The 219,140-nt window shown below is 60.6% G+C and carries 202 protein-coding genes and 2 pseudogenes (1 of these 204 running past the window's edge); 94 read left to right on the top strand and 110 right to left on the bottom strand.

From position 1 onward, the window contains the following. The 5 genes and pseudogenes from ACP7B3_RS20210 to ACP7B3_RS20190 form a co-directional block, all read right to left on the bottom strand. A pseudogene (locus ACP7B3_RS20210) lies at positions 1-542 on the bottom strand (DUF4055 domain-containing protein); the annotation flags it as partial. Next, positions 539-1,861: a terminase gene (locus ACP7B3_RS20205; RefSeq protein ID WP_426180445.1), complete on the bottom strand. Its 1,323-nt coding sequence runs from the start codon at positions 1,859-1,861 to the stop codon at positions 539-541. The gene ACP7B3_RS20205 and the pseudogene ACP7B3_RS20210, both read right to left, overlap by 4 nt. Continuing rightward, positions 1,836-2,312: a DUF2280 domain-containing protein gene (locus ACP7B3_RS20200; protein ID WP_426180443.1), complete on the bottom strand. Its 477-nt coding sequence runs from the start codon at positions 2,310-2,312 to the stop codon at positions 1,836-1,838. The genes ACP7B3_RS20205 and ACP7B3_RS20200 overlap by 26 nt, the downstream gene beginning before the upstream one ends. Positions 2,313-2,343: 31 nt before the next feature. Next, the gene (locus ACP7B3_RS20195) at positions 2,344-2,967 is read right to left on the bottom strand and encodes a putative metallopeptidase (protein WP_426180441.1); all 624 of its coding nucleotides are present in this window, start codon (positions 2,965-2,967) and stop codon (positions 2,344-2,346) included. Positions 2,968-2,995: 28 nt separating this feature from the next. Then, positions 2,996-3,193 carry a hypothetical protein gene (locus ACP7B3_RS20190; RefSeq protein ID WP_426180439.1) on the bottom strand — a complete coding sequence of 66 codons (198 nt, stop codon included), beginning with the start codon at positions 3,191-3,193 and terminating at the stop codon, positions 2,996-2,998. A 53-nt stretch (positions 3,194-3,246) separates the two neighbouring features. Here ACP7B3_RS20190 and ACP7B3_RS20185 point away from each other — a divergent pair, with 53 nt between their 5' ends. Further along, entirely contained in the window at positions 3,247-3,558 is a 312-nt protein-coding gene (locus ACP7B3_RS20185) for a hypothetical protein (protein WP_426180437.1), read from the top strand. A 9-nt stretch (positions 3,559-3,567) separates the two neighbouring features. On the opposite strand, the gene ACP7B3_RS20180 is transcribed toward ACP7B3_RS20185, so the two are convergent. The 14 genes from ACP7B3_RS20180 to ACP7B3_RS20115 all read right to left on the bottom strand — a co-directional run bounded on the left by ACP7B3_RS20180 (position 3,568) and on the right by ACP7B3_RS20115 (position 11,055). After that, on the bottom strand, positions 3,568-3,912 hold the full coding sequence (locus ACP7B3_RS20180) for a hypothetical protein (RefSeq protein ID WP_426180435.1): 345 nt from the start codon (positions 3,910-3,912) through the stop codon (positions 3,568-3,570). Further along, a complete protein-coding gene (locus ACP7B3_RS20175) occupies positions 3,909-4,247 on the bottom strand; it encodes a hypothetical protein (RefSeq protein ID WP_003218335.1) in 339 nt (112 codons plus the stop codon). Before ACP7B3_RS20175 ends, ACP7B3_RS20180 begins: the two co-directional genes overlap by 4 nt. A gap of 124 nt (positions 4,248-4,371) precedes the next feature. After that, entirely contained in the window at positions 4,372-4,884 is a 513-nt protein-coding gene (locus tag ACP7B3_RS20170; RefSeq protein WP_404487576.1) for a hypothetical protein, read from the bottom strand. Continuing rightward, positions 4,877-5,083: a zinc finger domain-containing protein gene (locus ACP7B3_RS20165; RefSeq protein ID WP_426180432.1), complete on the bottom strand. Its 207-nt coding sequence runs from the start codon at positions 5,081-5,083 to the stop codon at positions 4,877-4,879. The genes ACP7B3_RS20170 and ACP7B3_RS20165 overlap by 8 nt, the downstream gene beginning before the upstream one ends. Positions 5,084-5,506: 423 nt before the next feature. Continuing rightward, on the bottom strand, positions 5,507-6,202 hold the full coding sequence (locus ACP7B3_RS20160; protein ID WP_426180430.1) for a hypothetical protein: 696 nt from the start codon (positions 6,200-6,202) through the stop codon (positions 5,507-5,509). After that, a complete protein-coding gene (locus ACP7B3_RS20155) occupies positions 6,199-6,840 on the bottom strand; it encodes a recombination protein NinG (RefSeq protein ID WP_426180428.1) in 642 nt (213 codons plus the stop codon). The genes ACP7B3_RS20160 and ACP7B3_RS20155 overlap by 4 nt, the downstream gene beginning before the upstream one ends. Then, entirely contained in the window at positions 6,837-7,352 is a 516-nt protein-coding gene (locus ACP7B3_RS20150; protein ID WP_248731802.1) for a hypothetical protein, read from the bottom strand. Before ACP7B3_RS20150 ends, ACP7B3_RS20155 begins: the two co-directional genes overlap by 4 nt. Then, positions 7,349-7,516 (bottom strand): hypothetical protein, encoded by a 168-nt coding sequence (locus tag ACP7B3_RS20145; RefSeq protein WP_426180426.1) that lies wholly within the window; start codon positions 7,514-7,516, stop codon positions 7,349-7,351. Before ACP7B3_RS20145 ends, ACP7B3_RS20150 begins: the two co-directional genes overlap by 4 nt. After that, positions 7,513-7,926: a hypothetical protein gene (locus ACP7B3_RS20140; RefSeq protein WP_426180424.1), complete on the bottom strand. Its 414-nt coding sequence runs from the start codon at positions 7,924-7,926 to the stop codon at positions 7,513-7,515. The genes ACP7B3_RS20145 and ACP7B3_RS20140 overlap by 4 nt, the downstream gene beginning before the upstream one ends. Next, complete coding sequence (locus ACP7B3_RS20135; protein WP_426180422.1) at positions 7,923-8,159, bottom strand: hypothetical protein; 237 nt, start codon at positions 8,157-8,159, stop codon at positions 7,923-7,925. The genes ACP7B3_RS20140 and ACP7B3_RS20135 overlap by 4 nt, the downstream gene beginning before the upstream one ends. Beyond that, positions 8,156-8,944 (bottom strand): hypothetical protein, encoded by a 789-nt coding sequence (locus ACP7B3_RS20130; RefSeq protein WP_426180420.1) that lies wholly within the window; start codon positions 8,942-8,944, stop codon positions 8,156-8,158. Before ACP7B3_RS20130 ends, ACP7B3_RS20135 begins: the two co-directional genes overlap by 4 nt. After that, a complete protein-coding gene (locus ACP7B3_RS20125; protein ID WP_426180418.1) occupies positions 8,931-9,908 on the bottom strand; it encodes a phage replication protein in 978 nt (325 codons plus the stop codon). Before ACP7B3_RS20125 ends, ACP7B3_RS20130 begins: the two co-directional genes overlap by 14 nt. 242 nt (positions 9,909-10,150) lie before the next feature. Beyond that, the gene (locus tag ACP7B3_RS20120; RefSeq protein ID WP_426180416.1) at positions 10,151-10,768 is read right to left on the bottom strand and encodes a hypothetical protein; all 618 of its coding nucleotides are present in this window, start codon (positions 10,766-10,768) and stop codon (positions 10,151-10,153) included. A 50-nt stretch (positions 10,769-10,818) separates the two neighbouring features. Next, complete coding sequence (locus ACP7B3_RS20115; RefSeq protein WP_017479602.1) at positions 10,819-11,055, bottom strand: hypothetical protein; 237 nt, start codon at positions 11,053-11,055, stop codon at positions 10,819-10,821. Between the two features lie 112 nt (positions 11,056-11,167). Between ACP7B3_RS20115 and ACP7B3_RS20110 the strand changes: the two genes are divergently transcribed. From ACP7B3_RS20110 to ACP7B3_RS20100, 3 genes are all read left to right on the top strand, one after another. Next, positions 11,168-12,004, top strand: coding sequence for a S24 family peptidase (locus ACP7B3_RS20110; RefSeq protein ID WP_426180477.1), 837 nt, complete (start codon positions 11,168-11,170; stop codon positions 12,002-12,004). A 112-nt stretch (positions 12,005-12,116) separates the two neighbouring features. Then, entirely contained in the window at positions 12,117-13,256 is a 1,140-nt protein-coding gene (locus ACP7B3_RS20105; RefSeq protein ID WP_426180414.1) for a hypothetical protein, read from the top strand. Continuing rightward, positions 13,253-13,582, top strand: a complete 330-nt coding sequence (locus ACP7B3_RS20100) for an STAS-like domain-containing protein (RefSeq protein WP_426180412.1) — start codon at positions 13,253-13,255, stop codon at positions 13,580-13,582. The genes ACP7B3_RS20105 and ACP7B3_RS20100 overlap by 4 nt, the downstream gene beginning before the upstream one ends. A gap of 594 nt (positions 13,583-14,176) precedes the next feature. Here ACP7B3_RS20100 and ACP7B3_RS20095 read toward each other — a convergent pair. Beyond that, positions 14,177-14,488: a DUF1654 domain-containing protein gene (locus ACP7B3_RS20095; RefSeq protein WP_426180410.1), complete on the bottom strand. Its 312-nt coding sequence runs from the start codon at positions 14,486-14,488 to the stop codon at positions 14,177-14,179. An 813-nt stretch (positions 14,489-15,301) separates the two neighbouring features. On the opposite strand from ACP7B3_RS20095, the pseudogene ACP7B3_RS20090 reads away from it, so the two are divergent. Then, positions 15,302-15,684: pseudogene (locus ACP7B3_RS20090) on the top strand (response regulator transcription factor). A 113-nt stretch (positions 15,685-15,797) separates the two neighbouring features. Here the strand turns inward: ACP7B3_RS20090 and ACP7B3_RS20085 are convergent. After that, entirely contained in the window at positions 15,798-16,157 is a 360-nt protein-coding gene (locus ACP7B3_RS20085) for a hypothetical protein (protein ID WP_426180408.1), read from the bottom strand. Positions 16,158-16,537: 380 nt separating this feature from the next. Between ACP7B3_RS20085 and ACP7B3_RS20080 the strand changes: the two genes are divergently transcribed. From ACP7B3_RS20080 to ACP7B3_RS20050, 7 genes are all read left to right on the top strand, one after another. Beyond that, positions 16,538-16,957, top strand: a complete 420-nt coding sequence (locus tag ACP7B3_RS20080; protein WP_426180406.1) for a hypothetical protein — start codon at positions 16,538-16,540, stop codon at positions 16,955-16,957. Beyond that, positions 16,954-17,145 carry a hypothetical protein gene (locus ACP7B3_RS20075; RefSeq protein ID WP_094953501.1) on the top strand — a complete coding sequence of 64 codons (192 nt, stop codon included), beginning with the start codon at positions 16,954-16,956 and terminating at the stop codon, positions 17,143-17,145. Before ACP7B3_RS20080 ends, ACP7B3_RS20075 begins: the two co-directional genes overlap by 4 nt. Further along, complete coding sequence (locus ACP7B3_RS20070; protein WP_201228767.1) at positions 17,142-17,333, top strand: hypothetical protein; 192 nt, start codon at positions 17,142-17,144, stop codon at positions 17,331-17,333. Before ACP7B3_RS20075 ends, ACP7B3_RS20070 begins: the two co-directional genes overlap by 4 nt. Positions 17,334-17,412: 79 nt before the next feature. Next, positions 17,413-18,138: a hypothetical protein gene (locus ACP7B3_RS20065; RefSeq protein WP_426180404.1), complete on the top strand. Its 726-nt coding sequence runs from the start codon at positions 17,413-17,415 to the stop codon at positions 18,136-18,138. Beyond that, positions 18,135-18,698, top strand: a complete 564-nt coding sequence (locus ACP7B3_RS20060) for a siphovirus Gp157 family protein (RefSeq protein ID WP_426180402.1) — start codon at positions 18,135-18,137, stop codon at positions 18,696-18,698. Before ACP7B3_RS20065 ends, ACP7B3_RS20060 begins: the two co-directional genes overlap by 4 nt. 7 nt (positions 18,699-18,705) lie before the next feature. Then, positions 18,706-19,299 carry a hypothetical protein gene (locus ACP7B3_RS20055; protein WP_426180400.1) on the top strand — a complete coding sequence of 198 codons (594 nt, stop codon included), beginning with the start codon at positions 18,706-18,708 and terminating at the stop codon, positions 19,297-19,299. Positions 19,300-19,368: 69 nt separating this feature from the next. Then, the gene (locus tag ACP7B3_RS20050) at positions 19,369-19,848 is read left to right on the top strand and encodes a hypothetical protein (RefSeq protein WP_426180398.1); all 480 of its coding nucleotides are present in this window, start codon (positions 19,369-19,371) and stop codon (positions 19,846-19,848) included. Here the strand turns inward: ACP7B3_RS20050 and ACP7B3_RS20045 are convergent. After that, positions 19,845-20,045: a hypothetical protein gene (locus ACP7B3_RS20045; protein ID WP_426180396.1), complete on the bottom strand. Its 201-nt coding sequence runs from the start codon at positions 20,043-20,045 to the stop codon at positions 19,845-19,847. The two genes, ACP7B3_RS20050 and ACP7B3_RS20045, sit on opposite strands and share 4 nt — an antisense overlap. 74 nt (positions 20,046-20,119) lie before the next feature. After that, positions 20,120-20,305 carry a hypothetical protein gene (locus tag ACP7B3_RS20040; RefSeq protein WP_426180394.1) on the bottom strand — a complete coding sequence of 62 codons (186 nt, stop codon included), beginning with the start codon at positions 20,303-20,305 and terminating at the stop codon, positions 20,120-20,122. 79 nt (positions 20,306-20,384) lie between these two features. On the opposite strand from ACP7B3_RS20040, the gene ACP7B3_RS20035 reads away from it, so the two are divergent. Further along, positions 20,385-22,433 (top strand): DNA cytosine methyltransferase, encoded by a 2,049-nt coding sequence (locus tag ACP7B3_RS20035; RefSeq protein ID WP_426180393.1) that lies wholly within the window; start codon positions 20,385-20,387, stop codon positions 22,431-22,433. Positions 22,434-22,831: 398 nt separating this feature from the next. Here the strand turns inward: ACP7B3_RS20035 and ACP7B3_RS20030 are convergent, their stop codons facing one another. Continuing rightward, positions 22,832-23,029 (bottom strand): hypothetical protein, encoded by a 198-nt coding sequence (locus ACP7B3_RS20030; RefSeq protein WP_426180391.1) that lies wholly within the window; start codon positions 23,027-23,029, stop codon positions 22,832-22,834. Between the two features lie 805 nt (positions 23,030-23,834). Between ACP7B3_RS20030 and ACP7B3_RS20025 the strand changes: the two genes are divergently transcribed. The 7 genes from ACP7B3_RS20025 (at position 23,835) to fdxA (ending at position 29,618) form a co-directional block, all read left to right on the top strand. After that, positions 23,835-24,107, top strand: a complete 273-nt coding sequence (locus ACP7B3_RS20025) for a hypothetical protein (protein ID WP_426180475.1) — start codon at positions 23,835-23,837, stop codon at positions 24,105-24,107. Positions 24,108-24,156: 49 nt separating this feature from the next. After that, on the top strand, positions 24,157-24,921 hold the full coding sequence (locus ACP7B3_RS20020; protein WP_426180389.1) for a hypothetical protein: 765 nt from the start codon (positions 24,157-24,159) through the stop codon (positions 24,919-24,921). A 181-nt stretch (positions 24,922-25,102) separates the two neighbouring features. Further along, positions 25,103-25,324 (top strand): hypothetical protein, encoded by a 222-nt coding sequence (locus ACP7B3_RS20015; protein ID WP_426180387.1) that lies wholly within the window; start codon positions 25,103-25,105, stop codon positions 25,322-25,324. 2 nt (positions 25,325-25,326) lie between these two features. Then, complete coding sequence (locus tag ACP7B3_RS20010) at positions 25,327-25,521, top strand: DUF4224 domain-containing protein (RefSeq protein ID WP_005785292.1); 195 nt, start codon at positions 25,327-25,329, stop codon at positions 25,519-25,521. Between the two features lie 10 nt (positions 25,522-25,531). Continuing rightward, the gene (locus ACP7B3_RS20005; protein WP_426180385.1) at positions 25,532-26,521 is read left to right on the top strand and encodes a tyrosine-type recombinase/integrase; all 990 of its coding nucleotides are present in this window, start codon (positions 25,532-25,534) and stop codon (positions 26,519-26,521) included. Positions 26,522-26,572: 51 nt separating this feature from the next. Further along, positions 26,573-29,152 carry a DNA mismatch repair protein MutS gene (gene mutS / locus ACP7B3_RS20000; protein WP_426180383.1) on the top strand — a complete coding sequence of 860 codons (2,580 nt, stop codon included), beginning with the start codon at positions 26,573-26,575 and terminating at the stop codon, positions 29,150-29,152. Between the two features lie 142 nt (positions 29,153-29,294). After that, positions 29,295-29,618: a ferredoxin FdxA gene (fdxA, locus tag ACP7B3_RS19995; RefSeq protein WP_003208688.1), complete on the top strand. Its 324-nt coding sequence runs from the start codon at positions 29,295-29,297 to the stop codon at positions 29,616-29,618. Positions 29,619-30,114: 496 nt separating this feature from the next. Here the strand turns inward: fdxA and apbC are convergent, their stop codons facing one another. Then, positions 30,115-31,209, bottom strand: coding sequence for an iron-sulfur cluster carrier protein ApbC (gene apbC, locus ACP7B3_RS19990; RefSeq protein ID WP_262210499.1), 1,095 nt, complete (start codon positions 31,207-31,209; stop codon positions 30,115-30,117). A gap of 172 nt (positions 31,210-31,381) precedes the next feature. Here apbC and metG point away from each other — a divergent pair, with 172 nt between their 5' ends. The 4 genes from metG (at position 31,382) to ACP7B3_RS19970 (ending at position 35,857) form a co-directional block, all read left to right on the top strand. Beyond that, on the top strand, positions 31,382-33,433 hold the full coding sequence (metG, locus tag ACP7B3_RS19985) for a methionine--tRNA ligase (protein ID WP_145161581.1): 2,052 nt from the start codon (positions 31,382-31,384) through the stop codon (positions 33,431-33,433). Between the two features lie 233 nt (positions 33,434-33,666). Beyond that, a complete protein-coding gene (gene rsxB / locus ACP7B3_RS19980) occupies positions 33,667-34,830 on the top strand; it encodes an electron transport complex subunit RsxB (protein ID WP_426180380.1) in 1,164 nt (387 codons plus the stop codon). Positions 34,831-34,928: 98 nt separating this feature from the next. Further along, entirely contained in the window at positions 34,929-35,567 is a 639-nt protein-coding gene (nth, locus tag ACP7B3_RS19975; RefSeq protein WP_106577263.1) for an endonuclease III, read from the top strand. Between the two features lie 107 nt (positions 35,568-35,674). Continuing rightward, positions 35,675-35,857: a PA3496 family putative envelope integrity protein gene (locus ACP7B3_RS19970; RefSeq protein ID WP_145161575.1), complete on the top strand. Its 183-nt coding sequence runs from the start codon at positions 35,675-35,677 to the stop codon at positions 35,855-35,857. A gap of 69 nt (positions 35,858-35,926) precedes the next feature. On the opposite strand, the gene ACP7B3_RS19965 is transcribed toward ACP7B3_RS19970, so the two are convergent. The 4 genes from ACP7B3_RS19965 to ACP7B3_RS19950 form a co-directional block, all read right to left on the bottom strand. Beyond that, positions 35,927-36,559 carry a response regulator gene (locus ACP7B3_RS19965; protein ID WP_426180378.1) on the bottom strand — a complete coding sequence of 211 codons (633 nt, stop codon included), beginning with the start codon at positions 36,557-36,559 and terminating at the stop codon, positions 35,927-35,929. Next, positions 36,552-36,905, bottom strand: a complete 354-nt coding sequence (locus ACP7B3_RS19960; RefSeq protein WP_426180376.1) for a hypothetical protein — start codon at positions 36,903-36,905, stop codon at positions 36,552-36,554. Before ACP7B3_RS19960 ends, ACP7B3_RS19965 begins: the two co-directional genes overlap by 8 nt. A gap of 285 nt (positions 36,906-37,190) precedes the next feature. After that, positions 37,191-38,408, bottom strand: coding sequence for an argininosuccinate synthase (locus ACP7B3_RS19955; RefSeq protein WP_017738284.1), 1,218 nt, complete (start codon positions 38,406-38,408; stop codon positions 37,191-37,193). A gap of 129 nt (positions 38,409-38,537) precedes the next feature. Beyond that, positions 38,538-39,446 carry a flagellar protein MotY gene (locus ACP7B3_RS19950; RefSeq protein WP_242194407.1) on the bottom strand — a complete coding sequence of 303 codons (909 nt, stop codon included), beginning with the start codon at positions 39,444-39,446 and terminating at the stop codon, positions 38,538-38,540. A 156-nt stretch (positions 39,447-39,602) separates the two neighbouring features. Between ACP7B3_RS19950 and pyrC the strand changes: the two genes are divergently transcribed. Both pyrC and rnt read left to right on the top strand, forming a co-directional pair. Next, positions 39,603-40,649, top strand: a complete 1,047-nt coding sequence (pyrC, locus tag ACP7B3_RS19945) for a dihydroorotase (protein WP_426180373.1) — start codon at positions 39,603-39,605, stop codon at positions 40,647-40,649. Further along, the gene (gene rnt, locus ACP7B3_RS19940; protein ID WP_017137041.1) at positions 40,646-41,317 is read left to right on the top strand and encodes a ribonuclease T; all 672 of its coding nucleotides are present in this window, start codon (positions 40,646-40,648) and stop codon (positions 41,315-41,317) included. Before pyrC ends, rnt begins: the two co-directional genes overlap by 4 nt. Positions 41,318-41,640: 323 nt before the next feature. Here rnt and ACP7B3_RS19935 read toward each other — a convergent pair whose 3' ends face one another. Beyond that, positions 41,641-42,243: a peroxiredoxin gene (locus ACP7B3_RS19935; RefSeq protein ID WP_057724790.1), complete on the bottom strand. Its 603-nt coding sequence runs from the start codon at positions 42,241-42,243 to the stop codon at positions 41,641-41,643. A gap of 242 nt (positions 42,244-42,485) precedes the next feature. On the opposite strand from ACP7B3_RS19935, the gene ACP7B3_RS19930 reads away from it, so the two are divergent. Both ACP7B3_RS19930 and bfr read left to right on the top strand, forming a co-directional pair. Next, complete coding sequence (locus tag ACP7B3_RS19930) at positions 42,486-42,704, top strand: bacterioferritin-associated ferredoxin (protein WP_078047118.1); 219 nt, start codon at positions 42,486-42,488, stop codon at positions 42,702-42,704. 200 nt (positions 42,705-42,904) lie between these two features. Next, complete coding sequence (gene bfr, locus ACP7B3_RS19925) at positions 42,905-43,375, top strand: bacterioferritin (RefSeq protein WP_106577268.1); 471 nt, start codon at positions 42,905-42,907, stop codon at positions 43,373-43,375. Positions 43,376-43,477: 102 nt separating this feature from the next. On the opposite strand, the gene grxD is transcribed toward bfr, so the two are convergent. Next, positions 43,478-43,816, bottom strand: a complete 339-nt coding sequence (gene grxD / locus ACP7B3_RS19920) for a Grx4 family monothiol glutaredoxin (RefSeq protein ID WP_106577269.1) — start codon at positions 43,814-43,816, stop codon at positions 43,478-43,480. An 86-nt stretch (positions 43,817-43,902) separates the two neighbouring features. Next, positions 43,903-46,011, bottom strand: coding sequence for a molybdopterin oxidoreductase family protein (locus ACP7B3_RS19915; RefSeq protein ID WP_426180369.1), 2,109 nt, complete (start codon positions 46,009-46,011; stop codon positions 43,903-43,905). 423 nt (positions 46,012-46,434) lie between these two features. Here ACP7B3_RS19915 and argF point away from each other — a divergent pair, with 423 nt between their 5' ends. Both argF and ACP7B3_RS19905 read left to right on the top strand, forming a co-directional pair. After that, on the top strand, positions 46,435-47,355 hold the full coding sequence (gene argF / locus ACP7B3_RS19910) for an ornithine carbamoyltransferase (RefSeq protein ID WP_145161561.1): 921 nt from the start codon (positions 46,435-46,437) through the stop codon (positions 47,353-47,355). Next, positions 47,352-48,461, top strand: coding sequence for an ABC transporter ATP-binding protein (locus tag ACP7B3_RS19905; RefSeq protein ID WP_426180367.1), 1,110 nt, complete (start codon positions 47,352-47,354; stop codon positions 48,459-48,461). The genes argF and ACP7B3_RS19905 overlap by 4 nt, the downstream gene beginning before the upstream one ends. A 148-nt stretch (positions 48,462-48,609) precedes the next feature. On the opposite strand, the gene ybaK is transcribed toward ACP7B3_RS19905, so the two are convergent. Next, positions 48,610-49,080, bottom strand: a complete 471-nt coding sequence (ybaK, locus tag ACP7B3_RS19900; RefSeq protein WP_426180365.1) for a Cys-tRNA(Pro) deacylase — start codon at positions 49,078-49,080, stop codon at positions 48,610-48,612. Positions 49,081-49,406: 326 nt separating this feature from the next. Here ybaK and ACP7B3_RS19895 point away from each other — a divergent pair, with 326 nt between their 5' ends. From ACP7B3_RS19895 to glpD, 4 genes are all read left to right on the top strand, one after another. Beyond that, positions 49,407-50,261: an MIP/aquaporin family protein gene (locus ACP7B3_RS19895; protein ID WP_145161555.1), complete on the top strand. Its 855-nt coding sequence runs from the start codon at positions 49,407-49,409 to the stop codon at positions 50,259-50,261. An 80-nt stretch (positions 50,262-50,341) separates the two neighbouring features. Next, positions 50,342-51,847, top strand: coding sequence for a glycerol kinase GlpK (gene glpK / locus ACP7B3_RS19890; RefSeq protein ID WP_242194415.1), 1,506 nt, complete (start codon positions 50,342-50,344; stop codon positions 51,845-51,847). 95 nt (positions 51,848-51,942) lie between these two features. Beyond that, positions 51,943-52,698, top strand: a complete 756-nt coding sequence (locus tag ACP7B3_RS19885) for a DeoR/GlpR family transcriptional regulator (protein ID WP_010212755.1) — start codon at positions 51,943-51,945, stop codon at positions 52,696-52,698. Positions 52,699-52,944: 246 nt separating this feature from the next. Continuing rightward, a complete protein-coding gene (gene glpD, locus ACP7B3_RS19880) occupies positions 52,945-54,483 on the top strand; it encodes a glycerol-3-phosphate dehydrogenase (protein WP_242194419.1) in 1,539 nt (512 codons plus the stop codon). Positions 54,484-54,531: 48 nt separating this feature from the next. Here the strand turns inward: glpD and ACP7B3_RS19875 are convergent, their stop codons facing one another. After that, positions 54,532-55,257: a tetratricopeptide repeat protein gene (locus ACP7B3_RS19875; protein WP_426180362.1), complete on the bottom strand. Its 726-nt coding sequence runs from the start codon at positions 55,255-55,257 to the stop codon at positions 54,532-54,534. 121 nt (positions 55,258-55,378) lie between these two features. On the opposite strand from ACP7B3_RS19875, the gene ACP7B3_RS19870 reads away from it, so the two are divergent. From ACP7B3_RS19870 to ACP7B3_RS19835, 8 genes are all read left to right on the top strand, one after another. Further along, positions 55,379-57,700 (top strand): TonB-dependent receptor, encoded by a 2,322-nt coding sequence (locus tag ACP7B3_RS19870; protein ID WP_242194425.1) that lies wholly within the window; start codon positions 55,379-55,381, stop codon positions 57,698-57,700. Positions 57,701-58,562: 862 nt separating this feature from the next. Then, positions 58,563-59,489 (top strand): glutamate/aspartate ABC transporter substrate-binding protein, encoded by a 927-nt coding sequence (locus tag ACP7B3_RS19865; RefSeq protein WP_145161533.1) that lies wholly within the window; start codon positions 58,563-58,565, stop codon positions 59,487-59,489. Between the two features lie 194 nt (positions 59,490-59,683). Continuing rightward, on the top strand, positions 59,684-60,430 hold the full coding sequence (locus tag ACP7B3_RS19860; RefSeq protein WP_003208731.1) for an amino acid ABC transporter permease: 747 nt from the start codon (positions 59,684-59,686) through the stop codon (positions 60,428-60,430). Then, positions 60,430-61,101 carry an amino acid ABC transporter permease gene (locus ACP7B3_RS19855; RefSeq protein WP_106579410.1) on the top strand — a complete coding sequence of 224 codons (672 nt, stop codon included), beginning with the start codon at positions 60,430-60,432 and terminating at the stop codon, positions 61,099-61,101. Before ACP7B3_RS19860 ends, ACP7B3_RS19855 begins: the two co-directional genes overlap by 1 nt. Beyond that, on the top strand, positions 61,098-61,832 hold the full coding sequence (locus ACP7B3_RS19850; RefSeq protein ID WP_012722475.1) for an amino acid ABC transporter ATP-binding protein: 735 nt from the start codon (positions 61,098-61,100) through the stop codon (positions 61,830-61,832). Before ACP7B3_RS19855 ends, ACP7B3_RS19850 begins: the two co-directional genes overlap by 4 nt. Positions 61,833-62,056: 224 nt before the next feature. Next, a complete protein-coding gene (locus tag ACP7B3_RS19845; protein WP_426180358.1) occupies positions 62,057-63,958 on the top strand; it encodes a sensor histidine kinase in 1,902 nt (633 codons plus the stop codon). Further along, positions 63,955-65,304 (top strand): sigma-54-dependent transcriptional regulator, encoded by a 1,350-nt coding sequence (locus ACP7B3_RS19840; protein ID WP_145161527.1) that lies wholly within the window; start codon positions 63,955-63,957, stop codon positions 65,302-65,304. The genes ACP7B3_RS19845 and ACP7B3_RS19840 overlap by 4 nt, the downstream gene beginning before the upstream one ends. 8 nt (positions 65,305-65,312) lie before the next feature. Continuing rightward, entirely contained in the window at positions 65,313-65,642 is a 330-nt protein-coding gene (locus ACP7B3_RS19835) for a GlpM family protein (protein WP_426180473.1), read from the top strand. 166 nt (positions 65,643-65,808) lie between these two features. Here the strand turns inward: ACP7B3_RS19835 and ACP7B3_RS19830 are convergent, their stop codons facing one another. The 6 genes from ACP7B3_RS19830 to ACP7B3_RS19805 are packed head-to-tail and all read right to left on the bottom strand — an operon-like array spanning position 65,809 to position 73,062. Next, positions 65,809-67,206 carry a sigma-54-dependent transcriptional regulator gene (locus ACP7B3_RS19830; RefSeq protein WP_145161521.1) on the bottom strand — a complete coding sequence of 466 codons (1,398 nt, stop codon included), beginning with the start codon at positions 67,204-67,206 and terminating at the stop codon, positions 65,809-65,811. After that, positions 67,196-68,974: an ATP-binding protein gene (locus tag ACP7B3_RS19825; RefSeq protein ID WP_426180355.1), complete on the bottom strand. Its 1,779-nt coding sequence runs from the start codon at positions 68,972-68,974 to the stop codon at positions 67,196-67,198. Before ACP7B3_RS19825 ends, ACP7B3_RS19830 begins: the two co-directional genes overlap by 11 nt. Further along, positions 68,974-70,098, bottom strand: coding sequence for a GNAT family N-acetyltransferase (locus ACP7B3_RS19820; RefSeq protein WP_426180353.1), 1,125 nt, complete (start codon positions 70,096-70,098; stop codon positions 68,974-68,976). Before ACP7B3_RS19820 ends, ACP7B3_RS19825 begins: the two co-directional genes overlap by 1 nt. Before the next feature lie 15 nt (positions 70,099-70,113). Then, positions 70,114-70,980 carry an alpha/beta hydrolase gene (locus ACP7B3_RS19815; protein ID WP_426180351.1) on the bottom strand — a complete coding sequence of 289 codons (867 nt, stop codon included), beginning with the start codon at positions 70,978-70,980 and terminating at the stop codon, positions 70,114-70,116. After that, positions 70,977-72,371 (bottom strand): aspartate aminotransferase family protein, encoded by a 1,395-nt coding sequence (locus ACP7B3_RS19810; protein WP_106579418.1) that lies wholly within the window; start codon positions 72,369-72,371, stop codon positions 70,977-70,979. The genes ACP7B3_RS19815 and ACP7B3_RS19810 overlap by 4 nt, the downstream gene beginning before the upstream one ends. Continuing rightward, positions 72,364-73,062, bottom strand: a complete 699-nt coding sequence (locus ACP7B3_RS19805) for an MtnX-like HAD-IB family phosphatase (RefSeq protein ID WP_416364308.1) — start codon at positions 73,060-73,062, stop codon at positions 72,364-72,366. Before ACP7B3_RS19805 ends, ACP7B3_RS19810 begins: the two co-directional genes overlap by 8 nt. Positions 73,063-73,303: 241 nt before the next feature. Here ACP7B3_RS19805 and ACP7B3_RS19800 point away from each other — a divergent pair, with 241 nt between their 5' ends. Next, positions 73,304-74,074 carry a MipA/OmpV family protein gene (locus tag ACP7B3_RS19800; RefSeq protein ID WP_242194434.1) on the top strand — a complete coding sequence of 257 codons (771 nt, stop codon included), beginning with the start codon at positions 73,304-73,306 and terminating at the stop codon, positions 74,072-74,074. 245 nt (positions 74,075-74,319) lie between these two features. On the opposite strand, the gene ACP7B3_RS19795 is transcribed toward ACP7B3_RS19800, so the two are convergent. Together ACP7B3_RS19795 and ACP7B3_RS19790 are read right to left on the bottom strand one after the other, a co-directional pair. Further along, positions 74,320-74,973 (bottom strand): DsbA family oxidoreductase, encoded by a 654-nt coding sequence (locus tag ACP7B3_RS19795; RefSeq protein ID WP_106579421.1) that lies wholly within the window; start codon positions 74,971-74,973, stop codon positions 74,320-74,322. A 55-nt stretch (positions 74,974-75,028) separates the two neighbouring features. Further along, positions 75,029-76,048, bottom strand: a complete 1,020-nt coding sequence (locus ACP7B3_RS19790; protein WP_145161506.1) for an alpha/beta fold hydrolase — start codon at positions 76,046-76,048, stop codon at positions 75,029-75,031. Positions 76,049-76,230: 182 nt separating this feature from the next. Here ACP7B3_RS19790 and metR point away from each other — a divergent pair, with 182 nt between their 5' ends. Then, the gene (metR, locus tag ACP7B3_RS19785; RefSeq protein ID WP_057012200.1) at positions 76,231-77,148 is read left to right on the top strand and encodes a transcriptional regulator MetR; all 918 of its coding nucleotides are present in this window, start codon (positions 76,231-76,233) and stop codon (positions 77,146-77,148) included. A 113-nt stretch (positions 77,149-77,261) separates the two neighbouring features. On the opposite strand, the gene ACP7B3_RS19780 is transcribed toward metR, so the two are convergent. From ACP7B3_RS19780 to ACP7B3_RS19755, 6 genes are all read right to left on the bottom strand, one after another. Further along, the gene (locus ACP7B3_RS19780) at positions 77,262-77,768 is read right to left on the bottom strand and encodes a GNAT family N-acetyltransferase (protein ID WP_426180347.1); all 507 of its coding nucleotides are present in this window, start codon (positions 77,766-77,768) and stop codon (positions 77,262-77,264) included. Beyond that, complete coding sequence (locus tag ACP7B3_RS19775) at positions 77,765-78,178, bottom strand: NUDIX hydrolase (RefSeq protein WP_242194438.1); 414 nt, start codon at positions 78,176-78,178, stop codon at positions 77,765-77,767. The genes ACP7B3_RS19780 and ACP7B3_RS19775 overlap by 4 nt, the downstream gene beginning before the upstream one ends. A 47-nt stretch (positions 78,179-78,225) precedes the next feature. Further along, positions 78,226-79,572 (bottom strand): HD domain-containing phosphohydrolase, encoded by a 1,347-nt coding sequence (locus ACP7B3_RS19770; protein ID WP_145161500.1) that lies wholly within the window; start codon positions 79,570-79,572, stop codon positions 78,226-78,228. 168 nt (positions 79,573-79,740) lie between these two features. Continuing rightward, positions 79,741-80,013, bottom strand: coding sequence for a type B 50S ribosomal protein L31 (locus ACP7B3_RS19765; RefSeq protein ID WP_145161497.1), 273 nt, complete (start codon positions 80,011-80,013; stop codon positions 79,741-79,743). A 101-nt stretch (positions 80,014-80,114) separates the two neighbouring features. Then, on the bottom strand, positions 80,115-81,440 hold the full coding sequence (locus tag ACP7B3_RS19760) for an APC family permease (protein WP_262210535.1): 1,326 nt from the start codon (positions 81,438-81,440) through the stop codon (positions 80,115-80,117). Positions 81,441-81,691: 251 nt separating this feature from the next. Continuing rightward, positions 81,692-82,513, bottom strand: coding sequence for a carbon-nitrogen hydrolase family protein (locus tag ACP7B3_RS19755; protein WP_416364311.1), 822 nt, complete (start codon positions 82,511-82,513; stop codon positions 81,692-81,694). 93 nt (positions 82,514-82,606) lie between these two features. Here ACP7B3_RS19755 and ACP7B3_RS19750 point away from each other — a divergent pair, with 93 nt between their 5' ends. From ACP7B3_RS19750 to ACP7B3_RS19730, 5 genes are all read left to right on the top strand, one after another. Continuing rightward, positions 82,607-83,371 carry a helix-turn-helix transcriptional regulator gene (locus tag ACP7B3_RS19750; RefSeq protein WP_242194448.1) on the top strand — a complete coding sequence of 255 codons (765 nt, stop codon included), beginning with the start codon at positions 82,607-82,609 and terminating at the stop codon, positions 83,369-83,371. A 27-nt stretch (positions 83,372-83,398) separates the two neighbouring features. Beyond that, positions 83,399-85,018: an FMN-binding glutamate synthase family protein gene (locus ACP7B3_RS19745; RefSeq protein ID WP_426180343.1), complete on the top strand. Its 1,620-nt coding sequence runs from the start codon at positions 83,399-83,401 to the stop codon at positions 85,016-85,018. Between the two features lie 11 nt (positions 85,019-85,029). Then, a complete protein-coding gene (locus tag ACP7B3_RS19740) occupies positions 85,030-85,314 on the top strand; it encodes a putative quinol monooxygenase (RefSeq protein WP_145161484.1) in 285 nt (94 codons plus the stop codon). Positions 85,315-85,372: 58 nt separating this feature from the next. After that, positions 85,373-85,669, top strand: coding sequence for a cupin domain-containing protein (locus ACP7B3_RS19735; protein WP_242194452.1), 297 nt, complete (start codon positions 85,373-85,375; stop codon positions 85,667-85,669). Positions 85,670-85,801: 132 nt separating this feature from the next. Continuing rightward, positions 85,802-86,926 (top strand): OpgC family protein, encoded by a 1,125-nt coding sequence (locus ACP7B3_RS19730; RefSeq protein WP_426180340.1) that lies wholly within the window; start codon positions 85,802-85,804, stop codon positions 86,924-86,926. A gap of 47 nt (positions 86,927-86,973) precedes the next feature. On the opposite strand, the gene ACP7B3_RS19725 is transcribed toward ACP7B3_RS19730, so the two are convergent. Then, entirely contained in the window at positions 86,974-88,386 is a 1,413-nt protein-coding gene (locus ACP7B3_RS19725) for an amino acid permease (RefSeq protein WP_145161475.1), read from the bottom strand. Between the two features lie 1,995 nt (positions 88,387-90,381). Here ACP7B3_RS19725 and ACP7B3_RS19720 point away from each other — a divergent pair. The 3 genes from ACP7B3_RS19720 to ACP7B3_RS19710 all read left to right on the top strand — a co-directional run bounded on the left by ACP7B3_RS19720 (position 90,382) and on the right by ACP7B3_RS19710 (position 102,518). Beyond that, entirely contained in the window at positions 90,382-94,173 is a 3,792-nt protein-coding gene (locus ACP7B3_RS19720; RefSeq protein WP_426180338.1) for a hypothetical protein, read from the top strand. An 89-nt stretch (positions 94,174-94,262) separates the two neighbouring features. After that, positions 94,263-97,352, top strand: coding sequence for a transglycosylase domain-containing protein (locus tag ACP7B3_RS19715; protein ID WP_426180336.1), 3,090 nt, complete (start codon positions 94,263-94,265; stop codon positions 97,350-97,352). 150 nt (positions 97,353-97,502) lie between these two features. Next, a complete protein-coding gene (locus ACP7B3_RS19710) occupies positions 97,503-102,518 on the top strand; it encodes a dermonecrotic toxin domain-containing protein (protein WP_426180334.1) in 5,016 nt (1,671 codons plus the stop codon). A 138-nt stretch (positions 102,519-102,656) separates the two neighbouring features. Here ACP7B3_RS19710 and ACP7B3_RS19705 read toward each other — a convergent pair whose 3' ends face one another. The 5 genes from ACP7B3_RS19705 to ACP7B3_RS19685 form a co-directional block, all read right to left on the bottom strand. After that, on the bottom strand, positions 102,657-103,139 hold the full coding sequence (locus ACP7B3_RS19705) for a CS1 type fimbrial major subunit (RefSeq protein WP_369300888.1): 483 nt from the start codon (positions 103,137-103,139) through the stop codon (positions 102,657-102,659). A gap of 5 nt (positions 103,140-103,144) precedes the next feature. Continuing rightward, positions 103,145-103,903 (bottom strand): molecular chaperone, encoded by a 759-nt coding sequence (locus ACP7B3_RS19700; protein ID WP_426180332.1) that lies wholly within the window; start codon positions 103,901-103,903, stop codon positions 103,145-103,147. Positions 103,904-103,972: 69 nt separating this feature from the next. After that, positions 103,973-105,217: a hypothetical protein gene (locus tag ACP7B3_RS19695; RefSeq protein WP_426180330.1), complete on the bottom strand. Its 1,245-nt coding sequence runs from the start codon at positions 105,215-105,217 to the stop codon at positions 103,973-103,975. Between the two features lie 31 nt (positions 105,218-105,248). Continuing rightward, entirely contained in the window at positions 105,249-107,768 is a 2,520-nt protein-coding gene (locus ACP7B3_RS19690; RefSeq protein ID WP_426180328.1) for a TcfC E-set like domain-containing protein, read from the bottom strand. A 120-nt stretch (positions 107,769-107,888) separates the two neighbouring features. After that, entirely contained in the window at positions 107,889-108,380 is a 492-nt protein-coding gene (locus tag ACP7B3_RS19685; protein ID WP_106579440.1) for a CS1 type fimbrial major subunit, read from the bottom strand. Positions 108,381-108,858: 478 nt separating this feature from the next. Here ACP7B3_RS19685 and ACP7B3_RS19680 point away from each other — a divergent pair, with 478 nt between their 5' ends. Continuing rightward, a complete protein-coding gene (locus tag ACP7B3_RS19680) occupies positions 108,859-109,431 on the top strand; it encodes a PadR family transcriptional regulator (RefSeq protein WP_145161452.1) in 573 nt (190 codons plus the stop codon). Next, positions 109,428-110,195 (top strand): siderophore-interacting protein, encoded by a 768-nt coding sequence (locus ACP7B3_RS19675; RefSeq protein WP_145161449.1) that lies wholly within the window; start codon positions 109,428-109,430, stop codon positions 110,193-110,195. The genes ACP7B3_RS19680 and ACP7B3_RS19675 overlap by 4 nt, the downstream gene beginning before the upstream one ends. 46 nt (positions 110,196-110,241) lie before the next feature. On the opposite strand, the gene ACP7B3_RS19670 is transcribed toward ACP7B3_RS19675, so the two are convergent. Then, positions 110,242-110,868 (bottom strand): Pr6Pr family membrane protein, encoded by a 627-nt coding sequence (locus ACP7B3_RS19670; protein WP_426180325.1) that lies wholly within the window; start codon positions 110,866-110,868, stop codon positions 110,242-110,244. Between the two features lie 4 nt (positions 110,869-110,872). Beyond that, complete coding sequence (locus tag ACP7B3_RS19665; protein WP_048720273.1) at positions 110,873-111,106, bottom strand: VF530 family DNA-binding protein; 234 nt, start codon at positions 111,104-111,106, stop codon at positions 110,873-110,875. Positions 111,107-111,319: 213 nt separating this feature from the next. On the opposite strand from ACP7B3_RS19665, the gene ACP7B3_RS19660 reads away from it, so the two are divergent. Both ACP7B3_RS19660 and ACP7B3_RS19655 read left to right on the top strand, forming a co-directional pair. Continuing rightward, positions 111,320-113,338 carry a TonB-dependent receptor gene (locus ACP7B3_RS19660; RefSeq protein ID WP_426180323.1) on the top strand — a complete coding sequence of 673 codons (2,019 nt, stop codon included), beginning with the start codon at positions 111,320-111,322 and terminating at the stop codon, positions 113,336-113,338. Between the two features lie 562 nt (positions 113,339-113,900). Then, positions 113,901-116,318, top strand: coding sequence for a glucose/quinate/shikimate family membrane-bound PQQ-dependent dehydrogenase (locus ACP7B3_RS19655; protein WP_426180321.1), 2,418 nt, complete (start codon positions 113,901-113,903; stop codon positions 116,316-116,318). A gap of 189 nt (positions 116,319-116,507) precedes the next feature. Here the strand turns inward: ACP7B3_RS19655 and ACP7B3_RS19650 are convergent, their stop codons facing one another. The 9 genes from ACP7B3_RS19650 to ACP7B3_RS19610 form a co-directional block, all read right to left on the bottom strand. Then, positions 116,508-118,844, bottom strand: a complete 2,337-nt coding sequence (locus ACP7B3_RS19650) for a putative bifunctional diguanylate cyclase/phosphodiesterase (protein ID WP_369300896.1) — start codon at positions 118,842-118,844, stop codon at positions 116,508-116,510. 255 nt (positions 118,845-119,099) lie between these two features. Further along, positions 119,100-120,272 carry an ABC transporter substrate-binding protein gene (locus ACP7B3_RS19645; RefSeq protein ID WP_145161435.1) on the bottom strand — a complete coding sequence of 391 codons (1,173 nt, stop codon included), beginning with the start codon at positions 120,270-120,272 and terminating at the stop codon, positions 119,100-119,102. Continuing rightward, the gene (locus tag ACP7B3_RS19640; protein ID WP_404487064.1) at positions 120,269-121,243 is read right to left on the bottom strand and encodes a CobW family GTP-binding protein; all 975 of its coding nucleotides are present in this window, start codon (positions 121,241-121,243) and stop codon (positions 120,269-120,271) included. The genes ACP7B3_RS19645 and ACP7B3_RS19640 overlap by 4 nt, the downstream gene beginning before the upstream one ends. After that, the gene (locus ACP7B3_RS19635) at positions 121,240-121,536 is read right to left on the bottom strand and encodes a hypothetical protein (protein WP_145161429.1); all 297 of its coding nucleotides are present in this window, start codon (positions 121,534-121,536) and stop codon (positions 121,240-121,242) included. Before ACP7B3_RS19635 ends, ACP7B3_RS19640 begins: the two co-directional genes overlap by 4 nt. A gap of 13 nt (positions 121,537-121,549) precedes the next feature. After that, positions 121,550-122,299, bottom strand: coding sequence for an SDR family NAD(P)-dependent oxidoreductase (locus tag ACP7B3_RS19630; RefSeq protein WP_242194485.1), 750 nt, complete (start codon positions 122,297-122,299; stop codon positions 121,550-121,552). Positions 122,300-122,348: 49 nt separating this feature from the next. After that, positions 122,349-123,110 (bottom strand): SDR family NAD(P)-dependent oxidoreductase, encoded by a 762-nt coding sequence (locus ACP7B3_RS19625; protein WP_145161424.1) that lies wholly within the window; start codon positions 123,108-123,110, stop codon positions 122,349-122,351. 10 nt (positions 123,111-123,120) lie between these two features. Then, the gene (locus tag ACP7B3_RS19620) at positions 123,121-124,461 is read right to left on the bottom strand and encodes an MFS transporter (RefSeq protein ID WP_145161421.1); all 1,341 of its coding nucleotides are present in this window, start codon (positions 124,459-124,461) and stop codon (positions 123,121-123,123) included. A 30-nt stretch (positions 124,462-124,491) separates the two neighbouring features. Next, positions 124,492-125,370, bottom strand: a complete 879-nt coding sequence (locus tag ACP7B3_RS19615; RefSeq protein WP_053254585.1) for a polysaccharide deacetylase family protein — start codon at positions 125,368-125,370, stop codon at positions 124,492-124,494. An 11-nt stretch (positions 125,371-125,381) separates the two neighbouring features. Beyond that, entirely contained in the window at positions 125,382-126,713 is a 1,332-nt protein-coding gene (locus ACP7B3_RS19610) for an amidase (RefSeq protein WP_369300899.1), read from the bottom strand. A 348-nt stretch (positions 126,714-127,061) separates the two neighbouring features. Between ACP7B3_RS19610 and ACP7B3_RS19605 the strand changes: the two genes are divergently transcribed. The 6 genes from ACP7B3_RS19605 (at position 127,062) to cmoB (ending at position 133,611) form a co-directional block, all read left to right on the top strand. Then, positions 127,062-128,051: a GntR family transcriptional regulator gene (locus tag ACP7B3_RS19605; protein WP_145161414.1), complete on the top strand. Its 990-nt coding sequence runs from the start codon at positions 127,062-127,064 to the stop codon at positions 128,049-128,051. A gap of 153 nt (positions 128,052-128,204) precedes the next feature. Beyond that, on the top strand, positions 128,205-130,628 hold the full coding sequence (lon, locus tag ACP7B3_RS19600) for an endopeptidase La (RefSeq protein ID WP_242194493.1): 2,424 nt from the start codon (positions 128,205-128,207) through the stop codon (positions 130,626-130,628). 202 nt (positions 130,629-130,830) lie between these two features. Further along, positions 130,831-131,220, top strand: coding sequence for a protease inhibitor I42 family protein (locus ACP7B3_RS19595; protein WP_426180316.1), 390 nt, complete (start codon positions 130,831-130,833; stop codon positions 131,218-131,220). A gap of 1 nt (position 131,221) precedes the next feature. Beyond that, complete coding sequence (locus ACP7B3_RS19590; protein ID WP_426180314.1) at positions 131,222-131,878, top strand: lysoplasmalogenase; 657 nt, start codon at positions 131,222-131,224, stop codon at positions 131,876-131,878. Positions 131,879-131,914: 36 nt separating this feature from the next. Then, a complete protein-coding gene (cmoA, locus tag ACP7B3_RS19585) occupies positions 131,915-132,658 on the top strand; it encodes a carboxy-S-adenosyl-L-methionine synthase CmoA (RefSeq protein ID WP_426180312.1) in 744 nt (247 codons plus the stop codon). Beyond that, complete coding sequence (gene cmoB / locus ACP7B3_RS19580; protein WP_426180310.1) at positions 132,655-133,611, top strand: tRNA 5-methoxyuridine(34)/uridine 5-oxyacetic acid(34) synthase CmoB; 957 nt, start codon at positions 132,655-132,657, stop codon at positions 133,609-133,611. The genes cmoA and cmoB overlap by 4 nt, the downstream gene beginning before the upstream one ends. 139 nt (positions 133,612-133,750) lie before the next feature. Here the strand turns inward: cmoB and tadA are convergent, their stop codons facing one another. The 10 genes from tadA to lptF form a co-directional block, all read right to left on the bottom strand. Then, positions 133,751-134,248: a tRNA adenosine(34) deaminase TadA gene (tadA, locus tag ACP7B3_RS19575; protein ID WP_426180308.1), complete on the bottom strand. Its 498-nt coding sequence runs from the start codon at positions 134,246-134,248 to the stop codon at positions 133,751-133,753. Continuing rightward, positions 134,248-135,624, bottom strand: coding sequence for a multicopper oxidase family protein (locus ACP7B3_RS19570; protein ID WP_426180306.1), 1,377 nt, complete (start codon positions 135,622-135,624; stop codon positions 134,248-134,250). Before ACP7B3_RS19570 ends, tadA begins: the two co-directional genes overlap by 1 nt. Positions 135,625-135,895: 271 nt before the next feature. Beyond that, positions 135,896-136,642: a pyridoxine 5'-phosphate synthase gene (pdxJ, locus tag ACP7B3_RS19565; RefSeq protein ID WP_242194509.1), complete on the bottom strand. Its 747-nt coding sequence runs from the start codon at positions 136,640-136,642 to the stop codon at positions 135,896-135,898. A 51-nt stretch (positions 136,643-136,693) separates the two neighbouring features. Continuing rightward, positions 136,694-137,377, bottom strand: coding sequence for a DNA repair protein RecO (gene recO / locus ACP7B3_RS19560; protein WP_242194512.1), 684 nt, complete (start codon positions 137,375-137,377; stop codon positions 136,694-136,696). Between the two features lie 163 nt (positions 137,378-137,540). Beyond that, a complete protein-coding gene (gene era, locus ACP7B3_RS19555) occupies positions 137,541-138,443 on the bottom strand; it encodes a GTPase Era (RefSeq protein ID WP_003234112.1) in 903 nt (300 codons plus the stop codon). Then, on the bottom strand, positions 138,436-139,125 hold the full coding sequence (gene rnc / locus ACP7B3_RS19550) for a ribonuclease III (RefSeq protein ID WP_094951369.1): 690 nt from the start codon (positions 139,123-139,125) through the stop codon (positions 138,436-138,438). Before rnc ends, era begins: the two co-directional genes overlap by 8 nt. 152 nt (positions 139,126-139,277) lie before the next feature. Continuing rightward, a complete protein-coding gene (gene lepB, locus ACP7B3_RS19545) occupies positions 139,278-140,132 on the bottom strand; it encodes a signal peptidase I (protein WP_106579465.1) in 855 nt (284 codons plus the stop codon). Between the two features lie 5 nt (positions 140,133-140,137). Continuing rightward, positions 140,138-141,937, bottom strand: a complete 1,800-nt coding sequence (gene lepA, locus ACP7B3_RS19540; RefSeq protein ID WP_003210439.1) for a translation elongation factor 4 — start codon at positions 141,935-141,937, stop codon at positions 140,138-140,140. 151 nt (positions 141,938-142,088) lie between these two features. Beyond that, the gene (gene lptG, locus ACP7B3_RS19535) at positions 142,089-143,168 is read right to left on the bottom strand and encodes an LPS export ABC transporter permease LptG (protein WP_214248028.1); all 1,080 of its coding nucleotides are present in this window, start codon (positions 143,166-143,168) and stop codon (positions 142,089-142,091) included. Further along, complete coding sequence (gene lptF / locus ACP7B3_RS19530) at positions 143,161-144,279, bottom strand: LPS export ABC transporter permease LptF (protein WP_426180301.1); 1,119 nt, start codon at positions 144,277-144,279, stop codon at positions 143,161-143,163. The genes lptG and lptF overlap by 8 nt, the downstream gene beginning before the upstream one ends. Before the next feature lie 282 nt (positions 144,280-144,561). Between lptF and ACP7B3_RS19525 the strand changes: the two genes are divergently transcribed. From ACP7B3_RS19525 to rlmF, 5 genes are all read left to right on the top strand, one after another. Continuing rightward, positions 144,562-146,052, top strand: a complete 1,491-nt coding sequence (locus tag ACP7B3_RS19525; protein WP_426180299.1) for a leucyl aminopeptidase — start codon at positions 144,562-144,564, stop codon at positions 146,050-146,052. A gap of 51 nt (positions 146,053-146,103) precedes the next feature. Continuing rightward, the gene (locus tag ACP7B3_RS19520; RefSeq protein ID WP_426180297.1) at positions 146,104-146,532 is read left to right on the top strand and encodes a DNA polymerase III subunit chi; all 429 of its coding nucleotides are present in this window, start codon (positions 146,104-146,106) and stop codon (positions 146,530-146,532) included. A gap of 7 nt (positions 146,533-146,539) precedes the next feature. Continuing rightward, positions 146,540-146,926 (top strand): DNA polymerase III subunit chi, encoded by a 387-nt coding sequence (locus tag ACP7B3_RS19515; RefSeq protein WP_426180471.1) that lies wholly within the window; start codon positions 146,540-146,542, stop codon positions 146,924-146,926. Positions 146,927-147,137: 211 nt separating this feature from the next. After that, positions 147,138-149,984 carry a valine--tRNA ligase gene (locus ACP7B3_RS19510; RefSeq protein WP_426180295.1) on the top strand — a complete coding sequence of 949 codons (2,847 nt, stop codon included), beginning with the start codon at positions 147,138-147,140 and terminating at the stop codon, positions 149,982-149,984. 236 nt (positions 149,985-150,220) lie between these two features. Further along, positions 150,221-151,240 (top strand): 23S rRNA (adenine(1618)-N(6))-methyltransferase RlmF, encoded by a 1,020-nt coding sequence (gene rlmF / locus ACP7B3_RS19505; protein WP_169368288.1) that lies wholly within the window; start codon positions 150,221-150,223, stop codon positions 151,238-151,240. A 116-nt stretch (positions 151,241-151,356) separates the two neighbouring features. Here the strand turns inward: rlmF and ACP7B3_RS19500 are convergent, their stop codons facing one another. Continuing rightward, positions 151,357-151,638, bottom strand: a complete 282-nt coding sequence (locus ACP7B3_RS19500; protein WP_003188840.1) for an HU family DNA-binding protein — start codon at positions 151,636-151,638, stop codon at positions 151,357-151,359. 394 nt (positions 151,639-152,032) lie between these two features. On the opposite strand from ACP7B3_RS19500, the gene yejK reads away from it, so the two are divergent. Both yejK and ACP7B3_RS19490 read left to right on the top strand, forming a co-directional pair. Further along, on the top strand, positions 152,033-153,037 hold the full coding sequence (yejK, locus tag ACP7B3_RS19495) for a nucleoid-associated protein YejK (RefSeq protein ID WP_106579474.1): 1,005 nt from the start codon (positions 152,033-152,035) through the stop codon (positions 153,035-153,037). Continuing rightward, the gene (locus ACP7B3_RS19490) at positions 153,037-153,387 is read left to right on the top strand and encodes a glutaredoxin family protein (protein WP_426180292.1); all 351 of its coding nucleotides are present in this window, start codon (positions 153,037-153,039) and stop codon (positions 153,385-153,387) included. Before yejK ends, ACP7B3_RS19490 begins: the two co-directional genes overlap by 1 nt. A gap of 139 nt (positions 153,388-153,526) precedes the next feature. On the opposite strand, the gene ACP7B3_RS19485 is transcribed toward ACP7B3_RS19490, so the two are convergent. The 6 genes from ACP7B3_RS19485 to ACP7B3_RS19460 all read right to left on the bottom strand — a co-directional run bounded on the left by ACP7B3_RS19485 (position 153,527) and on the right by ACP7B3_RS19460 (position 159,813). Continuing rightward, positions 153,527-155,767, bottom strand: coding sequence for a TonB-dependent receptor (locus ACP7B3_RS19485; protein WP_426180290.1), 2,241 nt, complete (start codon positions 155,765-155,767; stop codon positions 153,527-153,529). Between the two features lie 285 nt (positions 155,768-156,052). Beyond that, the gene (locus ACP7B3_RS19480) at positions 156,053-157,030 is read right to left on the bottom strand and encodes a FecR family protein (RefSeq protein WP_426180288.1); all 978 of its coding nucleotides are present in this window, start codon (positions 157,028-157,030) and stop codon (positions 156,053-156,055) included. After that, a complete protein-coding gene (locus ACP7B3_RS19475; protein ID WP_145161363.1) occupies positions 157,027-157,605 on the bottom strand; it encodes an RNA polymerase sigma factor in 579 nt (192 codons plus the stop codon). The genes ACP7B3_RS19480 and ACP7B3_RS19475 overlap by 4 nt, the downstream gene beginning before the upstream one ends. A gap of 7 nt (positions 157,606-157,612) precedes the next feature. Next, entirely contained in the window at positions 157,613-157,939 is a 327-nt protein-coding gene (locus ACP7B3_RS19470) for a DUF3325 domain-containing protein (protein WP_426180286.1), read from the bottom strand. Then, complete coding sequence (locus tag ACP7B3_RS19465; RefSeq protein WP_426180284.1) at positions 157,940-159,514, bottom strand: PepSY-associated TM helix domain-containing protein; 1,575 nt, start codon at positions 159,512-159,514, stop codon at positions 157,940-157,942. It abuts the gene before it with no gap. Continuing rightward, entirely contained in the window at positions 159,511-159,813 is a 303-nt protein-coding gene (locus tag ACP7B3_RS19460) for a DUF3649 domain-containing protein (protein ID WP_145161357.1), read from the bottom strand. Before ACP7B3_RS19460 ends, ACP7B3_RS19465 begins: the two co-directional genes overlap by 4 nt. Before the next feature lie 170 nt (positions 159,814-159,983). On the opposite strand from ACP7B3_RS19460, the gene ACP7B3_RS19455 reads away from it, so the two are divergent. The 3 genes from ACP7B3_RS19455 to fecA all read left to right on the top strand — a co-directional run bounded on the left by ACP7B3_RS19455 (position 159,984) and on the right by fecA (position 163,837). Further along, positions 159,984-160,472 (top strand): sigma-70 family RNA polymerase sigma factor, encoded by a 489-nt coding sequence (locus ACP7B3_RS19455; protein WP_426180282.1) that lies wholly within the window; start codon positions 159,984-159,986, stop codon positions 160,470-160,472. After that, entirely contained in the window at positions 160,469-161,410 is a 942-nt protein-coding gene (locus tag ACP7B3_RS19450; RefSeq protein ID WP_404487025.1) for a FecR domain-containing protein, read from the top strand. The genes ACP7B3_RS19455 and ACP7B3_RS19450 overlap by 4 nt, the downstream gene beginning before the upstream one ends. Positions 161,411-161,500: 90 nt before the next feature. Next, the gene (gene fecA / locus ACP7B3_RS19445) at positions 161,501-163,837 is read left to right on the top strand and encodes a TonB-dependent Fe(3+) dicitrate receptor FecA (RefSeq protein ID WP_426180280.1); all 2,337 of its coding nucleotides are present in this window, start codon (positions 161,501-161,503) and stop codon (positions 163,835-163,837) included. Between the two features lie 1,145 nt (positions 163,838-164,982). Here fecA and ACP7B3_RS19440 read toward each other — a convergent pair. Next, positions 164,983-165,855, bottom strand: a complete 873-nt coding sequence (locus tag ACP7B3_RS19440) for a LysR family transcriptional regulator (protein WP_426180278.1) — start codon at positions 165,853-165,855, stop codon at positions 164,983-164,985. Between the two features lie 107 nt (positions 165,856-165,962). Between ACP7B3_RS19440 and ACP7B3_RS19435 the strand changes: the two genes are divergently transcribed. Continuing rightward, positions 165,963-167,474, top strand: a complete 1,512-nt coding sequence (locus ACP7B3_RS19435; protein WP_426180276.1) for an MFS transporter — start codon at positions 165,963-165,965, stop codon at positions 167,472-167,474. 58 nt (positions 167,475-167,532) lie between these two features. Here the strand turns inward: ACP7B3_RS19435 and ACP7B3_RS19430 are convergent, their stop codons facing one another. Beyond that, positions 167,533-167,943 (bottom strand): HPF/RaiA family ribosome-associated protein, encoded by a 411-nt coding sequence (locus ACP7B3_RS19430; protein WP_106579487.1) that lies wholly within the window; start codon positions 167,941-167,943, stop codon positions 167,533-167,535. 213 nt (positions 167,944-168,156) lie between these two features. Beyond that, positions 168,157-169,104 (bottom strand): LysR substrate-binding domain-containing protein, encoded by a 948-nt coding sequence (locus ACP7B3_RS19425; protein WP_145161345.1) that lies wholly within the window; start codon positions 169,102-169,104, stop codon positions 168,157-168,159. A 137-nt stretch (positions 169,105-169,241) separates the two neighbouring features. Here ACP7B3_RS19425 and ACP7B3_RS19420 point away from each other — a divergent pair, with 137 nt between their 5' ends. The 3 genes from ACP7B3_RS19420 (at position 169,242) to ACP7B3_RS19410 (ending at position 172,582) form a co-directional block, all read left to right on the top strand. After that, positions 169,242-170,618, top strand: a complete 1,377-nt coding sequence (locus tag ACP7B3_RS19420; protein ID WP_145161343.1) for an L-serine ammonia-lyase — start codon at positions 169,242-169,244, stop codon at positions 170,616-170,618. Between the two features lie 62 nt (positions 170,619-170,680). Then, the gene (locus ACP7B3_RS19415) at positions 170,681-171,967 is read left to right on the top strand and encodes a serine/threonine transporter (protein ID WP_426180273.1); all 1,287 of its coding nucleotides are present in this window, start codon (positions 170,681-170,683) and stop codon (positions 171,965-171,967) included. 300 nt (positions 171,968-172,267) lie between these two features. Continuing rightward, the gene (locus ACP7B3_RS19410) at positions 172,268-172,582 is read left to right on the top strand and encodes a DUF3509 domain-containing protein (protein ID WP_242194545.1); all 315 of its coding nucleotides are present in this window, start codon (positions 172,268-172,270) and stop codon (positions 172,580-172,582) included. Here ACP7B3_RS19410 and ACP7B3_RS19405 read toward each other — a convergent pair. Next, positions 172,579-173,067, bottom strand: a complete 489-nt coding sequence (locus ACP7B3_RS19405; protein ID WP_106579492.1) for a phosphate-starvation-inducible protein PsiE — start codon at positions 173,065-173,067, stop codon at positions 172,579-172,581. The two genes, ACP7B3_RS19410 and ACP7B3_RS19405, sit on opposite strands and share 4 nt — an antisense overlap. 302 nt (positions 173,068-173,369) lie before the next feature. On the opposite strand from ACP7B3_RS19405, the gene ACP7B3_RS19400 reads away from it, so the two are divergent. Next, positions 173,370-173,630: a YebG family protein gene (locus tag ACP7B3_RS19400; RefSeq protein ID WP_016974596.1), complete on the top strand. Its 261-nt coding sequence runs from the start codon at positions 173,370-173,372 to the stop codon at positions 173,628-173,630. 54 nt (positions 173,631-173,684) lie between these two features. Here the strand turns inward: ACP7B3_RS19400 and ACP7B3_RS19395 are convergent, their stop codons facing one another. Continuing rightward, positions 173,685-174,704 carry a Glu/Leu/Phe/Val dehydrogenase family protein gene (locus ACP7B3_RS19395; protein WP_145161336.1) on the bottom strand — a complete coding sequence of 340 codons (1,020 nt, stop codon included), beginning with the start codon at positions 174,702-174,704 and terminating at the stop codon, positions 173,685-173,687. Positions 174,705-174,891: 187 nt separating this feature from the next. Between ACP7B3_RS19395 and ACP7B3_RS19390 the strand changes: the two genes are divergently transcribed. Then, positions 174,892-175,695: a SirB1 family protein gene (locus ACP7B3_RS19390; protein ID WP_426180270.1), complete on the top strand. Its 804-nt coding sequence runs from the start codon at positions 174,892-174,894 to the stop codon at positions 175,693-175,695. Positions 175,696-175,911: 216 nt separating this feature from the next. On the opposite strand, the gene ACP7B3_RS19385 is transcribed toward ACP7B3_RS19390, so the two are convergent. The 4 genes from ACP7B3_RS19385 to hmgA form a co-directional block, all read right to left on the bottom strand. Then, complete coding sequence (locus ACP7B3_RS19385) at positions 175,912-177,282, bottom strand: MFS transporter (RefSeq protein WP_426180269.1); 1,371 nt, start codon at positions 177,280-177,282, stop codon at positions 175,912-175,914. Between the two features lie 136 nt (positions 177,283-177,418). Beyond that, a complete protein-coding gene (maiA, locus tag ACP7B3_RS19380) occupies positions 177,419-178,063 on the bottom strand; it encodes a maleylacetoacetate isomerase (protein ID WP_145161330.1) in 645 nt (214 codons plus the stop codon). Between the two features lie 12 nt (positions 178,064-178,075). Beyond that, positions 178,076-179,362 carry a fumarylacetoacetase gene (fahA, locus tag ACP7B3_RS19375; RefSeq protein ID WP_416364344.1) on the bottom strand — a complete coding sequence of 429 codons (1,287 nt, stop codon included), beginning with the start codon at positions 179,360-179,362 and terminating at the stop codon, positions 178,076-178,078. A 3-nt stretch (positions 179,363-179,365) separates the two neighbouring features. Continuing rightward, positions 179,366-180,649 carry a homogentisate 1,2-dioxygenase gene (gene hmgA, locus ACP7B3_RS19370; RefSeq protein ID WP_426180268.1) on the bottom strand — a complete coding sequence of 428 codons (1,284 nt, stop codon included), beginning with the start codon at positions 180,647-180,649 and terminating at the stop codon, positions 179,366-179,368. 122 nt (positions 180,650-180,771) lie between these two features. Here hmgA and ACP7B3_RS19365 point away from each other — a divergent pair, with 122 nt between their 5' ends. Further along, positions 180,772-181,551 carry an IclR family transcriptional regulator gene (locus ACP7B3_RS19365; RefSeq protein WP_426180267.1) on the top strand — a complete coding sequence of 260 codons (780 nt, stop codon included), beginning with the start codon at positions 180,772-180,774 and terminating at the stop codon, positions 181,549-181,551. A 1-nt stretch (position 181,552) separates the two neighbouring features. Here the strand turns inward: ACP7B3_RS19365 and dacB are convergent, their stop codons facing one another. The 7 genes from dacB to ACP7B3_RS19330 all read right to left on the bottom strand — a co-directional run bounded on the left by dacB (position 181,553) and on the right by ACP7B3_RS19330 (position 189,304). Then, positions 181,553-183,004 carry a D-alanyl-D-alanine carboxypeptidase/D-alanyl-D-alanine endopeptidase gene (gene dacB / locus ACP7B3_RS19360; protein WP_426180266.1) on the bottom strand — a complete coding sequence of 484 codons (1,452 nt, stop codon included), beginning with the start codon at positions 183,002-183,004 and terminating at the stop codon, positions 181,553-181,555. Positions 183,005-183,216: 212 nt separating this feature from the next. After that, the gene (locus ACP7B3_RS19355) at positions 183,217-185,637 is read right to left on the bottom strand and encodes a TonB-dependent siderophore receptor (RefSeq protein WP_262210605.1); all 2,421 of its coding nucleotides are present in this window, start codon (positions 185,635-185,637) and stop codon (positions 183,217-183,219) included. Between the two features lie 109 nt (positions 185,638-185,746). Next, positions 185,747-186,682 carry a glutathione S-transferase family protein gene (locus ACP7B3_RS19350; protein ID WP_426180264.1) on the bottom strand — a complete coding sequence of 312 codons (936 nt, stop codon included), beginning with the start codon at positions 186,680-186,682 and terminating at the stop codon, positions 185,747-185,749. 76 nt (positions 186,683-186,758) lie between these two features. Further along, positions 186,759-187,034 (bottom strand): GIY-YIG nuclease family protein, encoded by a 276-nt coding sequence (locus ACP7B3_RS19345; protein ID WP_025855645.1) that lies wholly within the window; start codon positions 187,032-187,034, stop codon positions 186,759-186,761. A 36-nt stretch (positions 187,035-187,070) separates the two neighbouring features. Continuing rightward, positions 187,071-187,541, bottom strand: a complete 471-nt coding sequence (locus ACP7B3_RS19340; RefSeq protein WP_426180262.1) for a nuclear transport factor 2 family protein — start codon at positions 187,539-187,541, stop codon at positions 187,071-187,073. A gap of 91 nt (positions 187,542-187,632) precedes the next feature. Beyond that, positions 187,633-188,268: a response regulator gene (locus ACP7B3_RS19335; protein ID WP_426180260.1), complete on the bottom strand. Its 636-nt coding sequence runs from the start codon at positions 188,266-188,268 to the stop codon at positions 187,633-187,635. Between the two features lie 205 nt (positions 188,269-188,473). Next, positions 188,474-189,304, bottom strand: a complete 831-nt coding sequence (locus ACP7B3_RS19330; protein ID WP_426180258.1) for a response regulator — start codon at positions 189,302-189,304, stop codon at positions 188,474-188,476. A 399-nt stretch (positions 189,305-189,703) separates the two neighbouring features. Between ACP7B3_RS19330 and ACP7B3_RS19325 the strand changes: the two genes are divergently transcribed. The 8 genes from ACP7B3_RS19325 to ACP7B3_RS19290 all read left to right on the top strand — a co-directional run bounded on the left by ACP7B3_RS19325 (position 189,704) and on the right by ACP7B3_RS19290 (position 197,542). Continuing rightward, the gene (locus tag ACP7B3_RS19325) at positions 189,704-190,333 is read left to right on the top strand and encodes a DUF1120 domain-containing protein (protein WP_145161312.1); all 630 of its coding nucleotides are present in this window, start codon (positions 189,704-189,706) and stop codon (positions 190,331-190,333) included. A 73-nt stretch (positions 190,334-190,406) separates the two neighbouring features. Further along, the gene (locus tag ACP7B3_RS19320; RefSeq protein WP_145161310.1) at positions 190,407-191,030 is read left to right on the top strand and encodes a DUF1120 domain-containing protein; all 624 of its coding nucleotides are present in this window, start codon (positions 190,407-190,409) and stop codon (positions 191,028-191,030) included. A gap of 140 nt (positions 191,031-191,170) precedes the next feature. Continuing rightward, the gene (locus tag ACP7B3_RS19315) at positions 191,171-191,797 is read left to right on the top strand and encodes a DUF1120 domain-containing protein (protein ID WP_426180255.1); all 627 of its coding nucleotides are present in this window, start codon (positions 191,171-191,173) and stop codon (positions 191,795-191,797) included. Positions 191,798-191,825: 28 nt separating this feature from the next. Continuing rightward, complete coding sequence (locus ACP7B3_RS19310; protein ID WP_426180469.1) at positions 191,826-192,524, top strand: fimbria/pilus chaperone family protein; 699 nt, start codon at positions 191,826-191,828, stop codon at positions 192,522-192,524. Between the two features lie 126 nt (positions 192,525-192,650). Continuing rightward, positions 192,651-195,095 (top strand): fimbria/pilus outer membrane usher protein, encoded by a 2,445-nt coding sequence (locus ACP7B3_RS19305; RefSeq protein WP_426180253.1) that lies wholly within the window; start codon positions 192,651-192,653, stop codon positions 195,093-195,095. A gap of 8 nt (positions 195,096-195,103) precedes the next feature. Continuing rightward, positions 195,104-196,225 carry a DUF1120 domain-containing protein gene (locus ACP7B3_RS19300; protein WP_426180251.1) on the top strand — a complete coding sequence of 374 codons (1,122 nt, stop codon included), beginning with the start codon at positions 195,104-195,106 and terminating at the stop codon, positions 196,223-196,225. Between the two features lie 17 nt (positions 196,226-196,242). Continuing rightward, positions 196,243-196,887, top strand: coding sequence for a DUF1120 domain-containing protein (locus ACP7B3_RS19295; RefSeq protein ID WP_426180249.1), 645 nt, complete (start codon positions 196,243-196,245; stop codon positions 196,885-196,887). Positions 196,888-196,921: 34 nt separating this feature from the next. Beyond that, positions 196,922-197,542 carry a DUF1120 domain-containing protein gene (locus tag ACP7B3_RS19290; protein WP_426180247.1) on the top strand — a complete coding sequence of 207 codons (621 nt, stop codon included), beginning with the start codon at positions 196,922-196,924 and terminating at the stop codon, positions 197,540-197,542. An 83-nt stretch (positions 197,543-197,625) separates the two neighbouring features. Here ACP7B3_RS19290 and ACP7B3_RS19285 read toward each other — a convergent pair whose 3' ends face one another. Both ACP7B3_RS19285 and ACP7B3_RS19280 read right to left on the bottom strand, forming a co-directional pair. Next, positions 197,626-198,891 carry a CynX/NimT family MFS transporter gene (locus ACP7B3_RS19285; RefSeq protein WP_426180245.1) on the bottom strand — a complete coding sequence of 422 codons (1,266 nt, stop codon included), beginning with the start codon at positions 198,889-198,891 and terminating at the stop codon, positions 197,626-197,628. Continuing rightward, positions 198,881-199,540, bottom strand: a complete 660-nt coding sequence (locus ACP7B3_RS19280; RefSeq protein WP_426180243.1) for a FadR/GntR family transcriptional regulator — start codon at positions 199,538-199,540, stop codon at positions 198,881-198,883. Before ACP7B3_RS19280 ends, ACP7B3_RS19285 begins: the two co-directional genes overlap by 11 nt. Positions 199,541-199,699: 159 nt before the next feature. On the opposite strand from ACP7B3_RS19280, the gene ACP7B3_RS19275 reads away from it, so the two are divergent. Then, entirely contained in the window at positions 199,700-200,011 is a 312-nt protein-coding gene (locus ACP7B3_RS19275) for a type II toxin-antitoxin system MqsR family toxin (protein WP_145161294.1), read from the top strand. After that, positions 200,008-200,496, top strand: a complete 489-nt coding sequence (locus tag ACP7B3_RS19270) for a type II toxin-antitoxin system MqsA family antitoxin (RefSeq protein ID WP_262210622.1) — start codon at positions 200,008-200,010, stop codon at positions 200,494-200,496. The genes ACP7B3_RS19275 and ACP7B3_RS19270 overlap by 4 nt, the downstream gene beginning before the upstream one ends. A 52-nt stretch (positions 200,497-200,548) precedes the next feature. Here ACP7B3_RS19270 and ACP7B3_RS19265 read toward each other — a convergent pair whose 3' ends face one another. The 4 genes from ACP7B3_RS19265 to ACP7B3_RS19250 all read right to left on the bottom strand — a co-directional run bounded on the left by ACP7B3_RS19265 (position 200,549) and on the right by ACP7B3_RS19250 (position 204,718). Next, a complete protein-coding gene (locus ACP7B3_RS19265) occupies positions 200,549-201,313 on the bottom strand; it encodes an amino acid ABC transporter ATP-binding protein (RefSeq protein ID WP_003171943.1) in 765 nt (254 codons plus the stop codon). An 11-nt stretch (positions 201,314-201,324) separates the two neighbouring features. Beyond that, the gene (locus ACP7B3_RS19260; protein WP_145161290.1) at positions 201,325-202,422 is read right to left on the bottom strand and encodes an amino acid ABC transporter permease; all 1,098 of its coding nucleotides are present in this window, start codon (positions 202,420-202,422) and stop codon (positions 201,325-201,327) included. A gap of 10 nt (positions 202,423-202,432) precedes the next feature. After that, complete coding sequence (locus tag ACP7B3_RS19255) at positions 202,433-203,614, bottom strand: amino acid ABC transporter permease (protein ID WP_369300945.1); 1,182 nt, start codon at positions 203,612-203,614, stop codon at positions 202,433-202,435. 72 nt (positions 203,615-203,686) lie between these two features. Continuing rightward, the gene (locus ACP7B3_RS19250; protein ID WP_106579519.1) at positions 203,687-204,718 is read right to left on the bottom strand and encodes an amino acid ABC transporter substrate-binding protein; all 1,032 of its coding nucleotides are present in this window, start codon (positions 204,716-204,718) and stop codon (positions 203,687-203,689) included. 347 nt (positions 204,719-205,065) lie between these two features. Here ACP7B3_RS19250 and ACP7B3_RS19245 point away from each other — a divergent pair, with 347 nt between their 5' ends. Further along, positions 205,066-205,722 (top strand): alpha/beta hydrolase, encoded by a 657-nt coding sequence (locus ACP7B3_RS19245; protein ID WP_145161287.1) that lies wholly within the window; start codon positions 205,066-205,068, stop codon positions 205,720-205,722. Positions 205,723-205,818: 96 nt separating this feature from the next. Further along, on the top strand, positions 205,819-207,288 hold the full coding sequence (gene rhlB / locus ACP7B3_RS19240) for an ATP-dependent RNA helicase RhlB (RefSeq protein WP_145161285.1): 1,470 nt from the start codon (positions 205,819-205,821) through the stop codon (positions 207,286-207,288). A 168-nt stretch (positions 207,289-207,456) separates the two neighbouring features. Here the strand turns inward: rhlB and moaE are convergent, their stop codons facing one another. From moaE to ACP7B3_RS19210, 6 genes are all read right to left on the bottom strand, one after another. Continuing rightward, entirely contained in the window at positions 207,457-207,906 is a 450-nt protein-coding gene (gene moaE, locus ACP7B3_RS19235) for a molybdopterin synthase catalytic subunit MoaE (protein WP_369300948.1), read from the bottom strand. A 2-nt stretch (positions 207,907-207,908) separates the two neighbouring features. Next, entirely contained in the window at positions 207,909-208,151 is a 243-nt protein-coding gene (gene moaD / locus ACP7B3_RS19230; protein ID WP_145161281.1) for a molybdopterin converting factor subunit 1, read from the bottom strand. Further along, entirely contained in the window at positions 208,148-208,621 is a 474-nt protein-coding gene (moaC, locus tag ACP7B3_RS19225; RefSeq protein WP_056858942.1) for a cyclic pyranopterin monophosphate synthase MoaC, read from the bottom strand. The genes moaD and moaC overlap by 4 nt, the downstream gene beginning before the upstream one ends. A gap of 116 nt (positions 208,622-208,737) precedes the next feature. Beyond that, entirely contained in the window at positions 208,738-212,469 is a 3,732-nt protein-coding gene (locus ACP7B3_RS19220; RefSeq protein ID WP_426180238.1) for an autotransporter domain-containing protein, read from the bottom strand. 315 nt (positions 212,470-212,784) lie between these two features. Continuing rightward, positions 212,785-214,179, bottom strand: a complete 1,395-nt coding sequence (locus ACP7B3_RS19215; RefSeq protein ID WP_053254513.1) for a PhoH family protein — start codon at positions 214,177-214,179, stop codon at positions 212,785-212,787. Between the two features lie 348 nt (positions 214,180-214,527). Next, positions 214,528-215,652 (bottom strand): polysaccharide deacetylase family protein, encoded by a 1,125-nt coding sequence (locus ACP7B3_RS19210; protein ID WP_124416481.1) that lies wholly within the window; start codon positions 215,650-215,652, stop codon positions 214,528-214,530. A 399-nt stretch (positions 215,653-216,051) separates the two neighbouring features. Here ACP7B3_RS19210 and yaaA point away from each other — a divergent pair, with 399 nt between their 5' ends. The 3 genes from yaaA to alg8 all read left to right on the top strand — a co-directional run. Next, on the top strand, positions 216,052-216,831 hold the full coding sequence (yaaA, locus tag ACP7B3_RS19205; protein WP_426180235.1) for a peroxide stress protein YaaA: 780 nt from the start codon (positions 216,052-216,054) through the stop codon (positions 216,829-216,831). A gap of 901 nt (positions 216,832-217,732) precedes the next feature. Continuing rightward, on the top strand, positions 217,733-219,049 hold the full coding sequence (locus ACP7B3_RS19200) for a nucleotide sugar dehydrogenase (protein ID WP_106579580.1): 1,317 nt from the start codon (positions 217,733-217,735) through the stop codon (positions 219,047-219,049). Between the two features lie 83 nt (positions 219,050-219,132). Beyond that, positions 219,133-219,140, top strand: the 5' end (the start) of a protein-coding gene (alg8, locus tag ACP7B3_RS19195; RefSeq protein ID WP_178119688.1) for a mannuronan synthase. Its footprint extends 1,474 nt past the window's final position; 8 of the gene's 1,482 nt are visible here — the first part of the coding sequence; its start codon is at positions 219,133-219,135; its stop codon lies off the right edge, out of view.

Genomic DNA, 219,140 nt, shown 5'->3' with positions numbered 1-219,140 from the left:
TCAGCCGTCTTGTAGCCGAAGCCGTCAGGAATCTCCGGCGACTCGCGCAGGACCACCAGCGTCAGCACGCTGTGACCGTTCACCATGCCTGTGCGCCAGTTGATGATGTCTTCAGCGCAATAGGACAGGATCACCGAGTGTCCGCCGATGCCGTCATCCTGGTGATAGTCGACGTACAGACCGTGCCGACCAGCCTCAAGCACCTTCTCAAGCGTGCCCTGTGAATGCTGGTAGATGCTCACCCCGGAGCCGTTGGCGTTGTCCTGTAGGTACTCCAGCTTCTTCGGCACCGTCAGTGTCGGATCTTTGTGGAAAGCCAAACCCAGCAGCCCGTTTCGGGTGTGCCCGGTGGCGTTCTTGAACACCGCCCGCTCGCGGTAAGCCCGGTTCCGATCTTCGTTCTCCGGCGACTTGTCGTGCGAGTTGATGTACGGCAGCCGATCGACTACCCGGTGCTGGCCCGCGCAGACGTCGCGAACGGTCGCCCAGCGGTCCAGCACTGCCGTGTATTCCGCCCGCTTGAAGGAGACGTCGTTGCTCATCGGGCGTATCCCATTTTGATAGAAGTGACGATCGCTTTGATCGGATAGCGCTTGGCGATGAAGTAGCCGGCGGCGTCGTTCATATGGTCGTGACCCTTTTTCGGATCTTTGTCCGGCTCACCCTTGTCGGTGTAGGTCTGTCGCTCAAGACACAGGGTGAGCTGAGGGCATTGATCGATGTTGATCTTCAGTCGTCGCTCGCCGTAGGCGTTCAGGAACATGGCGTTCACCGAGTTCACCCGGTCTTTCACGCCTGGGTTTGTGGAGTCGACGATCACCGTGAATTTTGCTTTCTTCAGCAGCGACAAATCGGACTCGCTCGCGTTTTTGCTGCTGGTGTTCTGTCCGCTAGCGTCGGGATAGACCGCCACCGAGTGCCCAGGGAACCGTGTCTGGATCTTCTCGATCATCTCCGGCGTGTCCCGAACACCGTAAAACTCATCCAGGGCCATCGGCAGATCGTTACGCACGACATAGACGACAGCCGCCATTTTCATGACGTTGAAGTCCATACCGATGTGCAAGGCCTCGCCCGGTTTGATTCGCTCGCTGGTTCGGCACTCGTCGCGATTGAATGTGTAGTAGACGACACCCGCGTAGTTCTCAAAGCCAGCCTCGTACTCTTGCCGGAAGGTGCGCGGGTCCATTTTCCGGCGAGCCGCTTCAAGCTCTTCAGGAGGAACGTTGCCGCCTTGTAACGAGGTGTACTGCCAGCTCTTATGGTCCGGCTCGCCGCCTGGTTTACCGTCCAGATAAGTGTCGTAGCAGTGGTTAAAGCCCTTGGGCGTGCCGATTCGCAACGCATGCCCGCCCTTACGCATACCAACGCCTGGAATCTGGTACTGACAAGTCGATAGCATCGGCCGCAGTACTTCTTCCCACGCAGCCCACGGGCAGTCTGCCCATTCATCCACCAGGACGAAGAACAGGCCGGAGCCCCGCAGGTTGTCGTAGTTGTCGAGCCCCACCACGCGCATGACGTGGCCGGACTTGAGGGTGATTGAGCACTCCGTCTCATTCGGGCGGTACGCGCGCCATGCCTCGGGAATGGCCTGCTTCAAGCGCCGCCAGAACACCCGCTTGGCCTGCTTGAACGTCGGCGCGCCATACCAAATCTCGTCCTCAACGCTCACGCCCCACTCAGCAGCCAGACGTGCAGCGCGGCGCATCTCGGCCTTGCCTAAGAACGTCTTGCCGAACCGCCGGCCACACACTGCATCACGGAAGCGGGCCTCAGGCTGGAAACCCCAGCAGTAAATGTTCGCCTGCTTAGGCGTCAGTTTTACCGGCGGGTCAAAGGTACGGGGTAGCGGGGACATTCTCATCAGGCTCCAAGGTGTACTCAGCAACGGCGTGCTGCTGGTCCGCTTGGGAGCCCAGAGGTTTCTCAGGTTCGATGCGACGATTCACGTAGACATCGCCCACCTCTTTGGCGGCCTGCTCGTACAACTGAGCGGTCAGCGCCAGGTTGCGCATGCTCTCGGCCTTCTCAGCCATTCGCCCCAGGCCACGAAGCCGATAGGCGCGGTTGGCGATGGGGATCTCGGCGGTTTCTTCGCGAAAGCGCTTTCGAGTGTCGTGGAACAAGGTCGCCCACTTCACTGCAAGTCCCTTTCCGGCCGACTTGGTGGGGTCATGCGTCTCCACCTGCTGGCGGCTCACCACAACCCCGTGTTCGTTCTTGACGGCTTCCACCACCTGGGATGGCGTGTCAAAGCACGCAAGCGCCTGAACGATGAAGCTCTTCACCTCATTTTTCAGGGCTGCCATAAATTCTCATCCGTCTAGAGCCTGTCAAGAATCAGGCCGATCTCAGCAGACAGGTTCCGCAGGCCCTCGCAATGTTCAATTTCCCTACCTCGGCAGGACTGTTTGCAGCATCCACCAACGCTTGAACGTCATGGCTTGCACCGTAGCGGCGAACCACACCGACGAACTCTTCGACGTCGTGGCCCTGCAGCTTGATCTTCGGTGCGCCGTCTTGGGTGAATGCTGGTTGACCGTACTTGTCGGTCGCGTGAGCCAGGTGATACAGCTCGTGCTCGATCAGAGCGCAGAACTCGAGGTCACTGCACTGGGCGCAGTAGTCAGCCGCCAGGGTGATGATGAAAGCCGGCACGTCGCCGAACCAATCACGCATCTGTTGCTCCATCCGGGCTTTCTGCCAACCGCCGGCGCGGAACGCTACCTGTTCGGCCTGGCCAAGAACTGTTCTGCCCTGCTTCTCGAAGCTCGATGACGCCCACATCACCCGGATGTCTGCATCCAATAGGTGGGCATGGTCTTCGTTGTGAATGCTACCGGTGTCGGCAAGGATCTCGGCTTGGAGCCATTCCCACACCTCAGTCGCTGGTGTGAGGCAAATGCCGAAGTCGCTTAGTTCAGACAGCTCAAGCAACTGCCCTGGTGGGTATGGCCTACTCATGCCACCTCCCAGTCGGGTTGCTTGCTTGTCATGGGGACTCCGTCACCATCTGGTGTGTCTGTGCATGTGCGTGGCCGTGGAGCAATCCAACGATCAGGCCTTGTGGAAGCCCGGCGTTCTTCGCAGCGTCTACAGCCTTGGCGATGGCGCTATCCAGATCGTTCACAGCCGCGTTGATGTCCGGGCTCATCGGGAGTGCGTGCCGTAGTCGGGTCACTTTGCTCATCTGCAAAACCTCGCGCCACGATTTAGCGCATTCGAAAACGTGGCGCGGATTACTTGCTGTTGATTCGTCAGAATCCACTACCCTTGATCGATGACTTGCGGCAATCTGCGCGCCTCATCTCTAGTCGAGTCAACGTCATGCCAACTGATGCTGCATCCGCGATGGCGTTAGCACGCAAGCACTTCAATTACCTGGCGGAAGCCAAGGATCAAGCGCACCTGGCACAGCTCAGGCTGGGCGCGGTCGGTTACAACCAATCCCTGATGACAGCTGGCTGGATCAGTCAGGAACAGGTAGATCAGTTGAACGCTGAGCTCGAGGTTGCCTGCGAGTCCCGCAGTAGCGCGCTGCGCCAAGACCAGTAGATCGGAATGCTACTTGCCCCGGCGCTCGATACCACCAGGTGCCTTGCCACAGTGCAGGCAGTGCTCGCAGTTCAGAGCTCGGCACAGCCAGACCTTTACCCGCTGCCAGTAAGTGACCATGAAGACGTGCCGCACACCGGCCAGGGCCAGAGCGAAGTGAAACGTCAGGCCGGCAGTGGTCGGGCCAAAGAAGATGTTCTGGCTGCGCAACATCAGCACAAATCCGCTGATTGCGATGGCCGAGTAGATTAGCTTCCCGAGGATGCCGTCCCTCACCTTCCCGCTCAGTACGCACCAGGCTGCCCACAGCGCGATCAGGCCGCAGGCGATAGAGTTGATCAGTTCGAGATTCATGGTGGATTGCCTCCCCCGAACCGCTGGCGAATGAGTGCCCAGAGGTCAGCGGATTTGATGGCTCGATTGATGGCCGCCAGGAGCGAACCGCCGAAGGCACCCAGCAGGAAGCCGATACCGGCGACGATCTTCGGCTCGGTGACGCCAAGGTAGGTGCTGACCATGCTCGTCAGGTAGATCGAGCAGGCCATGCCGGTGATGAGGAAGATCATCCAGGCACGCCAGTCGTTCAAGTCGTCCTTATGCCACCAGCTGGCGATCACAGCCCCAACAAGACCCGCAATCAGTAATTCGAACCTGTCGATCTTGTCGAGCAGGCGCTGTAGATACTCCATGCGCTCGACTCCGTGGGGCATGTTTGAAATAGGTCAGCCCCGGCGGCACTCCCTGCTTAGAGCGAAGGGTGTGGCGGGGCCGAAAATGAAAAAGCCCCGGCGAATGCCGAGGCTCTTGGTCGAGTTAAAAAGCGTTGTTCCAGTGATAAGTGTAGAAAGTCGAGAGATCACCCGTACTGTGATCTGGATAGAACACACCACGTGTCGGAACAGCGGTCGGGGTGAAGCCAAATCGAGCCCACCGAGGAACCCCATCTACAACGACGACGTTGCCGTCATCTTGCACCTGCAGGTAAGCGCGATCCGCAGCCCCGTTGATCCAATCACCCTGGGTTGCCCAGGTACGACTACCTACGCGATCAACCAAAAAGGCAGAGCCTTGCATGTAGAAGCAGGTGACCAAATCTGTATTTGGACGGTTGTCTACATACGTGTAGGGAACACTGCTATCAGCCACCCAGATTGGAGCGCCGTTATCGTAGAGTCGTAGATTTCCATCCGCCTCTAGGATCAGCTTGTATTGTTTGCTTGGAGACTCGAGATACTGCCCCGCCACCAGACAGTTACGCGGAGGCAGGATAGCGCTGCCATTGTTGGCACTGTTAAAGAGGATAATACGAAAGCCACTACTAGACATGTAATTCACCTTTGAGTTGAACATTTTGTGCGGAGGATTCCGCTTTGATGTCGCTCAAAGGCGATTGCTCGAGGCTCGCGGCCTTCACATGATTCAACGTCCCGCATCGGGAACATTTGATCTGGAGCTCTGTAAACCCACCCGTACGGGCGAGAAGTCTTTTGCAGGTACCGCATCTGAATTCTTTCAACATCTGCAAATTCCTTTTGCTGAATCGCCCTTTCCGTGGGCAATAAAAAACCCGGCTCGATGGCCGGGTTCTTTAATTTAGAGTTTTTTGGATAACAGGAGTGAAGAACAGCAGTTAACCCCTAGCCCAGATAAAACAAACAAACTAGACGAGATTAGACTTTTCATCATCATAATTCCTCCTGTGGTTACGGTCAGTACCGCCGTAATCGGCATTGCTATTAAGGTTGCTGAGAAGTACAAGCCAACGGTTAAAAGGAATGCTAGGAGTAACTTTCCTGCTGCAGCGGGTAAATTGCTCGTCCCCTGGTCCATAACGCTAGCTCGCGTTATCCAAAAAACTCTAACCATGCTGCGAAGGCGATCTATTTGAGCGCAGAATCGACAGCATGGGTTTAATTTCGCTCATACGCTCACAGATGTCAACAGGCAATCACGCAGCATGTTCAATCAGCAGGCCTTCCGCCTCCAGAATATCGCCAGCATGCGCCATAGCCTCGTTGACCAGGTCGTCCGCAGCCTTGCCGATGTCCTGCCGCCACCGACGTCGAGTCGACTCCGGAGTGCCGTCGTTGTCCCAGGTATTCATGTCGTAGAAACTGTCCTTCAGCACGATCATGTCAGCGGATCGGGAGGTGTCTCGCTTGACCTTCGCTTGACCGGCAGCCAACGCGGCCTTCACAACAGCCTCACGGCGCCACTCTGGCGCATCGATCGGGATCTCGACGGACACCGAAGTAGCCACCTTGGGACGCGCACCTTTCAACTGCGGGATCGCCCAGGCCGTGGTCGCCTTGAACAGGAATAGCTTCGATGCCGGGGTACTTATCAGGGCCTGCAATGCAGCTATGGCCTGTACCTTACGGCCGCGGTGCGTGCTGTACTTGGCAACCAGTGCATCCCAGTGCTTCGGCTCAAGCGCGCTATGCAGCCGTGCAGACACCCAGCAATCCACCTGCGTCCGGTCGATGGCGTCGGCTCCGCGGGATCGCACCAGTGTCGCCAGATCGCCCCCCTCTTCCTCGTCGGCCGAGTTGTACAACTTTTGCCATGCCTGCTTGCTGGTGTTGTCGATAGCCTCAGCGGCGAGGGCCGAAACAACTGCGTTAAGTACGCCTGGATAGATCATGCTGCAGCCCTCTTGAGTTCTCTGGTCTTTGCCCTGTATTCGGCGGTGATAGCTTTCAGTTGCTCTACGGTTTCTTTGCGTGGCGTGTGGTCGGCCTCTAGCCCCTCGACAGCCTCCAGGCCGATGCGAGCGATCAGCCCAGTACGGAAGCCCTGGGAAACCGTCTCGCCTTTGCGGGCGAACTTGGAAGACCCGGCGTTGCAGCTTTTGCACTGGAGCCAGATGTTGGTCGGTGCCAGCCTCAGTTCAGGCCGTGCACCCTTACCGAGGAAATGACCCGCATCAAATGCGCCGCCGGTCTTCCAGCCCTGGGCGGCCAGGATCGATTCCTGCGACTCTCCACAACTGATGCAGCCGCTGCCAATGCTCAGCTCGTAGATACGTCGGTAGTCGCGCACCGCCTTCTCAGCGTCCTTGAGGTGGTCGCCTCGGCTCTTCAGCGCCTCCTTGCGGACTTTGATCTCTCGGCGCCCAACCTGGGCCAGCGCCTTATGGGCCTTTGGTGCGTGCCTTGGCGCGTCGATCATTGCGCATGCCGGACTGCACACCGCCTGACCGATGCGCGCGGGGACAAATGATGCCCTGCACGTAGCAACGCGGCATTTCTTCGGCTTTGGCTGTTTCCGTTCGATAGTCATGCGGCCTCCTTGAATGCTTCAAATTCTGCCATTTCGGTCAGGCGCTCTTCCGTGAGCGTCGGCCAATCGTGCAGCACCAGGTACGCGCAGCACTGGCGCCAAAAATCTTGGAAGGTCTCTTCCCCCATTGAGTCGTAGGAAAGGCTGCGGGGTGTCTTGCGGGTGAGCTGGCCCAGGCCAGGGATATCGAACGCTTCCTCGTCGCAGTAAACGCCCGACTCCAATTGCAGGGCCTTGATTGCGTCGTGGGACTGCTTGCCAGAGAACCGGTCGATGTTCTGGCTCAGCACCCGGCCCAGGCCGTGGACCAAACCGTTGAACCGTGGGTTGCGCGGCTGCTTGAGGTCGGCGCGGATCTTCGTGTTGATCCGGAAATCCCGCTCGCGCAGGATCGACCGGTCGGCGTCGGAGGACGGCACGAAAGCGGCCACCTCCTTGCCAGTAGCCGGATCGACCAGACGGCGCAGCACCAGGTACACGGGCATAGGGCGCGGCTTGACTGGCTTGGTCATGGCCGCTCCTCCCTACCACTACCGCAGAAGCAAAGATCCAGACCAAAACCAAATACGCCAAGTCCCACCACCACACCCAAAGGCACAGAAAAGAACGCTATTACCAGACAAACCGCCAGCGCTGGCACGGCGGCGAAGAACAGCCCTGCAAGGAAGTTGCTCATGACGGCTCTCCCTTGCCCATGGCGGCGTCGATGGTCGCGATGGCTGCTTGGCGCCGTGGATGCCTGAACGAAACCTCATTGCTTTCATCCAAAAACCCACGCACTTCTGCTTCGTGCATGATGAATTCGCGGGCGGCCAGTGCTGCCTTGCACAGCGCCTCGTTCTCGGTAGAAAGGCGTGCCACTTCGCCAGACAACGCCTGGACGTTTTTCTTGTCGTTGAGGTCGTGGCGCCATGCCTTGTCGTATTCCTCGGCAAGCCGCTCGTTCTCGGCAATCAGCGCGGAAATCGTTTCAACCGTGCATACGTCGAACAGTGCTTCGACGGCCTTGCGGAACTCGCGCGGACCATCGCAATTTTCTGCGCGGCAGGCTTCGAGCAATGGTTTCAGCTCGGTGTATTCTGTCATAGCGCGTCCCCCGGGTTTTCCATCAACGCAAGGTTGTCTTCTGTCAGCCGGGCGCACTCTTTTCGCAGTCGTTCGTTTTCGGCCAGTAGCTCCAGCGCCACCTCCCCCACGGTCTTATCACCCAGGAATTCATCCAGCGCCTCGGTGTTGCGCTTCCAGTCGGCGCAGTCGGCCCGGAATGACGCGGCTTCGGCCCAGAGCAGTTTATGAAGTTGTTGCTTGTCGATGGTCATGCTCGTGACTCCAATTCCTGGGCCTGCCTGATCAGCAACGCCCGGCGATCCGCCAACTCGTTGGCAGCTGCAATCCGTATTTCGTCCTGCTGCTGTGCGCTGGTTTTGCGCATTTCCAGCATCGAGCTCTTAACGGTCTCGAGCTTTGCGCGAAGGGCGGGCTCCGGCCGGGTGACGTTGCCAGTAAGCAATCCGGCAATGGCCCGGCCATCCTCGGTGATCGGCTCAACGCTCAGGTCTTCCAGGTACTTCTGGGCGTGTTCGCGCGGGATTCTCTTCAGCTCCATCGCCTTGGTCACAGCCTGCACGCGACGGGTTGCGTCGAAGCCCACGGACACGTGCCAGTTGACCGGTTTCGCATCCTCGCGGGCCTGGCCCACGAACCGTTGGTAGGCGTCGATGAACGCCATGCGGGCGCCGATTTTGTCGCCGCCATCTAAGATGGGTTTCGCGGCAGCCAGGGCCAGCTGGATCTCGTCGGTCAGCACTACAGTTTCAAATTCATCGTTGGTGGTCATGGCGATGGCCCAGGCCTCGTCCTTGCCCGGGCGCCCGTCGGAGGACTGGACGCGTTGCAGGATGTCGGCCATCGCCAGCTTGCCCTTCACCTCGAAGCGGCAAGCCTTCAGTGCGCCTTTCACGACAGGCACCGGATACGCACAGAGGTCTTCAGCCATCATCGCGGCAGTGCCCGGGTTCATTTCCTGGCCCATGGCCTCGGCGGTGGCGCAGATGGCGGCGGCCAGCCCGGCAACCTGCTGGTCATTCATTTCAAAGGTATTCATTGCGGTCACCTGCTTGGCGTTTGGCCAGAACCATCTGGGCGGCCTGCTCCGCTGCGGAGTGGTTCGCCTCTGTCCGTTCCATCTGGCGGGCGGTTGTGCCGTTGATGCGCTGCCCGGTCACCCACTGGGTGTGATAGCTCTCGGCGTTGGCCAGCAGCTCGTTGAGGCTGTGGCACTTGCGCAGCACAGCGGCATCGCTGGTTTTCAGGAAGTGGGCAGCAACGTGGTGGGCGACGTCGGCGCCGAGACGGTCTACCAACTGTCCGAGCTGGCCGCCGACCTTGGCATTCCACACAGGCCAGGCGCTGTAGCGCTTGCGGTAAGCCATGGCGTAGTTCGCCCAGACCTTGAAGGTTTTGCAGGTCTGGTCTTTGGGGCCAGGCATGTCGGCGGGGATCTCGACCCGGGGGGCGTCGGTGCGATCAACGACCAGCATCAAGCCGCGGGACTGAGCCGGCTTGCCGGATTCGTCCTGCAAGTCCTGACTGGTGTCCTGATTGGTATCCTGATTATTGGTATCCTGATTTGTCGGAGATTTTTCCGACCCTTGCTCGGATTTTTTTCCGATCTTGCTCGGAGATTTTTCCGAGGTGGATCGGATTTTTTTCCGACCCTCTATCGCTTTAGAGGTCGGATATTTTTCCGACCCATCCAGCTTGCGGTTCCACTCCTTTGCCTTCTCGGTCAGGCGGATCAAGGTGATGTTGGCGTTACTGGACAGCTCAATCAAACCTGCATCACGGAGGGCTTTCAGGAGACGGTAAGCGGTATCCGGCTTGTCGGTGAGTAGTGGTAGTTCTTCGACAATCTTGGCCTTGCTCAGCGCGAAGTAAATGCCGGTATCCGTCTTGATTGGGTTGGCCCAGCTCGGGCACTCGTAGACGAAAGCGAACAGCAGGGTTTGCTGAGCGTTCAGCCCCCACTCAAGCGCCTTCACCTGGTTGATCGTGACGGTGTATTGCATGTCAAGCCGCCAGCTCAATTGAATGAGGGCTAATGCGCGCCACGTTTTCAGATTGCGAAAAGCGTGGCGCGAGATTGTTGAGGCTATTGATCGATTGGTTTGTGCTATGCATATAATTGGCCTCACAGTGTGTTAACAAATCAGCCGACCTCGACCGTCGGCTTTTTTGTGCCTGGGTTTCAGATCCGCTTAATTCATAGTGCGAACCCGATGGGCACCGATTTCCGCGCATGCGCGGGAATTCAGGAAACAGATTTCAAATTTCGCTGGACTGAAGCGAGTAACTGCTCGGCACGGCGCCCCAGCTCCCCCGCCTTCGCTTCAACCTGGCGGCACTGCTTGGCGAACGCTGGCAAGTGCGGAAGGTCCAGTTCGCACATCACTTGGTCGTCGAACACCTCGCTGCCGGTGTCGATCACATCGCCGAGCGCGCGGATCAGCGCACCGAAGCTTTTGTTCGCGCATTGGTCGCTGGTCATCTGGCGGGCGCCGGTCAGACCGTGGCGGCTTGCCAGCTCGTTTACGCAGTGGTCGCGGAATTCAGGCTCAAGGGCGTTGACCCATGACTCTTCCAGCCAGGACGGCATTTCTTGGTCTCCGGACAGCCAGCGCTGTACACGCTTGAGCCAGCGGCCGGTCGCCTTCACAAACTCATTTACGTCGGCGGTCAGTTCCGCAGAGTTGAAGTCAGGAACGTCTTTCTTCTGGGCGCGATCAGGAATCGACAGGTGCAGTTCGCGGCTCAGCGCTTGAGCGAAGTCGTCCTGGCTCAGGCTGGTGCGCGCGATCTGGTTTTGGGCATGGGCGACCAGCACCTGATCACGGGTTTGTACGGTGTGTCTGGAACTGGACGTTTGCATGGGGACTGCTCTCTTCTAATCTGGCTTCAATGGAACGGCGAACAGGGATGTCAGGCGGCGCCGCGTAGGACTTTGTGCGCCAGGTCGAGAAGATCCGGTCGCAAACCTGCGATGGTGATCTCTCCACCTGATGCGTCCTGAAGGCGTTCTGCCAGGTCGGCCGAGGCTTTTCGGTGACCGCCTGCCAACTGCCACAGGTGCCCTACCGTCGTCTTGGCAGCGGCAGCCACTGACTGGCGCCGTTCGTTTGAAGCGCTGGCGAGCCAGTCACGCAGATGGTCATTCATGGGATCTCTCCTTAAACATGGGAGAAATTTAGCTTATGGCTAATATCGTAGCAAGGAATATTTAGCTTTGAGCACATTTAGCATTGAGCTAAACGCTGGCATTCTTGCCCGCATGGATATTTATGCGATTCGTAAACAGCAACTGATCAGCCTCATAGGAAACCAGCGAAAAGGCGCGTGCGCCGAGCGCTGGGGAATGGCGCCTGCGCACCTGAGCCAGATTTTGTCGGACAAGACAGCGAAGAATTTGGGAGACGATGTAGCGCGGAGAATCGAGGCGATCGAGGGGCTGCCCAGAGGTTGGTTTGACTCCATATCGCCAGGTGAGTCGATAACTCCAGCTGAAGAGCTGACTTTGAGCGATCACGCAGGCGAGACATCCGCACAGACAGCGGCGGACCAGATAAAGCAGATGCTTTCGAAGGTCAAAGGTTTAACGAGCACGGCTCGTGACAGAATCATTGCGGCCGCTGACGAGTCGAGCAACGTCATAACCGTCGACTTCTCTCGCCCTGGCCAAGTCGGCGATGAGGTGTGGATTGCCCACTACGACGTGCGCGCAGCCATGGGCGGCGGGCAGATCCCGCACGAATATCCGGAAATGCTCCAGGACATCAGGGTCAGCCCCAAGCATCTGCGCGACCTTGGACTCACATTCAAAGAACACTTTCACCTGAAGATGATCACTGGGTGGGGTCAGTCGATGGCCCCGACGATCAAGGATCGCGACCCGCTACTGGTCGACATCACGATCCGGGAGTTCACGGGTGATGGCATCTACCTCTTCTCCCACGACGAAATGCTGTACGTGAAGCGCCTGCAAAAGAAAGGCAAGGATCGCTTCAAGATGATTTCGGACAACAAGCACCATGACGCCGAGGATATCCGGGTGGATGACACACACATTCTGGCCCGGGTGCTTTACGTGTGGAACGGACAGCCGGTGTAACGCAATGGCCTTGAACAAAACCCGTCAGCAGCTACGCCGCGACCTGAAGAGGCTGCGGCCCCGCTCAGGTGGTCGGGCATGGATCTGAGATTACAGAGAGCAAGGAGCACCAGTGAGAAAGATTCTGCATCGCCAAGGGCCAGCAAAATTAAGGGCGGCCGACAGAAGATTTGCGCGGTCCATACGGGCAAATGTAGGACACCTTAATAAAAAAGGAAGGCGCTCCGAAAAGAGGAAACTTGCCGAAAAGCCTCACATAGTAGATGCGCCTAGTAAGATGGATCTTTACAGCCCAAAAAATCACCGGGCATTTGTTTTGTTCCTCCAACGAATTAGACAGTGTGTAAGCACGACCAGTAAAACCGTGATAAACCTAAAAAACTGCTCACGGATAACTGCCGGTGCTGGGCTTCTTTTTTTTGCAGAGATTGATCGCCTAGTTAAAGCATTTCCGCAAAACAGTATTAGGTGTATAAATCCAGAAAACCTGAGAAGTGGCCCCGGAAGGTCTGACAACAGTAACTTTGTGGAAGGTGCTCTAAATCAAATCGGATTTTATAGATTGATCGGGCAGAAAAATAACACCAAATCGTCCGTAAGATCGGTAAAAAGATGGCATCAATTGTCTGGAGATTCTGCGGATGGGAGTCTTGCTAGCTCGCTACTCCAAACGCTGTCTAAAGAGGTGCATCCTCAAATATTGAAACAGCTATATCGAGGGGCAATTGAAGCAATCGCCAACTGTGTAGAACACGCCTATCCCTCTCCTCGACAGGACGGCCTAGGAATACCTGACCCACGCTGGTGGATGCTCGTTGGCATAGATGATGAGAATCTGACAATTATCGTTTGTGATTTGGGTGTTGGAATACCAAGCACTTTACCTGCAAAGCATAGCGACTCATTCCTTAGCAATCTAAAGAGCAGGCTAGGAATTACTGGAAGCTCTGACTCTGAAATGATTAGAGCCTCAACTCACATTAAAGAGACCAGAACTAAACTTAAGTATAGAGGCAAGGGAGGAAAGGACTTCCGAAGTATGCCAGAGACCTTCACGTCATCGTTCTTAGCCATTAGAAGCAACAAAGGGTCATTCTTCATTACCGGGAGAGATCATCAACCATTTAAGGCAGTATCTTCTCGTAAGTATATTCCCGGAACAAATAATTCAGAGTCTACAATTGAGCACGACGAATCAATATGTGGTACGCTTGTTGAGTGGGCAATCCAAGTGAAGGATTTGCAAAAATGAAAGATATTTACGTTAAAAACTTTAGTGAATTCCCGGGACCAAGAAAAGAATCAATCGGTCCGAATTCAGGTGAGCGCTTCAGAGACGAAGTTTTATATAAAGCAATTGAAGATTCACCAAGCGAAACTTTCCGCATACATCTCGATGGAACTGCCGGATATGGATCATCCTTCCTTGAAGAGGCCTTCGGCGGTCTAGTTAGGCTGGGGGTTTCAGAGCAAATCATGAGAGGCATCATTGATAATTTGGTCTCGGAAGAAGACCCATCTTTGATCGTGGAAGTTTCCGAATACATAGACGATGCCATACAGGCGCTAAAGGAATAGGCATGGCATCTAGCACTTTTCAAATAGCATTCTGGACTATAAGCATGTTGTTTGCGATGTTTGGCTTAATAGTCACAATTATCGGATGGCGAGTCAACGCAGCAAACTCTAGAAATCTGGCGCGAGTGAAGGACATCCACGACTCTATTGATGGCTGTGTAAAAGCGTTATCAGACCTGGAAGATCTCGCCTACTCATTTTGGCTTGACGCCGATGAAAAGGCAAAGCCATATCAAATGATAGTAGGCCATCGCCGACTTACTCATCGACTTAAGCAACTTCAAGCGCTTACCAGCGGACCTATTCCAAGTCACGCGATGATAAGTCTGCGACAGAGCTGTACCCTCGATTGCGAGATTAGAACAGTACCCTTGAGTGGGGAGGATGTGCGCATTAAGCGTATTTCCCTTGCTGCCTCCAACATCCTTCAGTCCAGCATCTTGCAGAAGAGCTGGGAGGAGAATACGGACAGGGCTGCTTGATTCACTTGCTGGTGTCTCGCACCTGTTAGCCCGGCTCAGCGCCGAGCTTCTTGTATCTGGCCTTCCCAATCTGAATTCGTAGCCCGCCACTAAGCGGGCATTTTCATGCCTATCAGAAAGGTGCCGCCTCTTCTTCTGGCTCAAACGCAACCTCGCCTCTCCCAGCCACCTCAAGCTCCTGCTGCTCCCACCTCACAGTCACGTTGCCGTCGTCGTTGAGTGTCAGCTCAAGCTCTTCAGTTTCGGCGATCACGCCCAGAACCTCTTCCCACTCCCGATCCCCGTCAGTGTCCAGGCGATGAATCGTCACCCATCGCTGCGCCTGCGCGACCGGGTGATTGATCATCGATGAGACACGCAGCGCGAGGCGCTCCATGCCGCTCATTTCCTGCTGTGCTGCCAGTGCCGTCTGCTTCTCTGCCATGAAATTCCCTCCCGATTAAATGCTGTACATCCATACAGCTAATTGAAAAATCATAGCTCACTGCTAACTGACGCGTAAAGCGTTTATGGACTTCAGACATCGGCTCGGCGAGACCTGGCGGATCGCGATAATTTTGCCCATCGCTAAATATTTAGCTTGGAGCTATTGACGATATTTTAGCTTGCGGCTAAATTAACTCCATCGCATCGACACACAGCCACTGCGAAGGGCCTCCGCCCGCCGCTCTTTTAAAACCTGAAATCTTCGCGGATCGATCCCCGGAAACGGGAAGCCTTTGAGGCATCGCCAATACGGGGAACAGCGCGAAAAACAAATTCGATCCCCATGCCAGCTCTGGAACTGGCCGTGCTCACCAGATGTGAGTACGCGAAACCACGCAAGCCGGTCGGCGAAGAACACCGTCCACGAAATGTGTGACGCCGGCCAGAGATATGAATCGGGCGATGCGCGTGGTGGAGAAGAAACACCAAATTCAAGAATTAGCGGTCCCGACAGCCTCGGCTGGGACCGCCGGACCTCATGCACCCTGCCCCACTCAGCCAGGGCATTTAGAGCTGTAGCGTGCATGTTGTAAGGACATGTGATCCACGGCGAACAGATGCTGTTTGACGCTGTGAGTAGGAAGCTCGAAGCCCACACCGAAGACGAACGGCCAGCCCTGCAATCAGCAGCGGGCAACGGGCCACACCGCTGACGCAACAACCCCGGCCTGACGCCAGTAGCGAGGTCGGGGGTTTCACCGATAGTTCTTGGCAACAGGGCCTAACGGGAAACCAACCCAGGATCACGAAGATGGAAGCAACGATCATCAACGGCGGATGGAAGGGCCACCTCGGACGTGGCTTGGCGCCGCGAGAGCTTCAGTTTCTGCTTGGATTGCCTAGGGTTTCACCTCGAAAGAGATCGCCCGGGAGGCAGGCATAGAGGCCGGCACAGTCAAGAAGCGCCTGACCAATGCGATGTTCAAATTGGGCGTGACGAAGCGCACTGCTTTGGTAGCCGAGGCCATGAAGCGCAAGATCATCACGCCGGTTTGCATTGTGCTGGCGGCGCTGATTGCCATGCACTCGATGATCAGTGACGACTCGTTGCGTTGTGATCGACGGGCGCCGGAAAGGCGAATGGCTCAGGTGCGGATGGTGCGCCGGGCTGAGTGCGCTGAATTGACGGTGTAGCGGATCACCGCGGAAAGCATAAATTAGCAGCCTTTTCGCAAAGGCTGCTTGGGATGACAGCGCAGAGCAATGAGCAGTCACTCATCTGCTCAACCGACTGCCCTGTCTTTTCTTCAGGACTTTTTGAGGGTGGCCGCGTTGCGTTGAAACGCACGAACTTTAGAGTTCAAAAACAGATATGCGGCAAACGCTAGTAAAGGAGCAGCGATAACGGTAAGCACGACTGCTGACTTGATGTTCTCCTTCATGCTCGCGACGGCAGTCACCAAAAATAATACGGCACTTAACGCACATAGAGCGGCAAGGATATTGCTGGCGACCCTGCTTCCCCTGAAAACAAAGAAGAACAACACCGCTGCAACCGCGAAGCGTCCTGCCGTGGCTGGCATGAAGTCAGTAACCAATTGCCATGCGAGGTAAAAAAAATAAGCACCGGCGACAGCAACAATTGGGAGAGGTGGTCTGTTTTTCATAAGGACTCACTTTAGCGAGGGTCGATTATGTTACTCCAGACATGCAATCCATAGCACTGCCACCTGCGCGCCGAAGCGCAGGCTGTATCGGACTGCTCTCCACCTTTCACAGCAGGCTTGAGATTGTCAAGAACCTTCATCGGGAGCCTGAGAGCAGTCCGATGCGGACGAAATCGCGCCCTATAACCGCCCACCTGCATCACCGCAACACAGCAGATGAATGCGCAGGGGTTTCCTGTCGCGCCGGGACTTGTCTTCGGCCATCGGCACCCACTTCCCCACCTTTACCCGTCAGCACTCACCCCGCGCCCATCGGCAACCAGCGGGAGGCATGAGTGTTGACGAATATAGGTGAACAACCCGCCACTCTGGAGGCGACCATGAACGCACAAGCACTTGCACAAACTGAATTCGATAATCGCCTGCCGCCTCCGGTGAGCGAGTCGGCCCTGGAGATTGCACGCAAAGAGTGGATCGATAACGCGGTGGAAACGCTGGTTGATCGGCGCAGCGACGTGCAGTTCAAGCAACGCCTCTGTGCGCCGCAAGGTGTGACATTCAAAGCATTCGCAGCCGAGGTTGAGCAGTTCGCGATTACCAGCGACTGCAAAAGCCAGTGCGCCATTGGTGAAATGGTCATTGCCGGACTGTTGGGTGATCGGTTCCTGGCCCGCGACGGCGCCGAAGACTTGATGGCGGTAGCCGACCCCAAAGAACAGCTCAAGGTCATCGCCAGAGGGCTTGTTAAGGATCTGGCAGACGATGCATTGATCGCCCAGGCCGAGGACAACGAACTGTGAGCCCATACGTTGAGATCGATAAAGCACTGTTTGCTCTTGAAGATCCAGACAAACCCTTAATCGACGAGACCCTGACTGAAGGCTTGATCGTGCGCCACTTTACTTCGGGCGCCATCAACGCAGAAGAATTCCACTGGTATAGCGCCCGCCTATTGGATGTCAGCCGGCGGCGTAAGGAGATTCAATGAGTACCGCCCCGGTTAAATCCCTGATCGACGAACAGCTCGAGGACATCAGTGCTCACAACCTGCGTGAGGCCTACAGCCTGGCCGAGCGCCGCGGCTTCTTCGGGGCACCGGTTGAACAATACGCAGAGCCTGGTTACGGCGGTCGAGTGCTGCAAGTACTCCGATATCGGGTTCAGCAGCAGAGCTGAACCTGCGCCAGGTCAGCACCTCTATCCCACCAGCCCCCAGTCATTTTGAACGCTGCGATCATCGCGGCAAGGAATCCCCATGTCGACGAACATGCAGATCTGGGAAAAGGTCAGTACGACCGACACCCGCTATACGAAAGCCGCCGAGGTGGGCGGCCAGAAGATCACCAGCCTAAACGGTACGGCGATGATCATGAAAGCCACGGAAGTATTCGGCCCGGTCGGGATCGGATTTGGTTGGTCGGTCATGGAAGAGCGCTTCGACGAAGGCTCTGAAATGGTCAGCGGCGATGGAGATAAACGCCTGGTGTTGGGGCGTGAGCTCAACCACACCATCAAGATTCGCTTCTGGTTCGAACTGGACGGAAAGCGCGGCGAGATCGAGCAGTACGGCTGCACTCGCTACCTCTACAAATCCAAGTATGGCACGACAACAGATGGAGAAGCGCCGAAGAAGTCGCTGACCGATGCCATCAAAAAATCGCTGTCGATGCTCGGCTTCAGCGCCGACGTATTCCTGGGGATGTTTGACGACGCCGAGTACGTCAACCAACTGAAGGACGAAGAACTTATCGAACACGCCGAAGACCAGGAGGTCGAGAGGGCTCGCCAACAGCAGGAGCGTCTGGACTACATCAAATCGGTTATAGACACGATGGCCGGCGCCCAGTCGCCCCAAGAGCTGAAAAAGATACATGACGTTGCGGTGCGCAAACTAACCCTGCGCAAGGACACCAAGGGTGCCGAGCGTATCTCGCTGGAATGGAAACGAATCACCGACGCCGAAAAGGAGGCTGCAGCATGACCCAGCTCTACACACTCACCGGCAAGTTGGCCGAACTTCAAGCAATGGCTGACACGGACGACGAGGGTCTCAAAGAGGCGCTGCAGTACGCCATGGACGAGATCCAGGGCGAGTTCAGCGATAAGGCGGAAAGCGTTGTCATGCTGAGTCGGAATATCCAAGGCGATATCGATGCAATAGACAAAGAAGTCGACCGACTCAACGAGCTCAAGCGCATCAGGAAAAACACAGTCGGCAAACTCGACGAATATCTGCGCAGTAACATGGAGGCCGCCGATATCAAGACTATCAGACGCCCACTGTTCACGATCACTCTGGCATTGGCACCCGAAAAGGTCATCGTCGATAAAGAGGACGATATCCCGGATGACTTCATCGACACCAAAACAGTGTTCTCTCCTGACAAGCGTGCCATCGCGGCCAAGCTCAAGGAAATCCGAGAACACAACGCAGCCGTAAGAAAACGTATGGCGGCCGGTGAGGATGCGGAGCATGAACTTTTACCCGAACCAGCCTGGGCTCATCTGGAGCGCGGCGACAGTTCAATCCGCATTAAGTGAGGCCCTCATGATTAGCAACCACCTCAGCCTGGTCGAGGCGCTGCGCCCGGCCTCGGATGAACTGGCGGCCCAGGTCGCCGAGTTTGTAGCGGCCGGCGGCGAAATCGAAAAAGCCCCACCGTACAACTACAAGCCCAAACCCATCACCTACAGCAACCAGATGCCGCCGGCGCCGAAGCCGTTTGTTCGCCGTCGGGTTGAAGCGTCTCCCCTGCCCCTCGATAAAGACGACATCCGCACCCAGGCCCGCCTCAAGCTGGTTGAGCAGATACGCCAGCTCGGCGTAACGCACACCCAGACCGAAGTCGCTGCTGCACTTGGTGTAAGCCGACGGCTCATCTACAACCATGCCGCGCGGTACGACATCACGTTTAAGGCGCCAACCCGGGGCGGCGCACGCAACCTGGTGCACAACACGGTCGACAAGGAGCGCGACGCGAAGTATGCCGAGCGGATCAGGGCATTCATGGAGCTCGGAATTTCTCGGCGCCAGTGCTGCGGGACGCTCGCCATAGGCAACAAGGCCTTCGAGCGGATCATCGCCGCCCACGGAATCGACTACCCCAAAGCGCGCCAAGGCAGCACTTCATTCGCCGCATAGCCCGCACCCAGCAACGCAAACGACAAACCTGGCTCGCACTGCCGGCCAGCGGAATAGAAGAGGTAGGCCATGGCTGTGACCCAGGAAGAACGAACGGCCAGGCTTGCCGAAAAACGGCAGGAGCTGGGCGAGCAGGAATTGCGGCACACGGTCCCGTACGGAACCCGGCAGATGCTCGACGAGTTAATGTGCTGGCATGAGATCGAAGAGGTCAGCGAGGCCGTGCAACTGCTGGTGATCAACGCCAAGGCCGAGGATCTGCCGCCGGCGCCGCCGAAGATCAAAGGCCCGTCCGACATCATCCGTCATTACTTCCGCCAGGGGATGCGCGACCGACTGGAAGCGCTCACTACCGAACTGGGCGAGACGAAAGAACGCAAGACCATCTGGCGGCTGATCGCACACGCCCACTCGCTGGGTCGTGAAGCATCTGCCCCGATGCTCGAAATTAAGCGCCACGTAATAGACATACCGAAAAACGTGGCGCGCAAATTACGGCAAGCAGGCTTTGCAGAATCGCTCCAGATGAACGCTGAAGACGACGATTAAGTGAAATGCTGCTTCATATGATTCAAGTAATCCACGGCGGCGCTCTTCTGTGAAGTGCCCCCAGGTCCATTGCTACCCATCAAGGAAGCATGGGCATCCTCAAAAACCATTCGAACTACCTTGTCCGTCTCGCAGCGCTTTAAGACAGCGACAAGCAGGTGTTCTACGGCATCAATCTGCGATTGTTGCAAACTCATACGTTCACTCCTTTATCCGGCTCCATGCCGGTCACCCGTAATACCCCATATCAACGAATCACGCCAGTTACGCGCTATCGCGCCAATGTCTCCGGATGCTCGCTGATCTCCTTTTGATAAGTCGCCAGATCAACGATCTGCCGCAAGCAAATGACGATATCCAGTTTCTGCTGGTCGTCCGGAAGGCCAATCCACTTGAGCATCATTAAAGCGTCTTCCTCGATTGCTGCGAGTGCATCGATATCGCTTTGCAGTCTCATGTCGGCCTCCTGCCAGGTTGAGCTACGCAGATACCAATAGCCCACAAATCCACTTTACGCCAGCTGGCGAGGATCCCCTATGTCCGCACAACAGAAGAAACACCCCTTCGATTTCAAAACCCAATACGGACTCGGCTTCAACCCTCAGGACGATGAGATCGTAGTCGACTTCTTTTGCGGTGGTGGTGGTGCCGGTACCGGCCTGGAGATCGGCCTTGGCCGCGCGGTGAACGTGGCGAAGAACCACAGCCCTCAAGCCATCAGCATGCACACTGTGAATCACCCAGGCGCCAGGCACTTCACCACCGACGTGTTCGAGGGTGATCCGGACACCGAGTGCGGGGGCAAAGCCGTGGGCTGGTTTCACATGTCACCGGACTGCACGCACCATAGCCAGGCGGCCGGCGGGCAACCGCGCAAGCGCGAGATTCGCAACCTTTCGTGGATAGGCCTCAAGTGGGCAGGCATGAAGCGGCCCCGGGTGATCAGCCTGGAGAACGTGAAACAGATCCTGCAATGGGGCCGGTTGATCGCCAAGCGCGACAAGGCGACCGGCCGCGTGGTCAAGCTCGGCGGCGAGATTGCCGCGCCTGGTGAGGTGGTCCCTGTGGGCCAGCAGTTCCTGATCCCTGACCCGAAACAGCGCGGCAAGACGTGGCGCCGTTTCGTGGCCCTACTCGAAGCCATGGGTTACGTCGTTGAGTGGAAGGTGATCAAGGCGTGCGACTTTGGCGCGCCGACCAGCCGGGAACGGCTGTTCATGATCGCCCGGTGCGATGGCCAGCCGATCGTGTGGCCGGAGCCAACCCACGCCAAAAACCCTGCCAAAGGCCAGCAGAAGTGGAAAACAGCCGCTGACTGCATCGATTTCGCCGACCTGGGCAAAAGCATCTTCGGCCGGAAAAAGGACCTGGCCCCGGCCACCTTGCGCCGCGTTGCCAAGGGCATGAAGAAGTTCGTCATCGACAGCGCGACACCATTCATTGTGCCAATCGCCAATTGGTCGGGCGAGACGGTGCAGTCTGCCGACGAGCCGCTGCGCACCGTTACCTCCTACCCAAAGGGCGGCGCCTTCTCGGTGGTCAGCCCGATCATTGCCCCGGCTACCCACCAAGACAGCGACCGTATCAATGACCCGCTTGAGCCGATGCCCACGGTGACCTGTGCAAACCGTGGCGAGCTGACGCTGATCAGCCCCTTGATGGTTGGGGCTGGTGGCCCGGCGTACTCAGGCAAGCCGGTGAGCATGGACCAGCCGGTGGGCACGCTGATGACGCAGAACCACCGCGCGGTGGCTTCGGCCTGCATCGTCCAGGCCGGCCACGGCGAAGGTTCCGGCGCAAACAAGCGCCGTTCCCACGGGCTGAATGACATCTGCGGCCCTATCGGCACCGTAACTGCCAGCGGCGGTGGCCAGTCAGTAAGCGCCGCGGTGATGATCCAGGCCAACGGCGGATTCAACACCACGCACGCCAAGGGCATGCACGAACCCATGACCACGGTGACCAATACCGGCAGCCAGCAGCAACTGGCAGTCGCGAACCTGGTGCACTTGCGCGGCAACTGCGATGCGCGGGACGTCAACGACCCACTACACACCATCAGCGCCGGCGGCCAGCACCACGGTTTTGTCAGCGCATTCATGGAGCGTGCATTCGGCGGAAGCATTGGCCAGGGCCTGGAAGAACCGGCGCCAACCATCACAGCCGGTGGCGGGGGCAAGAGCTCGCTGGTCTCGCTCACCCTGTCGCCCGAACACGAAGCCGGCGCCCTGCGCGTTGCCGCCTTCCTGATCAGCTACTACGGCACCGAGAACATCAGCGCTTGCGATGCGCCCGCGCCGACCATCACCACCAAGGACCGGCTCGCAATGGTCACCGTGATGGTCAAGGGAACGCCCTATGTGATCGTCGACATCTGCCTGCGGATGCTGAAGCCGGCCGAGCTGTACAAGGCCCAGGGATTCCCCGCCGACTACATCATCAGCCACGGCGCCGACGGCAAGCCTTTCACTAAGACTCAACAGGTGCACATGTGCGGAAACAGCGTCAGCCCGCCGCCGATGGCTGCGCTGGCACGGGCCAACGACCCATGGCGCGCTAAACAACGCCAAGCACGCGCCGCATAACTCCCCCACTCCACCGCCCGGGCATGGCCCGGCGAGGACTCCCCGTGAAACGGGTTTAACTGAGCAGCCCGAGGACAGTTCTAACTCTCCGCCATCACCAACCTTGTTGGCGAGTTGACGAAATCATTCCACGAGTTATAGGCGTCGCGGTGACTCTTAGACGACTCATCCCACACTGGACCCGTTACCTCTTTCATGGAGACTAGCATCATCATTCGCGTGGTAGCGGCATCAAGCTCGATCAATAACTCATGAGACCTGTAACGGAATTCTTCCAAGCTGCTCATATCGTTGGTCCTTCGCAAGGGAACTTTCAAAGTAACCTTTTGGTTAATCTATAAAATCCACGGACCTGAATAGCGGCAAAAAGATCCCCGCCATGCGATAAACGGCAGGCATTAATGGCGACTTTCTGAAGCGGCTCGCGCTCTCTGGATTAAACCCTGCCAGTCTTCCGTAGCACAAAAGTGTCTACGCGTGGCATCCAGCCAAATCGCACCACTCATCCGCCCTTCTGCAATCAGCAGCATCAGCTCGTCAGCCGCGGATTCAAGTTCCTCCAACAGATGGCCAACTTCAAATTGATAGTCCTTCATTGCAGTTCCCAAGTGAGATCACTAATTCAGATAGTACGAGGCGTGGTTTTCGAGCGGCGCTGAGCGCGTTTTGATATGAGCACGTTGGCAGGCGCTTTTAGCCTTGCCCTCTCGAGCCCCCAAGCCATCGCATTCGTCATTGACTGCCCAGTCAGAGAGTCAAAGGCTTCCTCATAAATCATCGTGCCTTTACCAGCATAAACGCCAATGAACAGCTGGGTTCGCCCAAGTAGCGACAGGCGGACTTGGACATTCAAAAGTGTCCCATTTGCCTGACGCTCGTCGACAGAGCGGCAGTGAAGCGACTCATCGGCCCACGCCCAATAAACCTTGCCTCTGTCTCTCATTTAAGTCGCTCTGAAATTAAGGCGGTCATTATGCGACTTGACCAAACTTTCAGAAAAGACAGAGCAAGAAATATTCCTTTCACGCGTTCCTTAAAATCAGCCGCTATAGCGGCAAGGACGAAGTCATGTCTGAAGAAATTGCAATCAGCCTCAATCGCGCGGCGCGTGATGTGGTCGCCGAACGTCAACGCCAGGTGTCAGCCGAAGGCTACTCACTCTTTCGCGACGATCTCTATGTGAAGGGCGAGCTCGCCGAAGCTGGTGCGACCTACGCATTCCTTGCCGGAAAGCCTACGTCCATGAGCACCGGTTGGCCTTGGGGTCAGGCCACGTTCAAGCCAAGCGCGGACCGACGTCGCGACATGGTGAAGGCAGCGGCTCTACTGCTGGCAGAGATTGAGCGACTGGATCGCGTAGGCCTGATCAAACACTGTCCTGTACGGCGCGACGAAAACGGGATGTTCCAACACCCCGACATGCCGGACTTCGACGAGGGTGACGGTGATAAGTGCAAGGCCTGGATCGCTGCACAGGGCTTGCAGGTGAAGATGGTGTCACTCGAATACCACAGCGACGAAGCGGTCTCTGAGCGCTATTTCGAAGCCGGCGACCCGGACTGCAGTTATTGGGAGCCGGATCGGCCTGATGGCCAAGGCTGGTTCTGCCTGGCCATTCACGACACGGATGACGGTCCGGTTTGCTGGTGGGCACGCCGCGAGGTGACACCATGATCGCCACACTCTGGTTCGCCTACGTCTTCATCTACAAGGGGCCGAGGCCATGAGCAATCGAATCGTTTGCCAGTTCAGCTGCGGTGCTGCTTCGGCGGTGGCTACCAAGCTGGCTCTGGCCGAATATGGCGCAACCCACGACGTGCAGATAATCAACGCCTTCCTTGCCAATGAGCACGAAGATAACCGCCGGTTCGCCCAAAACTGTGAAGCCTGGTTTGGGCGACCTGTAACTGTGCTTCGAGATGAAAAGTACGGCGCAGACATCCTCCAGGTATTCCACCGGGAGCGTTTCATGAAGGGGCGAAACGGTGCGCCCTGCACCAAGTTGTTAAAGCGGCGCCTGCTAGATGCCTGGAAGCAGCCAGGAGACGTGATGGTATTCGGTTACACAGCCGAAGAGGTTGACCGCCTTGAGGACTTTCGCGAGCGAAACCCAGACCGACCGGTGATTGCGCCTTTGATTGATGCCGGCCTGGGAAAGGAGGATTGCAAGGCAATGGTTTTGCGGGCAGGAATAGAGCTGCCGCTGATGTACCGCCTAGGCTACGAAAATGCGAACTGCATCGGCTGCGTTAAGGGTGGTGAAGGCTATTTCCGCGCGATACGGCAAGACTTCCCGGAGCAGTTCGAAGCGCTATGTCGGGTGCAGGACGACCTCGGCGAGGGTTCATATCTGTTTCGCAACCGCACCACCAACGTGCGGTTTTCCCTCCGCGAGCTGGGCGAAGGCCCAGTGCGTCGTAACGAGAAAATCCCGTCCTGTTCGTTCTTTTGCGAGATGGCCGAGGCTGATCTCGCCGCTGCACCCTAACCCCAATCCCCCTACATGCCTGCCGGTGAGCGGCGGGCGAGGTGCTCACTCAGGAGGTTCAGCCTCGCCATCCGTGGGCTGGTAAAGAGCGTTCCCTTCTGAGTGAGCGGGGCAAAGATACTCCCAAATAAAAATCACTACCAAAAAATCCGACAGCCGTTCAGCGCGGCAAGGACATCCCATGTACGCAATAAAGCTCACCCTGCTGATGCTGGGCGTTCTGCTCTACGTGTCAGCCACGTCCTGCTGGTTCTTTTGGATCGGCCCCTGCCTGCTCATGGATGGCGAGAAGGCAGACATCCTCGGTTCCTTCGCCGGCACCTGCATCTGGCTGCTGATCAGCTTCGGCATTGCCATTCACATCATCAAGACAGCGCGGCCCACGGCGGGCGGCGGGAGGTAGGTATGTTTTTGACAGCAGAGGAAGTTGCCGACCTGACCGGATACAAAAAGCCAGGGGCACAGATAAAGTGGCTGACCGCCGAACGATACGGGTTCGCGGTAGGTGGTGATGGGCACCCAAAGGTGCTGCGCCAGGTTGTCATCGGGCGGCTGGGTGGTATTCAATCGAGGAAGGGGCCGGAGTTGCGGCTGTGCTGAGGTGAGATAGATGCGACCGCGCAAGAAGGACCGGCACCTGCCGGCGTGCATGTACCAGAAGCACGGCGCTTACTACTTGGTCCGCAAGGGCAAGTGGGTGCGCCTCGGCACAGAGTTTCAGGCGTCTCTCGCTGAATACGCTATGTTGCTGGACAAGCGCAACCTGGGCGGGATGCCCAAACTGATCGACGATGCGCTCGAACACATGCGCACCAGGACCAAGCCTCCACTCAAGCCAAACACGCTCAAGCAGTACGAGGCGGCTTGCGAGCGCCTGAAGGAAACCTTCGCCGACTTCGAGCCGCGCGAGGTGCTTCAGCGGCACGTCGTCGCGCTCAAGCTGCACATGGCGGACACGCCTAACATGTCGAACCGGGTGATCTCGGTACTTCGGGCGGTGTTCACTTACGCCCTGGAGCAGCAGATCGTCGATTCGAATCCGTGCATCGGCGTGCGGCGGCACCTAGAGCACAAGCGCGACAGGTATATCACCCACGGCGAATTCCAGGCGATATGCGCCAACTCAAGCGACAACATGCGCGTCATCTACGAGATGTGCTACCTGACCGGACAGCGCATCGGTGACGTGCTGGCCATCCGGTTGGCCGACATCAGCCCCGAGGGCATCGCTTTCAAACAGGAAAAAACGAGCGCGAGGCTGCTGGTGCAGATGACACCAGATCTAGAGGACCTGGTGGCCCGCGCGAAAGCGCTGCCACGGAAGATCCGCGGGCTCACGCTGTTCTGCTCGCCGCGCGGCGGAAAGCCGGTGCACTACAGTTCGGTCAAGGACGCCTTCGCGATCAGTTGCAAGAAGGCCGACGTCGAGGATGCAAGCCTCCATGACCTACGCGCCAAGTCGCTTTCCGACACAGACGACCAGGGCAACGACGCACAGAAGCTCGGTGGCCACACCGACGCCAAGATGACGCAACGTTATCTGCGCCTGCGCAAAATCAACGTAGGCCTGCCGCCAACAATGCCTAAAAAATCCCTGTAGTATTAGACAGATGTGAATTGTCAAATAGACAGGTAGAGCCGAAAGCCCCGTATGACAGACCTTTCAAGCCACACTCCAATGATGCAGCAGTACTGGCGTCTGAAAAACCAGCACCCTGATCAGTTGATGTTCTATCGCATGGGCGACTTCTACGAGATCTTCTACGAAGACGCGAAGAAGGCTGCCAAGTTGCTGGACATCACCTTGACCGCGCGCGGGCAGTCGGCGGGGCAGTCGATTCCGATGTGTGGGATTCCTTACCACTCGTTGGAAGGCTACTTGGTCAAGCTGGTGAAGCTGGGCGAGTCGGTGGTGATCTGTGAGCAGATCGGCGACCCGGCGACCAGCAAAGGGCCGGTGGAACGTCAGGTGGTGCGCATTATTACGCCGGGCACGGTGAGTGATGAGGCGTTGCTGGACGAGCGCCGTGACAACCTGATCGCGGCGGTGCTGGGCGATGAGCGTTTGTTCGGCCTGTCGGTGCTGGACATCACCAGCGGCAATTTCAGCGTGCTGGAGATCAAGGGCTGGGAGAACCTGCTGGCGGAGCTTGAGCGCATCAACCCGGTGGAGTTGTTGATTCCGGATGATTGGCCGAAGGATTTGCCGGCAGAAAAGCGTCGTGGGACCAAGCGTCGTGCGCCGTGGGATTTTGAGCGTGATTCGGCGCTGAAAAGTCTGTGCCAGCAGTTCTCGGTGCAAGACCTCAAAGGCTTCGGCTGCGAAACCCTGACCCTGGCCATCGGCGCCGCCGGTTGCCTGCTTGGTTATGCCAAGGAAACCCAGCGCACCGCCCTGCCGCATTTGCGCAGCCTGCGCCATGAGCGCCTGGACGACACCGTGGTGCTTGATGGCGCCAGCCGTCGCAACCTCGAGTTGGACACCAACCTGGCCGGTGGCCGCGACAACACGCTGCAATCGGTGGTGGACCGTTGCCAGACCGCCATGGGCAGCCGCTTGCTGACCCGCTGGCTGAACCGGCCGCTGCGGGATTTGACCGTGCTGCAAGCGCGCCAAACCTCTATTACCTGCCTGCTGGATGGCTATCGCTTTGAAACGCTGCAGCCGCAGCTGAAGGAAATCGGCGATATCGAGCGCATCCTGGCGCGGATCGGCCTGCGCAATGCGCGGCCGCGCGACCTGGCGCGTCTGCGCGATGCCTTGAGCGCGCTGCCGCAGTTGCAAGCGGCGATGGCCCACCTCGACACGCCGCACCTGCAACAACTGGCCGTGACGGCCGGCACTTACCCGGACCTCGCGGCGCTGTTGGAAAAAGCCATTATCGACAACCCGCCGGCGATCATCCGTGACGGCGGCGTGCTGAAAACCGGTTACGACACCGAGCTGGATGAACTGCAATCGCTGAGCGAAAACGCCGGGCAATTCCTGATCGACCTGGAAGCTCGCGAAAAGGCCCGTACCGGCCTGGCCAATTTGAAGGTCGGTTACAACCGCGTGCATGGCTACTTTATTGAGTTGCCGAGCAAGCAGGCCGAGTCGGCGCCAATCGACTATCAGCGTCGCCAAACGCTCAAAGGTGCCGAGCGTTTCATCACGCCGGAGCTCAAAGAATTTGAAGACAAGGCGCTGTCGGCCAAGAGCCGCGCCCTGGCGCGCGAGAAAATGCTCTATGAAGCCCTGCTCGAAGACTTGATCAGCCGTCTGGCGCCGCTGCAGGACACCGCCGCGGCCCTGGCGGAACTGGATGTGTTGAGCAACCTGGCCGAGCGCGCGCTGAACCTTGACCTGAACTGCCCGCGGTTTGTCAGCGAGCCGTGCATGCGCATCGTGCAGGGGCGTCACCCAGTGGTGGAGCAGGTGTTGACCACGCCGTTCGTCGCCAACGACCTGTCGCTGGATGACGACACCCGCATGCTGGTGATCACCGGTCCGAACATGGGCGGTAAATCCACCTACATGCGCCAGACCGCGTTGATCGTGCTGCTGGCGCATATCGGCAGCTTTGTGCCAGCGGCCAGTTGCGAGTTGTCGCTGGTCGACCGTATTTTCACGCGGATCGGTTCCAGCGATGACCTGGCCGGTGGCCGTTCGACCTTTATGGTGGAAATGAGCGAAACCGCCAACATCCTCCACAACGCGACCGAACGCAGCCTGGTGCTGATGGACGAAGTCGGCCGCGGCACCAGCACCTTCGACGGGCTGTCGCTGGCCTGGGCGGCGGCCGAGCGATTGGCGCATTTGCGCGCCTATACATTGTTCGCCACGCACTATTTCGAGCTGACCGTGCTGCCGGAAAGCGAGCCGCTGGTGGCCAACGTGCATCTCAATGCCACTGAGCACAACGAACGTATCGTGTTTCTGCACCACGTGCTGCCAGGGCCGGCGAGCCAGAGTTACGGCCTGGCCGTGGCGCAATTGGCCGGTGTGCCGGGCGATGTGATCACCCGCGCTCGCGAGCACCTCAGCCGCCTGGAAACCACGGCCTTGCCCCATGAAACCGTGGTGGCAAGCCCGAAAAAAGCCAGCAGCAAACCGGCCGCGCCGCACCAGAGTGATATGTTCGCCAGCCTGCCTCACCCGGTGCTTGATGAACTGGCCAAGCTTGACCTGGACGGCCTGACCCCGCGTAAAGCGCTAGAAATGTTATATGCACTGCAAGTTCGGATATAACGCAGACGCTTGCAAGCTGATAGAATCTCGCGCGGTTTGGGATGCTGCGGGCTTTTAGCCTGGCCTGCAGACTATCGCTCCCGAACCTCGCGAGCCCCACCACAAGGGGTTTCGCTGCCGCCGCCTGAGGAGAGAATTAGAAATGACCTTCGTCGTTACCGACAACTGCATCAAGTGCAAGTACACCGACTGCGTCGAAGTGTGTCCGGTGGACTGCTTCTACGAAGGCCCGAACTTCCTGGTTATCCATCCGGATGAGTGCATCGACTGCGCCCTGTGTGAACCAGAATGCCCGGCCGTCGCTATTTTCTCCGAGGACGAAGTCCCGGCAGAGATGCAGGAATTCATTCAGTTGAACGTCGAATTGGCGGAAATCTGGCCCAATATCACCGAACGCAAGGATCCGATGCCGGATGCAGCGGAGTGGGATGGCAAAAAGGGCAAGATTGCAGACCTCGAGCGCTAAAGCGCCGTCGCCCAATAAAAAAGGCCCCTTGCGGGCCTTTTTGCGTTTCTGCGGGGCGGGTTTTACTTTTCTACAGGCAAAAAAAGGGGCGGTATGACCCGCCCACATTTTTTCCCTAGTCCCTGTATTCCTTTTTCATCATCCTGATGAATCGCATCCTGCGACGTTCCTTCAACCATCGTTCCTTGATGGCTGTGTCAATCCGTGGACACAGGGCTGATGTTAGAGAGTTCCAAGGGAAGTTCAACGGGATCCAACGGTTACCCCGAAGAGCTTCATCGCCAAAACAAAAATAATTAATTGTTATATTTCAACAAGATAGAAAAGTCTCTCGCCATTTCGAGATGTCCGCGCCCGGTAAAAACCCCAAACACTTACGAAAAAGTAAGCGAATGCTTACACGCGCAAATGCGTAAAAGCGCAACAGCACTCGGTTGACCTTCCTGCGGACAAGAAAAAGCCCGACACTGTCGAGGCTTCTTTTCCTTCAGGCTGATCAGTCGTCGCTGACCGTAATCGTCGGCATTGCCGGCGCAGCCGCTTCCTGCAGGACGATGCGCGCGCCTACATGACGGGCCAACTCCTGATAGATCATAGCGATCTGCCCATCGGGCTCAGCCGCCACGGTGGGCTTGCCGCCGTCAGCCTGTTCACGAATCTCCATCGCCAGCGGCAACGACGCCAACAGCTCAACACCATACTGGGTCGCCAGCTTCTCGCCGCCGCCCTCGCCAAACAGGTGCTCGGCATGCCCGCAATTGGAGCAGATGTGCACCGCCATGTTTTCCACGACGCCCAGCACCGGGATGTTGACCTTGCGGAACATCTCGACGCCTTTTCTCGCATCCAGCAGCGCCAGATCCTGGGGCGTGGTCACGATCACCGAGCCGGCCACCGGGACTTTCTGCGCCAGGGTCAGCTGAATGTCGCCGGTGCCTGGCGGCATGTCGATCACCAGGTAATCCAGGTCGCCCCAGGCGGTCTGGGTGACCAACTGCAGCAAGGCGCCGGACACCATCGGCCCGCGCCACACCATCGGCGTGTTGTCATCGGTCAGGAAGGCCATGGACATGACCTCGACGCCCATCGATTCAATCGGCACGAACCACTTCTGATCCTTGACCTTGGGCCGGGTGCCTTCGGCGATACCGAACATCACGCCTTGGCTTGGGCCATAAATGTCGGCGTCGAGAATGCCAACGCGGGCCCCCTCGCGGGCCAGCGCCAGTGCAAGGTTGGCGGCAGTGGTGGATTTGCCCACGCCGCCCTTGCCGGATGCCACGGCGACCACGTTCTTGACGTTGGCCAAGCCTGGAACCTGCGCCTGGGCCTTGTGCGCGGCGATCACACACTGGATGTCGACCTTGGCCGAACGCACACCGTCGAGACCCTCGATGGCCATTTGCAGCATCTGCGCCCAACCGCTCTTGAACAGGCCGGCGGCATAACCCAGCTCCATCTGGACCGAGACCTGGTCGCCCTGCACATCGATGGCGCGTACGCAGCCGGCGCTGACCGGGTCCTGGTTCAAATAGGGGTCGGTGTATTGGCGAAGAACGGCTTCCACCGCTGCGCGATTGACGGCGCTCATGGGCTACTCCCGAAAAAAGACTGACTGAAACAGGCGGCTATCCTAACCGTTCCAGCCGCCAAGCGGCATGCTTTCGCGCCCCGGGAAGATTCAGAAACAGCGCCACGGGGTGAAATATATTTCCCGGCGCTTTATAGTGGCCGACCTCCGTTTCATCAAGTAGCCGAGCCCCATGTCCGAGCCACGCAAGATCCTCGTCACCAGCGCCCTGCCCTATGCCAATGGTTCTATCCATCTTGGCCATATGCTTGAGTACATCCAGACCGATATGTGGGTGCGCTTCCAGAAGCATCGCGGCAATCAATGCATTTATGTCTGCGCAGACGACGCCCACGGATCGGCCATCATGTTGCGCGCCGAAAAGGAAGGGATCACCCCGGAACAACTGATCGCCAATGTGCAGGCTGAACACAGCGCCGACTTTGCCGAGTTCCTGGTTGATTTCGACAATTTCCACTCGACCCACTCCGACGAAAACCGCGAGCTGTCGAGCCTGATCTACACGCGCTTGCGCGACGCCGGGCACATTGCCACGCGATCGATCACGCAATATTTCGACCCGGAAAAGAAAATGTTCCTGGCCGACCGCTTCATCAAGGGCACCTGCCCGAAATGCGGCACTGAGGACCAGTACGGCGACAACTGCGAGAAGTGCGGTGCCACTTATGCACCGACTGACCTGAAGAACCCGCGCTCGGCCATCTCTGGCGCCATTCCGGTGCTCAAGGATTCCCAGCACTTCTTCTTCAAGCTCCCGGACTTCCAGCAGATGCTGCAAACCTGGACGCGCAGCGGCACCCTGCAAGACGCCGTGGCCAACAAGATCGCCGAATGGCTGGATGCCGGCCTGCAGCAGTGGGACATCTCCCGCGATGCGCCGTATTTCGGCTTCGAGATCCCGGACGAGCCGGGCAAGTACTTCTATGTGTGGCTGGACGCGCCAATCGGTTACATGGCCAGTTTCAAGAACCTGTGCGACCGCACGCCGGAGCTGGACTTCGATGCGTTCTGGGCCAAGGATTCCACCGCCGAGCTGTATCACTTCATCGGCAAGGACATCGTCAACTTCCACGCCCTGTTCTGGCCGGCGATGCTTGAAGGTTCGGGCTACCGCAAACCAACCGGCATCGCCGTGCACGGCTACCTGACGGTCAACGGCCAGAAGATGTCCAAGTCCCGTGGCACCTTTATCAAGGCGCGCACCTACCTGGACCACCTGTCGCCGGAATACCTGCGCTACTACTACGCCTCCAAGCTGGGCCGTGGCGTCGACGACCTCGACCTGAACCTGGAAGACTTCGTACAGAAGGTCAACTCGGACCTGGTGGGCAAAGTCGTCAACATCGCCAGCCGTTGCGCCGGGTTTATCCATAAGGGTAATGGCGGTTTGTTGGTGGCCGAGAACGCCGCACCGGAACTGACCGAGGCCTTCTTGGCCGCCGCGCCAAGCATTGCCGACGCCTATGAAGCGCGTGACTTCGCCCGCGCCATGCGCGAAATCATGGGCCTGGCCGACCGTGCCAACGCCTGGATCGCCGACAAAGCGCCGTGGTCGCTGAACAAGCAGGAAGGCAAGCAAGCTGAAGTGCAGGCGATCTGCGCCACGGGCGTCAACCTGTTCCGCCAGCTGGTGATCTTCCTCAAGCCGGTGTTGCCATTGCTGGCCGCTGACGCCGAGGCGTTCCTGAATGTCGCGCCGCTGACCTGGAACGACCACGCCACCTTGCTCAGCAACCATCAGTTGAACGAGTTCAAGCCGCTGATGACCCGTATCGACCCTGTCAAGGTGCAGGCGATGACCGATGCTTCGAAAGAAGACCTGGTCGCCAGCCAGACCGACACCGGCGAATCGGCACCGGCCGGCAATGGCGAGTTGGCCAAAGACCCGCTCTCCCCGGAAATCGACTTCGATGCTTTTGCCGCCGTTGACCTGCGCGTTGCGCTGATCATCAAGGCCGAAGCCGTGGAAGGTGCCGACAAGCTGCTGCGCCTGACCCTGGACATCGGTGATGAGCAACGCAACGTGTTCTCCGGGATCAAGAGCGCTTACCCGGACCCGTCCAAGCTCGATGGTCGCCTGACCATGATGATTGCCAACCTCAAGCCACGGAAAATGAAGTTCGGTATTTCCGAAGGCATGGTGATGGCGGCGGGCCCTGGCGGTGAAGAGATCTACCTGTTGAGCCCTGATAGCGGTGCCAAACCGGGTCAACGGATCAAGTAAACGATTTGGCGAGCAGCCTTATTGTGGCGAGCGGGCTTGCCCCGCGTTGGGGCGCGTAGCGGCCCCTAAACCAAACACCCGGTTCTACCTGTGGAAACCCGGTGGCCTTGGTGGGGCCGCTTCGCAGCCCAACGCGGGGCAAGCCCGCTCGCCACAAAAAAGCCGACACCCACAACCAGCGGGCTCGCCACTACAGGCCCTGTTTGTCTAACCGGCATGCCAATGATCACCCCATGACTCTGATCCAACGTATCGACGCGCTGCTGCCGCAGACCCAATGCGGCAAATGCGGGCACCCGGGCTGCAAGCCTTACGCCGAGGGCATCGCTCAGGGTGAGGCGATCAACAAGTGCCCGCCCGGTGGGCAGGAAACCATTGCAGGCCTTGCGCAGTTGCTGCGCGTGCCGGTGCTGGAACTGGACACCAGCCGAGGCGAGGCTCCCGCCCAGGTCGCCTATATTCGCGAGGCCGAGTGCATCGGCTGCACCAAATGCATCCAGGCTTGCCCGGTGGATGCGATTGTCGGCGCCGCCAAGTTGATGCACACCGTGATCATTGATGAGTGCACCGGGTGCGACCTGTGTGTGGCGCCCTGCCCTGTCGATTGCATTGAGATGCGTCCAGCCACGAGCGTGCTGCCGATTGTTGGCGGCCTGGCTGCCAATGATCAGCAGCGCCATGCGCGTGCCCTCAAGCGCGACCGGGCGCGGCGGCGCTATGAGCAACGCAACGCGCGGCTGCAACGCGAGGATGCACATAAACTCGCCGAACGCCTGGCGCGAGCCAAACGTCCGACGCCGAGTGTGCCTGCGCACACCGACAGTGCTCAGGCAGCCCAGGATGCAGCGGTCAAGAAAGCCAAAATCACCGTGGCGATGAGTCGCGCCCAGTTGCATAAATCCTTGAAGGCATTTGGTCATCCACCGACGTTTGAACAACAGTCGCAACTGATCGTCCTGCAGCAGCAGTTCGAAGCGGCAGAGCAGGCGCTCAGCGCACTGGAGGCGAACAGTCCGCCTCCACCGCCGACCGCCAAAGACCCTGAACTCAAGCGCGCGAAAATCCAGCTGGCGATGCGCCGTGCCGAATTGAAGAAGGCCCAGGACCGCAATGCTGACGAGCAGCAATTGGCAACCTTGAGTGCCGCGCTGGCCACCGCAGAGCAAACCCTGCATGACGCCGAGGCTGTGAGTGAACAGCCAAGACCTGAGTTGCAGCGTGTGGAAAAACGCCCCATCGACACTCAACTGCGCCAGCTTAAAACTGCCTTGGCTTACGCGCGCGCAGACGTCAGCAGGTTACAACGCCAACCGCATACCACCGCGGATGAGCTGAAAGCCGCACAACACACGTTGGAGCAAGCGCAGCGCCAAGTGGACGCGCATACCGGCGATTGATCCGCGACAGGCGCTGCCGGGCAAGGTGGCGATGGTTTATCCTGCAACGCCTGCACTTTTGAAACTACGACGACAGCCTGCAAGGAAACACCCGCCCCATGAACGCCGCAAAACGCCTGGAAATTTTCCGCAGGTTTCACGAAGACAATCCTGAGCCCAAAACCGAACTGGCCTACTCGTCGCCATTCGAGTTGCTGATTGCGGTGATTCTGTCGGCCCAATCCACGGACGTTGGCGTGAACAAGGCCACAGCCAAGCTGTACCCGGTGGCCAATACGCCGGAGGCTATTTACGCACTGGGTGTGGACGGGTTGTCGGAGTACATCAAGACCATCGGTTTGTACAACAGCAAGGCCAAGAATGTCATCGAGACCTGCCGCCTGCTCGTCGAGCTGCATGGCAGCGAAGTGCCGCAGACTCGCGAAGCCCTGGAAGCGCTGCCGGGCGTGGGTCGCAAGACGGCCAACGTGGTGCTCAACACGGCGTTCCGACAACTGACCATGGCGGTGGACACGCATATTTTTCGCGTCAGCAACCGAACCGGCATCGCTCGCGGCAAAAACGTCGTTGAGGTGGAAAAACAGCTGATGAAATTCGTGCCCAAGCCTTACCTTCTCGATTCCCACCACTGGTTGATCCTTCATGGACGTTACGTCTGCCAGGCCCGCAAGCCTCGCTGCGGGAGCTGCCGTATCGAAGACCTGTGCGAATACAAGGACAAGACGTCCGACGATTGAGCGATCATTGGTTTTCTCGATCAGTCGATTGAAAAAATCTTTTTTACCCGTTCATGGATTATCGTTATAAGGAGCGCCAATGGCAGTCTTAGCCTGGAGTGAACCTTATGAGCACTGGCAAAGAACAACTGGATGTAGAAGACGACCTTGTTGCAGAGTCGGATGACGATGGGGACGCACCTGTTGTAGAGGTGGCCAAGACCAATTTGAGCAAACGCCGCACTATCGATAACCTTCTGGAAGAGCGACGCTTGCAAAAACAACTGGCCGATTACGATTTCGACCTCTGATCAGCCCGTTCACGACCGGAAGCCTCCCTGATGGAGGCTTTTTTTTGCCGACTATTTCTGCGCCCCGCGCTAGACCAGGCCGTTGCGTTGAGCCAACTCGATCAGGTCCACCAGGGACCGGGCATTGAGCTTGAGCAACAGGCGAGTCTTGTAGGTACTGACGGTCTTGTTGCTCAGGAACATGCCGTCGGCGATTTCCTTGTTGGTTTTGCCACGGGCCAACTGCTGCAGCACCATCATTTCGCGCCCCGACAAGCGCTCGACCATGTCCGCTTCGCTGGCGTTGCCCATGGATGAACGCACGGAGTTGAGCGCCTGGTTGGGGAAATAGCTGTAGCCGGAGAGCACGGCCTTTATCGCGCTCAGCAACTCGGTCAGGTCCTGCTGCTTGCACACGTAGCCCGCCGCTCCCGCCTGCATGCAGCGCATGGAAAAATGCCCGGGCGCCTGGGACGTCAGCACCAACACTTTGAAAGGCGCGGGCTGCTTGGCAGACGCCAGGCGGCAAATAACTTCCAGCCCATCGAGTTTGGGAATCCCGATATCCAGTATGACAATGTCCGGTACATGTTCCCGTGCAAGTTGCAACGCATCGACACCGTTATCAGTCTCGGCAACGACTTCATAACCATGACGCTCCATTAGCATGCGCACAGCAAGACGAATGACGGGATGATCATCCACGATCAGCACTTTATTCATGAGAAAGTCCAATTTCGCTGTTCGAATTATTTAGAGCAAGCACAATAGCGTAGTCGTTTCCTAGTTGGCATAGCATTACCCCCCAAGCAACAGCAAGCAGAGACCCACCCCACAGCGATATAGGAATTAACCTACAAAAAAACATTAACTCGGACAGTTTGGGCTTTATGGAGCCTTTCAGACCTTTCCGGGGGCTGACATGTTTTGAGTGAAATAACCGCCGCACAAGGGCTTCAAGGTAAACGTGCCGCACAGGACTTTCAGGAAATACCCATTGCTCATCACCCACAAGCGAATGAGCAGACGCAAAAAAAACGCCTGCATTAGTTCCTTTGAACATATTCATTTACACCCCTGTTTCCTACAGAACTTTCCGCGTCTTACATACTTTTCTTACTTGTGTAGTGAATTTTCTGTAAGACATAGTTCCTAGGCAGGTGTTAAAAATTCATTCAACAACGCAAAAGTTGAATTCGACCTAAAAAAATAAACCCATCAACTTTCATATCCGACAAAACTTAAACATTCCCCTGAGTTTTTAAACACTGTGTTCGGTTCAAGGCTCGCGACTTAATGGGCAGGCAAAAAAAATGGCCCCTTAACAGGGGCCATTTTTAACAGCGCAGATCACTCAGAACAGCTTGCGACCCTTGTTGGCAGCAATGCGCATGCGCAGTGCGTTCAACTTGATGAAGCCCGCAGCATCCGCCTGGTTGTAGGCGCCGCCGTCTTCTTCGAAGGTAGCAATGTTGGCGTCGAACAGCGACTCATCGGACTTGCGGCCGGTGACGATCACGTTGCCCTTGTACAGCTTCAGGCGCACAACGCCGTTCACGTGGGCCTGGGAGGCGTCGATCATCTGTTGCAGCATCAGACGCTCAGGGCTCCACCAGTAGCCGGTGTAGATCAGGCTGGCGTACTTGGGCATCAGCTCGTCTTTGAGGTGAGCCACTTCACGGTCCAGGGTGATGGACTCGATGGCGCGGTGAGCGCGCAGCATGATGGTGCCGCCTGGGGTTTCGTAGCAGCCACGGGACTTCATGCCCACGTAACGGTTCTCGACGATGTCGAGACGGCCGATACCGTGTTCGCCACCGATACGGTTCAGGGTCGCCAGCACGGTGGCCGGGGTCATTTCGACGCCGTCCAGCGCGACGATGTCGCCGTTGCGGTAGGTCAGTTCCAAGTATTGCGGCTTGTCAGGAGCGTTCTCCGGGGAGACGGTCCATTTCCACATGTCTTCTTCGTGCTCGGTCCAGGTGTCTTCCAGCACGCCGCCTTCATAGGAGATGTGCAGCAGGTTGGCGTCCATCGAGTACGGGGACTTCTTCTTGCCATGACGCTCGATCGGGATCGCGTGCTTTTCAGCGTAATCCATCAGCTTTTCACGGGACAAAAGGTCCCACTCACGCCACGGAGCAATCACTTTCACGCCTGGTTTGAGCGCGTAGGCGCCCAGTTCGAAGCGCACCTGATCGTTGCCCTTGCCGGTCGCGCCATGGGAAATGGCGTCGGCGCCGGTTTCGTTGGCAATTTCGATCAGGCGTTTGGCGATCAGCGGACGTGCGATGGAAGTACCCAGCAGGTACTCGCCTTCGTAGACAGTGTTGGCGCGAAACATCGGGAAGACGAAATCGCGGACGAATTCTTCGCGCAGGTCGTCAATGTAGATCTCTTTCACGCCCATGGCTTGCGCCTTGGCACGTGCAGGTTCGACCTCTTCGCCCTGACCCAGGTCAGCGGTGAAGGTCACCACTTCACAGTTATAAGTATCCTGCAGCCACTTGAGGATCACCGAAGTGTCCAGGCCGCCGGAATACGCGAGAACGACCTTGTTTACGTCGGCCATGCCATCACTCCACGGGGTTGTACGGAAAGGCGTCGATTCTACCGACCAAAACCGTGAATTTACAGAGGCGCGACAGCAAATGAAGATAAAGCGACAGATTATGTCGAACGGGCGACCAAGGGTCGCACCTTAAGACGTGTGTGCCGGGTTGCTCGGTGCGGTGGCCTGGGGCGCCGGTTTCTCGGGGGCTGCCACGCGTTCCAGCTGGATATTCACGCGGCGATTGCGCGCCCGGTTGGCGGCATTCGTGTTGGGCGCCAGTGGGTAGCTTTCACCGTGAAAACGCATGGTGATCTGTGATTCGGGGATGCCATTGGCCTTGAAGTAGTCTGTGACTGCCAGGGCTCGACGGCGCGAGACGTCACGGTTGGTCAGGCGATTGCCGCTGTTGTCCGAATGGCCATTCAACTCGATATGGTTGACGGTAGGGTCGGCTTTCATGAACGCCAGAATCACGTCCAGCTTCTTCTTCGCGGCCGCGTCCAGTTCAATACCGCCACCGGGGAAGCCGACTTCGGTCTGTTTGACCTGGTCGTAATTCATCGGCAACAGCTTGGTGGTGCACAGTTGGTAGTCGTTGTAGGCCTTGTTGAACTTGACCGGCAACAGACGAATTTCCGAGTAGCCGCCCTCGCGCCCGTAATGCCGCACGGTCGGGCTACGCCCTTCCAGCAAACCGGTGAACAGCCGCCCGGCCTGGGCCTGGGAGCTGTTGAATAATACGTCGCCACTGCCGACACGCACGGCACCAAGGTTGATGTCACCACGGCCCGGCTGCCAGGGCGCAGCGGCGGCCAACAAGGTCGCCGAGCCCGCACCCAGCGCGCCGTTGTAGGCTTTCAGGCGAAACGTCGCTTGCTCGCCGGCCCGGCGCACGAACTCACCCGAGCCGAAATCGGTGATCGGTTGGGTGAGTCGGCACTCGAACTGATCGCCTTCCACCTTCCACTCAATATTCTCCAGACGTGTCTGGAACGTGAGGGCCATCGCAGGCAGGCTGGCGAACACACTGAGCAGGGCTAGATAATGCTGGCGCACGGGAGGCTCCACTGGTTTCTACAACACTTCAAAGCGTCATACGTCGTTAAGGCATACCCAGGGATATCGGTAGCGTCCTGCAAAACTTGATAGCGAGTGCCTGCAAGAGTCTTTTCCGGTAGCATTCCCACCAGATTGACCCGCCTGGAATCCCCAATGTCCGACCGCCTGACCCTGCTGCGTCCCGACGACTGGCATATTCATCTTCGCGATGGTGCTGCGTTACCCCAAACTGTGGCCGATGTTGCGCGCACGTTTGGCCGCGCCATCATCATGCCTAACCTGGTACCTCCGGTGCGTAATGCCGCTGAAGCCGACGCCTATCGCCAGCGCATCCTCGCTGCACGGCCGGCCGGCAGCCGCTTCGAACCGTTGATGGTGCTTTACCTCACTGACCGCACCCAGCCTGACGAAATTCGCGCCGCCAAAGCGACTGGTTTCGTGCACGCCGCCAAGCTGTACCCAGCCGGCGCGACCACCAACTCCGACTCCGGCGTGACCAGTATCGACAAGATCCTGCCGGCCATCGAAGCCATGGCTGAAGTCGGTATGCCGCTGCTGATTCACGGTGAAGTCACCCGTGGCGATGTCGACGTGTTTGATCGCGAGAAGATCTTCATCGACGAGCATATGCGCCGTGTGGTCGAGCTGTTCCCGACGCTGAAAGTGGTGTTTGAACACATCACCACCGCCGACGCCGTGCAGTTTGTGACCGAGGCTTCGGCCAATGTCGGTGCGACCATCACCGCGCATCACCTGCTCTACAACCGCAACCACATGTTGGTGGGCGGGATTCGGCCGCACTTCTATTGCCTGCCGATCCTCAAGCGCAACACTCACCAAGTGGCCTTGCTGGACGCCGCCACCAGCGGCAGCCCGAAGTTCTTCCTCGGCACCGACTCCGCGCCGCATGCCCAACACGCCAAAGAAGCCGCGTGTGGCTGTGCCGGTTGCTACACCGCGTATGCGGCGATCGAGCTGTACGCCGAAGCGTTTGAACAGCGCAATGCCCTGGACAAGCTCGAAGCGTTCGCCAGCCTCAACGGCCCGCGCTTCTACGGCCTGCCGGCGAATACCGACCGCATTACCCTGGTTCGTGAAGACTGGACCGCCCCTGCCAGCCTGCCGTTTGGCGAGCTGACTGTTATCCCGCTGCGCGCCGGTGAAACACTGCGCTGGCGCCTGCTGGAGGAAAGCAAGTGAGTGAAGACCATTACGATGACGAACACGAGCACAGTGGCGGCGGTTCCCGTCACCCGATGGCCGAGCGGTTTCGCGGCTATCTGCCGGTGGTCATCGATGTAGAAACCGGTGGCTTCAACTGCGCCACCGACGCCTTGCTGGAAATTGCCGCGACCACCATCGGCATGGATGAGCAGGGTTTCGTGTTTCCGGAGCACACCCACTTCTTTCGTGTCGAGCCGTTCGAAGGCGCGAACATTGAAGCAGCCGCTTTGGAGTTCACCGGGATCAAGCTCGACCACCCGCTGCGCATGGCGGTGAGTGAAGAAGCGGCGCTGACCGATATCTTCCGTGGTGTGCGCAAGGCGTTGAAGGCCAATGGCTGCAAACGCGCGATCCTGGTCGGCCATAACAGCAGCTTCGACTTGGGCTTCCTGAATGCCGCCGTGACGCGGTTGGACATGAAGCGCAACCCGTTTCACCCGTTCTCCAGCTTCGACACTGCTACCCTCGCGGGCCTGGCGTATGGCCAGACCGTACTGGCGAAAGCCTGTCAGGCAGCCGGTATCGACTTTGACGGTCGTGAAGCCCACTCGGCTCGCTACGACACCGAGAAGACGGCCGAGCTGTTCTGCGGCATCGTCAACCGCTGGAAGCAGATGGGCGGCTGGGAAGACTTCAACGACTGAGGCTTGCCCGAGCGCTGTTGTGGCGAACGGGCTTACTGTGGCGAGCGGGCTCGCCCCGCGTTGGGCTGCGCAGCGGCCCCAGAACCAGACAACGCGGTTCGCCAGATGAATCGCGGCGGTCTAATTGGGGCTGCTTCGCAGCCCAACGCGGGGCAAGCCCGCTCGCCACCACAAGCTTGCTCGCCACAACATACTCACTCACCACAACATACCCACTCGCCACAACAGCCCTCCAGCCACTGAACACCCGTCGCCACAGGGTCATTTCCCGCGCATAAAAAAACCGGCCATCTCAGGCCGGTTTTTTTTGCTTCGAACGTGGCTTACAGCTTGCCGGCGTTCTCGGTCAGGTAAGCCGCAACACCTTCGGTGGAAGCGGTCATGCCTTTGTCGCCTTTTTTCCAGTTGGCAGGGCAAACTTCGCCGTGCTCTTCATGGAATTGCAGCGCGTCGACCAGACGGATCAGCTCTTCCATGTTACGGCCCAGCGGCAGGTCGTTGATGATCTGCGAGCGCACAACGCCCTTGTCGTCGATCAGGAACGCGCCACGGAAAGCCACGCCGCCTTCGGATTCAACGTCGTAGGCCTTGGCGATGTCGTGCTTCATGTCGGCAGCCATGGTGTATTTGACTTTGCCGATGCCGCCATCATTGATGGCGGTGTTGCGCCAGGCGTTGTGAGTGAAATGGGAGTCGATGGAAACGGCTACCACTTCAACGTTGCGCGCCTTGAAATCGTCCATGCGGTGGTCCAGAGCGATCAGCTCCGACGGGCAGACGAAGGTGAAGTCCAGCGGGTAGAAGAACACCAGGCCGTATTTGCCTTTGATGGCTTCAGACAGTTTGAAGCTGTCTACGATTTCGCCATTGCCGAGGACGGCAGGTACGTCGAAATCCGGGGCTTGTTTGCCGACGAGTACGCTCATTGGTTATCTCCTGATGCAGGGGTGACGATTGAAGTAAAAGGACCGGCCCAGTCTGACGCGCATAAGCGACAGCCCTGTGACGCGGTCGCGCTTCGTGAAGACCGACCATCATACACTGAAAAAACCGTTCGTCAGCGCACGGGCGGTGCCCGGCAATACCCTACGAATCTACTTTGACAATCATTCTCGTTAACATTAAGATCCATCGCACTTAAGCCTTAAACCCGCGATGGTTCTCCCTTATGTATGTCTGCCTCTGCACTGGCGTCACCGACGGACAAATCCGCGAAGCAATCTACGAAGGTTGCTGCAGCTACAAGGAAGTACGTGAAACCACCGGCGTTGCCAGCCAGTGCGGTAAATGTGCTTGCCTCGCCAAGCAAGTGGTACGGGAAACCCTGACGCAGCTGCAAACCGCTCAGTCGGCGCTGCCCTACTCAGCAGAATTTACACACGCTTAAATAGCGTGTTTTGAAGAACCGGACTTAGTGTCCGGTTTTTTTATGCCCGCAATTCAATTAGTTAGCGTCAAGACGCGGAACACAAACATTCTTATTCCGATTAATTTTCATTTACTATTCAATAACTTAGGTTTGACACTAGGGATTTCGCCGCTCAAACTCCGCCTTATATACAGCTATTACAGGGCAGGACCCCAGTCATGAAAGGCGACATCTCAGTCATCCAGCAACTCAATAAAATCCTTGCCAATGAACTGGTCGCGATTAATCAGTACTTTCTGCATGCACGCATGTATGACGATTGGGGCCTGGAAAAGCTCGGCAAGCGTGAATATAAAGAATCCATCAAGGCCATGAAAGACGCGGACGCGCTGATCAAGCGCATCCTGTTCCTGGAAGGCCTGCCGAACGTGCAGGACCTGGGCAAGCTGAACATCGGCGAGCACACCCAGGAAATGATCATCAGCGACCTGAAGTTCGAACAGAAAAGCCACAGCGACCTCAAGGCCGCCATTGCACACTGCGAAACCAAGGGCGATTTCGGCAGCCGTGAACTGCTCGAAGACATTCTGGAAGACCAGGAAGAACACATCGACTGGCTGGAAACCCAGCTGGGCCTGATCGACAAAGTCAGTCTGGAAAACTACCTGCAATCGCAGATGGGTGAATAACCCGTAGTCAACAGGCCATAAAAAAGCCCCGCTCTCTTTCGAGAAGCGGGGCTTTTTATTGACTGACGCATTGCAGACGCCGGCTAGCCGACGCCTGCAGGATTACGCGTCGGTCTTGGCGGCGGCGTTTGCCGCGGCTTCTTTGATCAGCGCTTGCAGCGAACCATCCGCAGCCATTTCAGTGATGATGTCACTGCCGCCGACCAGCTCACCGGCTACCCACAATTGTGGGAACGTTGGCCAGTTGGCGTACTTCGGCAGGTTGGCGCGGATTTCAGGGTTTTGCAGGATATCCACGTAGGCGAATTTCTCGCCGCACTGCATGATGGCCTGGGAAGCCTTCGCGGAGAAACCGCACTGAGGAGCGTTTGGCGCGCCCTTCATGTAAAGCAGAATGGTGTTGTTGGCAATCTGCTCTTTGATCGTTTCGATGATATCCATGGAACACCTCGGCTGGAACTTTGCGACTCACAGGTCGGCACGGTGGCGCATTGTAACGCAAAATTCCAGCCCGGTGGTCGGGCGCCTCAGGCAGCCGCTACCTGCACCGGCACACCGTTGAGCGCGGCGTTGCCGGATAACTCGTCCAACTGCCGCTCGTCGGTGAGGTCATTCGCACTCGCCCCTGGCTGCCCGCTGGCGATGCTCATCTGCACGCCTGGGCGTCCATGCCCCCAGCCATGAGGCAGGCTGACCACGCCGGGCATCATGTCCAGGCTGGCCACCACTTCCACTTCGATCATGCCGATGCGCGAACTGACGCGCACCCGCTGACCATCGCTCAATTGCCGACTGGCCAAGTCATCAGGGTGCATATGCAACTGGTGCCGAGGCTTGCCCTTCACCAGACGGTGATAGTTATGCATCCACGAGTTATTGCTGCGCACATGACGACGGCCAATCAGCAGGAGTTCGTCCACCACCGGCACAGGGTGCGCCGCGAACCGCACCAAATCAGCAAGGATCACCGCCGGCGCCGCCTGCACCTGGCCATTGGCAGTCTTCAAGCGCGTGGCGAGATTGGGCTTGAGCGGCCCCAGATCCACGCCGTGCGGATGGTCCGCCAGCATCGCCACCGATAGTTTGTGATCAGAGGCGTCACCGTAAGCCCCGGCACGCAAACCAAAGTCAATCATCTGCGCCGGCGCCATGGTCGGTTTGAGCGCCACGCCTGTCTGCGCCGCAAAGGCCTTGGCCAGGCCGACAAAGATTTCCCAGTCGTGCAGCGCGCCTGCAGGCTTAGGCAGGATCGCGCGGTTGAACCGAGTGACGTTGCGCACGGCGAACATATTGAAGGTGGTGTCGTAGTGATCGTTTTCCAGCGCCGACGTGGACGGGAGGATCAGGTCGGCGTATCGCGTGGTCTCGTTGATATAGAGGTCGATGCTGACCATAAACTCAAGCCCGTCCAGTGCCTGCTCCAACTGGCGACCGTTTGGCGTCGACAACACCGGGTTGCCGGCCACGGTCACCAAGGCGCGGATCTGACCTTCGCCTTCGGTGAGCATTTCTTCTGCCAAGGCGGACACCGGCAACTCACCGCCATATTCCGGGCGTCCGGACACGCGACTCTGCCAGCGATTGAAATGGCCGCCACCGGTTGACGCCACCAGGTCCACGGCCGGCGAGGTGCACAAGGCGCCGCCGACACGGTCCAGATTGCCGGTCACCAGATTGATCAATTGCACCAGCCAATGGCACAGCGTACCGAAGGCCTGGGTGGACACGCCCATGCGCCCGTAACACACCGCCTTGTCCGCTGCGGCAAAGTCCCGCGCCAGCTGGCGGATCTGTTCGGCAGGCACTGCGCATTGGCGGCTCATGGCTTCAGCGGTGAACCCGGCAATCGCGCGGCGCACGTCTTCAAGGCCTTCGACCGGCAAGTGGCTTTCACGCGTCAGGTTCTCGGTAAACAAGGTGTTGAGTAAGCCGAACAACAGCGCCGCATCGCCTCCAGGGCGCACGAACAGATGCTGATCGGCGATCGCCGCCGTCTCGCTGCGGCGTGGATCAACCACCACCACACTGCCGCCCCGCGCCTGGATGGCCTTGAGGCGCTTCTCTACGTCAGGCACGGTCATGATGCTGCCGTTGGACGCCAGCGGGTTGCCGCCCAGGATCAGCATGAAATCGGTGTGATCGATATCCGGAATCGGCAGCAGCAGGCCGTGGCCGTACATGAGATGACTGGTGAGGTGATGTGGCAGCTGGTCCACCGAGGTCGCGGAAAACCGATTGCGCGTCTTGAGCTGCCCAAGGAAGTAGTTGCTGTGGGTCATCAACCCATAGTTGTGCACGCTGGGGTTGCCCTGATACACCGCCACTGCATTCTGCCCGTGCCGGGCCTGGACGCCCGCCAGGCGCTCAGCGACCAGCGTGAACGCCTCGTCCCATGGGATCGGCTGCCATTCGCTGCCCACACGTAACATGGGCTGGTGCAGGCGGTCCGGGTCGTTCTGGATGTCCTGCAACGCCACGGCCTTGGGGCAGATGTGCCCACGGCTGAAGGTGTCCAGCGGGTCACCCTTGATCGAGGTAATCGCCAGGCTGCCGTCGTCGGCCTGGGTGGTTTCCAGGGTCAGGCCGCAGATGGCTTCACACAGATGGCAGGCACGGTGGTGGAGAGTCTTGGTCATGGCCAGTCTCTTTATTGGGCTTTGGCCCAACTATGACCCCTCACCTGAGCGCACACCAGTAAGGTTCGCCCCGTGAATCGACAGGCATCAGGCCAGACCATGAGCAAATGTTTCAAAACCTTGCGAAGAGCCACCGAAACCGACGCAGCCTGGCCTGCGCCCGCCCCCACGCATTGCAAAAGGTCTCAGCGCCAGTGTACAAATGGCCCGCTGCTGTCAGGAATCAGTCTTCAAAAGCGCTTCAGCGCCCTTCTTGAACACCCTTAAAAACCGTAGCCCTATTGGTAAGACGCGACATTTAATTATAAGATCGCGCCTTCCCCCATTTCGTCGCCCCGTGCGGCTTTCGCCGCAGGTCTCGCCCGTTGTCACAATAAACAAGGCTTTGAGTATCTGCGGTCTGTTGCAAAAAGGTAGTTAATGATGAGCGCAAGGCACTTTCTCTCCCTGATGGATTGCACGCCCGAAGAGCTGGTCAGCGTGATCCGTCGAGGCATTGAGCTTAAAGACCTGCGTAACCGCGGCGTACTGTTCGAGCCTTTGAAAAACCGTGTGCTCGGGATGATTTTCGAGAAGTCGTCGACCCGCACCCGCGTGTCGTTCGAAGCCGGCATGATCCAGCTGGGTGGCCAAGCCATTTTTCTGTCTTCGCGCGATACCCAACTGGGCCGCGGCGAGCCGATTGCCGACGCTGCGCGCGTAATGTCGCGCATGCTCGATGCGGTGATGATCCGTACCTTCGCGCACAGCACCGTGACCGAATTTTCCGCCAACTCTCGGGTGCCGGTGATCAACGGCCTGTCCGATGACCTGCACCCCTGCCAGTTGCTGGCCGACATGCAAACCTTCCTTGAGCACCGCGGTTCGATCCAGGGCAAGACCGTGGCCTGGATCGGCGACGGCAACAACATGTGCAACAGCTATATAGAAGCGGCGATCCAGTTCGACTTCCAACTGCGTGTTGCCTGCCCGGAAGGCTACGAGCCTGATGCACGTTTCCTGGCTCAAGCCGGCGACCGTGTCACCGTCGTGCGCGACCCGCGTGACGCGGTGATCGGCGCGCACCTGGTGAGCACCGACGTGTGGACTTCCATGGGCCAGGAAGAAGAAACCGCTAAGCGCCTGGCCCTGTTCGCACCGTACCAAGTGACCCGCGCCCTGCTCGACCTGGCCGCACCGGACGTGCTGTTCATGCACTGCCTGCCCGCCCACCGTGGCGAAGAAATCAGCCTTGACCTGCTCGACGATGAGCGTTCGGTCGCGTGGGACCAGGCCGAAAACCGCTTGCACGCCCAGAAAGCGTTGCTTGAATTTCTTGTCCCGCCGTCGTACCACCACGCATGAGCCAGCCATTACTGCTGAACCTGCGCAGTCTGGCATGCGGCTATCAAGACCAACGCGTGGTGCAGAACCTCAACCTGCACCTCAACGCCGGCGACATCGGCTGCCTGCTCGGCTCATCCGGTTGCGGCAAAACCACGACCTTGCGCGCGATTGCCGGGTTTGAACCGGTGCACGAAGGTGAAATCAGCCTGGCCGGCGACGTGATCTCCAGCGCCGGCTTCACCCTCGCGCCGGAGAAACGCCGGATCGGCATGGTGTTCCAGGACTACGCACTGTTCCCGCACTTGAGCGTGGCCGACAACATCGCCTTCGGCATTCGCAAGCACCCGCAAAAAGACCGCGTGGTTGCCGAGTTGCTCGAACTGGTCAACCTGAAGAACCTGGGCAAGCGTTTTCCCCACGAGCTTTCCGGCGGTCAGCAACAACGCGTCGCCCTCGCCCGCGCCCTGGCGCCGGAACCGCAACTGTTGCTGCTCGATGAGCCGTTCTCCAACCTCGACGGCGAACTGCGGCGCAAGCTCAGCCACGAGGTGCGCGACATTCTCAAGACGCGCGGCACCAGTGCAATTCTGGTCACCCATGATCAGGAAGAAGCCTTCGCCGTGAGCGATCAGGTCGGCGTGTTCAAAGAAGGCCGCCTTGAGCAGTGGGACACGCCCTACAACCTCTATCACGAACCGCAGACGCCGTATGTCGCGAGCTTTATCGGCCAGGGTTATTTCATCCGTGGCCAGTTGAGCTCGCCGGAATCGGTCAGCACCGAACTCGGCGACCTGCGCGGTAACCGTGCCTACACCTGGCCCACGGGCGGCGCGGTGGATGTATTGCTGCGCCCGGATGACATCGTTTATGCACCGGACAGCGCGTTGAAAGCGCGGATTGTCGGCAAGACGTTCCTTGGTGCCTCGACCTTGTACCGCCTGCAATTGCCGACCGGTGCACAGTTGGAGTCGATTTTCCCAAGCCATGCGGATCATCAAGTGGGTGCGGATGTAGGAATTCGTGTGGCGGCTGAACATCTGGTGTTGTTCCAGGCGTCAGGCAGCGTTGCGGCGCAGGTTGCGCAGTCCGAGTCCGGGGTAAGGCGTTACAGCCCCGTTAACTGACGAAACTGACTCAACAGGTGGACGCTGGCTTCTGTGGGAGCTGGCTTGCCTGCGACAGCATCACCTCGGTCTGACTGAGAGACCGAGGCGCTTGCATCGCGGGCAAGCCCGGCTCCCACAGTGGATGTCATGTTTTCAACAGTGAAATTCAGGCCCGGCCAATCGACGCAAATGTGGCCTGGGTATGCTCAGCCAACACCGTCGCCGGCAGTTCAACTTCCAATCCCCGCCTCCCGGCACTGACAAAAATCGTTGCGAACGGCTGCGCCGTCACGTCGATAAATGTGCGCAAACGCTTTTTCTGTCCCAACGGGCTGATGCCGCCCAACAGGTAACCGGTGGAGCGTTGCGCCGCTGCGGGGTCGGCCATTTCGACCTTTTTCACCCCGGCCGCATGGGCGAGCGCCTTTAAATCCAGACTTCCGACGACCGGCACCACCGCCACCAACAATTCCCCTTTCTCACTGCTGGCCAGCAAGGTCTTGAACACCTGCGCGGGGTCGAGCCCCAACTTTTCCGCAGCCTCCAGCCCATAGGAGGCTGCCTTGGGATCATGTTCGTAACTGTGGATATGATGTTCGGCACGAACTTTTTTCAACAGGTCCAGTGCGGGGGTCATGGCTACTCCGGGCGTGGAAAACAGAGGGCCAATTCTAGGCCAAGCCCGAACAAAACGCTCTAGTGCGCCACTCCCGCAGGCGTACTGGTAGACGCAAGCGTGATCATTCATCAGACCAATAGTTCGAAAATGACCGATGGTTCACTTTCGACCTTTGACAGCCGTCATTCTTGTCTATATTTTTTCGTTTCCGAATACTGTAGGAATAGCACCTGCGGTACTCCAGCAATAAGCCATGGCCTGGATGGGGATCCTCGCCAAGGTGAAAATCGCGCAACAGCCCGTTGAGGCCGCGCGCCAAACAAGAACAACAATCGAGGTTTGCCATGACAACTGCTCTTCAACAGCCTTCACTTTCGAGCCAATGCATGGCCGAATTCCTGGGGACTGCGCTTCTGATCTTCTTCGGTACAGGATGTGTCGCTGCGCTCAAGGTCGCGGGTGCCAGCTTTGGGTTGTGGGAAATCAGTATCATCTGGGGGGTCGGCGTCAGCATGGCGATCTACCTGAGCGCCGGTATTTCCGGGGCTCACCTCAATCCGGCGGTGAGTATCGCCCTGTGCATTTTCGCCGATTTCGAAAAGCGCAAACTGCCCTTCTATATCCTTGCCCAGGTCGCCGGCGCCTTTTGCTCCGCCGCGCTGGTGTACACGCTGTACAGCAATCTCTTTTTCGATTACGAACAAACCCACCACATGGTTCGCGGCTCCCAGGCCAGCCTGGAGCTGGCGTCGGTGTTCTCCACCTACCCGCATGCCCTGCTGAGCACAGCCCAGGCATTTCTGGTGGAAATGGTCATCACCGCCATCCTGATGGGCGTGATCATGGCCCTTACCGACGACAACAACGGCCTGCCACGCGGCCCGTTGGCCCCGCTGCTGATCGGCCTGTTGATCGCGGTGATTGGCAGTGCCATGGGCCCACTGACCGGCTTTGCGATGAACCCGGCGCGGGATTTCGGGCCCAAGCTGATGACCTTTTTCGCCGGCTGGGGTGAAATTGCCTTTACCGGGGGCCGCGATATCCCTTACTTCCTGGTTCCGATTTTCGCGCCGATTGTCGGCGCCTGCCTCGGTGCTGCGGCCTATCGCGGGCTGATTGCCCGCCATCTGCCGAGCGCCGCACCTGCTATAGATGAAACACCTGACACGGCTGTCAACGGCAAGACGCGTATTTCCTGATAGCGCCAGCCTGGTCCCACTGCCCCTTTGCGGCCCAGGCTGATTCCTTACTCTCTTATTTTCCGTCCAAGGCAATCGACATGACCGACATTCAGAATAAGAACTACATCATTGCCCTTGATCAGGGCACCACCAGTTCGCGGGCGATCATCTTTGACCGTGACGCCAACGTGGTCTGCACCGCCCAGCGCGAATTCACTCAGCATTACCCACAAGCCGGCTGGGTCGAGCATGACCCGATGGAAATTTTCGCCACCCAAAGCGCGGTGATGGTCGAGGCCCTGGCACAAGCCGGCCTGCACCATGACCAGGTCGCTGCCATCGGTATCACCAACCAGCGTGAAACCACCGTGGTCTGGGACAAGATCACCGGCCGCCCGATCTACAACGCGATCGTCTGGCAATGCCGGCGCAGCACCGAGATCTGCCAGCAGCTCAAGCGTGATGGCCACGAGCAATACATCAACGACACCACCGGCCTGGTCACCGACCCGTACTTCTCCGGCACCAAGCTCAAGTGGATCCTCGACAACGTCGAAGGCAGCCGTGAGCGTGCGCGCAATGGCGAGCTGCTGTTCGGCACCATCGACAGCTGGCTGATCTGGAAATTTACCGGCGGTAAAACCCACGTTACCGATTACACCAACGCCTCGCGCACCATGCTCTTCAACATCCACACCCTGGAGTGGGATGCGAAGATGCTGGAGATTCTCGACGTGCCGCGCGAAATGCTGCCGGAAGTGAAATCCTCGTCGGAAATCTACGGCCGCACCAAAAGCGGCATCGCCATCGGCGGCATCGCCGGTGACCAGCAAGCGGCCTTGTTCGGCCAAATGTGCGTCGAAGCGGGTCAGGCCAAGAACACCTACGGCACCGGCTGCTTCCTGCTGATGAACACCGGCGACAAAGCCGTCAAATCCCAACACGGCATGCTCACCACCATCGCCTGCGGCCCCCGCGGCGAAGTGGCCTACGCTCTGGAAGGCGCGGTATTCAACGGCGGCTCCACCGTACAGTGGCTGCGTGACGAGCTGAAAATCATCGCCGATGCTACCGACACCGAATACTTCGCCGGCAAGGTCAAAGACAGCAACGGCGTGTACCTGGTCCCGGCCTTTACCGGTCTGGGCGCTCCGTACTGGGACCCGTATGCGCGTGGCGCGCTGTTCGGCCTGACCCGTGGCGTACGGGTTGATCACATTATTCGTGCAGCCCTGGAGTCGATTGCCTACCAGACCCGCGACGTATTGGACGCCATGCAACAGGACTCCGGCGAACGCCTCAAAGCCCTGCGTGTGGACGGCGGCGCAGTCGCCAACAACTTCCTGATGCAGTTCCAGGCCGACATTCTCGGCACTCGGGTCGAGCGCCCGCAAATGCGCGAGACCACCGCCCTCGGCGCCGCTTACCTGGCCGGCCTGGCCTGTGGTTTCTGGGGCAGCCTGGACGAGTTGCGCGGCAAGGCCGTGATCGAGCGCGAGTTCGAACCCACGCTGGACGAAGCCGCCAAAGAGAAACTCTACGCCGGCTGGCAGAAAGCGGTAAGCCGTACCCGCGATTGGGAACCGCACGAAGGCGCTGAATAAGCCAAGCGCCGGACCCACATAGGGTTGTAACTGGCGGGGAGCGGCGTGCTGCGTCATCATGGGCCACTTTTGTATGGCAGCCCAAAGGACGCCCCATGAATCTGCCTCCCCGCCAGCAACAAATCCTCGAACTGGTCCGCGAACGCGGCTATGTCAGTATCGAGGAGATGGCGCAGCTATTTGTTGTCACCCCGCAAACCATCCGCCGCGATATCAACCAACTGGCGGACGCCAATCTGCTGCGCCGCTACCACGGCGGCGCGGCCTATGACTCCAGTGTCGAGAACACCGCGTACGCCATGCGTGCCGACCAGATGCGCGATGAGAAACAACGCATCGGCGAAGCCATTGCCGCACAAATTCCTGATCATGCCTCGCTGTTCATCAATATCGGCACCACCACCGAATCGATCGCGCGCGCGCTGCTCAATCACAATCACCTGAAAATCATCACCAACAACCTCAACGTCGCCACCATGCTCAGTGCCAAGGACGACTTCGACGTGCTGTTGACCGGTGGCAATGTGCGCCGTGACGGCGGTGTGGTCGGTCAGGCGAGCGTCGATTTCATCAACCAGTTCAAGGTCGACTTTGCACTGGTAGGCATCAGCGGCATCGATGAAGACGGCAGCTTGCTCGACTTTGATTATCAGGAAGTGCGGGTTTCCCAGGCGATCATTGCCAATGCACGCCAGGTGATTTTGGCCGCCGACTCCAGCAAGTTCGGGCGCAATGCCATGATTCGTTTGGGGCCGATCAGCCTGGTGGACTGTTTGGTGACCGATCAACAGCCGGTGCCAGCGTTGGTGCAGTTGTTGAACCAGCACAAGGTTCGGCTGGAAGTCGTTTAGCGCCGTTACCGGCGCCATCGGGGGCAAGCCCCCTCCCACATTGGAATGCGATCAACCTGTGGGAGGAGGCTCGCCCCCGAAGGCGATCTATCTAACACCTTCATGTTCACAAATTTTCCTTTTCCAGCCCTTCGATGAGTTTTTTCAATCGAAGTCGGCTGGCTGTGCGCGCATTTATCAGCTACCATTTTCGCAAATGAACATTAATGTTCGAATTCCAAGACGAAAAGATCGCGAGGCTAGCCGATGAACCCTTCCACCTTGCCTGCCCCACCGCTTGCCGAAGTCTATGACGTTGCCGTAATTGGTGGCGGGATCAATGGCGTCGGCATCGCAGCAGACGCAGCCGGTCGCGGTTTGTCGGTATTCCTTTGCGAAAAAGACGACTTGGCCAGCCACACGTCATCGGCCAGCAGCAAGCTGATCCACGGTGGCCTGCGTTATCTCGAACATTACGAATTCCGCCTGGTGCGCGAAGCACTGGCCGAACGCGAAGTGCTGCTGGCCAAGGCCCCGCATATCGTCAAGCAAATGCGTTTCGTGTTGCCGCACCGCCCTCACCTGCGCCCGGCGTGGATGATCCGTGCTGGCCTGTTCCTTTACGACCACTTGGGCAAGCGTGAAAAACTCGCCGGTTCCAAGAGCCTCAAATTCGGCCCTGACAGCCCGCTGAAAAGCGAAATCACCAAAGGCTTCGAATACTCCGACTGCTGGGTCGATGACGCCCGCCTGGTGGTGTTGAACGCCATGGCCGCCCGCGAAAAAGGCGCGCATATCCACACCCAGACCCGTTGCATCAGCGCGCACCGCAACAACGGCATGTGGGAAATGAACATGGAACGCGCCGATGGCAGCCTGTTCTCGATCCGTGCCCGCGCCCTCGTGAACGCCGCCGGCCCATGGGTCGCCAAGTTCATCAAGGAAGACCTGAAGCTGGATTCGCCTTACGGCATCCGCTTGATCCAGGGCAGCCACCTGATCGTGCCGAAACTGTACGAAGGCGCCCACGCGCACATTCTGCAGAACGAGGACCAGCGCATTGTCTTCACCATTCCGTACCTCAACCACCTGACCATCATCGGCACCACCGACCGTGAATACACCGGCGACCCGGCGAAAGTAGCGATTACCGAAGGTGAAACCGACTACATGCTTAAGGTGGTAAATGCCCACTTCAAGAAGCAGCTGAGCCGCGACGACATCGTCCACACCTACTCCGGCGTGCGCCCGCTGTGCAACGACGAGTCGGATAACCCGTCGGCCATCACACGCGATTACACCTTGTCGCTGTCTGGCGGCACTGGCGAGGCGCCAATCCTGTCGGTGTTTGGCGGCAAGCTCACCACCTACCGCAAACTCGCCGAGTCGGCGATGGCTCAGCTGGCGCCGTTCTTCACACAGATGCGTCCAAGCTGGACGGCCACGGCCAGCCTGCCGGGCGGCGAGAACATGACCACGCCAGAAGCGCTGGCCGAGGCCATTCGCGCCAAGTTCAACTGGGTGCCGGCCGAGATCGCGCGTCGTTGGTCCACCACTTATGGCAGCCGCACCTGGCGCTTGCTCGAAGGTGTGCAGTCACTGGCTGACCTGGGCGATCACCTGGGTGGCGGCCTGTACACCCGCGAAATCGATTACCTGTGCGCCGAGGAATGGGCCACGCAAGCGCAGGACGTGCTGTGGCGCCGTACCAAGCTCGGGCTGTTCACCACCCCAGAGGAACAGGCCAACGTGCAGCGTTACCTGTCCAAGGTCGAGCAGAACCGCGCGAAGATCGAAGCGGCCTGATCAGTCCGTTGTGAAAAGCCCCTGCGCCGAAAGGTCCAGGGGCTTTTTTTATGCCTGCAGCGCCTGGCGCTGATACCGCAGGCCCATGTCACGAATCCCGCCGAGAGTGGAGCCCAGCAACACCGGATAAGCCGCCTGCAAAAAAACCGGTGTTGCCGTTGCCAGCGCGCGCTCCAGCCACAGGCAGGCCTGGCGCTCATCGCCGGTTTCGGCCAGCTCGGCAGCGTGGTTGTATTGCCCGCGAAAATCGCCCGCCTCGGCTGAGCGCTGATACCACTGCCGCGCCAGTTGCACATCCCTGGGCACCACGACGCCCTCATGGTGGAACCGCCCCAGCAGGTTCATCGATTTGGCGTGCCCTTTGGCCGCCGCCTGCACGAACAACTCATACGCTGCGACAAGGTCGCGCTCCACACCGCGACCGCGCGTCAGCAACTGGCCGTAGTTATACAGCCCCCAATCCAGCCCAAGGTCGCCAGCTTTGCGGTAATGCACGGCGGCGTCCGGCAGGTCGATTTCGCAACCCCAGCCATTTTCCAGGCAGCGCCCGATCATGTTGATCGCCATCGGGTGGCCCTGACGTGCGCCGATGCGAAACCAGCTCAGTGCCAACGCTTCGTCCTTTTGTATGCCCCGACCATCCAGCAGCAACTGACCCAAGATCGCCTGCGCATCGGCATCACCCAGTTGCGCAGCCTGCATCACCCAACGCGCATACGCGCGCGGGTTATCACCGATTTCACCCGATTCATTGCCTGGTCGCGTGCTCTGCATGCTCGTCTGCACTCTCTCAAACTGACAAAAATTTCATGAATCATCCTGTTACAAAGTATTACATTTGAGATCGTTTATCAATTACGATCACCTCTCAATTCCAACAACACGAGACTATTCAATGGCTACCGGGATCAGTTCTGCCCCCCATTCATCGCGGCATTTGCTCGCGTCGGCGGTGGGCTTGGCAGTGGCTGCGCAAGGAGGATTCAGCTATGCAGCGCAGACTGCAGATGACGGCACAGGTGTAATTGAGCTCGGCGCGACAAGTATCGAAGGTCAGGCCCCAAGCCAGAGCGCTTACAACCCCGTAGCGCCTTCCTCCCCCAAGTACACCGAGGCGCTGCGTGATACACCGCAGACGATTACCGTGGTGCCCAAGGAAGTCATTCATGATCAAAACCTGCTGACCCTGCGCGACGTGCTCAGCACCGTGCCGGGCATTACCTTCGGAGCCGGCGAAGGCGGCAGCGGTTACGGCGACAGCATCAACCTGCGCGGTTTCTCGGCCAGCGGCGACATCTACGTCGACGGCGTGCGCGACAGCGCGCAATACAGCCGCACCGACCCGTTCAACCTGGAACAGGTCGAAGTCGTCAGCGGCGCAAGTTCGGTGTATTCAGGTTCCGGCGCGGTCGGTGGCACCATCAACCTGGTGTCCAAGCAGCCGGAATTACACGACAAAACCACGATCAGCGCCGGCATCGGCACCGATAACTACAAGCGCACCACGCTGGACACCAATCAGCAACTCAACGACACCACCGCGTTCCGGCTCAACCTGATGGCGCATGGTAACGATGTGCCGGGCCGCGATTATGAAGATTACTCGCGCTGGGGCATTGCGCCCTCCATCGCCTTTGGCCTGGGCACGCCGACGCGCGTTACCGTCAGTTATGAACACCAGAAAGATGACAACACGCCGCAGTACGGCATCCCCATCTACAACGGCAAACCGATGCCGGGTGTGGGCTGGAGCGACTACTACGGTTACCACAACATCAATGACCAGCAGATCACCTCGGACGCGTTCAGCCTGAAACTTGAACACGACTTCAACGACGCCGTGTCAGTGCGCAACTTCACCCGCGTCGAGCGCGTGCGCCAGGACCTGCGCGCCTCCGGCCCCGAAGGTGCCCAGGCCGGCTGCCTGGCCAGCGGCACCCAGATAACGGGCGCGCCCTGCGCCGCCGGCCTCAAGCCTGGCTATTTCCAGCCAAGCGGCGGTTCGCTGGGCAACGAGCGCAACACCCAGAACAAAATGTTCACCAACCAGACTGACGTAACCAGTCACTTCAGCACGGGCTTCATCGACCACACACTGGTGACAGGCATCGCCATCAGCCGCGAGGAATACGAGGCGGATACCGGCAAATGGCTGACCAACAGCAACGGCAGCACGATCGTTCCGCCGCCGGTCAGCTTCAGCGACCCCAACTCGGACTGGACCGGCCCCGTCAACTTCACCCGTGCGGCCCACGTCGACGGTGCGCTGAACAACCGCGCCGCCTACGCCTTCGACACGCTCAAACTCAACCCGCAATGGGAAATCAACGGCGGTTTGCGTTACGAGCACAACGCCGGCAGCTCGGTCACCAATGCCTACTCCAGCACCGGCGTGGAAACGCCCGGCGTTCGCTACGGCCAAGCGGACGACCTGACGTCCTATCGCCTGGCACTGGTGTACAAACCGGTGGAAAACGGCAGTTTCTACATCGCCTACGGCAACAGCAAGACGCCGTCGCAAGCCAGCGTCAATGGTGGCTGCTTCACCCCGGCCAAAACGTCCAGCGCGCCCACCAACAACTGCAACGTTGCCCCGGAAACCGCCGTCAGCTATGAGATCGGCACCAAGTGGGACTTCCTCGACAATGCCTTGTCGGTCACCGGCGCGATCTTTCGCAATGACCGCACCAACTACAAAGTCGCCGATCCCGACCCGACCAACCTAAGCGGCACGCAGTCGCTCGACGGGAAAGCACGTGCAGACGGCGTGGCGCTCGGCCTGAGCGGTGCGATCACGGACAAGTGGAAGGTCTTCGCCAACTACACCTACTTGGATACCCGCGTATTGCGCAGCGCCAGCGACTTCACCCTGGCCACCACCGGTTTCGACGCGCAGAAAGGCGAACCGCTGCCGTTCACGCCTAAACATGCGGCCAGTCTTTGGACGGTGTACGACCTGCCCTACGACTTTCAGGTGGGCTACGGCATCACGGCGCAATCCAAGCAGTACCTGGTCAGCGCCGCCGGGGCACCGACTGCGCCGGGCTACGCCGTGCAGCGCGCGATGCTCGGCTACAAGGTCAACAAACAGCTGAACCTGCAGTTGAACGTCAACAACCTGTTCGACAAGGAATACCTGACGCGCATCCGTAACAACGGCTGGGCGGTGCCGGGTGATGGGCGTGCGGCGGTTGTTTCGGCTGACTATACGTTCTGATTGGGGGGGTGTTTTGGGGGGTATATCCGTTGTTTGGGTGATGGCTGATATGGGTTCCGCCCTTACGGCGGGCCACTTTTGAAAAGAGCCCAAAAGTAACCAAAAGGCTCTTGCCCCACCACTCGGCACCTCGCTTAGGCTCGGTGTGCCTAAGATCAAAATCAAAAGCAAAGCACGGCGGCCTGGTAGCCGACCTGATTCTGGAACCTGAACTCAATCAAATGTGGGAGCTGGCTTGCCTGCGATGGCATCTACTGGTTATGCCTGATAAACCGAGTTGTCTGCATCGCAGGCAAGCCAGCTCCCACAGAAAAGCAAAGCAGTGCGGTGGTGGAGGCTGAACTCGGTCAACTTGTGGGAGCGGGCTTGCTCGCGAAGGCGGTGGGTCAGCGACACATGAGCTGACTGACAAACCGCATTCGCGGGCAAGCCCGCTCCCACATTTGGATCTCTGTGCTTCAGACAGAAGTGTGTTGCTGTGCTGCTTCTACCACTCAGGTCGGCTACCACGCCGTCGTGCTCTGCGTTTGCCAAAAGTGACCCGCTGTAAGAGCGGAATCGCCAGCCGCCGTTACCGCAGCAACGCATATACACCGCCTCCCCCAAAGCCATTCGGTTTTCCGAACACCACACCCCGAACCATTCGGTTTGCCGGACCAAACCACCAAACCCCTCCCGTCACGCAAACTTAATCCCCATATAAATCAACCAGATAACCTTTTATCCCTGGTATGGCACGACTCATGCTCTACACTCCCTGACGATTGCCTGCGACGCTTCAGGAGCCGTCACGGGCATTCGCTGTACAAAAGAGAGCCGTTTAGCCGGCTTCATAAAAAAAACAAATGTCGAGGAAGTATTGATGCGCATCGTTCCCCATATCCTGGGCGCAGCTATCGCTGCTGCTCTGATCAGCACTCCAGTTTTCGCCGCCGAACTCACCGGCACACTGAAGAAAATCAACGACTCCGGCACTATCACTCTCGCTCACCGCGACAGCTCCATTCCGTTCTCCTACATCGCGGATGGCTCGGGCAAACCCGTGGGCTACTCCCACGACATTCAACTGGCCATCGTTGAAGCCCTGAAAAAAGACCTGAACAAACCCGATCTGAAGGTCAAGTACAACCTGGTCACCTCGCAAACCCGTATCCCGCTGATCCAGAACGGCACCGCGGATATCGAATGCGGCTCCACCACCAACAACGCCGAACGCGCTCAACAAGTTGATTTCACCGTCAACATGTTCGAAATCGGCACCCGCCTGCTGGTCAAGAAAGACAAGGATGGCAAGCCGTCCTACGCTGACTTTGCCGACCTGAAAGGCAAAAACGTCGTGACCACCGCTGGCACCACGTCCGAGCGCATCATCAAAGCGATGAACGCCGACAAGCAAATGGGCATGAACGTCATCTCCGCCAAAGACCACGGCGAATCCTTCCAGATGCTGGAAAGCGGCCGCGCCGTCGCCTTCATGATGGACGACGCCCTGCTCGCAGGCGAAGAAGCCAAGGCCAAGAAGCCGGACGACTGGGTCATCACCGGTACGCCACAGTCCTTCGAAGCCTATGCGTGCATGGTGCGTAAAGACGATCCAGCCTTCAAAAAGGCTGTCGATGACGCCATCGTCGGTCTGTACAAATCCGGCGAAATCAACAAGATCTACAGCAAGTGGTTCGAGAGCCCGATTCCTCCAAAAGGCCTGAATCTGAACTTCCCGATGAGCGACAAGGTTAAGGAGCTGATCGCTAACCCAAGCGACAAACCAGCCCCTGACGTAAAAATCTGATACCTGACTAAGCTTATCTCCTGAGGGAGCCAACCCTCCCTCAGGCGTCTGTTACTACCTGCTGGCTTTAATTTGGAACACTCGACCTGGCGGTTTTCGAGCCGATCGCGTGTGCCTGGCGTTCAACGTCGGGCGGGAAAGGATCTTCCCCAAGCGGGTGCTTGTACATCGATCGATCTCGAGGGGAGACCCTAATGAATTACAACTGGGACTGGGGCGTGTTCTTCAAGTCCACTGGCGTGGGCAGCGAGACTTATCTCGACTGGTACATCGCCGGCTTGGGCTGGACCATCGCCATCGCTGTCGTGGCATGGATTATCGCCTTGTTGCTGGGGTCCATTCTGGGCGTCATGCGCACCGTGCCAAACCGCATCGTATCGGGCATCGCAACCTGCTACGTGGAACTGTTTCGTAACGTGCCGCTGCTGGTTCAGCTGTTTATCTGGTACTTCCTGATACCCGATCTGCTGCCGCAAAACCTGCAGGACTGGTACAAACAAGACCTCAACCCGACTACCTCGGCCTACCTGAGCGTCGTCGTGTGCCTGGGCCTGTTCACCGCCGCCCGTGTGTGTGAACAAGTGCGTACCGGCATCCAGGCGCTGCCACGCGGCCAGGAATCTGCCGCACGCGCCATGGGCTTCAAGCTGCCGCAGATCTACTGGAACGTGCTGCTGCCTCAGGCGTACCGCATCATCATTCCGCCGCTTACCTCGGAATTTCTCAACGTGTTCAAGAACTCCTCCGTGGCGTCCTTGATCGGTTTGATGGAGCTGCTGGCGCAAACCAAACAGACTGCCGAGTTCTCGGCCAACCTGTTTGAAGCCTTCACCCTGGCCACGCTGATCTACTTCACCCTGAACATGAGCCTGATGTTGCTGATGCGCGTGGTCGAGAAGAAAGTCGCGGTGCCCGGCCTGATCTCCGTGGGGGGTAAATAATGGACTTCGATTTCAGCGGCATCATCCCCGCCATTCCCGGCCTGTGGAACGGCATGGTCATGACCTTGCAGTTGATGGTCATGGGTGTGATCGGCGGTATCGCGCTGGGGACGATGCTGGCGCTGATGCGCCTGTCGTCCAGCAAACTGCTGTCGCGTCTGGCCGGCGCCTACGTGAACTACTTCCGCTCGATCCCGCTGCTGTTGGTGATCACCTGGTTCTACCTGGCGGTGCCGTTCGTGTTGCGCTGGATAACCGGCGAAGACACCCCGATCGGTGCGTTCACCTCCTGCGTCGTGGCCTTCATGATGTTCGAAGCCGCGTACTTCTGTGAAATCGTGCGGGCCGGCGTGCAGTCGATCCCCAAGGGCCAGATGGCCGCCGCACAGGCGATGGGCATGACCTATGGCCAGACCATGCGTCTGATCATCCTGCCCCAGGCGTTCCGCAAGATGACCCCGTTGCTGCTGCAACAGTCGATCATCCTGTTCCAGGACACCTCGCTGGTTTACACCGTGGGCCTGGTGGACTTCCTCAACTCCGCCCGCTCCAACGGCGACATCATTGGCCGCTCCAATGAGTTCCTGATCTTCGCCGGTGTCGTCTACTTCATCATCAGCTTTTCCGCCTCGCTGCTGGTCAAGCGTCTGCAAAAAAGGTTTGCCGTATGATCTCTATCAAGAACATCAACAAGTGGTATGGCGACTTCCAGGTGCTGACCGATTGCAGCACCGAGGTTAAAAAAGGCGAAGTGATCGTGGTGTGCGGGCCATCCGGCTCGGGTAAATCCACCCTGATCAAGTGCGTCAACGCACTGGAACCGTTCCAGAAAGGCGACGTGGTGGTGGATGGCACGTCCATCGCCGACCCGAAGACCAACCTGCCGCAACTGCGCTCGCGCGTGGGCATGGTGTTCCAGCACTTCGAACTGTTCCCGCACCTGACCATCACCGAAAACCTGACCATCGCGCAGATCAAGGTGCTTGGCCGCAGCAAGGAAGAAGCTACCAAAAAGGGCCTGCAACTGCTTGAGCGCGTCGGCCTTTCGGCACACGCCCACAAGCACCCGGGCCAGCTTTCCGGCGGCCAGCAACAACGTGTGGCGATTGCCCGCGCCCTGGCCATGGACCCGATCGTCATGCTGTTCGACGAACCGACCTCGGCGCTGGACCCTGAAATGGTCAACGAAGTGCTCGACGTGATGGTGCAACTGGCCCACGAAGGCATGACCATGATGTGCGTCACCCACGAAATGGGGTTTGCGCGCAAAGTGGCCGACCGCGTGATCTTCATGGACGCCGGCAAGATCATCGAAGACTGCCCGAAGGAGGAGTTCTTCGGCGACATCAGCGCCCGCTCCGAACGCGCGCAGCACTTCCTTGAGAAAATCCTGCAGCACTAAAAACAGCAGTGTTCTCCCTGCGAGAACCCGGCTAACGCAGGCACTGGCTCATGTGGGAGCTGGCTTGTGTGGGAGCTGGCTTGCCTGCGATGGCATCACCTCGGTGCCCCTGTGATACCGAGGCGTCTGCATCGCGGGCAAGCCCGGCTCCCACAAAAGCCAGGCCCCACACAAACAGGTCCATGCCAGGGCCGGCAAGCTCTGGTTGACCCAAGGCAACTGTGATGAAATGCGACCCCAACCAATTTCGCGCCGCACCGCCATCACTTGCCGTGAAACCTCGTCTGATTCGCCAACTGTTCCTGCCGCCGTTGATCATCGCCCTGATGATCGGCTTGGGTTATATCGGCTTTTGGGTCAGTGAGTATTACGGCATCAGCACCCTCAGCGACAACGGCGAACGCCAGTTGGAGCTGCACGCGCGCACCGTCGAAAGCGAACTGAGCAAATACACCTACCTGCCCAGTCTGCTGGAGCTCGAATCCAGCGTCTCCACGCTGCTGGCCGACCCGAACCAGGAAACCCGGCAGACGGTCAATGATTACCTCGAAGGCCTGAACCGACGCAGTCGCAGTCGGGCCATCTACGTGATGGACACCACCGGCCGGGTGCTGGCCACCAGTAACTGGCGCGATGCCGACAGTTACCAGGGTGAAGACCTGTCCTTTCGCGCCTATTTCCAGAATGCCGTGCGCGGCCAGCCGGGCCGCTTCTATGGCATCGGCAGCACCAACGGCGAGCCCGGCTACTACCTGGCTCACGGCCTGGAAGAACACGGCAAGATCATCGGCGTCGCCGTGGTCAAAGTGCGCCTCGAAGCCCTCGAAGAGCGCTGGCAGCGTGCGCGCCTCGAAGCGTTCGTGAGCGACGAGAACGGCATCATCATCCTCTCCAGCGACCCGGCCCGCCGGCTCAAGGCCGTGCGCCCGCTGAGCGACGACACCAAAGAACGCCTGGCCCACAGCCTGCAATATTACTGGGCGACGCTTAACGAGCTGGAACCGCTGGCCCGTGAGCGACTCAATGAGGGCACCGAAAAGCTGACCTTCCCGGCCAACAGCGAAGTGGTCAACGACGAGCACGAAGTCAGCTACCTCGCGCAAACCCGCCCGCTCAACGACACGCCGTGGAATTTCACCCTGCTGACGCCGCTCAATGAGCTGCGCCGCGCGGCGATCAACCAGGGCATTCTGATCGCTGTCGCATTCGGCCTGGTGGCGTTTTTGCTGATCGCCTGGAACGAGCGCCGCAAGGTGATCGCCACCCGCCTCGCCGCGCGGGAAGCGTTGCAGGAAGCCAACAGCCAGCTGGAGCGTCGGATTGCCGAACGCACCGCCGACCTGCGTGCCAGCAACGAACGGCTCAAGGGCCAGATTCGCGAACGGCGCCAGGCCGAAGAAACCTTGCGCCGCGCCCAGGACGAACTGGTGCAGGCCGGCAAACTCGCCGCCATCGGCCAGATGTCCACCAGCATCGCCCATGAGTTGAACCAGCCACTGGCGGCGCTGCGCACACTGTCGGGCAATACCGTGCGCTTCCTCGAACGTGGCGCGCTCGACACCGCCAGTGCCAACCTCAAGACCATCAATGAACTGATCGACCGCATGGGCCGCATCACGGCCAGCCTGCGTTCGTTTGCACGGCGCGGTGATGACCAGGGCGAAGCCAACCTTGGCAAGGCTGTGGACGCCGCGTTCCAGGTGCTCGGCGCTCGTCTCGACGGCCTGCCGCTGACCGTGCACCGCGACTTCGCCAACGCTCAATTGCAGATCGACCAGACACGCCTGGAGCAGATCCTGGTCAACCTGATCGGCAACGCCCTGGACGCGATGCAGGCGCAACCTGCGCCCGAACTGTGGTTGGATGGCCAGGTGCTTGAGGGCAGGTACCGCCTGCACGTGCGCGACAACGGGCATGGCATCGACCCCGAAACGCGCAAGCATTTATTCGAACCGTTCTTCACCACCAAACCCGGCGAACAAGGCCTGGGCCTGGGCCTGACCCTTTCCGCCAGCCTCGCGGCGGCCACCGGCGGCAACCTTGCCGTGGAACACCCGGCCAGCGGTGGTACTGCCTTTGTCTTGTGCCTGCCGCTGGTGGGCACTCAAAAAGCTGAGTCGACATGAATACAGACACCCCAGCCGCAAAAGACGACCTCACCGTTCTGATCGTCGAGGACGATCCCCATGTGCTGCTCGGCTGCCAACAGGCCCTGGCGCTGGAAGACATTCCCAGCGTGGGCGTGGGCAGTGCTGAAGAAGCCCTCAAGCGCATTGGCGAGAACTTTGCCGGCATCGTCATCAGCGACATTCGCCTGCCGGGCATCGACGGCCTCGAGCTGCTGACCCGCCTCAAAGCGCTGGATAAAAGCCTGCCGGTGGTGCTGATTACCGGGCACGGTGATATTTCGATGGCCGTCGGGGCCATGCGCAATGGCGCCTATGACTTCATGGAAAAACCCTTCTCCCCCGAACGCCTGGTCGACGTGGCGCGCCGCGCCCTGGAGCAACGCGGGCTGGCGCGAGAAGTGTGGTCGCTGCGCCGCCAACTGGCCGAGCGTGACTCGCTGGAGGGCCGCATCATCGGCCGCTCGCCGGCCATGCAGAATCTGCGCGAACTGATCGCCAACGTCGCTGACACCTCGGCCAACGTGCTGATCGAAGGCGAGACCGGCACCGGCAAGGAACTGGTCGCGCGCTGCCTGCATGATTTCAGCCGGCGCCATGCCCACCAGTTCGTTGCCTTGAACTGCGGCGGCCTGCCGGAAAACCTGTTCGAAAGCGAGATTTTCGGCCACGAAGCCAACGCCTTTACCGGCGCCGGCAAACGTCGCATCGGCAAGATCGAGCACGCCCACGAAGGCACGCTGTTTCTCGATGAAGTGGAAAGCATGCCGATCAACCTGCAGATCAAACTGCTGCGGGTGCTGCAGGAACGCACCCTTGAACGGCTGGGCTCGAACCAGAGCGTGGCCGTGGATTGCCGGGTGATCGCCGCCACCAAATCCGACCTCGATGAACTGAGCCGCGCCAGCCAATTTCGCAGCGACCTTTACTACCGCCTCAACGTGGTGACCCTGGAACTGCCGCCGTTGCGCGAACGTCGCGAAGACATCCTGCAGTTGTTCGAGCACTTCCTGCAGCAATCCTCCTTGCGCTTTGATCGCACCGCGCCGGAGCTGGACAACCAGACCGTGTCGACGCTGATGAGCCACGACTGGCCAGGCAACGTGCGCGAACTGCGCAACGTCGCCGAGCGCTTTGCCCTGGGCTTGCCCGCCTTCAAGAAAAGCGGCAGCGGCAACAGCAACCACGGCCTGGCCTTCACCGAAGCGGTGGAAGCCTTCGAGCGCAACCTGCTCAACGATGCCCTGCAGCGCAGCGGCGGCAACCTGACCCAGGCCAGCCTGGAACTGGGAATGGCCAAGACCACCCTGTTCGACAAGGTCAAGAAATACGGGTTGAGCCACTGATGGATCTATTGCTGAAGGCCGCCATTGGCGCGGCGGTGGTGTTGATCCTGGCGGCGCTGGCCAAGACCAAAAACTATTACATCGCGGGGCTGGTGCCGCTGTTTCCGACCTTTGCGTTGATTGCGCACTACATCGTCGGCAAGGGCCGCTCGGTGGAGGACCTGAAGACCACCATCGTGTTTGGGATGTGGTCGATCATTCCATATTTTGTGTATTTGGCGACGCTGTATGTGATGGTCGACCGCCTGCGCCTGGAGGCGTCACTCGCCGTGGCGGCGGTGGCGTGGCTGATGGCGGCGACAGTGTTGGTGAGCGTGTGGGTGCGCCTGCATAGCTGACAACCGCGGTCAAAAATGGGCAAGGATGACCTGACACACCTCAATCAAAAATGTGGGAGCGGGCTTGCTCGCGAAGGCGGCGTGTCAGTCGATATATCCGCTGACTGAATCACCGCTTTCGCGAGCAAGCCCGCTCCCACATTTAGATGTGCGACTCACCCGAAACTCAGCGGACGATCTTGTCGACCTGAATCCCCAGCTTCTTCAACCGATACCAGAAGCTTCTCTCGGAAATCCCGATCTTCGCCGCCGCCGCAGCCTGCACGCCGTTGCTCTCGTGCAACGCCGCCAGGATGTAGGTTTTCTCGACGTCCGCCAGCGCCGCGTCCAGGTCCGCAGGCACGCCAGGGTTGTCACCGAGCAGCGCCGTAACGCCGTCCTCTGCCGGTTTTGAAGCAAACAGGTAGGCCGGCAGGTCGATGTCTTCGATCACCGGCTTGGCGGCGACGATGGTTGCGCGCTCCACGCAGTTTTGCAGCTCGCGGATATTCCCCGGCCAGTTGTAAGCCGCCATGGCCTGCAAGGCCTCCGGGCTGAACCCGGTGATGCGTTTGCCGGCGGTGGCGCTCAGGGTCTGGGCGAAGTGCCGGGCCAGGGGCACGATGTCCTCGGCGCGTTCGCGCAGGGCCGGCAGCGGGATCGGAAACACATTCAGACGGTAATACAGGTCTTCGCGAAACTCTTTATTGGCCACCGCGTCCAGCAGGTTCTTGTTGGTGGCGGCGATCACCCGCACGTCCACCTTGCGCTCGCGCGGGTCGCCCACCGGCTCGATCACGCGCTCCTGCAACGCGCGCAGGATCTTGGCCTGCAACGCCAGGGGCATGTCGCCCACCTCATCCAGAAACAGCGTGCCCTTGTCGGCCTGCATAAAGCGCCCGACCCGATCCGCCACGGCGCCGGTGAAGGCGCCCTTGCGATGGCCAAACATTTCACTTTCCAGCAAGCCTTCCGGAATCGCCGCGCAGTTGACCGCTACAAATGGCTTGTCGGCACGGCTGCCGTGTTTGTGGATCGCGCGCGCGACCATTTCCTTGCCGGTGCCGCTTTCGCCAGTCAGCAGGATGGTGGCGTTGCTGTCACGCACCGAATCGATTGCATGCAGCACTTGGCGAAACGCCGGGCTGTCACCCACCAAGCTGTCGAACTGCGCATGGTGATCGAGTTCGGCGCGCAGCCGCGCGTTGTCGCGCATGATGTCGCGAAACTGCAAGGCCTTGGCGACGGTGATGTCCAGTTCGTCGATGTCGAACGGCTTGGCAATGTAGTCATAGGCGCCGTTGCGCATTGATTGCACGGCGTTTTTCACCGTGCTGTAGGCGGTCATCACGATCACCGGCAAATCCGGGAAACGCACCTTGATCTCGGCCAGCAGCGCCGGGCCGTCCATGCCGGGCATGCGCCAGTCACTGATCACCAGGTCGATGTCTTCCTGTTCCAGCACCTTGAGCGCGTGCAGGCCGTTGCTTGCGGTAAATACCTGAATGCCGTTCTGGCTCAGGGCCGACGACAACAAGTCGCAGAGCTTGGGCTCGTCGTCGACTACCAATACGTTATGCGTCATGACCATCCTCATCGTCGCCGTCGTCATCACCCTGGGCCGGAATGTACAGGCTGAAGGTGGCGCCGGCATCTTTCTCACTGGCACATTCAATGCTGCCGTCGTGACTTTCCATGATCGAATAGACTTTTGCCAGGCCCAGGCCCGTGCCCGAGGCCTTGGTGGTGACGAACGGTGTGAAGATCCGCTCGATCATATCCGCCGGGATGCCCTGGCCGGTGTCGGCGATGCTGATCACGGTGTTGCCCTCGACACTGCGAATGCCCAGGGTCAGGCGCCCGCCTTCGGGCATCGCGTCGATGGCGTTGAGAATCAGGTTGAGGCACGCCTGCTTGAGCTGTTTGGCGTCGGCATAGATCGTCGCACCGGGTGCCTGGTCGTCAATCTGCGCGTCAATGTTATGCGTGGACAGTTCCGGGCTGCAGAAACCGAGGATCTCTTCCACCAACGCTCGCGCCGGCTGCAGCACACGCAGCGGCGGGTTGGGTTTGGCAAAATCGAGGAATTCGGTGATCAGGTCGTTGATGCGGCTGACTTCGCTGATCACGTATTCCAGGTGGCGCTTGTCGGTTTCCGCCAGGTCGGCGCGACGGTGCAACAGTTGCGTCGCGGTCTTGATGATGCCCAGCGGGTTGCGGATCTCGTGAGCCAGGCCCATGGCGACTTCGCCCAGGGCGTGCAGCCGATCGCGACGGCGCAACTGGGCTTCAAGGTGATGCAGTTCGCCCAGGCGCTCGGTCATGTGGTTGAAGGTGCTGCTCAACTGCGCCAGCTCATCGCCGCCACTCACCAATACGCGGTGTTCGTAATGCCCCGAGATCACCGCGTCCACGCCTTGGGACAAATCACGCAGCGGTTTGGTCAGGCGCCGCGACACCAGCACGCCGGCGCCCAGGGACAATGCCGAGCTGAGCAGGAAAATCAGCACGAACAGATTGCTCTGATTCACCAGCCCGACCAGGCTGGTATGGCGTAGCAGGCCGCTGAAGATCACCCCTTGCAGGTCGCCGGCATCATTGAAGATGGGCCAATACAGACCGCTGTAGTTGTTGGTGAACTGCTCGCTCGGCTGCTTGGTGGCGCGCATGGCCGTTTCGACGTCCTTGGGAATGCGCGAGGGGTGGTTTTCGAAACGCTGGGTCGAGAAGATTTCGTTAAAGCCCGACGGATTGGCCAGGTACAGGCGCAGGTCGAGGGAATGCACATCGGCCACGCTGGTGAGGAAACTGCTGTCCAGGTACGTCGCCACCAACAGCAGGTAGTCGACGCCTTCCTGGGTGGTTTCGAAGGTCGAGACCACCAGGCCCGTACTCACGCCCGCCACCTGCACGGTTTGCAGCACGGCGTTGCTGGTCAGGTCGATCTGCTTGACCACATCGTCGGAGGCCGTGCTGAACACGACCTTGTGATCACTCACGCGAATCAGCGCGACCACGTCGATGTCCGTGGCGTCGGCGATGTCGGCGGTCAGCCGGTCGTGCTTGGCGGCCTGCTTGTTCGAAGGCGGGCTGGTGTAGCGCAGGAACAGCTTGGCCATGCGCGCGTTGTCATGAAGGATGTCGCCGATTTCGTCCTTGACGATCTTGGTCGACTCTTGCAGCCAGATACGCACGTTACTGTCGAAAATCTGCGACAGCGTGGTCGCCGCCAGCTCGGCGGCGATCATGGTGGGAATAACGCTGACCAGCCAGAACGCCAGCACCAGCTTGCGCTGGACGCTCCAGCGCGAAATGGCAAAGGGGCGGGCTTTCTGGCGGGTTTTGGTGATCATCAGGTTTCGCTTATCGCAGCAGCCATGGCAGGGTCGGAACGGTCCGGTCTCAGGTACATTTTCACGAGCTTGAGCAGGCTGTTGACCAGCCGGTTACGGTGACGGAAGAACATGCTGTTGCCTTGGAACTCGCACCCCAGGCGCAGCTTACTGGCATACCCTTCCTGACCGCACTCGTACACAGGGATATTGTGCTGAATACAGTAGTCGACGTTGGTCAGCCAACTGCGAAAGTACAGGTTGTATTCGCGGCTGAATGCCATGTCATGCCCAAAAAACTTGTCGATCAGGCGGTGCTGGTCCAGCAGGATCAGATTGAACGCCACCAGGTGCTCGTCCACCCAATAAAGAACACAGACCGCACGCCCTTCAAGCCGTTCGAGGATGCCGGTGAAGTAACGCGCCGGCAAACGTTCGAACTGCAGCTGCGCGCGCTCGAGCGTGGCCTCGTACAAGCGCATGACATCCGGCAACACATCATCAATATTGCGCCGCCACTCCACGCGCGGGCCCGGCGCACGCAGTTTACGGCGCAGGTCCTTGCGCGTCGATTTGCACAACGAGCCAAGGTAGGCGTCTACCGAACCGTAGGGCACCGAGAGCAGACCGCTGGGCAAACTCGGCATGCTCTGGAAACCTGCGCTGCGGCAACTGGTCGCCCAGTGCGAGTCGTCGGTCGGTACATCTTTGACCGCCACCAGGCCAATTCCGAAGGCACTGGCATCCTGGCGCGCGGCTTGCAGCAACTGCTTGAGCAACACTGGGCGTCGCGTCTGGGGTATGCCGCTTGCAATACCTGCGTCGCAACGCTCGGCTATCGGCGAGCCGATGGCATACAGCGGCAAGCGTAAAACACCCGGCCACAGTCGCTCCAGGCGTTCGGTAAAACGCTTGCCGGCGCCCGACACCGTGGTGTCGAGGCGATAATGGGTGATGAACGCGGCGGCCACTGCCACCAGCGTTTCATCTTCGTAAACCGCCAAGTAGCGCCATTTGAAGTCATCAATGGTCGCGTTTTCCACGGCGACGTAAAAATCCCAATCCTCCAGAGCACCGGGAAAACAGTCGTTCCAGGCACTGCGCTGGATGGCCCGGATAGTCGAGAAGGCTTGAGCGGTGATCACGTCGCGTCCTTAGGCTTAAGCCCGCTGTCGATAGTCTACGGGCGCCTGGATAGCCTCGGCATGTTGCTCGACAAACTCGGCGCTCAACTCGATCACGCGTCGGTATTGCAGGTCGACGGTGATCATGTGGTAGCAGTTGTCCAACAAAATCTTGGTCACGGGGCCGCCCAAATGGCGCTCCACGTAATCGGCGTTCCAGCGGCTGGTGATGTCGTCCTCAATGGAGTGCAAAACCAGCGCCGGCACGTTGACTTCAGGCATGCGTTTCTTGACCACGGCGTTCATGCGGTGCAACTCGCGCACCGTAATGCCTTCCATGGTCAGCAAACCGGCTTCACTGCTCTCCCCTTCCTTCATCTGACGCTCGACGATGGCCCGCAGGCGCTCGTTCTTGATGCCGTAAGGCGGCTTCTCTTCGAAGCGGCAGATGTGTACGCCGAAAGGAATCTTCATTAACAACGGCGTCAGGAATGCCAGTTTGTTAATGCTCCAGCCGTCGTACTTCAAGGTGGTGGAATACATCAACAGCCCGGCGACTTGCCCAGGGTGTTCGGCGGCCACGTACATCGACATCACCGCGCCCATGGACAAACCACCGACAAACACTTGCTCGTGACGTTGCTTGACCTGCACGAAGGTGTTGCGCACGCCTTCGTACCAGTCCAGCCAGCCGGTAGCCTGCAGGTCGCTGTTGTCGCCGCAATGCCCGGCCAGGGTAGGCACGTACACCGTGCAGTTACCCGCCTTGGCCAAGCCTTTGGCGACCTGACGCAATTCCGTCGGGGTGCCGGTCAGGCCGTGGATCAACAGGATCCCGACCGGACCTTCACCGAGAACGAAGCCGGCATCACCTTCACCGAGGTCGATCCCGGAGGCATTCACCGTTTGGTCGCCCGTACCAGCAGTTGCTCGAGCAGCTTCAAGCCCAGGTCGATTTCCGGGTAGCTGATTTCCAGCGACGGCGCCAGGGTGATCACGTTTTTGTAGTAGCCGCCCACGTCGAGGATCAAGCCGAGTTTCTGGCCATCGACGACCATGTCGCCCTTCATGCCTTCTTCAACCATGTAGTCCAGGGTCGCCTTGTCTGGCGTGAAGCCATCCGGGCCACAGATTTCGCAGCGCAGGGCCAGGCCCAGGCCATCGACGTCGCCGATGATCGGGAAACGTTTCTGCAGGTCTTGCAGGCCTTCCAGGAAGTATTTGCCCTTGGCCATGACCATCGCGCCGTAGTCGACTTCGCTGGTCATCTTGAACATTTCCAAACCTACCGCCGTGCCCAGTGGGTTGGAGGCGAAGGTGGAGTGGGTCGAACCTGGTGGGAAGATCTTCGGGTTGATCAACTCTTCACGGGCCCAGATGCCGCCCAGCGGGTTCAGGCCGTTGGTCAGCGCCTTGCCGAAGACGATCACGTCCGGTTGCACGTCGAAGTGCTCGATCGACCACAGTTTGCCGGTACGGTAAAAGCCCATCTGGATTTCGTCGGACACCATCAGGATGCCGTGCTGGTCCAGTACATGCTTGAGTTCGCGGTAGAAGTTCATCGGCGGGATCACGTAACCGCCGGTGCCCTGGATCGGCTCGACGTAAAACGCTGCGTATTCGCTCTGGCCGACTTTCGGGTCCCACACGCCGTTGTATTCGGTCTCGAACAGACGGGCGAATTGCTGCACGCAGTGGCTGCCGTATTCTTCCTTGGTCATGCCTTTGGGGCCGCGGAAGTGGTACGGGAACGGGATGAACTGCGCGCGCTCGCCGAAGTGGCCGTAACGGCGACGGTAGCGGTAGCTGGAGGTGATCGACGACGCGCCGAGGGTACGGCCGTGGTAGCCGCCCTCGAAGGCGAACATCAGGCTCTTGCCGTTGGTGGCGTTACGCACAACCTTCAGGGAGTCTTCGATGGACTGCGAACCGCCGACGTTGAAGTGCACGCGACCGTCGAGGCCGAACTTCTTCTTGGCGTCGACCGCGATCATTTCCGACAGCTCGATCTTGCCTTTGTGCAGGTACTGGCTGGCGATTTGCGGCAGGGTGTCGATCTGCTGTTTCAGCGCGTTGTTCAGGCGCGGGTTGGCGTAGCCGAAGTTGACGGCCGAGTACCACATTTGCAGGTCGAGGTAGGCCTGGTCTTCGGTGTCCCACACGTAGGAGCCTTCACAACGACTGAAAATACGCGGCGGCTCGATGTAGTGAACAGTGTCGCCGTAGGAGCAGTACTTGGCTTCTTTATCCAGAAGGATCTGGTCTTCGGCAGTGGCGATACGGATATCAGACATGGTGGAAGAGTTCCTGGTTGTCAGCAGTAAAGGTGGTGGCGTTGGCCGCGATGCCCTGAGGCAGCTTGGCCAGCAATGCGGTCACTTCGGCGAAGGTGTCGAAGCGCGCGTGAGGAATGTCGTTGGCCTGGCAATAGTCGGCCAGGCTGCCTTTGGCAAAGACGAAGTCGGCGGTGGAAGCCACGCACATGTCGGACTTGCCGTCGCCGATCACCAGCACGCGCTTGTTGCGCGGGGTGGATTTGCACTTGCAGTTGCCGGAGGCGGCACGGCAGGCATCGCTGGAGTACGGGAAGTCGATGCGCCAGCTGTTCTGGTCGACCTGGCGCAGGCGGTTGGCGAGGATCGGCAGCAAGGTCACGTAGTTGCGCGACAGGATGCGCGCGATGCCTTGTTCGATGCCGTCGCTGACCACTTCGATGGTCGCGCCCAGGCCCATGACGTGATCGACGAAGTCCGGGAAGTCCGGGTCGATCTCGACGCTGTCGAAGTACGACAGCAGTTCCGCCGGGGTTGCTTTGATCAGCGCCAGTTGGCGGCTCAGGCATTCGCGGGAACCGATATGCCCATCCAGCCATTCCTGTTCGATGGTTTCCCACTCGGGGCCGGCGAAGCGTTGGAGGACGTTGTCGATGACGTCGGTTGGGGTGATGGTCCCGTCGAAGTCACACACGATATGCCAGTGGATCATTGCCTTTCCTTGAGTTGGAGGGCTTGAAGAAAATCGCGCTCTTTGCGCTTGCAGGAGGGGTAGAGCAGGGATTGTGCCAACTGGCTAAAAGCCCGCAGGGCTGGGGTTTTGGCCGATGGCCCGAGTGTTTTGTGTCGCAGGAGCTACAATTTTTGTAGCTTGCTACAAACAAGATGAGTGCTTGCGTCAGGGACGCCCTTCGCGCGTGAATGCGCGCATGTTCAGATAAGGAAATGGCTCCATGTTCAAGGTTACTTCTGCTGTATTCGCCGGTTTGCTCGGGCTGTGGGGTTTTTCCAGCACGGTATTGGCCGACGGCATTACCGGCGAAGTGGGCGCGGGTGTCAGCTATCAACCGCACGACCCTACCGGCAGCCGCTACGAAACCCGGCCGATTCCCTACTTCGATCTGGACTGGGGCAGTGTCAGCCTGGGCACCGACGACGGCCTGACCTGGAGCGCGCTGAACACCAACGGCATTACTGCTGGCCCTTACATCAATTACCTGCCGGGCCGCACGGCCAATGGTTCGCTGCGCGGCTTGCGCGATGTGTCGGACATGGCGGAAGTCGGCGGCTTCATCCAATACGCCCCGGCCGAGTTCTGGCGCGTGTACGCGCAAGTCGGCCAGGCCGTGGGCGGCGGGCGTGATCAGAGTGGCGTGCTGGGCAAACTCGGCGGCGAGCTGGGTTACCCGTTGGGTGGCGGCATCATCGGCAGCACCGGCCTGATGGCGCACTTTGCCGATGCGCGCCAGACGCAGACCTTTTTTGGCGTTGACGACAAGGAGTCTGCGGCTTCGGGCATTCGGGCCTATAACGCCAGTGCGGGTTTCCAGAACCTGACGTTGACCCAGAGTTTTGAATTCCCGCTGGACATGCACTGGTCATTGTTGACCAGCGCCAGTTGGACGCACCTGGTGGGGTCGGCGGCCAACAGCACCATCGTCAAGCAGACGGGTGATGTGAACCAGGGGCAGGTGCAGACGGCGATCAGTTACAAGTTTGAGTGATGGGCTGGATGTGGGTGGCTGGCGGCCGGCCCACCGCCTTCGCGAGCAAGCCAGCTCTCACATTTGAAGCTCAGTGCATCAGGTGTACTCGGTCAAATGTGGGAGCTGGCTTGCCTGCGATGCAGGCACCTCGGTACATCAGGCACACCGAGTTGATGCTATCGCAGGCGAGCCAGCTCCTACAGAAAAGCAGATCTGCTTTTGCTTCAATCACTCAGGATGGTACCCAAGGCCGCGAAGACTCATCAGCCCTTGGCCTCACTGATGATCTGACGAATCGCCCCAACAAAGGCCTCAGCCGGCTGCCCCCCACTGACCGCATACTGATCGTTGAACACGATCGTTGGCACCGAAGTCACCCCTCGGGAAATCCACAGCTGCTCTTGCTCGCGCACCTCTGCGGCGTACTCGTCGGAGGCCAGAATCTGCGCAGCACGGGTGACATCCAACCCAACACTTTCAGCAATAATCGCCAAGGTCGCAGGGTCGGACGGGTCTTGCCCATCGCTGAAATAAGCCTTGAACAGCGCTTCCTTCAGGTTGTACTGCAACCCTTCCAACCCGGCCCAATGCAGCAAGCGATGCGCATCAAACGTGTTGTAGATACGACTTTGCCCGTCAGTGCGAAACGCAAAGCCCAACGCCGCACCCAAGTCACGAATACGCGCACGGTTAGCCTGCGATTCCTCTGCGGTGGAGCCGTATTTTTCAGTGATGTGCTCAACGATGTTCTGCCCGATAGCCGGCATATTCGGGTTCAGCTCAAACGGCTGAAAATGAATCTCGGCCTGCACCTCGGCGCCCAGCTGGTCCAACGCCTCAGTCAGCCCGCGCAGGCCGATAATGCACCAGGGGCAAGACACGTCGCTGACGAAATCGATTTTCAGGGGAGTACTCATGGTGGGCAACCTCGCTGGCATTGATGCGCCGTAAACGTTGCACGATACACCAACTTCACAACACCTTCGAAGGCTGCCCCACATCAATCTGCGCCCAGTGCGCGGCATCTTCGCGATGGGCTTGCAGGTACGGCAACACCGCCGCCAGCAACGGCGCCTTGAACGCCTCCTGAAAACGATGCGCCAGGCCGGGAATCAATTTCAATTGGCTGCCCTGGATATGCGCGGCCAAATGCACACCGTGCATCACCGGCAGCAACGGGTCGGCAGTGCCATGCACCACCAGCGTTGGCACACGCAATTGATTGAGCAGCGGCACACGACTGGGCTCGGCGAGGATCGCCATGATCTGGCGCTTGACCCCGTCCGGGTTGAAGGCGCGGTCGTAGGACAGCGCGGCCTGATGCAGCAACACCTGGCGATCGTCCTTCACCAACGGGCTGCCCAACGCCGCCAGCAAGTCGGCCTGTTGCTCCAGCGCCACTTCCCGGTTGGGCGCGCTGCGCCGCGACAGCAACTGCACCAACGCCGCACTCGGCGCCGGCAGGCCTTCGGCGCCGGAGCTGGTCATGATCAGCGTCAGGCTCTCGACCCGTTGCGGCGCCATGGCCGCCAGGTGCTGGGCGATCATGCCGCCCATGCTCGCACCCAGCACGTGGAATTGGCGGATCTGCAACGCGTCCATCAAGCCCAGGGCGTCGTCGGCCATGTCGGTCAGCGTGTAGGGCGCCGCCACCGGCAGGCCGAGTTTGTAGCGCAGCACTTCGAAGGTCAGGTTGGCACTGGCCGGCGCCTGGCGCCACGTGGACAAACCGACGTCACGGTTGTCGTAGCGAATCACCCGAAACCCTTGTTCGCACAGCGCCACGACGACTTCGTCCGGCCAGTGGATCAACTGCCCGCCCAGGCCCATCACCAGCAGCAATGCAGGGTCGGACGCACGGCCGATGCTCTGGTAGGCGATGCTCACCTGAGCCAGGTCGACCGTTTGCGTCGGGACATTGACGTCACATCGAGAAGCCGCAAAAGACGGCAGGCCGAACAATAAAGCGGCCAGTAAACACAACACGCGCATGAAAAACACCGAAACACAGAACCCCAGTAGAGCGCGAGTCTGATGAAGTTTGTTCAAGCGCGCTGCCACAGTTGCGTGACAGTTTGATGAACGGCGCCCAGCGGTCATGATCGACACGCCTTGCAACATGAGACAAACTCACGCCATTGCTGTTTTTCACAAATCGTCTTCATGGAGAGCCCGTGCTCGAAATCCGTCACCTCAAGACCCTGCACGCCTTGCGCGAAGCCGACAGCCTGGTCGAAGCCGCCGAGCGCCTGCACCTGACGCAGTCGGCGCTGTCCCATCAGTTCAAGGAGCTGGAAGAGCGCCTGGGCATGCAGCTGTTCGTGCGCAAGACCAAGCCACTGCGCTTTACCAGCGCCGGCCTGCGCCTGCTGCAACTGGCCGACGCCACCCTGCCCTTGTTGCGCGGCGCCGAGCGCGATATTGCGCGGCTCGCCGGCGGCACCGCCGGGCGTTTGCACATGGCCATCGAGTGCCACAGCTGCTTCCAGTGGCTGATGCCGACCATCGACCAGTTCCGCGATGCCTGGCCAGAAGTCGAGCTGGACCTGGCGTCCGGCTTCGCCTTCGCGCCACTGCCGGCGCTGGCGCGGGGCGACCTGGACCTGGTGGTGACTTCCGACCCGCTGGAATTGCCGGGCATCACCTACGTGCCGCTGTTCACTTACGAAGCCATGCTGGCCGTGGCCAACCAGCACGCACTGGCGAACAAATCGTACATCGTGCCCGAAGATTTGCTCACCGAGACCCTGATCACCTACCCGGTGGAACGTGATCGGCTGGACATTTTCACGCGCTTTTTAGAGCCGGCCGACGTGGAACCGGCCCAGGTGCGCACCTCGGAACTCACCGTCATGATGATGCAGCTGGTGGCCAGCGGCCGTGGTGTGTGCGGCATGCCGCATTGGGCGCTGCATGAGTACAGCTCGCGTGGTTACGTGAAGGCCAAGCGGTTGGGCGAGAAAGGTTTGTTTGCGACGTTGTATGCGGGGATTCGTGCAGACATGCTGGACGCGCCGTACATGCGCGACTTTTTGCTGACGGCCAAGGACACGTCGTTTTCCACCCTCGATGGCGTCAGCGCAGTGCGCTAGCCGACACAGATTAAAAATGTGGGAGCGGGCTTGCTCGCGAAAGCGGTGTGTCAGTCAACTTATCTTTAACGGGTCCGCCGCCTTCGCGGGCAAGCCCGCTCCCACATTGGCCATCATCCGTCGTTCAGTTCACGCCACATGTGGATCTTGTCGAAATAATCCTCGCCCACGCGCACCGCCAGTGGCTCCAGGCCGTACTGGATGAAGCCGCAGCGCTGGTACAACGCGAACGCGGCGTCGTTGCCGGCGGTGACGGTCAGCTGAATCAACTTGAGGCGTGAGTGGCGGCGCGCCTCGCTGAGCGCCGCTTCTACCAGTTGGCGGCCCACGCCCTTCTGCTGATAAGCCTGGTTCACGTACATGCCGAACAAGGTCACCTTGTGCCGCGCTTTTTCACGGGGCTCGAACGCCAGGCCGACAATGCCGACCAATGCGTCCCCCTCAAAAGCCCCGAGCAGCCGATCCAGCGGGCTGTCGACGCGCTTTTCCCACCAGCTCAAGGGCATCAGCGCGCGCTCCGCCACGCTGGAGGTGAACGCCTGCGGATAAGCGCCATACGCCTCAAGCATCAACGCCCGATAAGCCTCGGCGTCGTTGGCGCCAAGCGTGCGTACCATCATGCGTCGCAGGTCAGCGATGCGCGGTAAAACGGCAGGATCACGTCGCGCGTCAACGGCGCCAGTTGCAAACCGCCGTCACCGGCTGGGTCGATCCAGCGCACTTCTTCGATTTCGGCCGCGGGCGTCACCGCCACGTCGATGTGCACCTGGAACAGCTCGGCGTTCACGGTGAACCCAGGCTCATTGGCGGCAGGGGCCGAGAAGTGACCAAGGTAGACCGCTTGGCTTGGCTCGATGCGCAGGTTGAGTTCCTCAAACAGCTCACGGGCCAGGGCTTGGGCCGGTTGTTCGCCGGCGTCAATCTTGCCGCCCGGTTGCATGAACGCCTGGGTGCCGCGCTTGCGCACCAGCAGGGTTTGGCCGTCGCTGCCAATCAACAGCGCTGCGGCGATGCGGATAGTCGATGTCATGTAAAAACCGCCTTGAATGCAAAGGTGCAAGGATCACAGAAAGCGCGTTATTCGCAAAGCAATCCTTCATGCCCTGCTTTGATAAACACGCTGTACCTGGCGCCTTCCATCGTCTCAAAGGCAATCAACTTGTCCACCAGCGGCAGGTTCAGCACCTTGCCGGCGTTGAGCAACAGCATGCCGTTATCGGCGTTGAGGTTGCGCGCGAGCACCATGCCCTCCTCCAGCTCGCGGGTGCCCAGCACCCTGACGCTGGGGTCGCCCAGGGTCACGTCATTGAGGTACGTGGCGCAAACTGAAACAAAATCTTCGACCATGTCAGGGTCGTAAAGGCGACCGGCGTATTTGCGGATGTAGAGCAGCGCTTCGTCGCTGTTCATCTGGCGTTCAAGGATCAGGCCTTTTTGCAGCTCGATAAAGTCCACCGCCAGTTTCAACAAGCGCGAACCTGCGGGAATCGCGTCACCCTTGAGGTGATCGGGAAAACCGCTGCCGTCCCAGCGTTCCTGATGATGGCGGATAAGCCGCGCTGCGTCTTTCATCGGTTCCAGGGTCATCAGCAACGATTCGCTCTGGGTGGCGTAAGCGCGATAACGCTCACGGTCGCTGCTGTGCAACAGGTCTGAAGGCGAGGCCATCATGCTGTCGCTCCAGCTCAACTTGCCGATGTTGTAGAGCGCGGCAGCCATGGTCAGGTCGCGGTTACTGGCCTCATCTACGCCATGGGCCACACACCAGGTGCGCACCAATTCGATGATTTGCCGGTTGGTTTGCTTGGCCCGCGGTAAGCGCAGGTTGGCCAGCAACGAGAACACCTCGGTGCCCGTGGCGTAGCTGTGTTTGAGCTCTTCGTAGGCCAGGTCGAGCATATCGGCGGTTTGCTGCAATTCACTGGTGCGAGAGGCAACACGTTTTTCGAGGGTGGCGTTGAGCTGCTTGAGTTCATCGTTCTGCGCCTGGATCAGCAGCTCCAGGCGCCCACGTTCGCGCTCCGAATGCTGATGGGCCAAGGATTGACGCAGGGCCAGCAGCAGCTCTTCATCGTTCCAGGGTTTGCTCAGGTAACGATAGATCTGGCCTTCGTTAATGGCTTTGACGATCAGCGTCAGGTCGGTCTCGCCGGTCAGCAGGATGCGCACCGTGTGCGGGTGGTGTTGGTGGATGTGCGCCAGCAACGAGGCACCATCCATGTCCGGCAGACGCGCGGCGCTCATCACCAGGTCAATGGGTTGAGTGGCGAGAATGCCCAGGGCATCAGCGGCGCAGGTGGCGCTGTGCAGTTCGAAGGGCTCCAGGCTGAGCAATCGCTTGAGGCTGTGCAAAACATCCGGGTGGGCGTCGATCAACAGCAGCACTGGACGGTTGGCATCGATAAAGGTCACTGACTCTCCCATGGGACACCTCGGATCGTCGATCTGCGTTCCTTACGGTCTGGGACAATGCCTCCTGGCGATTACCAGGTAGTTTAGTTGGTTTTTACAAGGTGATGGCCTTGCGATATCAATGCATAAAAAAAGCCGCTCCCAATGCTGGAGCGGCCTTTGAGGTGAAACGTGAATCCCTCACGCCTCGGCGTTTTTCGGGCTGGTGCCAAACGAAGCAAAGCGCTTGTTGAACCCGGCAATCCGGCCTTCGGCCTGAGTCTTGCGCTGCTGGCCGGTGTAGATCGGGTGCGAGGCGCTGGAGACGTCCAGCGGGATGTAAGGGTACGTGTTGCCATCGCTGTGTGTGTGGGTGCGCTCACTGTCGGCCGTGGAGCCGATCAGGAAGAACACGTCGGCGGCGGTGTCGTGGAACAGCACGGTGCGGTAGTCGGGATGGATACCAGTTTTCATAGTGCCTCCGGGGCGTTTGAGTGCAATTAATGTGTTACACAGTAACACAAAATCATGCACCCAAACGAGAACCGATTGCAATAAGAATAGACCTGTCGCTTCTATGCAGCTTCCTGGAAGTCCATTTCCGGCGGCTGTTGCGAGAAGCCGCGCGTCAGGAAACCCAGGTAAACCAGGCCGATCGCCAACCACACCACGCCCAGGTAAATCGCCAGATGATCGAGGCTGATCATCAGCCACAAGTCCGCCGCGAGGCCGATGGCCGGGAACAGCAGGAACAGCATCAACTCACGCACGCCACGCGCTTTCGCGCCGATCCAGTAGTGAAAGATCACCGACAGGTTCACCAGGCTGAACGCCAGGAACGCCCCAAAGTTGATGAACGAGGTGGAGGTGGTCACATCCAGCTTCAATGCCAGTAACGCCACAACCCCACACAACAGGATGCTGTTGACCGGCGTGCCGAAGCGCGCATGCAAGGTGCCAAAGAACGACTTGGGCAACACGCCGTCGCGCCCCATCGCGAACAACAAGCGCGAACCGCTGGCCTGGGCCGACAGCCCCGAGGCGAACTGGCCGACGATCAAGCCGATCAGGAAGATCGACACAAACAGGTCACCGCCGACATTGCGCGCAATTTCATAGGCCGCCGAATCCACATCGGCAAACTCGAACGACGGATGCGCGATCTGCACGAAATACGACACGCCAACAAAGATCAACCCGCCGATCAAGGTGATCAGCATGATCGCCCGCGGAATGGTACGCCGTGGGTCGCGGGTTTCTTCGGTCAGCGTGCTGACCGCGTCAAAGCCCAGGAACGAATAGCAGGCAATCGCCGCCCCGCTCATGATCAGCGGCATGTGCATCTGGCCGTTGAAGAACGGCGCGACAGTCCACAGCGGCTTGCTCGCGTCGCCCCCGATGTAATGGATGCACAGCGCGACAAACGCGATCAGCACCAGGAACTGCACCAACATCAGCAGCGCATTGATGCCATTGGCCAGTTTCAGACCGATGATATTGATCGCCGTAGTGACGCCGATAAACGCCAGCACCCAGATCCATTGCGGCACCGCAGGGAATGCCGAATGCAGGTATGCCGCCCCGATCAACCAGATGGCCATGGGCAAGAACAGGTAGTCGAGCAACACCGCCCAACCGGCGATAAAGCCCAGTTTCGGGCTGATGGCCTTGCGCACATAGCTGTAGGCGGAACCGGCCACCGGAAAGGCCGACGCCATGCGCCCGTAACTCATGGCGGTAAAGAACATCGCCACCAGGGCGGCCAGGTAAGCGGCCGGCACCATGCCGCCCGTGGATTGCGCGAGGATGCCGAAGGTGCCGAGCACAATGATCGGCGTCATATAGGCGATGCCAAACAGCACCACCGACCCTAACGACAGGGTGCGTTGCAAACGAGCCATGAGCGATTCTCCGCTGATTTATTAGATTTATGGCAGAACTGAAGTCGGTGAAGCAGATGTCATTTTTCTTATGATCAAGCGTGTTTACTGTGGCGAGCGGGCTTGATGTGGCGAGCGGGCTTGCCCCGCGTTGGGCTGCGCAGCGGCCCCATTACATTCACTGCATTTCTCCAGGCAAACCGCGGTTGCAGGTTTTAGGGCCGCTTCGCGCCCCAACGCGGGGCAAGCCCGCTCGCCACAAAGGGTCAGCCTTAATTGTGTGGAATCAGCAGTTCACGCGTCCCGTCCGTGCGCTCGATCACCTCACCCGGCAATTTCAAGCGCTGGTCGTCGAGGTAGCGGTAGTCCTTGCGAGCCGCCACCAGTTGGTCAAGATCCAGCTCGACGGTAAATTGCCCTTCCTCGCGCCCGGCTTCGAACAACAGCGTGCCAATCGGGTCGACCAGGGCACTGCCGCCAGCGAACAACAGGCCGCCATCGCCCTCTTCCACGCGATTGACCATCAGCGCAAACGCCTGGTTTTCCTGGGCGCGCGCCATGATCGCGGTGCGGTGCGTGGGGCCGTAAGGGTCCATGTTGCCGTTGGTAACAATCAGCAGTTCGGCGCCCAGTTGCGCGTTGGCGCGGGCGGTTTCCGGGAACTCGATGTCGTAGCAGATCAACAGGCCGACGCGCACGCCGTTCCACAAGCAAGTGGCATAGCGATCACCGGGCGTGAACACGCCGCGATCCGAGGCCCACAAGTGAGTCTTGCGATACCGCAGGGCAATGCCCTCGGGGGTGATCAGCAACGTGGTGTTATAGAATTGGCCGGCGTCGCTCTCGGCCATGCCGATCACCACGGCGATATTGCCTGCGCGAGCCGCCTCGATAACGGCCTGCACGGTCGGGCCATCCACCGGCTCGGCGATGTCGGCGACGGTCTCGGCTGACGGGAAGCCCATCAGGTGGGTTTCCGGAAATACGATCAGTTGCGTGTCGGCGGCGCAGGCAGCAATTGCCGCCAAGGCGCGCTCAAGGTTGTAAGCTGTGCCGTTATCACGACCTGCCAACTGGGCAAATTCGACCTTCATGGGAAGTCCTGTTGTTTTATCTGTGGCGCAGTATGCGCAGCCGCAACCGTCGGGGAAATCACGCCGCCGGGGTAACCCTATGGGGGTAGACGAATGACAGTCTCGCTGCAAGACATCGCCTGGCACCGTTCGGTGGGGCAAATGATAGACGCCCTCGACCAGGCCAACTTCTGGACCCAGCTCGTGCGCTTGCTGGACAACTACGTGCCGTTCGACAGCTGGGTGGTATTGCTGTTCAGCAACGCGCACCGCCCGCTGGTATTCGCCGAATGCCCGGGCGCCGACGGCACGCCGGACCAGTTGTTCCAGGACTACCTCAACGGCCTGTACCTGCTCGACCCCTTCTACATCGCCAGCCGCGAACACTCACGCACCGGGCTGTTTCGCCTGGCCGAAGTCGCGCCGGAGCACTTTGAACTCACCGAGTACTACCAGCGCTACTTCCGCCTGAACGTGGTGGCCGATGAAATCCAATTTAATTGCCACCTGCCGGATGGGCGTACCCTGTGCCTGTCCCTGGGCTCCAAACAGCGGTTTGACCCGCAGCAGATCGCCCTGCTGTCGCTGATCCAGCCCTGGGTCTTGAGTTTGCTGCGCCAGCGCCTGCCCTATGAACTCAATCAGGTCAGCGCCCCGCAGCCGCCGGTGCAAACGGATGACTGGGGCGCGCAACTCACCGCCCGCGAGCTGGATGTGGGCCGCTTGATGCTCAGCGGTTGCTCCAGCAAGGAAATCGCTCGTAAGCTGGAAATCTCTGTTGAAACCGTGAAAGTCCATAAGAAACACATGTACAGCAAGCTAGGGATCAAATCCCAGTCGGAGCTGTTCTCGATCTTTCTACAGGCGCAAAACGCCTAGCCGATGAGTGAACCCAAGGAAAACCGTATGAGCCTGTCGTTACTAAGCCGTTACGCCTTCTTTGCCGTGTGCGTCATTTTCACCCTCGCCAGCCTCCCCTTTATCGAACATGAATGGCTGTGGCCGATCACCGTGGTCACCGGCGTGCTCAGCCTGATCGGTCTGCTCGACCTGCTGCAAAGCCCCCACGCGGTGCGCCGCAACTACCCGATACTGGGCAATATCCGTTACCTGGTGGAGGCCATCCGCCCGGAAATCCGCCAGTACCTGCTTGAATCCGACAGCGATGCGCTGCCCTTTTCACGCGCGCAACGCTCACTGGTTTATTCGCGCGCCAAGAACGAAACCGCCGACAAACCCTTCGGCACCCTGATCGACGTGTATCAATCCGGCTTCGAATTCATCAGCCACTCCATGCGCCCAGCGCCGTTGAGTGACCCGAGCGCGTTTCGCGTGATGGTCGGCGGCCCGCAGTGCAAGCAGCCGTACTCGGCGTCGGTGTTCAATATCTCGGCCATGAGTTTCGGCTCGTTGAGCGCCAACGCCATTCGCGCGTTGAACCAGGGCGCCAAGCTCGGCAACTTTGCCCACGACACCGGCGAAGGCAGCATCAGCCCGTACCACCGCGAAAACGGCGGCGACCTGACCTGGGAACTGGGCAGCGGCTATTTCGGCTGCCGCACCAGCGACGGCCGCTTCGACCCGGAACGCTTCGCCGCGCAGGCGCAGAACCCGCAAGTGCGCATGATCGAAATCAAGATGAGCCAGGGCGCAAAACCCGGCCATGGCGGGATCCTGCCCAAGCACAAGGTCACCCAGGAAATTGCCGAGACGCGCGGCATCATGATGGGCGAAGACTGCATCTCGCCGTCGCGCCACAGCGCGTTTTCCACGCCGATTGAAATGATGCAGTTCATCGCCCAACTGCGCGAACTGTCCGGCGGCAAACCGGTGGGCTTCAAGTTTTGCCTGGGCCACCCGTGGGAGTTCATGGGCATTGCCAAGGCCATGCTCGAAACCGGCATCCTCCCGGACTTTATCGTAGTGGACGGCAAGGAAGGCGGCACCGGCGCCGCGCCGGTGGAGTTCACCGACCACATCGGCGTGCCGCTGCGTGAAGGTCTGCTGTTTGTGCACAACACGCTGGTGGGCCTGAACCTGCGCGACAAGATCAAGCTCGGCGCCAGCGGCAAGATCGTCAGCGCGTTCGATATCGCCAGCGTTTTGGCCATTGGCGCCGACTGGGCCAACGCCGCGCGCGGCTTCATGTTTGCCATCGGCTGCATCCAGTCGCAGAGCTGCCACACCAACAAGTGCCCGACCGGCGTCGCCACCCAGGACCCGCTGCGCCAACGTGCGCTGGTGGTCACGGACAAAGCCCAGCGCGTGTTCAACTTCCACCGCAACACCCTCAAGGCCCTGGCAGAAATGCTCGCCGCAGCCGGTCTGGATCATCCCTCGCAGCTGTCGGCCAAGCACTTGGTGCGACGCATGTCGGCGACTGAAATCAAACTGTTCTCGCAACTGCATGTGTTCCTCAAGCCCGGTGAATTGCTCACTGGTGAAGTAAATGGCCAGTTCTATTCGCGCATGTGGCAGATGGCACGCGCGGACAGTTTTGAGCCGCATGACGTCGAAGCTGCGTGAGGAGACCGGCCATGCTCAAAGTCATCGCTGAAGATTTCATCAAGCCCGAACACGTGGAAACCGTGCGCCCGTGGTATGCCGAACTGGTGGAAAAAACCCGCCTGGAACCGCTGTGTATTGCCTACGAGCTGTTTGTCGATCAGAAAGACCCCGGGCACTTCGTGTTCATCGAGCTATGGCCCGATCAGGCCGCGCTGGATGCTCACTGCCAGACCGAACACTTCACCCGGCTGGTGCCGCAGATCAATGCACATCAGGCCAAGCCCTGCCGGTTCGTGTTGATGGATGCGTTCTAAATTCCTTATTGCTGCTGAACCGGACCACCGACGGCATCGTTGAAACCAGGAGATTCACATGCCGTTACTCGACTTCGCCGCCCTCGCCGGGCAACTGCCCGACAGCTGGAAATCCACGCGCCTGGGCCAGGTAGGCCCGGCGAGGATCAAGGTGTTGCGCATGGATGAGCAGGCCTACGAGGAAGAAACCCACGCTTACAACGAAGGCCTGCTGGTGATCAGCGGCCAGTTGCGCCTGAGCATCGGCGACGAGGAAATCCGCGTGCAAGCCGGCCAGATGTACCTCGTCGAAGCCGGTATCGCCCACGCCGTCCTTGCCGGTAGCCAAGGCACCTTGGTGATCATTGATGTCTAGAGACATTCAGTAATACCCAGCCTTTGCAATTGCTTACAAATACCGCCAACCTGCGCCCGCCCGACGTGCGGCGTGAGACAACGCCGCCGTGCACCTGTCATTACTAAACTATTTGTTCAAGAGCCCGCTGCCATGCTGAACGGACGCGACCCGCGCATCGATTTTTTTCGGGGCCTGGCGTTGATCTTCATTTTCTGGGATCACGTCCCCCACAACCCCCTCGGCCAGATCACACTGCGCAATATCGGTTTCAGCGACGCGGCTGAAGTCTTCGTGTTCCTTGCCGGCTACGCCTCGGTGCTGGCCTACGGCAAGGTCCTGCAGCGCGAAGGCTACTGGATGGCCTGCTTGAAGATCCTGCGGCGCACCTGGGTATTGTACGTGGTGCACATCTTCCTGCTGGCAATGCTGATGGGCATCGTGTTTTTCGCCAACAGCCATGTGGAAACCCGCGACCTGGTCGAAGAGATGGGCCTGACGCATTTCGTCACCCACCCGCAGCAAGCGCTGGTGGATGAATTGCTGTTGCGCTTCAAGCCGAACCTGATGGACCCGTTGCCCCTGTATATCGTGCTGCTGGCGGGCTTGCCGCTGGTTCTGCCGCTGCTGCTGCGCAAGACCTGGCTGGTGGTCGCGGTGTCGATGGCGGTGTACCTGCTGGCGCCGCACCTGGGCTGGAACCTGGCCGCCATCGCTGACGGCGTGTGGTATTTCAACCCGGTCACCTGGCAGTTTCTGTTTATCCTGGGTGGCGCGGCGGCCATTCACGGGCAACAACCCCGCGCACAGGCTAATCGGCCACTGCTGCGCCAGCCGTTGTTCGTCACGGCGGCGGTCTACGCACTGGCGGCGGGTGTGCTCACCCTCGCCTGGCGTTGGCCTGAGGTGCACGACGCGTTGATGCCAGCGGCCTTGAGCGAACTGCTCTACCCGATCAGCAAGACCGACCTGTCACCGGTGCGACTGCTGCACTTCCTGGCGCTGGCCTACGTCACCGCCAAACTGTTGCCCGGGCGTGCCTGGACACAAAATTGGCTGGCCCAACAGACCTGCCGGATGGGGCGTTATTCGTTGGAAGTATTTTGCCTGGGCGTCTTACTGGCGCCGCTGGCGGATATGCTCAACGCCCTGGCTGGCGATGCCTTCACCCTGCAAATCGTCACCGCACTGGTTGGCGCCGCCCTGATGGCCGCGCTGGGGGCCTGGCTGGAATTCAACCAACGCCTGAGCCAATCGCCGCGCGTGGCCACCGCCTGAACAACAAAAAGCCCCGATCCCGGGGCTTTTTGTTGTGCGCCTGAACGTCAGGCTTGAGCACGCGCCGCAGCATTGATGGGCTGCAACTTGAACACGTAGAACAGCACGGTCAGCAGCACCAGGAACACCGGGCCGACATACAGCGCCACGCGCGTGTCCGGGAAGTACGCCATCAGCCCAACCACCAGCACCAGGAACGCCAGCGCCAGGTACGAACTGACCGGGTACAGCCACATGCGGTACTTGAGGCCGGCTGCCTCGGCCGGGCTCAGGCTTTTGCGGAATTTAAGCTGAGCCAGCAGGATCATCAGCCAGGTCCAGATCGCGCCAAAGGTGGCGATGGACGTCACCCAGACGAAGACTTTCTCGGGGACCATGTAGTTGAGCAACACGCCCAGCAGCAGCACGAAAATCGACAGCAGCAACGCCTTGCGCGGTACGCCGTTGCTTGAGGTGGTGCCGAATGCGGCCGGGGCCTGACCGTTCTGCGCCAGGCTGTAGAGCATACGGCCGGTGCTGAAAATGCCGCCGTTGCAGGAGGACAACGCAGCCGTGATCACCACAAAGTTGATGATGCCGGCGGCGGTCTTGATGCCCAGTCGCTCGAAGGTCATCACGAACGGGCTGCCCTGGGTGCCGATTTCATTCCATGGGTAGATCGACAGAATCACGAACAACGCCCCCACGTAGAACAGCAGGATGCGCCAGAACACCGAGCCGATGGCGCTCGGGATAGTCTTCTGCGGGTTCTTCGCTTCACCGGCGGTAAGGCCGATCATCTCGACGCCCAGGTACGCGAACATCACCATTTGCAGGGACATCAACACACCGGTCACACCATTGGGCATAAAGCCGCCGTGGGCCCACAGGTTAGAAATCCCCAGCGCCACACCGTCGTTGCCGAAGCCGAACGCGATGATGCCGACGCCGCCGATCACCATGGCAATGATCGTGACGATCTTGATCAGCGCGAACCAGAACTCGAACTCACCGAATGCCTTGACCGCAATCAGGTTGATCGTGCCCATGCTCACCAGCGCCGCCAGCGCCCAGATCCAGCGCGGCACATCGGGAAACCAGACGCCCATGTAGACGGCAACGGCGGTGATTTCTGCCACGCAGGTCACCAGCCACAGGAACCAGTAGTTCCAGCCGGTCAGAAAACCCGCCAACGGGCCGAGGTAGTCCTGGGCATAACGGCTGAACGAACCGGCGACGGGGTTATGCACCGCCATTTCGCCGAGCGCGCGCATGATCACCAGGATCGCCAGGCCGCCAATAATGTAGGAGAGCATGATCGCCGGGCCGGCCATTTCGATGGCCTTGGCGGAACCCAGGAACAGGCCGACACCGATACAGGCGCCGAGGGCCATCAGGCGAATATGCCGTTCGCCCAGTTCACGTTTCAGCGGGCCGCCCTGAGCGGTCTCGCCATGGGGCAGCTGATTGCCAACTGGCATAGGGGTACAACCTCGTCTTGTTATTGGATATGAACCACCGAGCGTTGCGCACGCCAGGCCGGTAAGCCGGGGGCGAACTTCAACCAGGCCTGTTTCGTGGACAGGCGCGTCCGGCAGCGCACAGCCTGCGGGATCGGCGGGGGTGCAGTATAAAAAGCCGACACTAGGGTCTTTCACTCTAAAAATGACTAAATTCAGCGATAAATCTGGGTAAATACGTCTTTTACAAGGAAGCATTACCTGCCTTTACGCATTTATCAGGTCATCGCGAGGGCCGCGAGTATTGCACAGTGATGGTGCAGCGTCATGCCTGGGCCGACGCCGTCTGGCTGTCAACGAAGGCTCTGGCCCAAGGCTTCGAGCTCGGCCACAGGCAAATCGGAAACGTCATGATCCCCCCGCCAACGGCACTCCCTCAGGATGATGCAATTGCATCCATGCACAGGGAAAATCAATGGACACGCCTACCGAGCGCCTCGAGCAGGGCGGCACCCGACGCCAGGAGGGTGACCAGCACATGGTCACTATCCTGATCAATCATTTGAATTCCACCAGCGCCGAGCCGCTGCTGATACCGCCCCATTCGTCGCCAGGTTGCTGGCTGCAACTCTGGCGCCAGGCCATTAACCGCCCGCGCTTCATCGCCTGGGCCCGGCAACGGAACATCGACCTCGCCAGCCTGACCCTGGCCAATGGCACCCTGACAGACCGGACGCGACACACCTGGACCCTGTGGGACGACGCGCCAGGGCGCGCCCTGGCCCTTCCCCTGTTGACCATCGCCGACATACTGGACCCCGCGGCCACCGGCCTGCCGTACGGGCCGATGACTGTGGGCGAGAACACGCTGCAATTGCCCGCCAGCCAGGTGCTGCGGTTTTACGGTTACCCTCAGCCGCAGACCCGGGGGCAGCGAATGATCGTCATCCAGGCCCTCGATCAACTCAACCCTTTCGCCAGCGCCAGCCCAACGCTGGCAGATGATTTCGAGCGGCTGAACCAAGACCTGCTGCAGCTGGCCGACAGCCTGGAGGCTGCTGCGAGCAACGCGTGTTTCAACCCGAAAACCGCTCACCGCCAGAGGCTGACCCTCGACTCCGGCTCTTTTGCAGCCAACGCCCAACAAACCGGCGCAGCGCTGTTGGATTACATCACCCGTCATCAGGACTTCCTGGCGCTGGAGCCGGTTCACGGCCTGCAGCCCGGCCATTACACATTCGATCCCGATACCCGCCAGCTCACCGGCCAGCGCGCCAATGGCGCACAGGTAGCACTCGGCATCGAATGGCTATTGCCGCTGCCACTGGCAGGCCGTCTCGAACAACTGGTCAGTGTGGCGCAACAGCTCGGCACCTCTATTCACCAGAGCGGCCAGTTCAGCGTGGCGCAGTTGCTGCAGTGCCATGACCTGGCGGTACCCGCCACGCCAGACGCGGCCAGGGCGCTGAGCCTGCGCCTGCGCGCGTCGCAGCCTCTGCACGCGCTGCCTGTTTGCGACTTCGCCGGTGCCGATATTGCGCTGATGCAGCAACGGCACTGGCAGCGCCTGGACCATGACCGCGACCATGCCGCGGCGGCTTTGCGCACGCTGCTCGAGGGCAAAGCCGCTGACGCCGTGATTGCCACGCACGCGCCGTTGCTGCAGGCCTCGGCCGGCGACGCCCATTTGCATCCGGCGCTCGCACCTGCGCCGCGCACCGAAGCGCGCAGCCTCGCCCAGCTTCTGCAAGGGCACGGTCTTGCCGTTCCACGTACCGCCGGCGACGCCCTCGGTACGCTGCAAATCCTCGAAATGACCCTGCCGCGCAGCACTGAACACGCTGACTATCGACAGGGCTTGCCCTTAACGCCTGACCAGCGTGAGACCGTGCGAAATGCGGTCAACGCCTGGCTGCCGCGCACGAGCAGCAGGCTGTTGGAATATCTGGTGGGGCCTTGTTGGCCGAGCTGTCGCGAAGCGCGATTCGCACCCAGGCCGACCGGTTGCTCAAGCTCATGCTCAGGCGCCCTCCTGCCCGGCAACTGGGCCGACGGTTGCTGGAGGCACTGGGCGGGTACGGTCAACACCCGCACGAACACACCAACAGTGCCAGCCTTGAAAACCTGGTGCTGGCCGCGCTGATGATCGAACTCGACCCGCTGCAGGATGAACAGCGTTACGTCGTCGCGGGGTTCGACCTCGCCGAAAGCAGCCAATGGGGCCGCTCCCATGCGGCCCTGCGTGAAGACCTGGAACTGCACCTGATACGCAGCGGCGCCGTCTCGGCTGAGGCCACGCCGCTGGCCGCCCACCTGCTGCTCGCGGGGGCAGCGCCGGAGTTTTTGGTGCGAGAACTGCCGGCCACGTTGCGCTTCATGACCTCCACCCACTGGCTGGTGTTCAGCCAAGGCGTGGCGATGGCGCACAGGGTCGCGCCCGGCTCACCGCAGCACCTGAGCTACAACGATGTCATCGCCCTGGCGTCACGGGAGGACACCTCGCCCGAGCAGCAACAATGGCGCGAATACACCGCAACCCAAGGCCTGCTCGATTGGGCTGTCGCCCAGGGTGAGCTGACGCAACAGGCCGACGGCCGCTACCCGATCAGCGAGATCGACGCGGCGAAAGCCCGACTGCAAGCGCGCCTGGAGGCACTGAAAAGCGCGTTCATGACGTTCGCCAGCGACCTTCCGACGCGCCGGTCGGTGGCGCTCGATGACCTGCGAAAAGTCTTCCCGGGCCACCCTCGCATCAATACGCCCGACCTGCGCTGGGCGTTGGGGTCGCGCCTGCAACTGAACCTCGGCCTGGCGTCCAACGGCCCACCCCGTTGGCACAATGTGCCTTACCTCAGCGAGCACTCCCTGGTGGACTTGCACAGCCAGGGCTGGCTGCAGCCTTTTTCGCGCCACTGGGCATCGGTTCACCCACACCTGAACCTGAACCTGATGCGCAGCGCGTTCAGCCGTCTGGGGCATGTGAATACGCTGTTCGAGGCCGCCTTCGACGCCCACATTGATCGCCTTAAACAGGCGTACGCCACCACCATCCAGGACCTGTTGGCACAATTACCGCTGGCCGAGCGTGCCCGGCTGCCCATCGGCGAGCTGCAACTGCTGGTGCTGAGCAAGGCGGCCACCAAGCCAGAAGCCCTGGAAACCCGCGAGGAAAAAAGTGCCCGCGTCGGGCGCTTCGGCATCCTGCTGCGCTGCACCCTGCCCCACGCTACCCATGATTACGAGTTGTTCCCACTGCTCAACCGCCTGCATAAACGCAGCGGGCCCGCCCTGGTGTTTGACCTGGGCGGCAAGCCCCTGTCGGTCACCACCGGCCGACCAGGCTCGGTTCAACCCGTCAGCCGCTTGCACACCGGCAATCAACTGGCCATCGACTGGCAAGCCTACGAAACCGGCAGCGCACCGCGGCCGAACGTGTTCTCCACCGTGGTCGTCGAGCAGCTGTGGCAGCAGGGCCCCACACCCGATGAAAGCGGCGCCCCGCGGTTCGGTTCGGCGGTCCTGCGCAGCATCACCCAGGCCATTGTCGAGCGGCATTTTTTTCTCGACGTCGAAGCCGCACGACAACAGGCGCATGGCGCGTCCGCCGAAGATGAGTTTGAACGCCACCACGAAGCGTTGACGCAGCGTCTCAAAATCCTCGTGCCGTTGTGGTCGTGCGGCCAGGACATCGCTTCGGGCGATCCACACCGCATGACCTATGGCAGCTACCAGTGCCTGCTCGACCTGTTCAGCCTGCTGATGCCCGCCCGTGCCTACTCGTCGGCCGGCCTGGCGGTATTGAAAAGCACTGCCCCGCTGCCAATAAAACTGCTGCAACTGGGCAAAGCGAGTACGCACCTGCTGCATGCAACCCTCAACCCCCTCGACCACATTCCCCGACTTGCCAGAGTGGCCCGCAACGGCCTGGTCAGGCTGGGCAACGACGCGTGGCACACCCTGAGGCAAGCCATCGAGCAAACCCAACGCTGGACCGCCAACACGTCGTTGCGCGAGTACGTGCGCTGGCTGTCCAGGGCCGACATCGGCATCGGTGCCGTGCTGGGCGGGAGCGACTTTTCGCGCATTGTCGCGGTGATGCGCGAAAAGCAGTGGTACGCCTTCGACCCTTTCAGCGCGAGGCCCTATGGGCCACCGCTGGCGAGCTTTCGTCTGGACAGCGCCCTGAGCGTGACACCGGTGCACTGCGTCAACGGTTACCAGGCGCGCGTCACCGAGCGCCTGTTTGACACTCCGCCATTGCTGATTCCCCGCGCCACCGCCACGGATTTACTGGTTGACGGCAAGGTCATGCGCCTTGAACACAGTGCCCCGACCCACTTGGACGACCTGGCATCGCCCGCCCATTTTCGCGTAGAGCACCATTTCGACACCCGCTGCACGCCCACCCGAAGAAAACGCAATGCGCCCCCCTTCATCTGCTTCACCAAACGGCTGTCTGCGTTTGCCAACTCCATTCATCAACGCCGCGTGCAAGCGCTGGAACATATCCGGATCATTCCCGCGCCCGGCCAGGGCGGTGCAAAACAGCGACTGGCGTATCACCACACCGTTTACGAAGTCAGCCGTGACGACGTCGCCTTTGAGCTGACCCAGGTCGCGGCACCGCCGTTGATCTATCGCCGCCGCACGCTGGGCACGCTTGTCGATGAACCGCAATTCGGGCTGCCCGACGACCAACTGGACAACCTGCTGGGCCATGAAACCCGGGTGGTGGAACTGCAAGGCATCGCCGAAGGCATTGATGACACGCGCATCCTGCGGGCCATGGTGTTCGAACTCTCCCGACCTGGACCGATCCCCGGCCCACGCTGGGTTGTCGAGGCCGACACCGGTGTGTTCTATGAAGTGATCCAGACCGCCAACCCGCCAGAACTGGTCTTCGATTACCTGGACTTCAGCCAGGGCGGCGAGCACGCGCGGCTGATCCACGCCTTCTGCGATTACAAGCGCGATTACCTGGACATCGCCGAACTCATGCCCACGCAACCACTGGTGGCGCTGCCGACGCTGGAGGTGCTGTACCGGCAACTGGCGGCCCGCGGTTTTTCTGACGGCACCTTGGCAAGGTTGCGCCATACCGCCAGTACCCTGACCCCCCTCAAACAACGGGAATTATTGTTGAACGCGTCCAGCCAGGGACAGCGTCTGGATGTGCATGTCGCCGCCAAACCCTTGCAGCTGGATATATGGCCGCCACGCCCGCTAGTAGCCGGCGGCCCCAGCGCCGCGCAGATCAACGAGTACCTCGCGCAGAAAGCCCACGCCAGCACGCTGGCGTTGGTCGAAAGAACCGGAGTCGGCGCCGCCAACCTCGTTACCGATGCCGTTGACGACCTGGCGCGGTTGCGGATCGCAGCCCCCGTGGTGCTGTGGCAATACTCCCTGGTCGGGCAGCCCGACTACACCGAGATCATCCTCAAGACCGGCGCCGGCAATTGCGACCAGATGGCCCATGTCGCCCATGAACTGATCCGCACCAACGGTGGCGTCTCGCAGATATGGGGCTCGCGTCCGCCTACCCATGCCTTTGTGGTGGTCGGCAAAACGCCGTCAAGCCTGGTCGAGACCCAGGACTTCAAGGAGGACGACTGGCAAGGTCTGTGGATCTGCGACCCCTGGGCCCGGATTGCCTGCCCGGCCAATCAGTACCCGAACGCGTTTAACGAACGGGTGCGTGACTGGTCCGGCCAGCACATGTCGGTTTACTACAAGGGCCAGTGGGAGCGAATCGAAAGCTCCAGCTGGCTGGCGGACTGGAACCGCGGCCTGAAACTTTCATGGAGCTAGCAAGCCCGCACACAAAATCTTCACGGCGCATCACCAGCGACTAAGCTTGAACCAAGTCCGATCAATCTGCGTGAATGGATCAATCGACTATGGGCGCTTTATGGCAGACCGATTCGAAACCCGCTGTGGTCCAGACCGACAGTGCGGATCCACCGCCATTGCCACAAAGCCCCCGCTCTCGACGCTTGTGGTGGCGGCTGATCGGGCTGGTGCTGGTGCTCGCGTTGGTGGCCCTGGGGTGGGCCGCCAGCCGGGAAATACGCACCTCGCGCCTGCAGGCTGAACACCTGAGCCCTTTTGCCGCGTCACTGAGCTACCGGGTGGAGCCTGGCGCGAGTGATGCGATGGTGTATCCCGGCGAGGGTCCTTTTGACCGGCGCCTGGGCTACAGCGCGCTGAATGAGTTTTTGCCACGCCTGCTCAAACGCAATTACGTGATCCAGGCACAGTCGCGGTTTTCCCCGGCGCTGATGAGCTACGCCGAGCACGGCCTGTTCGTGCCCTACGCCGAGAAAGTCCAGGCCGGCCTGACCATCACCGACTGCCGCGCGGCGCCGCTGTACGCTTTCAGTTACCCACAGCAACTCTATGCAAGCTTTGCCGCCATTCCACCGCTGGTGGTGCACAGCCTGTTGTTTATTGAAGACCGCGACCTGCTGGACCCCAAGCGTCCAATGGCCAACCCGGCGGTAGATTGGCCGCGCTTTGCCAAGGCCGCCTGGTCGCAGGTGGCCAAACTGCTGCATCTGCCAGGGCAAACCGCTGGCGGCAGCACCCTGGCCACCCAGCTTGAAAAGTATCGCCATTCGCCCGACGGGCTGACGCTGTCCGGTGGCGAAAAAATCCGCCAGATGATGTCTGCCAGCGTCCGCGCCTACCAACCGGGACCGCAGACCCTGGACAGCCGGCAGAACATCGTGCGCGACTACCTCAACAGCGTGCCGCTGTCGGCGGTGCCGGGCCATGGTGAAGTGCACGGCATGGCCGAAGGTTTACGCGTGTGGTACGGCGCCGACTTCAACCAAAGCAATGCGCTGTTGAGCGGCAACGCGCCCAAGGACCTTCCAGCAAAAGGCCTGGCGCTGCGCGAAGTGCTGTCGCTGATGATCGCCCAGCGCCGCCCTTCGCATTACCTGACCAAGGGCCGCGATGAGCTGGCGCAATTGACCGACAGCCATATCCGCCTGCTGGCACAGAACAACGTGATCGATCCGGCGCTGGCCAAGGCCGCCCTCGCCAGCCATGTCACTTACCGCGACTGGCAGCAACAACCGACGCTCCAGCCGGTGGAAACCAACAAGGCGATCAACGTTGCGCGCAGTCGCCTTGCCAGCCTGCTCAATCGCCCGCTGTATGACCTCGATCGCCTCGACCTGTCAGCCACGAGCACGCTGCAATACGACCTGCAAACCCAGGCCACCGAGTATCTCAAGCACCTGGCCGACCCCGCCTTCGCAGGGCAAATGGGCCTGCTCGGCCCGCGCTTGCTCACCCCGCAAAGCACGCCGCAAGTGCGTTACAGCTTTACCCTGTTCGAACTGACGCCGGATGGCGCACGGGTACGGGTGCAAACCGACAACACCGACCAACCTTTCGATATCAACGAAGGCAGCAAGCTGGAACTGGGCTCCACCGCCAAGCTTCGGGTGCTGACCACCTACCTGCAAATCATCACCGAGTTGCATGAACGCTACCGCGCGCAAACACCCGCCGAGTTGAAAAAAGTCGAGGTCCCCGAACAAGACCCACTGTCACGCTGGGCGCTGGACTACCTGATCCAGAACCCCGACCGCGACCTGTCGAAGATGCTCGACGCGGGCCTCAACCGCACTTATTCGGCCAGCCCCGGCGAAGCGTTTTTCACCGGCGGCGGCTTGCATCACTTCCACAATTTTCGCAATGAAGACAATGGCCGCAGCCCGACCCTGCGCGATGCGCTGCGCGAGTCGATCAACCTGCCGTTCATTCGCCTGATGCGCGACCTGGTGCGCTACACCACCTACTCCGGCGAAGACAACAGCGCGCGCTTGCTCAAAGATGACAACGATCCGCGCCGTCAGGAATACCTGGCCAAGTTCGCCGACCACGAAGGCACTGCGTTCCTGCTCAAGTTCTGGAAAAAGTACCGCAACAAAGACACTCAGACACGCCTCGACACTTTCATGGACGGCCTGCACCCCACCGCGATTCGCCTGGCTGCCGTGCACCGCTACCTGCTGCCGCAGGCCAGCCAGGAGAGCTTCAACCGTTTTGTGCGCTCGCACCTGAAGACCCCCAAGCCCCCCGAAAAGCTCACGGACGAGCGCCTCGAAAAGCTCTACCAAAGCTACGGCCCCGGCGCCTACGACCTGCCGGACCAAGGCTACATCGCCAAGGTGCACCCGCTCGACCTGTGGCTGCTGGGCTATCTGCTCAACCACCCCGAAGCGACCTTCAGCGAGATCGTCAAGGCCAGCGAATTCGAACGCCAGGAAGTCTACAGCTGGCTGTTCAAGAGCCGGCACCAGAGCGCGCGCGACAGCCGCATCCGCACCATGCTGGAGATTGAAGCGTTCCTGGAAATCCATCAGCGCTGGCAGGCTGTCGGCTACCCGTTCGACCACCTGGTACCGTCGCTGGCGACCGCCATCGGCAGCTCCGGCGACCGCCCCGCCGCCCTCGCCGAACTGATGGGGATCATCCTCAACGATGGCGTGCGCATTCCGGTGCTGCGCATCGACAGCCTGCATTTTGCCGCCGGCACGCCGTATGAAACGCTCGTGATCAACGACCCCAACCGTGGCAAGCGCGTGATGCCCAGCGAAGTCGCCACGGCGCTGCGCGGTGCGCTGTCGCAGGTGGTGGACGCAGGCACGGCGAAACGCGTGGCCGGCAGTTTCAAACTGGCCGATGGCGCGCCGCTGGCCATGGGCGGCAAGACCGGCACCGGCGACAACCGCATCGAAGCCATGGGCGCGGGTGGGCGCATCCTCAGTTCCAAATCGATCAACCGTACTGCAACGTTCGTGTTCTACATCGGCGAGCATCACTTCGGCACGCTGACCGCCTTCGTCCCCGGGGCCTCGGCCGAGCATTTCACCTTCACCTCGGCATTGCCGGTGCAAGTGCTCAAAGGCATGGCGCCGATCCTGACGCCGTACCTGCAGCCGGGCACGCAGACGCTGTGTGTGGCGCGCTGAATCCAGGGTGTCAGTTATGTATTTTTCACCCTCGAATTGTTGACTGTTACGCGCTTTAAACCCCGCGTAAGCCGCTATTTTTAAAGCTTATTTTAGCCTCGACGCGTGAATAGACTCAGGGAGTCTCCACTCTCTGTTCAGGTTCACACCATGCCTACCGATTCTTCCGCCCTGCCGTTCCAGGGCCGTCATTTCGAGTTGATCCAGAACGCGTTGCCCGACTGGGTAAAGGGCACCACAGCGGCGCGAATTGGCGCGCTCAAACGCCAGGGTCTTCCATCTGCGGCGCCTTACCTCGAGACCTCGCCGGCGCAGCACGTGTCACTCAAGCGCGCCGTCGCTGACCATTGGCACGCCCAGGCACCGCTGGACAAACGCCTCGGCCCGCTCAACGACTTGCGCGCCTTTGCCGAGCCGCTGCTCAAGCGAGCGCTGTTCACGCACTACGGCGAGGTCGATGTACGCAACACCTGGCTGCGGGTGTACGTAGACGCGTCCAATGCCTGGTGGGTGATCAACGTCAAACGAGGCGTACAAAGCAAAACCCTGTCGTTGCTGGACATGGCCCTGCATAACTTCGCCGCCGGCGACACTTTCGTCGACCACGCCTTCCTGGGCCCGGAAGACGCCCGTGGTCAGCGCGACAGCCTGACGATACGTGGCCGGCCCGGTGGGCCGATACTGACGGCGCAGCGCTTCAAGGCCGTGTGTCGATCCCTGGACATCGGCGGCCTTTACCAGGCCCGGCTCCAAAGCGCGCTGGGGTTCGATCAGCCGGCGCTGGCCCGCACCGTGCGCGACGAAGTGGTCAGCCAGCTCAAGGCGGATTTGCGCAGCAGTGCGCACCTGGGCCTGCACAGCGGTCATCTGGCAAACGACGCCCATCACGCGTTGCTGAAGTTCATCGACACACCACTGGGCCTGTCACTCGATGGCCACACCCTGAGGTGTCATACGCTGAGCCTGGCTGAGTGCGAACTGAGCGGGATTATGCTGTTCGCCACGCCTGCAGAGCACGGCTCCGCCCGTGGGCGGCTGATTGCCTGGGTGCCCCAGGACCCCGAGCATCCGCTCAAGCAGTACCCGTCGCCGATTGCCTTCGTGGAGGAGCTGACGCGTCAGTTGCACAGCGGCCCGGCGTATCAGGCGTTTTTCAGTCAATTTGTGGCGCACGCCGAGCGCGGCGTGTTTTTCTCGCGGTTGCAGTCGCGTGCACATCTGCCATTGCGCCTGCTGGACATTGACCGGGATCACCCCAACCGCGCCGCTGACCCGGCGCGAGACGACCCGTGGAACTACCTGCACCGGGTCAAGCTCAACAAGATCGTCAACGACGCCCGGGAGCTGGCGGTATCCACTGCCTACGTCGACCGGCTGGCACGCTGGGCCTGGTGGGACAACCTCGAGCAGATACTCTCGGACGTCCTCAATGCGGCCTTGCTGGTGGTCACACCGTTCGTGCCGGTGGTGGGCCAATTGATGCTGGCCTACAGCGCCTATCAACTGTGCGACGACGTTTTCGAAGGCCTCCTCGATTGGGCCCAGGGCAATGTGCAGGAAGCTGGCGAGCATGTATTGGGAGTAGCTGAAAACCTGATTCAGCTCGCCTTGTTTGCCGGTGCGGGAAAAATCGGCGAGGTCGCGCGCCTCAAACTGTCGGCGTTTGTCGAAGGCCTGCACCCGGTGCAACAGGCCGACGGCACGCTCAAATTGTGGAACCCGGACCTTGCGCCCTACGCCCAACCCAGCCCGCAGGGGCCCACGGACAAAACCCTGTTGCCGCTGGAGGACCGGCACTATCACGTGCGCCACGACGCCCAGGCCGACGAGCATCGCGTGGTGCACCCGACACGTGAACAGGCGTATCAGCCCTGGGTAAGGTTCAATGCCGACGGCGCGTTTTTGCACGAAGGCGAACAGCCGCAACGCTGGGACAGCCAGACCCTGATGCGCCGTATTGGCCCGCGTGTAAAAGACTTCAGCGACCAGCAACTGGCCGACTTGCGCATTGCCAGTGGCACCGATGAAGGCGTGCTGCGCGCGATGCACCTCTACAACGAGCCCCTGCCCCCCTTGCTGGCCGCCAGCCTTGGCCGCCTTGAAGCCCAGCGCTATCCCGAAGCCATCAGCCGCAAGGTTCGTGCAGGCACGCCACTGCCAAACGGACCATCATCGGATTGGTTCCCGCAGCTCATCACCGAGTTGCCCGGCTGGCCGCAGGACAACGCCCTGAAGGTCTGCCTCAATGATGATCTGTCGGGACCGGCCCTCACCTTCGGCAACGTCAACGCAACCCAGGCCGGCACCCTGACCCTTAGCCTGTCTCAGACGTTGTCCGGGACCCTGCCTGAACGAGTGCTGGCTTTTCTCGACGACGCCGCGATACGCAACTTGCTCAACGGCGATGTCCCCAAGGACCTTCGGCTCACCGCCCTGCGCGATCAATTGGCCGACCGGGTGCTCAGCTATGCCCCCGAGATTGCCGACAAGGTCTACAAGACCCGCGAAATCACCGACAAGCCCAGCCTTGCGACCCTGCGCAAGCCCTTCGAGTACTTGGACTCCAACGCAGCCCTTGCCCTGCTCGGCAGCGCCACCGGCGAGGAGCACCAGGCGCTCGCGCAACGACGACTGCCGCTGCGCCTGCATAACCAGGCGCGTGAATTGGGCTTTGCCAACCAGTCGGTGCTGGCCTTCCAGGGGGTTGACTGGCCTTCGCCGTTGCCGACCCCGACCGAAAGACTGGTGCTCAACACCTTAAAGTTTCACAGCGACACCTTTGCTCGGTTGCGCATTGAAATCCGCGAACAGGCGGTGACAGGTCGCGTGCTGTGTGAAGCCGGGCCGGTGACTGCCGACACCACACGCGTGCTGATTCGCAAGGCGCGCGGCTATGAAGTGCTCGACCCTTTGACTTCACGGCCGTCAGCGCTCATCGACCTTTACGAGGCGATCCTGCAAGCCCTGCCCGCTGACCGGCGCGACGCATTGGGTATGCAAACGGGCGAAGGCCAAGCGCTCAAGCATTGGCTCAAACAGCGCATGGCGTCCCTGGCCGAGCGTCGCAAAGTCCTCGCGCAACCGCCCGTGCCGATGGTCCAGGGCCGCGAAACCAGCCGCCTGCTGGGTGGCCCGGCGGCCAGCCGCTGCTCGGCGTTACCCGCCCAAACCCATACCGAGCACGCCCGGCAAACCCTGCAATTGTTGTTTCCACACTTGAGCGAAGCACGCTTGAACCGATTTCTGGAGGACATTCCCCAGGCACAACTGCGCCATACCCTGAACACGCTGGTGGTGGAAAAACAGCAACTGCATGTGGACCTGATGAACTGGCAGAACTCGCTCAGCCTCGGCGTCGCGGACGCCGCCGATGACTACGAAGCGAGGGTGTCCAGAAAGCACCTGGCCCATCGGATCATGCGTTGCTGGGGTGACCGGTTTGCTGAATTCACGGACGGCCGCGGTGCCGTCCAGCAAGGTGCCACACTCAACTTCAAAGGCCTGCGCCTGCCGCCCAGGCTCCCTACGCTGAGCGCCAGTTTCGAGCACGTGACATTTCTGGACGCCAGCCAGTGCGGCTTCGGCGAACGCCACAGTGATTTCCTCAAGCACTTCCCCTCCTTGCGCGGCCTCAACCTGGCTGACAATCGCCTCACGCAGGTGCCCAAGGCGCTGGAACAGATGCGTTTTCTCAAGGCGTTGAAACTGGCAGGCAACAGACTTGCACTGACGGCGGAGGACGTGACGCGGTTAAAAAAACTGCGGCGCCTGAAGAGCCTCGACCTGAGCAACAACCCTTTGACCCTGGCGCCCGACATCAGCCATATGCGTGGGTTGCACCTGCTTTACCTCAGCGGCACGCGCCTGGCTACCTGGCCCGAAGGGTTGTTCGCACACCCGCGCAATGACGCCTTTGTACTCGACCTGCGCGGCACCCGGATCAACCGCCTGCCCGAGGTCGCAGCCGGTTCCGCGCAAGGCAGAGTGGTGGCCCGCGCACGCCTGGATCGGCGCACCCTGCCGGACGAGCAACGCCTGCGCTATGAAACTTTGCGCGTGGCCGCAGGCCTTGATCCCAACCGCACGTATGAGCCGCTCGGTCACAACGCATTCTGGACGCAGGGCCTGCAAGGCGCCGATCTTCAGGACGCTCAAGCCCTGTGGCAGGCAGTGGAGCAGGAACAGGGTTCCCAGGGTTTTTTCGAAGTCATTGAAGCGCTGGAGATTGAGGGCGTTTTTGAGACTGACGCCGACCGCCAACGCTACGCCGTCAACCGCCCACTGCTGACCCAGCAGGTATGGCGCCTGCTGTGGGCAGCCCATGAAGACACCGAACTGCGTGAGCGCCTGTTCAAGATGGCGAGCTTTCCCGGCCTGTGCCCGGATGCCGGGGCGCAGATTTTCAATGAAATGGGGATCGAGGTCATGGTCAGCGAGATCCGCCGTGATACCGCAACCGCCACTGAGCTGGAAAGCCGTCTCGTCACGCTGGCCAAAGGCAGCGCCCACCTCAAACAACTGGCGAAGGCCGTGGGCCAGGAAATCGCCCGACGCCTGCGCCCGGTGGCCGAAGGGGGCCTTGGGCAGCGCTTCAGATCGCAAGTGCGCGACGGGGTGCCCGGCGAGGTTGATGAGGTGGATATTCACCTGGCCTATCAAACCGCCCTCGCCCGCCGTCTCGACCTGCCCTGGCTGAGTGATCACATGCTTTACCGGGTCAACGCGGCTGTCAGCGCTGCCCAGATCGAGCAAGCCTACAGCGTGGTGCTGGAGCTGGATGAGGGCGACGGCCTGGTCAACCAGATGCTGCTCGAACCCTGGTGGGAACAGCACCTGCGTGACGCTTACGACAGCCAGTACCGTGACAACGAGCGTGAGTTCGGCGAGCGCTTCCTGGCGCTGGATGATCTGCAAACGGCGCAGGCGCAATGGGCCAATGCCCAGGCGTTGCCGGAGCCCGAACGCGAGCGCCTTCGCGCAGCCCTCAAGCACTTGGCCGAGGCGGTGCAAGTGCCCGAAAGTGTGGTGTTCACCGCCGAGCCAATGGACGACGCGCAGTACAACCGGTTGCTCAACGACCTGGGCTACAACGAACAGGAATGGATGCGCCGCCTGACCCGCCGGGCGCTCAACGACGCGACGGGGCGCAGCAACCGTTCCCGTTGAAGAAGGTGGCGGTGGCGCGGGGAGGTTGTTCTCGCCACCGTCTCGACGCTTGAAACGGGTCGGTGACTCGATAAAACCAGCCAGCGAATGCGTGCCTCTGGGCAAGTGGCGGTCAACCGTTACCGGTGCACGGTCAACTCAAGGTGCAAGGAAGTCGAACACGATGTGCACCGTGCCGTAATACTCCCCGGCCACGTACCCGCCGACGGGCTTTATCGCGGCGATTTCCAACTCCGCGCGCCGGCCCACGCGCGCCTCGGCGGCGTTGACGACTTCGGTACTCTCAAGGGTCAGCGGCACCTGGTTGAACAGCACCTGCAGATCAATCCGCTGGTGGCCGCTTTGCAGATAGGGCTCGGCCCCCAGCCGCGCGGCAACCGCGCCGGTGAGGTTTTTAACATCAAAATTCTTGCGCAGGCGGCTCAGCTCGGAGGTCACCAGGTTCCAGGCAAGCACTTGATCATGCCCCATCCAATCGGGCTCGGAAGGCAGCACGTAGGCCTCGTGCACCGGAATCGTGACCGAGACATCGAACGCGTGACGGGACTCAATCGCCCAAGCCTGGGCGGCCACCAATAGCAGCACTGCAAACAGCGTCAGCCTTGTGAGTTGCTTGAACATCGTCATCACCCGTTGCTGTTGACCGTGACCGGTTTTTTGTTCTGCCCTTCAATCAGCAGAAAGCCGTAGGTGCGGTCGGTTTTTTTCTCGAACACCAACTGGCGCCCCGGCAGGATGTGATGCTTGGTGGTCGGCAGGCAGTCGCTTTTTGCGGTGAGCGAACAGTCACGAAACTCATCCAGCACCACCACGCTGTTGCCGTTGTTACGCAGCTGGTATTGGTTGCCTGTCTGGTTGATCTGCGTATCGAAACGCGTGGCCTTGGGCCGCACGAAAAACACCGTGCCGTAACCCGCCATGACGTTGATTCCGGCCGCGAGGCTGTCCTTGTAGTCGGCCCGTTCTTCGTCGGTGATCGCGAAGTTATCGTCCTTCTCCGGCACTACGGGAATAAAGCGCACGCGGAAATAACGCTCCTTGTCCCTCGGCCCCATGTACAACAGGCGCGTGCCCTGGCGCCCGTTGGCCGGCACGATCAGCCGCGCCGGGCTCGCCATCAGGCCGTCGCGCCGGGTGGTATTGCCATCGCTGTCGGTGAGCGATGCAACCGGCACCTCGCGATGGGTGCCATCGGCGTTGTAGACGATCTCCAGCACATCGACGCGGATGAACGCCGTGCTCGTGCCGGTGTTGGACACGCGCTTGAGATAGGAACTGCGATCCTGCTCGAGGTAGTCATACACCACCCCGACGTTGATCGCCGGGGCCGCCTGGGCGCCGAGAGCACAAAGCAACAACCCGATCGATAACACTGCCTGTTTCATGTTTGATTACGCCTCGTTAATTGAACACGGCCCGCGCGATACCCACGAGCCGGGAGTGCGGATGGCCGTCTAGACCTGCGAATCCCAGACCACGGTGACCACGCCCGAATAGGTACTCCCGGGCCGTTTGAGCATTTCGCTCATGTCGTCTCGCTGCACTTCGAAGTGCAGGGTGCCGGGCCGGTCATTGATGTAATGCAACGGCTGAAACAGCTCGCTGCCCACGCCATCCAGGCGCAGCGCGAGTTTGTTCACGGTTTGGGCGTACTGATCGACCAGGCCGCTGGGCAAGGTCACCGCGACCTGCAGCGGCACTTCATCACCCTCGGCATTGCGCAGCCCGCAGGTGTTGCCCATGACGATCGAGCATTCGAGCTGCATCTTGAAACGCGAGCTGCTGGCGATGCGGAACGTCTGGTCACGGTACAAACGCGCCGGCGCCCGCCCCTGGTTGAGCCAGGCTTGCCAGCCGCCCTGGGGGATCAATTCGACACGGTTGCCACCGGGCGGGATATCGACCTTGAGCGCGTGTTCCACGCTCAGCCGAAAATTGAAGGTGGCGACGGTTTCGCTGGTTTGCATCACATCGCCGATGTCGAAATCCCCGCCTGGCCCGAAGGTGTAGGTGAGGCTGCCGGCGTAATCACCGGACCTCATGTTGAGCGGGTTCGGGGTCCTGAGTTCGTAGGCGTATTCAAAATTGCTGTAGTACATCCAGGGTATGTCAGTACCGGCCTTCACACTGCAGGCACCGGCATTCTCGGGAACGATCCAGAAAAACAACGCAAAGGACGGCGAGGCCGCCAGGTAATTCACGCCCTGGCAAGGCGCTGGCGCATGCTGCCAGTAGTAAGACCACTGAGGCATGCCTGTCGTCGCCCAGCCACTGACTCCCGGTGGGTAGGTGACATCCCAGCGCGCGCCCACACCGGCAATACGCATCTGGACCGTCTCGGTTTCACCGGTCGCCTGGTGGGTGACCTGCAGGTCTCGCCAGGCCGAGGGCACTTTGAAATAAGCGCCTTTGCGCGGCTCGGCATAAGCCAGGACGGGCCCGCTTGACGCCGCCGAGAAGGGCCTGCGAATGGTGAAAATATTCATCTCCTTGCACCGCGCGGGAATATGCCCGGGGCAAATCCCGCTTTCCGGCGTGGTGTTCTCGAATTTGTTGACCATCGGGTTGCCCGGGTCGGGACGGAACACGGCGGTAATCTCCTCGACAAACGCCTGCGCCGGTGTGCTGAACAAACCCATGATCAGGGCCAGCGCACGGCACGGCCCCAAGGCGCTTCTGGTTGCAGCGACTGACTTCATACATTCTCCGGTTCAAAAGTGCGGGCAGCCATCAGCCGGCGGTTTCCACGTTGAAGTTGGCTTCGGCCAGCGTGTCGGGGGTGCAACGCAGGTCGCCGATCATCAGCACATCGTTTTCATTCGGGGCGTTGGCCGGGTCGAGGCGGAACTGGCAAAGCAACTGGTTCTGGTAGCGCACTTGCAGGGTGGGTGAGCTGGCGCTCATTTCCATCGAGAAGAACCCGTCTACCTCGCTGACCCCACGGCTGGCGTGGTTGATCACGTGATGCCCCTTGAGCGGCCGACCCTGGGCATCGAGCAGACGCCCCAGCACCGACACGGTTTTCAGCACGGTGACCTTGCGGTAGTCCACCCCGCCCTTGTTCAAGTGATACGTAGTGCGCGCCGGCTGGATGTTGGCGGCGGGCGGGTGATTGCCGTCGAAATCGAAGTTGACGCTGCTGCTTTTGTAGGCGGCCAGCGGCACAAAATTGCGACCGGGGCGCAAGACCGCACCACCGCCACTGAAGTCATCGGCGCGCAGGGTGATGGCCTCGAGGTCAGTCTCGACATCGATGATCATGCCCGCGCCCGTGCCGTGGTACTGGCTGGTGAGCAGCGCCTTGTCGGCGCCGGCCACGAACGTGCTGTTGAGGTTCAGGCCGCCGGTGAATTTGTTGTTGAACGAGCTGCGCTGCAGGAAGCCGTCGCCGCTGACCGTGTCGGTACTGAAGCTGGCCGTGCTCGACAGGCCAACGCCATAAGTGTCGGTGATGGCAGTGGCCGAAACGCTTTGCAGCAGGTGGTCGGTGAGGTCCTGGCGAAAGGTGACCGAGGCATTGTTGTCACGGCCGCCATCACGCGCCGTGCGAGTGCCGACACTGCCGGACACTTGGCGGCCGTCGGTGCCCAGCGCCAGGCTCAAGGTGACGTCGATGCCACGGTTGCGCTGATCGTCAGTGCCGTTGGTGCCCGGCCGGTCGAACGCCGAGAAGCGCCAGTTGGCGTCGCTGCCCATCAGGGTGCTGCGCCGGTTCCAGCCCAGGTCCAGGCCGGCGCCCACGACATTGCCCTGGCTGTGGGACAGGCGCACGTTCCAGGAGTTGAGCGCATCGACACGGTGGTTGACCGACAACGCGGTGTTGCTGGTTTCGCCGACAAAGGTATTGCGCCGCAACCGCGTGCCGTCGGGCAGCGTGTCATAGGTGTCGCGGGTGTCGAGCCAGCTGCGGTTGTGGCTGAACACCAGGTTGGTGGTGCCCAGCGTGTAAAGCGCCTGCAGGTCCATCCCGGTGCCGTGTTCCTGTGTCTCATACACGTTGGCGTAGACGCTGGTGTTGTTGGCGACGGTCCAGTCCACCGAACCGCCGTATTGCAATTGCTCACGTACTTCGCGTGCCGACAACCCGAGAATCACCCGCGGGTGCAGCAGGTAGTTAACGGAGGCGCCGGTGGTGATGGCGCCGGAGGCCTGGTCGTCCCAGTTGCTGAATAATTTGGTTTCCCTGCCGGCAAACACGTTGTAGCGCCAGCGGTCGTCGGCGTTACGCCAGTTGCTCGGTTTGTACACCAGCTCCTGGGAGGTACTGACCGTCATGCCGTCTTCCACCAGGCGCACTTCCACCTCATAGATACCGCCGGGCAGTGGGCGGGTGTCGAGCGTCTGCAGGCCGGCCGCCACTGACTGGCTGTTGAGCAGCAGGCCATTGCGGTAGATCTCCACGGACGCCTGACGGTTGGCCGTGACGTAGATCGGATAGACGCTGGCCTTGGCGTTGTTGATCGCCAACGTGTCGGAGCTGCCGTACATCACGCCCAGGGCCGTGTCGGGGCTGGCGCCAAAACTGCGCAGCTGTCGGGTCAGGCCATCGGAATTGGGCGTGAAATGGCCCAGGCGCAGAAAACGCCCTTCGAGCTCGCGCTGGGTATACAGCTCGTGGATCGCGTGGCGCAGGTGCTCTTCGTCGCCGCTCTGGCGGGCCAGCTGCAGGTTGAACACCTGGCTCCAATTGCCCAGGCTGGCGCTCGCCTGCAAACCGTAACGCCCGCCCAGGTCTTCGTCCTGGCCGCCGTTGAGGTTCAGTTGATTGTTGACGATCAAGCCACGGCTGCCGCCTTCCGGCTGCGCGTAGTAGCGCGGGGCGTCATCGGCGCGTTCGACGTTTTGCGTGATGATCGAAAGCTGCGAGCTCTCGAGGCTGTAGTGGGTAGACAGCATCTGCGCGGGGCACGCCTGGCTGCACGCGCCCAGCGCCACACCCTTTTCAAGGATGGCCTGCCAGGTGTCGCGGGTCGCCAGTGGGACTTTGCTATCACCCACGTCGGTAAATTCGAGCAGGGTTACGCGGTCATCCCGGGACAACACGATTAACGCCTCGCCGAGTAACTGCTGGTCAAGGTCGACCCGCACGGCCAGCGGTACATCGAAGAAGTGATCACTGAACCCGGTGGGCAAGCCTTGGGCCTGAGCGATCAGACTGCCAGGATTTTCAACACCGGAATTCGGCGCCGCCAGGGCACCCATACAAAAAAAAAGCGCAAGCGCCGCCGCGATGGGAGTCATCGGGAACATGAACACATACTCTGAATGCCAAATGACAAGAATGAAAATCAGGCCGGCGGCCCCTGAACAACCGGCCGGCCTGCTGACGCGATGCCCACGAGCGCGAGGCTCAAGGGGCACTCATTGACGTCAAAGAGCTGGCAGCACCGCGTCAAATACCAGCGGCATAACGCTGGTGTAATTGCCACGCTGATTCGCCGAAGGTTTGGCGGCGTCGATACGCAGTACGGCGCCCAGGCCCGGTGTGGAATCAGCTTCGTTGACAACTTCCTGAGGCGTGCCGCTGAGCACTACACCATTCAAGGTGGCGGTCAGCGGAATGTTTTGCGTGGCATCACCGTTGAACAGCACTGCCGGGCCGCCGTCGATATAGGCGTGAATAGACCCGTTGGTGTTGCGCATGTCGTAGACCGCGGACAACGACGCCAACTCACCATTGGCCAGGTTATACGACATGGCCTCGTCACGGCCCCAGTTAGGGTCGCGCGGCTGCACGTGGAACACGGTGGTCGGGATGCTCGCCTTGATATTGACAGTGTGATTGGCCTCACCGGCCGCGAACGCCATGGAGGACAGCGCCATGGCAGCCAAAGGGGCAGCAATTGCGAACTTCTTGAACATAGTCGACACCTGTTATTTGCATTGAGTTATATCGCTGAACGTTGAACACAAGACACTGCACAACGTGCGAAGGGCATTACGCGCTCATCAATGTTTGAAAAGCACGGTAATGATCAAGCAATTCAAATAACCAGGATGCCCGCTATTTCTTATAGAGCTGTGGCTTTAATTAGTATGGCTTGAGGGAAAAAGATGGCACATTGCCAAAACTTTTAATTGATCTGTAAGAACAGGACTACACATCTATATTCGAAACTTTGCTGTGGAATAAAGTCCGTCAGAACAGTACCACAACAGTAACTTCTCGGATAAACATCGGCGCTAAAAAAGTTGAGCATCAACTCTAAATATAATTCACACATCTGAACGCTCTCTTGAGAAGACCAAACGGCTGTTCACCGACCGTTGGTCGCCTCGGCCTTTCGCCGCCTAAAGATATATCTTAAGTTCTATCTTAACCCAAACGGAGAAAGCCAAAATGAGAGAGCATCCCCACCAACGCAACCACGGTGATGGCCGTGATGGTTTTGAAAAACGCCCCGGCCGTGAACGCGGCGGCCGTGGTCCACGCGTGTTTGCCCCCGGCGACCTGAAATTACTGCTGCTGGCGTTGATCGGCGAACAGCCGTGCCACGGCTACGACCTTATCCGCCAGATCGAAGGCCTGTTCGACGGCGCCTACAGCCCCAGCCCCGGGGTGATCTACCCGACCCTGACCTTTCTGGAAGAAAGCGAACTGGTAACCGGCGATACCGAAGGCGGAAAAAAACGCTACACAATCACCGACGCCGGTCGTCTTTCCTTAAGTGAGCAGGCGATTGCCCTGGAAGGCGTGCGCATGCGCATCGACGTCAGCAAACGCTCGCTGCGCGGCCATGATCGCCCGCCCGAAATCCATGAGGCGGTGCACAACCTGCGCCATGCCTTGCAGCTGCACCACGGGCGTTGGAGCCCGGAAGAAATCGCGCGTGTCGCGGCCCTGCTCAACAGCACCGCCCAAGCCATTGTCGACGGCCCCGCCGTTCAACCAGTCCATGGGAAAGCTCAATGAATACGCAAGCCATCCACCGCGTCACCCACGAGATCAAGCGCCGCCGCCTGGAAGTGCTGCGCGTGACCGACATCACCCCGCGCATGCGCCGCATCACCCTGGGTGGGCCCGAGCTGGCAGGTTTTATCAGCCTGGGCAGCGACGACCACATCAAGCTGCTGTTCCCGCAGAACGCCGCCGAACAGGCCGCGCTGGAAAGCCCGAACTTCAGCATCAAGGGCGAGGGCCCACAGCCGGCCATGCGCGACTACACGCCACGGCGTTTCGACCTGAACATCGGTGAACTGGACATCGACTTCGTGCTGCACGGCGATGGCCCTGCCTCCACCTGGGCCGAGCAGGTGCAGGTCGGCCAACACCTGTATATCGGTGGGCCACGCGGTTCGATGATCGTGCCGGATATGTTCGACAGTTACCTGCTGATCGGCGATGAAACCGCCCTGCCCGCCATTGGCCGGCGCCTGGAAGAATTACCGGCGGGTCGCAAGGTGCTGGCGGTGCTTGAAATCGCCAATGCCGCAGAACAGCAGGCGCTGAACAGTGCCGCGGATGTGCAGGTGATCTGGGTGATACGCGGTCAGGACGACCTGCTTGAGACCGTTCGCACACTGACGCTGCCGAGCGGCTCGCTGTACTGCTTCGTGGCGACAGAAACCAAGCTGTCGCGCCAAGTGCGCCGCGTGCTGCTGGACACCCATCAGGTCAATGAAGCGTTCCTAAAGGCTGTGGGTTACTGGCGTGCAGAAGGCAGCGAAGAAGAGTAAGCCGATCGAGGTCGACAATGTGGCAGCGGGCTCGCCGCTGCCACATTTAGTTTCGCGGTGGCTTTAAGCACTTATCCAGGCCCACCACTGCCAACGCGATCCCGATAAACCCCGCCAGAATTCCCCCGGCATTCACAAACACTTGTGGATAACCAAGCGTGTCCACATCAATGAACGGGTACTGATACTGCCCGAGCAAATGCCCGCGCAGCAGTACATAGCCGAAGTACACCAACGGGTAGATCACCCAGGCGCCGATGTGGTTGAAACGCAACGTGCCCTTGGGCACACACCGCCACCAATAAATCACAAACAGCACCGGCATGACGTCGTGCAGCAATTCATCGGAGACGAACTGAAAGCCCGTGGGGCTCCACAAATGCCGCAACAGCAGGTTGTACGCCAGGCTCACCACGACGATGCTCGCAGCTATCGCGCTACTGACCCTGGGCGCCAGGAAAAACCGCTTGGCGGCTGAATCCCGACTGATCAGCGCGTAGCTGAGCACCACCACCACCAGGGTGTTGGTCAGCACCGTGAAGAAACTGAAAAAGTTGATCAACCCGCCCAGCAGGCTGGCGCCCGCCGTCCAGCGCGAATCGAAAATCAGGTATTGCTGAATCGCCAACCCTGCCCAGCCGGCCAGTGCCGCAGCCGCGATGAAACGCTTCATGGGCTCAGTCCAGTGGGCGTTTGGTACGCATCAGCTTCACGTACAACCCTTCGACTTTTTCCCGCGCCCATGGGGTTTTGCGCAGGAACGTCAGGCTCGACTTGATGCTCGGATCGCTCTTGAAGCAGCGCACATCAATGCGTTCGGCCAGGCCTGCCCATTCGTAGTGTTCCACCAGGGTGGTGAGGACGTGTTGCAGGGTCACACCGTGGAGCGGGTCGTTGCTTGTCGCGGTCATGCCGGGCCTTTTGCAATAAGAGGAAACACAGCCGCGCACCTTAGCCGACGGGGCGTACAGGTGGAAGCACTGCATTGAATATAGACGTCGGAGAAAAGTTCCCCTTTTCAGCGAAAAAAGAGATGTTATATTGTAACGATAAATATCAAAAGTAACTGGCCCGATACCGTTTCAGCCTTCTCTTTTTTGTGCCGTTTTGCCAAGGAATGTTCGATGTCCCTCTCTTCTCTCTGGCGCTTGACCCCGCTTGCCGCCGCTCTGCTGATCTGCTCCGAAGCCCACGCTCTGGAACTGCAACCCCAAGTCATCACCGGCAACCCATTGGGCAGCGAACAGCTCGCCTCACCGACCACCGTGCTGGATGGTGATGACCTGACCCTGCAACAAAAAGGCAGCCTCGGCGAAACCCTGAACAAGCAGCCGGGCGTGTCCTCGTCCTACTTCGGTCCGGGTGCCAGCCGACCGATCATTCGTGGCCAGGATGGCGACCGCATTCGCCTCCTGCGCAACGGCGTGGGCGCGCTGGATGCCTCGTCACTGTCCTACGACCACGCCGTGCCGCTGGACCCGGTCAACGTCGAGCGCATTGAAATCGTACGCGGCCCGGCCGCCTTGCTGTACGGCGGCAGCGCCATTGGCGGTGTGGTCAACACCTTCGACAACCGCATCCCCACCGAAGCCATCGAAGGCATCCACGGTGCCGGTGAATTGCGCTACGGCGGCGCCGACACCACCCGCAGCAGCGCCGGCAAACTGGAGGCCGGCAACGGCACCTTCGCCTTGCACCTGGACGCGAACGCGCGGGAATTCAACGACCTGAAAATCCCCGGTTTTGCGCGCAGCCGCCACGCCCCTGAAACCGAAGATGGCCCCGGCAAAAACGGCCGCCTGGGCAACAGCGACGGGCGCCAGGACGGCGGCGCGGTGGGCGGCTCCTACACCTGGGACGACGGTTACGCCGGCCTGTCCTACAGCAACTACGATGCAAACTACGGCTCACCTGCCGAGCAGGACGTGCGCATCCGCATGAAGCAGGATCACTACGCCTTTGCCTCCGAGATCCGCAACCTGCAGGGCCCGTTCACCTCGGTGAAACTCGACGCGGGCTACACCGACTACCAACACCGCGAAATCGAAGGCGGCGAAACCGGCACGGTGTTCAAGAACAAGGGTTACGAGGCGCGCGTAGAAGCTCGCCATCAGCCGATTGGCCCATTCGATGGCGTGGTCGGCGCGCAGGTGACCCGCAACGAATTCTCGGCCCTGGGTGAAGAAGCCTTCGTGCCGCAGACCGATACCAACGCCGGCGCCCTGTTTATCCTCGAAGAAATGCAGGCCACCGAGCGCCTCAAACTCAGCCTCGGCGCTCGCCTGGAACACACCAGCGTCGACCCGGACGCCAAGGGCAATGCGCGCTTCGCCAATGCCGACCAAACCAATGACTTCACCGCCGGCAGCCTGTCGTCCGGCGCGGTGTACAGCCTCACGCCGGTCTGGTCCCTGGCCGCGACCCTGGGCTACACCGAGCGCGCGCCGACCTTCTACGAGCTGTACGCCAACGGTGCCCACGTCGCCACCGGCACTTATGAGTTGGGCGATGCCAACCTGAAAAAAGAAAAAGCCGTGTCCAGCGACTTGGCGCTGCGTTTCGACAATGGCGCCCACAAGGGCAGCTTCGGGGTCTTCTACAGCCGCTTCTCCAATTACATCGGCTTGTTGGGCACCGGTCGTACGCTGAACGATGACGGCGAAGAGGACGCGGGCGGCATCCCTGAGTACAGGTACTCGGGCGTGCGTGCACGTTTCGCCGGCTTCGAAGCCCAGGATCACTGGAAACTCGGCGAAGGTGCCTACGGCAAGTTTGCGCTGGAGCTGTCGGGCGATTACACCCGCGCAACCAACCTGGACACCGGCGAGGCCTTGCCGCGCATCGCACCGCTGCGCGTGAATAGCGGCTTGCTGTGGGAACTGGACCGCTGGCAGGCGCGGATCGACGTCGAGCATGCGGCGGGCCAGGGGCGTGTGCCGAGTAACGAGAGCGGCACCGATGGCTACACCACCCTGGGCGCGAGTGCGGGTTATCACTTCAACGTCGGCGCCAGCCAGTGGCTGGCGTTCGTCAATGGCGAAAACCTGACCAACCAGACCGTGCGGTATGCCAGCTCGATCCTGCGCGATATCGCGCCGGCGCCGGGGCGCAGTGTGCAATTGGGTGTGCGTACCACTTTCTAACGCCCGCCTTTGGAATCAGTTTTTTGTAGCAAAAGTACTTCCTGTGGCGAGCGGGCTTGCCCCGCGTTGGGGCGCGAAGCGGCCCTGAAATCAGTCAATGAGCTGTACCTGATACACCGCATTTCTCATTGATCAGGGCCGCTTCGCGCCCCAGCGCGGGGCAAGCCCGCTCGCCACGACAAACCAACTGACCACCACACCCTCAATCCAACCTGTAATCGGGTTTCCACAGACATTTTTGCAGCGACGTTCTGTCACTGTTACCAGAACTGAAATGATGCATCTCTCGATTTAGTCTTTCTCAATACGAGCAGGCGCTTTATCCTTGCCGCAACAAACTGAAACGTTTCATGCCTGCGGTCGATCCCACCTTGCCAAACTTACCCCTCTTCAGAGACAGCGCTGTCTTCTACCGACCTGCGCACGGGAATAAATCGCCCGCTTGTGGATAACCCTCTTATCCCCAGAAAAACCGAATTAACGCTGAACCAAGCCCGCGCCGAATCGTCATCTACAGTGAAGCACGGGGTTACATAATTCCAACGTCACGGAGAAACACACTATGAGCACTGATGGTGCTTCAAGCTCAAGCCGCCTGCTGCCCAGGTTGCTGGGGATCTTGCTGCTGATCATGGGGCTGGCCTTGCTGGCCGGCGGCGTCAAGCTGAGCATGCTCGGCGGGTCGCTGTACTACCTGCTGGCCGGTATTGGCATCGCCCTCACCGGCGTTTTGCTGCTGGCCACCCGCCGCGCCGCTCTGGGTCTGTACGCACTGGTGCTGTTTGCCAGCACCGTGTGGGCACTGTGGGAAGTCGGCCTGGATTGGTGGCAGTTGGTGCCGCGCCTGGCCCTGCTGTTCGCCTTGGGCATCGTCTTGCTGCTGCCGTGGTTTCGCCGTCCGTTGTTGCGCGGCCAGCCTGCGCCGCTGGGCACTGGCGCGCTGAGCGTGGCCGTGGTGCTGGCGGGCGCTGCCGCCCTGGCCAGCCAATTCACCAACCCAGGTGAAATGGTCAAGACCGGTCAGCTCGACCGCGACGCCGTGCCTGGCATGGCCAGCGCTGCACCGGCCCAGGCCGATGGCGACTGGAACTCCTACGGTCGTTCGGCCTTCGGTGATCGTTACTCGCCACTGGCGCAGATCACTCCGGAAAACGCCCACAAGCTGGTGCCGGCGTGGACGTTCCGTACTGGCGACATTCCTGGCCCAGGCGATCCCGGTGAAACCACCGCGGAAAACACCCCGCTGAAAGTCAACGGCATGCTCTACGTGTGCACGCCGCACAGCCAGGTGATTGCCCTGGACCCGGACACCGGCAAGGAAATCTGGCGTTTCGACCCGAAGATCAGCACCGAAGGTGCGGCGAACTTCAAAGGTTGGGCGCACATGACCTGCCGTGGCGTGTCGTATCACGATGACGCGGTGTACGCTTCCGAGCAAAGCCCTACCGGCAGTGCCAGCGCTGCTCCGGTCAGCGCCGTCTGCCCGAAACGCATTTTTGTACCGACTGCCGACACCCGTCTGATCGCCCTGGATGCCGACACCGGCAAAATGTGTGAAGACTTCGGTGACAAGGGCCAGGTCGACCTGCGTGCCAATATCGGCAGCTTCGCCCCAGGCGGTTACTACTCCACCTCGCCACCGGCCGTGACCAAGAACCTGGTCGTGATCGGCGGTCACGTAACCGACAACGTTTCCACCGACGAGCCTAGCGGCGTGATCCGCGCGTTCGACGTGCACACCGGCAAGCTGGTGTGGAACTGGGACAGCGGCAACCCGGACGACACCACCCCGTTGGCCGAGGGCAAGACCTACACCCGCAACTCGCCGAACATGTGGTCCATGTTCAGCGTCGATGAAAAACTCGGCATGCTCTACCTGCCGATGGGTAACCAGATGCCTGACCAATACGGCGGCGACCGTACCGAAGATTCGGAAAAATACAGCGCCGGCCTGACTGTTCTGGACATCGACAGCGGCCACGTGAAGTGGACCTTCCAGTTCACTCACCACGACCTGTGGGACATGGACGTGGGCGGCCAGCCTAGCCTGATCGACATCAAGACCGCACAGGGCGTCAAGCAAGCGGTGATGGCTTCGACCAAGCAAGGCAGCATCTACGTGCTGGACCGCACTAACGGTCAGCCTGTGGTGCCGATCAACGAAATCCCTGTACCGCAAGGCGCAGTGGCCGGTGATCACACCTCCCCTACCCAACCCAAATCCGACCTGAACTTCATGCCGCCGCCGTTGAAAGAACGCGACATGTGGGGCGTGACGCCGTTTGACCAGATGCTGTGCCGGATCGATTTCAAATCCATGCGCTACGACGGCCCGTTCACCCCGCCATCGCTGCAAGGTTCGATCGTTTACCCAGGTAACTTCGGCGTGTTCGACTGGGGTGGCATTTCCGTCGACCCGGTTCGCCAGATTGCCTTCGTGAACCCGAGCTACATGGCGTTCAAATCGAAACTGATCCCGGCGGCCGACATTGCCAAGCAAGGTCCGCGCGTCAGCGAAACTGAAGGCGTACAGCCGAACAAAGGCGCGCCGTACGGCGTGATCCTCGAAGCGCTGCTGTCGCCTCTGGGCCTGCCGTGCCAGGCGCCGGCGTGGGGTTATGTGGCGGCGGTCGACCTGACCAACCACCAGACCATCTGGATGCACAAGAACGGCACCGTGCGCGACAGCTCGCCCGTTCCGGTCCCGCTGACCATGGGCGTACCTAGCCTGGGCGGGACATTCACCACCGCCGGTGGCGTGTCCTTCCTCAGCGGCACCCTCGACCAGTACCTGCGTGCCTATGACGTGAAAAACGGCAAGCAGCTGTGGGAAGGCCGCCTGCCAGCAGGCGCGCAAACCACACCGATGACCTACACCGGCAAGGACGGCAAGCAGTACGTGCTGGTCATGGCTGGCGGTCACGGCTCGCTGGGCACCAAGCAGGGTGACTATGTGATGGCGTTCAAACTGCCGGACTAAGTGTTAACCGGCGGTAAAACAAAGGCGGCTACCTGATGGGTAGCCGCCTTTTTTGTGCCCGTGTTCACTCAATGTGGGAGCTGGCTTGCCTGCGAGGGCGGTGCAACAGAAACAGATTCTTTGACGGCCACACGGCCATCGCGGGCAAGCCCGCTCCCACAGGGTTTAGGGGTGTTCAGGCGAGAGGGTTTACAGGGCAACCCGCGCGCGGCGCATCCACATCTCAAACGCCATGGCGTTCAACGGTCGGCTGATCAGGTGACCCTGCGCCGTGTCGCACTTCCATTGCCTGAGCAACTTCAGGCTGGGCTCGAACTCCACACCCTCAGCCACCACCTTGAGCCCCAGGTTGTGGCTCATTTCGATGGTCGAACGCACAATCACGCCGTCTCCGCTGGCGCTGTCGAGGTTGCGGATGAACGACTGGTCGATCTTCAATTCCTGCACCGGCAAACGCTGCAACTGCGCCAGGGATGAATAGCCGGTGCCGAAGTCGTCCACCGACAGGCTGATGCCACAGCCGCGCAATTGCTCCAGCACGCTGAGCGCCTGTTGCGGGTTGTGCATGATCGCGCTCTCGGTGATCTCGAAGGTCAGTTGCTGCGCCGCGACAGCGTATTGCATCAGCAAGGCGGTGACGCGAATGGCCAGGTCGTCATCGGCCAGGTCGTCCACCGAAATGTTGACCGACAGTTGAATGTGCAAACCGCGCCCTGCCCACTCGGCGATCTGCCGGATCGCCTCCTCGATCACCCACAACGTCATGCTGCGCATGCTGCCGGTGCGTTCGGCCAAGGGAATGAATTCGGCGGGCGACACCTGGCCCAGCGTCGGATGCTGCCAGCGCAGCAAGGCTTCCGCCTGGCGTACGTGACCATGCATGAGGTCGAGTTTGGGCTGGTAGCACAGGAACAATTCGCCTTCGACGACCGCGCGGCGCAGGTCGCGGATCAACGTGATCTGGCGCTGGTGCGCCAGGTCGCGGTCTTGCTGGTAGATCTGCAGGTGCCCGGGCAGGCTCGCCGCATCATGCCGGGCGATGGCGGCGCGGCTGATCAGTTCTTCGACCTGCTGGCCGTCGGCCGGGTAGGCGGCAATGCCGATGCTGACTTCATGCCGCACTTCGTCGTTGCCAATGCGCTGGGGCTCGGTGAGCAGCCCATACAGGCGGTCGGCGCGGGCTACCGCGCGGTCGATCTCGGTGTTTTCCAGCAACAGCAAAAACTCGCTGCCGGCGATACGCGCAGCGGTGTCACTGGCCAACAGGCACATGGACAGGCACCGGCTGGCTTCACGCAACATTTCTTCGACGCCCTGTGGCCCGAAGCCTTCGTTGATCACCCGGTAGTTTTCGATCCCCAGGTACAGCAACACCACCGGGCGCTGCGCACTGATCGCACTGCCCAGGCGTTCCATGGCCAACGCGCGATTGGGCAAGCCGGTGAGCGGATCATGCAACGCGTTATGGGCCAACTGCCGCTCGCGCACGGCGATGCCGCTTTGCATTGCATTAAAGGCCTGGGCCAGCAAGCCGAATTCATCGTGGCTGCGCACCCGCACCGGGGTTCGATAATCACCGGCCCCGATCCGCTCGGCCGCCTCCACCAGGGCGTTGAGTGGGCGTGACACGCGGCGCGCCAGCAACAACGCGGCGGCCAGCGACACCAACAACACCGCCAGGGCGATCCCGAGAAACTGCCGGTCCAGCGGCGCAAAAGACTCAAGCGCATGGTCCAGCGGGCTTTGCAGCAACACGCGCACTTCATTACCCTCGCCGGTGTTGGCCAGCGGCAGCACCTGGCTGAGCACGCGTTGCCCGTAGAACAGGTTGATCTGCGCATCAGGGTTGAGTTGCGCCTGGTGCAGCGTATCGATGATGGTGGCCCGGTAGGCCTCAGGCTGGGTGCTGAACAACTCGCCGACCTGGCCGTTCTGCACGCTGAGGAACGACACTTCAAGGTTGCTCATGGAACGCAGTTCGTTGGCGAACTGCCTGTCCATGGGGAAGCCCATCACCACGCGGGCAATGGGCTGCGGGTCGAGGACGACATCCTGCACAAGCAGATAGGGCAGGCTGTCCATCGCGACGATAAGCATCTGCAGCCCGCTGCGTCGCGCATGCCGCAAGGCCTCGTCGTACGGGAAGGGCTGGCCGTGTGTCAGTACCGGCAAGGTACTGACCATCACCTTGCCATCCAGGCCCAGCACGAACACTTCACTGGAACGCAGGCCGGTGCCATGCCGTCGCAGCGCGGCCATTACCGTTTCGGGGTTGCCCTCGGCCACCGCCTGTTTGAAGGGGCCGTCGGCGGTGAGCCAATCCAACCCGTATTGCAGCCGACGCCCGCGCAGGTCGAGCAAACGTTCGAACACTTGGCTGCCGGTGCTGAGCTGAACCTGGGCCTGTTTCTCCACGGCGCGGGTGGTGGCGGCCTTGACGGCGAAGTAAGTCGCAGCCACCACCACCAGCAGCAATAGCGCCAACACCCCGGCAATGCGGGTCTGAAATGTGTGGCGCCACTTCATTGCCGTGGCCTCTGGCAGCACGCGCCTCTCTGTGCCGATCCGTCCCTCTGTCATACGCATTCCTGGCGGCTGCTGACCTGGCGTCAAAAAAACATTCGTTTTTAACGAATGGTTGGTTCAACCAGATTAGCTGGGGGCTGGAATATGTACACCCAATAGGGACGGGGATGTGTCTGTCAGTTTATTGGCGGCAAACGCTTGGCTCGGAGGGCTGGTGGGGCATAGCCCCAAGCTGGGTAACGGGGACGTACGCAATCACACGCGCGCGCGCATGAAATCCCCCCACCGCCGCACCAGGTAATTGTGCTCATCCATTACCGAGTTCCACACCGCAATGTGGCCCATGCGCTGCTCATAGGAGCCACCATCACGCACCTCGCCGACGTCGATCAACGGCAAGCCATCACTGCCGAGCAGCTCTTCACGGGCGGGCTTGCCGGCATACCAGTAATCCCACTCGGCGCTGCTCAAATGATCGCGGGTGCGCGCCGGGTTACCGATGTAATAGCCCTGACGCGCCATCACCGCCCCCGGCCAGCCGGATAACCACCAATTCAGATAAGCATAAGCCGCATCCAGCACCGGCCCCTGGGCATGGCGCGACAGCGACAACCCACCAAACCATCCGCGGTACCCTTCACGGGGCACCGCCAGCCGATACTTCACGCCTGCCCGGTGCAAGCGCATCAGGGTCGGCGACCACAGACTCTGGATATCGATGCTGGGGCTCAGCATCAACTGCGCGGCCTCTTCATCATCCGACCAGAACGCCGCAAAGTGCCCCTCCTTCTGCTTGCGCACCAGAATGTCAGCCAGTACATCGATCTCTTCGATGCTCATATTGCCGATGTCTTTGAACTGCGCCAGCCCCGCGCCCTGCACCGCCAACGCGGCATCCAGCGCGCCTATCGCGGCATCGCTTTGCAGCGCAGTGCGCGCGCTCCAGGCCGGGTCGAGCAGCCAGCCCCAGCTTTCATTGCCGTGGCTGAAGCCTTCGGGCAAACGCTCCGGGCGGTAGGCAAAACTGTCGGCGTTATGGGTCAACGGCAGCATGCTGATGCGCTCGGTGACGCTGCTGCCAAGGCTGCCGTCGTGCTGCACGAACAGGCGCTCGCTGGGTACGCTGCCGCCGCCCAACCGGTCGTTGGCCGACAAGCGACCACGCTTGGGCAAATCATTGATCTCGTGCCACAAGGCGATGCGCCGTGTGTCGATGGGCTGGATAGCCCGCGCCGGCCAGACGAAATCAACGTTGTGAAACCATTGGTCGTAGAGGTCGTAGCTGTCGGGCTGCATCACGGCGATGCGCTGGGCCTGCGCCACGTCGTGCACCTGATAGACCAGGCGAATACCCAGCTCTTTTTCGGCGCGAACGCGCAAGCATTCCAGCAGGGTCACGGACGTACCGAGCACACGTAATGTGATCATGCTGCGAAGCGCCGTGAGAACACCTCGAAGGAGCGCCGCAACAGCGCCGGGTCGAGGCCGCGCAGGATAAACACCAGACGCGACTGGCGGTCGGTGCCGGGCCACGCGGGCAAATGCACCGGGGCATGCAGGCAGTGCTGCACGCCATGAATGACGATGGGGGCCGAGCTTGCGTTCACGTTGAGCAGTCCTTTGACGCGAAGGATTCGTTCGCCGTGGCATCTTAACAGCATCGACAACCAGACCCCGAAGCCGACCCAGTCCAGCGGTTGGTCGAAGCTCAGGCAGCACACTTGCGCGGCGCCGTGGGTGGCGGTGGTGGTCTGATGCAGTTGCCAGCGGCTGACTTCAACGGCCGGTTCGGCGCTGCGCACGCCTTCGCCAAGCAGCAACTGATCGCCGCTGTGAACCTCATGGGTATCGAGAATCGGCGTCCCCGCATTGAGTGCCCGCAAGTGCGCGCGCAGCGCTTCACAGTCGCCGACCAAGTCGGTCTTGCTCAGCAGCAAGCGGTCGGCCGCCGCAACCTGGGCCAGCCATTCCGGGTGCAGGCGCTCTTGCAACGTGGCGTGACTGGCATCGACCAGCGTGATCACCAGGCCGATATGAAAACGCCCGCGCAGTTGCACATCGTTGTTCAGCGTGGCCAGGATCGGCGCCGGATCGGCCAACCCGGTGGTCTCCAGGATCACCCGTTTGAACGCCGGAACTTCACCGCGCTCGCGCCGTTGCAACAGGGCGAGCAACGCCTCCTTGAGCTCGCCGCGAATCGAACAGCACACGCAACCGCTGGGCAGCAGCACGGTGTCCGGCGCAACTTCTTCCACCAGCAGATGATCGATGCCGACATCGCCGAACTCATTGATCAGCAACGCCGTGTCACCCAGGCTTTCACCTTGCAGCAGGCGCTTGAGCAAGGTGGTTTTGCCGCTGCCGAGGAAACCGGTAATGACGTTGAGGGCAATGCTCATGATGACTCCAGGTGATCAAGCAAGCGGGGGTCCAGCGGATCCAGCGGGCGACCGAGCATGTTTTCAGCCGCTTGCCAGAGTTGATCCAGGCCACTTGCCAGGGCCTGTTTGCCGGTGGCGCCCAACAACAGGTAAGACGCGCCCTGGAAGTCTTCGACCTTGAGCCGGAACACCGCCAGCACCTGGTTGATCGCGGCGATCCGGCGCAGGCGTTCGCGGCGCCGGGGCAGCTCATCGCCCAAGGGATCGCTCCAGTGCAGGTCTTCGCCGAGTAATCCGCAGAGTCCGCACATGGTTACACCTCACTCATGGCATGACATCGCCGGAGTTCGGGCCCAGGGTCTGGCCGACAAACAGGTTGCCACCCGGCTCACTGGCCAGCAGCACGGCGGTGGGCGCGACTTCATCGGCCAGGCCGAAACGGCCCAGGGGCAATTCGGCGGCCTTGGCGCGCTTCCAGTCGTCGCTGATGCCGCCCACCAGCGGCGTTTCGATAGGGCCCGGCGCGATAGCGTTGACCAGCACATTGTCCTTGGCCACTTCCAGCGCCAGGGATTTGGTGAAACCGATCACGCCAGCCTTGGCGGCGGCGTAATGGGTCAGCTCGGCGCCGCCCTTGATGCCCAATTGCGAGGCCACATTGATGATGCGTCCCCAGCGTTGCGCCAGCATGTGCGGCAAGGCGCGCTGGCTGGCGACGAAGACGCTGGTGAGGTCGACGCGCAACATGTCGTTCCACATGTCGATGGAGAGGTCGACGCAGCGGGCCTGGGTGAGCATGCCGGCATTGTTGACCAGAATGTCGATGCCGCCGAAGTGCTCGACGCAGCGGTCGACGCTGGCCTGGGCGCCTTCGACAGTGCCGACGTCAGCCAGGCATTCAAACACTTCGGCGCCGAGGTTGCGGCAGGTGATGGCGGTTTCGGCAAGGCTGGCGGCGTTACGGTCGGCCAGCAGCAGCCGAGCGCCCTCGGCGGCGTAGGCGCGGGCAATGGCGGCACCGATGCCGCTGCCAGCGCCGGTGATGACGGCGCGGCGGTTATTCAGTTGAGGCATACAAAATCTCCTAAAAAAACACGGTCCCCATTTTTTGCACCGCGTACAGTCAGTCAGGCCAGCGCACGGTCAAGCCGCCGTCGATGACGATGCTCTGCCCAGTCAGATAACTCGACGCCTCACTGGTCAAAAACTGCACCAACGAGGCCACCTCATCCGCCCGCCCTACCCGGCCCAGCGGAATCGCCCGCGCCGCCTTCGCCAACCCTTCAGGCCCCAACGAGTTCTTCGCATCCAGCGACTGCGGCGTCTCGATCAAGCCCGGAATCACTGCGTTGCAACGGATGCCCAAGGGCGCCAACTCCACCGCCAGCGACCGGCACAACCCCGGCACGCCGGCCTTGGCCGCCGCGTAATGGCTGTGCTCCTGCCAGCCATACACGCCGCCGGCAATCGACGAAATCGCTACCAGCGCGCCGCCCTCGCCCATATGCCGGGTGGCCGCGCGGAAGGTGCGCATCACCCCCGTCAGGTCGACATTGAGCATCTCGTTCCACAACGCATCGGTCATGTCCAACAACGGTGCGCGACGCAGCAAACCGGCATTGGCCACTGCGTAATCCAGGCGGCCGAAATGCTGCACGGCCTGCGCGGCCAGCGCGTCCACCGAGGCGGTGTCGCCCACGTCCAGCGGTAGCATCAGGCACTCACCACCGGCTTCTTCCACCAGCGCCACGGTGGTGTGCGGGTCGTGCGGATCGGCCGGGTAATACCCGCCCACCACCGCCACGCCATTGCGCGCATAGGCCACGGCCAGGGCTTGGCCGATGCCGCTGGCGGCACCGGTAATCAGAGCAACTTTACGGCTCATCTCACACTCCTCACTGAACGGTTTCCGGGCGCACATGGCGAGCGGCAAACATCAGCGCACCGGACAAAAAGCATGGCAGCGCGCCGAACCACAGCGCGGCGGTCTGCCAGTCGCTGCCGGCGGACAACACTTGGGTGGCGCCAAAACCTGCCACCACCGCCCCAATCGGGCCCATGGCATGAATGATCGCGCCACCGGTGGCGCGGATGCTGGTGGGGAAACTCTCGCTGATAAAAAACAGCGCCGCCGAGTACGGCCCGATCAGGAAGAACAGGCCCAGGCTGTAGAGCCCCACCACCATCGCCATATTGCTTGGCCCAAACAGCATCCCGGCAAACGCCAGGCCGCCGAGCATCCAGCCCAGACCGATGACATTGCGACGGCCGATTTTGTCGCCCATCCAGCCATGAGTCAGGTAACCGCAGTACCCCACCAGGTTCGACAGCACGAGGATGATCAGCGAATTCTCGAACGAGATATGGTGCACGCTGACGATCACCGAAGTCCCCAGCACGCTGAACACCTGGATGGCCGCCCAGTTGAGCAACAGCGCGGCGCCGATCACCAGCGTGGCGCGGCGGGCCGGGCCACGGAAGGCGGCTTTGAGGCCGGCCTTGCTGTGTTCGTCATAGTCCACGCCGTAGGTCACGGCGACGTTCTGCGCCTCTTTCACCGCGCCACTTTTACGCAGTTCGCTGATGCGCTGGTGAATCTGGAACTGCGGGCTCTCCTTGAGCTTGCGCGCCATGATCGCAATCACGATGGCCGGGATAGCGGCAAAGATGAAGCAACCCTGCCAGCCGATGACCGGCAACAGCAGCGCGGTCAACCCGGCGGCGATCAGCGCACCGACCGGCCAGCCGCCCTGCACCAGGCTGTAGATAAACCCGCGCCGCTTGGTCAGGCGCGGGTCTTCAGAGGCGCCATACAGCTCGCTCAGATACGTGGCGTTGACAGTTTCCTCGGCGTAGCCCAGGCCACCCAACGAGCGGATCAGAATCAGCGGCGACTTGCCCCACGCCCCGCCAATCGCAGTGAGTGCCGAGCACAGCGCGGAGCCGGCCACGGTAAAAATAATGCCTTTGCGCCGTCCCAATTTATCCACGACCGGGCCAATGGCAAAGGCAACCACTGCCGTGCCCACCGCCACCCAGGTCGCGATTTCAGCTTGCTCCACTTCTCCCCAGCCAAAGTGCCGGCCGATCTCCGGCAGCAAGGTGCCAAAGAGGATGAAGTCATACACCGCAAACACCCAGGCGAAAAACGCGATCCAGGTGGCGAAGCGCACTTCCTGGGACGTCAGTTGCCGGGGTTTCCAGCCAGTCAGGTCAAGCTTGTTGTAGATGGACATAAATCGCGCCTCGGGGGTGTGGGCTAAGGGTCAGGAACGCGGTTGGCGGCGGATAAAGTCGTCGGCGATTTCGTCGAAGGTGACGAAGCGCACGCCGGCATGGCTCTGGATGTGTTCGATCAGGCGCTCAAGCATCAGCAGCACTTGCGGGCGACCGGACACGTCGGGGTGAATGGTCATGGTGAACACCGCGTGTTCGTGTTCGCGGTAAACCCAGTCGAACTGGTCGCGCCACATTTCTTCCAGGTGGCGCGGGTTGACGAAGCCGTGGCTGTTGGGGGCTTTTTTGATGAACATCATTGGCGGCAGGTCGTCGAGGTACCAGTTGGCCGGGATCTCCACCAGGTCGGTTTCCTCGCCGCGCACCAGCGGTTTCATCCAGGTGTCGGGGTGCTGGCTGTAGTCGATCTTGGTCCAGCTGTCGCCCTTGCGTACGTAGTAGGGGTGGAAGTCGTTGTGCATCAGGCTGTGGTCATACTTGATGCCTTTTTTCAGCAGCAGCTCGTTGGTGACCTTGCTGAATTCCCACCACGGCGCGACGTAGCCGGTCGGACGTTTGCCGGTGACCTGGGTGATCAGCTCGATGGATTTATCCAGGACGATTTCTTCCTGTTCGGCCGTCATCGCAATCGGGTTTTCATGGCTGTAGCCGTGCACGCCAATTTCGTGACCGGCGTCGGCCACCGCCTTCATCTGCTCGGGGAAGGTTTCCATCGAGTGGCCGGGAATAAACCAGGTGGTGCGCAGGCCATAGCGTTCGAACAATTTGAGCAAGCGCGGCGCGCCGATTTCACCGGCGAACAGGCCGCGCGAGATGTCGTCCGGCGAGTCTTCACCGCCGTAGGAACCGAGCCAGCCGGCGACGGCGTCAACGTCGACGCCAAATGCACAGAGAATGTCTTTAGCCATGATATGTCTCCTTAAATAGTCATTACGGATTCGACGGACAACGCCACGCGCAACAGGCGTGCGTCTTCCCCCGACGGGGCGCTGAGCAGCAGCCCGGTGGGCAGGCCCAGGGCATCGCGGCCGCTGGGCAGGCTGACGCCAGGCATGTCGAGCAGACTGCCGGGCATGGTCAGGCGCAGGGTGGCGAGGTTGGTTTTCACGAACAGCTCGTCGTCGGCCTCCAACGGGGCCAACGGGGGTGCAACATGGGCAACGGTCGGGGTAATCAGCACGGCGCCGTCGAGCTCGTCGACCAGTTGGCACTGCAGGCGACGGCGTTCGTCGATCAGGTGCAGCAACTGACTGGCGGGCAACGAACGTGCAGCTTCCAGGCGGCGTCGTACGCGCGGGTCGAGCAGGTCGGCGTCGCGGCTGTCGAGCAAGGCCTCGTGCAGCGCGAAGGCTTCGAATGAGCCGAGCCAGCCGTCCTGCTTGATCAGGTTGAGCGTGGCCTGGAAGGTGGCTGACGGGCGCACCTCGATCAGCGCGCCTGCGGCCTTGATGAGGTCCATGGCGCGCAGCAGGTTATTGCGTACGGCCGGTTCGATGTCTTCCAGCGCGCCTTGCTCGAGCACAAAGCGTTGCCCCTTGAGGCTGCGGGCAACATGGGTTTGCGTGCGGCCATTGAGCAGGTCGTCGATCACCAGAGCATCGCGCACGCTGCGGGTCAGCGGGCCGAGGCTGTCGAGGGTGTGCGCCAGCGGGAATACCCCGTCGCGGCTGTAGCGTCGGCTGCTGCTGCGGTAGCCCACCACGCCGTTGAGCGCGGCCGGAATGCGGATCGAGCCGGCGGTGTCGGTGCCCATGGCGATTGGCACAATGCCGCCGGCCACGGCGACGGCCGAGCCGGATGACGAGCCACCGGGAATACGCGGTTGATCGCTGCCGTTCGGGTTATACGGCGTGCCGAAATGCGGGTTCAGGCCCAAGCCGGAATAAGCCAGTTCGCTGAGGTTGGTCTTGCCGAGACTGACCATCCCTGCGCGGCACAACAGGCCCACGCTCGGCGCATCGAGCAACGCCGCTGGCGCCTCGCGACGGTAAGCGGCGCCGGCGGTCGTGATGCTGCCGGCGACATCAAACAGGTCCTTCCAGGCCAGCGGCACACCATCGAACACGCTCAACGGTTGCCCGGCACGCCAACGGGCTGCGGCGGCTTCGGCTTCGCGACGGGCGCGCTCGGCCGTCAGGGAAATAAACACGGTGGGCGCCATGCTCGCATGCAGCAGCGCCTGTTCGAGGACTTGCACCGGGTCACTGCGACCGCTGGCGAACGCTTCGGCCATTGATGTGGCGTCTGACATCAAGATGCACCTCATAAAACGTATATATTAATAAAATGTACATTTTACAAAGGCAGCTTTCGTGCCAGTCTTTGGTGCCGCCATTTTTGCACGAGCGCGTTTCTGCCCTTGAGCTACGGGCTAGATGGTTTTGTAGGAAACAAATAGATTGGCAAAGGCGTGGGCACGGGCCTTGAATGAAATAATGTATCTTTTATTAATAAGTACATTTTGGTGCAGAAAAGTAACAGGGTGACGGTCAAGGCCCCAAAAAAGTGCCAGCAGCGTGGCGCAGAGTGACAGGGTAACTATGAGAGAATCCCCGACCACTTTCCTACAAGCCCTTCAACTCTTTACCTAGAGAAGCAGATGAAAGCAGTGTCCGCCTCGGCCTCCCGTTACGCGATGATTCACACGCTGTTGCGTGATGCGATCGTCAACGGCACCGCCCGCCATGGGCTGGTCTTGCTGGAAGCGCCGCTGGCCGAGTTGTTCGGCACCAGCCGCGTGCCGGTGCGCAAGGCGCTGGACCTGCTGCACGACGAAGGCCTGATCTGCCGCTTCAATGGCCGCGGGTACCTGATCAACCCCGAAGGCCTGGCCATGGAGCCGCTGCGCCTGCCCTTGAGCCCTGCGCACCTGGGCCTCAACGGCGATGACGAGTTGGTAGACACCCGCCCGCTCGGCGAACGGATCGTCGAGGAAATCGGCGCGGCGTTGTCCACCTGCATTGCCTTCGGCCATTACCGCCTGGATGAGCAAGCCGCCGCCGACCATTACGGCGTCAGCCGCGCCGTGGTGCGTGAAGCCCTGATGCGCTTGCGCGACCGTGGCCTGGTGGAAAAAGAGCCCTATTCCCAATGGCTGGCCGGGCCGCTGACCGCGCGCGAGGTGACCGAAGACTACGAACTGCGGGCCTGCCTGGAACCCGAAGCCCTGCGCCAGAGCGCGCCGAACCTCGACCGCGACATGCTCGAAGCCATGTTGCAGCGCGTGCTGGCGGCTCAAGAAAGCCCACAGTGCAGCCTGCAAGCCATTGAGCAGATCGAAGAGGACTTGCACCAGCGCTGCCTTGCCGGCCTGCAAAACCGCAAGATCGCCGCGCTGATTCGCCAGGGCCAGAGCCCGATGATCATCAGCCGGATTTTCTACCGTTTACTGGGGATCGGCGCCGATCCCGCCATGCTCGCCGAACACCGCTTGATTCTGGAGCTGCTGCTGCACGGTGCATATGACGCGGCGGCGCTGAATTTGCGTGAGCATTTGCAGCGGGCACGCCAGCGGATGCTGCAGCGCTTGAAGGTGTTGTCGGTGCTGCCGGAACAGCCATTGCCGGCTTATCTTCACAAAATCAGCTGACGGCGCTCGGTACACAATGCTGGCTTGCCTGCTCCCACAGGGGAAAGCGGTGTTTCGAAAATATTATGCAATTTGTTGCTAACTGCGCCCCGCCATTGAAACCACCGCTGCCCCGCCCCATCTAAGCTGCATACTTCCTTATGCAGGTGCCCCATGAGCGACCAGCAAGAATTCCCGGACATCGACCTGAACGATTACGCCGACCCCGAAAACGCTGAACACCAAGCTTCGTCCAACACCGGCCTGGCCCTGCCTGGGCAAAACCTGCCGGACAAGGTCTACATCATCCCGATCCACAATCGGCCGTTCTTCCCGGCGCAAGTGCTGCCGGTCATCGTCAACGAAGAACCGTGGGCCGAGACCCTGGAGCTGGTGAGCAAATCCGACCACCACTCCCTTGCGCTGTTTTTCATGGACACCCCGCCAGAAGACCCGCGCCATTTCGATACCTCCAGCCTGCCGCTGTACGGCACGCTGGTGAAGGTGCACCACGCCAGTCGCGAAAACGGCAAGCTGCAATTCGTCGCCCAGGGCCTGACCCGCGTGCGCATCAAAACCTGGCTCAAGCATCACCGCCCGCCGTACCTGGTGGAAGTCGAATACCCGCACCAGCCGACCGAGCCGACCGACGAGGTCAAGGCCTACGGCATGGCGCTGATCAATGCGATCAAGGAACTGCTGCCGCTCAACCCGCTGTACAGCGAAGAGTTGAAGAACTACCTCAACCGCTTCAGCCCCAACGACCCGTCGCCGCTCACCGACTTCGCCGCCGCGTTGACCTCGGCCACCGGCAACGAGCTGCAGGAAGTGCTGGACTGTGTGCCCATGCTCAAGCGCATGGAAAAAGTCCTGCCGATGCTGCGCAAGGAAGTTGAAGTCGCGCGCCTGCAAAAGGAAATCTCCGCCGAGGTGAACCGCAAGATCGGCGAGCACCAGCGCGAGTTCTTCCTCAAGGAACAGCTCAAGGTCATCCAGCAGGAGCTGGGCCTGACCAAGGACGACCGCAGCGCGGATGTCGAGCAGTTCGAACAACGCCTGATGGGCAAAGTACTGCCGACCCAGGCGCAAAAACGCATCAGCGAAGAAATGAACAAACTGTCGATCCTGGAAACGGGTTCGCCGGAATACGCCGTTACGCGCAACTACCTGGACTGGGCCACCTCGGTGCCGTGGGGCGTGTACGGCGAAGACAAGCTCGACCTGAAACACGCCCGCAAGGTGCTGGACAAGCACCATGCGGGCCTGGATGACATCAAGAGCCGCATCCTCGAGTTTCTCGCGGTGGGCGCCTATAAAGGTGAAGTCGCCGGTTCCATCGTGCTGCTGGTCGGCCCGCCGGGCGTGGGCAAGACCAGCGTGGGTAAATCCATCGCCGAGTCCCTGGGCCGGCCGTTCTATCGCTTCAGTGTCGGCGGCATGCGCGACGAGGCCGAGATCAAAGGCCATCGCCGTACCTACATCGGCGCCCTGCCGGGCAAGCTGGTGCAGGCGCTCAAAGATGTGGAGGTGATGAACCCGGTGATCATGCTCGATGAGATCGACAAGATGGGCCAGAGCTTCCAGGGCGACCCGGCGTCGGCCTTGCTGGAAACCCTCGACCCGGAACAGAACGTCGAATTCCTCGATCACTACCTGGACCTGCGCCTGGACCTGTCCAAGGTGTTGTTCGTCTGCACGGCGAACACGCTTGATTCGATCCCGGGCCCATTGCTGGACCGGATGGAAGTGATTCGCCTGTCGGGCTATATCACCGAAGAAAAGGTTGCCATCGCCAAGCGCCACCTGTGGCCAAAACAGTTGGAAAAGGCCGGGGTGTCGAAAAACACCCTGACCATCAGCGACGGCGCCCTGCGCGCGCTGATCGACGGCTACGCACGCGAAGCCGGGGTGCGCCAGTTGGAAAAACAGCTGGGCAAACTGGTGCGCAAGGCCGTGGTCAAGCTGCTGGACGAGCCGGACTCGGTGATCAAGATCGGCAACAAGGATTTGGAAAGCTCCTTGGGCATGCCGGTGTTTCGCAATGAGCAAGTGCTGTCCGGTACCGGCGTGATCACAGGCCTGGCCTGGACCAGCATGGGCGGCGCGACCCTGCCGATCGAGGCGACGCGCATCCACACGCTCAATCGTGGCTTCAAGCTCACCGGGCAACTGGGTGAGGTGATGAAAGAGTCCGCCGAGATTGCCTACAGCTACATCAGCTCCAACCTCAAGTCGTTTGGCGGCGATCCGAAGTTCTTCGACGAAGCCTTCGTGCACTTGCACGTGCCGGAAGGTGCTACGCCCAAAGATGGCCCAAGCGCCGGCGTGACCATGGCCAGTGCGTTGCTGTCGCTGGCGCGTAACCAGCCACCGAAAAAAGGCGTGGCGATGACCGGCGAGCTGACGCTGACCGGGCATGTACTGCCGATTGGCGGGGTGCGTGAGAAAGTGATTGCGGCGCGGCGCCAGAAGATTCACGAGCTGATTTTGCCAGAGCCCAACCGTGGCAGCTTTGAAGAGCTGCCGGAGTACCTGAAAGAAGGCATGACGGTGCACTTTGCCAAGCGCTTTGCGGATGTGGCGAAGGTGTTGTTCTGACCATTGTGTAATGCCTGAACTGGCCTCATCGGGGCAAGCCCCCTCCCACCATTTGACTGCGTTCCAAAGAATGTACTCGGTTAACTGTAGGAGGGGGCTTGCCCCCGATCAGGCCAGCCCTGCCAACACAAAAGCCCGCCTTGTCACACCTTGTCTCATCTTCGGTTATGCTCGCCCTTCGTCGTCAAACAACGGAGCCCCCATGACCGCTGCCCGCCTGCTTCTCCCCTTGAGCCTTGCCCTGCTGGCCGCCTGCGCCAGTGCCCCCAGGCAAAACGTCACCGTGGAAAACCAGAGCGCCTGCCCGCTCCAGCTTAAAACCGGGCAAAACCTGATCCTCACCTTGCCGAGCAACCCCACCACCGGCTATCGCTGGGCCATCCAGGATTCCGCCGGTGGCGTGCTGCGTGCACTCAGCCCTGAGGTTTACAGCAGCACCGAGTCCGGGGTGATCGGCGGTGGCGGCCAATCCACTTGGCGTTTCCAGGCCTTCGCGGCCGGCCAGGGCCGTTTGCGCCTGACGTCCCAGCAACCTTGGGAACCGGAAGCCGAGCCTGCCGAAACCTTCGACTGCGCCATCACGGTGAACTGATATGCCTTGGCTGATTCTTGCGTTGATGGGCGCCGGCACCTTTGTCTACGGTTTGAGCACCCACGCGGCGTTACTGTGCCTGTTGGTCAAACCGTTGCCGGTGCTGGCGTTGCTGGGCTGGCTGCATGACGCGCCGCCCACCGACTATCGACGCTGGATCAGCCTGGGGCTGATTTTTTCCCTGGTGGGCGACGTCTTGCTCGCGTGGCCAGGCGACCTGTTTATCTTCGGGCTGGGCGCCTTCCTGTTTGCGCATTTGGCGTATCTGAAAGCCTATTTCAGCGATTGCCGGCGGCTGACGTTGTTGCCGCTGGTATTGGCACTGGGCGTGGGTGCGATTCTGCTGAGCATTCTGATTGCCCATGGCCTGGGCGAGTTGCTGATTCCGGTGGTGGTGTATGCGCTGGTGATCAGCGCGATGCTCTGGCGTGCATTGGCGCGACTGGGCAGTGAGGTGCCCAAGCGCTCGGCCCTGCTGGCGGCGGCGGGCGCGGTGTCGTTTGTGTTTTCCGACACGCTGATTGGTATCAATCGGTTCGTGGTCGCCTTTGAGGCGGCGCCGTATTTATTGATCGGCACGTATTGGCTGGGTCAGTGGGGCATCACCGCCTCGGCTTTCCATCAGACTACCCGCGCACACGAGGGCCAATTTGGCTAAAATGCCGGCCTTTCCCCCCTCGTCGCCGGAACAACCGTGAGCAAAGAACCCGATCGCCTATTCGCCCAGCCCCTGCCCCAGGTGCCGGACTTCGCCTTTAACGAGGACGTGGTGCGGGTGTTCCCGGACATGATCAAGCGCTCGGTGCCCGGTTACCCGACCATCGTCGAGAACCTCGGCGTACTGGCCGCGCAGTTTGCGCAACCCAACAGCGTGCTCTACGACCTGGGCTCGTCCCTCGGCGCGGTCACCCAGGCGCTGCGCCGCCATGTGCGCACCGACGGATGCAGGGTAATCGCCGTGGATAACTCGGCGGCGATGGTCGAGCGCTGCCGCGAATACCTCAATGGCCAGGACTCGATGTTCCAGGAGTTGCTGCCGGTTGAGGTGATCGAGGGCGATATCCTCGCGCTGCAGTTCCAACCGGCCTCGGTGGTGGCGCTGAATTTCACCCTGCAATTTATCGCCCCCGATCAACGCCTGGCATTACTGGGGCGCATCCGCCAGTCGCTGCTGCCGGGCGGCGCGTTGATCCTCTCGGAAAAGCTGCGGTTCAACGACCCTGAAGAACACGCATTGCTCACCGACCTGCACATCGCGTTCAAACGCGCCAACGGCTACAGCGAACTGGAAATCGCCCAGAAGCGCAGCGCCATCGAAAACGTCATGAAGCCCGACAGCCTCGAAGAACACCGCGAACGCCTGCTGGCAGCCGGGTTCTCGAAAGTCGTGCTGTGGTTCCAGTGTCTTAACTTTGCCTCGTTGATTGCCTTGCCATGATTGATCTCTCTCCCCTCGCCCGCCACCTGGTCGGTACTCCGTTGGCCGTATGGGCCCAAGGCCTGCAAGCGCAACTCGACAGCAAGATGGAAAAGGGTCATGGCGACCTGGAGCGTTGGCAGAGTGCGCTGGATGCGCTGCCGCAGATCCAGCCCAGCGAAGTCGATTTGCTCAATGGCCTGACCCTTGATACCGATTGCGACGACGCCACCCGCGCACAGATGCGCACCGCGCTGATGGGCCTGAGCCCGTGGCGCAAAGGCCCGTTCAACCTGTTTGGCGTGCATGTGGACACCGAATGGCGTTCGGACTGGAAGTGGTCACGCGTTGCCCCGCACCTGAATTTGAACGGCAAGCGCATCCTCGACGTGGGTTGCGGCAACGGCTACTACATGTGGCGCATGCTCGGCGCGGGTGCCGACAGCGTGATTGGCGTGGACCCGAACTGGCTGTTTTTCTGCCAGTTCCAGGCCGTACAGCGCTACCTGAACGAGCCGAAGGCCTGGCACTTGCCGTTCCCGTTTGAAGACCTGCCGCCGAACCTGGAAGGCTTCGACACGGTGTTTTCCATGGGCGTGTTCTACCACCGCCGTTCGCCGATTGAGCACTTGCTGGCATTGAAAGACTGCCTGGTCAAAGGCGGCGAGTTGGTGCTGGAAACGCTGGTGGTCGAAGGCGATCAGCAGCAAGTGTTAGTGCCGGAAGACCGCTATGCGCAGATGCGCAATGTGTGGTTCCTGCCTTCGGTACCGGCCTTGATGCTGTGGCTACGGCGCGCCGGGTTCAGCGACGTGCGCTGCGTGGATGTGAGCATGACCACGGTCGAGGAACAGCGCGGCACGGAGTGGATGAAGTACCAGTCGCTGAGCGACTTCCTGGACCCGGATGATCACAGCAAGACCCTTGAAGGGCTGCCGGCGCCGATGCGCGCGGTGATCATCGCCAAGAAATAACCTGCAATCTCCCTGAATAAATGGAGATCAAAATGTGGGAGCTGGCTTGCCTGCGATAGCGATCTTTCAGTCAATTGATCAGTGGCTGATAAACCGCTATCGCAGGCAAGCCAGCTCCCACATTGGTTTTCAGTGTTCTTTAGAGTATGGGCTTGGCTCTTCTGGCCTTAAAGAACTCACTCAACACTGTCCCGCATTCCTCAGCCAACACCCCGCCTTCAAACAGCACCCGATGGTTGAGAAACCCTTGGGTAAAAAACTGCCCCTGGCTTTGCACGATCCCCGCCTTGGGCTCCAGCGCGCCGTACACCACCCGCTCGATGCGCGAATGCACAATCAGGCCCGCGCACATGCTGCAGGGCTCCAGCGTTACATACAGCGTGCTGCCGACCAGGCGATAGTTGCTGATCGCCTGCGCGGCGGCGCGGATGGCGACCATTTCGGCATGGGCGCTGGGGTCATTGCCGCTGATCGGGCAATTGAAACCCCGACCGATGATTTCACCGTTCTGCACCAGCACCGCGCCAACGGGCACTTCGCCAAGGGCGGCGCCTTGAGCGGCGAGGGCCAGGGCTTCACGCATGAAGTCCTGGTCGCGGCTGCGGTCGATAATCGCCGTGGGGCGAATCTGGCGCATCACGCCACCTCGATGGCGGCCATCAGGCCGGTTTCCATGTGATCGATCACGTGGCAATGGAACATCCACACCCCCGGGTTATCCGCCACCAACGCCACGCGCGCGCGCTCGTTCTTGCCCAGCAAGTAAGTGTCGGTGAAGTACGGGATCACCTTGTGGCGGTTCGAGGCGATTACCTTGAAACTCATGCCGTGCAGGTGGATCGGGTGCTGGTACTGGGTCATGTTTTTCAATTCGAAAATGTAGCTTTTGCCCTTCTCAAGCTTGGCAATCGGGCGATCGGCACAGGTCTTGTCGGTGATGTCCCAGGCCTTGCCGTTGATTTGCCACAGGCTCGGCGGTTTGCCGTCATCGACCGACACGGTACCGACCCATTCGAAATTGAAGTTGAGTTTCTCGGCAATCGCCAGGTCCGGCTCGGCGATCGGGTTGGCGGGCAGCGCCGGAGGCCATTCGGTGGGCGCATCGGTATTGGCGACGGAGCGAAAGGTACCCAGGCGCACCGGGCCGTTGCGGATGGAGAGCTCTTCACCGGCAGGCGGCGCCTTGATCGCCAGACAAATACGCATGCCCGGGCCCAGCCAGTATTCCTTGCCCAAGGGGCGCGGCTCCACGGGGTTGCCGTCCAGCGCGTAGATTTGCGCGTCGACGTCGGGGATGTTGATGCGATAGGTCAGCGTGTTGTCGAGGTTGAGCAGGCGCACGCGGGTGATTTGCCCGGCCGGCAAATCGATCACCGCCTGGGACACGCCATTGATCGTCGACAACCGCCCGGCAGTGCCGCCACGCGCGGCTTCACGGGGTACGCTGAAGGCCACGAAGGCGCCCTCTTCGTCCACGTGCCAGCTTTTCAGGCTCAGGGTGCGCTCGTGCTTGAAACCGGTGGGCTCGCGCTCTTCGATGATCAGCGGGCCCACCAGGCCACGGCCGAGTTCTTCGCTGCTGTTCACGTGCGGGTGATACCAGTAGCTGCCGGCGTCCGGCACGCGGAATTTGTAATCGAAGTATTCGCCGGGCAATACCGGCAACTGCGAGACGTAAGGGACGCCGTCCATTTCCAGCGGCAGGCGGATGCCGTGCCAATGAATGGTGGTGGCGACCGGCAAGTGGTTGATAAAGCGCACCCGCAGCCACTCACCCTGGCGCACACGCAACTCGGTGCCCGGCGCCGAGGGGCCAAATGCCCAGGCTTCGGTTTTGTGGCCCGGCACCAGTTCCACGTCCAGCGGCGCGGCGATCAGTTGGTAATCGTGCCCGGCTTCGGCCTCGGCAACTTTCCCCAGCCAGTAGCGATAGCCGCCACCGGCACCGACGCCCACTACGGCCAGGCCTGCGAGACCACCCAGGATTTGTCGACGGGAAAAGGATCGGGACACAACAACCTCACGTATCTGCCACAGGCCAGAGGCCCGCAAAGGGCAGATACGATACACCTGACCCGGCTAAACAGTAAGGCTTCGCATTGCCGCATGGCTCAATTCAATGGGCTTGGCTGGGTAACTACACCTCTGGATACACCGAAAATCACTGTGGGAGGGGGCTTGCCCCCGATTGCAGTGGGTCAGCTACAGATAGGCTGACTGACACACCGCTATCGGGGGCAAGCCCCCTCCCACATTTTGATCTTCAGTGATTTTTAGACTGTGCTCACTTGGAGCTGGCAGCAGCCAGAATCAGCGCTTTCATCTCGGCCACTGCGCCTTTGAAACCAACGAACAGCGCGTGCGCCACCAGCGCGTGGCCGATGTTGAGTTCGTTGATGCCCTTGATCGCAGCCACGGCTTCGACGTTGTGGTAGTGCAAACCATGGCCGGCGTTGACGATCAGGCCTTCACTGAGGCCGCACTGTACGCCGTCGATAATGCGCTGCAGTTCGTCAGCGACTTCGGTGGGTGTGGTGGCATCGGCATAGCGGCCAGTGTGCAGTTCGATGGCCGGCGCGCCAACACGGCGCGAGGCTTCGATCTGACGCTCGTCGGCGTCGATGAACAGCGAGACTTCGCTGCCGATCTTCGACAGACGCTCGACCGCAGCCTTGATCCGCGCTTCCTGGCCGGCAACGTCGAGGCCGCCTTCGGTGGTGAGCTCCTGGCGCGTTTCCGGCACCAGGCAGATGTGCGCCGGGCGGATGCGTTCAGCGAACGCCATCATTTCTTCGGTGACGCCCATTTCGAAGTTCATGCGGGTTTGCAGCACGTCCTTGAGCAGCAACACGTCGCGCTCCTGGATGTGGCGGCGGTCTTCGCGCAGGTGCACGGTGATGCCGTCGGCGCCCGCTTCTTCGGCGTCCAGCGCGGCCTTGACCGGATCAGGGTAACGGGTGCCCCGGGCCTGGCGCAGGGTAGCGACGTGGTCGATGTTGACGCCAAGAAGAATGCGATTGCTGGTGCTCACGGAAGCGCTCCTGAAAAGGGAAAGAAACGCCGCACAGCATACACGGGGTTGTCAGGGCTTTCGAAACAACTCGCGACTGACCAGCGGCCGCCCGCCCAAGTGCACGGCGAGCGCCTGGCGCATCAAGCGCTTGGCCGCAGACAAGGCGCCAGGGGCAGTCCAGTCGGCTTCGCTCATGGCCAGCAACTCGGTGCCCTGGAACAGGCCGGGTTGCAGCAGGTAAACGCGTTCCAGGCCGGCGTCGACTTGCAGGCGGTACATGCCGTCTGCGGCGATGGGGTCGCCGTGCAGGTCGTTGCTCAGTTCAAAGCCGTAGCCCAGGTCGTCGAGCAGGCGCCATTCGAAAGCGCGCAGCAGCGGTTCCAGTGGGCGGCCTTCGGCCAGTGCAATGAGCGTGGCGGCGTAGTGATCGAAGACCGCAGGGTGCGGGTCTTCGGCGGGCAGCAGGCGGATCAGCAGCTCGTTGAGGTACAGGCCGCTGAACAGGGCTTCACCGTTGAGCCAGGCGGAATTGCCGACGCTTTCCAGACGGCCGACGTTTTTCAGCTCGCCCTTGCCACGAAACTCCACGTCCAGGGCCACGAACGGCCGGGCCAGCGTGCCGGCCTTGCCTCGGGCGCTGCGCAAGACTGCGCGCAGGCGGCCTTGGGGCGTGAGGAAGTCCACCAGGGCGCTGGTCTCGCGGTAAGCGCGGCTGTGCAGGACGTAGGCGAGTTGGCTGGTGGGTTGGGACATGGATGCTCACTGCTGGAATGCATTTTTGAAAACTGCACAAACCTAACGTGGGAGGGGGCTGGCCCCCGATGGCAGTGTGTCAGTCACCTATTCGTTAACTGACCCACCGCAATCGGGGGCGAGCCCCCTTCCACATTTTCAGCCCTGTGGTGTATTCAAGACCCTACAGGTCGCCGTAGCCCAGGGAGCGCAGTGCGCGCTCGTCATCGGACCAACCACCCTTAACCTTCACCCACAGGTTGAGCATGATCTTGGAATCAAACAGCAATTCCATGTCCTTGCGCGCTTCGGTGCCGATGCGCTTGATGCGCTCGCCCTTGTCGCCAATGATGATTTTCTTCTGGCCGTCACGCTCGACGAGAATCAGCGCATGAATATGCAGGGTTTTGCCCTGCTGCTTGAACTCTTCGATTTCGACGGTGATCTGGTAAGGCAGCTCGGCGCCCATCTGGCGCATGATTTTCTCGCGCACCAGTTCAGCGGCGAGGAAGCGGCTGCTGCGGTCGGTGATCTGATCTTCCGGGAAGAAGTGCTCGTTCTCGGGCAAGTAACCCGCGATCACGCGCTCCAGGGCCTCAAGGTTGTGACCGTGCTGGGCAGAGATCGGCATGATCTGAGCGTTCGGCAGTTGCTCCTGCAGCCAGGTCAGGTGCGGCATCAGCTCGGCTTTGTCTTCGATGCGATCGGTCTTGTTCAGCGCGACGATCAACGGGCCGGTGACGTATTGCACGCGCTCGAGAACCATCTGGTCTTCGTCGGTCCACTTGGTGCGGTCAACCACGAAGATCACCACGTCGACGTCTTTCAACGCCGCCGAAGCGGTTTTGTTCATGTAGCGGTTAAGTGCCTTCTCGCCACCTTTGTGCATGCCCGGGGTATCGACGTAGACGGCTTGGACGCTGCCTTCGGTCTTGATGCCCAGCATGTTGTGGCGGGTGGTCTGCGGCTTGCGCGAGGTGATCGCGAGCTTCTGGCCCAGGATGTGGTTGAGCAGCGTGGACTTGCCCACGTTCGGGCGGCCGACGATGGCAACATAGCCACAGCGTGTTGCGGTTGAATCAGTCATGGCCATTCTCCACGCCCAGGGCAATCAGTGCTGCAGCGGCCGCTACCTGTTCGGCAATACGACGGCTCACACCCTGACCTCGGCTTTTTTCATTCAATAAGGTGATTTCACATTCCACGAAGAACACGCGGCAATGCGGCTCACCCTGGATATCCACCACTTCGTAGCGTGGCAGTTCACAACCGCGCGACTGCAGGAATTCCTGCAGGCGGGTCTTGGGATCTTTGTTGGTGTCGACCAGCGTCAGGCTCTCGATCTCCGAAGCCAGCCAGGCCACCACGCGCTCCTTGGCCGTCTCCATGCCTGCATCCAGGTAGATCGCACCGATCAACGCTTCGAGGGCATCAGCCAGGATCGACTCGCGACGAAAGCCACCGCTTTTCAGTTCACCGGACCCCAGGCGCAAGTATTCGCCCAGGCCGAAACCGCGGGCCAGCACGGCCAGGGTCTCGCCTTTTACCAGCCGTGCACGCAGGCGTGACAGCTGGCCTTCGCGCGCTTGCGGGAAACGCTCGAACAGCGCCTCACCGGCGGCAAAGTTGAGGATGGCGTCACCGAGAAATTCCAGGCGTTCGTTATTACGCCCTGCAAAACTGCGGTGTGTGAGGGCAAGGACCATCAATTCCTGGTCCTTGAAGGTGTAGCCGAGCTGACGCTCGAGACGACTTAGAGAAACGGTCACGGTTTATCCATATCTAGTTGGTGGCACCGGCGGCCATCGACGATTGACGCAGTGTTCAAATTCAAATCCTGGTTGGTGCCGCATGAGGCCGGACGACGCATTGTCCGAACCCCAGAAAAGCATTCGGCGCTGTGTTCACAGCGCCGCCTGTATTACTTGATCAGCCCGACCCGCGAGAAGTTCGGCAGGTGGCTGAGTTTGGGTTCCGGCCAACTCATCCAGACCGCAAAGGCCTTGCCGACAATGTTCTCGTCGGGAACCATGCCCAGCAGGTCCTTGGGAATATTGGGGTCATCCCAGTAACGGCTGTCGTTGGAGTTGTCGCGGTTGTCGCCCATCATGAAGTAGTGCCCGGCAGGCACTTTCCACTCGCCATCAGGCATCGCACGGTAGCGGCTCATTTCCTTACGGATTTCGTGCTCTACCGCGCCGAGTTTTTCCTGATACAGCTCGGCGCTGCCCAAGGTGTTCGGTTCGGCGCCGATCAGTTTCTCGGCCACCGACTCACCATTGATGAACAGACGCTTGTCGCTGGTGTAGCGAATCACGTCGCCCGGCAGCCCGACGACACGCTTGATGTAGTTGACGTTCGGGTCGCTTGGGTAGCGAAACACCATCACATCGCCGCGCTGCGGGTCACCGACCGGGATGACTTTCTTGTCGAGCACCGGCAGGCGGATCCCGTAGGAAAACTTGTTCACCAGGATGAAGTCGCCCACGTCCAGGGTCGGTTTCATCGACCCCGAAGGGATCTGAAACGGCTCCACCAAGAACGAACGCAGCACCAGCACGATGAACAACACCGGGAAGAACGACTTGCCGTATTCAACCAACAGAGGCTCTTTGTTCAGCTTCTCGACCACCACCGCATCGGGCTGGCTGACGCTGCCCTGATAGGAAGCGATAGCCGCCCGCCGACGCGGGGCGAAGAACACCAGATCGAGCAACGCCAAGAGACCGCAAACGGCAACGGCGATGACCAGCAACAGCGGGAAATTTAGTGACATAGGACCTAACTATCCAACCTGAGCACCGCAAGGAAGGCTTCTTGTGGAATTTCCACGTTGCCCACTTGCTTCATGCGTTTTTTACCGGCCTTTTGCTTCTCAAGCAGCTTGCGCTTACGGCTTACGTCACCGCCGTAGCATTTGGCCAGTACGTTCTTTCTGAGAGCCTTGACGGAGGTCCGTGCAATGATCTGCCCGCCAATGGCGGCCTGGATCGCGACGTCGAACATCTGGCGCGGAATCAGTTCTTTCATCTTTTCGGTCAACTGCCGACCTTTGTAGTGCGCATTGTCCTTGTGCACGATCAGCGCCAGTGCATCTACCTTGTCGCCGTTGATCAGCACATCCAGTTTCACCAGATTAGCCGATTGGTAACGATCGAAATGGTAATCCAGCGAAGCATAGCCGCGGCTGGTGGATTTGAGACGGTCGAAGAAGTCCAGGACCACTTCGTTCATCGGCAAATCGTAGGTCACTTGCACCTGGGTACCGAGGAACAACATGTCGTGTTGTACGCCACGTTTTTCGATACACAGGGTAATGACGTTGCCCAGGTGTTCCTGCGGCACAAGAATATTGGCCCGCACGATCGGCTCGCGCATGTCCTCGATGGAGGACAGATCCGGAAGCTTGGACGGGTTGTCGACGTAAATCGTTTCACCGGTTTTCAGCGCCAGCTCAAAAATAACCGTTGGCGCGGTGGTGATCAGGTCCAGGTCGTATTCGCGCTCAAGGCGCTCCTGGATGATCTCCATGTGCAGCATGCCCAGGAACCCGCAGCGGAAGCCGAAGCCCAGCGCGTCGGAGCTTTCCGGGGTGTACTGCAACGACGAGTCGTTGAGGGTCAGCTTCTGCAGGGCTTCGCGGAAGTCTTCGAAGTCGTCGGAGCTGACCGGGAACAGGCCGGCGTAAACCTGCGGCTGGATGCGTTTGAAACCCGGCAGCACGTCTACATCAGGGGTGGAGCTCAAGGTCAGGGTGTCACCGACCGGTGCACCGTGAATGTCCTTGATGCCGGCGATGATGAAGCCCACTTCACCGGCTTTCAGGTCGGTGGTGGCGGTGTGTTTCGGGTTGAACACGCCGACGCTGTCCACCAGGTGGATCTTGCCGGTGGACTTGACCAGGATCTTGTCGCCCTTCTTCACACGGCCGTGGCGTACACGTACCAGGGAAACAACGCCCAGGTAGTTGTCGAACCAGGAGTCGATGATCAACGCTTGCAGCGGATCTTCGTAGTTGCCGGTAGGTGCAGGGATGGTCTTGACCAGGCGCTCAAGCACTTCGTCGACGCCCAGGCCGGTCTTGGCGCTGCACTCGACGGCGTCGGTGGCGTCAATGCCGATGATCTTCTCGATCTCTTCTTTGACACGGTCCGGATCGGCCTGAGGCAGGTCGATCTTGTTCAGCACCGGCATGACCTCAAGGCCTTGCTCGATGGCGGTGTAGCAGTTGGCCACGGACTGGGCTTCGACGCCCTGGCCCGCATCCACGACCAGCAACGCACCTTCACAGGCCGCCAGGGAACGGCTGACTTCATAGGTGAAGTCAACGTGGCCCGGGGTGTCAATGAAGTTGAGCTGGTACTTGATACCGTCTTTGGCGGTGTAGTACAGGGTAACGCTGTGGGCCTTGATGGTGATCCCGCGCTCGCGCTCGAGGTCCATGGAGTCCAGTACCTGGGCCTCCATTTCACGCTCGGCAAGGCCGCCGCACATCTGGATGAATCGATCGGCCAGCGTCGACTTACCATGGTCAATGTGGGCGATGATGGAGAAATTGCGGATATGACTCAAATCACTCACGGATCAACACTCAAAAAGGCTGCAGGCAGATTGCCCGCTGAAAAATAGCCGGGAATTGTACCTGATGCTCAGGCCAGACGTCATCTTTGCTGACCAGAACAAAAATGCCCCGATCTCTCGAACGGGGCATTTTTTGTTCATAAGCGCAGTATCAACCCGCGCGGCGCAACAGCCAGAACCCGGCCAGGGCGCAGATAGTTGTGGGCACCAGCACCGCAAACAGCGGCGAGAAACCGAACACCAGGCTCGACGGACCGAGCAAGTCCTGGGCGATACGGAATGTAAAGCCCACCAGTACGCCGGTGAACACCCGCTGACCGAGGGTCACGGAACGCAACGGGCCGAAGATGAACGAGATCGCCATCAATACCAGCGCGGCGGTGACCACCGGCTGCAGCACCTTGACCCAGAACGCCAGCCAGTAGCGGCCATTATTCAGGCCCTGATCCTTGAGGTAGTGGATATAGCTCCACAAACCGGTAATCGGCAGGCTCTCCGGGATCATCACCACTGTGTTGAGCAGTTCCGGCTTCAGGGCGATGTCCCACTGTTCGCTCGGCACATTGATCACTTCGGTACTGGCCTTGGTGCCCTGGCCAACATTGCGGAAGTACGTGGTGGTGACGTCACTGAGCGTCCATTTCTCGGCATCGTATTGCGCGCGCCTGGCGAAACTGGAGGTCAGCATGTGCCGTTCCTTGTCGAACGTATAACGCGTCACACCCACCAACAAACCGCCCGGCTGCACGGCGTTGATGTGGATGAACTCATCCCCCTGTCGGTGCCACAGGCCGTGCTTGGCGCTTTGCGCATCCCCCGAGCCCTGGGCCAGGGCGCGATTGGCCTGAGCGGTAGCCTCGGCCGGTGGCGCCACGTACTCGCCGATCAGCACGCTGCACGCCATCAGCAGGAGCATGGGTTTCATTACCGCCCAGACAATGCGCCCGATCGATACACCGGCGGCGCGCATGATGGTCAGCTCGCTGCTGCTGGCCAGGCTGCCCAGCCCGATCAGGCAACCGATCAGCGCGGCCATCGGCATCATGTCGTAGAGCCGGCGCGGTGCGGTCAGCGCCACGTAACTCAACACATCCATGACGGTGTAGGTGTCGGTGACGTTGCCCACTTCGTCAATAAAGGCGAACAACGAGGCCAGGCCGAGAATAATGCCCAATACCGCCAGAATGGCGATCAGTACGCTGCTACCAATGTAGCGATCGAGCTTAGCCACGAGCCAACTCCTTCAGGCCACGACGGCTCTTCATTTTCAAACGGATAGGTTCCCAGTAGAGCAGCCCCAGGCCGATCAACAGGAAGATCCCGTGCACGCCCCACAGGCCAAGGACCGGCGACAACTTGCCTTTCTCCATGGAACCACGGGCGGAAATCAGCAGGGTCAGGTAGGCCATGTACAACAGAATTGCCGGCAACAGCTTGAGGAAGCGACCCTGGCGCGGGTTGACGCGCGACAGCGGCACGGCCATCAACGTCACGATAAATACCAGCAGCGGCAGCGACAGCCGCCATTGCAGCTCGGCAACGGAGCGCAGTTCCTTATTGTTGAACAGCGACGATGTCGGCAGCGCATCGCGGTCAGTGACCTCTTCGCTGATGTCCGGCCTGGCCAGCATTACGCCATAAGTGTCGTACTTGATCGCCCGATAATCGGCGAGGCCAGGGCTGCCGTCGTAACGGTAGCCATTTTCCAGGATCAGGTAACGGCTGCCATCCGGACGCACTTCCTGGCGCCCGCTGTTGGCCACCAAAATCGAAATGCCACGGTCTTTTTGGTTCTGCCCGAGATTTTTCTGCGAAATAAACACACCGCCCAGGTTGGCACGGTCATCCGTCATGGTCTCGGTGTAAGTCACCCGCGTGCCATCGTTCAGCGCTTGAAAGCGCCCAGGCTCAAGGGTGTCGAACTCAGTCATCGCATCCTGCTTGTTCAGCAGCAGTTGGAACTGCATGGCGCCCTGAGGCGCCAGGCTCATGCTCAGCCATGCCACCACCAGGGCAACGCCGGTGGCCGGCACCATGGTCATGGCCAGCAGACGCTGCTGGCTCATGCCGGTGGCCGACAGCACGGTCATTTCACTTTCGAGGTACAGCCGGCCATAGGCCAGCAAAATACCGAGAAACAGGCCAAGTGGCAGGATCAGTTGCAAAAAGCCCGGCAGGCGAAAGCCCATGATCAGGAACAGCGAGCCCGGATCCAGAGCACCCGAAGCGGCCTGGGCCAGGAATTTGACGAAACGACCACTCATGGTGATGACCAGCAATACCGCACTCACGGCACTCAGGGTCAACAGGACTTCGCGGGACAGATAACGGAAGACGATCAAACCAGACACTCCAGGGTTGTCAGGCTAAGGCGGCCAAACAAGCAAGCATACCGAGTCGACCCGTTTTCATGGGCCGGCTAAAAAGATGGCGCATTATCCTGTGATTGACCGCGCCTGTCACGGTGCTTGCTCATACGCGTGCACAAAGCATGCGGCAAGGGTTGTCAGGCTCCGCCGGCGAGGTTCAAACTGCGGCCTTTGTCGCTGGCGGTTTACAGAGCTGCCACGCTTTAAAGCCTGGGTACAGACTCAGGCTCACAGACCTTTATAAGGGACCCGAAAATGGAATTGGTTGTAAAAAGCGTTAGCCCCGAAACGTTGAAAACCGCCACCCTCGTGGTCGCTGTCGGCGAAGGCCGCAAGCTCGGCGTCGCCGCCAAGCAACTGGATGAACTCAGCGGTGGCGCCATCAGCGCCGTGCTCAAGCGCGGCGACCTGGCCGGCAAAGTCGGCCAAAGCCTGTTGCTGCAGAGCCTGCCCAACCTTAAAGCCGACCGCGTATTGCTGGTGGGCGTGGGCAAGGACGCCGAACTGGGCGACCGTCCGTTCCGCAAGATCATCAGCGGCATTCTCAACACCCTCAAGGGCCTGGGCGGCAGCGATGCAGCACTGGCCCTGGATGAAATCGTCGTAAAAGGCCGTGACAGCTACGGCAAGACCCGCCTGCTGGCCGAAAGCCTGGTGGATGGCACCTACGTCTTCGACCAGTTCAAGAGCCAGAAAGCCGAACCGCGCGCCCTGAAAAAAATTACCCTGCTGACCATCAAGGCCGCTCAGGCTGAAGTCGAGCGCGCCGTGACCCACGCCCAGGCCATCGCCGCCGGCATGTCGTTCACCCGCGACCTGGGCAACCTGCCGCCGAACATCTGCCACCCGACTTACCTGGGCGAACAGGCCAAGGCGCTGGGCAAAGAATTCAAGGGTCTGAAGGTTGAGGTGCTGGACGAGAAAAAAATCAAGGACCTGGGCATGGGCTCCTTCTATGCCGTGGGCCAGGGCAGCGACCAGCCGCCACGCTTGATCGTGATGCAATACAACGGCGGCAAGAAGTCCGAGAAGCCTTACGTGCTGGTCGGCAAAGGCATCACCTTCGACACCGGCGGCATCAGCCTCAAGCCGGGCGCAGGCATGGATGAGATGAAGTACGACATGGGCGGCGCCGCCAGCGTGTTCGGCACTCTGCGTGCCGTGCTGGAACTCAAGCTGCCGATCAACCTGGTGTGCATCCTGGCGTGCGCCGAGAACATGCCGAGCGGCGGCGCGACCCGTCCGGGCGATATCGTCACTACCCTGAGCGGCCAGACCGTCGAAATCCTCAACACCGACGCCGAAGGCCGTCTGGTGCTGTGCGATGCGCTGACCTACGCCGAACGCTTCAAGCCACAGGCCGTGATCGACATCGCTACGCTGACCGGTGCCTGTGTGGTTGCCCTGGGCGCCCACACGTCGGGTCTGCTGGGCAACAACGACGAGTTGATCGAGCAACTGCTCAGCGCCGGCAAGGCTGCCGACGACCGCGCCTGGCAACTGCCGCTGTTCGATGAATATCAAGAACAGCTGGATAGCCCGTTCGCCGACATCGCCAATATCGGCGGCCCGAAAGCCGGCACCATCACCGCAGCCTGCTTCCTGTCGCGCTTTGCCAAGAACCTCAACTGGGCTCACCTGGACATCGCCGGCACGGCCTGGACCAGCGGCGGCAAGGACAAGGGCGCCACTGGCCGTCCGGTGCCACTGCTGACCCAGTACCTGCTGGATCGCGCCAAAGCCTGAAACTGAAGATTCCGGGGCGGCCCTCACGCCCCCCCGGTCTCAGGAACCGCAATGACCCAAGTCGACTTCTATATATTGCCCAGCGCCGATCCTTCCGCGCGCCTGGACTTTGCCTGCAAGCTCACCGAAAAAGCCTGGCGCATGGGCCACCGCATCTACCTGCATTGCGGCGATGCTGCCCAACGTGATGACCTCGACGCGCGCTTATGGCGCTTCAAGGGCGAAAGCTTCGTGCCGCACGGCCCTGCCGAGTCCGAACCCGAAGGCCGGGTTGTGCTGGGCCTGGGTGACAGCTGCGGCGATCACAAAGACCTGTTGGTCAACCTGGACCTGAAAGTACCCGCCTTCGCCAAGGCATTTGCCCGTGTGGCAGAAGTGGTGGTGGAAGATCCGGCTATTCGTCAGGCCGCGCGGGAGAGTTTCCGTTTCTACCGCGAACAGGGCTATTCTCTGCAGGATCACCGGCTACAACGACTTTGAGTACATGATGGACACGCCAAACCCTATAAAAAAAGACGACCACCTGCTGGACGACCTCGAGTCGATCCGTCAGTTGCTCGGTGATGATGGCTTGCAACCGCCGCTGCTGACCGAAACGGTCGACGCCGAGGTACAGATTCCGCTGCTGTTCGACATGGTCAGTGGCAAGCCTGTTGCACCCGAGCCTGTCGCTGCCGCTCCCGTGGCACAACCCGCACCCGCCGCAGAAAAAGCGCCCGACGCCCTGCTGCTGCATCTGGACAACGAGTTGCGCGCCGCTGCGCAGTTGATCATGCAGGATGTGATCGACGACTTTGCTCCGCATATCGAAGCCGAAATCAAACGGCGAATGGATGCGCGCATGGAGCGGTTGCTCAGCCAATATCAGTCCTGAGCCACACCTGGATCTACTGTGGGAGGGGCTTGCCCCCGATAGCGCTGGGTCAGTCAGCTTATCAGTCACTGCCCTACTGCCATCGGGGGCAAGCCCCCTCCCACATTTGCACTGCGTACATCTCTAGCCTGTCTTCGCCTCGCCCTGCGCCCTATCCCCCGTTATACTTGCCGGCTTTCCTGAATTAATGCCAACTAGGGTCCCGCCGCGCATGGATAAGACCTACCAGCCGCACGCTATTGAAACTTCCTGGTACGAGACCTGGGAGTCCGAGAATTATTTCGCTCCGCAAGGCGCGGGTGATGCCTACACCATCATGATTCCGCCACCGAACGTCACTGGCAGCCTGCACATGGGCCATGGCTTCAACAATGCGATCATGGATGCGTTGATCCGTTTCCGCCGCATGCAGGGCCGCAACACCCTGTGGCAACCGGGCACCGACCACGCCGGTATCGCCACCCAGATGCTGGTGGAACGCCAACTCGAAGCCACCGGCCAGAACCGTCATGACCTGGGTCGCGAGAAATTCCTGGAGAAGATCTGGGAATGGAAAGACCAGTCCGGCGGCAACATCAGCCGTCAGATCCGTCGCCTGGGCTCGTCCGTAGACTGGAGCCGTGAGCGCTTCACCATGGACGACGGCCTGTCGGAAGCCGTGAAAGAAGCGTTCGTGCGCCTGCACGAAGACGGCCTGATCTACCGCGGCAAGCGTCTGGTCAACTGGGATACCAAGCTGCACACGGCGATTTCCGACCTCGAAGTGGAAAACCACGACGAGAAAGGCTTCCTGTGGAACCTCAAGTACCCGCTGGCCGACGGCGCCAAGACCGCTGAGGGCAACGACTACCTGATCGTCGCCACGACACGTCCGGAAACCATGCTCGGCGATGCCGCCGTGGCCGTTAACCCGAACGATGAACGCTACCAGGCGCTGATCGGCAAGTTCGTTGAGCTGCCGCTGGTTGGCCGTCGTATTCCGATCATCGCTGACGACTACTGCGACCCTGAATTCGGCACCGGCTGCGTGAAAATCACCCCGGCTCACGATTTCAACGACTACGAAGTCGGCAAGCGCCACAATCTGCCGCTGCTGAACATCTTCGACAAGAACGCCGCCGTGCTGCCGGCGTGCCAGGTGTTCAACCTCGACGGTACGCTGAACGAAAGCATCGACGGCAAGATCCCGGCCGAATACGCCGGCCTCGACCGTTTTGACGCGCGTAAGCAGATCGTGGCGGCGTTCGACGCTGCCGGTTTGTTGGTGAGCGTTGACGACCACGCACTGAAAGTCCCGAAAGGCGACCGCTCCGGCACCGTCATCGAGCCGTGGCTGACCGACCAGTGGTACGTGTCCACCAAGCCGTTGGCTGAACCTGCGATTGCCGCCGTGGAAGACGGCCGTATCCAGTTCGTGCCCAAGCAGTACGAAAACATGTACTTCTCGTGGATGCGTGACATCCAGGATTGGTGCATCAGCCGTCAGCTGTGGTGGGGCCACCGGATTCCGGCCTGGTACGACGAGTCGGGCAAGGTCTACGTTGGCCGCGATGAAGCCGAAGTACGCGCCAAGCACAACCTCGGCCCGGACGTGGCGCTGCAACAGGACAACGACGTACTGGACACCTGGTTCAGCTCGGGCCTGTGGACATTCTCCACGCTCGGCTGGCCGCAACAGACTGAGTTCCTGAAAAAATTCCACTCCACCGACGTGCTGGTCACCGGCTTCGACATCATTTTCTTCTGGGTTGCCCGGATGATCATGCTCACCATGCATTTGGTGAAGAACGAAGACGGCACGCCGCAAGTGCCGTTCAAGACCGTGTACGTGCACGGTCTGGTGCGTGATGGCCAGGGCCAGAAAATGTCCAAGTCCAAGGGCAACGTCCTGGACCCGCTGGACATCATCGACGGCATCGACCTGGAAACCCTGGTGCACAAACGCACCTCGGGCCTGATGCAGCCGAAACTGGCGAAGAAGATCGAGAAGCAGACCCGCGACGAGTTCGCCGACGGCATTGCCAGCTATGGCACTGACGCCCTGCGCTTCACCTTCTGCTCGCTGGCGTCCACCGGCCGCGACATCAAGTTCGACATGGGCCGCGTCGAAGGCTATCGCAACTTCTGCAACAAGATCTGGAACGCCGCGCGTTACGTGCTGGATAAAGGCGAAGACTGCGGCCAGAACGGCGAAGCCTATGAGCTGAGCCTGGCTGATCGCTGGATCATCTCGCAGCTGCAGCGCACTGAAGCCGAAGTGACCCGCCAACTCGACCAGTTCCGTTTCGACCTGGCCGCACAAGCCTTGTACGAGTTCATCTGGAACCAGTATTGCGACTGGTACCTGGAACTGTCCAAGCCTGTGCTGTGGGACGAAAACGCGCCGGTCGAACGTCAGCGTGGCACCCGGCGCACCCTGGTGCGCGTGCTGGAAGTGGCCCTGCGCCTGGCGCACCCGTTCATGCCGTTCATCACCGAAGAAATCTGGCAGCGCCTCGCGCCGCTGGCCGGTATCGAAGGCAAGACCATCATGCTGCAGCCTTGGCCGGTAGCCAACGAAGCGCGCATTGATGAGGCAGCCGAAAGCGATATCGAATGGCTCAAGACCTTGATGCTCGGCACGCGCAACATCCGCGCCGAAATGAACATCGGGCCGGGCAAGCCATTGGCGGTATTCGTGAAGAATGCCAGCGCCGAAGATCAACGTCGCCTCACCGAGAACGACGCACTGCTCAAGAAGCTGGCAAAACTGGAGTCGATCACCGTGTTGGCTGACGGCGCCGAAGCACCGCTGTCCGCGACTGCGTTGGTCGGCGACATGGAAGTGCTGGTGCCGATGGCTGGCCTGATCGACAAGGGCGCGGAACTGGCCCGTCTCGACAAGGAAATTGCCCGCCTGCAAGGCGAAGTGCAGCGAGTGGGCGGCAAGCTGTCCAACGCGGCATTCGTCGACAAGGCGCCGGCTGAAGTGATCGACAAAGAACGCGCCAAGCTGGCCGAGGCTGAACAGGCCCTGGGCAAGCTGGCGGAGCAACATGCACGGATTTCCAGCCTGTAAGGTGAACCCCGTGTAAGAAAGAGGCCTTCGGGCCTCTTTTTTTTGCCTGGAATTTTCCAATCCTTGCTGGCAATCCAGTCAATGTGGGAAGGGGCTTGCCCCCGATGGCGGTGTATCAGTCTGCATATTTTTGCCTCTCACACCGCAATCGGGGGCAAGCCACCTCCCACATTTGCCCGAGAGGGTCTCAGGATGTGTGACAATGCCCACCACTTTGAGCCAACACCAGAATCAACATGACCGCCCCCAGCACACCTAAACCTCCGCGCAAGAAGCCTAAATCCGCCGCCCCGGCCAAGCCCGTGGCACCGCGCAAAGAGGCAACCCTGCACCCGCGCAACCGCCACACAGGCCGTTACGACTTCCCGGCGCTGATCAAGACCACGCCGGAACTGGCGCAATTTGTGATCATCAACCCGTACGGCAAAGAAAGCATCGACTTTGCCAGCCCGGACGCAGTGCGGGTGTTCAACCGGGCGCTGTTGAAGGCGTTCTATGGCATCCAGCATTGGGACATTCCGGCGGACTACCTGTGCCCGCCGGTGCCGGGGCGTGCCGATTACGTGCATTTTCTTGCCGACCTGCTGGCCAGCGTCAACGACGGCAAGATCCCGCGCGGTTCAATCGTCAAGGTGCTGGACATCGGCATGGGCGCCAACTGCGTCTACCCGCTGATTGGCTACATGGAGTACCGCTGGAACTTCCTCGGCTCGGAGGTCGACCCTATCGCGGTGTCCGCCGCCAAGGCCATCGTACAGTCCAACGACCTGAGCAAAGTTATCCAACTGCGTCAGCAACCCAACCCCAAGCAGATCCTGCTGGGCCTGCTGGAGCCGGGCGAACGCTTTGACCTGACCATGTGCAACCCGCCGTTCCACGCGTCCATGGAAGAAGCCACCAAGGGCAGCGAGCGTAAGTGGCGCGCCCTGGGCAAGGCCGATCCCAAGCGCAAGTTGCCGGTCCTGAACTTCGGTGGCCAGTCGGCGGAGCTGTGGTGTGAGGGCGGTGAAGCGCGCTTCGTCACGCAGCTTATCGCCGAGAGTGCGCACTTTGCCCACAAGGTGCTGTGGTTCAGCACCCTGGTGTCAAAAGCGTCGAACTTGCCCGCGATCCAGACAGCCCTCAAAAAAGCCGGCGTACTTGAGAGCCAGGTGGTGGAAATGTCCCAGGGTCAGAAGCAAAGCCGCTTCGTGGCCTGGACCTTCCAGACCAAGAACGAGCAGCAGATCTGGCGTCAGCGCTGGGTGCGCGACTGAAACGGTGGCGAGGGCGTTTGCTCCCTCGCCACGGTTGAGCCGCCACTGCAGTCAAATCGCAGGCAACAAAAAACCGTGCCCGGATTGCTCCGGAGCACGGTTTTTTTTGCTGCGTCTTACTTGTTAACAGCGTCGGTCAGGCCTTTGGCCACAACCAGCTTGATAACTTTCTTGGCAGCGATTTCGATGGCAGCGCCAGTCGAAGGGTTACGGCCAGTACGGGCTGGACGCTCAGTCACTTTCAGTTTGCCAACGCCTGGCAGAGTGATTTCGCCGCCGTTTTCCAGCTGATCAGCAACAACTTGGCTCAGTTGGTCCAGCAGAGCGCGCACGGTAGTTTTCGGTGCGTCTACTGCTTCAGCCAGGTCAGCGATCAGTTGGTCTTTAGTAATAGCCATTGTGGTGTTCCTTCCCTATCAAATTCATATGGATTGCAGAGTGCAGTGTCAGCCGTCGAGCCTGACCGTCAAGGCCTGGCACCCCCGGCCATAACCACGGGATCGGGGTTATAGATGCTTGAAACGGGGATTGGTTCGACCTGACAGATGCTGAATGCACGCTTAACGCCGAGTCTTGGCGTAAGACGGGGCAAAACTAGCACAGAGACGGGGAAATATCCGCCTCAACATACCCATTTGGTCAGCTTTATCGCTCTAAACCGTGAAAAAAAGGCATATAGCCCGTGGGAGGTCGCCCAAAACAGCCTTCCAAGCGCGTCATGGCCAATGGGTGCGGTACACTGGCGACTTTTTGGGGAGGCTTACCACTCCCCTTCAACCAGCCGAGAAGCCTATGCCGATCCGTCACTGCATCGTCCACCTGATCGACAAAAAACCCGACGGCACACCCGCAGTTCTACATGCCCGCGATTCGGAGCTTGCCGAGTCGGCCGCCATCGAGAACATGCTTGCCGACCTCAACGAGAGCTACAACGCCAAACAAGGCAAGGCCTGGGGTTTCTTCCACGCCGAGTCCGGCGCGCACCCGTTCAGCGGCTGGTTGAAGGAATATTTCGACGGCAGTCAGGATTTCACCCGTTTCAGCCGCACGGCGGTCGAGCACCTGCAAAAGCTGATGGAGGAGTCCAACCTGTCCACCGGCGGCCACGTGTTGTTTGCCCACTACCAGCAAGGCATGACCGACTACCTGGCGATCGCCCTGCTGCACCACAGCGAAGGCGTGGCAGTGACCGATGAGCTGGACGTGACCCCCTCGCGTCACTTGGACCTGGGCCAACTGCACCTGGCGGCGCGGATCAACGTGTCCGAGTGGCAGAACAACAAGCAATCCAAGCAGTACATCTCGTTCATCAAAGGCAAGAACGGCAAGAAGGTCTCGGAATACTTCCGCGACTTTATCGGCTGCCAGGAAGGCGTCGACGGCCCGGGCGAAACCCGTACCCTGCTCAAGGCGTTCAGCGACTTTGTCGAGAGCGAAGACCTGCCCGACGAATCTGCCCGCGAAAAAACCAAAACCCTGGTGGATTACGCCAGCAGCCAGGCCAAACTCGGCGAGCCCATGGGCCTGGAAGAGTTGTCGGGGTTGATCGATGAAGACCGGCCAAAAGCGTTCTACGACCATATCCGCAACAAGGACTACGGCCTGTCGCCGGAAATCCCGGCCGACAAACGCACCCTCAACCAGTTCCGCCGCTTCACCGGTCGCGCCGAAGGCTTGTCCATCAGTTTTGAAGCACACCTGTTGGGCGACAAGATCGAATACGACGAAGCCGCTGGCACTTTGATCATCAAAGGCCTGCCGACCCAACTGACTGACCAGCTCAAGCGCCGCAACTGATGCTCGGCGGGGTCTTCAAGAAAGTCCTGTTGGTGTTGCTGGTCGTGGTGGTGATCCAGAACTGGGGCAAGATCGAGCGGCTGTTCAACCCCTCGCAGGTGGTTTCAGAGCAGGTACGCACGTCGGCGCGTGTGGTGCTCTATTCCACCGAGTGGTGTGGCTACTGCAAGCAGATCCGACGTTTTCTGGACCAGAAGGGCATTCCGTACCAGGCGCTGGACATTGAGAAGGATGCCAAGGCGCGCAAAGCCTATGAGGCATTGGGCGGCGGCGGGATTCCGTTTGTGGACGTGAACGGCACGCTGATTCGCGATTACAACCCTGAAGCGATCATGGCCGCGTTGAAATAGCTAATCTGCAAAACACTGCAGAACTAATGTGGGAGCGGGCTTGCTCGCGAAAGCGCAGTGTCAGTTGCTACAGGCATTGACTGATCCACCGCCTTCGCGAGCAAGCCCGCTCCCACATTTTGCTCTGCGCCAGCCTTAGTTAGAAGTTGGCTTCCAGCGACACCATCGCCGTGCGCTCTTCCCCCACGTTGTAATACGCCGTACTCGGCGCCAGGCCATTCACCGGTACCGAGTTGAACGCCACGGTGCGGGTCGAGCTCAGGTATTGCTTGTCGAACACGTTAAGCATCGAGAAGCGCAACGCTGCCGACTTGATGACTTTCTTGTCCACCGGCAAGTAAATACCAGCGTTCAGGTCGAACACCGTGCGGCCTTCGATTTTTTCCTTGTTGGTCAAATCGCCATAGAAGCTGCCGACGTACTTGCCCGCGATGTTGCCGTAGAAGCGCGCGTCGTCATACCCGAACACCAGGTTGAACATGTTTTCCGGCACGTTGGCCAGTTGCTTGCCCGCCGTCGGCAACAGCACATTCTTGCTGAGCAAATCGTCTTGCTGCTCGGACTTTGTGTAGGTGTACGAGGCGTAGTAGTTGAAGTGATGCGGCAACAAACCGCTCCACTCCAGTTCCAGGCCCTTGTTATCCACGCTGCCGACGTTGAGCACCATGTAGTCGCCGGCAGAATCGGTGGTCGACACCTGGCGATCCTTGAAGCTGATGTAGAACAGGGTCGCGCTCAACGCCATGTCGTCTTCGGTGTAGCGCCAGCCCAGCTCCTGGTTCCAGCTCAACTCAGACTTCAGGCTGACCGAGTCGCCCTTGTTGTACAGCACATAGTTGGGCGGCGTGCGCATGTTGCGGGTGACGTTGTAGAAGGTCTGGTTGCTTTCGTCGACCTGGTACTTGGCGCTGAAACTCGGCAGGAACTGGTGATAACGGGTGTTACGTTTTTCTGGCTTGTCGTACAGGCTGCCGAGGTTGTTGCCGTCACGCTCGACGTATTGGTACGCCACGCCGCCGACAAAACTCAGGTCCGGCGTGGCCTGCCAGCTGTCCTGCACCCAGAGTTTCTGCGACGGGGTAACGGTGTAGTAGTGGCGGCCCTGGACAGTCGCGCCGTTCTTGTCGACGACCTGTCCGCCGCTGTTGTAATCGCCCCACACATCATCGGGCGCGCCTTCGCCGTTGATGCCGATAAACGGCTGGGTCTGGCGCTGGCGTGCGCGCTCATACCAGTAGCCATAGTCCAGGCTGTGTTCTTCGTTGATGTCCCATTTCATTTTCGCGGTGACGCCAGGGCGCCAGGTTTCGGTCCACGATGGCCGGTAATAGTTGGCCGATTGCAGGTTGCTCAGGTTGTAGTTGCCGGCTTTATCAGACTTCGGCCCCAGGTTCGATGCGGTCTGGCCGCTGAAGCTGCCACCGTTGGCCCAGTAGTAATAGGGCGTGACCGTCAGCGCCAGGTTGTCCTGCAACTGCCAGCGCTGGGTGAGCGTGGCGTTGACGCTTTCGAACGGGTTGCGATTGAGCTTATAGGACGACGACAGCAAACCCGACTTGTACACCGGCGTTTCCGAGTAGTCCTTGCGGCGCCCTTCGGTCTCGAACTGCGACTTGCTCAGGGTGTTGTAGTTGTAGTTTTCCTGGTTGTTGTATTTCACCGTGGCCAGGGTGGAGTTGCCGTTGCCGTCTTCAAACAGGCTGCTCCACTCGACTTTGTCACTGCGCAGCGTGCCTTTGCCGCGCCACTTGTCACCCTCAAGGTGAGAGGCCGACACCCAGCTCTTGAGGCCGCCAAAATCGCCCGTGTTCACCCGCACGAACGTCTTGCGCAGGTCATTGGCACCGACGATCTGTTTGGCGAACAGCCCGGGCTCTTTGGTCGGGCGAATCGTGATCATGCCGATGTTGCCGCCGCTGGAACCGATGTGCGGGCCGTCCGCCTCGGAGGAGCCCTGGGTGGCAAACACTTCGGCGAGGTTTTCCGGGTCGCCGAGCTGGTTTGAATACACGCTGTAGTTGCCCGAGTCGTTGATCGGCACGCCGTCGACAGACACCCCGACCTGGTCCGAACTCATGCCCCGCATGGTGAAGTTGGTGCCGCTGGTGCCGCTGGCGTCGTCGCTGGATACGTTGATGCCCGGCGTGTATTTAAGCTTGTCGATGGCGTTGGCGGTCGCGGACATTTCGTCCATGGCTTCCTTGGTTACCGTCGACCGCGCCTTGGCACTTTCTTCGCGAATCATGTGCCCGTTGCCCAGGGTTTGTTTGCCGGCAACATTCACCGAACCGACATCCTGAGTGGTGTCTGCCAAAACCAGCGGCGCAAAGCTACCTAGGCCCGATGCTAAAAGCAGGGCAGAGAGTGTGTTGATCTTCACGAGTAGATCCCTTACGTGCATCTATCTGTTGTTATGGAGGGAGGTACTGGCTGTCAAAACCGGGTGAACGGCGACGCCAATCTTCCTGACCACCTGCTCAGGAATCCGGGGATCATCCTTGGCCCGTGTAACGGTTTGGTGACAGGTTTTGGCAATTGGGATGAAGGTTAAATGAACGCTCTACAGGCACCGGGATACCTGGCCTACAGCGCCATGTAAAAAACCGGCAAGGGGAAATTTTTGAAAGAATCGCCACGCTGAAAGTGACGATCGAAGCATTCGTGTCTAGCGCAATACAATCATGCGACCCAGCACAGCGTGTTGTTCAAAACCCAGAACGGCCTGCAAGGCACTCAAAACTGCCAAGGGATCCTTGCTTGGGAAACTGCCACTGACGCGCTTGGCGCCCATCTCGTCGTTGATCAGCAAGATCCGGCCCGGGTAGTAACGGCCAAGGTCCCTGACCACATCCGCCAACGGCACCTTGTAGTAGTTGAGCCAGCCATCGCGCCATGCCAGACGTGATTCGCTGTCGACCGCGTGCAGGGTGTCGGCCACACCGTCGGCGTAGGCCACTTGCTGGCCTGCCGTAAGAATTTGCTGTTGGCCCTGGCGTGACGGCGTGACACCCACGCGGCCGGACAGCACCGTCACCTGAGCGCCGGCCGGTTGCAGGCGCACTTCAAACTGCGTGCCGAGCACTCGCGCTTCGCCACTGCCAGCCTCCACCACAAAGGGCTGGCCGGTGTGGGTCACGCTGAAAAACCCCGCCCCGCGGCGCAACTGAATGTGGCGCTCGCCGTGGCTGAAGTCCACGGCAATGGCGCTGTCGGCATCCAGCGTGACTTGGGATTGATCGGCCAGGGTCACGGTCTGCACCTGCCCCGGCGCCGTCACGTAATCAGCACCGAAGTCATCGACCCAGCGCGACGGCTGCCAGCCGGCGCCCATCGACACCATCACCAGCAGGCACGCGGCCACGGCCAGGGCGCCGGACCAGCGCACCGCACGCGAGCGCTTCGAGGTGTTCATCGCGTTGAGGTAGCCCTGCAAGGCCAAGGCGTCTTCGTCCGCCAGTTTGCGTGCCGGCACCTCGCTCAATTCCCACAACACCTGGGCCTGAGCATAGGCCTCGACGTGCGCGGGGTCGGCACGCAACCAACGGCTGAACGTGGCCTGGTCACCGCTGCTGGGCTGGTCATGCAACAAGCTCAACCATTCGAGTGCGGCCTGCTCCTGGGCGGGCGTGGGGGTGACGTTCACGGTGCTTTCCCTGGCGTGCGTGGGGACGAGGGTTCGCGAAGGCTGGCTTTGCAGGCTTCGAGGGCACGCATCATATGTTTTTCCACGGCACTTTGGGACAGCCCCATGGCCTGGGCAATTTGCGCATATTTGCGGCCGTGGATGCGGTTGAGCAGGAAAATCTGCCGAGTGCGCTCCGGCAGGCTGCGCAGGGCGGCTTCGACATGGCGCAGGTCATTGCCCGCTTCAAACGCCGCCTGGGGCTCGGAACCCTGGTTGTCTTGCTGCTCCGGCAACCAGCCCTCACTGCTGCGCACCCGGGCGCCTTCGCTGCGCAAGTGATCAATGGCGATGTTGCCGGCGCAGCGCAACAAGTAGGTGCTGAGTTCTTCGACCTGCACCAGCGGCCGGCGCCAGAAGCGCAGGAACAGGTCCTGCACCAGGTCGGCCGCCGTCGCCCGGCAGCCTACGCGTCGGCTGACCAGCGCTTCCATCTGCGAGCGCTGCGACAAAAACACCTGCAGGAAATGCGCACGCCCACCGGCCGCATCGGTGTGCTGGCTGTCCTGGGATTCGGGTGGGGTGCTGATCATCATGGGAAGCTCAGAGTAAGGCGAACGCCGCAACAGGGCTGGCCAGCAGGCCGATGCCTGCCAGAATCAAGGCCAGCCTTGGCCGATACGGCAACAGCAACACCAGCAGCAGTGCGCTGAGCATCAATACGGCGCACCACTCCACCAACCCCTGCGCCCAATTCGAGGCCGCCACGGCCGGCCATATCGACAGCACCAGCAGCAGCCAACCGGCCACACGCAATGTGAGGCGTCGCGGTGGTGAGGGTTTGCTGTGCAGCAGTTCACCGTGATGGCGGTCGGTGGACAGGCACAGCGCGGTAAACCCGGCGTAGCACATCAACAGGGCGAGCAGCATTCAGTTCGCCTCCTGCTTGAGCGTCAGTCCACGTGCGCGTTCGGACTTGGGCTGCGGCGCCGCGCGGCGCTGCATCTTCCAGGCCGCCCAGGTCAGGAACAGGCCGCTGGCCAGGCACGTCAGATCAAAACCGGCCATGGCCCAATCACCGCTGGCCAGTGACACACCCAAGTGCTGCGAGGTAGTCAATGCGTTGAGCAGTGGAATGGCCACAAACAGCAAGGCGCCGAGGCTCAGTTGCTCAACCCAGCCCTGGCGGCCTCGACGCAGCACGGCATGCAACAGGCTCAGGCCCCAGGCAATGAAGAAGGCCTGCACTTCCCAGTCGGACCGCTCGGCGAAGCTCACCGGCAACAACCGGTTGGCCCAGAAAAACGCCGCGATGGCGATCATCAGCCCGGCCATACTGGCCATGTTCAGCACTTCAACCAGCCGCAATTCAAACGGCATCACAGCGGTTTTGGCGTGCTTGAGCTGACGCTTGCCGAGCCAAATCACAAGGCCCGTGCCGATCATCGCCGTGCCCGCCAGGCCGCAGATAAAGTACAACCACCGCAGCACCGGGCCGGCGAAATGGCCCATGTGCAAGCCGTAGAAACTGCCGCCAATCGCCGCCGGCAACGACTGTTCACCGCTGACCCGAAACAACTCGCCGGTGGTGCCGTTGAACGACACACTGCTGCCGAAATCGTGCACCACGCGGTCGGCACCTGCGCGGACCACATTGACCGAGGCGTTCACATCGCCAGGGTTGTTGACCACCAGACGGCCAACATGCCCACCCGCCCATTGCTGGCGCGCTTGCTCGTACATCGGCCCTAACGGCAGCAATGCACCCGGCTGGCCGAGCGCCGGCGCGTTATTGGTATTGGGGAACACTTCATTGAAAAACGCACGGCTGTCGTCGCCGTAGGAAGCCACGATCGGCGCGGGCATCACCATGCTCATGAAGATCACCAGACTGCTGTAGGTGATCATCAAGTGAAACGGCAGCACCAGCACGCCCACCGCGTTATGCCCGTCGAGCCAGGAGCGCTGGCCTTTGCGTGGGCGGAAGGTGAAGAAGTCCTTGAAGATTTTCTTGTGGGTGATGATGCCGGTGATCAGTGCCACAAACATCACCATCGCGGCGATGGTCGACAGCCAGCGCCCCCACGGGTAAGGCATCTGCAGCTGAAAGTGGAAGCGATAGAAGAACTCGCCGCCCATGCTTTCACGCGCCTGCACGGGCTGGCGGGTGACGGGATCGAGGACTTTCTGGATGAAGTTGCCGCGTTTGCCGGGGTCGACTTTGTCTTGCCACATCACCGACAGGCCGGGATCGCGGCTGTCCGGCAGGGTGATAAACCAGCGCGCGGCGTTGGGCGCCTGTTGCTGCAGATAGGTTTGGGCGGCGGCGAGGCTACGCGCGTCATCCAATGGATAAGCCTGCACTTCGGGCTGCATCCAGTGGGTGATTTCGTCCTTGAAATAGGACAAGGTCCCTGTCAGGAAAATCGCAAACAGCAGCCAGCCAAAGATCAGTCCAGCCCAGGTGTGCAACCAGGCCATCGCCTGGCGAAAGCCCTCTTTCATGTGCGCGTCATCCACAAACCGATGCCCGCCAGCGTGGCAAACATCGCACTCGGCAGCATCACGCCAAACCAGGCTCGCCCTGCCGTGCGGCAGGCAAAGCACCAGATTACCGCCAACAGGTAGAACACAAACGAACTCATCATCCCGGTGATCACCGCGTCGGCCCGGGACACGGGCATCCACAACGCCAGGCAGACGGCCGCCAGGGACGCCATCAGGTAACCGCCGACCACGGCAGCCAGCACGCGCGAGGTTACGGCGAGGCGATAGGCAACGGGGAGTGAGGGTTTGCTTTTCATACGGGAGGCGCCAGGGTCATCAGCGCGCAATATTAATGATAAATATTCTCATAAGCAAAAGAGAACGGATGAATCACCGGTCCTGGCGGATTGCCGAACCCCGTCACGCGCCCTACAATGCGAACAATTCTTGTTCTCTAAAGCATGCCGATGCTTATGGAGTGATCGCGTTGCAGCCGTCCACCACCGTTGAAGTTCTGTACAACGACCATCACCACTGGCTCACCGGCTGGTTGCGACGCAAGCTCGGCTGCCCGGAGAGCGCGGCCGACCTGGCCCAGGACACCTTCATCCGTGTGCTCACCGCGCGGGAAGCGCCAACGCTGATCGAACCCCGCGCGTTCCTCACCACCGTGGCCAAGCGCGTGCTGTTCAACTTCTACCGTCGTCAGGACCTGGAGCGCGCCTACCTCGACGCACTGGCGCAAATGCCCGAACACCTGGCGCCGTCGGAAGAAGAACGCGCAATCATCCTGCAGACCTTGCTGGAGCTCGACCAACTGCTCGACGGCCTGCCCGTTCAGGTCAAACGCGCCTTCCTGCTGGCCCAGCTCGACGGCCTGACCTACGCGCAAATCGGCGCCGAGCTGGGTATCTCCATCGCCACCGTCAAACGCCACTTGAATAAAGCCGCCATGCGCTGCTACTTCGCCCTATGAACTTTTCCACGCAAGTCGCCGAACAAGCCGTGCACTGGCTGATGGAAATGCAGCAAGGCGCACTCAACCCGCGCCAGCAAGCGGCCTGGCAGCAATGGCTGGACGCCCACAGCGAACATCAGCGCGCGTGGGACCATATCCAGCGCGTCAACCAACGCCTGCGCGGCATGCCCTCGCCCTTGGCGCACGCCGCCTTGAACGCGCCCAAATCCAGCAGCCGGCGCCAGGCCCTCAAGCTGCTGCTGATTCTCGGCGCCGGTTCGGCCGCGGCCTGGAGCCTGCGCCAGCAACATATTCTGCCGCCGCTGAGCGCCGACTACCGCAGCCCCGTCGGCCAACGACGCAAGGTGCAGCTGGCCGATGGCAGCCAGTTGCAGCTCAACACCGGCAGCGCTGTGGACGTGCACTTTGACGGCAGCCAACGCTTGGTCCGCTTGCTCGAAGGCGAGATCTTGCTGACCGCCCGCCCCGGCGATACGCCGCTGCACGTGCTGACCGGCCAAGGCCTGCTCAGCAGCCAGGCGGCGCGGCTGAACGTGCGTCAGTTCAACGACCATACGCAACTGGCAGTTTTCGATGGCCATGTCGAGGTAATGCCCAACCACTACAGCGGCCTGCCGCTGACTGTCGAGGCCTCGCGCCAAGTCAATTTCACCCGCAAAGGTTGGGACACCCCGCGCCCAACCGACGCCAACAGCGGCGCCTGGGCCGACGGCATGCTGGTGGCCGCGCACATGCGCCTGGGCGATTTCCTCGCCGAGTTGGGCCGCTATCGCCGAGGCCAGGTCAATTGCGACCCGCAAGTGGCCAACCTGCTGCTGTCCGGCAGCTACCCGCTGGACGACAGCGAACGCATTCTCGACCTGTTGGAAGTCAGCCTGCCGGTGAAAGTACGGCGTTTTACCCGCTACTGGGTGACCGTTGAGGCACGCGCGTAAATTATTTTTAAAAAACATGAGCCGTTTTCCACACCTCGCGTGACAGAGAAGGAAAGCCACCTTGATCCTACCTTCTCAGGACCGCCCTTCATGCCCCAGCAACCGACGCTTCTTGCCCGCACCTTGCGCCAATTCCTACTGGGCGCCAGCCTGAGTCTTACCGCGCTGCCCTCTGTAATGGCCGCCGATGCCAAGCCGTACCACATCGCCCCAGCGACCCTGGAAGCCGCGCTGAATCAATTCGGTCGTGAGGCTGGCGTGTTGATTTCCTTCGGCTCCGAGGTCACAGCCGGCAGGCAGAGCCGTGGGTTGTCGGGCAATTACAGTGCCGATGAAGGCCTGCGAAAACTCCTGGAAGGCACCGGCCTGCAAGCCCGCGCCGAGGGCGAAAACGCCTACAGCCTGCAACCGGCCAGCGCCCCTGCCACCCTTGAATTACAAACCTCCAACGTGGTGGGCGACTGGCTCGGCGATGCGGCGCAAACCAACGTGTTCGAACACCCCGGCGCGCGTGATGTGATCCGCCGCGAAGAGTTCGAGCGCCAGGGCGCGACCCAGGCGCGTGACGTGCTCAACCGCATTCCCGGCGTCAACGCCCCGGAAAACAACGGCACCGGCAGCCACGACATGGCGCTGAACTTCGGCATTCGTGGGCTCAACCCCCGCCTCGCCTCGCGCTCCACCGTCTTGATGGATGGCATCCCGGTGCCCTTCGCGCCGTATGGCCAACCGCAGCTGTCCTTCGCCCCGATCAGCATGGGCAACATGGACGCCGTGGACGTGGTACGCGGCGGCGGCGCGGTGCGTTACGGGCCGCAAAACGTCGGTGGCATCGTCAACTTCGTGACCCGCGCAATCCCGGACGCCCCCACCGTCAAAGGCGGCTTGCAGACCGAGACCAGCCCGTCCTCCAGCCATGATGGCTTCAAGACCACCGGCAACCTGCTGGCGGGCGGCACGGCCGATAACGGCCTGGGCGGCGCCATTTTGTATTCCGGCACCCGTGGCGGCGACTGGCGCGAAAACAGCAACACGCGCATTGACGACTTGATCCTCAAAGGCAAATACCAGTTGGACGACGCCAACAGCTTCAACGCCATGGCGCAGTACTACGAAGGCCAGGCCGATATGCCCGGTGGCTTGAACGTCAAGGACTACAAGGCTGATCCGTATCAGTCCACCCGCCCCTACGACAAATTCTGGGGTCGCCGTACGATGTTCAACGCCGGTTATCGCTACCAGGAAGACCGCCGCGAATTCACCGCCAACACCTTCTTCACCACCACGTTGCGTAATGGCTACCTGGATCAGGGCAACTTCCTTTCGCTGTCGCCGCGCGAGTATTGGGTACGCGGCCTCGAAACCCGCTTCGCCCAGGGCTTCGACCTTGGCCCCACCAGCCACGAAGTGGGCGTCGGCTACCGCTACATCAACGAAGCCGGGCACGAGTTGCGCTACCGCACGCCGATCAGCGCCAACCAGCAACTGCCCGACACCAACAGCCGCAACGACCGCGACACGCGTGGCGCCACCGAGGCCAACGCGTTTTTCGTCGATGACCGCATCGATATCGGCAAGTGGACCATCACCCCAGGCATCCGCTACGAGATGATCGAGTCCCAGCAGACCAACAACCTGACCAACGTCAAATACAAGGGCGACTACAACACCGCGCTGCCGGCGTTGAACGTGCTTTACCACCTGACCGAAGACTGGAATCTTTACGCCAACACCGAAGGCTCGTTCGGCAGCGTGCAGTACAGCCAGATGCCCAACCGCGTGACCAGCGGCGAAGTGAAGCCGGAAAAAGCCCGCACCTGGGAACTCGGCACGCGGTATGACAACGGCACCTTGCGTGCGGAAATCGGCGCGTTCCTGATCAACTTCGACAACCAGTACGACAGCAACCAGACCAACGATTCGGTGATCGCCCGCGGCGAAACGCGCCATCAAGGCATCGAGTCGAGCCTCAACTACGCCCTCGACGGGCTGAGCCCGGCGCTGGCCGGTTTTGATGTGTACGCCACCTACGCCTACGTCGACGCGACCATCCGCGAAGACGGCCCGAACAAGGGTAATCGCGTGCCCTTCTCCTCCAAGCACAAAGGCACCGTGGGCGTCGGTTACACCGAAGGCCGCTGGAAGCTCAACCTGGACAGCAGCTACCAGAGCAGCCAGTTCGCCGACAACGCCAACACCCAGGCGGAAAGTGCCGACGGCAGTACCGGACGCATCCCAGGCTACATGCTGTTCAGCAGCCGCGCGGCGTATGACTTCGGCCCACAACTGTCGGATTTGAACGTGGCAGTCGGTGTGAAAAATATCCTCAACAAGCAGTACTACACCCGCTCGTTCGACGATAACAACAAAGGCAAATACATCGGTGAGCCGCGCACGGTGTATGTGCAGACGTCCATCGCGTTCTGATTGCCTGAGTCATAAAAGCTCCAGCCAAGACCTGAAGTCTTACAAACGACGCAACCCCCCTGTGGGAGCTGTCGAGCCCCGGCGAGGCTGCGAAGGCGGCGGCACAGGCGCTATCCAAGGTCCCTGGCCCACCGCTTTCGCAGCCTCGCTAAAGCTCGACAGCTCCCACAGGGGATAGGGTTTGTCAGTCAGATCACGGTTCGCAAAAGCATCGCGACGAGTACAAATCTCACCCGCAATAGAGATCAACTGTGGGAGCTGTCGAGCCCCAGCGAGGCTGCGAAGGCGGCGGCACAGGCGCTGTCCAAGTTGCCTGCCCTGCCGCTTTCGCAGCCTCGCTAAAGCTCGACAGCTCCCACAGGGGATCGGCTTTGTCGGTCAGATCACAGCTCGCAAAAGCATCGCGACGAGCACAAATCTCACCCGCAATAGAGATCAACTGTGGGAGCTGTCGAGCCCCGGCGAGGCTGCGAAGGCGGCGGCACAGGCGCTATCCAAGGTGCCTGACCTGCCGCTTTCGCAGCCTCGCTAAAGCTCGACAGCTCCTACAGGGGATAGGGTTTGTCAGTCAGATCGCGGCTCGCAAAAGCATCTCGACAAGTACAAATCTCGCCCGCAATAGAGATCAACTGTGGGAGCTGTCGAGCCCCGGCGAAGCTGCGAAGGCGGCGGCACAGGCGCTATCCAAGGTGCCTGACCCACCGCTTTCGCAGCCTCGCTAAAGCTCGACAGCTACCACAGGGGATCGGCTTTTTCGGTCAGATCACAGCTCGCAAAAGCATCGCGACGAGCACAAATCTCACCCGCAATAGAGATCAACTGTGGGAGCTGTCGAGCCCCAGCGAGGCTGCGAAGGCGGCGGCACAGGCGCTATCCAAGGTGCCTGACCCACCGCTTTCGCAGCCTCGCTAAAGCTCGACAGCTCCTACAAGGGATCGGGTTTGTCAGTCAGATCACAGCTCGCAAAAACATCGCGACGAGCACAAATCTCACCCGCTATGAAGATCAACTGTGGGAGCTGTCGAGCCCCAGCGAGGCTGCGAAGGCGGCGGCACAGGCGCTATCCAAGTTGCCTGACCTGCCGCTTTCGCAGCCTCGCTGGGACTCGACAGCTCCCACAGGGTGATCGGGTTTGTTGGTCAGGGTCAGCTACCCGCCAGGCAACTTGGGGTGCCGGCGACCAAGGCATCGATTGCGCAGCGTGTCTTGGCCGGCATGTGTGCGGCCGTGGGCCAAATCACATGGATCGGCGCAGGCTGGTCGCGGTAGCTCGGCAGTACCGCTTCCAGTTGGCCGCGCAGCACATAGTGCGCAATCAACCAGCTCGGCAACCACGCCAGGCCCACGCCCGCAATGGCGGCATCGGCCACGGCCTGGAGGTCGTCCAGCACCAAAGGCGAGGTCATCACCGAGCGATACGAATTGTTGCAACGGTAGGCAATGCCTCGGTGGCTGGCGAGGTCATCAATACACTCAATTGGCCCGACACGTTGCACGTACGCAGGTGACGCGGCCAACCCCACGGACTGCTCGCCCAAACGGCGTGCGCTCAGGCGGTCGGTGTCCGGCAGCGGGCCAATGCGCACGGCCACGTCGAAGCCTTCCTGTGCCAGGTCTATCAGCCGGTCAGAGAAGGAGATCTCGATCTCCAATTGCGGATAACGGTCCATCAAGCCCCACAAAGCAGGCGCCGCGTAGTGGTGACCGAACGCCAGCGGCAGGCTCGCCCTTAACCGCCCGCGCGGCTGCTGCCGGCCACTCTCCAACACCGACTCGGCGGCCTCCAACTCGGCCAGTGCGCGCAAGCAATGCTCGTAGTACGCCTGCCCGTCCTCGGTCAGACGCTGGCGGCGAGTGGAGCGCTGCAACAGGCAGGTGCCCAGGCGAGCTTCCAGTCGCGCCAAACCTTTACCCACCGCAGAGCGCGTGAGGTTGAGCCGCTCGGCGGCCTCGGTCAGGTTGCCGCTTTCGACGATTTGCAGAAAGAGTTCAACGCCATCAAAACGCGGAGTGGTCATGATTTTATTGTCGCTCTTGATTCCCTTATCAAAGGAAAAGTTATCACGAATAAGGAAATCTGTTCCCGCGAGAATAGCCTTTCCATTCAACCGCAAGGAACACCCCCATGCCGCCCGCCGCCGCTGTATCGGCCGTCAGCGCTCCGCGCACCGCCAGAGATAGCCTTGCCCTCACCGCCGTCTGCCTCGTCGCCCTGATGTTCGGCCTGGAAATCTCCAGCGTGCCGGTCATCCTCCCGACCCTGGAACAGCAACTGGGCACAGGTTTTCAGGATGCCCAGTGGATCATGAATGCTTACACCCTGGCCTGTACCAGCGTGTTGATGGCAGCCGGCACACTGGCTGATCGCTTTGGCCGGCGGCGCATACTGGTGCTGTGCTTATGGCTGTTTGGCTTGGCCTCGCTGGCATGTGGCCTGGCGAACGATGCGCCTACGCTGATCGCAGCGCGTTTTGTTCAGGGCGTGGGCGCGGGCGCGATGATGATCTGCCAGTTCGCGATTCTTTCGCACCAGTTCCGTGAACCAACGACGCGGGCGCGTGCCTTCGCGATTTGGGGCGTGATCGCGGGCGTGGGCCTTGGCTTCGGGCCGATGGTGGGAGCGTTGATTCTGGCAGTCGCGGACTGGCGCTGGGTGTTCCTGGTCCATGCGCCGCTGACCTTGTTGACCTTGGTACTGCTGCGCATCAGCGTGCAGGAGTCGCGCGACCCGGCCGGCCATCGTCTGGATATCGCGGGCATGCTGACCCTGACACTGTCGGTGTTCGCCCTGGTCTACTTCATCACTCAGGGCAGCGAGCACGGCTTCGGCTCAGCGGCCATGCTGGGCTGGGCGGGCTTGTCGCTGATGGCGCTGCTGCTGTTCATCGCTGTCGAGCGCCGCAGCGCTCACCCGATGTTCGATTTCTCGGTGTTTCGTATTCAGCGCTTCAACGGCGCCTTGATGGGTTCGATTGGCATGAACTTCAGCTTCTGGCCGTTCATGATCTACCTGCCGCTCTACTTCCAGGCGGGGCTGGGCTACGACACCATGACCACCGGCGGCGCCCTGCTCGCCTACACCTTGCCCACCTTGCTGGTGCCGCCGCTGGCTGAACGCCTGGCCCTGCGCTATGGCGCCGACCGCATCATTCCATTGGGCCTGGGCCTGATGGGTGCAGGCTTTATGGGTATGGCGGCGGCCAATGGAGCCGAACATCCGAGCGTCGTACTCGTGCTTTTCAGCTGCGTGACGGCAGGCGTGGGGCTGGCACTGACCAACTCACCAACCACCAACACCACCACCGGCTCCGTCTCGGCCGACCGCGCGGGCATGGCCTCGGGCATTGACCTGAGCGCGCGACTGATCACGCTGGCACTTAACATCGCGCTGATGGGCCTGGTGCTGTTGCTCGGCATCGGTCATCACCTCTCTGGCCTGTTGCCCGATACCACGGTCCTGGATTGGCCCGCGATCAGCCAGAACATCGCCGCAGGCAAGTTGGACACGCCGATGCTCGCACCCGCAGATGCCCAGGCGGCCCTGCGCCATGGCGCCGGTTGGGCGATGCTTTTTGCCGGCTTTGGTGCTTGTGGGTTGGCGCTGTTGAGCAGGTATTTCTTTCGACGCGGCAGCTAAACGAAAACGGGCCTGCAGATGCAGGCCCGTTTGATTGGATTGAAAAAACACTCAGCTATCAGCCGTTAAGCGCAGCCTGTTCGTTTTCCAGAAATTCCTCTTCGAGTTCGGCCTCATCGGCCTTGGTATCAGGCAGAGCTTGCCCGGCGGCGCGTGGTTTGCCGCGTAATTTTCCGTACAGATGCTCCAGCGCGTGCTCAAGCTTGGTGGCTGCGCCATCGATTGCCTGTTCCAGGGTGTCGGCCTTGTGCAATACCGACAGTGGTTGATGGCCCTTTGGCCGTGCTTCCAGGCGGCAACTCAAATCGTGGGGACCGGGCTTGTCGCCATTTTCGTCTTTGAGGTAGACCTCGACGCGGGTCAGGTCTTCTTCGTAACGTTCGAGCGTGCTCTCAATGGTGGTACGTACCCACTCCTCCAGTCGGATGCTGCTTTCAATATGGTTATCGCTATTGACTTGGATTTGCATAGTTCTTCCCTTATTTCAGCTAGCTCGCAGGAGGTCACAAACTGCAACACCGGGGTGGTGAAACCATGACCTCTTGTTTACACAATTGAGCACTCAGAAGAACAATTCAACCCCTTTGCAAAGATAAATTCTATATTACGAATTAAGCCTGACGACGAGCAAAAACGCTGTTAGGGTGGGGAGTTAGTTACATCTTCTTACGCTTAGCCAACCTTACAATTGCCCCTCTCCCAACGGGTGCAATCCGCGAAAAATCCCCGCTTCTTCCACCAGCCAGTCATGCACCGCGCGTACGCCCGGATGGCTCAGCGCGCCCGGCGCATACAGCAGCACGTAGCGTTTGTGGTTCGGCACCGCGAGGCCGAACGGCACGATCAAGGTGCCACGCTCCAGCTCGTCGTTGAGCAAGGTGCGCCGCGCAATCGCCACGCCCATGCCGGCAATGGCGGCCTCGATGGTCAAGTGATTGCGGTTGAAGGTGTGCCCGCGCCGTACGTCGGCGTGGTGGTAGCCGATGGCATTCAGGTAAAACTCCCACTCAGCGTATTCATAACTCCCACGCCAGGCGGTGATGTCGTGCAACAGCGGAAAATGCACCAGGTCGGCCGGGCCATGCAACGGCGGACGCCCGCGCAACAAGCTGGGTGCGCACACCGGGAAAATCTGCTCATCGAGCAAGGCTGTGGATAACAGCCCGGGATAGCTGCCGTCGTTCAAGTCGATGGCCAAGTCGAAATCGCCCTCATGCAGGGCGACGCTGCTGTCTTCCGCGACCAAGCGCAGCTGAATATCCGGAAACCGTTGCTGCAGACGCGGCAAACGCGGGGTCAGCCACTTACCGAGAAACGACGGAATGGAGCGCAAGCGCAAGGTGCCGCTGATCATTCCCGCGTCCAGCCGCTGCAACTCGGCATCGATGCTGCCGTAGGCCTCGCCCACCGTCGCCGCCAGCCGCTGCCCCTCGGCGCTCAGTTCTACGCCGCGCGCGCGTCGATGAAACAGGCGAAAACCCAAACGCTCCTCCAGCTGGCGGATTTGCTGACTCACCGCCCCCGGCGTGATGTGCAGTTCTTCGGCGCAGCGGGTGAACGACAAATGCCGCGCGGCACAGGAAAAAACGTGCAGCCAGACGTAAGTCTGGCCATGAAGGGGCCGGGTCATAGGGTTTAGTCCTGCTAAAGGGTGTCTTAGGATAATTCGTTGGTCAGTGCCGTTCCAGGGGCTCAGTATCGCGCCAATTCCGCTCGTCCTACAAAACATGGCAGCGATTCCTACTCCATTACTTGTAAGGCTTTAGCATGGCTATCAGCGTTTTCGATCTATTCAAGGTGGGCATCGGCCCTTCCAGCTCCCATACGGTGGGCCCGATGCGGGCGGCGGCGACCTTTGCCCAGACCCTCACCGACCAACAATTGCTGAGCGAAACGCGCCGTGTCGAGGTGCGCCTGTATGGTTCGCTGTCCGCCACCGGCGTCGGCCACGCCACGGACCGCGCCTGCGTAATGGGCCTGATGGGCGAATGGCCGGACAAGGTCGACCCGACGTCGATCAACGCGCGTATCCAACAGTTGCGCGAAAGCGGCCAACTGCTGCTCGCAGGCACGCAGGAAATTGCCTTCAACTGGCACACCGACCTCCTGCTGCTGGACGAAAGCCTGCCCTACCACCCCAATGCCATGTCCCTGCACGCCTATGGCGACAACGGCCTACTGAGCGAACAGACCTATTACTCGGTCGGCGGTGGTTTCATCATCGAAGCGGCCGAAGCCGCTTCCGGCATTGCGCCGACCAGCAATGTTGAACTGCCCTACGACTTTTCCAGCGCCGTTGAACTGCTGGCCTTGTGCAACAAGCACGGTCTGCGGGTTTCCGAGCTGATGATGGCCAACGAACGCGCGTGGCGCAGCGATGAAGACATCCGCAGCGGCCTGCTGCACATCTGGTCGGTCATGCGCGAATGCGTGGAGCAAGGCCTGCGCGATGAAGGCATCTTGCCAGGTGGCCTGGACGTGCCACGCCGCGCGGCGAAATTGCACCGCAGCCTGCTGGAAATCGGCAAGCCGAATGTCATCACCTCAACATTGTCGGCGATGGAATGGGTCAACCTGTTTGCCCTCGCCGTCAACGAAGAAAACGCTGCCGGCGGGCGCATGGTCACTGCGCCAACCAATGGCGCGGCGGGGATCATCCCGGCGGTGCTGCATTACTACATGAAGTTCAACGCTGACGCTTCTGATGACGATGTAGTCAATTTCTTCCTGGCTGCCGCCGCCGTCGGCATCCTCTGCAAGAAAAACGCCTCGATCTCCGGCGCCGAAGTCGGCTGCCAGGGTGAAGTGGGTTCCGCCTGCGCAATGGCCGCTGCAGGCCTGGCCGATATCCTCGGTGCCACCCCGGAGCAGTTGGAAAACGCCGCCGAAATCGGCCTGGAACACAATCTCGGCCTGACCTGCGACCCGGTCGGCGGCCTGGTGCAAGTGCCGTGCATCGAGCGCAATGCCATCGCCGCGGTCAAGGCGATCAACGCCACGCAAATGGCCCTGCGCGGTGACGGCAAACACTTCATTTCCCTCGACCGGGTGATCCGCACCATGCGCGACACCGGCGCCGACATGCATGACAAATACAAAGAAACTTCACGGGGCGGCCTGGCGGTCAGCTGGGTGGAGTGCTGACCGGAGCACTGCAACCCGTCCTGAACGTGAGCCCGCGCAAAAATAATAACGAGGCAATATCGATGACCGATGTACGTACACCTGCTGCTGAAAACCCTGTTTCAGAAAAAACCGTGACCACCGGCTGGACCAAACACGACACCACCTGGATGCTGGGCCTCTACGGTACGGCCATCGGCGCGGGCACCTTGTTTCTGCCGATAAATGCGGGCGTCGGCGGCTTCTGGCCGCTGATCGTGCTGGCGCTGCTGGCTTTTCCGATGACCTTCTTCGCTCACCGTGGACTGACGCGCTTTGTGCTGTCAGGCAAATCCGGCGACATCACTGACGTAGTCGAAGAACACTTCGGCGTCGGTGCCGGCAAGCTGATCACCTTGCTGTACTTCTTCGCCATCTTCCCGATTTTGCTGGTGTACAGCGTGGCGCTGACCAACACGCTGAGCAGCTTCATGGAACACCAACTGCACATGGCCCCGCCGCCTCGGGCGATCCTCTCGCTGGTGCTGATCCTCGGCCTGATGGCCATTGTGCGCTGCGGCCAAGGCGTGATCGTCAAGGCCATGAGCGTGCTGGTGTACCCCTTCGTCGCTGCCCTGCTGTTGCTGGCCGTGAGCCTGATCCCCAACTGGAACGGCGCGTTCTTCGCCTCCGCCAGCGAAGGCATGCCGCTGCCGGTTTTCTTCAAAACGCTGTGGCTGGCAATCCCGGTGATGGTGTTTTCCTTCAACCACTCGCCGATCATCTCCGCGTTCGCCGTCGACCAAAAGCGCGTGTACGGCGCCCAGGCCGAGCGCAAGAGCAGCGGCATCCTCGCCACTGCGCACGGCATGATGGTGCTGACCGTAATGTTCTTCTGCTTCAGCTGCGTGCTGGCCCTGTCGCCGGCTGACTTGGCGGCTGCCAAGGCGCAGAACATTTCGATCCTGTCGTACCTGGCCAACCACTTCCAGACCCCGGTAATCGCCTACGCCGCGCCGTTGATCGCGTTGGTGGCTATTACCAAATCTTTCCTGGGCCATTACATCGGTGCCAGCGAAGGTTTCCAGGGCTTGATCGTCAAATCCCTGCGTGGGCGTAACCGCGCGATGTCGTCCAAAGGGCTGGAACGCTGCACCGCGCTGTTCATGGTGCTCACCTGCTGGGCCGTGGCCACGTTCAACCCAAGCATTTTGGGCATGATCGAAACCCTGGGCGGGCCAATCATCGCGTGCCTGCTGTTCCTGATGCCGATGTACGCGATCCGACGCGTGCCGTCTCTGCGTCAGTATTCGGGCCAGCTGTCGAATGTGTTTGTGGCGGTGATCGGTCTGATTGCGCTGTCTGCGATCGTTTTCTCGGTATTGCCCTGAAATAGCCCACTGACCTCAAGCACAGCACAAAACAAATGTGGGAGCGGGCTTGCCCGCGAATGCAGTCTTTCAGCCGAGTATCTATTGGCTGATACACCGCTTTCGCGAGCAAGCCCGCTCGCACATTCAGACTTCACTGGCGCGAAGATCGCTGTACGGCACGCCCCTTGCTGTACAGCTCTTGAGGAAAACGGACCTTGTGAAAACCTCAGCGACGGAGTGGCCGGTAGTCAGGCAACGCGAACTAATCCAGACGCCGGTCGTCAATGACTGCATGTTCTTATCAGGCGGTAACGCACCATGGACAATCCTTTTCAGATCATCACCGACACCTTTACGCCCAAATACCGCGTCAACCTGAGCATCCAACGGCTGGATGGCAGCATCATGCTCACCCTCTCGAACGAGGATGGCGTGGTCGCCAAACGCATGATCAGCGCCGAACAGCGCAACGACCCGCAACGGCTCAAACGGCTGGTGCAAAGCATTCAGTTCGGCATCGCCATCGAGCAGGGCCACAGTGCCATGGAGATTCTGACGGTGATGACGGACGGCGACCATAAAGTGCTGCAGCAACCGCCCGCTCGCGCCCTGCCCTTCAGCGTCGGGCTTTAAAGCTCGCCCTTCTCGGTTTCCAGGCTCGCCTCGCCTTTGCGACGCGGGCCTTCAACCTTCACCGAAGGAAATGCCGACGAGGCGTAGCGCACCACCAGGATCGAGAACGCCAACAGCAGAATGCCTCCGCACAGGTAGATGATGCCGATGTCCGGCGGGTTGTGGTGGGAGACGTTGGAGATCAGCAGGCGCGTCAGCGCGGTGATTGCCACGTAGATCAGAAAGCGCACCGGCATGTGGTTGGTCTTGAAATAAATCCCGACCATCGCACCCAATTCCAGGTAGATGAACAGCAGCAAAATGTCATCGATCTTGATGTGCCCGGTTTCCAGCATCCCCAGAAATTCCATCACCGCCGCCCAGGCGGTCACCGCACCAATGGCGAACAGCGCCAGGTAGTGGAATGTCTCGACAAACAAATTACCCAGCGACTCAGCCAGCCCATGGACGTTCTGGCGCAGTTTTTCGGCCCAGTTGATTTTCACGATGATGCTTCCTTAGGTCGGCTCGACCGGATAATGCGGGTTGGACGTGACGGTTGTTCTGCATGCAGAAAAAAGGCCAGACACTGGAAGTTGAGATGGTGGCCGCGTGATATGAGGCACAAGGTCGTCACAGGTAAGTCGCTAACCTCAAATCCGTGCGCCTTCCTGCAGTGCTCAATGCCTATTTCCCGACTACATTAAAAAACTGCTACCCAAACCCCGTGGTTTGGCTTACCCTTTTCGCTGTATATAAATACAGTAGTCGCAAAAGACAACTATCGTGAAGGCATGTGAGGTGGTGAATGGCCGTCGAAGTGGTATACCGCAGCAGCCGAGATCTGGAGCGTTTGTTCATGGATAAAGCCGAAGCTGACCGTCATGACAAAATGCTTGAACTCGCTGAGTTGCTGGCAGAAGTGTTGCAAAAAGCCGTGCCGTCCCTGAGCGAGCAGCAGGTGGAAGAAGCTGGGATCTACATGGCGAAGAACCGCGATGTATTTGCCAAGGCGTTCAAGAGCCAACCGGACGCATTGTCCGAGTTGCTGAACCCAACGGCAGAATAAAGCCCGAATTGAACAGGCCCTGAATCATTGATTCAGGGCCTTTTTAATGCCCGATTATGGGTACAGCAAGCGTTCGGCCAGCTCATCTGCCACCCGGGCAGGCGAGCGTTTCTCGGCTTGGGCGTGGGCGAAGATTTCCGTCAGGCGCGTGCCGATGTTCGCCAGGTGCGCAGTGATGCCCGGCAACTCGGCGCCGCTATGTTTGAGGGCAACATAGATCAGGCCGCCGGAATTGATCACGTAGTCCGGCGCGTAAAGGATGCCGCGCCCTTCCAACTGGTCGGCGATGTCCAGGGTGGTCAGCTGCGCGCTGGCCGAACCCGCCACGGCGGCGCAGCGAAGCTGGCCAACACTGTGTCGATTGAACACGGCGCCGACGCCGCAAGGCGCGAGAATGTCGCACGGCGTGCTGAGCAAGGCGTCATTGGCGATGGGGTGCGCACCGAGCTGCTCCATCGCCAGTTGCACCTTGCCGTTATCGATATCGCTGACCAGCAGTTCGGCGCCGGCCGCGTGCAGTTGCTCGGCCAGGGCGTAACCGACATTGCCCAGGCCCTGGACGGCCACGCGCAAACCTTCCAGGTTGTCACTGCCCAGCCGGGCCATGGCGGCGGCGCGGATGCCGGTGAACACGCCCATGGCCGCATGCGGCGCCGGGTCGCCCGCGGCAGTGGTGCTGGTGACGAAGCGGGTGTGCTGGGCGATGCAATCCATGTCCGCCACCGAAGTGCCGCTGTCGATGGAGGTGATAAAGCGGCCGTCGAGCTTTTCGATGCAACGGCCAAACGCTTCGAACAACGCTGCGCGGCTTTCCACGTGTACGGGCCGGATGATGACTGCCGTGCCGCCGCCCACCGGCAAACCGGCCAGGGCGGCCTTGTAGCTCATGCCTTGGGCCAGGCGCGCGGCATCGGCCACGGCACTTTCATCGTCGGGGTAAGACAGGTAGCGACAACCGCCCAAGGCAGGGCCCAGGCGGCTGTTGTGAATGGCTATGATCGCCTTCAGCCCGGTCACCGGATCGACGCTCAGGTGCAGCGATTCAAGGCGGGTGCTGTGCATGAGAGCAAACATCGTCAAGCTCCCGGATCACTTCTGGTAGAGGCCCAAGTATAGGCTGACGGTAGGAAACTGCCGAAGTGCGCTGGAATAAGCCGACCCAATTCACAGATCCCGCGACATAAGCAGGCCGGATATTTCTTAAGTCACTGGACGAAAATTCGCAGCAAGGCTAAAACGGGGGCATCCGCCGGAGAACGCAATGAATCCCCGCACAGCCTTTTTCGCCTGCCTGGACCGTTCACCCCCAGCGCTGTTTGAAGCCGCGCTGTGGATTGCTGCCGAACACGACCCGGCCGTACAGCCGTTGCTGATCCTGCAAGCGCTGACCCTGCTGCAACAACAGGTCAGCGTGGGCATGCCCCTGTTGCCGGCGGATGAACTCGGCCAGCCGCTGCTGCGGCGCATGAATGACCTGGGCTTCGCTCAGGATGACTTCACCCCACTGCGCCCCGCCGCGGCCCTTCTCGACAAGGTGCTGCAGCGTAAACGCGGGCAACCGTTGGCGATGGGCTTGATCGCGCTGGAGATGGCCCGGCGCCTGGACATTCCGATGGTCGGTGTGAATTTTCCGGGGCATTTCCTGCTGCGCGTGCCCGGTGCCGATCACCTGCTGGACCCATGCGGCGGGCGGCGTCTGTACCCCAATGATTGCCGTGAGTTGCTGCACCGCCAGTACGGCCCGAATCTCAAGTTACAGGCCGACCACTTGCTCACCGCCGAGCCGCGCTCGATCCTGCAACGGTTGTCACGCAACCTGCGCCAACTGCATCTCTCCAACGACAACCCGCTGGCCGCGTTGATCGACGCCGAGCGCGTGCTGGAATTGGGCAATGCCAGTGTCGCCGATTACCTGGCCCGGGCCAGCCTGTACCAGCGCCTGGATTGCCCCAGCGCCGAACGCTTCGACCTGGAGCACGCGTTGTTGCTCAGCGAAGACCCGATCCAGCGCCTGCGCCTGACCGAGCGACTGGGGCACTTGCCGCCCAATTCAGTGGTGCATTGAACTAGCGATTGCGGGTTATATGGTCTGTCGTGGCGAGCGGGCTTGCCCCGCGTTGGGCTGCGCAGCAGCCCCAATCCCCAATCCCCAATACAGTCACCGCATCTCTCCAGACAAACCGCAGTGGTAGGTTTTTGGGGCCGCTTCGCAGCCCAACGCGGGGCAAGCCCGCTCGGCACAACACGCCAGCTCGCTACAAAGTCTGCCAAGCCAACAAGATCAGTGCTTGGCCGGTGCTTTGAGAATATCGCTGTGGAGTGGCCCCTTCGCCGCAGCTGATCCAGGCGAACGCACCTGAATGATCAACAACGCCGCAATCACCGCCGGAATCGCGCAGAAGAAGAAAATCTGCTGCACCGGAATATGCATGGCCAACAGCATGCTGCCAAACAGCGGCCCCAGAATTGACCCGAATCGCCCCACGCCCAAAGCCCAGCCGGTGCCCGTGGCGCGCACGTGTGCCGGGTAGAAATTACTGGCGAAAGCATTGAGGGTCAGTTGCCCACCGATGATGCAGAACCCGGCCGCAAACACACAGGCCACCAGATAACGCGGGTTATCGTGATTCAGGCCGAGCAGGATGGTGCACACCGCAGCAGCGGCCAACACGCCGGACAACAGCCGCACTTTGCTTTTCAAGCGATCGGCAAACCAGGCCATGCCGATGGCGCCCAAGGTGCCGGCAAACAGGAACATCGAGGTCACCAGATTGGCTTCCTTCAATTGCAGGCCGCTTTCCAGCAGCAACGACGGCAGCCAACTGATCATGAAATACAGCAGGATCAGGCTGACGAAAAAGGTTGCCCAGATCAGCACGGTCGGGCGCGCGTAGCCGTTGCGAAACAGCTCCACCACCGTCAGTTTGCTGCCCTGCTCCTGAAGGTTCTGCGCTTCACTCGCCAGCGGCGGTTGCCACCCCGGCAGCATGCGCGCGGTGACTGTACGCAAGCGCGCATACGGCGGTGCATCGCGTAACAGGCGCGGCAGGGATTCCGGCAACAGCCACACCAGGAAAGGAAACAGCAGCAACGGCGTCACGCCGCCCGCCAGGAACACCGCCTGCCAGCCGTAGCCTTCGATAAAACCGGCGGCGACAAAACCACCGGCTGCGCCGCCAAACGAAAAGCCACACGCGGCCAGCGTCACCATCAAGGTGCGCATACGCGGGGGCGAATAGTCCGACATCAGCGCCATGGCACTCGGCATCGCGCCGCCCATGCCGATGCCGCAGATAAACCGCGCGGCCATCAACGTGGTCAGGGAATTGGCAAACACCATCAGCACCGTGAGACTGGCGTAGATCAGCACACAGCCGAGCAGGATGCGGCGCACGCCGAAGCGGTCCGCCAATGGCGTCACCAACAGCGAGCCGAGCGTCAGGCCCAGCAGGTTGGCGCTGAACACCGGGCCGAACGCGGCTTTTTCCAGGCCCCAATCCTTGGCCAATGCCGGCACCACATAGCCCAGCACCTGGGCATCGTAGCCATCGGTGACCAGCAGCAACGCCAGCAACACGAGGATCAACCACTGATAGCGCGACACCGGACGGGCGTCGAGTGCCGCACGAAAGCTGGCAATCTGATTGTGCATCGCAAGGTACCTATTATTTTTATAAGGGTGACGCTGATCAACCGTGGGCGCTGGCTTGCCTGCTATGACGGCCTGTCATGTGCGCCATCACTGGCTGACACTGCGCTATCGCGGGCAAGCCCGCTCCCACATTGATTTAGGGTGTGTCCGGGGTGTCGGGTTGGTTAGCCGGGTGCGCCTGCACAAATGCCGGATGCTGCGCCGCTAATGCCGCCACGCGTCCTATGCGCGGATAAGCGCCCAATGGCACTTTGAAACGCTCCGCGGCATACAACTGCGGAATCAGAAACGCATCCGCCATCCCCGGCTGTTCGCCAAAGCAAAAGCCTTTATCGCCAATCAGCTGCTCCACCGCGCCCAGGCCCTGGCTGATCCAATGCCCGATCCACTCCAGCAATTGCGCCTCATCGTGCCCCCACTTGCGCAACAGGTTCTGGGTACTGGAGTTGTGCAGCGGGTGAATATCGCAGCCGATGATGGACGCCACTGCGCGCTCATGGGCGCGCGTGGCCAGGTCTTTGGAAAGCAGCGGCGCCTGTGGATAACGCTCCTCCAGGTACTCGATGATTGCCGGCGACTGAATCAACAGATCGCCTTCGTCCGTACGCAACGCCGGCACGCGGCCCTGCGGGTTGATCGCCAGGTAGTCCGGCTGGCGATTGGCACCGCCCGGCGGTACCAGCAAGTTGACCGGCACCGCGGTGACGTCCAGCCCCTTGAGCGCCAGGGCGATACGCACGCGGTATGACGAAGTGGAGCGGTAGTAAGTGTAGAGTTCCATCGCCCTGCCCTCTTAACGCGCCGCGACGACGGTGCCACGGCATTCGCCGAACCCGATGGAGGCAAACCCTTCGCGGCTGCAACGCGCGCGCAGGATGATTTCGTCGCCGTCTTCGAGAAACTTACGGACCTCGCCCGAGGCCAGTTCAATCGGCTTTTTACCGCCTTCGGTAATCTCCAGCAGGCTGCCGAACTGCCCCGGCTGCGGGCCAGACAACGTGCCCGAACCAAACAGATCACCGGCCTGCAATTGGCAACCATTAACGCTGTGGTGCGCAACCATCTGCGCCACGGTCCAGTACATGTGCTGGGTGTTGCTCAGGGTCAGGCGATGGGCCGGCAGGTTTTGCTCGCGCATCGCGGCGGTGGTCAGCAGCACTTCCAGTTCGATATCAAAACCGCCTGCGGCCTGGTCACGCTTATCCAGCAGGTACGGCAGCGGTTGCGGATCGCCCTCGGGGCGTGCCGGCTGGGCTTTGCGGAACGGCTCCAATGCTTCGGCCGTCACCACCCAGGGCGAAATGCTGGTGATGAAACTTTTCGACAGGAACGGGCCCAGTGGCTGGTATTCCCAGGCCTGGATGTCGCGCGCCGACCAGTCATTGAGCAGGCAGAAACCGGCGATATGCTCGGCCGCATCGCCAATCGCGATCGCGTCGCCCATGGCATTGCCCTGGCCGATCCAGATGCCCAGTTCCAGTTCGTAATCCAGGCGCGCGCAAGGGCCAAACGTTGGCTCGGTCTGGCCGGCCGGCAGCGTTTGGCCTTTAGGGCGGCGCACCTCGGTGCCGGACGGGCGAATGGTCGAGGCACGGCCGTGATAACCGATCGGCACGTATTTGTAGTTGGGCAGCAGAGGATTGTCGGGACGGAACAGCTTGCCGACGTTCTGCGCGTGTTCGATGCCGACATAGAAGTCGGTGTAGTCACTGATTTTTGCCGGCAAGTGCATCTGACAATCAGCGGCCAAGTGCAGCACTTGCGCCTCACGGGTTTGCAATTTGCTGCCTTCGGCAAGCAGTTCCAGCAGGCGTTCGCGCAAGGCCAAACGCGGGCCACGGCCAAGCTCGAACAACGCATTCAACTGGCCGCCGACAGTCGCCTCCACCGCGCGGCGGGCTTCGCCGTCAAACTCATCCAGGGCCGCGTGCAGGTCGAGAATGCAGTCGCCAATCGCCACGCCGCTGCGCGGTGCCGAGCCGTTGATATTGAACACGCCCAGCGGCAGGTTCTGCAGGGGAAAGTCCTGGTGACCGTTAGCGGAGGCCACCCAGCTGCGGGCTAGCGTTGGTTGAGTCATGGGTTATCTCCGGTTCGGGTTGAAGGTGGCAGGCAGTGAGGCCCAGCACGCGTCGTAAGCGGGTTGCAGTTGCGGGCATTCGAGGGCGAACTGTGTGGGGCGCAGCACTTGGCTGGTCTCGAACATGAAGGCCATGGTGTTATCGATCTTGTGCGGCGCCAGCTCGACATTGATCGCCTTGGTGCAGGTTTCACCGTCCGGGCCGTGGGCGCTCATGCAGCTGTGCAGCGAGGCACCGCCGGGCAGGAAGCCTTCGGCCTTGGCGTCGTAGGCGCCCTGGATCAGGCCCATGTATTCGTTCATCAGGTTGCGGTGGAACCACGGCGGCCGGAAGGTGTTCTCGGCCACCATCCAGCGCGGTGGGAAGATGACGAAGTCGAGGTTGGCCAGGCCGTGCACGCTGGTGGGAGAGGTCAATACGGTGAAAATCGACGGGTCCGGATGATCGAAGCTCACCGTGCCGATAGTGTTGAACCGGCGCAGGTCATATTTGTACGGCACGTTATTACCGTGCCAGGCGACCACGTTGAGCGGTGAGTGATCGAGTTCGCAGGCCCACAGTTCGCCGAGAAATTTCTGCACCAGCGTTGTCGGCTTTTTGAGGTCTTCGTAGTGGGCAACCGGCGCGAGGAAGTCACGCGGGTTGGCCAGGCCGTTGCTGCCGATCGGGCCAAGGTCCGGCAGGCGCAGCGGCGCGCCGTGGTTTTCTGCGATGTAGCCGCGTGCTTGGGCATCCAGCAGTTCGACGCGAAATTTCAGGCCACGCGGCAGTACGACAATTTCCAGCGGCTCCACGTCCAGCACGCCCAATTCGGTGGCGATGCGCAGGCGGCCCTGCTCGGGGACGATCAACAGTTCACCGTCGGCGTTGAAGAACACGCGCTCCATCGACCGATTGGCGCGGTAGGTGTAGATGCTGATGCCAGACGGTTGTTGCGACCCGGCGTTGGCAACCATGCCCACCAGGCCGTCGATGAAATCGGTGGGCTCACTCGGAATATCCAGAGGGTTCCAGCGCAAGCGGTTGGGCGTCACTGCGCCCAACGGCCCACCGGCCATTTGCCGCTCAAGCTTGACGAACGCCGGGTGATTGGCCGACGGCTGAATGCGGTACAGCCAGGTGCGGCGGGCTTCGCTGCGCGCCATGGTAAAGGCTGTGCCGGAGAACAGTTCGGTGTACAGGCCGTACGGGGCTTTCTGCGGGGAGTTCTGGCCAATGGGCAGCGCGCCAGGCAGGGCTTCGCTGGCGAATTGATTGCCAAAGCCCGATTGGTATTCGAGGTTCATGGAGCATCCTCTGAGCGGAAGTTGTTTTTATCGTAATCCAGTTACGCATAACGTAATTTGATCACTGTCGACCGTCAAGCTATAAAGACGCCCATTCCCCCCTCTCGGATTCTCGCTCCTCCATGGAAAAGCCCCGCGACACCGGTAAACAGAAAGTCCGCTCGGCCGAAGTGGGCACCGATATTCTCAAGGCCCTCGCCGAACTGTCGCCGGCCACGTCGCTGTCGCGCCTGGCCGAGCATGTGCAGATGCCGGCGAGCAAGGTCCACCGCTATTTACAGGCGTTGATCGCCTCGGGCTTTGCTGAACAGAACACCGCCACCAACCACTACGGCCTGGGTCGCGAGGCGTTGCGCGTGGGGCTGGCCGCGCTGGGCAGCATGGATGTGCTGAAAGTCGGCGCCCTGCCCCTGGCGGAACTGCGCGATGAGTTGAATGAAACCTGCTTTCTGGCGGTGTGGGGCAACCAGGGCGCGACCGTCGTGCACATCGAGCCGGCAGTGCGCGCGATCACGGTGGTGACGCAGCTGGGTTCGGTGTTGCCGCTGCTCAGCTCGTCCACCGGGCTGGTGTTCAGCGCTTACCTGCCGTCGCGGGAAACCGTGGAATTGCGCGAGCGCGAGATTCAGGCCGGTGTCGCCCATGCCTTGGCGGACGATCAGGCTTACGCCAACGCCTGCGAGCAGATCCGCAGCCGTGGCCTGCACTTTGTGCACGGCTTGCTGATGCCCGGCGTCGACGCGTTGTCGGCGCCGGTATTCAACGCGGTCGGCCAGGTCGCGGCCGTGATGACCGTGGTCGGCCCGACCTCACTGTTCCACGCCGATGAAGATGGCCCGGCGGCGCAACGCTTGCTGGCGGCGACCCGGGCCGTGAGTTGGCGGATGGGCTACCAGCCCTGAATCAATCGTCCCAGCGTGACAGGGCCACGGCCACGCGGTTCTCCAGCGCCTTGACCTGCGCGCCGGCCACCACGTAGTTATTGCTCAGCATCGAGAACACCAACGTGCGCCCATGGGCGTCGGTGACGTAGCCGCTCAATGACGAGACGCCGCCCATGGAGCCGGTTTTGGCATGCAGGTTGTTTTCAGCCGGCGTGCCGCGCAAGCGATAACTCAGGCTGCCGCCGGTCATGCGGTCAGTGTTGCCGGCAATCGGCAGCGCGTTGTACCAGGCGTTGAACCACGGCTGTTTGCGCGCGGCCAGCAGCAGGTCGGTGAGGGTTTGCGACGACACCAGGTTCTGCCGCGACAGCCCGGAGCCGTCGACTTGATGCAGCGCCGCGGTATCCAGGCCCTGACGCTTAAGGAAACCGGCGACTGCCACCACACCCGCCGCCGCCGTGCCGCTATTGGCGGTCTGACGGCCCATGGCCTTGAGCAAGGCTTCAGACATGTTGTTGTTCGAGAGTTTGAGCAGCGGCGTGATCAATTCCTGCAACGGCGCCGATTGATGCTCGGCCAGCATGGTCACGCCGGCAGGGGTTGCAGCCCCCACCACTCGACGCCCAAGCACGGTAATGCCCTGCTGTTTGAGGGCCTGCTCAAACAGATTGGCCACCAGTTGCGTAGGTTCCCACACGCTGACCAGCTGCGGACTCTGCCTGCCCGGCGCCACTGCACCGCTGAGCTGCAGCAGGTTGGTGCCATGGCGGCGGTTGATGCCATACGTATTGCCCGGCCCACTGACCGCGCGGTTGCTCAATTGCAGGTAATCGGTGGGCGGGAAGATCTCGACGCTCACTGGCTGGCCGACACGCGCTGGCGCCTTGGCTGTGACCAGCACGCTGCCCGCATCAAAATCCGCATTGGGTGACACGGTCAGCGCCGAAATCTGCGCGCCATAGTAGGTGGTTTCATCGTCGTGGGACCAATCGACACCGAGCCGCTCGGCGTCAAACCAGGTGTCGTCGAACACGATGTCGCCCTGCACTTGGCGCACGCCCTGGCTGGCCAGTTGCGCGGCCAGCGCCTGGTAGTCGGCGAACTGAATCGTCGGGTCGCCGAGGCCTCGCAGGTACAAGTTGCCCGTCAGGCGATCGCCCTGGCGTATGCCATTGCTCAGCAGTTGCGTGGAGAACCGGTATTGCGGGCCCAGCACGTCCATCGCCGCCGCCGTGGTCAGCAGCTTGAGATTGGACGCGGGGACCAGACGCGTGCGCGGGTTGTGCTGATAAAGCGTGGCGCCACTGCGCGCGTCACGCACGGTCAGCGAAACCGTGGCGCCGTGCAGCGTCGGGTCGGCCAGCAGTTGATCAAGGGAGTTGGAAGTCTGCGAAACACTCGCGCAGCCGCCCAGTAAAAAGCTCAAGCCAACCAGCATCGCGCTGGTGTGTATCCATCTGCCCAAGTGCATCAGTAGCGTTTTCCCGCGAAGTCTTCAGTGGCGGCAACGCTACCAGCTCAATGCCGTTGTGGCGAGCGGGCTTGCCCCGCGTTGGGCTGCGAAGCGGCCCCTGGTAAGGCCACCGCGTTTTTCCAGGCACACCGCGGTGCTTGGTTTTGGGGCTGCTTCGCAGCCCAACGCGGGGCAAGCCCGTTCGCCACAACAGCAGCCCGTCTGACGCATTAAAACTGAAGCGTACTGGACACCGACACCTGCCGCGCATCGCCTAGCGACACAAACACCCGGCTCGCGGCCGAGGTGTAGTACGTGCGGTCGAACAGGTTCTTCACGTTGAGCTGGAACTTGACCTTCTGGCCTTCGATCTTGGTGTCATAGGTGGCAAACGCGTCGGCGACGGTGTAGCCCGGCAGGTTGAAATCGTTGGCGGCATCGCCTGCGCGCTCGCCCACATAACGGGCGCCTGCGCCCAACCGCAGTTGGTCGCCACCGAAAATAGTGCCGAAATCATAGACCGCCGACAGCGAGCCCGTGTGCTTGGCCACGTTTTGCAGGCGGTTGCCCTCAAGCGTCGGGTCTTTGTCCTTGGTGTCGAGCGCATCGGTGTAGGCGTAGCTGCCGATCACGCTCCATTGGTCGGTCAACTGGCCGGTGGCGTCCAGCTCCAGACCACGGGAGCGCACCTGGCCGGCAATGCTGTAAACGGTGTTGGCCCCTGATCCCACCGAGACCAGCACGTTGCGCTTATCGATATTGAACAACGCCGCACTGGCGGTAATACGCCCCGGGATATCGAGCTTGGCGCCCAGCTCCCACGACTTGGACTCCTCAGGCGTGAGGTCGCCGGTCAAGGTGCTGCCATCGGCCAGGGCGGCGATGGTGGAGTTGGGTTTGAACGATTCGGTGTAGCTGCCGTAAAACGACAACTCATCCGTGTAGCGGTACACCAGGCCGGCGCGCGGCACCCACGCCTGGCCATTGCCGTTGGTGTTGGCCGTGAACGGCACACCCTTGCCGGCGTACTGGTCATACATCTGATAGCGCACACCGCCCACCAGGATCCACTGATCGGTCAGGTGAATGGCGTCCTGGAAAAATAGTGAGTCGCTGCGCAGCAGGTCCGTCTGGGCGCTGTCCTTGGCACTGACGGTGGTGCCTTGCACGTCCCTGCCATAGACCGGATCGAGGTAGCTGAAGGCGCTGCGTTGCGCCTGGCGGATCAAGTCGGCGCGGTAGATCTTGCGGTACTCATCGTCCAGGCCAAACACCAGGTCATGCTGCATGCCACCGACGTTGACGCTGCCTTCCAGGCTCATCGTGGCAAAACGATCGGTGGTCAGCGCACCCCGCGTGCCGTCCATGCTGCGGGTCAAGGTGCCGTTGGAATTGACCGAAACCGTGCGCACCTGGCTGGCATCATAGGTCTCGCGGTTCCAGCTGTAGCCCAAGTGCGCCTTCCAGTCGTCGTTCAAGTCGTGGTCGACTTCCAGGCGATACAGGTCGGAGCGGCCTTCCATGTTGTTGAACGGCTCATCCAGTCGCCGGGTCGCGGGGATGTTCAGCGGGTGATTGGTCTTGGGGTCGATGGCGGTGCCACGGTCGAACGGCGAGAGGAATTCTCGGTGCTCGTAGGCGAAGACCACTTTGGTGGTGTCGCCGTACCAGGCCAGGGACGGCGCCACCAGCGTCTCGCGGTGGGTGCCGAAATTGCGCCAGTAATCTTCGTCTTCATGGTCGACGATCAGACGGTACGCCAGGCCGCTGTCGCCAATCGGGCCAGTGGTATCGAGGTTACCGCCACTGCCGTTCTTGCCGTCGCCGAAGGTCGAGCCACGTGCGGTCAGGGAGGTGGATTGAGTCAGTTCCGGCTTTTTGCTGACGATATTGACCACGCCGCCCGGGTCCTGAATACCGTACAACAATGACGACGGGCCCTTTAGCACTTCAACGCGCTCGGCGGTGGAGTTCAACGCTCGCCCCTGCACCACGGGCATGCCGTCTTGCATGATCGAGCCATTACGGTTATCGCCAAACCCGCGCAGCATCACCGCATCCTGAGTACTGGCCAAGGTGTTGGCCTGGGTGATGCCGCTGATATTGGCGAGGGCGTCATCCAGGTTACGCGGGGTCTGGTCGCGCAGCACTTGGGCGGGCACCACGTTGACGGTTTGCGGGGTTTCCAGCAACAGGCCATGGGAGCGCATCACCGAGCTGGTGGGCGGTGGCTGGTAACTGGTGCTGTCCTGGGCCTGGCCGGCACCGCTGATGGTGGTGGCGCCGAGGTTGACCGCGCCGTCGGTGGGCACAGGTTCAAGGGCCAAGGTGTGGGCGTCGATCTGGCGGAAGGTAAAGCCTGAGTGGCCGAGCAGGCGTTGCAGGGCCTGGGTCGCGCTCATTTGCCCGCTGACGGCAGGAGCACTGAGACCGTAGGGCGCTTCATCGGTATAGATCACGCTGATCCCGGTGACGCGGCTGAAATCACTCAGGGCCTGGGGCAGCGGCTTGGCTGCCAGCGCAAAATTGAACTGGGCGCTTTGCTGCTCCTGCGCCTGCGCCACGGCCAGGGGCAGCAACGCCAGCCCCGACACCGCCAGTACCGAGGCTCCCAGCCACTGTTTTACCCAACCGCCCGCCGTCGATTTCATGCTGTGAGAACCCGTGTAGAAAACGCTGTTAATGCGAATAGATCGCAGTTTCAAGCACTACACGGATGGGCGGTGGATTTACCTCACGTTGTTTTGAAAATAATTTTATTTACTGCGCCTGAATGCGGAACCCCAACCGAGGGAAATGCACATGCACGGTGCCGCCGCGTTCATCGGTACGCCGCAGGATCAACTCCTCACGCCCGGCGAACAGCAACTCGCCGGCCACCAGATCGGTGCCGTAGTCGGTGGCGCAAATGCTCACCTGCTGGCCCGGCTTGAAGCCGTTCAAGTCCTCGAACAGTTCATCCGGCAAGGCCGCAGGCGTCGCGTTACGCGCCACTTCCAAGGCCTGTTCGGCGCTCATCTCACTGGCAGTGCCATGGCCGAAGCTCAACACACGGTCCAGCCAGGTGGCGACGGCGGGATAGGCATCCACCAGCGGCGCCGTCACTGACGAGCCTTTGAGGAACCACAACGGATGCGCCAGGGCAAAGTCGGCAATCGACGGCTCGCCAAACAGGAAGTCACCTGCCTGGTGCTGCAATTGCTGATCGATGCGGCTGATGATCGTCGGCCATTGGTGCTTGGCCCGATCCAATTGCACGCGGGTGGCAGTGCCGCCACTGAACAGTTTGGCGCGGTCCGCCACCAGCACGTCAAGCATCTGCGGCGGCACCTTGGCGAACTTGACGGCCAGGGATTCGGGCTGGAACACCAGCGCCACGGCATGCGAGAACACCAACGAATCGGCCCACGCGGCGAAGCTTTGCGTGACCAGCTCAAGGCCTTGGGGAAACAGCGCCGGCGCGGACTTTTCCTGCTCCAGGCGGTGGGCGATCAAGGCGGTGTCGCAGTAGATATCGGCGCCGACTTGCAGCACCGGCGTCTTGCGGTAACCGCCGGTGAGGGCCGTGAGGTCAGGCTTGGGCATCACCGGCGAGATAAACACCGAGCGCCAGGACAAGCCCTTGACGCCCAGCATCAGGCGGGCTTTTTCAGCAAAGGGGGATTGCGGGTAGTGGTGCAGGATCAACTCAGACATGCCAGGCTCCGCTCAAGTAAGTGAGCCGCTAGCTTAGCCTGCAACGCCCCAAGTGCGCGCGATGGGAACCCATCAGTCAAATCAATGAACCGCTCGCCGCCAGGCACTCCTTGGCGCTCTTCTTGAGCTTTTTGATCAGCCGCTCCTGGCGCAGCGCCTCGCCCTTGCTCGCACATTGCTCGGTGTACACCAATGCCACCGCGGGGCTGGACAAAAAGAACCGCGCGCCCTTGCCGCTTTGGTGAGAAGCAAAGCGGCGCACCGGGTCATTGCTGATGCCGCAATACAGCGAGCCATTGGCCGCGCGCACCAGGTAGACAAACCAGGGTTTGGGTTCAGGAAGATCAGTCACAGGTCGTTTCGGCAAACCAGAGGAGCGCCAATCTTATCAACGACCGGCCTGAAATGCCCTCAGGCCTTTAAGCGCCTGGGCGCGCACGGCGTTTTTCAACGCAGGCGACCAACCCAGCAACAACCCCTTGAGGCCCAGGGCCTGGCGCGACCAGCGCCACAGGTCGAAGTGATCGTGGTGCTCGCAGATCTTGCCATCGCGAAACACAAACCGCGCGCCGATATCGTTGACCACTGTGTTGCCGGTGGCGCTGAACAGGTACGTCGCCACCCAATGCGCGCTGCCGGTGGCCTCATCGCTGCGCACGTGGTCGAAGGTCAGGGAAAAATCCTTGGCGCGGGTGGTGAGCATGCGCCACATGTCACCTGCGTCACGGCCACGCAGCTCGCCGAACGCGGGGTCGCTGAACACCACATCGTCGGTGTAGCAGGCGGCCATGGCTTCGGCATCCAGGCGCTGGAAGGCACTGTAGAACTCGGTGATCAGGGCGTTGTGGGCATCACTCATGGGCAGGCTCCGCAGGCATCGAAAAGGTAGGCGCACGATAAGCCGCCAGCGCCGGTAAGGCTACCGACATTCGCCGCGCAAATGACCACGCTTACGGCACCATGCCACTGCTGCGAGCATAGGCGAACAAATCCACGTCGGTGGAGATGCACAACCGGCTCATGGCCGTGCTTTTTTGTTTGCTGATGGTCGAGATGCTGCGGTTGACCCGGGCGGCAATCTGGCTGACGGTCATACCGCTGGCGAGCATGCGCACCACTTCACGCTCTTTGCCGGACAACTGCGGCACGGCTTGCTGGTCGCCGGTGCCAGCTTCCACCAACTGCACCCGCAGGCTTTCGCTGACGAAGGTATGGCCTTCGCTCACGGCCTTGATGGCCTGCGGCAACTCCCTGGCTGAGGCACTCTTGGCCACGATGGCCCGCGCGCCTTGTGCGAAGGAAGCGCGCAGCGTGGCGATGTTGGCGAACATGGTCACCAGAATCACTGGCAATCGCGGGTATTGGCGTTGCATCAGGCTCAACAGGCCGTACCCATCAACCTGCTGATTGCCCGGCATGGCAAAGTCGGTCACCAGCAGGTCACAAGGCGTGCTGTCGAGCACTGCCAGCAGTTGATCGGGGCCGTCGGCCTCGCCGACCACCTTGCACTTTCCACTGGCCTCGATCACGACTTTTTGGCCGATACGCACAATCGGATGATCGTCAGCAATTATTACGCGAAGCATGAGACCCACCATGATGGCAACTTGACCTACGCAAAATAGCGCCGGATGTGGCCGGCAACAACCGCCAAGAAAACCAGCCAGGGCAGCCCGTGCAGCATTCGTGGCTGTCGAGAGTTATACCTACAAAACAAACAGAGCAGGCCGTCAGAAAGAAGCTACAGCTCAGGGCGAAATCTTCCTTCACCCCCGATGAAAGCCTGCGTCTTCAAAGCGCCGACAAGTACGCCAGGTAACGCACCAGGTCCTGGCGCAACCGGATCAAGTCGCGGGCATGCGTGGCCACGCCGTCGCCACTTACCCGCGTCATCAGTTGCAGGCCGCGTTTTTCCAGCGAGGTGACGCCCAGAAAGGCCACGCTGCCAATCAAGCGGTGCAGGTGTTGAACGGTTTCGGCGCCATCAAGGCGCATCACCGCGCCCGACAGCGCGCGCAGGTCTTGGCGAGCTTCATGGATCAGGCTGCCAAGCATGCTGTCCACCACTTCGCTGCGGCCAAACATTTGCACCAGCGTCGTACGGGTTGGCCAGCCTTTTTGCCCGACCAATGCCTGTGCCTTTGTGCCCTGCTCGAATGCGCCCACGTGGGCTTGGTCCAGCCAATAGACCAAGACGTGGTGCAGCTGCAAAAAAGTCAGCGGTTTGATCAGCCACGCGTCCATGCCGGCTTCCAGGCACAGGCGGACTTCGTCAGGGCCCAGGTTTGAGGTCAGGCCGATGATGGGCAGTCGCGTCGACAGCGCCTCACGTTCGCGGCGGCGGATTTCGCGCGTCATGGCGTAGCCGTCCATGAGCGGCATCTGGCAGTCGGTCAGAATCAGATCAAAGTGCTGCACGTCCAGGGCGGCCAGCGCAGCTCGCCCATCCCTGCACGCTTGGTGGCCAAGGCCGAGGCGGTCAAGGGTTCCGCTCATCAGCAGGCAGTAAGCTGGATGGTCGTCAACAACCAACACCTTGAGCCGTTGCCAACAGGCAGGCACGGTGGTCAACGCCCGCGAGTCATCCCCACCCCTGCTGCCTGGGGGAATGCCTGATGACATGACTACCTCAACTTACCGTATCGACGGACGATGATGGCACGCCATGCGTGCAGGAAACGGCCGCGCTCTGGCCGATCGGGCGCGGCATTCTGAACCATCTTTTTGATTTTTTTATGACGGCTCAGCGGCGCAAAACGTATTCGAATGACTGCGCCTGGACGATACAAAAACTACGAAACTTCACAATTCCTACGTAAACAACAGCCGGTTCTGACATAAGCGAATGCGCCTTTGCGCTATCCGCCTACTCTCGTATTTGTTGTATTTCCCCGACTCGCCCCCCTCTATAAATTCGCCGCACCCCAACAAGGGGCGCGGCCTGTCCTCCCCACGGTCGCAACACACATGGCTGTTTGCCCTGAGGCACAGTCAGCAATCCTTGCACCGGAACCTCACGACATGAATAAGTCCCTAGCAGCACTCGCCCTCTTTTTAGTGGCCGCTCATCAAGGCCCGGCTGTTGCCGCAAGCTCGGTGGAGTTGATCGTCAAAGGGCTGATCACCCCGAGTGCCTGCACGCCAACCTTGTCCGCCAACGGCATCGTCGATCACGGCAAGATTTCCGCCAAGGACCTCAATCAAGGCACCCCCACTGATCTGCCAGCCGTGACCTTGCAGATGCGTGTGAACTGCGATGCACAGACCTTGTTTGGCTTGAACGGCAACGACAACCGAGCGTCCTCGGCTGTCGTTGCGACGGGCTATGGGCTGGGCTTGATCGATAACACGCAGAAAATCGGCACCTACCACCTTGAGCTGGTGAACCCGGTTGCGGACAACGTCGGCGTCATACCCCTGGAGTCCAACAACGGCGGGCAAACCTGGAGCGCGATTGATGGTGAATATTGGTACAGCGGCAACCTGGCCGGTTTCGGCGGTGTTTCCGGTGGCCTGTATGTCCCCGTGCCTATTCAGGACCTGATCACTGACTTGGCCGTCATGACCCAGATCGTGCCCGCACAAGACCTGAACCTCAGCAATGAAGTGCCCCTCGACGGCTCCGCCACGATCGAAGTGAAGTACCTGTAAACAAGGCTCGCTGACCCGATGCCATGACGCATCGGATCAGCCTCGCGCGCATCGCCCTACTTGGAGGTTTTACATGAACCATCGCACCCTCGCCCCAGTGTTCACGGCGCTGATGGCCGTCATTCCCCAGGCATTTGCCTCCAGCGCCACCGACCTTAGGATCACCGGCCTGATCACGCCCAGCGCCTGCTTGCCCAACCTGTCCAGTGGTGGCGTCGTCGATCATGGCAGGTTGACGGTGAAGGACCTCGATCCCCAACTGCCTACCCGCCTGGAGACCGTCAACCTGCAATTGGAGGTCACCTGCGAGGCAGAAACCCTGTTCACCCTGACCACCGTCGACAACCGCTCCGGCACATCGGCCATCCACCCGGCGAGCCATGGCCTGGGCAGGGTCAATGACGACCAGATGCTGGGCAGTGTGGCGTTCAGCGTACTGGATGCGGTCGCCGACAACGTGCCGGTGCGCACCCTCTTATCCAGCAACGGCGGTGCCGACTGGCGTCCTTCGACGTACCTGGGCCATGCCGGGCTGACCGCTTTCGCCGCCGCCGACAACCTCAACGCCCCGATCGCCGTGAAGGTGTTGACCGCCCGACTCAGCGCCTTCACCACCCTGGTAAAAGGCACCGACCTGAACCTGGTGGATGAAATGCCCATCGATGGTCATGCCACGCTGCAAGTGAAGTACTGGTAAGCCCGCCCTTGCGTGGGCGGCGTCATCGCCCCCACCAGCAGGATGACGTTACCCACGAAGTTGCCATCGATGGCGATGCCACCGTTGAAGTGCTGTACCTGTAACTGGCGGCACCCACCCCCCACTGTGATAACGACGCAATGAACCCATCGACCATCACCCGGGCGCTCACGCTGTTCGCCTTGCACCTGACGCCGGCCTTCGCCGCCTCAACCGTGGACCTGAGCGTTACCGGCCGGATCACACCCCAAGCGTGCACAGTGTCGCTGTCCGACAGCGGCCTGATCGATTACGGCAAGATCCCGGCGCGCACCTTGAGACCGAGTGAATTCACGTCACTGCCCAGCCGGCAAATGGGCCTGAGCATCAACTGTGAAGGGCCGACGCTGTTTGCACTGGTGGGTATCGACAATCAGCCGGACTCCTCTGTGAAACCCGACGTTCTGTACGGCTTGGGCATGAACGTTCATGCGCCGAGCGAACGCCTGGGGTCGGTGGGTTTGTCATTGCGCGGGCCGGTGGGCGACGGCGGCGCCCTGCAGGTGATCAGCTCCGCGGACGGCGGGAGCACCTGGTACCCCGAGCCCAATGCACATCCCAGGCACGCCATGGGTTTTGCCCACCTCGACACGCTGGTGCCCATCCCCATCAGGCAACTGGTCGCCAGCCTGCGGGTGGACACCGCCATCAGCCCGGCCAATAGCCTGACGCTGAAGCAAGAAGTGCCTTTGCAAGGTTCGATCACCCTGGACCTCAAGTACCTGTAACCCTTAGTGAATGAGTCCTCAGATGACGATGCATGTTTCCTGGATACGCGCCGGTTGTGCCGGCCTCGCTTTATGGTGCTCTGCCGCGGCGCTGGCCGACGGTATGGTGCCGGACACCTCGGTGGTCATCGTGCACGAGGCGGACGGCGAAGCGGCCGTGTCCGTGACCAATACCGACAGCAAACTGGCCCTGTTGCACGTGACCCTCGAAGACATCCCCGAAGACCAGGCCACCTTGCTGTTCGTCACTCCGCCGCTGTCGCGGGTGGAGCCCGGCAAGCGTCAGCTGGTGCGGTTCATCCTGCAAGCGGACGAGCCGTTGCAGACCCAACGGCTCAAACGGGTGGTGTTCGAAGGCATGCCCCAGCAACGTATCGGCGCCGAGGCCGCGCGCGCCCAAGTGGGCGTCACGGTGCGCCAGAACCTGCCGGTGATCCTGCATCCCAAGGGGCTGGCACCCAACCGTGAGCCGTGGCTGGGCCTGACCTGGCACCTGGACGGCGACCGGCTCAGCGTGCGCAACCCCACACCGTACGTGGTGCGCCTTGCGCAGGCGGTGCGGCTGTTGCCCGGCAGCGGCTCGACCTTGCTGCCGCGCACGTATGTGCTGCCGGGAGAAACCCTGACGGTCGCGGCCCAAGGTACGGGGGCGACGTCAGTACGCCTGCAACCGGCCACGGTGTATGGCTTTGCTGTCGCGCCCTACGAGGCCCCCATCACGCCTTGATCCCACCGCGTCGACCTGCGGCGACGCCTCTATAAAACGAAGTGACCCCCTGCGAAGGTCACCGGGAAGACCGCCTGGCGCGTCCGAAACCCTCGCCTCGGGCTTCCATCAAACGAGTGTAATTGTGTGAACACAGTCATGAATTACCGTGACGGCGAAGCCCTGTCCGGCGTTATGCCGCGCCCGTCACTCGTGCAACTGGGCGGCATCGCATGGGCGCTCAGCCATCTGCTGCTGGCCGAACAGGCCTGGGCAGACGACGCGTCGTCAACCGGTTCGTTCGACCACCAGACCCTGCACCAGCGTGGCATCGACCCGCAACTGGCCAGCCTGCTGCTGGACACGCCGCGCTTTACCCGCGGCCGCCACGCCGTCAACCTGGAGGTCAACGGCCAAAGGCGCGGTCGGGTCGACGTCAGCTTCGATGACCACGGCGCATTGTGCTTTGACGCCGCCTTGTTGCAAGCCGGTCAGTTGGTCGCGCCGCCACGCCGCGTTGACGCCTGCCACGCCTTTGTCGAGCACTACCCCCAGACGGTGATCGAATCCGACCCGGCCAGCCTGGCTCTGTCGCTGGTAGTGCCCACGCAGGCGTTGCGCGTTGCGCCACAGGACGTTTCCGGCTACAGCACCGGCGGTTTCGCAGCCTTGCTCAATTACGATGTGACCGGCCTGCACAACGAGTTCGGCGACAGCAGCCGGTTCGGCTCGGCCAACACCGAAGTCGGCTTTAACGCCGGCGACTGGATCGTGCGCAGCCGCCAGGTACAGACCTGGCAGGACGGCGTCTCGCGCAGCAACCATCTGGACGCCTACGCCCAACGGACCTTTGCCCGCCAGCAGGCGGTATTGCAGGCCGGGCAGATCAACCTCTACAACCCGGTGCTGGCGGGAGCCCCGATCACTGGCGTGCAAGTGCTCACCGAGCAGGCGCTGCAAGACCAGGATCAGGGCGCGACGATCGATGGCATCGCCAACGGCCCGGCCCAGGTGGAGGTTCGGCAAAACGGTGCGTTGGTTCACTCCACAGTGGTTCCCGCGGGGCCGTTTTCCCTGAGCCATGTGCCGCGCCTGAACGGGCGCTCCGATGTGGAAGTGACGGTCAAGGAAGCCTCCGGCGAAGAACGGCGCTTCAGCGTGCCGGCGGCGATGCTGGGCCTGGGTCTGCCGGCACCGGGTTACGCCGTGGCCGCAGGCACGGTGCGCAACATCGGCGACAGCAGTGGCGCCGAACCCTGGGTGGTCAGCGCCGGGTGGACGGCTGCAGTTCACCCACTGATCACTCTGGGCAGCGGCCTGCTGGCGGCCGAAGACTATCGCTCGGCCGGGGCCAACCTGGGTGTGCTGCCCTGGCAGAACAGCCAGTTGCAAGGGGCTGTGGTAGTCGCCGAGGCAACTCGCCAGGCGCAAGCGCGCGGCGTGCAGGTGGACCTCTCGTGGTCTCAGCAAGTGGGTGAACGCTGGGCCATCAGCGCCGCCAATGCCTGGCGCAGCGAGGGCTATCGCGACCTCACCGAATCGACCTACGCCGCCCATACCCGCGAGCAGCAGCGCTCACGCTACCGCGACCAGCAAAGCGCCACGGTCTCCTGGGCGCATCCATGGCTGGGAGCATTCAGCCTCGGCGTGTCGCGCGCCGCCTCGTTTACCGGCGACAGCAGCAGCCGGGCACTGGCGTCGTGGGGCACGCAAGTGGGTGGCATATCGCTGTCCGCCACCGCCGAATGGCAGATGGGCGGCCGCCGTTACAACGATGACAGCCTGTACCTGAACCTCAGCCTGCCCTTGGGCGAGAACCGTCGAGGCCGCACCTGGGTGCGTAACTCCGGGGGCGAGCACCGCATCGGCATCGGCCTCAACGAACCGCTCAACGACCAACTGGCCTATCGGGTGGGCGTTGAACATGACAGCCGCGACCGCGAGGTCGAGTCGTCCCTCGGGATTTCGGCCCTGCCGTTCTACAGCCAGCTGGACTTCAACTACAGCCGCTCCAGCGACGCGCGTTCCAGCTACCAGGGCGGCGCGCGCGGCGGTGTGGTAGTGCATGGCGACGGCGTGACCTTGTCGCCCTACCCGGTGCGCGACACGTTTGCGCTGCTGTCGGTGGGCCAAATGTCCGGCGTCAAAGTCAGTACGCCAAGCGGCCCGGTGTGGACCGACTGGCAAGGCCAGGCCGTGGTGCCGCAGATCAGCGCCTATGGCCGTAGCCCGGTGGAAGTGCAGACGCGCTCGTTGCCGCGCAATGCCGACATCAGCAATGGCCTGGCCGTGGTGTCGGCAGGGCGCGGCGCCGTCGACCGGCTTGAGTTCGGCGTCGCCCTCACACGTCGGGCCTTGCTGACCCTTGACCGGCCGGTGCCGCGTGGCGCGACGGTCACCACCGACGGCGGCGAGTTCGTCACGCTGGTGCAGGAGGGCAACCAGGTATTCCTGCCCAATGTGCTCGACCCTCGGCCGTTATGGATCAAGGGCCCTGGGCAGCCGCGTTGCGCCCTGCGTTTTGAGCTGCCGCAAAAGGCCGACCCCGACGTGTATTTCGAAACCGCACCCGCCCGTTGCCTGACCCTGTGAGGACTCTCGTGAAACGTCATTACTGCCTCGCCGCCCTGCTACTGACGGGCACTGCCCAGGCCCAGAACGATTGCCGACTGGACGTGAGTGAGTCGCTGCTGGATTTTGGCTCGATTCGTCGCACCATTGACCCGGCACACGGCCCTGAACGACTGCTGGGTGAACGGCGCCTGAGCATGACCCTGGACTGCCCGCAGACCAGCGACCTGAGCGTGTTCTACCGCGGCCTGGCCGCCAGCGCCGAGCGTTTGCGCTTCACCCAGGGCGGCAGCTACCGCGTGCACGTAAACGGTGGCCTGCTGGACGGCCGCGCTGTAGCGCTGGGTTTGCTGGCGGCCAGCGGCCAGCCGCCGATTGCCAGCGCCCATTCCCTGGACTGGCGCCCAGAGCATGGCATCGTACCGATGCTCAACGGCCTGCCCGCGCATGGCCGCAGTTTCTCCCTGCAACTGGCAGTCAGTGCCTATGCCGAGGCGCGCGCGAAGCCTGTGCGCGATGACGTCACCTGGGACACCACCGGGCGGATCGAGGCTGCCGGCTCCGGGCGCTCGCGGGCGCTGCGCCTGCAAGCGCACTTTGCGCCGGCGGCCTGCACGCCCGGGCTGTCCAACGGGGGGACGGTGAGCTTTGGCAAGCTGTCGATCAACGACTTGAGCCACGATCAGGACACACGCCTGCCGGCCCGTCCGCTGACGCTCACGGTGGCCTGTGACGGGCCGACCCCGTTTGCCCTGGTCATGAAAGACAACCGCGACGGCTCCGCCACCGGAGGCCTGGATGAAACCGCCTATGGCTTGGGCGTGGATTCACGCGGGCAGAAAATCGGGCGCTACTACCTGACGGTCGACCCTGCCCAGGTCAGCGCCGACAGCTTCTCCCAGGTGTATCGCACCGACTCCACCACGGGCGGCTCGGCCTGGAGCATTGCCAACAGCAGTCCCATCGACGTTGGCGCACGCAGCCTTCTGGGGTTTACCGCGGCGGCCGGCAGCACCCAGGGCCCCGAGGCCCTGCAAAACCTGAGCGCTTTACTGAGCCTGCAGGCATTTATTGCACCACTCGACAGCCTGGACCTGAGCACTGAGGTTCGGCTCGACGGTTCGGCCACGCTCGAAATCACCTACCTGTAAGCGTACCCGGAGCCCTCATGACCCTTCGATATCTGATTCTCGCGCCCTTTATCTTCTTCAGCCCGCTGAGCCTCGCCGCTTCCAGCGTAGAGCTGAGGGTCGATGGGCTGATTACGCCAATGGCCTGCACGCCAACCCTGTCAGCCGCAGGACTGGTCGACTTCGGCAAAATCTCCCAGCAAGACCTTAACCTCACAACCGGCACACGGCTGCCGCTCAAGTCCCTGAACCTGACCGTCACGTGCAACGGCGCCGCCCGCTACGCCTTGCGCATGCGCGACAACCGCGACGGCACGGCGCACGTCGACAGCGAGATTTACTACGGGTTGGGCCTGGACGGCAGCGGCAACAAGGTCGGTGTGTACTCGGTCAAGTTCGACCCCAAGCAGACCGTGGCCGATGCCGTGCCGTACATCTACGGCACCGAGTCCACCACCGGCGGCGTGGCCTGGCGCACCTCCAACCGCAATCCAATCGACATCGGCGCCAAAAGCCTGCTGGGCTTTACCGATCTGGAGGGCAGCACCGCGGGCCCCTCCGGCATCCAGACCCTGAACAGCACACTGACCCTGGAAGCAGTGATCAACGCCAAGCAGAACCTGGACTTGAGCACCGACATTCCCATGGATGGCTCCGCCACCCTGGAAGTGACTTATCTGTAACACCACCTTTTCCAACCCTAGGAGTACCCGCTAAATGAACAAGCTTTTCCCTGTCTTGACCACTGCGCTATTACTGGCCACTTCCACAGGCGCTTCGGCGGCATCCACTGCCGAGCTGACCGTCAAGGGCCTGATCACGCCCAGCGCGTGCACGCCGAGCCTGTCCAATGGTGGGGTGATCGACCACGGCAAGATTTCCGCCAAGGACCTGAACCCGGCCAAATACACCATCATCGGCAACCATACGCTGAGCCTGACCGTCACCTGTGAGGCCGCAACGGCATTCGCCCTGTATGGCGTGGATAACCGCGTCGGCTCAACCGACAACCCCAGCGACTACGGCCTGGGCTTGATCAATGGCGATCAGAAGCTTGGGCATTACATTTTGATGCTGAGTAACCCGCTCGCCGACAATGTGCCGGTGCAGACCATTGGCTCCACTGACCAGGGAAGTTCGTGGAACAAGGAAAGGTTCCTCGATCCGGGCCTGTACATGTCCATCGCCGCCATGAACGACGCCAGCCAACCGCTGCCGACCAAAGACCTGGTCGCCGACCTGGAGGTGCAAACCCTCATCAACCGCACCGACGGGATGGACCTGAGTAACGAAGTGCCCATCGACGGTTCGGCCACCCTGGAAATGCGGTACCTGTAACGCCTGAAAAGCGCAGGGCTTGGGGTGGCGCCCAAGCTTGCGTGCCAAGGGAGCAGGGTTACTGCCCCTCACCTGCCATCTTGCTATACCTTCTCGCTGCGCACGCCCACGTACACCGCACGGCCCGCGCCCAACCCGGCGACGATGGCGCCCACGCCGATCACGGCAAAGATCCAGCCTACGGCCGTCCAGCCGCCCGTCCAGTCATGCACCAGCCCGACCGCGAACGGGCCGAGGGATGCCAGGGTGTAACCAAAGCCCTGGGCCATGCTCGACAGGTTGGCCGCGACATGTGAGTCGCGCGAGCGCAGCACGATCAAGGTCAGCGCCAGGCTGAAAGTGCCTCCCTGGCCGAGGCCCAACAGGATCGCCCAGCCCCACAGGCCATCAAGGGGCGCGTACAGGCAGCCGAACAAGCCGCCGAGGGTCAACAGCATCACCACCACAATCGCCAGCCGCTGGTCCTTGCCGCGCGTGGCCAGCCAAGGTGCGGCGAGGGAACTGGCCAACTGCACGATGACCGAGCCGGACAGCACCAGGCCCGCCTGGGTCGCGCTAAGGCCGCGGCCGATCAGAATCGATGGCAACCAACCGAACACGATATAGGCCAGCGACGATTGCAGGCCCATGTACACCGTTACCTGCCAGGCCAGCGGATCACGCAGCAGCCCCTTCACGCGATACGCAACTTGATGGGCACCATGTTTTTGCCCGACCTGTGGCAACCAGAACGCCGCCGCCACCAGCGCTGGCAGAATCCAGAAGCCCAGGCCGATGCTCCAGCTGTCACCGAAATGCTTGTTCAGCGGCACCGTCGAGCCAGCAGCCAATGCGGCGCCCAGGCACAGCGCCATGGTGTACACGCCGGTCATGGTGCCGGCCTGTTTGGCAAAGTCACGCTTGACGATGCCCGGCAACAGAACGCCGATGATGCCGATACTTGCACCGGCAATCAGGCTACCGGCGAACAGCCCGACCTCGCCGAAGGCACTGCGCAAAATGATCCCGGCAGCCAACGTCAACAGAATCCCCAGCACCACGCGCTCGGCACCGAAGCGCCGCGCCAGGATCGGCGCCATCGGTGCGAACAGGCCAAGGCAGAGCACCGGCAAAGTGGTCAGCAAACCCGCCTTGGCTGCCGACAACCCCAGGCTCCGGGAGACGTCAGCCAGCAGCGGCGACATGCTCGACAATGCCGGGCGCAGGTTCAGTGCCACCAGAATCAGGCCCAGCAGTAACAGCCACGGCCGCGCGACGACCGGCGGGGTGTGCTGCACCACGTCGTCATCGGCTTCGGCATCGATTAATAATTCTTCGAGTTCAGTCGGGCGTTTGGTTTCAAGGTTCATTGATCAACTGCCGGCAGAGGGATTTGGCGCGTTCCGGATCTTGCTGTTCCACGGCGTCGAGCAAGGCGATATGCAGGTCAAACACGGCCTGGCGACGCGGTGAGATGTTCAGGGTCTGGCGCAACTGGGCGGCGACGATGGCAGAGAAGTACTGGTACAGCTCGCTCAATGCCGGGTTGTGCGCCGCGTCCACCAAGTGTTTATGGAACACCAGGTCGGCGCTGATGTAAGCCTCCAGGTCGCCGTGGTACAGCTCGGCGCTGGCCTTGAGTGCGTCGCGCAACGCACTCAGATCAGCCTCGGTACGGCGCAACGCCGCAAGCCCGATGGCCTCCACTTCGAGAATCTGCCGGGTCTCCTGCGCCTGCTCCAGGGTGCAATGGGACAACGCCCGCATTGCGCCCAGCGGGTCGGTCATCGAGCGCAAATAACTGCCGTCGCCCTGGCGAATTTCGATCAAGCCGCAAAACGCCAATACACGCATGGCCTCGCGCACGGTATTGCGGCTGATGCCCAGCTCGGCGGAAAGCTCAGGCTCGGTGGGCAGGCGCCCGCCGATGGCCCATTTGCCTTCAGTGATGCGTCGACGCAGTTGCTCCAGGGCTTGGTCAACCAGGGAACGTTTGATCAGAGGGGCGATGTCTGTCATGGATTTTGCGCTTTCGTCCAATCATAGGATGAATTTTCCTACAGCCTATTCAGACTTGCCTACAAAGGCAACGCACTAGGGTTCGTAGGCGGCAAAAAGAACTGAATTTTCGATTAGTAAAATTACCCTTATAGGGTAATTATTGGGCTCAGGTGTCTTATGGAAAAGTACACACCTCATTACGATCTGGCGGTGATAAAGGCGGATGTGAGGCGGCTTGGTGCCAAGGCTTTCACACGGGCGGCAAAGAGAACCGCAGAGGCTCTCGACCTTGATCTCACTGAGATGCAAGCGATCGTTTTCAAACTGCACAACAGGATGTTGTACAAATCGATGACCACCTATGCCGATCACCGCGTCTGGCATGACGTCTACCACATCCATTCACATGGTCTGGAGATTTACATCAAGGTCACTTACTGCTCCGGCAGTAACCCACCGGTGATCTCCTTCAAAGGGATGAACCCATGAACACCCAACATTGCTATATCTGTGGCGCCCCCGACGCCATGACACGCTTTGAAGGCCGCAGCGAAACCCTGTGCATAAAAGGTATGGAGCGGCGCATTGATGATCTCTCGGGCTGGGAATGCCAGGTGTGCGAAGACGGCATGTATGACCCCGATAGTTGCGAACGCCATGCCAAGGCCGGTGATGATCTGCTCCACGCCGCCCGGCGCATGATGGGCGCCGAATTGAAGCGTATCCGCCGCAAGCTGCACCTCACGCAAAAACAAACCGTAGCGGTGCTTTCCGGTGGCGGGCACAACGCACTCTCACGCTACGAACGCGGCGAAATTACGCCGCCAAAACCGTTGATGGTGCTGATGCGCCTGCTGGATCGTTACCCCCACTTGCTCACCGACGCCACCGAACTGGCCGAAGGCGCAGACCTGCGCAACGCCTTCACTTACAGCCTCAACAACGAAACGCGGGAAGCCCTCAAGGCCTCCTAGACAGGCAAAAATAAACCCGGCACCAGGCCGGGTTTATCGTTTCAAGCATCGATCAATGCAAAATCTGGCTCAAGAACAACTTGGTCCGATCATTCTGCGGGTTGTCGAAGAAGTCATTCGGCGCTGCCTGTTCGACGATCTCGCCCTTGTCCATGAAGATCACGCGATTGGCCACGGTGCGCGCAAAACCCATTTCGTGGGTTACGCACAACATGGTCATGCCGTCTTCGGCCAGGCCGATCATGGTGTCCAGTACCTCTTTCACCATTTCCGGATCGAGTGCCGAGGTCGGCTCATCGAACAGCATGATTTTCGGCTTCATGCACAGCGCACGGGCAATCGCCACGCGCTGTTGCTGGCCGCCGGACAGTTGCCCCGGAAACTTGTGGGCCTGCTCCGGAATGCGCACGCGCTCCAGGTAGTGCATGGCAATTTCTTCAGCCTTGCGCTTGGGCATCTTGCGCACCCACATCGGCGCCAGCGTGCAGTTCTGCAGGATGGTCAGGTGCGGGAACAGGTTGAAGTGCTGGAACACCATGCCGACTTCGCGGCGGATCGCTTCGATCTGCTTGAGGTCGTTGGTCAGCTCCACGCCATCGACCACGATGCGGCCTTGCTGATGCTCTTCCAGACGGTTGAGGCAGCGGATGGTGGTGGACTTGCCCGAACCCGACGGGCCGCACAGCACGATACGCTCGCCCTGCTTGACGTTGAGGTTGATGTCTTTCAACACATGGAACTGGCCGTACCATTTGTTGACGCCCTGCATCTGGATAATGCCTTCAGGGCTCACAGGCTGTTTGATCGCTTCGCTCATAACAACAACTCCTAACGCTTGTGGCCTGTGTCGAGCTTGTGTTCCAAATGAATGGAATAGCGCGACATACCAAAACAGAAAATCCAGAACACCAGGGCGGCGAACACGTAGCCTTCAGTAGCCATGCCCAACCATTTCGGGTCGGCGGCGGCTTGCTTGACGCTGTTGAGCAGGTCGAACAAGCCGATGATGATCACAAGGCTGGTGTCCTTGAACAGCGCAATAAACGTGTTGACGATACCGGGAATCACCAGCTTCAAGGCCTGCGGCAAAATCACCAGGCCCATGCTGCGCCAGTAACCCAGGCCCATCGCCGCAGCGGCTTCGTACTGCCCCTTGGGAATCGCCTGCAAACCACCCCGCACCACTTCCGCCACGTAGGCCGACTGGAACAGGATCACGCCGATCAGCGCTCGCAGCAGTTTGTCGATGCCCATGCCTTCGGGCAGGAACAGCGGCAGCATCACCGAGGACATGAACAGCACGGTGATCAACGGCACGCCGCGCCAGAACTCGATGAAGGTCACGCAGACCACTCGAATCGCCGGCATGTTCGAACGCCGCCCCAACGCCAGCACAATGCCCAGCGGCAAGGCGCCGGCAATACCGACCGTGGCGATGACCAGGGTCAGCATCAGGCCGCCCCACTGGCTGGTGGCTACGTTGGTCAGGCCGAAGACGCCGCCGTGCAGCAGGAAGTACGCAATGATCGGGTACAGCACCAGAAAGCTCAGGCCGTAGACCGCCTTGCGTTGAAAACGCGAGATGAACAACGGCGCCACGCCTACGATGGCCAGCCACACGGTCAGGTCCACGCGCCAGCGCAGGTCGCCGGGGTAGTAGCCGTACATGAACTGCCCGAAGCGCTGTTGGATAAACACCCAGCAGGCGCCCTCTTTGGTGCAGTCGGCGCGCGTGGTCCCGACCCAGTTCGCGTCAAGAATGGCCCAGTGCAGGATCGGCGGCACGATCAGGTAGATCAGGTAAAACGCCAACAAGGTCAGCAAGGTATTCAGCCAGCTGGAAAACAGGTTGGCGCGCATCCATGCCATCGGCCCGAAGACTTTGTTCGGCGGCGGCATATCAGGTTTGAAAGTATGCGAAGTCATGTGCGTTTCCTCACCGCTCGATCAGCGCAATGCGCTTGTTGTACCAGTTCATCAGCAGGGAAATGCTGATGCTGATCGCCAGGTACACGCTCATGGTGATGGCAATAACCTCGATGGCCTGGCCGGTCTGGTTGAGCACCGTACCGGCAAACAGCGACACCATTTCCGGGTAGCCGATACCGGCGGCCAACGACGAGTTTTTCGCCAGGTTCAGGTATTGGCTGGTCAGCGGCGGAATGATCACCCGCAGGGCTTGCGGGATGATGACCTTGCGCAGCGTCGGCCCAGGGCGCAGGCCCAGGGAGCGCGCGGCTTCGGTCTGGCCGTGGCTGACGGACTTGATGCCCGACCGCACGATCTCGGCAATAAACGCGGCCGTGTAGACGGTAAGCGCCAGGGTCAATGCCAGCAGTTCAGGGATCAGTACCCAGCCGCCCACGAAGTTGAAGCCTTGCAGCGTGGGCATTTCCCAGTGCAGTGGCGCGCCGAAGATCAGGGCGCACAGCGTCGGGATCAGAATGAACAACGCCAGACCCGCCCAGAACTTATGGAAGGGAACGCCGGTGGCTTCAAAGCGCTTGTTGGCCCAGCGAGCCATCAGCACGATTGCCACAATGGCGACAACGACGCTGACCACAAACGGCCAGAAACCGTCGGCGGCGATCGCTGCCGGCATGTTCAGGCCACGGCTGCTGACAAAGAACGTGTCACCAAAGTTATGGCTGTTGCGCGGCCCCGGCATGGTCAGGAACACCGCGAAGTACCAGAACAGGATCTGCAGCAGCGGTGGGATGTTGCGGAATACTTCCACATACACCGTCGCCAGTTTGTTGATCATCCAGTTGGGCGACAAACGCGCCACGCCGATGATAAAGCCGAGCAGGGTCGCCAGGACCACACCGATCACGGTCACCAGCAAGGTGTTGAGCAGGCCGATCACAAAGACGCGGGCATAGCTGTCCGATTCGGTGTAGTCGATCAAGTGCTGAGCGATGCCGAAGCCGGCACTGCGTTCAAGAAAGTCGAACCCCGAGGTAATGCCCCGGTGTTGAAGGTTGGTCTGCGTATTGTTGAAGAGGTACCAGCCCAGCGCGACGACCGCCACAATCGTGATGATCTGGAAGAGCCACGCACGCACTTTAGGGTCGCTGAAGCTGAGCTTCTGCTTGGGTGCGCCGATTTGATTTTGCATGAAGTGCCCCGCAAATAATGGAACAGAACATCACCCGGTGGTTGGCCCACCGGGTGATAGAACCATCAACGATCAGCGCACAGGGGGTGCGTATTGAATGCCACCGTTGGTCCACAGTGCGTTCAAGCCACGGTCGATTTCCAGTGGTGTGCTTTTGCCGAGGTTTTTCTCGAACACTTCACCGTAGTTACCGACCTGCTTGACAATCTGTACAACCCAATCTTTCTTCACTTTCAGGTCTTTGCCGTATTCGCCGTCAGCACCCAGCAGACGGGCAACGTCCGGGTTCTTGGTGGACTTGGCTTCAGCTTCGACGTTTTTCGACGTGATACCGGCTTCTTCAGCGTTGAGCATGGCGTAGCCAACCCAGCGCACGATGGCCAGCCACTCGTCGTCGCCGTTACGCACGACCGGACCCAGTGGTTCTTTGGAAATGGTTTCCGGCAGCACCACGTAGTCTTTCGGCGAGGCCAGCTTGCTGCGCTGTGCGTAGAGCTGGGACTTGTCGGAGGTCAGCACGTCGCAACGACCGGATTCCAGCGACTTGGCGCTTTCATCGGAGGTGTCGAAGGTGATCGGGGTGTATTTGAGGTTGTTGGCGCGGAAGTAGTCGGACACGTTCAGCTCAGTGGTGGTACCGGCCTGGATGCAGATGGTTGCACCGTCCAGTTCCTTGGCACTTTTCACGCCGAGCTTGTTGTTAACCAGGAAGCCAACACCGTCGTAGTAGGTGATGAAGCCCGGGAATTTCAGGCCCATGCCGGCATCGCGAGAGCTGGTCATGGTGGTGTTGCGCGACAGGATGTCGACTTCGCCGGATTGAAGCGCGGTGAAACGCTCCTTGGCGTTCAACTGGCTGAATTTGACCTTGGTCGCATCACCGAAAACGGCAGCTGCCACAGCGCGGCACACGTCAGCGTCGATCCCCAGGATCTTGCCGCTGGCATCCGGCACCGAGAAACCCGGCAGGCCGTCACTCACGCCACATTGCACGAAGCCTTTCTTCTGCACAGCGTCCAGGGTTGCGCCGGCTTGGGCGAAACCACTGACACCCAATACGGCGGCCGCGCACACGATGGCCAGGGTGGATTTCAATACCTTCATTCAAACCTCCAGTTTTGCTCTTGTTGTGTCGGAGCTCGAACCTCAGCGCACCCTTATGAGGCGATATCGACCCGTGTTGGCTTTTTTTAGGGTCAAGCGGCATGAAGTTGTCGCAGTAATTCCAGTTGCTATCCCACAAGCGGCAGTCACTGATAGTGTTACCGTCGCGAGTTAGTCCTGACATCGACCTACACATAGCAAGGCCCGTACCAGAGTGATGGCTGAGTCGTTTCAGCCCGTGGTCAATAGGAAAAGATTCAACCTTGCGACATTCTCTTAACAGATCAACCCATCACGCACCGTTCCGACGCACCCAATCGGAGCGCACGCACATTAATGGAGCAGACATGACCGAACCCTTGATTCTTCAGCCCGCCAAGCCCGCAGACGCCTGCGTAATCTGGTTGCATGGCCTGGGTGCCGATCGCTACGACTTCCTGCCGGTGGCCGAGGCGCTGCAGGAAACATTGTTGACCACGCGCTTTGTATTGCCTCAGGCGCCGACGCGTGCGGTGACCATCAATGGCGGCTACGAGATGCCCAGTTGGTACGACATCAAGGCCATGAGCCCGGCCCGTTCGATCAGCCTGCAAGAGCTGGAAGCATCCACCACCATGGTCACGGACCTGATCGAGGAGCAGAAGAGAACCGGAATAGACGCCTCGCGTATTTTCCTCGCCGGTTTTTCCCAGGGTGGCGCCGTGGTATTCCACACCGCCTTCCTTAGATGGCAGGGCCCGCTGGGCGGCGTCATTGCCCTCTCCACCTACGCCCCCACCTTTGGCGATGAGCTGCAATTGTCCGCCAGCCAACAACGCATTCCCGCGCTGTGCCTGCACGGCCAGTACGATGATGTGGTGCAGAACGCCATGGGCCGCAGCGCCTACGAGCATTTGAAGAGCCGTGGTGTCACCGTGACATGGCAGGAATACCCAATGGGGCACGAAGTGTTACCCCAGGAGATACACGACATCGGAACCTGGCTGACCGCTCGCCTGGGCTGAAAACCGCACATTATGTAGCCGTGTGACCAACGCACTACGCCGCGCCCGATTCTTGCATTACACTGGCCGGCGTACATTCCTTAACCAATTAATGAGATGACCGTGCTCAAAGCACTTAAGAAGATGTTCGGCAAAAGCGAGGCTGAGCCGCTCGCGCCTGTTCCCAGTGCTCCTGTCCCCTCATCCGGCAGCCGCAATGACGGTAAACAGCCAGACCGGACCGCACCTGTTGCCTCACCGAAGAAGCCACCGGTGATCGCGCCTGAACCGGCAAAATCCGCCGAGGCCGAGCCTGCACCTGCGCCCAAGGCACCCCGCCGCGAACGCGCGCCCAAAGCGCCCGTGATCCCGTGGAAACTTGAAGACTTCGTCGTCGAGCCGCAGGAAGGCAAAACCCGCTTCCACGATTTCAAACTGGCTCCGGAACTGATGCACGCCATCCAGGACCTGGGTTTCCCGTACTGCACGCCGATCCAGGCCCAAGTGCTGGGTTTCACCCTCGCCGGCAAAGACGCCATCGGCCGTGCACAGACCGGCACCGGCAAGACCGCCGCGTTCCTGATCTCGATCATCACCCAGTTGCTGCAGACGCCGCCGCCCAAAGAGCGCTACATGGGTGAACCGCGCGCACTGATCATCGCGCCGACCCGCGAGCTGGTGGTACAGATCGCCAAGGACGCCGCCGACCTGACCAAGTACACCGGCCTCAACGTCATGACGTTTGTGGGCGGCATGGACTTCGACAAGCAGCTCAAGCACCTCGAAGCCCGCCACTGCGACATCCTGGTTGCCACCCCGGGCCGCCTGCTCGACTTCAACCAGCGTGGCGATGTGCACCTGGACATGGTCGAAGTGATGGTGCTGGACGAAGCCGACCGCATGCTCGACATGGGCTTCATCCCGCAAGTGCGTCAGATCATTCGTCAGACCCCGCCGAAAAACGAGCGCCAGACGCTGCTGTTCTCCGCGACCTTCACCGAAGACGTGATGAACCTCGCCAAGCAGTGGACCACCGATCCGTCCATCGTCGAGATCGAGGCGCTGAACGTTGCCAGCGAAAACGTCGAACAGCACATCTACGCAGTGGCCGGCGCCGACAAATACAAGCTGCTTTACAACCTGATCAATGACAACGGTTGGGAGCGCGTGATGGTGTTTGCCAACCGCAAGGACGAAGTGCGCCGCATCGAAGAACGCCTGGTACGCGATGGCGTCAACGCCGCGCAACTGTCGGGCGACGTGCCGCAGCACAAGCGCATCAAGACCCTGGAAGGCTTTCGCGAAGGCAAGATTCGCGTGCTGGTGGCCACCGACGTGGCCGGGCGCGGGATTCACATCGACGGCATCAGCCATGTGATCAACTTCACCCTGCCGGAAGTGCCGGACGACTACGTGCACCGCATTGGCCGTACCGGGCGTGCCGGCGCTGCGGGGGTGTCGATCAGTTTTGCGGGCGAGGATGACTCGTATCAGCTGCCTTCGATCGAGACGTTGCTGGGCCGCAAGATCAGCTGCGAAACGCCGCCGACGCATTTGCTGCGCGCTGTAGAACGCAAACGCCCGTAAGCTGAATGCGATTAAACATGTGGGAGCGGGCAATGTGGGAGCTGGCTTGCCTGCGATGCAGACACCTCGGTGAGTCAGTCACACCGCGGTGATGCTTTCGCAGGCAAGCCAGCTCCCACACAAGCCCGCTCCCACATTCAGATCTCACTACACCTTTATGTCAGGTGTTTACTTCCAGCGATCCGCCGCCGCGTGATCGCTGCCCCGCCCTTCCACCCAGCGCGGCCCTTCGGGCGTGTTTTCCTTCTTCCAGAACGGCGCTCGGGTCTTCAGGTAGTCCATCACAAACGCACAGGCATCAAACGCGGCCTGGCGATGCGCGCTGGCGGCTGCCACGAACACAATCGGCTCGCCCGGCTCAAGCGCGCCAATCCGGTGCAATATCTCAAGTTTGAGCAACGGCCAGCGCTGTTCGGCTTCGACCGCGATCTTGGCCAAGGCTTTTTCGGTCATGCCCGGATAGTGCTCAAGGAACATCCCCGACACCTCGCGACCCTCATTGAAGTCGCGCACATAGCCGACAAAACTCACCACCGCGCCGACGCCGACATTGGCCGCGTGCATCGCATTGACTTCCAAGCCCGGATCAAACGGCTCGGCCTGTACGCGAATGGCCATGCTCAGCCTCCGGTCACGGGCGGGAAAAACGCCACTTCGTCACCCTCGACGAGCGGCTCATCCAGCGAACACAGCTCTTCGTTACGCGCACACATCAGGCTGGACTCATTGAGCACGGCAAACGCCGGGTCATTGGCCAACGCGAGGCGCACGGCATCGACGGTGGCGAAATCGCCCTCCATCTCCAGCGAATCAAAGCCCACCGCCTCGGCGTAGCGGGCAAAAAACAATACGTTGATGCTCATGCCTGGTCCGCCTTGAAATGCCCGCTTTTGCCGCCAAGCTTTTCCAGCAGGCGAATACTTTCGATGGTCATGCCGCGGTCCACTGCCTTGCACATGTCGTAGATCGTCAGCGCCGCGACGCTGGCGGCGGTCAGCGCCTCCATCTCTACGCCGGTCTGGCCGCTGAGCTTGCAGCGCGCAAGGATATGCACGGCGTCCACGCCGTCGGCGCGCAGCTCAACCTTTACACCGGTCAGCATCAGCGGGTGGCACAGCGGAATCAGATCACTGGTTTTTTTCGCCGCCTGGATCCCGGCAATACGGGCCACGGCAAACACGTCGCCCTTGGGGTGGGCGCCGTCGACAATCATTTTCAGGGTGTCGGGCAGCATGCGCACCCGCGCTTCGGCCACGGCCTCGCGGAACGTCACGGCTTTGTCGGTGACGTCGACCATATGGGCGCGACCTTGGGAATCGAGATGAGTCAGCACAGGGATACTCCTGATCAGGAGCGGCAATTGTAAACCCGTGAGTCAAATTTGCGCAGGGCTGTTTATCCCATGAATAAAGGGGCGCAGTGCGCCCCTCTATGCATGACAACACCAGGTTAGAAGCGGAAGGTGAATCCGGCATTGATCCCGTTGTTGTTACCGCGGTTGGACAGCAAACCGCTGTAGTTCAAGGACACCAGCGTGTCCTTGGTCAAGGCCATTTCCGCGCTGGCCTTGACCACCGCGCCATCACGCGCCACGGGCACGCTGTTGACGGCGAAGGCGGCGTCGCTGCCGGTAAACCTCAGCGAGGCGTCACGATCGGTATCGCCAAACTGATGCTCCCAACCCAGCTCGCCGCGCAAGGTGACGGCCGAGGTCGAGCTGATCGGCAATTGGGTATGCGCGCGCAGGCCCAGGGTCGACAGCGTGGCGTCCTGGCTTTGCTTGCTGGCATGCAAAGCGGCGGCGCCGCCCTTCTCCTTGAACGAATCACTCTGGTCGTTCAGGTACGTCAGGTTGGCGAAGGGTTCGAACAGGTTCCATTGGGTGTAGCCGATCTCGGCAAACACCTGGTCGGTCCGCGCGTTGTAGTCGGCCTTGTCGTAGTCCGACTGGTTGGCGTAAGCCACGCGGCGCGAAGTGTCCAGACGATGCCAGGTGGTGGCGCCGCCCAAGCGCAACGCTATCGCGTCGAAGCGTTTGCCGCCGTACACCGACAGGTGATAGTTGTCGCTGTCCGCCGAAGCCGACTCGCCATTGAGGTGGCTCTGGGTGTAGCCGGTCGCTGCGCCCACACGCCAGCCGTCGCCGACCTCGGTGTCCAGCCCCAGCAGCACGCCGCTGGTGGACGAAGAGTAGCCACTGGCATTGTTATCGCCGCTGACGTTATTGCGACCACCCAGCAGTTGCACCCAGCCGCCGTTGTCGCGGGCGTCGATCTGCGCGCTGGAGTCGAGTGACTGAGCCTGTTGCAGACGGCCGTTGACCGCCTCACGAAGGTAGCGGCTGTCAGCCATGTGCGCTGCCGCCACATCCGAGTGCAGTTGCCCCGACAGTTGCTTGAACGCGGCCTGCGCCTGGGCGGCCGAGTCTGAAGCGAGCAGGCTTTCATATACTGGGCTATGCGCGCCCAACGCCTCGGCCGCCGTCGCCACGGCGCGCTCGTTACGGGTTTGCGCAACGCTGGCAAAGGTCGTCTGGTTGCGCTCTACGGCCAAGGTCAGCGCGTTAGGCTGGTAATTCAGCTGAGTCCCGATGAACAGATAATTAGGCGAGATCGCCGCAAACTGTCCGTTGATACCCTGGGTGGCGGTAAGGATGTTGAACGGCTGGCCCAACAGGCTGGGCGCCTCGGTGGCGGACAACAGGTTAGGGCTGTTCTCCAAAGACACGGTCACCACACCGCCATTGAGGGTGGCGACGCCGCTGCTCTGGATCTGGTCGCTTCGCCCGTTTGGGCCGACTTCGACGGCATACACCGAGCCCGGGTTGAAGGTTACGTCGCCCGTGTGCAGCGTGCCAATCGAGTGACCCGGTGCCACACGGCCACCGCTGTTGACGGTCAAGGCACCCACCGTGCCGTTGCCGGCCAGTGTGCCGCCCAGCGTGGTCATCACGCCGTTATCGGCGTTGACTGTGCCCACGGCGCTGCCATCCACCGTCACGGCCGAGGTCAACGCGCCGTCCACCGACAGCTTGCCGCCGCGCACCCAAGTGCTGCCGGAGTAAGTGTTCTGGCCTTCCAGCACCAGTTCGCCGTCGCCGGACTTGGCCAGACTGCCGATATAGGTATTGCCGGTGAGCAAGTCTTTGCCGCGTGCCAGCGTTGCCTGTTCGCGCGCATGGCCGATTTCGTATTCAAACTGATCATCGTCAGAGGCATTCGCCGGCAAACCGTTGAGCCAACCCTTTTGTTGCTGGGTGGCCGTCCAGGTCGCCTGCTCGGTGGCGTCTTCCACACGGCGGGCACGAATGGCTTCATCGGAAATCGGGTTGGCCCAGATATCGCGAGTACCGGTGGGCAATGCTACCGACACCGAACCAAGGAACTGCCCCGGCCCTTGCATGGCCTTTTGCAAGTTGGGCAAGCCCCAACCGCTGACGACGCCCGGTACTTGCGGGGTGCCAGGCGCGGCATCGTGCACCGGCTGCAGATTGTCGTAGGTGCGGCCACCCGTGAGGTCACCCACCGGGGTGTCCGGGCCGTCCGGCGCTTGCAGGCTGGAGGTGGTCAGCAGCACATCCCGGGCCTGGCTGGCGGTCATGTAGGGAAAGCGCTGAATCACCAACGCCAAGGCCCCGGACACGCTCGGCGCGGCGGCCGAGGTGCCGTTGGCATTCGGGATGATTTCCCCTTCTGGCCCGGTGGACGGAATCCCCGAGACGCCCATCACGCACCACCACTTGGAGGTGCCGCATCGGTTGTAGACCTGCGCGCTGGTCTCATCGTAACCGGTGATCGAGAGGAATTTGCCTTCGATGTCCGGCTTGAAAAACGGCAGGTTGGCGTTGGTGTCCGGGTTGGCGCCGTGGCTGTCGTTACCTGCCGAGATGATCTGGATAAAGGTGTTTTGCCGCGCCGCGTCGGCCATGGCGTCCATCCAGGTTTTCTGCCCGGCGTGGGCCTTGTCCCAGAACGGGCGATAGGCCGCCTTCATGTCGCGCAAGTTGTCCGCCGCACTGTCGCCGACATTGCCGAAGTGGTTTTCAACGTCGTTGCGCGAGTTTTGCCCCCAGCTCTGGTTGACGATCGACACATTCTTCGCGGCCAGCGCGTTGTAGCTGGCCATGAACGCGTTGTAGTCCAGATCGTTGGAGCCCTGGAAGCGGTTGTCGTCGGTGCCGCCGGTATTGGCGACAAAAATGTTCGCGTCAAACGCGATGCCATGCATGCCGGTGCCGTTGCGGCTGGCGCCGAGTACACCGGACATTTCCGTACCGTGGCCGTCGTTGATGGTCGGGTCGTACTCACCGGAAATACTGAAGTGCTCGCCTTTTTGAAACTCGCCGTCCGGGGTGTCGTGGAGGTAGCGCGGGTGTGTGGCGTAGTACTCGCCGGTGGACGTCACCGCCTGCACGCGATCCTGGCCCTGGGCATTTTTGCCCTGGAACTCGAAGTGCTCGGTGAGAATGCCCGAGTCCAGCACGCCCACATTCACGCCTTTGCCGGTCATGCCCAAGGCATAGGCGTAGTACGCGTTGGTGCGGTCCAGGCCGGAGTTGACCTGGGCTTCGGGGGTTTTCCAGGTTTGCGCGTTGGCGCTCCAGTCACGGGTAGCGGCGGCCCAGGACTGGCCGGCGTTCAGCTGCGCGTTGAGGTTGCTGCTGACGCCCGGCTCTACGTAGGTGTAGGGCTTGGCAGCCGGCAGGTTGGCGAGGATGGCCTTGGAAAAATCGAGAATATTGGTGGTGTAACGTCCGCTGTTGCTGAAGAGCCGGCTGCGGTAGTAATCCAACCGCGAGGCGTAATCCAGCGGGCGCTTGGTGTCGCCGAGCATGGCGCCGATGGTCAGGTTTTCGGGTTGCAGTTCGTAGTTTTGCTTGAGGGCTGAATCGAACTTGCCGGACTGTGCGGCGAAGTCCTTGGCGGCCAGGTCGACGATGTCTGCGTAAGCAAAGCGCAGGTTCTTGTAGACATCGGTGTTGGGGCCAAACGATGCCACGGCTTTCCTGAAGGCCGACTCCAACACCTGGGCGGTGTAAGGGTTGCTGTCATCTGCCCAGGCCATTGGGCCCTGGCCCAGCCACAAGGCCAGGCCGAGTGCGATGGGCGTGAGAGGTATCAACCTGAAACCTGAGGCGCGTTTACGTTGAGACAAAGTGGAGCCATTACCTGCTACTTCCATGTTCCTTTCCCTTTGGATATGTGCGTCGTCAATGAGCGATGTATCGGGCTTTTTGTAATAGGCAGGGTCACGCAGAAAACCCACACGGGTCTTCAAAACGTCGTCGAATCAATGAGGTGGATTTCCGACGGGGGTCACGCAGTGTTCTTATGGTTTTTGCGGCGAGAAAAAATGTAACAAAATAATTACAAAGTCCACAAGCACCCACGGCGCTAAATCGCAGGCAAATGTCGCACATAACAAAAACCCCGGACTTCGTGAGAAATCCGGGGTGGTTCGTGGCATTTAGCCACCAACTGCGACAGGGTTATGTTTTTACAGGTGGGACTCGGCGTACTCGGCCAGGATCGAACGAGGCACCCCTTGCAGCGCGATATGCACGCCGTTCGGGAAGTCCTTGAAGCGTTCCGTCAGGTAAGTCAGCCCGGAGCTGGTCGCGGACAGGTAAGGGGTGTCGATCTGTGCCAGGTTGCCCAGGCACACCACTTTGGAGCCGGCGCCGGCACGGGTGATGATGGTTTTCATCTGGTGCGGCGTGAGGTTCTGGCATTCATCGATCAAAATCAGGCTTTGCTGGAAGCTGCGACCTCGGATGTAGTTGAGGGATTTGAACTGCAACGGCACTTTGCTGAGGATGTAATCGACGCTGCCATGGGTGTTTTCGTCATCCATGTGCAAGGCTTCGAGGTTGTCGGTGATCGCGCCCAGCCACGGCTCCATTTTTTCGGCTTCGGTGCCGGGCAAGAAACCAATTTCCTGGTCCAGGCCCTGCACACTGCGGGTGGCGATGATGCGGCGATAGCGCTTGGTCACCATGGTCTGCTCGATGGCGGCGGCCAGGGCGAGGATGGTTTTCCCCGAACCTGCGGCGCCGGTCAGGTTGACCAGGTGGATGTCCGGGTCGAGCAGCGCATACAGCGCCAGGCTCTGGTAGATGTCACGCGGTTTCAGGCCCCAGGCTTCCTGGTGCAACAGGGGTTCCTGATGCAGGTCGAGGATCAGCAGTTTGTCGACCTGGATTTCTTTGATCCAGCCCACAAACCCCTGTTCGTCGATGATGAATTCATTGATATGCACGGCCGGCAGGTTATCGGTCAGCTGTACCTGGTGCCAGGTGCGGCCGTGGTCCTGACGGGTTTCAACTTTGCTGACGCGGTCCCAGAACGAGCCGGTCATGGTGTGATAACCGCGCGACAGCATCGACACGTCGTCGACGAGCTGGTCGGTACTGTAGTCCTCGGCAGCGATCCCACAGGCTCGTGCCTTGAGGCGCATATTGATGTCTTTGGTCACCAGCACCAGGCGCAAGTCCTTGTCACGCGCGTGCAGGTCGATCAATTGGTTGATGATTTTATTGTCGTTCAGGTTTTCCGGCAGCAGGCTGTTGGGCTCGCTGCGCTTGTTCATCAGAATCGACAACAAGCCCTTGGGCCCGCTTTTGCCACGCTGGATCGGCACGCCGACTTCAACGTCCTCGGGCGAGGCTTCGCCCAGGGTTTTGTCGATCAGGCGAATGGCCTGGCGGCATTCAGCGGCAACGCTGTGGTGGCCACTTTTGAGTTTGTCGAGCTCCTCAAGCACGATCATGGGAATGGCGACGTGGTGTTCTTCGAAGTTGAGCAGTGCGTTTGGATCGTGAATCAATACGTTGGTATCAAGCACATAAAGGATTGGCTGGTCGGAAGAAGGGTTACGTCCATGATCATCCATACTCGGTCACCTTTGTGGGAGCCAGTCGACGCAATACCACAACAGTGCTGCGCCTCGATTCGACCACCGACTGCACCGCAGTGACGTCAAGTGCAGTGCCCACATGAGGAGTCTTGGAAGACGCCACCTGTGTTGCAGGTTTCGGCGATCTGACTTCGTAATACCGCAAAAACGATGACAGGAAAAAGCACTTTGACGCTTTTTTGAAGTTTATTTTTCAGGATGACGAATAGCACTAGCCGAGTGCCAGCCACCCCGTTAAAGTCGGAAGTCCGCCTGCATCGAAATGTCGCACAAAATCACCCCGAAAATGCCTCATCCCCAACAGGGCCGGGCACTTGCGCTTTTTCAGCGAAACGCCTCCCGGCAGTCCTGCCAACCCAGCCCACTTTGCGCCGTTGCCTGCAGCAACATCGGCAATGCAACCCGTGCCTTGTCCTGGGTGTCATGAAACACAATCACGCCTTTGCGCCACAGCAACATCAATGTCAGCACCCGCTGCGCGGACTCGTCAGCCTTGAGTTTGCCCGGCTCGTCCTGGGAATCGATGTCCCACAACGCCACCTGTAAACCTTGCGCCTGGAAGAAGCCCTGGCTGTCGGCGCGACGCTGGCCATAGGGCGGGCGAAACAGCGGCACGTAGTTTTCCGGCATCAGGTTCTGCGCCAGCGCGGCACTGCGGGTGATCGAGCTTTGCCAGTCGACCCAATGGCTGTGGGACCGGTACTGCCAACCCTGAGTGCCTACGCACTGGCCTTGGTACAGCGCCTGCACATCGGCGGCGGAACTGCGCTCCACGCGGGTTTGCAGGCTGCTGCCGAGGGCGAAGAAGGTGGCGTTCATCTTTTGCTTGCGCAGGTAGTCGGTGAGCCAGTCAGTATTGCCGCTGACCGGCGCAGGGCCGCCGTCGAAGGTCAGCAGGAACAGGCGGTCGTTGAGTTCATCGCCATTGCGTTCGTGGTCGCCGAAACGCAGGACTTCACTGCTGATTTGTGGGAACAGCGCGGCTTTGCGCAGCAGTTCGTCGAGGTAGCGTTCGTGGAAATTGTGACTGGGGTTGGCCCAGCCTATATAGAAGGAGTTGTCGCTGACCTGGAATTTGCCGGCTTGCTCGCGCAGGTCGTCCATGCTTTCGACCAGGTAGCAGAATGAGGCGTCTTCTTCGCAGCTTTGTTGGGCGAAGGTGTAGTTTTCCAGCAGGCGCTGCCAGAGCTGGCGGCGCAGGTCGTCGATGGCGGCCAGGTTGATGATCTTCAGGCCCAGGCGTTGTTTGAGCGCGGCTTCGTCCTGGGCTTCGCTGGCGATTAAGCTGTGGGCGAACATCAGGATTTCGGCGCGTGAGGCAACATCGAACAGCGCGGGGCTGCTGAGTTTTTCGGGCCAGGTGGTGCGGTCCAGGCTGGCTACGTCAACCGGCGCCGCCTGGGCGCCCAGGCACAGCAAACAAGCTGACAGTAAAAACGCAATTCGCACACGGGGTCTCCCTTTCCAGAGTTGTCGGGCACTATAGCCGATCGTCCGGGCTGGGTTATTGGGTTGGTGGGGATATCCGTTATTTGAGTGATGGCTGAGATGGAAGCTGAACTCAATCAAATGTGGGGGGTGGCTTGCTCGCGAAGGCGGTGGGTCAGTGGCACATGAGCTGACTGAACCACCGCCTTCGCGGGCAAGCCCGCTCCCACATTTGGATCTCTGGGCATCAGTCAGAGGTGTGTAGATCTGCTGGCCGAGGCACCGAGTGCTGGGGCACAGACCTTTTGGTTACTTTTGGCTGGGCCGGATACACACCCGCAGCCCCCTCTATCACCATCATAGGTGGAGTCAAACCCCGCGCCCCCCTAGAATCCCCCCACGATTACAGGAGCCAACTTCATGCTGATGGTGATTTCCCCCGCCAAAACCCTCGACTTCGAGTCCAAGCCGGTCACCCCGCGCTTCACCCAGCCGCAATACCTGGACCACTCCCAGGCGCTGATCGAACAACTGCGTGAACTGAGCCCTGCCCAAATCAGCGACCTGATGCACGTCTCCGACAAGATCGGCGGCCTCAACGCCGCGCGCTTCGGCAGCTGGACCCCAGCCTTCACGCCGGAAAACGCCAAGCAGGCCCTGCTGGCCTTCAAGGGCGACGTCTACACCGGCCTCAACGCCGAAACTTTCAGCGACGCCGACTTCAGCTACGCCCAGGACCACCTGCGCATGCTCTCGGGCCTGTACGGCCTGCTGCGCCCGCTGGACCTGATGATGCCGTACCGCCTCGAGATGGGCACCAAACTGGTCAACGCCCGCGGCAAGGACCTCTACGCCTTCTGGGGCACCCGCATCAGCGAGTGGCTCAACGAAGCCCTTGCCGAACAAGGCGATGACGTGCTGCTCAACCTCGCCTCTAACGAGTACTTCTCGGCGGTCAAACGCACGGCCCTGAACGCGCGGATCATCAACACCGAGTTCAAGGACCTGAAAAACGGCCAGTACAAGATCATCAGCTTCTATGCCAAAAAAGCCCGGGGCCTGATGAGCCGTTTTGTGATCCAAGAGCGCATCAACGATCCGGCCAAGCTCAAGCAGTTCGATCTGCAGGGCTATCGCTTCAATGCCGAGCAGTCCAAGCCGGACAACCTGGTGTTCCTGCGCGATCACGCACCGGAATAAGGCCCTGCACTGCCCTCACAGTCGCTAAAAAACCAATGTGGGAGCTGGCTTGTCTGCGATGGCGGTATTTCAGTCAGAGAAAAGTCGACTGATACTCCGCCATCGCAGGCAAGCCAGCTCCCACCTTTTTATCTGCATTCCAAGCCAACGATCGCCATTTATTTGGCGCCAAAAAACATCCTGTCGCATTCCTAACGAATCTTTCACTCGACATTTCTGAATTTTTTTCGTAGTGGCACCACTTTTTTAAAACACTAGTGGCACAAAACTATCCCTTCGCGCCAACTACCTGTAACTACTGGCCCAAATAGCAAGTGCTATCAATATAGTACCAGTGCCATCTTTTCTAATATTTCAAGAAATTTCCGAAAACAGGATGAGTGGCCAGGAACTTCACCCTAAAGCACCGCTCATACCACCGGTAACGAAATTCTCTGTTGCTGTAAGAGATGACTTACATGGCGACCAACGGAAGTAGCAAAGTTGTCACATTTAACTTTGACTCAGGGGTCATATTACAAACCGATTAGTTGAGAGCGGCGATAAGGATGCATTGCCACCCACTATAAGGCCAAGGCTCAGCTTCCCTTAATGGGTCAGTGAGATAACCCAAGGCATTGATATTTAAAGGCTTAAAGCCTCTATCAAGGCTCTGCGGCACTGGCGCCAGGCCCTTCTCCCAGGAAGGCCGGCTGCATTACAGGGCAAGCACCAATAACAAGGCCACGTTTCGCACAACTTGAGTGCAATAGTTAGTCACTCGTTATTCAACATGCCTGCACGCGGCAAGTCGGCGTCTATTCGCCCAACTTTCGCGGCATCAGTGACGCTTGCAAACATGAACTCCGGCCATCTAATTGGCATGATTAATATCGTCTTCAATGACAAAGAGGTAAATGCGATGCGCATCAGCATATTTGGTTTGGGTTACGTTGGCGCAGTGTGTGCCGGTTGCCTGTCTGCCCGTGGCCACGAAGTGGTCGGCGTGGACATCTCCAAGGAAAAGATTGATCTGATCAATGCGGGCAAATCGCCAATCGTTGAACCGGGTCTGGGCGAACTGCTGAGCCAGGGTATCGAGACCGGGCGGCTGCGCGGCACGACCAATTTCGCCGAGGCCATCCGCGATACCGACTTGTCGATGATCTGCGTGGGCACGCCCAGCAAGAAAAACGGCGACCTGGAACTCAACTACATCGAATCGGTATGCCGCGAGATCGGTTTTGTCCTGCGTGACAAAACCACCCGCCACACCATCGTGGTACGCAGCACCGTATTGCCGGGCACTGTGGCCAATGTGGTGATCCCGATCCTCGAAGACTGCTCCGGCAAGAAGGCCGGCGTCGACTTCGGTGTCGCGGTCAACCCGGAATTCCTGCGTGAATCCACCGCCATCGCCGACTACGACCTGCCACCGATGACCGTCATCGGCGAGTTCGACAAAGCCTCCGGCGATGTCCTGCAGTCGCTGTACGAAGAACTCGACGCGCCGATCATCCGCAAGGACATCGCCGTTGCCGAAATGATCAAGTACACCTGCAACGTGTGGCACGCCACCAAAGTCACCTTCGCCAACGAAATCGGCAACATCGCCAAAGCGGTCGGCGTCGATGGTCGCGAAGTGATGGAAGTGGTCTGCCAGGACAAAACCCTCAACCTGTCCCAGTACTACATGCGCCCAGGCTTCGCCTTCGGCGGTTCGTGCCTGCCCAAAGACGTGCGCGCCCTGACCTACCGCGCAGGCTCCCTGGACGTGGAAGCGCCGCTGCTCAACTCGCTGATGCGCAGCAACGAATCCCAGGTGCAGAACGCCTTCGACATCGTCGAAAGCCACGACAAGCGCAAAGTTGCCCTGCTGGGCCTGAGCTTCAAGGCCGGCACCGATGACCTGCGTGAAAGCCCGCTGGTGGAACTGGCGGAAATGCTGATCGGCAAGGGCTACGACCTGAGCATCTACGACAGCAACGTCGAATACGCCCGTGTTCACGGTGCGAACAAAGACTACATCGAAGGCAAGATCCCGCACGTGTCGTCCCTGCTCAACTCGGACTTCGACGCGGTGATCAACAACTCCGACGTAATCATCCTCGGCAACCGTGACGAGAAATTCCGTGCCCTGGCGCATAACGCACCACACGGCAAGCAAGTGGTCGACCTGGTGGGCTTCATGTCCAAGGCCACCAGCGTGAGCGGCCGCACCGAAGGCATTTGCTGGTAACAGCAACAGCAAGTTCCGGGCTGCAAGCGTACCAATCCCCAGCGCTTGCAGCCTGGAGCCTTCTTCACCTTCGGATGACGCTTATGTCCAA

This window comes from Pseudomonas sp. TWRC1-2, from assembly GCF_049896685.1.
GTDB lineage: Bacteria > Pseudomonadota > Gammaproteobacteria > Pseudomonadales > Pseudomonadaceae > Aquipseudomonas.
Note: the sequence above shows the minus strand (reverse complement) of the source record. Positions and strands in the feature narration are given on the sequence as shown.

What these genes read in the sequence shown, in the direction of transcription:
- ACP7B3_RS19335 (WP_426180260.1), bottom strand. Translation starts at nt 188,268, where the DNA reads ATGCTTCGCGTAATAATTGCTGACGATCATCCGATTGTGCGTATCGGC.
- pyrC (WP_426180373.1), top strand. Translation starts at nt 39,603, where the DNA reads ATGTCCGACCGCCTGACCCTGCTGCGTCCCGACGACTGGCATATTCAT.
- ACP7B3_RS20190 (WP_426180439.1), bottom strand. Translation starts at nt 3,193, where the DNA reads ATGAGCAAAGTGACCCGACTACGGCACGCACTCCCGATGAGCCCGGAC.
- ACP7B3_RS19245 (WP_145161287.1), top strand. Translation starts at nt 205,066, where the DNA reads ATGACCGAACCCTTGATTCTTCAGCCCGCCAAGCCCGCAGACGCCTGC.
- apbC (WP_262210499.1), bottom strand. Translation starts at nt 31,209, where the DNA reads ATGAGCGCCGTCAATCGCGCAGCGGTGGAAGCCGTTCTTCGCCAATAC.
- ACP7B3_RS20155 (WP_426180428.1), bottom strand. Translation starts at nt 6,840, where the DNA reads ATGACTATCGAACGGAAACAGCCAAAGCCGAAGAAATGCCGCGTTGCT.
- ACP7B3_RS19350 (WP_426180264.1), bottom strand. Translation starts at nt 186,682, where the DNA reads ATGTCTGAGTTGATCCTGCACCACTACCCGCAATCCCCCTTTGCTGAA.
- rhlB (WP_145161285.1), top strand. Translation starts at nt 205,819, where the DNA reads ATGACCGTGCTCAAAGCACTTAAGAAGATGTTCGGCAAAAGCGAGGCT.
- ACP7B3_RS20015 (WP_426180387.1), top strand. Translation starts at nt 25,103, where the DNA reads ATGTACGCAATAAAGCTCACCCTGCTGATGCTGGGCGTTCTGCTCTAC.
- ACP7B3_RS19635 (WP_145161429.1), bottom strand. Translation starts at nt 121,536, where the DNA reads ATGTGCGGACTCTGCGGATTACTCGGCGAAGACCTGCACTGGAGCGAT.
- ACP7B3_RS19255 (WP_369300945.1), bottom strand. Translation starts at nt 203,614, where the DNA reads ATGCAAAATCAAATCGGCGCACCCAAGCAGAAGCTCAGCTTCAGCGAC.
- ACP7B3_RS20130 (WP_426180420.1), bottom strand. Translation starts at nt 8,944, where the DNA reads ATGAATACCTTTGAAATGAATGACCAGCAGGTTGCCGGGCTGGCCGCC.
- dacB (WP_426180266.1), bottom strand. Translation starts at nt 183,004, where the DNA reads ATGCACTTGGGCAGATGGATACACACCAGCGCGATGCTGGTTGGCTTG.
- hmgA (WP_426180268.1), bottom strand. Translation starts at nt 180,649, where the DNA reads ATGAACCTCGAATACCAATCGGGCTTTGGCAATCAATTCGCCAGCGAA.
- ACP7B3_RS19645 (WP_145161435.1), bottom strand. Translation starts at nt 120,272, where the DNA reads ATGATCACATTACGTGTGCTCGGTACGTCCGTGACCCTGCTGGAATGC.
- ACP7B3_RS19605 (WP_145161414.1), top strand. Translation starts at nt 127,062, where the DNA reads ATGAAAGCAGTGTCCGCCTCGGCCTCCCGTTACGCGATGATTCACACG.
- ACP7B3_RS19765 (WP_145161497.1), bottom strand. Translation starts at nt 80,013, where the DNA reads ATGAAAACTGGTATCCATCCCGACTACCGCACCGTGCTGTTCCACGAC.
- ACP7B3_RS19640 (WP_404487064.1), bottom strand. Translation starts at nt 121,243, where the DNA reads ATGAGCATTGCCCTCAACGTCATTACCGGTTTCCTCGGCAGCGGCAAA.
- fdxA (WP_003208688.1), top strand. Translation starts at nt 29,295, where the DNA reads ATGACCTTCGTCGTTACCGACAACTGCATCAAGTGCAAGTACACCGAC.
- ACP7B3_RS19885 (WP_010212755.1), top strand. Translation starts at nt 51,943, where the DNA reads ATGAATCTGCCTCCCCGCCAGCAACAAATCCTCGAACTGGTCCGCGAA.
- ACP7B3_RS20180 (WP_426180435.1), bottom strand. Translation starts at nt 3,912, where the DNA reads ATGAATCTCGAACTGATCAACTCTATCGCCTGCGGCCTGATCGCGCTG.
- ACP7B3_RS19810 (WP_106579418.1), bottom strand. Translation starts at nt 72,371, where the DNA reads ATGTCTGATATCCGTATCGCCACTGCCGAAGACCAGATCCTTCTGGAT.
- ACP7B3_RS19400 (WP_016974596.1), top strand. Translation starts at nt 173,370, where the DNA reads ATGGCCGTCGAAGTGGTATACCGCAGCAGCCGAGATCTGGAGCGTTTG.
- ACP7B3_RS19760 (WP_262210535.1), bottom strand. Translation starts at nt 81,440, where the DNA reads ATGGCTCGTTTGCAACGCACCCTGTCGTTAGGGTCGGTGGTGCTGTTT.
- ACP7B3_RS19755 (WP_416364311.1), bottom strand. Translation starts at nt 82,513, where the DNA reads ATGAAGGTCGAATTTGCCCAGTTGGCAGGTCGTGATAACGGCACAGCT.
- ACP7B3_RS19315 (WP_426180255.1), top strand. Translation starts at nt 191,171, where the DNA reads ATGAACCCATCGACCATCACCCGGGCGCTCACGCTGTTCGCCTTGCAC.
- ACP7B3_RS19465 (WP_426180284.1), bottom strand. Translation starts at nt 159,514, where the DNA reads ATGAAAGAGGGCTTTCGCCAGGCGATGGCCTGGTTGCACACCTGGGCT.
- rlmF (WP_169368288.1), top strand. Translation starts at nt 150,221, where the DNA reads ATGACCGCCCCCAGCACACCTAAACCTCCGCGCAAGAAGCCTAAATCC.
- ACP7B3_RS19365 (WP_426180267.1), top strand. Translation starts at nt 180,772, where the DNA reads ATGGAAAAGCCCCGCGACACCGGTAAACAGAAAGTCCGCTCGGCCGAA.
- ACP7B3_RS19490 (WP_426180292.1), top strand. Translation starts at nt 153,037, where the DNA reads ATGCTCGGCGGGGTCTTCAAGAAAGTCCTGTTGGTGTTGCTGGTCGTG.
- ACP7B3_RS19895 (WP_145161555.1), top strand. Translation starts at nt 49,407, where the DNA reads ATGACAACTGCTCTTCAACAGCCTTCACTTTCGAGCCAATGCATGGCC.
- ACP7B3_RS20070 (WP_201228767.1), top strand. Translation starts at nt 17,142, where the DNA reads ATGAGTACCGCCCCGGTTAAATCCCTGATCGACGAACAGCTCGAGGAC.
- ACP7B3_RS19215 (WP_053254513.1), bottom strand. Translation starts at nt 214,179, where the DNA reads ATGGATGATCATGGACGTAACCCTTCTTCCGACCAGCCAATCCTTTAT.
- ACP7B3_RS20085 (WP_426180408.1), bottom strand. Translation starts at nt 16,157, where the DNA reads ATGAAAAACAGACCACCTCTCCCAATTGTTGCTGTCGCCGGTGCTTAT.
- ACP7B3_RS19270 (WP_262210622.1), top strand. Translation starts at nt 200,008, where the DNA reads ATGAACACCCAACATTGCTATATCTGTGGCGCCCCCGACGCCATGACA.
- glpK (WP_242194415.1), top strand. Translation starts at nt 50,342, where the DNA reads ATGACCGACATTCAGAATAAGAACTACATCATTGCCCTTGATCAGGGC.
- ACP7B3_RS20065 (WP_426180404.1), top strand. Translation starts at nt 17,413, where the DNA reads ATGTCGACGAACATGCAGATCTGGGAAAAGGTCAGTACGACCGACACC.
- ACP7B3_RS19790 (WP_145161506.1), bottom strand. Translation starts at nt 76,048, where the DNA reads ATGCGCGTGTTGTGTTTACTGGCCGCTTTATTGTTCGGCCTGCCGTCT.
- nth (WP_106577263.1), top strand. Translation starts at nt 34,929, where the DNA reads ATGAACGCCGCAAAACGCCTGGAAATTTTCCGCAGGTTTCACGAAGAC.
- ACP7B3_RS19855 (WP_106579410.1), top strand. Translation starts at nt 60,430, where the DNA reads ATGGACTTCGATTTCAGCGGCATCATCCCCGCCATTCCCGGCCTGTGG.
- ACP7B3_RS19320 (WP_145161310.1), top strand. Translation starts at nt 190,407, where the DNA reads ATGAACCATCGCACCCTCGCCCCAGTGTTCACGGCGCTGATGGCCGTC.
- moaE (WP_369300948.1), bottom strand. Translation starts at nt 207,906, where the DNA reads ATGGCCATTCGCGTACAGGCCGAGCCGTTTGATCCGGGCTTGGAAGTC.
- lon (WP_242194493.1), top strand. Translation starts at nt 128,205, where the DNA reads ATGAGCGACCAGCAAGAATTCCCGGACATCGACCTGAACGATTACGCC.
- ACP7B3_RS19625 (WP_145161424.1), bottom strand. Translation starts at nt 123,110, where the DNA reads ATGAGCCGTAAAGTTGCTCTGATTACCGGTGCCGCCAGCGGCATCGGC.
- ACP7B3_RS20120 (WP_426180416.1), bottom strand. Translation starts at nt 10,768, where the DNA reads ATGCAAACGTCCAGTTCCAGACACACCGTACAAACCCGTGATCAGGTG.
- lepB (WP_106579465.1), bottom strand. Translation starts at nt 140,132, where the DNA reads ATGTCACTAAATTTCCCGCTGTTGCTGGTCATCGCCGTTGCCGTTTGC.
- ACP7B3_RS19680 (WP_145161452.1), top strand. Translation starts at nt 108,859, where the DNA reads ATGAGAGAGCATCCCCACCAACGCAACCACGGTGATGGCCGTGATGGT.
- ACP7B3_RS19420 (WP_145161343.1), top strand. Translation starts at nt 169,242, where the DNA reads ATGGCTATCAGCGTTTTCGATCTATTCAAGGTGGGCATCGGCCCTTCC.
- yaaA (WP_426180235.1), top strand. Translation starts at nt 216,052, where the DNA reads ATGCTGATGGTGATTTCCCCCGCCAAAACCCTCGACTTCGAGTCCAAG.
- ACP7B3_RS19905 (WP_426180367.1), top strand. Translation starts at nt 47,352, where the DNA reads ATGAGCCAGCCATTACTGCTGAACCTGCGCAGTCTGGCATGCGGCTAT.
- ACP7B3_RS19265 (WP_003171943.1), bottom strand. Translation starts at nt 201,313, where the DNA reads ATGAGCGAAGCGATCAAACAGCCTGTGAGCCCTGAAGGCATTATCCAG.
- ACP7B3_RS19470 (WP_426180286.1), bottom strand. Translation starts at nt 157,939, where the DNA reads ATGCTGCTCGCCCTGTTGATGTGCTACGCCGGGTTTACCGCGCTGTGC.
- ACP7B3_RS19805 (WP_416364308.1), bottom strand. Translation starts at nt 73,062, where the DNA reads ATGATCCACTGGCATATCGTGTGTGACTTCGACGGGACCATCACCCCA.
- ACP7B3_RS20050 (WP_426180398.1), top strand. Translation starts at nt 19,369, where the DNA reads ATGGCTGTGACCCAGGAAGAACGAACGGCCAGGCTTGCCGAAAAACGG.
- ACP7B3_RS19220 (WP_426180238.1), bottom strand. Translation starts at nt 212,469, where the DNA reads ATGGAAGTAGCAGGTAATGGCTCCACTTTGTCTCAACGTAAACGCGCC.
- ACP7B3_RS19290 (WP_426180247.1), top strand. Translation starts at nt 196,922, where the DNA reads ATGAACAAGCTTTTCCCTGTCTTGACCACTGCGCTATTACTGGCCACT.
- ACP7B3_RS19430 (WP_106579487.1), bottom strand. Translation starts at nt 167,943, where the DNA reads ATGCAAATCCAAGTCAATAGCGATAACCATATTGAAAGCAGCATCCGA.
- ACP7B3_RS19395 (WP_145161336.1), bottom strand. Translation starts at nt 174,704, where the DNA reads ATGTTTGCTCTCATGCACAGCACCCGCCTTGAATCGCTGCACCTGAGC.
- ACP7B3_RS19500 (WP_003188840.1), bottom strand. Translation starts at nt 151,638, where the DNA reads ATGGCTATTACTAAAGACCAACTGATCGCTGACCTGGCTGAAGCAGTA.
- ACP7B3_RS19745 (WP_426180343.1), top strand. Translation starts at nt 83,399, where the DNA reads ATGAGCCTGTCGTTACTAAGCCGTTACGCCTTCTTTGCCGTGTGCGTC.
- mutS (WP_426180383.1), top strand. Translation starts at nt 26,573, where the DNA reads ATGACAGACCTTTCAAGCCACACTCCAATGATGCAGCAGTACTGGCGT.
- ACP7B3_RS19690 (WP_426180328.1), bottom strand. Translation starts at nt 107,768, where the DNA reads ATGTTCCCGATGACTCCCATCGCGGCGGCGCTTGCGCTTTTTTTTTGT.
- ACP7B3_RS19850 (WP_012722475.1), top strand. Translation starts at nt 61,098, where the DNA reads ATGATCTCTATCAAGAACATCAACAAGTGGTATGGCGACTTCCAGGTG.
- ACP7B3_RS19260 (WP_145161290.1), bottom strand. Translation starts at nt 202,422, where the DNA reads ATGACTTCGCATACTTTCAAACCTGATATGCCGCCGCCGAACAAAGTC.
- ACP7B3_RS19285 (WP_426180245.1), bottom strand. Translation starts at nt 198,891, where the DNA reads ATGAACCTTGAAACCAAACGCCCGACTGAACTCGAAGAATTATTAATC.
- ACP7B3_RS19415 (WP_426180273.1), top strand. Translation starts at nt 170,681, where the DNA reads ATGACCGATGTACGTACACCTGCTGCTGAAAACCCTGTTTCAGAAAAA.
- tadA (WP_426180308.1), bottom strand. Translation starts at nt 134,248, where the DNA reads ATGCGCCAGATTCGCCCCACGGCGATTATCGACCGCAGCCGCGACCAG.
- ACP7B3_RS19930 (WP_078047118.1), top strand. Translation starts at nt 42,486, where the DNA reads ATGTATGTCTGCCTCTGCACTGGCGTCACCGACGGACAAATCCGCGAA.
- ACP7B3_RS20110 (WP_426180477.1), top strand. Translation starts at nt 11,168, where the DNA reads ATGGATATTTATGCGATTCGTAAACAGCAACTGATCAGCCTCATAGGA.
- ACP7B3_RS19935 (WP_057724790.1), bottom strand. Translation starts at nt 42,243, where the DNA reads ATGAGCGTACTCGTCGGCAAACAAGCCCCGGATTTCGACGTACCTGCC.
- ACP7B3_RS20205 (WP_426180445.1), bottom strand. Translation starts at nt 1,861, where the DNA reads ATGTCCCCGCTACCCCGTACCTTTGACCCGCCGGTAAAACTGACGCCT.
- ACP7B3_RS20040 (WP_426180394.1), bottom strand. Translation starts at nt 20,305, where the DNA reads ATGAGACTGCAAAGCGATATCGATGCACTCGCAGCAATCGAGGAAGAC.
- ACP7B3_RS19410 (WP_242194545.1), top strand. Translation starts at nt 172,268, where the DNA reads ATGGACAATCCTTTTCAGATCATCACCGACACCTTTACGCCCAAATAC.
- ACP7B3_RS20175 (WP_003218335.1), bottom strand. Translation starts at nt 4,247, where the DNA reads ATGGAGTATCTACAGCGCCTGCTCGACAAGATCGACAGGTTCGAATTA.
- yejK (WP_106579474.1), top strand. Translation starts at nt 152,033, where the DNA reads ATGCCGATCCGTCACTGCATCGTCCACCTGATCGACAAAAAACCCGAC.
- ACP7B3_RS19450 (WP_404487025.1), top strand. Translation starts at nt 160,469, where the DNA reads ATGAACTTTTCCACGCAAGTCGCCGAACAAGCCGTGCACTGGCTGATG.
- ACP7B3_RS20145 (WP_426180426.1), bottom strand. Translation starts at nt 7,516, where the DNA reads ATGAGCAACTTCCTTGCAGGGCTGTTCTTCGCCGCCGTGCCAGCGCTG.
- ACP7B3_RS19770 (WP_145161500.1), bottom strand. Translation starts at nt 79,572, where the DNA reads ATGGGAGAGTCAGTGACCTTTATCGATGCCAACCGTCCAGTGCTGCTG.
- ACP7B3_RS20140 (WP_426180424.1), bottom strand. Translation starts at nt 7,926, where the DNA reads ATGACAGAATACACCGAGCTGAAACCATTGCTCGAAGCCTGCCGCGCA.
- ACP7B3_RS19510 (WP_426180295.1), top strand. Translation starts at nt 147,138, where the DNA reads ATGGATAAGACCTACCAGCCGCACGCTATTGAAACTTCCTGGTACGAG.
- ACP7B3_RS19660 (WP_426180323.1), top strand. Translation starts at nt 111,320, where the DNA reads ATGTCCCTCTCTTCTCTCTGGCGCTTGACCCCGCTTGCCGCCGCTCTG.
- ACP7B3_RS20030 (WP_426180391.1), bottom strand. Translation starts at nt 23,029, where the DNA reads ATGAAGGACTATCAATTTGAAGTTGGCCATCTGTTGGAGGAACTTGAA.
- ACP7B3_RS19775 (WP_242194438.1), bottom strand. Translation starts at nt 78,178, where the DNA reads ATGACATCGACTATCCGCATCGCCGCAGCGCTGTTGATTGGCAGCGAC.
- argF (WP_145161561.1), top strand. Translation starts at nt 46,435, where the DNA reads ATGAGCGCAAGGCACTTTCTCTCCCTGATGGATTGCACGCCCGAAGAG.
- cmoB (WP_426180310.1), top strand. Translation starts at nt 132,655, where the DNA reads ATGATTGATCTCTCTCCCCTCGCCCGCCACCTGGTCGGTACTCCGTTG.
- ACP7B3_RS19200 (WP_106579580.1), top strand. Translation starts at nt 217,733, where the DNA reads ATGCGCATCAGCATATTTGGTTTGGGTTACGTTGGCGCAGTGTGTGCC.
- maiA (WP_145161330.1), bottom strand. Translation starts at nt 178,063, where the DNA reads ATGGAACTCTACACTTACTACCGCTCCACTTCGTCATACCGCGTGCGT.
- ACP7B3_RS19280 (WP_426180243.1), bottom strand. Translation starts at nt 199,540, where the DNA reads ATGACAGACATCGCCCCTCTGATCAAACGTTCCCTGGTTGACCAAGCC.
- ACP7B3_RS20115 (WP_017479602.1), bottom strand. Translation starts at nt 11,055, where the DNA reads ATGAATGACCATCTGCGTGACTGGCTCGCCAGCGCTTCAAACGAACGG.
- glpD (WP_242194419.1), top strand. Translation starts at nt 52,945, where the DNA reads ATGAACCCTTCCACCTTGCCTGCCCCACCGCTTGCCGAAGTCTATGAC.
- ybaK (WP_426180365.1), bottom strand. Translation starts at nt 49,080, where the DNA reads ATGACCCCCGCACTGGACCTGTTGAAAAAAGTTCGTGCCGAACATCAT.
- ACP7B3_RS19425 (WP_145161345.1), bottom strand. Translation starts at nt 169,104, where the DNA reads ATGACCCGGCCCCTTCATGGCCAGACTTACGTCTGGCTGCACGTTTTT.
- ACP7B3_RS19915 (WP_426180369.1), bottom strand. Translation starts at nt 46,011, where the DNA reads ATGACCAAGACTCTCCACCACCGTGCCTGCCATCTGTGTGAAGCCATC.
- recO (WP_242194512.1), bottom strand. Translation starts at nt 137,377, where the DNA reads ATGTCCCAACCCACCAGCCAACTCGCCTACGTCCTGCACAGCCGCGCT.
- ACP7B3_RS19780 (WP_426180347.1), bottom strand. Translation starts at nt 77,768, where the DNA reads ATGATGGTACGCACGCTTGGCGCCAACGACGCCGAGGCTTATCGGGCG.
- ACP7B3_RS19795 (WP_106579421.1), bottom strand. Translation starts at nt 74,973, where the DNA reads ATGAGTACTCCCCTGAAAATCGATTTCGTCAGCGACGTGTCTTGCCCC.
- ACP7B3_RS19685 (WP_106579440.1), bottom strand. Translation starts at nt 108,380, where the DNA reads ATGTTCAAGAAGTTCGCAATTGCTGCCCCTTTGGCTGCCATGGCGCTG.
- ACP7B3_RS20100 (WP_426180412.1), top strand. Translation starts at nt 13,253, where the DNA reads ATGAAAGATATTTACGTTAAAAACTTTAGTGAATTCCCGGGACCAAGA.
- ACP7B3_RS20135 (WP_426180422.1), bottom strand. Translation starts at nt 8,159, where the DNA reads ATGACCATCGACAAGCAACAACTTCATAAACTGCTCTGGGCCGAAGCC.
- ACP7B3_RS19955 (WP_017738284.1), bottom strand. Translation starts at nt 38,408, where the DNA reads ATGGCCGACGTAAACAAGGTCGTTCTCGCGTATTCCGGCGGCCTGGAC.
- ACP7B3_RS19390 (WP_426180270.1), top strand. Translation starts at nt 174,892, where the DNA reads ATGAATCCCCGCACAGCCTTTTTCGCCTGCCTGGACCGTTCACCCCCA.
- ACP7B3_RS19355 (WP_262210605.1), bottom strand. Translation starts at nt 185,637, where the DNA reads ATGAAATCGACGGCGGGCGGTTGGGTAAAACAGTGGCTGGGAGCCTCG.
- ACP7B3_RS19960 (WP_426180376.1), bottom strand. Translation starts at nt 36,905, where the DNA reads ATGAATATGTTCAAAGGAACTAATGCAGGCGTTTTTTTTGCGTCTGCT.
- ACP7B3_RS19730 (WP_426180340.1), top strand. Translation starts at nt 85,802, where the DNA reads ATGCTGAACGGACGCGACCCGCGCATCGATTTTTTTCGGGGCCTGGCG.
- ACP7B3_RS19705 (WP_369300888.1), bottom strand. Translation starts at nt 103,139, where the DNA reads ATGTTCAAGCAACTCACAAGGCTGACGCTGTTTGCAGTGCTGCTATTG.
- ACP7B3_RS19250 (WP_106579519.1), bottom strand. Translation starts at nt 204,718, where the DNA reads ATGAAGGTATTGAAATCCACCCTGGCCATCGTGTGCGCGGCCGCCGTA.
- ACP7B3_RS19435 (WP_426180276.1), top strand. Translation starts at nt 165,963, where the DNA reads ATGCCGCCCGCCGCCGCTGTATCGGCCGTCAGCGCTCCGCGCACCGCC.
- ACP7B3_RS19525 (WP_426180299.1), top strand. Translation starts at nt 144,562, where the DNA reads ATGGAATTGGTTGTAAAAAGCGTTAGCCCCGAAACGTTGAAAACCGCC.
- ACP7B3_RS20060 (WP_426180402.1), top strand. Translation starts at nt 18,135, where the DNA reads ATGACCCAGCTCTACACACTCACCGGCAAGTTGGCCGAACTTCAAGCA.
- ACP7B3_RS20055 (WP_426180400.1), top strand. Translation starts at nt 18,706, where the DNA reads ATGATTAGCAACCACCTCAGCCTGGTCGAGGCGCTGCGCCCGGCCTCG.
- ACP7B3_RS20010 (WP_005785292.1), top strand. Translation starts at nt 25,327, where the DNA reads ATGTTTTTGACAGCAGAGGAAGTTGCCGACCTGACCGGATACAAAAAG.
- ACP7B3_RS19720 (WP_426180338.1), top strand. Translation starts at nt 90,382, where the DNA reads ATGCTCAGGCGCCCTCCTGCCCGGCAACTGGGCCGACGGTTGCTGGAG.
- ACP7B3_RS19655 (WP_426180321.1), top strand. Translation starts at nt 113,901, where the DNA reads ATGAGCACTGATGGTGCTTCAAGCTCAAGCCGCCTGCTGCCCAGGTTG.
- ACP7B3_RS20020 (WP_426180389.1), top strand. Translation starts at nt 24,157, where the DNA reads ATGAGCAATCGAATCGTTTGCCAGTTCAGCTGCGGTGCTGCTTCGGCG.
- ACP7B3_RS19875 (WP_426180362.1), bottom strand. Translation starts at nt 55,257, where the DNA reads ATGCAGAGCACGCGACCAGGCAATGAATCGGGTGAAATCGGTGATAAC.
- ACP7B3_RS19610 (WP_369300899.1), bottom strand. Translation starts at nt 126,713, where the DNA reads ATGTCAGACGCCACATCAATGGCCGAAGCGTTCGCCAGCGGTCGCAGT.
- ACP7B3_RS19330 (WP_426180258.1), bottom strand. Translation starts at nt 189,304, where the DNA reads ATGTCATCAGGCATTCCCCCAGGCAGCAGGGGTGGGGATGACTCGCGG.
- moaD (WP_145161281.1), bottom strand. Translation starts at nt 208,151, where the DNA reads ATGAGCATCAACGTATTGTTTTTTGCCCGCTACGCCGAGGCGGTGGGC.
- ACP7B3_RS19615 (WP_053254585.1), bottom strand. Translation starts at nt 125,370, where the DNA reads ATGGCTAAAGACATTCTCTGTGCATTTGGCGTCGACGTTGACGCCGTC.
- ACP7B3_RS19520 (WP_426180297.1), top strand. Translation starts at nt 146,104, where the DNA reads ATGACCCAAGTCGACTTCTATATATTGCCCAGCGCCGATCCTTCCGCG.
- ACP7B3_RS19295 (WP_426180249.1), top strand. Translation starts at nt 196,243, where the DNA reads ATGACCCTTCGATATCTGATTCTCGCGCCCTTTATCTTCTTCAGCCCG.
- ACP7B3_RS20195 (WP_426180441.1), bottom strand. Translation starts at nt 2,967, where the DNA reads ATGAGTAGGCCATACCCACCAGGGCAGTTGCTTGAGCTGTCTGAACTA.
- ACP7B3_RS20005 (WP_426180385.1), top strand. Translation starts at nt 25,532, where the DNA reads ATGCGACCGCGCAAGAAGGACCGGCACCTGCCGGCGTGCATGTACCAG.
- ACP7B3_RS19675 (WP_145161449.1), top strand. Translation starts at nt 109,428, where the DNA reads ATGAATACGCAAGCCATCCACCGCGTCACCCACGAGATCAAGCGCCGC.
- ACP7B3_RS20170 (WP_404487576.1), bottom strand. Translation starts at nt 4,884, where the DNA reads ATGTCTAGTAGTGGCTTTCGTATTATCCTCTTTAACAGTGCCAACAAT.
- ACP7B3_RS19630 (WP_242194485.1), bottom strand. Translation starts at nt 122,299, where the DNA reads ATGCCTCAACTGAATAACCGCCGCGCCGTCATCACCGGCGCTGGCAGC.
- ACP7B3_RS19735 (WP_242194452.1), top strand. Translation starts at nt 85,373, where the DNA reads ATGCCGTTACTCGACTTCGCCGCCCTCGCCGGGCAACTGCCCGACAGC.
- fecA (WP_426180280.1), top strand. Translation starts at nt 161,501, where the DNA reads ATGCCCCAGCAACCGACGCTTCTTGCCCGCACCTTGCGCCAATTCCTA.
- ACP7B3_RS19275 (WP_145161294.1), top strand. Translation starts at nt 199,700, where the DNA reads ATGGAAAAGTACACACCTCATTACGATCTGGCGGTGATAAAGGCGGAT.
- ACP7B3_RS20025 (WP_426180475.1), top strand. Translation starts at nt 23,835, where the DNA reads ATGTTCCAACACCCCGACATGCCGGACTTCGACGAGGGTGACGGTGAT.
- ACP7B3_RS19860 (WP_003208731.1), top strand. Translation starts at nt 59,684, where the DNA reads ATGAATTACAACTGGGACTGGGGCGTGTTCTTCAAGTCCACTGGCGTG.
- metG (WP_145161581.1), top strand. Translation starts at nt 31,382, where the DNA reads ATGTCCGAGCCACGCAAGATCCTCGTCACCAGCGCCCTGCCCTATGCC.
- ACP7B3_RS20080 (WP_426180406.1), top strand. Translation starts at nt 16,538, where the DNA reads ATGAACGCACAAGCACTTGCACAAACTGAATTCGATAATCGCCTGCCG.
- ACP7B3_RS19340 (WP_426180262.1), bottom strand. Translation starts at nt 187,541, where the DNA reads ATGAGTGATGCCCACAACGCCCTGATCACCGAGTTCTACAGTGCCTTC.
- ACP7B3_RS20045 (WP_426180396.1), bottom strand. Translation starts at nt 20,045, where the DNA reads ATGAGTTTGCAACAATCGCAGATTGATGCCGTAGAACACCTGCTTGTC.
- ACP7B3_RS19695 (WP_426180330.1), bottom strand. Translation starts at nt 105,217, where the DNA reads ATGAAGTCAGTCGCTGCAACCAGAAGCGCCTTGGGGCCGTGCCGTGCG.
- ACP7B3_RS19590 (WP_426180314.1), top strand. Translation starts at nt 131,222, where the DNA reads ATGCCTTGGCTGATTCTTGCGTTGATGGGCGCCGGCACCTTTGTCTAC.
- ACP7B3_RS19750 (WP_242194448.1), top strand. Translation starts at nt 82,607, where the DNA reads ATGACAGTCTCGCTGCAAGACATCGCCTGGCACCGTTCGGTGGGGCAA.
- ACP7B3_RS19325 (WP_145161312.1), top strand. Translation starts at nt 189,704, where the DNA reads ATGAATAAGTCCCTAGCAGCACTCGCCCTCTTTTTAGTGGCCGCTCAT.
- ACP7B3_RS19840 (WP_145161527.1), top strand. Translation starts at nt 63,955, where the DNA reads ATGAATACAGACACCCCAGCCGCAAAAGACGACCTCACCGTTCTGATC.
- ACP7B3_RS19665 (WP_048720273.1), bottom strand. Translation starts at nt 111,106, where the DNA reads ATGACCGCGACAAGCAACGACCCGCTCCACGGTGTGACCCTGCAACAC.
- ACP7B3_RS20200 (WP_426180443.1), bottom strand. Translation starts at nt 2,312, where the DNA reads ATGGCAGCCCTGAAAAATGAGGTGAAGAGCTTCATCGTTCAGGCGCTT.
- ACP7B3_RS19670 (WP_426180325.1), bottom strand. Translation starts at nt 110,868, where the DNA reads ATGAAGCGTTTCATCGCGGCTGCGGCACTGGCCGGCTGGGCAGGGTTG.
- ACP7B3_RS19620 (WP_145161421.1), bottom strand. Translation starts at nt 124,461, where the DNA reads ATGTCCATCTACAACAAGCTTGACCTGACTGGCTGGAAACCCCGGCAA.
- ACP7B3_RS20035 (WP_426180393.1), top strand. Translation starts at nt 20,385, where the DNA reads ATGTCCGCACAACAGAAGAAACACCCCTTCGATTTCAAAACCCAATAC.
- ACP7B3_RS19650 (WP_369300896.1), bottom strand. Translation starts at nt 118,844, where the DNA reads ATGAAGTGGCGCCACACATTTCAGACCCGCATTGCCGGGGTGTTGGCG.
- ACP7B3_RS20125 (WP_426180418.1), bottom strand. Translation starts at nt 9,908, where the DNA reads ATGCAATACACCGTCACGATCAACCAGGTGAAGGCGCTTGAGTGGGGG.
- ACP7B3_RS19385 (WP_426180269.1), bottom strand. Translation starts at nt 177,282, where the DNA reads ATGCACAATCAGATTGCCAGCTTTCGTGCGGCACTCGACGCCCGTCCG.
- grxD (WP_106577269.1), bottom strand. Translation starts at nt 43,816, where the DNA reads ATGGATATCATCGAAACGATCAAAGAGCAGATTGCCAACAACACCATT.
- ACP7B3_RS19460 (WP_145161357.1), bottom strand. Translation starts at nt 159,813, where the DNA reads ATGAAAAGCAAACCCTCACTCCCCGTTGCCTATCGCCTCGCCGTAACC.
- fahA (WP_416364344.1), bottom strand. Translation starts at nt 179,362, where the DNA reads ATGACTCAACCAACGCTAGCCCGCAGCTGGGTGGCCTCCGCTAACGGT.
- ACP7B3_RS19825 (WP_426180355.1), bottom strand. Translation starts at nt 68,974, where the DNA reads ATGATCACCAAAACCCGCCAGAAAGCCCGCCCCTTTGCCATTTCGCGC.
- ACP7B3_RS20095 (WP_426180410.1), bottom strand. Translation starts at nt 14,488, where the DNA reads ATGGCAGAGAAGCAGACGGCACTGGCAGCACAGCAGGAAATGAGCGGC.
- ACP7B3_RS19830 (WP_145161521.1), bottom strand. Translation starts at nt 67,206, where the DNA reads ATGACGCATAACGTATTGGTAGTCGACGACGAGCCCAAGCTCTGCGAC.
- ACP7B3_RS19440 (WP_426180278.1), bottom strand. Translation starts at nt 165,855, where the DNA reads ATGACCACTCCGCGTTTTGATGGCGTTGAACTCTTTCTGCAAATCGTC.
- ACP7B3_RS19725 (WP_145161475.1), bottom strand. Translation starts at nt 88,386, where the DNA reads ATGCCAGTTGGCAATCAGCTGCCCCATGGCGAGACCGCTCAGGGCGGC.
- ACP7B3_RS19310 (WP_426180469.1), top strand. Translation starts at nt 191,826, where the DNA reads ATGCATGTTTCCTGGATACGCGCCGGTTGTGCCGGCCTCGCTTTATGG.
- ACP7B3_RS19845 (WP_426180358.1), top strand. Translation starts at nt 62,057, where the DNA reads ATGAAATGCGACCCCAACCAATTTCGCGCCGCACCGCCATCACTTGCC.
- ACP7B3_RS19475 (WP_145161363.1), bottom strand. Translation starts at nt 157,605, where the DNA reads ATGATGATCAGCACCCCACCCGAATCCCAGGACAGCCAGCACACCGAT.
- rsxB (WP_426180380.1), top strand. Translation starts at nt 33,667, where the DNA reads ATGACTCTGATCCAACGTATCGACGCGCTGCTGCCGCAGACCCAATGC.
- ACP7B3_RS19865 (WP_145161533.1), top strand. Translation starts at nt 58,563, where the DNA reads ATGCGCATCGTTCCCCATATCCTGGGCGCAGCTATCGCTGCTGCTCTG.
- ACP7B3_RS19800 (WP_242194434.1), top strand. Translation starts at nt 73,304, where the DNA reads ATGTTCAAGGTTACTTCTGCTGTATTCGCCGGTTTGCTCGGGCTGTGG.
- ACP7B3_RS19740 (WP_145161484.1), top strand. Translation starts at nt 85,030, where the DNA reads ATGCTCAAAGTCATCGCTGAAGATTTCATCAAGCCCGAACACGTGGAA.
- ACP7B3_RS19595 (WP_426180316.1), top strand. Translation starts at nt 130,831, where the DNA reads ATGACCGCTGCCCGCCTGCTTCTCCCCTTGAGCCTTGCCCTGCTGGCC.
- ACP7B3_RS19970 (WP_145161575.1), top strand. Translation starts at nt 35,675, where the DNA reads ATGAGCACTGGCAAAGAACAACTGGATGTAGAAGACGACCTTGTTGCA.
- ACP7B3_RS19700 (WP_426180332.1), bottom strand. Translation starts at nt 103,903, where the DNA reads ATGAAACAGGCAGTGTTATCGATCGGGTTGTTGCTTTGTGCTCTCGGC.
- ACP7B3_RS19965 (WP_426180378.1), bottom strand. Translation starts at nt 36,559, where the DNA reads ATGAATAAAGTGCTGATCGTGGATGATCATCCCGTCATTCGTCTTGCT.
- ACP7B3_RS19515 (WP_426180471.1), top strand. Translation starts at nt 146,540, where the DNA reads ATGGACACGCCAAACCCTATAAAAAAAGACGACCACCTGCTGGACGAC.
- ACP7B3_RS20160 (WP_426180430.1), bottom strand. Translation starts at nt 6,202, where the DNA reads ATGATCTATCCAGGCGTACTTAACGCAGTTGTTTCGGCCCTCGCCGCT.
- era (WP_003234112.1), bottom strand. Translation starts at nt 138,443, where the DNA reads ATGACTGATTCAACCGCAACACGCTGTGGCTATGTTGCCATCGTCGGC.
- ACP7B3_RS19870 (WP_242194425.1), top strand. Translation starts at nt 55,379, where the DNA reads ATGGCTACCGGGATCAGTTCTGCCCCCCATTCATCGCGGCATTTGCTC.
- ACP7B3_RS19710 (WP_426180334.1), top strand. Translation starts at nt 97,503, where the DNA reads ATGCCTACCGATTCTTCCGCCCTGCCGTTCCAGGGCCGTCATTTCGAG.
- ACP7B3_RS19715 (WP_426180336.1), top strand. Translation starts at nt 94,263, where the DNA reads ATGGGCGCTTTATGGCAGACCGATTCGAAACCCGCTGTGGTCCAGACC.
- bfr (WP_106577268.1), top strand. Translation starts at nt 42,905, where the DNA reads ATGAAAGGCGACATCTCAGTCATCCAGCAACTCAATAAAATCCTTGCC.
- ACP7B3_RS20150 (WP_248731802.1), bottom strand. Translation starts at nt 7,352, where the DNA reads ATGACCAAGCCAGTCAAGCCGCGCCCTATGCCCGTGTACCTGGTGCTG.